Origin of the sequence: Bacillus sp. FSL M7-0003 (genome assembly GCF_038628485.1) — a bacterium.
Taxonomy (GTDB): domain Bacteria; phylum Bacillota; class Bacilli; order Bacillales; family Bacillaceae; genus Bacillus; species Bacillus safensis.
In genome coordinates this window covers 2,933,079-3,163,764 of sequence record NZ_CP152024.1, presented here as the reverse complement: position 1 = coordinate 3,163,764, position 230,686 = coordinate 2,933,079, and the positions used below count along the sequence as shown (strand labels likewise).

The 230,686-nt window shown below is 42.3% G+C and carries 231 protein-coding genes, 1 tRNA gene, 1 other RNA gene, 2 riboswitches and 1 other annotated feature (2 of these 236 only partly in view); of the genes, 179 read left to right on the top strand and 54 right to left on the bottom strand.

The annotated features are described in order from the left end of the window. The 5 genes from MHI23_RS16315 to MHI23_RS16295 form a co-directional block, all read left to right on the top strand. Window positions 1–337: the end of a YitT family protein gene (locus MHI23_RS16315; protein WP_024426245.1), read on the top strand. The gene continues 512 nt to the left of window position 1, outside the view; only the last 337 of its 849 coding nucleotides appear in the window; the start codon falls outside the window, past its left edge; it ends in the stop codon at window positions 335–337. A gap of 48 nt (window positions 338–385) precedes the next feature. Beyond that, entirely contained in the window at window positions 386–715 is a 330-nt protein-coding gene (gene cccB / locus MHI23_RS16310) for a cytochrome c551 (RefSeq protein ID WP_024423602.1), read from the top strand. 375 nt (window positions 716–1,090) lie between these two features. Beyond that, window positions 1,091–1,777, top strand: a complete 687-nt coding sequence (gene ftsE, locus MHI23_RS16305) for a cell division ATP-binding protein FtsE (RefSeq protein WP_024423601.1) — start codon at window positions 1,091–1,093, stop codon at window positions 1,775–1,777. Then, window positions 1,770–2,660: a permease-like cell division protein FtsX gene (gene ftsX / locus MHI23_RS16300; protein ID WP_024423600.1), complete on the top strand. Its 891-nt coding sequence runs from the start codon at window positions 1,770–1,772 to the stop codon at window positions 2,658–2,660. Before ftsE ends, ftsX begins: the two co-directional genes overlap by 8 nt. 110 nt (window positions 2,661–2,770) lie before the next feature. Further along, the gene (locus MHI23_RS16295; protein ID WP_342492099.1) at window positions 2,771–4,033 is read left to right on the top strand and encodes a peptidoglycan DD-metalloendopeptidase family protein; all 1,263 of its coding nucleotides are present in this window, start codon (window positions 2,771–2,773) and stop codon (window positions 4,031–4,033) included. Between the two features lie 49 nt (window positions 4,034–4,082). On the opposite strand, the gene MHI23_RS16290 is transcribed toward MHI23_RS16295, so the two are convergent. Then, the gene (locus tag MHI23_RS16290) at window positions 4,083–4,823 is read right to left on the bottom strand and encodes a sulfite exporter TauE/SafE family protein (protein WP_176967175.1); all 741 of its coding nucleotides are present in this window, start codon (window positions 4,821–4,823) and stop codon (window positions 4,083–4,085) included. Window positions 4,824–4,976: 153 nt separating this feature from the next. Here MHI23_RS16290 and MHI23_RS16285 point away from each other — a divergent pair, with 153 nt between their 5' ends. The 3 genes from MHI23_RS16285 (at window position 4,977) to MHI23_RS16275 (ending at window position 8,379) form a co-directional block, all read left to right on the top strand. Further along, window positions 4,977–6,425 (top strand): S41 family peptidase, encoded by a 1,449-nt coding sequence (locus MHI23_RS16285; RefSeq protein WP_034623765.1) that lies wholly within the window; start codon window positions 4,977–4,979, stop codon window positions 6,423–6,425. Window positions 6,426–6,769: 344 nt separating this feature from the next. Next, on the top strand, window positions 6,770–7,123 hold the full coding sequence (locus MHI23_RS16280; RefSeq protein ID WP_007500014.1) for a swarming motility protein SwrAA: 354 nt from the start codon (window positions 6,770–6,772) through the stop codon (window positions 7,121–7,123). 68 nt (window positions 7,124–7,191) lie between these two features. Beyond that, window positions 7,192–8,379 carry a PDZ domain-containing protein gene (locus MHI23_RS16275; protein ID WP_024426241.1) on the top strand — a complete coding sequence of 396 codons (1,188 nt, stop codon included), beginning with the start codon at window positions 7,192–7,194 and terminating at the stop codon, window positions 8,377–8,379. Between the two features lie 10 nt (window positions 8,380–8,389). Here the strand turns inward: MHI23_RS16275 and MHI23_RS16270 are convergent, their stop codons facing one another. Next, window positions 8,390–8,755, bottom strand: coding sequence for a winged helix-turn-helix transcriptional regulator (locus tag MHI23_RS16270; protein ID WP_024426240.1), 366 nt, complete (start codon window positions 8,753–8,755; stop codon window positions 8,390–8,392). Between the two features lie 227 nt (window positions 8,756–8,982). Here MHI23_RS16270 and MHI23_RS16265 point away from each other — a divergent pair, with 227 nt between their 5' ends. Then, window positions 8,983–9,657, top strand: coding sequence for an NAD(P)H-dependent oxidoreductase (locus tag MHI23_RS16265; RefSeq protein ID WP_125585979.1), 675 nt, complete (start codon window positions 8,983–8,985; stop codon window positions 9,655–9,657). 89 nt (window positions 9,658–9,746) lie between these two features. Then, window positions 9,747–9,972, top strand: a binding site (T-box leader). A 75-nt stretch (window positions 9,973–10,047) separates the two neighbouring features. Further along, window positions 10,048–11,397: an amino acid permease gene (locus MHI23_RS16260; RefSeq protein ID WP_041107974.1), complete on the top strand. Its 1,350-nt coding sequence runs from the start codon at window positions 10,048–10,050 to the stop codon at window positions 11,395–11,397. Window positions 11,398–11,441: 44 nt separating this feature from the next. Here the strand turns inward: MHI23_RS16260 and MHI23_RS16255 are convergent, their stop codons facing one another. The 8 genes from MHI23_RS16255 to MHI23_RS16220 all read right to left on the bottom strand — a co-directional run bounded on the left by MHI23_RS16255 (window position 11,442) and on the right by MHI23_RS16220 (window position 22,708). Beyond that, complete coding sequence (locus MHI23_RS16255; protein ID WP_034623770.1) at window positions 11,442–12,434, bottom strand: glycosyltransferase family 2 protein; 993 nt, start codon at window positions 12,432–12,434, stop codon at window positions 11,442–11,444. A gap of 31 nt (window positions 12,435–12,465) precedes the next feature. After that, on the bottom strand, window positions 12,466–14,580 hold the full coding sequence (locus MHI23_RS16250; protein WP_268422794.1) for a glycosyltransferase family 39 protein: 2,115 nt from the start codon (window positions 14,578–14,580) through the stop codon (window positions 12,466–12,468). A gap of 207 nt (window positions 14,581–14,787) precedes the next feature. Continuing rightward, a complete protein-coding gene (locus tag MHI23_RS16245) occupies window positions 14,788–16,203 on the bottom strand; it encodes a HAMP domain-containing sensor histidine kinase (protein ID WP_125585983.1) in 1,416 nt (471 codons plus the stop codon). Further along, on the bottom strand, window positions 16,200–16,886 hold the full coding sequence (locus MHI23_RS16240; protein ID WP_024426235.1) for a response regulator transcription factor: 687 nt from the start codon (window positions 16,884–16,886) through the stop codon (window positions 16,200–16,202). Before MHI23_RS16240 ends, MHI23_RS16245 begins: the two co-directional genes overlap by 4 nt. Continuing rightward, window positions 16,883–17,866 carry a hypothetical protein gene (locus MHI23_RS16235; protein ID WP_056765693.1) on the bottom strand — a complete coding sequence of 328 codons (984 nt, stop codon included), beginning with the start codon at window positions 17,864–17,866 and terminating at the stop codon, window positions 16,883–16,885. The genes MHI23_RS16240 and MHI23_RS16235 overlap by 4 nt, the downstream gene beginning before the upstream one ends. A 272-nt stretch (window positions 17,867–18,138) precedes the next feature. Then, window positions 18,139–19,473, bottom strand: a complete 1,335-nt coding sequence (locus MHI23_RS16230) for an MFS transporter (protein WP_024426233.1) — start codon at window positions 19,471–19,473, stop codon at window positions 18,139–18,141. Window positions 19,474–19,513: 40 nt separating this feature from the next. Then, window positions 19,514–20,086, bottom strand: coding sequence for a TetR/AcrR family transcriptional regulator (locus tag MHI23_RS16225; protein WP_025093985.1), 573 nt, complete (start codon window positions 20,084–20,086; stop codon window positions 19,514–19,516). Between the two features lie 90 nt (window positions 20,087–20,176). Beyond that, window positions 20,177–22,708 (bottom strand): PEP/pyruvate-binding domain-containing protein, encoded by a 2,532-nt coding sequence (locus tag MHI23_RS16220; protein WP_342492098.1) that lies wholly within the window; start codon window positions 22,706–22,708, stop codon window positions 20,177–20,179. A gap of 281 nt (window positions 22,709–22,989) precedes the next feature. Here MHI23_RS16220 and MHI23_RS16215 point away from each other — a divergent pair, with 281 nt between their 5' ends. From MHI23_RS16215 to uvrA, 3 genes are all read left to right on the top strand, one after another. Next, a complete protein-coding gene (locus MHI23_RS16215) occupies window positions 22,990–23,235 on the top strand; it encodes a CsbA family protein (protein WP_025093987.1) in 246 nt (81 codons plus the stop codon). Window positions 23,236–23,527: 292 nt separating this feature from the next. Next, complete coding sequence (gene uvrB, locus MHI23_RS16210) at window positions 23,528–25,513, top strand: excinuclease ABC subunit UvrB (RefSeq protein ID WP_342492097.1); 1,986 nt, start codon at window positions 23,528–23,530, stop codon at window positions 25,511–25,513. A gap of 7 nt (window positions 25,514–25,520) precedes the next feature. Next, window positions 25,521–28,397 (top strand): excinuclease ABC subunit UvrA, encoded by a 2,877-nt coding sequence (uvrA, locus tag MHI23_RS16205; RefSeq protein WP_034623782.1) that lies wholly within the window; start codon window positions 25,521–25,523, stop codon window positions 28,395–28,397. Window positions 28,398–28,471: 74 nt separating this feature from the next. On the opposite strand, the gene MHI23_RS16200 is transcribed toward uvrA, so the two are convergent. Together MHI23_RS16200 and MHI23_RS16195 are read right to left on the bottom strand one after the other, a co-directional pair. Beyond that, window positions 28,472–29,604 (bottom strand): IS3 family transposase gene (locus tag MHI23_RS16200; RefSeq protein WP_342492096.1). Its coding sequence is split into 2 segments (ribosomal slippage): window positions 28,472–29,331 and window positions 29,331–29,604, totalling 1,134 coding nucleotides; the frame shifts between segments, so codons are not numbered across the junction. 113 nt (window positions 29,605–29,717) lie between these two features. Continuing rightward, a complete protein-coding gene (locus MHI23_RS16195) occupies window positions 29,718–29,948 on the bottom strand; it encodes a hypothetical protein (protein ID WP_024427654.1) in 231 nt (76 codons plus the stop codon). Window positions 29,949–30,145: 197 nt separating this feature from the next. Between MHI23_RS16195 and MHI23_RS16190 the strand changes: the two genes are divergently transcribed. The 5 genes from MHI23_RS16190 (at window position 30,146) to MHI23_RS16170 (ending at window position 36,121) form a co-directional block, all read left to right on the top strand. Beyond that, on the top strand, window positions 30,146–30,481 hold the full coding sequence (locus MHI23_RS16190; protein WP_024427655.1) for a hypothetical protein: 336 nt from the start codon (window positions 30,146–30,148) through the stop codon (window positions 30,479–30,481). 11 nt (window positions 30,482–30,492) lie between these two features. After that, window positions 30,493–31,584: a DUF4097 domain-containing protein gene (locus tag MHI23_RS16185; RefSeq protein WP_342492095.1), complete on the top strand. Its 1,092-nt coding sequence runs from the start codon at window positions 30,493–30,495 to the stop codon at window positions 31,582–31,584. 6 nt (window positions 31,585–31,590) lie between these two features. Further along, the gene (locus tag MHI23_RS16180; protein ID WP_024423578.1) at window positions 31,591–31,785 is read left to right on the top strand and encodes a PspC domain-containing protein; all 195 of its coding nucleotides are present in this window, start codon (window positions 31,591–31,593) and stop codon (window positions 31,783–31,785) included. Continuing rightward, window positions 31,786–32,172, top strand: a complete 387-nt coding sequence (locus MHI23_RS16175) for a phage holin family protein (protein ID WP_024423577.1) — start codon at window positions 31,786–31,788, stop codon at window positions 32,170–32,172. Window positions 32,173–32,266: 94 nt separating this feature from the next. Beyond that, a complete protein-coding gene (locus MHI23_RS16170) occupies window positions 32,267–36,121 on the top strand; it encodes a metallophosphoesterase (protein WP_125585987.1) in 3,855 nt (1,284 codons plus the stop codon). Between the two features lie 30 nt (window positions 36,122–36,151). Here the strand turns inward: MHI23_RS16170 and MHI23_RS16165 are convergent, their stop codons facing one another. The 3 genes from MHI23_RS16165 to nagA are packed head-to-tail and all read right to left on the bottom strand — an operon-like array spanning window position 36,152 to window position 38,811. Then, entirely contained in the window at window positions 36,152–36,877 is a 726-nt protein-coding gene (locus MHI23_RS16165; protein WP_024427658.1) for a GntR family transcriptional regulator, read from the bottom strand. An 18-nt stretch (window positions 36,878–36,895) separates the two neighbouring features. Next, window positions 36,896–37,621 (bottom strand): glucosamine-6-phosphate deaminase, encoded by a 726-nt coding sequence (gene nagB, locus MHI23_RS16160; protein ID WP_024427659.1) that lies wholly within the window; start codon window positions 37,619–37,621, stop codon window positions 36,896–36,898. Next, window positions 37,621–38,811, bottom strand: coding sequence for an N-acetylglucosamine-6-phosphate deacetylase (nagA, locus tag MHI23_RS16155; RefSeq protein ID WP_125585989.1), 1,191 nt, complete (start codon window positions 38,809–38,811; stop codon window positions 37,621–37,623). Before nagA ends, nagB begins: the two co-directional genes overlap by 1 nt. A 177-nt stretch (window positions 38,812–38,988) precedes the next feature. Here nagA and hprK point away from each other — a divergent pair, with 177 nt between their 5' ends. The 8 genes from hprK (at window position 38,989) to MHI23_RS16115 (ending at window position 44,794) form a co-directional block, all read left to right on the top strand. After that, complete coding sequence (hprK, locus tag MHI23_RS16150) at window positions 38,989–39,921, top strand: HPr(Ser) kinase/phosphatase (RefSeq protein ID WP_024423572.1); 933 nt, start codon at window positions 38,989–38,991, stop codon at window positions 39,919–39,921. A gap of 11 nt (window positions 39,922–39,932) precedes the next feature. Next, a complete protein-coding gene (gene lgt / locus MHI23_RS16145; protein ID WP_024427661.1) occupies window positions 39,933–40,757 on the top strand; it encodes a prolipoprotein diacylglyceryl transferase in 825 nt (274 codons plus the stop codon). A 20-nt stretch (window positions 40,758–40,777) separates the two neighbouring features. Continuing rightward, window positions 40,778–41,722 (top strand): nucleoside recognition domain-containing protein, encoded by a 945-nt coding sequence (locus MHI23_RS16140; RefSeq protein ID WP_056765706.1) that lies wholly within the window; start codon window positions 40,778–40,780, stop codon window positions 41,720–41,722. After that, window positions 41,719–42,369: a pyrophosphatase PpaX gene (ppaX, locus tag MHI23_RS16135; protein WP_034623790.1), complete on the top strand. Its 651-nt coding sequence runs from the start codon at window positions 41,719–41,721 to the stop codon at window positions 42,367–42,369. Before MHI23_RS16140 ends, ppaX begins: the two co-directional genes overlap by 4 nt. Window position 42,370: 1 nt before the next feature. After that, a complete protein-coding gene (locus MHI23_RS16130; RefSeq protein ID WP_034623792.1) occupies window positions 42,371–42,889 on the top strand; it encodes an acyltransferase in 519 nt (172 codons plus the stop codon). A gap of 69 nt (window positions 42,890–42,958) precedes the next feature. Beyond that, window positions 42,959–43,387: an Rrf2 family transcriptional regulator gene (locus MHI23_RS16125; RefSeq protein WP_024423567.1), complete on the top strand. Its 429-nt coding sequence runs from the start codon at window positions 42,959–42,961 to the stop codon at window positions 43,385–43,387. An 87-nt stretch (window positions 43,388–43,474) separates the two neighbouring features. Next, complete coding sequence (locus MHI23_RS16120) at window positions 43,475–44,116, top strand: NAD(P)-dependent oxidoreductase (protein WP_327831030.1); 642 nt, start codon at window positions 43,475–43,477, stop codon at window positions 44,114–44,116. A gap of 45 nt (window positions 44,117–44,161) precedes the next feature. Continuing rightward, a complete protein-coding gene (locus tag MHI23_RS16115) occupies window positions 44,162–44,794 on the top strand; it encodes a DsbA family protein (RefSeq protein WP_326134290.1) in 633 nt (210 codons plus the stop codon). A 40-nt stretch (window positions 44,795–44,834) separates the two neighbouring features. On the opposite strand, the gene MHI23_RS16110 is transcribed toward MHI23_RS16115, so the two are convergent. After that, window positions 44,835–45,623, bottom strand: a complete 789-nt coding sequence (locus tag MHI23_RS16110; RefSeq protein ID WP_024427666.1) for a C39 family peptidase — start codon at window positions 45,621–45,623, stop codon at window positions 44,835–44,837. Between the two features lie 234 nt (window positions 45,624–45,857). Here MHI23_RS16110 and MHI23_RS16105 point away from each other — a divergent pair, with 234 nt between their 5' ends. The 17 genes from MHI23_RS16105 to MHI23_RS16025 all read left to right on the top strand — a co-directional run bounded on the left by MHI23_RS16105 (window position 45,858) and on the right by MHI23_RS16025 (window position 61,560). Then, entirely contained in the window at window positions 45,858–47,033 is a 1,176-nt protein-coding gene (locus tag MHI23_RS16105) for an ATP phosphoribosyltransferase regulatory subunit (RefSeq protein ID WP_044334248.1), read from the top strand. Further along, on the top strand, window positions 47,026–47,670 hold the full coding sequence (gene hisG, locus MHI23_RS16100; protein ID WP_268422774.1) for an ATP phosphoribosyltransferase: 645 nt from the start codon (window positions 47,026–47,028) through the stop codon (window positions 47,668–47,670). Before MHI23_RS16105 ends, hisG begins: the two co-directional genes overlap by 8 nt. Next, window positions 47,667–48,953: a histidinol dehydrogenase gene (hisD, locus tag MHI23_RS16095; RefSeq protein ID WP_135031263.1), complete on the top strand. Its 1,287-nt coding sequence runs from the start codon at window positions 47,667–47,669 to the stop codon at window positions 48,951–48,953. Before hisG ends, hisD begins: the two co-directional genes overlap by 4 nt. After that, window positions 48,953–49,537 (top strand): imidazoleglycerol-phosphate dehydratase HisB, encoded by a 585-nt coding sequence (hisB, locus tag MHI23_RS16090; protein ID WP_034623804.1) that lies wholly within the window; start codon window positions 48,953–48,955, stop codon window positions 49,535–49,537. Before hisD ends, hisB begins: the two co-directional genes overlap by 1 nt. Beyond that, window positions 49,537–50,175, top strand: a complete 639-nt coding sequence (gene hisH / locus MHI23_RS16085) for an imidazole glycerol phosphate synthase subunit HisH (RefSeq protein ID WP_111926786.1) — start codon at window positions 49,537–49,539, stop codon at window positions 50,173–50,175. The genes hisB and hisH overlap by 1 nt, the downstream gene beginning before the upstream one ends. Then, window positions 50,172–50,909, top strand: coding sequence for a 1-(5-phosphoribosyl)-5-[(5-phosphoribosylamino)methylideneamino]imidazole-4-carboxamide isomerase (gene hisA / locus MHI23_RS16080; protein ID WP_034623806.1), 738 nt, complete (start codon window positions 50,172–50,174; stop codon window positions 50,907–50,909). The genes hisH and hisA overlap by 4 nt, the downstream gene beginning before the upstream one ends. Next, window positions 50,906–51,664 (top strand): imidazole glycerol phosphate synthase subunit HisF, encoded by a 759-nt coding sequence (hisF, locus tag MHI23_RS16075; RefSeq protein WP_342492094.1) that lies wholly within the window; start codon window positions 50,906–50,908, stop codon window positions 51,662–51,664. Before hisA ends, hisF begins: the two co-directional genes overlap by 4 nt. Then, window positions 51,661–52,290: a bifunctional phosphoribosyl-AMP cyclohydrolase/phosphoribosyl-ATP diphosphatase HisIE gene (gene hisIE, locus MHI23_RS16070; RefSeq protein ID WP_024423556.1), complete on the top strand. Its 630-nt coding sequence runs from the start codon at window positions 51,661–51,663 to the stop codon at window positions 52,288–52,290. Before hisF ends, hisIE begins: the two co-directional genes overlap by 4 nt. Before the next feature lie 131 nt (window positions 52,291–52,421). Further along, a complete protein-coding gene (locus MHI23_RS16065) occupies window positions 52,422–53,879 on the top strand; it encodes a tetratricopeptide repeat protein (RefSeq protein ID WP_024423555.1) in 1,458 nt (485 codons plus the stop codon). Between the two features lie 364 nt (window positions 53,880–54,243). Further along, window positions 54,244–55,632, top strand: a complete 1,389-nt coding sequence (locus tag MHI23_RS16060) for an NlpC/P60 family protein (RefSeq protein ID WP_342492093.1) — start codon at window positions 54,244–54,246, stop codon at window positions 55,630–55,632. Between the two features lie 234 nt (window positions 55,633–55,866). Beyond that, the gene (gene trxB, locus MHI23_RS16055) at window positions 55,867–56,817 is read left to right on the top strand and encodes a thioredoxin-disulfide reductase (protein ID WP_024427675.1); all 951 of its coding nucleotides are present in this window, start codon (window positions 55,867–55,869) and stop codon (window positions 56,815–56,817) included. A gap of 357 nt (window positions 56,818–57,174) precedes the next feature. After that, complete coding sequence (locus tag MHI23_RS16050; RefSeq protein WP_151862865.1) at window positions 57,175–57,639, top strand: 8-oxo-dGTP diphosphatase; 465 nt, start codon at window positions 57,175–57,177, stop codon at window positions 57,637–57,639. A gap of 39 nt (window positions 57,640–57,678) precedes the next feature. Continuing rightward, window positions 57,679–58,566 (top strand): RNase adapter RapZ, encoded by an 888-nt coding sequence (rapZ, locus tag MHI23_RS16045; RefSeq protein ID WP_024423552.1) that lies wholly within the window; start codon window positions 57,679–57,681, stop codon window positions 58,564–58,566. After that, entirely contained in the window at window positions 58,567–59,526 is a 960-nt protein-coding gene (locus tag MHI23_RS16040; protein WP_024427676.1) for a YvcK family protein, read from the top strand. 17 nt (window positions 59,527–59,543) lie between these two features. After that, on the top strand, window positions 59,544–60,494 hold the full coding sequence (gene whiA, locus MHI23_RS16035) for a DNA-binding protein WhiA (RefSeq protein WP_024423550.1): 951 nt from the start codon (window positions 59,544–59,546) through the stop codon (window positions 60,492–60,494). A gap of 26 nt (window positions 60,495–60,520) precedes the next feature. Beyond that, window positions 60,521–60,778, top strand: a complete 258-nt coding sequence (locus MHI23_RS16030) for an HPr family phosphocarrier protein (RefSeq protein ID WP_024423549.1) — start codon at window positions 60,521–60,523, stop codon at window positions 60,776–60,778. A 38-nt stretch (window positions 60,779–60,816) separates the two neighbouring features. Continuing rightward, window positions 60,817–61,560, top strand: coding sequence for an arylamine N-acetyltransferase (locus MHI23_RS16025; RefSeq protein ID WP_076840107.1), 744 nt, complete (start codon window positions 60,817–60,819; stop codon window positions 61,558–61,560). 53 nt (window positions 61,561–61,613) lie between these two features. Here MHI23_RS16025 and MHI23_RS16020 read toward each other — a convergent pair whose 3' ends face one another. Next, window positions 61,614–62,102: a ribonuclease gene (locus tag MHI23_RS16020; protein WP_262089686.1), complete on the bottom strand. Its 489-nt coding sequence runs from the start codon at window positions 62,100–62,102 to the stop codon at window positions 61,614–61,616. Window positions 62,103–62,477: 375 nt separating this feature from the next. Continuing rightward, a complete protein-coding gene (locus MHI23_RS16015) occupies window positions 62,478–63,455 on the bottom strand; it encodes a D-glycerate dehydrogenase (RefSeq protein ID WP_075621725.1) in 978 nt (325 codons plus the stop codon). Between the two features lie 552 nt (window positions 63,456–64,007). Between MHI23_RS16015 and MHI23_RS16010 the strand changes: the two genes are divergently transcribed. Both MHI23_RS16010 and MHI23_RS16005 read left to right on the top strand, forming a co-directional pair. Further along, entirely contained in the window at window positions 64,008–64,589 is a 582-nt protein-coding gene (locus MHI23_RS16010) for a carbonic anhydrase (protein ID WP_342492092.1), read from the top strand. Window positions 64,590–64,626: 37 nt separating this feature from the next. Beyond that, window positions 64,627–66,249 carry a SulP family inorganic anion transporter gene (locus MHI23_RS16005; protein WP_208946347.1) on the top strand — a complete coding sequence of 541 codons (1,623 nt, stop codon included), beginning with the start codon at window positions 64,627–64,629 and terminating at the stop codon, window positions 66,247–66,249. A 27-nt stretch (window positions 66,250–66,276) separates the two neighbouring features. On the opposite strand, the gene MHI23_RS16000 is transcribed toward MHI23_RS16005, so the two are convergent. Beyond that, window positions 66,277–66,618 (bottom strand): MazG-like family protein, encoded by a 342-nt coding sequence (locus MHI23_RS16000; RefSeq protein WP_098677524.1) that lies wholly within the window; start codon window positions 66,616–66,618, stop codon window positions 66,277–66,279. Between the two features lie 137 nt (window positions 66,619–66,755). Here MHI23_RS16000 and MHI23_RS15995 point away from each other — a divergent pair, with 137 nt between their 5' ends. Continuing rightward, window positions 66,756–67,334: a TIGR00730 family Rossman fold protein gene (locus MHI23_RS15995; RefSeq protein WP_041107909.1), complete on the top strand. Its 579-nt coding sequence runs from the start codon at window positions 66,756–66,758 to the stop codon at window positions 67,332–67,334. 57 nt (window positions 67,335–67,391) lie between these two features. Here the strand turns inward: MHI23_RS15995 and clpP are convergent, their stop codons facing one another. Further along, window positions 67,392–67,988, bottom strand: a complete 597-nt coding sequence (gene clpP / locus MHI23_RS15990; RefSeq protein WP_024427684.1) for an ATP-dependent Clp endopeptidase proteolytic subunit ClpP — start codon at window positions 67,986–67,988, stop codon at window positions 67,392–67,394. A gap of 253 nt (window positions 67,989–68,241) precedes the next feature. Here clpP and MHI23_RS15985 point away from each other — a divergent pair. After that, window positions 68,242–68,317: transfer RNA gene (locus tag MHI23_RS15985), tRNA-Arg, on the top strand. 221 nt (window positions 68,318–68,538) lie between these two features. Here the strand turns inward: MHI23_RS15985 and MHI23_RS15980 are convergent. Beyond that, window positions 68,539–68,721 carry a hypothetical protein gene (locus MHI23_RS15980; protein WP_012011344.1) on the bottom strand — a complete coding sequence of 61 codons (183 nt, stop codon included), beginning with the start codon at window positions 68,719–68,721 and terminating at the stop codon, window positions 68,539–68,541. Between the two features lie 212 nt (window positions 68,722–68,933). Here MHI23_RS15980 and MHI23_RS15975 point away from each other — a divergent pair, with 212 nt between their 5' ends. The 7 genes from MHI23_RS15975 (at window position 68,934) to abc-f (ending at window position 77,139) form a co-directional block, all read left to right on the top strand. Then, window positions 68,934–70,103 carry a macrolide family glycosyltransferase gene (locus tag MHI23_RS15975; RefSeq protein ID WP_342492091.1) on the top strand — a complete coding sequence of 390 codons (1,170 nt, stop codon included), beginning with the start codon at window positions 68,934–68,936 and terminating at the stop codon, window positions 70,101–70,103. 120 nt (window positions 70,104–70,223) lie between these two features. Beyond that, window positions 70,224–71,864, top strand: coding sequence for a nickel ABC transporter substrate-binding protein (gene nikA, locus MHI23_RS15970; RefSeq protein WP_025094011.1), 1,641 nt, complete (start codon window positions 70,224–70,226; stop codon window positions 71,862–71,864). Window positions 71,865–71,879: 15 nt separating this feature from the next. Beyond that, window positions 71,880–72,809 (top strand): nickel/cobalt ABC transporter permease, encoded by a 930-nt coding sequence (opp1B, locus tag MHI23_RS15965; protein WP_342492090.1) that lies wholly within the window; start codon window positions 71,880–71,882, stop codon window positions 72,807–72,809. A 5-nt stretch (window positions 72,810–72,814) separates the two neighbouring features. Further along, window positions 72,815–73,702: a nickel/cobalt ABC transporter permease gene (gene opp1C / locus MHI23_RS15960; RefSeq protein WP_041107898.1), complete on the top strand. Its 888-nt coding sequence runs from the start codon at window positions 72,815–72,817 to the stop codon at window positions 73,700–73,702. Further along, entirely contained in the window at window positions 73,665–74,483 is an 819-nt protein-coding gene (locus MHI23_RS15955; RefSeq protein ID WP_041107896.1) for an ABC transporter ATP-binding protein, read from the top strand. The genes opp1C and MHI23_RS15955 overlap by 38 nt, the downstream gene beginning before the upstream one ends. Beyond that, on the top strand, window positions 74,477–75,247 hold the full coding sequence (locus tag MHI23_RS15950; RefSeq protein ID WP_041107894.1) for a dipeptide/oligopeptide/nickel ABC transporter ATP-binding protein: 771 nt from the start codon (window positions 74,477–74,479) through the stop codon (window positions 75,245–75,247). Before MHI23_RS15955 ends, MHI23_RS15950 begins: the two co-directional genes overlap by 7 nt. 332 nt (window positions 75,248–75,579) lie before the next feature. After that, on the top strand, window positions 75,580–77,139 hold the full coding sequence (gene abc-f / locus MHI23_RS15945) for an ABC-F type ribosomal protection protein (protein WP_198527746.1): 1,560 nt from the start codon (window positions 75,580–75,582) through the stop codon (window positions 77,137–77,139). Window positions 77,140–77,355: 216 nt separating this feature from the next. On the opposite strand, the gene MHI23_RS15940 is transcribed toward abc-f, so the two are convergent. Further along, the gene (locus MHI23_RS15940) at window positions 77,356–78,765 is read right to left on the bottom strand and encodes a polysaccharide deacetylase family protein (RefSeq protein ID WP_075623629.1); all 1,410 of its coding nucleotides are present in this window, start codon (window positions 78,763–78,765) and stop codon (window positions 77,356–77,358) included. Between the two features lie 322 nt (window positions 78,766–79,087). Between MHI23_RS15940 and MHI23_RS15935 the strand changes: the two genes are divergently transcribed. The 4 genes from MHI23_RS15935 (at window position 79,088) to MHI23_RS15920 (ending at window position 82,399) form a co-directional block, all read left to right on the top strand. Further along, the gene (locus MHI23_RS15935; protein ID WP_200956586.1) at window positions 79,088–80,116 is read left to right on the top strand and encodes an iron ABC transporter permease; all 1,029 of its coding nucleotides are present in this window, start codon (window positions 79,088–79,090) and stop codon (window positions 80,114–80,116) included. Beyond that, window positions 80,113–81,114 (top strand): iron ABC transporter permease, encoded by a 1,002-nt coding sequence (locus MHI23_RS15930; RefSeq protein WP_024423532.1) that lies wholly within the window; start codon window positions 80,113–80,115, stop codon window positions 81,112–81,114. Before MHI23_RS15935 ends, MHI23_RS15930 begins: the two co-directional genes overlap by 4 nt. A gap of 17 nt (window positions 81,115–81,131) precedes the next feature. After that, entirely contained in the window at window positions 81,132–82,031 is a 900-nt protein-coding gene (locus tag MHI23_RS15925) for an ABC transporter substrate-binding protein (RefSeq protein ID WP_056766841.1), read from the top strand. A gap of 143 nt (window positions 82,032–82,174) precedes the next feature. Further along, window positions 82,175–82,399, top strand: coding sequence for a phage holin (locus MHI23_RS15920; protein ID WP_024423530.1), 225 nt, complete (start codon window positions 82,175–82,177; stop codon window positions 82,397–82,399). An 86-nt stretch (window positions 82,400–82,485) separates the two neighbouring features. Here MHI23_RS15920 and MHI23_RS15915 read toward each other — a convergent pair whose 3' ends face one another. Further along, window positions 82,486–82,956 carry a helix-turn-helix domain-containing protein gene (locus MHI23_RS15915; RefSeq protein WP_024426096.1) on the bottom strand — a complete coding sequence of 157 codons (471 nt, stop codon included), beginning with the start codon at window positions 82,954–82,956 and terminating at the stop codon, window positions 82,486–82,488. A gap of 257 nt (window positions 82,957–83,213) precedes the next feature. Between MHI23_RS15915 and MHI23_RS15910 the strand changes: the two genes are divergently transcribed. From MHI23_RS15910 to MHI23_RS15820, 19 genes are all read left to right on the top strand, one after another. Beyond that, window positions 83,214–83,945, top strand: coding sequence for a Wzz/FepE/Etk N-terminal domain-containing protein (locus MHI23_RS15910; protein ID WP_024423528.1), 732 nt, complete (start codon window positions 83,214–83,216; stop codon window positions 83,943–83,945). Next, a complete protein-coding gene (locus MHI23_RS15905; RefSeq protein ID WP_024423527.1) occupies window positions 83,935–84,618 on the top strand; it encodes a CpsD/CapB family tyrosine-protein kinase in 684 nt (227 codons plus the stop codon). The genes MHI23_RS15910 and MHI23_RS15905 overlap by 11 nt, the downstream gene beginning before the upstream one ends. 165 nt (window positions 84,619–84,783) lie before the next feature. Then, complete coding sequence (locus MHI23_RS15900; protein ID WP_342492089.1) at window positions 84,784–86,658, top strand: nucleoside-diphosphate sugar epimerase/dehydratase; 1,875 nt, start codon at window positions 84,784–84,786, stop codon at window positions 86,656–86,658. Next, window positions 86,624–87,772 carry a glycosyltransferase family 4 protein gene (locus MHI23_RS15895; RefSeq protein ID WP_342492088.1) on the top strand — a complete coding sequence of 383 codons (1,149 nt, stop codon included), beginning with the start codon at window positions 86,624–86,626 and terminating at the stop codon, window positions 87,770–87,772. The genes MHI23_RS15900 and MHI23_RS15895 overlap by 35 nt, the downstream gene beginning before the upstream one ends. Beyond that, the gene (locus tag MHI23_RS15890; protein WP_073207494.1) at window positions 87,765–88,604 is read left to right on the top strand and encodes a glycosyltransferase; all 840 of its coding nucleotides are present in this window, start codon (window positions 87,765–87,767) and stop codon (window positions 88,602–88,604) included. Before MHI23_RS15895 ends, MHI23_RS15890 begins: the two co-directional genes overlap by 8 nt. Then, window positions 88,597–89,727, top strand: coding sequence for a glycosyltransferase family 1 protein (locus MHI23_RS15885; protein WP_342492087.1), 1,131 nt, complete (start codon window positions 88,597–88,599; stop codon window positions 89,725–89,727). The genes MHI23_RS15890 and MHI23_RS15885 overlap by 8 nt, the downstream gene beginning before the upstream one ends. A 14-nt stretch (window positions 89,728–89,741) precedes the next feature. Next, the gene (locus MHI23_RS15880; protein WP_342492086.1) at window positions 89,742–90,845 is read left to right on the top strand and encodes an EpsG family protein; all 1,104 of its coding nucleotides are present in this window, start codon (window positions 89,742–89,744) and stop codon (window positions 90,843–90,845) included. Between the two features lie 27 nt (window positions 90,846–90,872). Continuing rightward, the gene (locus MHI23_RS15875; RefSeq protein WP_342492085.1) at window positions 90,873–91,895 is read left to right on the top strand and encodes a glycosyltransferase; all 1,023 of its coding nucleotides are present in this window, start codon (window positions 90,873–90,875) and stop codon (window positions 91,893–91,895) included. Between the two features lie 11 nt (window positions 91,896–91,906). Further along, window positions 91,907–92,929 carry a polysaccharide pyruvyl transferase family protein gene (locus MHI23_RS15870; RefSeq protein ID WP_231506873.1) on the top strand — a complete coding sequence of 341 codons (1,023 nt, stop codon included), beginning with the start codon at window positions 91,907–91,909 and terminating at the stop codon, window positions 92,927–92,929. Between the two features lie 28 nt (window positions 92,930–92,957). After that, window positions 92,958–94,472, top strand: a complete 1,515-nt coding sequence (locus tag MHI23_RS15865; protein ID WP_342492084.1) for an MATE family efflux transporter — start codon at window positions 92,958–92,960, stop codon at window positions 94,470–94,472. A gap of 20 nt (window positions 94,473–94,492) precedes the next feature. After that, window positions 94,493–95,086 carry a sugar transferase gene (locus MHI23_RS15860; protein ID WP_029707401.1) on the top strand — a complete coding sequence of 198 codons (594 nt, stop codon included), beginning with the start codon at window positions 94,493–94,495 and terminating at the stop codon, window positions 95,084–95,086. Then, window positions 95,049–95,735: an acetyltransferase gene (locus tag MHI23_RS15855; protein WP_135031222.1), complete on the top strand. Its 687-nt coding sequence runs from the start codon at window positions 95,049–95,051 to the stop codon at window positions 95,733–95,735. The genes MHI23_RS15860 and MHI23_RS15855 overlap by 38 nt, the downstream gene beginning before the upstream one ends. Beyond that, the gene (locus tag MHI23_RS15850; protein ID WP_171464705.1) at window positions 95,735–96,913 is read left to right on the top strand and encodes an aminotransferase class I/II-fold pyridoxal phosphate-dependent enzyme; all 1,179 of its coding nucleotides are present in this window, start codon (window positions 95,735–95,737) and stop codon (window positions 96,911–96,913) included. Before MHI23_RS15855 ends, MHI23_RS15850 begins: the two co-directional genes overlap by 1 nt. A 149-nt stretch (window positions 96,914–97,062) precedes the next feature. Continuing rightward, a complete protein-coding gene (nikA, locus tag MHI23_RS15845; RefSeq protein ID WP_342492083.1) occupies window positions 97,063–98,685 on the top strand; it encodes a nickel ABC transporter substrate-binding protein in 1,623 nt (540 codons plus the stop codon). Between the two features lie 18 nt (window positions 98,686–98,703). Next, window positions 98,704–99,648 (top strand): nickel ABC transporter permease subunit NikB, encoded by a 945-nt coding sequence (nikB, locus tag MHI23_RS15840; protein WP_342492082.1) that lies wholly within the window; start codon window positions 98,704–98,706, stop codon window positions 99,646–99,648. Continuing rightward, window positions 99,645–100,478 (top strand): nickel ABC transporter permease subunit NikC, encoded by an 834-nt coding sequence (gene nikC / locus MHI23_RS15835; RefSeq protein ID WP_056765758.1) that lies wholly within the window; start codon window positions 99,645–99,647, stop codon window positions 100,476–100,478. Before nikB ends, nikC begins: the two co-directional genes overlap by 4 nt. A gap of 4 nt (window positions 100,479–100,482) precedes the next feature. Continuing rightward, entirely contained in the window at window positions 100,483–101,298 is an 816-nt protein-coding gene (gene nikD, locus MHI23_RS15830) for a nickel import ATP-binding protein NikD (protein WP_342492081.1), read from the top strand. A gap of 13 nt (window positions 101,299–101,311) precedes the next feature. Next, window positions 101,312–102,127, top strand: coding sequence for a nickel import ATP-binding protein NikE (gene nikE, locus MHI23_RS15825; protein ID WP_342492080.1), 816 nt, complete (start codon window positions 101,312–101,314; stop codon window positions 102,125–102,127). 135 nt (window positions 102,128–102,262) lie between these two features. Beyond that, window positions 102,263–103,588, top strand: a complete 1,326-nt coding sequence (locus MHI23_RS15820) for an MATE family efflux transporter (protein ID WP_342492079.1) — start codon at window positions 102,263–102,265, stop codon at window positions 103,586–103,588. A gap of 21 nt (window positions 103,589–103,609) precedes the next feature. Here the strand turns inward: MHI23_RS15820 and yvfG are convergent, their stop codons facing one another. Then, the gene (gene yvfG, locus MHI23_RS15815; protein WP_024423509.1) at window positions 103,610–103,825 is read right to left on the bottom strand and encodes a protein YvfG; all 216 of its coding nucleotides are present in this window, start codon (window positions 103,823–103,825) and stop codon (window positions 103,610–103,612) included. Window positions 103,826–103,895: 70 nt separating this feature from the next. Between yvfG and rpoN the strand changes: the two genes are divergently transcribed. Continuing rightward, window positions 103,896–105,194 (top strand): RNA polymerase factor sigma-54, encoded by a 1,299-nt coding sequence (gene rpoN, locus MHI23_RS15810; protein WP_125586043.1) that lies wholly within the window; start codon window positions 103,896–103,898, stop codon window positions 105,192–105,194. A 171-nt stretch (window positions 105,195–105,365) separates the two neighbouring features. After that, the gene (locus MHI23_RS15805; RefSeq protein ID WP_024423507.1) at window positions 105,366–106,103 is read left to right on the top strand and encodes a FadR/GntR family transcriptional regulator; all 738 of its coding nucleotides are present in this window, start codon (window positions 105,366–105,368) and stop codon (window positions 106,101–106,103) included. 30 nt (window positions 106,104–106,133) lie between these two features. Here MHI23_RS15805 and MHI23_RS15800 read toward each other — a convergent pair whose 3' ends face one another. After that, a complete protein-coding gene (locus tag MHI23_RS15800) occupies window positions 106,134–107,570 on the bottom strand; it encodes a sigma 54-interacting transcriptional regulator (protein WP_342492078.1) in 1,437 nt (478 codons plus the stop codon). Window positions 107,571–107,768: 198 nt separating this feature from the next. Here MHI23_RS15800 and MHI23_RS15795 point away from each other — a divergent pair, with 198 nt between their 5' ends. The 13 genes from MHI23_RS15795 (at window position 107,769) to MHI23_RS15735 (ending at window position 121,267) form a co-directional block, all read left to right on the top strand. Continuing rightward, window positions 107,769–108,962, top strand: a complete 1,194-nt coding sequence (locus MHI23_RS15795) for an ornithine--oxo-acid transaminase (RefSeq protein WP_056765768.1) — start codon at window positions 107,769–107,771, stop codon at window positions 108,960–108,962. Between the two features lie 139 nt (window positions 108,963–109,101). Further along, a complete protein-coding gene (locus MHI23_RS15790; protein WP_342492478.1) occupies window positions 109,102–110,475 on the top strand; it encodes an amino acid permease in 1,374 nt (457 codons plus the stop codon). A gap of 309 nt (window positions 110,476–110,784) precedes the next feature. Beyond that, window positions 110,785–111,822, top strand: coding sequence for a sugar-binding transcriptional regulator (locus tag MHI23_RS15785; RefSeq protein ID WP_285709965.1), 1,038 nt, complete (start codon window positions 110,785–110,787; stop codon window positions 111,820–111,822). A 31-nt stretch (window positions 111,823–111,853) separates the two neighbouring features. Further along, window positions 111,854–112,861, top strand: coding sequence for a type I glyceraldehyde-3-phosphate dehydrogenase (gene gap / locus MHI23_RS15780; protein WP_007500174.1), 1,008 nt, complete (start codon window positions 111,854–111,856; stop codon window positions 112,859–112,861). A 213-nt stretch (window positions 112,862–113,074) separates the two neighbouring features. Then, window positions 113,075–114,259 carry a phosphoglycerate kinase gene (locus tag MHI23_RS15775; RefSeq protein ID WP_024426073.1) on the top strand — a complete coding sequence of 395 codons (1,185 nt, stop codon included), beginning with the start codon at window positions 113,075–113,077 and terminating at the stop codon, window positions 114,257–114,259. A 30-nt stretch (window positions 114,260–114,289) separates the two neighbouring features. After that, window positions 114,290–115,051: a triose-phosphate isomerase gene (tpiA, locus tag MHI23_RS15770; RefSeq protein ID WP_017359213.1), complete on the top strand. Its 762-nt coding sequence runs from the start codon at window positions 114,290–114,292 to the stop codon at window positions 115,049–115,051. Continuing rightward, window positions 115,044–116,579 (top strand): 2,3-bisphosphoglycerate-independent phosphoglycerate mutase, encoded by a 1,536-nt coding sequence (gene gpmI, locus MHI23_RS15765; RefSeq protein ID WP_024423499.1) that lies wholly within the window; start codon window positions 115,044–115,046, stop codon window positions 116,577–116,579. Before tpiA ends, gpmI begins: the two co-directional genes overlap by 8 nt. 30 nt (window positions 116,580–116,609) lie before the next feature. Beyond that, complete coding sequence (gene eno, locus MHI23_RS15760) at window positions 116,610–117,902, top strand: phosphopyruvate hydratase (RefSeq protein WP_003212752.1); 1,293 nt, start codon at window positions 116,610–116,612, stop codon at window positions 117,900–117,902. A 257-nt stretch (window positions 117,903–118,159) separates the two neighbouring features. Continuing rightward, window positions 118,160–118,429, top strand: a complete 270-nt coding sequence (locus MHI23_RS15755; RefSeq protein WP_024423498.1) for a hypothetical protein — start codon at window positions 118,160–118,162, stop codon at window positions 118,427–118,429. A gap of 58 nt (window positions 118,430–118,487) precedes the next feature. After that, entirely contained in the window at window positions 118,488–119,255 is a 768-nt protein-coding gene (locus MHI23_RS15750) for an ABC transporter ATP-binding protein (RefSeq protein ID WP_024423497.1), read from the top strand. Further along, on the top strand, window positions 119,227–120,624 hold the full coding sequence (locus tag MHI23_RS15745) for a hypothetical protein (RefSeq protein WP_342492077.1): 1,398 nt from the start codon (window positions 119,227–119,229) through the stop codon (window positions 120,622–120,624). The genes MHI23_RS15750 and MHI23_RS15745 overlap by 29 nt, the downstream gene beginning before the upstream one ends. Further along, a complete protein-coding gene (locus MHI23_RS15740; protein WP_342492076.1) occupies window positions 120,621–120,989 on the top strand; it encodes a hypothetical protein in 369 nt (122 codons plus the stop codon). The genes MHI23_RS15745 and MHI23_RS15740 overlap by 4 nt, the downstream gene beginning before the upstream one ends. Beyond that, window positions 120,986–121,267 carry a hypothetical protein gene (locus MHI23_RS15735; protein ID WP_024426069.1) on the top strand — a complete coding sequence of 94 codons (282 nt, stop codon included), beginning with the start codon at window positions 120,986–120,988 and terminating at the stop codon, window positions 121,265–121,267. Before MHI23_RS15740 ends, MHI23_RS15735 begins: the two co-directional genes overlap by 4 nt. Window positions 121,268–121,292: 25 nt before the next feature. Here the strand turns inward: MHI23_RS15735 and MHI23_RS15730 are convergent, their stop codons facing one another. Next, complete coding sequence (locus MHI23_RS15730; protein WP_208946364.1) at window positions 121,293–121,757, bottom strand: GNAT family N-acetyltransferase; 465 nt, start codon at window positions 121,755–121,757, stop codon at window positions 121,293–121,295. Between the two features lie 15 nt (window positions 121,758–121,772). Beyond that, a complete protein-coding gene (locus MHI23_RS15725) occupies window positions 121,773–122,237 on the bottom strand; it encodes a hypothetical protein (protein WP_342492075.1) in 465 nt (154 codons plus the stop codon). Between the two features lie 118 nt (window positions 122,238–122,355). Here MHI23_RS15725 and MHI23_RS15720 point away from each other — a divergent pair, with 118 nt between their 5' ends. Continuing rightward, on the top strand, window positions 122,356–122,988 hold the full coding sequence (locus tag MHI23_RS15720; RefSeq protein WP_024423491.1) for an NAAT family transporter: 633 nt from the start codon (window positions 122,356–122,358) through the stop codon (window positions 122,986–122,988). A 55-nt stretch (window positions 122,989–123,043) separates the two neighbouring features. On the opposite strand, the gene MHI23_RS15715 is transcribed toward MHI23_RS15720, so the two are convergent. Beyond that, window positions 123,044–123,580 carry a GbsR/MarR family transcriptional regulator gene (locus MHI23_RS15715; protein WP_073979100.1) on the bottom strand — a complete coding sequence of 179 codons (537 nt, stop codon included), beginning with the start codon at window positions 123,578–123,580 and terminating at the stop codon, window positions 123,044–123,046. A gap of 268 nt (window positions 123,581–123,848) precedes the next feature. On the opposite strand from MHI23_RS15715, the gene MHI23_RS15710 reads away from it, so the two are divergent. The 4 genes from MHI23_RS15710 to MHI23_RS15695 are packed head-to-tail and all read left to right on the top strand — an operon-like array spanning window position 123,849 to window position 127,306. Continuing rightward, the gene (locus MHI23_RS15710) at window positions 123,849–124,997 is read left to right on the top strand and encodes a betaine/proline/choline family ABC transporter ATP-binding protein (RefSeq protein ID WP_025094044.1); all 1,149 of its coding nucleotides are present in this window, start codon (window positions 123,849–123,851) and stop codon (window positions 124,995–124,997) included. Between the two features lie 13 nt (window positions 124,998–125,010). Beyond that, a complete protein-coding gene (locus MHI23_RS15705; RefSeq protein ID WP_025094045.1) occupies window positions 125,011–125,664 on the top strand; it encodes an ABC transporter permease in 654 nt (217 codons plus the stop codon). Between the two features lie 13 nt (window positions 125,665–125,677). Further along, window positions 125,678–126,595: an osmoprotectant ABC transporter substrate-binding protein gene (locus MHI23_RS15700; RefSeq protein ID WP_041107821.1), complete on the top strand. Its 918-nt coding sequence runs from the start codon at window positions 125,678–125,680 to the stop codon at window positions 126,593–126,595. Window positions 126,596–126,616: 21 nt separating this feature from the next. Continuing rightward, window positions 126,617–127,306: an ABC transporter permease gene (locus MHI23_RS15695; protein ID WP_034280931.1), complete on the top strand. Its 690-nt coding sequence runs from the start codon at window positions 126,617–126,619 to the stop codon at window positions 127,304–127,306. 79 nt (window positions 127,307–127,385) lie between these two features. Here the strand turns inward: MHI23_RS15695 and MHI23_RS15690 are convergent, their stop codons facing one another. The 3 genes from MHI23_RS15690 to MHI23_RS15680 form a co-directional block, all read right to left on the bottom strand. Next, entirely contained in the window at window positions 127,386–127,706 is a 321-nt protein-coding gene (locus MHI23_RS15690) for a helix-turn-helix domain-containing protein (protein WP_024423485.1), read from the bottom strand. A 70-nt stretch (window positions 127,707–127,776) separates the two neighbouring features. Then, entirely contained in the window at window positions 127,777–128,178 is a 402-nt protein-coding gene (locus MHI23_RS15685) for a transcriptional regulator (RefSeq protein ID WP_034280930.1), read from the bottom strand. Window positions 128,179–128,316: 138 nt separating this feature from the next. Beyond that, window positions 128,317–128,712: a helix-turn-helix transcriptional regulator gene (locus tag MHI23_RS15680; RefSeq protein WP_034280928.1), complete on the bottom strand. Its 396-nt coding sequence runs from the start codon at window positions 128,710–128,712 to the stop codon at window positions 128,317–128,319. 154 nt (window positions 128,713–128,866) lie between these two features. On the opposite strand from MHI23_RS15680, the gene MHI23_RS15675 reads away from it, so the two are divergent. From MHI23_RS15675 to ssrA, 7 genes are all read left to right on the top strand, one after another. Further along, entirely contained in the window at window positions 128,867–129,100 is a 234-nt protein-coding gene (locus MHI23_RS15675) for a helix-turn-helix transcriptional regulator (protein WP_024719830.1), read from the top strand. 29 nt (window positions 129,101–129,129) lie between these two features. Next, complete coding sequence (locus MHI23_RS15670) at window positions 129,130–129,420, top strand: AbrB/MazE/SpoVT family DNA-binding domain-containing protein (RefSeq protein WP_024423481.1); 291 nt, start codon at window positions 129,130–129,132, stop codon at window positions 129,418–129,420. Between the two features lie 185 nt (window positions 129,421–129,605). Continuing rightward, window positions 129,606–129,839 (top strand): preprotein translocase subunit SecG, encoded by a 234-nt coding sequence (gene secG, locus MHI23_RS15665; protein ID WP_003212746.1) that lies wholly within the window; start codon window positions 129,606–129,608, stop codon window positions 129,837–129,839. Window positions 129,840–129,963: 124 nt separating this feature from the next. Continuing rightward, window positions 129,964–130,710: a carboxylesterase gene (locus MHI23_RS15660; RefSeq protein WP_024423480.1), complete on the top strand. Its 747-nt coding sequence runs from the start codon at window positions 129,964–129,966 to the stop codon at window positions 130,708–130,710. A 19-nt stretch (window positions 130,711–130,729) separates the two neighbouring features. Then, window positions 130,730–133,072: a ribonuclease R gene (gene rnr, locus MHI23_RS15655; protein ID WP_024426057.1), complete on the top strand. Its 2,343-nt coding sequence runs from the start codon at window positions 130,730–130,732 to the stop codon at window positions 133,070–133,072. A 138-nt stretch (window positions 133,073–133,210) separates the two neighbouring features. Then, a complete protein-coding gene (smpB, locus tag MHI23_RS15650) occupies window positions 133,211–133,681 on the top strand; it encodes an SsrA-binding protein SmpB (protein WP_012011279.1) in 471 nt (156 codons plus the stop codon). Between the two features lie 174 nt (window positions 133,682–133,855). Continuing rightward, window positions 133,856–134,218, top strand: a transfer-messenger RNA (tmRNA) gene (gene ssrA / locus MHI23_RS15645). Window positions 134,219–134,416: 198 nt separating this feature from the next. Here ssrA and MHI23_RS15640 read toward each other — a convergent pair. After that, complete coding sequence (locus MHI23_RS15640; protein WP_342492074.1) at window positions 134,417–134,656, bottom strand: hypothetical protein; 240 nt, start codon at window positions 134,654–134,656, stop codon at window positions 134,417–134,419. A 239-nt stretch (window positions 134,657–134,895) separates the two neighbouring features. Between MHI23_RS15640 and MHI23_RS15635 the strand changes: the two genes are divergently transcribed. The 10 genes from MHI23_RS15635 (at window position 134,896) to MHI23_RS15590 (ending at window position 146,027) form a co-directional block, all read left to right on the top strand. After that, window positions 134,896–136,497, top strand: a complete 1,602-nt coding sequence (locus MHI23_RS15635) for a histidine kinase N-terminal 7TM domain-containing protein (RefSeq protein WP_024426055.1) — start codon at window positions 134,896–134,898, stop codon at window positions 136,495–136,497. Window positions 136,498–136,753: 256 nt separating this feature from the next. After that, window positions 136,754–137,209, top strand: coding sequence for a DUF6376 family protein (locus MHI23_RS15630; protein WP_125586059.1), 456 nt, complete (start codon window positions 136,754–136,756; stop codon window positions 137,207–137,209). A 106-nt stretch (window positions 137,210–137,315) separates the two neighbouring features. Further along, window positions 137,316–137,621, top strand: coding sequence for a metal-sensing transcriptional repressor (locus tag MHI23_RS15625; RefSeq protein WP_012011272.1), 306 nt, complete (start codon window positions 137,316–137,318; stop codon window positions 137,619–137,621). Window positions 137,622–137,693: 72 nt separating this feature from the next. Continuing rightward, window positions 137,694–137,900: a copper chaperone CopZ gene (gene copZ, locus MHI23_RS15620; protein ID WP_024423475.1), complete on the top strand. Its 207-nt coding sequence runs from the start codon at window positions 137,694–137,696 to the stop codon at window positions 137,898–137,900. Between the two features lie 80 nt (window positions 137,901–137,980). Beyond that, on the top strand, window positions 137,981–140,416 hold the full coding sequence (locus MHI23_RS15615) for a heavy metal translocating P-type ATPase (RefSeq protein ID WP_342492073.1): 2,436 nt from the start codon (window positions 137,981–137,983) through the stop codon (window positions 140,414–140,416). After that, window positions 140,413–140,547, top strand: a complete 135-nt coding sequence (locus MHI23_RS15610) for a hypothetical protein (protein ID WP_258011093.1) — start codon at window positions 140,413–140,415, stop codon at window positions 140,545–140,547. The genes MHI23_RS15615 and MHI23_RS15610 overlap by 4 nt, the downstream gene beginning before the upstream one ends. A gap of 376 nt (window positions 140,548–140,923) precedes the next feature. Continuing rightward, window positions 140,924–142,201, top strand: coding sequence for a cation:dicarboxylase symporter family transporter (locus MHI23_RS15605; RefSeq protein ID WP_024423473.1), 1,278 nt, complete (start codon window positions 140,924–140,926; stop codon window positions 142,199–142,201). An 18-nt stretch (window positions 142,202–142,219) separates the two neighbouring features. Further along, on the top strand, window positions 142,220–143,665 hold the full coding sequence (gene aspA / locus MHI23_RS15600) for an aspartate ammonia-lyase (RefSeq protein WP_024426050.1): 1,446 nt from the start codon (window positions 142,220–142,222) through the stop codon (window positions 143,663–143,665). 116 nt (window positions 143,666–143,781) lie between these two features. Then, window positions 143,782–145,098, top strand: a complete 1,317-nt coding sequence (locus MHI23_RS15595) for a sensor histidine kinase (RefSeq protein ID WP_034623877.1) — start codon at window positions 143,782–143,784, stop codon at window positions 145,096–145,098. Next, on the top strand, window positions 145,095–146,027 hold the full coding sequence (locus MHI23_RS15590) for a response regulator (RefSeq protein WP_024426048.1): 933 nt from the start codon (window positions 145,095–145,097) through the stop codon (window positions 146,025–146,027). The genes MHI23_RS15595 and MHI23_RS15590 overlap by 4 nt, the downstream gene beginning before the upstream one ends. 19 nt (window positions 146,028–146,046) lie before the next feature. Here MHI23_RS15590 and MHI23_RS15585 read toward each other — a convergent pair whose 3' ends face one another. Beyond that, window positions 146,047–146,652: a TetR/AcrR family transcriptional regulator gene (locus tag MHI23_RS15585; RefSeq protein WP_268479088.1), complete on the bottom strand. Its 606-nt coding sequence runs from the start codon at window positions 146,650–146,652 to the stop codon at window positions 146,047–146,049. 88 nt (window positions 146,653–146,740) lie between these two features. Here MHI23_RS15585 and MHI23_RS15580 point away from each other — a divergent pair, with 88 nt between their 5' ends. Next, window positions 146,741–147,289 carry a hypothetical protein gene (locus MHI23_RS15580; protein ID WP_268479089.1) on the top strand — a complete coding sequence of 183 codons (549 nt, stop codon included), beginning with the start codon at window positions 146,741–146,743 and terminating at the stop codon, window positions 147,287–147,289. A 37-nt stretch (window positions 147,290–147,326) separates the two neighbouring features. On the opposite strand, the gene MHI23_RS15575 is transcribed toward MHI23_RS15580, so the two are convergent. Genes MHI23_RS15575 through MHI23_RS15565 form a run of 3 tightly spaced genes read right to left on the bottom strand, consistent with a single transcriptional unit; the run spans window position 147,327 to window position 149,894 of the window. Then, a complete protein-coding gene (locus MHI23_RS15575; RefSeq protein WP_342492072.1) occupies window positions 147,327–148,265 on the bottom strand; it encodes a metal ABC transporter substrate-binding protein in 939 nt (312 codons plus the stop codon). Window positions 148,266–148,278: 13 nt separating this feature from the next. After that, on the bottom strand, window positions 148,279–149,151 hold the full coding sequence (locus tag MHI23_RS15570) for a metal ABC transporter permease (RefSeq protein WP_024423468.1): 873 nt from the start codon (window positions 149,149–149,151) through the stop codon (window positions 148,279–148,281). Next, window positions 149,151–149,894, bottom strand: a complete 744-nt coding sequence (locus MHI23_RS15565; RefSeq protein WP_024426045.1) for a metal ABC transporter ATP-binding protein — start codon at window positions 149,892–149,894, stop codon at window positions 149,151–149,153. The genes MHI23_RS15570 and MHI23_RS15565 overlap by 1 nt, the downstream gene beginning before the upstream one ends. A gap of 412 nt (window positions 149,895–150,306) precedes the next feature. Between MHI23_RS15565 and MHI23_RS15560 the strand changes: the two genes are divergently transcribed. From MHI23_RS15560 to MHI23_RS15530, 7 genes are all read left to right on the top strand, one after another. Then, a complete protein-coding gene (locus MHI23_RS15560; RefSeq protein ID WP_342492071.1) occupies window positions 150,307–152,412 on the top strand; it encodes a heavy metal translocating P-type ATPase in 2,106 nt (701 codons plus the stop codon). A gap of 141 nt (window positions 152,413–152,553) precedes the next feature. Next, entirely contained in the window at window positions 152,554–153,240 is a 687-nt protein-coding gene (locus MHI23_RS15555; protein ID WP_044331353.1) for a DsbA family protein, read from the top strand. After that, window positions 153,237–153,650 (top strand): disulfide oxidoreductase, encoded by a 414-nt coding sequence (locus MHI23_RS15550; RefSeq protein ID WP_024423464.1) that lies wholly within the window; start codon window positions 153,237–153,239, stop codon window positions 153,648–153,650. The genes MHI23_RS15555 and MHI23_RS15550 overlap by 4 nt, the downstream gene beginning before the upstream one ends. A 149-nt stretch (window positions 153,651–153,799) precedes the next feature. Next, a complete protein-coding gene (locus MHI23_RS15545) occupies window positions 153,800–154,411 on the top strand; it encodes a trimeric intracellular cation channel family protein (RefSeq protein ID WP_024423463.1) in 612 nt (203 codons plus the stop codon). A gap of 314 nt (window positions 154,412–154,725) precedes the next feature. Beyond that, on the top strand, window positions 154,726–156,741 hold the full coding sequence (locus MHI23_RS15540; RefSeq protein WP_342492070.1) for a Na+/H+ antiporter: 2,016 nt from the start codon (window positions 154,726–154,728) through the stop codon (window positions 156,739–156,741). A 64-nt stretch (window positions 156,742–156,805) separates the two neighbouring features. Then, window positions 156,806–157,675: an ROK family protein gene (locus tag MHI23_RS15535; protein ID WP_025094108.1), complete on the top strand. Its 870-nt coding sequence runs from the start codon at window positions 156,806–156,808 to the stop codon at window positions 157,673–157,675. A gap of 69 nt (window positions 157,676–157,744) precedes the next feature. Beyond that, window positions 157,745–158,590: an aldo/keto reductase gene (locus MHI23_RS15530; protein ID WP_024423460.1), complete on the top strand. Its 846-nt coding sequence runs from the start codon at window positions 157,745–157,747 to the stop codon at window positions 158,588–158,590. A gap of 38 nt (window positions 158,591–158,628) precedes the next feature. On the opposite strand, the gene modB is transcribed toward MHI23_RS15530, so the two are convergent. The 4 genes from modB to MHI23_RS15510 all read right to left on the bottom strand — a co-directional run bounded on the left by modB (window position 158,629) and on the right by MHI23_RS15510 (window position 162,645). Next, window positions 158,629–159,294: a molybdate ABC transporter permease subunit gene (modB, locus tag MHI23_RS15525; protein WP_024426042.1), complete on the bottom strand. Its 666-nt coding sequence runs from the start codon at window positions 159,292–159,294 to the stop codon at window positions 158,629–158,631. After that, window positions 159,294–160,070: a molybdate ABC transporter substrate-binding protein gene (modA, locus tag MHI23_RS15520; protein ID WP_342492069.1), complete on the bottom strand. Its 777-nt coding sequence runs from the start codon at window positions 160,068–160,070 to the stop codon at window positions 159,294–159,296. Before modA ends, modB begins: the two co-directional genes overlap by 1 nt. A 114-nt stretch (window positions 160,071–160,184) precedes the next feature. Next, entirely contained in the window at window positions 160,185–162,035 is a 1,851-nt protein-coding gene (locus tag MHI23_RS15515) for an LTA synthase family protein (protein WP_024423457.1), read from the bottom strand. A gap of 124 nt (window positions 162,036–162,159) precedes the next feature. Beyond that, window positions 162,160–162,645 (bottom strand): metal-dependent hydrolase, encoded by a 486-nt coding sequence (locus MHI23_RS15510; protein WP_024423456.1) that lies wholly within the window; start codon window positions 162,643–162,645, stop codon window positions 162,160–162,162. Between the two features lie 171 nt (window positions 162,646–162,816). On the opposite strand from MHI23_RS15510, the gene MHI23_RS15505 reads away from it, so the two are divergent. The 3 genes from MHI23_RS15505 (at window position 162,817) to MHI23_RS15495 (ending at window position 165,368) form a co-directional block, all read left to right on the top strand. Next, window positions 162,817–163,245 (top strand): MarR family transcriptional regulator, encoded by a 429-nt coding sequence (locus tag MHI23_RS15505; protein ID WP_024423455.1) that lies wholly within the window; start codon window positions 162,817–162,819, stop codon window positions 163,243–163,245. An 81-nt stretch (window positions 163,246–163,326) separates the two neighbouring features. Continuing rightward, window positions 163,327–163,470 carry a small acid-soluble spore protein SspJ gene (gene sspJ, locus MHI23_RS15500; protein WP_024423454.1) on the top strand — a complete coding sequence of 48 codons (144 nt, stop codon included), beginning with the start codon at window positions 163,327–163,329 and terminating at the stop codon, window positions 163,468–163,470. Between the two features lie 121 nt (window positions 163,471–163,591). Then, window positions 163,592–163,770: riboswitch (Lysine riboswitch) on the top strand. A gap of 191 nt (window positions 163,771–163,961) precedes the next feature. Beyond that, window positions 163,962–165,368: an amino acid permease gene (locus tag MHI23_RS15495; RefSeq protein WP_073207427.1), complete on the top strand. Its 1,407-nt coding sequence runs from the start codon at window positions 163,962–163,964 to the stop codon at window positions 165,366–165,368. Between the two features lie 46 nt (window positions 165,369–165,414). Here MHI23_RS15495 and MHI23_RS15490 read toward each other — a convergent pair whose 3' ends face one another. After that, window positions 165,415–166,353, bottom strand: coding sequence for an iron-hydroxamate ABC transporter substrate-binding protein (locus MHI23_RS15490; RefSeq protein WP_342492068.1), 939 nt, complete (start codon window positions 166,351–166,353; stop codon window positions 165,415–165,417). Between the two features lie 259 nt (window positions 166,354–166,612). Here MHI23_RS15490 and MHI23_RS15485 point away from each other — a divergent pair, with 259 nt between their 5' ends. The 13 genes from MHI23_RS15485 (at window position 166,613) to MHI23_RS15425 (ending at window position 182,665) form a co-directional block, all read left to right on the top strand. Next, window positions 166,613–167,665, top strand: a complete 1,053-nt coding sequence (locus MHI23_RS15485; RefSeq protein WP_024423451.1) for an iron ABC transporter permease — start codon at window positions 166,613–166,615, stop codon at window positions 167,663–167,665. After that, on the top strand, window positions 167,666–168,688 hold the full coding sequence (locus MHI23_RS15480) for an iron ABC transporter permease (RefSeq protein ID WP_048237425.1): 1,023 nt from the start codon (window positions 167,666–167,668) through the stop codon (window positions 168,686–168,688). 20 nt (window positions 168,689–168,708) lie between these two features. Beyond that, on the top strand, window positions 168,709–169,524 hold the full coding sequence (locus MHI23_RS15475) for an ABC transporter ATP-binding protein (RefSeq protein ID WP_024423449.1): 816 nt from the start codon (window positions 168,709–168,711) through the stop codon (window positions 169,522–169,524). Window positions 169,525–169,698: 174 nt separating this feature from the next. Next, window positions 169,699–170,421, top strand: coding sequence for a response regulator transcription factor (locus MHI23_RS15470; protein WP_024423448.1), 723 nt, complete (start codon window positions 169,699–169,701; stop codon window positions 170,419–170,421). Window positions 170,422–170,424: 3 nt separating this feature from the next. Then, entirely contained in the window at window positions 170,425–172,179 is a 1,755-nt protein-coding gene (locus MHI23_RS15465; RefSeq protein WP_125586093.1) for a HAMP domain-containing sensor histidine kinase, read from the top strand. Window positions 172,180–172,313: 134 nt separating this feature from the next. Then, the gene (gene uxaC / locus MHI23_RS15460) at window positions 172,314–173,741 is read left to right on the top strand and encodes a glucuronate isomerase (protein WP_125586094.1); all 1,428 of its coding nucleotides are present in this window, start codon (window positions 172,314–172,316) and stop codon (window positions 173,739–173,741) included. A gap of 66 nt (window positions 173,742–173,807) precedes the next feature. Then, the gene (locus MHI23_RS15455) at window positions 173,808–174,818 is read left to right on the top strand and encodes a LacI family DNA-binding transcriptional regulator (RefSeq protein ID WP_149126293.1); all 1,011 of its coding nucleotides are present in this window, start codon (window positions 173,808–173,810) and stop codon (window positions 174,816–174,818) included. A 58-nt stretch (window positions 174,819–174,876) separates the two neighbouring features. After that, complete coding sequence (locus MHI23_RS15450) at window positions 174,877–176,334, top strand: tagaturonate reductase (protein ID WP_125586097.1); 1,458 nt, start codon at window positions 174,877–174,879, stop codon at window positions 176,332–176,334. Continuing rightward, a complete protein-coding gene (locus MHI23_RS15445; RefSeq protein ID WP_125586099.1) occupies window positions 176,331–177,824 on the top strand; it encodes an altronate dehydratase family protein in 1,494 nt (497 codons plus the stop codon). The genes MHI23_RS15450 and MHI23_RS15445 overlap by 4 nt, the downstream gene beginning before the upstream one ends. Window positions 177,825–177,844: 20 nt before the next feature. Continuing rightward, on the top strand, window positions 177,845–179,260 hold the full coding sequence (locus MHI23_RS15440) for a glycoside hydrolase family 28 protein (RefSeq protein ID WP_125586101.1): 1,416 nt from the start codon (window positions 177,845–177,847) through the stop codon (window positions 179,258–179,260). Between the two features lie 147 nt (window positions 179,261–179,407). After that, the gene (locus MHI23_RS15435; protein ID WP_024426031.1) at window positions 179,408–180,358 is read left to right on the top strand and encodes an ABC transporter substrate-binding protein; all 951 of its coding nucleotides are present in this window, start codon (window positions 179,408–179,410) and stop codon (window positions 180,356–180,358) included. Next, the gene (locus MHI23_RS15430) at window positions 180,324–181,382 is read left to right on the top strand and encodes an iron ABC transporter permease (protein ID WP_024423440.1); all 1,059 of its coding nucleotides are present in this window, start codon (window positions 180,324–180,326) and stop codon (window positions 181,380–181,382) included. The genes MHI23_RS15435 and MHI23_RS15430 overlap by 35 nt, the downstream gene beginning before the upstream one ends. After that, a complete protein-coding gene (locus tag MHI23_RS15425; RefSeq protein WP_125586103.1) occupies window positions 181,379–182,665 on the top strand; it encodes a heme ABC transporter ATP-binding protein in 1,287 nt (428 codons plus the stop codon). Before MHI23_RS15430 ends, MHI23_RS15425 begins: the two co-directional genes overlap by 4 nt. A 166-nt stretch (window positions 182,666–182,831) precedes the next feature. On the opposite strand, the gene MHI23_RS15420 is transcribed toward MHI23_RS15425, so the two are convergent. Continuing rightward, window positions 182,832–183,146, bottom strand: a complete 315-nt coding sequence (locus MHI23_RS15420; protein WP_103131605.1) for a putative quinol monooxygenase — start codon at window positions 183,144–183,146, stop codon at window positions 182,832–182,834. A gap of 295 nt (window positions 183,147–183,441) precedes the next feature. Here MHI23_RS15420 and dapA point away from each other — a divergent pair, with 295 nt between their 5' ends. From dapA to pdxA, 7 genes are all read left to right on the top strand, one after another. Continuing rightward, window positions 183,442–184,341 carry a 4-hydroxy-tetrahydrodipicolinate synthase gene (gene dapA / locus MHI23_RS15415; protein ID WP_034623861.1) on the top strand — a complete coding sequence of 300 codons (900 nt, stop codon included), beginning with the start codon at window positions 183,442–183,444 and terminating at the stop codon, window positions 184,339–184,341. A 7-nt stretch (window positions 184,342–184,348) separates the two neighbouring features. After that, the gene (locus MHI23_RS15410) at window positions 184,349–185,521 is read left to right on the top strand and encodes an iron-containing alcohol dehydrogenase (protein ID WP_034623860.1); all 1,173 of its coding nucleotides are present in this window, start codon (window positions 184,349–184,351) and stop codon (window positions 185,519–185,521) included. 63 nt (window positions 185,522–185,584) lie between these two features. Continuing rightward, window positions 185,585–186,991 (top strand): sodium:solute symporter family protein, encoded by a 1,407-nt coding sequence (locus MHI23_RS15405; RefSeq protein WP_024426026.1) that lies wholly within the window; start codon window positions 185,585–185,587, stop codon window positions 186,989–186,991. After that, window positions 186,988–188,163 (top strand): exo-alpha-sialidase, encoded by a 1,176-nt coding sequence (locus tag MHI23_RS15400; protein ID WP_125586105.1) that lies wholly within the window; start codon window positions 186,988–186,990, stop codon window positions 188,161–188,163. Before MHI23_RS15405 ends, MHI23_RS15400 begins: the two co-directional genes overlap by 4 nt. Before the next feature lie 147 nt (window positions 188,164–188,310). Then, window positions 188,311–190,092, top strand: a complete 1,782-nt coding sequence (locus MHI23_RS15395; protein ID WP_176544473.1) for a sigma-54-dependent transcriptional regulator — start codon at window positions 188,311–188,313, stop codon at window positions 190,090–190,092. Between the two features lie 25 nt (window positions 190,093–190,117). Continuing rightward, window positions 190,118–191,461 carry a four-carbon acid sugar kinase family protein gene (locus MHI23_RS15390; protein WP_024423432.1) on the top strand — a complete coding sequence of 448 codons (1,344 nt, stop codon included), beginning with the start codon at window positions 190,118–190,120 and terminating at the stop codon, window positions 191,459–191,461. Then, window positions 191,437–192,462 carry a 4-hydroxythreonine-4-phosphate dehydrogenase PdxA gene (gene pdxA / locus MHI23_RS15385; RefSeq protein WP_103131599.1) on the top strand — a complete coding sequence of 342 codons (1,026 nt, stop codon included), beginning with the start codon at window positions 191,437–191,439 and terminating at the stop codon, window positions 192,460–192,462. Before MHI23_RS15390 ends, pdxA begins: the two co-directional genes overlap by 25 nt. 16 nt (window positions 192,463–192,478) lie before the next feature. On the opposite strand, the gene MHI23_RS15380 is transcribed toward pdxA, so the two are convergent. Further along, window positions 192,479–193,225: a 3-oxoacyl-ACP reductase family protein gene (locus MHI23_RS15380; protein WP_342492067.1), complete on the bottom strand. Its 747-nt coding sequence runs from the start codon at window positions 193,223–193,225 to the stop codon at window positions 192,479–192,481. A gap of 189 nt (window positions 193,226–193,414) precedes the next feature. On the opposite strand from MHI23_RS15380, the gene MHI23_RS15375 reads away from it, so the two are divergent. The 7 genes from MHI23_RS15375 to MHI23_RS15345 all read left to right on the top strand — a co-directional run bounded on the left by MHI23_RS15375 (window position 193,415) and on the right by MHI23_RS15345 (window position 198,685). Further along, window positions 193,415–193,984, top strand: a complete 570-nt coding sequence (locus MHI23_RS15375; RefSeq protein WP_268420654.1) for a cob(I)yrinic acid a,c-diamide adenosyltransferase — start codon at window positions 193,415–193,417, stop codon at window positions 193,982–193,984. A 162-nt stretch (window positions 193,985–194,146) separates the two neighbouring features. After that, window positions 194,147–194,539: a membrane protein gene (locus MHI23_RS15370; RefSeq protein ID WP_024426019.1), complete on the top strand. Its 393-nt coding sequence runs from the start codon at window positions 194,147–194,149 to the stop codon at window positions 194,537–194,539. A gap of 15 nt (window positions 194,540–194,554) precedes the next feature. After that, a complete protein-coding gene (locus MHI23_RS15365) occupies window positions 194,555–195,223 on the top strand; it encodes a PspA/IM30 family protein (protein WP_024423427.1) in 669 nt (222 codons plus the stop codon). Window positions 195,224–195,327: 104 nt separating this feature from the next. Further along, window positions 195,328–196,197, top strand: coding sequence for a DUF4097 domain-containing protein (locus MHI23_RS15360; protein WP_024426018.1), 870 nt, complete (start codon window positions 195,328–195,330; stop codon window positions 196,195–196,197). A gap of 3 nt (window positions 196,198–196,200) precedes the next feature. Next, window positions 196,201–196,992 (top strand): cell wall-active antibiotics response protein LiaF, encoded by a 792-nt coding sequence (gene liaF / locus MHI23_RS15355; protein WP_208946375.1) that lies wholly within the window; start codon window positions 196,201–196,203, stop codon window positions 196,990–196,992. Continuing rightward, window positions 196,989–198,053 carry a two-component system sensor histidine kinase LiaS gene (gene liaS / locus MHI23_RS15350; protein WP_024426016.1) on the top strand — a complete coding sequence of 355 codons (1,065 nt, stop codon included), beginning with the start codon at window positions 196,989–196,991 and terminating at the stop codon, window positions 198,051–198,053. Before liaF ends, liaS begins: the two co-directional genes overlap by 4 nt. Beyond that, window positions 198,050–198,685 (top strand): response regulator transcription factor, encoded by a 636-nt coding sequence (locus MHI23_RS15345; protein ID WP_024426015.1) that lies wholly within the window; start codon window positions 198,050–198,052, stop codon window positions 198,683–198,685. Before liaS ends, MHI23_RS15345 begins: the two co-directional genes overlap by 4 nt. Window positions 198,686–198,727: 42 nt before the next feature. Here the strand turns inward: MHI23_RS15345 and MHI23_RS15340 are convergent, their stop codons facing one another. Genes MHI23_RS15340 through MHI23_RS15325 form a run of 4 tightly spaced genes read right to left on the bottom strand, consistent with a single transcriptional unit; the run spans window position 198,728 to window position 202,757 of the window. Next, window positions 198,728–199,096 (bottom strand): hypothetical protein, encoded by a 369-nt coding sequence (locus MHI23_RS15340; RefSeq protein WP_024423422.1) that lies wholly within the window; start codon window positions 199,094–199,096, stop codon window positions 198,728–198,730. Between the two features lie 37 nt (window positions 199,097–199,133). Continuing rightward, a complete protein-coding gene (locus MHI23_RS15335) occupies window positions 199,134–200,255 on the bottom strand; it encodes a Ger(x)C family spore germination protein (RefSeq protein ID WP_024426014.1) in 1,122 nt (373 codons plus the stop codon). Beyond that, window positions 200,252–201,346, bottom strand: a complete 1,095-nt coding sequence (locus MHI23_RS15330) for an endospore germination permease (protein ID WP_224426619.1) — start codon at window positions 201,344–201,346, stop codon at window positions 200,252–200,254. The genes MHI23_RS15335 and MHI23_RS15330 overlap by 4 nt, the downstream gene beginning before the upstream one ends. Continuing rightward, entirely contained in the window at window positions 201,333–202,757 is a 1,425-nt protein-coding gene (locus MHI23_RS15325; RefSeq protein WP_342492066.1) for a spore germination protein, read from the bottom strand. The genes MHI23_RS15330 and MHI23_RS15325 overlap by 14 nt, the downstream gene beginning before the upstream one ends. 112 nt (window positions 202,758–202,869) lie before the next feature. Here MHI23_RS15325 and MHI23_RS15320 point away from each other — a divergent pair, with 112 nt between their 5' ends. Further along, window positions 202,870–203,037, top strand: coding sequence for a YvzF family protein (locus MHI23_RS15320; RefSeq protein ID WP_003213147.1), 168 nt, complete (start codon window positions 202,870–202,872; stop codon window positions 203,035–203,037). Window positions 203,038–203,126: 89 nt separating this feature from the next. Further along, window positions 203,127–204,521 carry a class II fumarate hydratase gene (gene fumC, locus MHI23_RS15315; protein ID WP_342492065.1) on the top strand — a complete coding sequence of 465 codons (1,395 nt, stop codon included), beginning with the start codon at window positions 203,127–203,129 and terminating at the stop codon, window positions 204,519–204,521. A 47-nt stretch (window positions 204,522–204,568) separates the two neighbouring features. On the opposite strand, the gene MHI23_RS15310 is transcribed toward fumC, so the two are convergent. Next, complete coding sequence (locus MHI23_RS15310; protein WP_024423417.1) at window positions 204,569–205,447, bottom strand: TetR/AcrR family transcriptional regulator; 879 nt, start codon at window positions 205,445–205,447, stop codon at window positions 204,569–204,571. Between the two features lie 192 nt (window positions 205,448–205,639). Between MHI23_RS15310 and spxO the strand changes: the two genes are divergently transcribed. Then, on the top strand, window positions 205,640–205,804 hold the full coding sequence (gene spxO / locus MHI23_RS15305) for an anti-adapter protein SpxO (protein WP_003212782.1): 165 nt from the start codon (window positions 205,640–205,642) through the stop codon (window positions 205,802–205,804). Between the two features lie 20 nt (window positions 205,805–205,824). Here the strand turns inward: spxO and MHI23_RS15300 are convergent, their stop codons facing one another. After that, on the bottom strand, window positions 205,825–207,156 hold the full coding sequence (locus MHI23_RS15300; protein ID WP_024423416.1) for a HAMP domain-containing sensor histidine kinase: 1,332 nt from the start codon (window positions 207,154–207,156) through the stop codon (window positions 205,825–205,827). After that, a complete protein-coding gene (locus tag MHI23_RS15295) occupies window positions 207,153–207,830 on the bottom strand; it encodes a response regulator transcription factor (RefSeq protein WP_024423415.1) in 678 nt (225 codons plus the stop codon). The genes MHI23_RS15300 and MHI23_RS15295 overlap by 4 nt, the downstream gene beginning before the upstream one ends. 326 nt (window positions 207,831–208,156) lie before the next feature. Between MHI23_RS15295 and MHI23_RS15290 the strand changes: the two genes are divergently transcribed. Next, window positions 208,157–209,557 (top strand): trypsin-like peptidase domain-containing protein, encoded by a 1,401-nt coding sequence (locus MHI23_RS15290; RefSeq protein ID WP_024426010.1) that lies wholly within the window; start codon window positions 208,157–208,159, stop codon window positions 209,555–209,557. Window positions 209,558–209,603: 46 nt separating this feature from the next. Here the strand turns inward: MHI23_RS15290 and MHI23_RS15285 are convergent, their stop codons facing one another. Next, the gene (locus MHI23_RS15285; protein WP_080652907.1) at window positions 209,604–210,443 is read right to left on the bottom strand and encodes an oxidoreductase; all 840 of its coding nucleotides are present in this window, start codon (window positions 210,441–210,443) and stop codon (window positions 209,604–209,606) included. 113 nt (window positions 210,444–210,556) lie between these two features. Between MHI23_RS15285 and MHI23_RS15280 the strand changes: the two genes are divergently transcribed. From MHI23_RS15280 to MHI23_RS15270, 3 genes are all read left to right on the top strand, one after another. Beyond that, window positions 210,557–211,003 (top strand): YusW family protein, encoded by a 447-nt coding sequence (locus MHI23_RS15280; RefSeq protein ID WP_025094132.1) that lies wholly within the window; start codon window positions 210,557–210,559, stop codon window positions 211,001–211,003. 146 nt (window positions 211,004–211,149) lie between these two features. After that, window positions 211,150–211,980 (top strand): ABC transporter ATP-binding protein, encoded by an 831-nt coding sequence (locus MHI23_RS15275; RefSeq protein WP_008347057.1) that lies wholly within the window; start codon window positions 211,150–211,152, stop codon window positions 211,978–211,980. Window positions 211,981–212,051: 71 nt separating this feature from the next. Further along, on the top strand, window positions 212,052–212,303 hold the full coding sequence (locus MHI23_RS15270) for a YusU family protein (RefSeq protein ID WP_024423411.1): 252 nt from the start codon (window positions 212,052–212,054) through the stop codon (window positions 212,301–212,303). A gap of 215 nt (window positions 212,304–212,518) precedes the next feature. Here the strand turns inward: MHI23_RS15270 and MHI23_RS15265 are convergent, their stop codons facing one another. The 3 genes from MHI23_RS15265 to MHI23_RS15255 are packed head-to-tail and all read right to left on the bottom strand — an operon-like array spanning window position 212,519 to window position 213,293. Beyond that, window positions 212,519–212,866, bottom strand: a complete 348-nt coding sequence (locus tag MHI23_RS15265) for a spore coat protein (protein WP_024423410.1) — start codon at window positions 212,864–212,866, stop codon at window positions 212,519–212,521. A gap of 11 nt (window positions 212,867–212,877) precedes the next feature. Then, window positions 212,878–213,111 carry a hypothetical protein gene (locus MHI23_RS15260; protein WP_224426662.1) on the bottom strand — a complete coding sequence of 78 codons (234 nt, stop codon included), beginning with the start codon at window positions 213,109–213,111 and terminating at the stop codon, window positions 212,878–212,880. Between the two features lie 44 nt (window positions 213,112–213,155). Further along, a complete protein-coding gene (locus MHI23_RS15255; RefSeq protein ID WP_003212904.1) occupies window positions 213,156–213,293 on the bottom strand; it encodes a YuzL family protein in 138 nt (45 codons plus the stop codon). Between the two features lie 199 nt (window positions 213,294–213,492). Here MHI23_RS15255 and MHI23_RS15250 point away from each other — a divergent pair, with 199 nt between their 5' ends. The 20 genes from MHI23_RS15250 to MHI23_RS15155 form a co-directional block, all read left to right on the top strand. Further along, window positions 213,493–215,880 carry a 3-hydroxyacyl-CoA dehydrogenase NAD-binding domain-containing protein gene (locus MHI23_RS15250; RefSeq protein WP_342492064.1) on the top strand — a complete coding sequence of 796 codons (2,388 nt, stop codon included), beginning with the start codon at window positions 213,493–213,495 and terminating at the stop codon, window positions 215,878–215,880. Between the two features lie 12 nt (window positions 215,881–215,892). Continuing rightward, a complete protein-coding gene (locus MHI23_RS15245; RefSeq protein WP_024426007.1) occupies window positions 215,893–217,068 on the top strand; it encodes an acetyl-CoA C-acetyltransferase in 1,176 nt (391 codons plus the stop codon). A gap of 14 nt (window positions 217,069–217,082) precedes the next feature. Next, window positions 217,083–218,864 carry an acyl-CoA dehydrogenase family protein gene (locus tag MHI23_RS15240; protein WP_098677577.1) on the top strand — a complete coding sequence of 594 codons (1,782 nt, stop codon included), beginning with the start codon at window positions 217,083–217,085 and terminating at the stop codon, window positions 218,862–218,864. Between the two features lie 111 nt (window positions 218,865–218,975). Continuing rightward, a complete protein-coding gene (locus tag MHI23_RS15235; RefSeq protein WP_024423406.1) occupies window positions 218,976–219,332 on the top strand; it encodes an arsenate reductase family protein in 357 nt (118 codons plus the stop codon). A gap of 66 nt (window positions 219,333–219,398) precedes the next feature. Further along, window positions 219,399–219,782 carry a glycine cleavage system protein GcvH gene (gene gcvH, locus MHI23_RS15230; protein ID WP_008347039.1) on the top strand — a complete coding sequence of 128 codons (384 nt, stop codon included), beginning with the start codon at window positions 219,399–219,401 and terminating at the stop codon, window positions 219,780–219,782. Between the two features lie 45 nt (window positions 219,783–219,827). After that, on the top strand, window positions 219,828–220,064 hold the full coding sequence (locus tag MHI23_RS15225) for a YusG family protein (protein WP_024423405.1): 237 nt from the start codon (window positions 219,828–219,830) through the stop codon (window positions 220,062–220,064). 131 nt (window positions 220,065–220,195) lie between these two features. Beyond that, entirely contained in the window at window positions 220,196–220,540 is a 345-nt protein-coding gene (locus tag MHI23_RS15220) for a toprim domain-containing protein (protein WP_024423404.1), read from the top strand. 12 nt (window positions 220,541–220,552) lie between these two features. Further along, complete coding sequence (locus MHI23_RS15215) at window positions 220,553–220,855, top strand: thioredoxin family protein (protein WP_024426005.1); 303 nt, start codon at window positions 220,553–220,555, stop codon at window positions 220,853–220,855. 120 nt (window positions 220,856–220,975) lie between these two features. After that, window positions 220,976–221,317, top strand: a complete 342-nt coding sequence (locus MHI23_RS15210; RefSeq protein ID WP_024423403.1) for an SCP2 sterol-binding domain-containing protein — start codon at window positions 220,976–220,978, stop codon at window positions 221,315–221,317. A 102-nt stretch (window positions 221,318–221,419) separates the two neighbouring features. Continuing rightward, window positions 221,420–221,528, top strand: a riboswitch (SAM riboswitch). A gap of 154 nt (window positions 221,529–221,682) precedes the next feature. Beyond that, window positions 221,683–222,708, top strand: coding sequence for a methionine ABC transporter ATP-binding protein (locus MHI23_RS15205; RefSeq protein ID WP_024423402.1), 1,026 nt, complete (start codon window positions 221,683–221,685; stop codon window positions 222,706–222,708). Continuing rightward, complete coding sequence (locus MHI23_RS15200) at window positions 222,701–223,369, top strand: methionine ABC transporter permease (RefSeq protein WP_024423401.1); 669 nt, start codon at window positions 222,701–222,703, stop codon at window positions 223,367–223,369. The genes MHI23_RS15205 and MHI23_RS15200 overlap by 8 nt, the downstream gene beginning before the upstream one ends. A gap of 14 nt (window positions 223,370–223,383) precedes the next feature. Then, the gene (metQ, locus tag MHI23_RS15195; RefSeq protein WP_342492063.1) at window positions 223,384–224,205 is read left to right on the top strand and encodes a methionine ABC transporter substrate-binding lipoprotein MetQ; all 822 of its coding nucleotides are present in this window, start codon (window positions 223,384–223,386) and stop codon (window positions 224,203–224,205) included. Window positions 224,206–224,308: 103 nt separating this feature from the next. Beyond that, the gene (locus MHI23_RS15190) at window positions 224,309–224,677 is read left to right on the top strand and encodes a carboxymuconolactone decarboxylase family protein (protein ID WP_003212803.1); all 369 of its coding nucleotides are present in this window, start codon (window positions 224,309–224,311) and stop codon (window positions 224,675–224,677) included. Between the two features lie 215 nt (window positions 224,678–224,892). After that, the gene (locus MHI23_RS15185; RefSeq protein WP_254965641.1) at window positions 224,893–225,027 is read left to right on the top strand and encodes a hypothetical protein; all 135 of its coding nucleotides are present in this window, start codon (window positions 224,893–224,895) and stop codon (window positions 225,025–225,027) included. 213 nt (window positions 225,028–225,240) lie between these two features. Beyond that, complete coding sequence (sufC, locus tag MHI23_RS15180; protein ID WP_007500355.1) at window positions 225,241–226,026, top strand: Fe-S cluster assembly ATPase SufC; 786 nt, start codon at window positions 225,241–225,243, stop codon at window positions 226,024–226,026. Window positions 226,027–226,044: 18 nt separating this feature from the next. Continuing rightward, window positions 226,045–227,358: a Fe-S cluster assembly protein SufD gene (gene sufD, locus MHI23_RS15175; protein WP_342492062.1), complete on the top strand. Its 1,314-nt coding sequence runs from the start codon at window positions 226,045–226,047 to the stop codon at window positions 227,356–227,358. Then, entirely contained in the window at window positions 227,358–228,578 is a 1,221-nt protein-coding gene (locus tag MHI23_RS15170) for a cysteine desulfurase (RefSeq protein WP_056765832.1), read from the top strand. Before sufD ends, MHI23_RS15170 begins: the two co-directional genes overlap by 1 nt. Beyond that, window positions 228,568–229,014 (top strand): Fe-S cluster assembly sulfur transfer protein SufU, encoded by a 447-nt coding sequence (gene sufU, locus MHI23_RS15165; RefSeq protein ID WP_012011181.1) that lies wholly within the window; start codon window positions 228,568–228,570, stop codon window positions 229,012–229,014. Before MHI23_RS15170 ends, sufU begins: the two co-directional genes overlap by 11 nt. A gap of 17 nt (window positions 229,015–229,031) precedes the next feature. Next, window positions 229,032–230,429, top strand: a complete 1,398-nt coding sequence (sufB, locus tag MHI23_RS15160) for a Fe-S cluster assembly protein SufB (protein WP_007500362.1) — start codon at window positions 229,032–229,034, stop codon at window positions 230,427–230,429. A gap of 218 nt (window positions 230,430–230,647) precedes the next feature. Next, window positions 230,648–230,686 carry the start of a TetR/AcrR family transcriptional regulator gene (locus tag MHI23_RS15155; protein ID WP_041115746.1) on the top strand. The gene runs 528 nt beyond the window's last position, so the window shows 39 of its 567 coding nt (coding positions 1–39); it begins with the start codon at window positions 230,648–230,650; its stop codon lies off the right edge, out of view.

The window sequence follows — 230,686 nt, the reverse complement described above, 5'->3', positions numbered from 1 at the left end:
AATTGAAGAGGGGCTGTACGCGGTCATTGGTGTGTTTATTTCTAGTAAAACGATTGATGTGGTACAGGCTGGCTTCAGTCATTCAAAAATGGCAATGATCATTACAGGGCATGAAGATGAGGTCAGACAGGCGGTTTTTGATCAAATTGACCGTGGTGTGACGAAGATCTCAGCAGTTGGAGGATATACCGATCATGACCGCCCGATTTTGATGTGTGTCGTTGGGCAGTCACAATTCACAAAGTTGAAACAAGTGGTGAAAGCAATCGATGCATCAGCATTTGTCATCGTGATGGATGCAAAAGAGGTGCTTGGTGAGGGTTTTAAAAGGGCATAAACAAGGATATAATAGCGTTGACCAAATGATTGTAAGGGAGGGAAATAGATGAAAAAAAGCGGATTAACGATGCTATTTGCAGCGATGCTTCTTGTTCTCGCGGCTTGTGGAGGAAATTCAAGCAGCAGTGACAAAGAAGGCAGCAAAAGTGCTTCATCTGTGAGCAGTGGTGAGGAGATCTATCAGCAAAACTGTATTGGCTGTCATGGGAAAGACCTATCTGGCGGAGGCGGACCAAGCCTGAAAGAAGTAGGGAAGAAATATAATGAAAGCCAAATCGCAGATATTGCGCAAAATGGTAAAGGCTCTATGCCAAGCGGTATGGTAGATGAGAAACAAGCAAAAGAAGTAGCAAAATGGCTTGCAGAGAAAAAATAAAACCTTTGTCTAATCGACAAGGTTTTTTTATATGTAGAAAAAGACTTTTGGATAGTATGAAAACGCATTATATTAAATTTTATTTAAAAAATAAGGGTATAAAGGCACGTTTTTCGATTTTGATTGTTCTATTTACCTTTTATTTATAAGTTTTGAAATATAAATGTAATACCATTGCGTCGATTCATGACGTATAATTGGAGTTGTTGAAATTTAGACGATTCAATTTTTTCATCTTTTTGGATGAAAAGGACATAAATTGTTAGTAAGTATCGAAGGGTATGTGCGTGACCATACATAACGTTTTTTGACGAGAAGTGTCAAAACATCATGATAAGCTGTTAGTCAGCGAATAAGAAAAGATTAGGTGATTACATGATTCAAATGAAGGAAGTCTACAAGATCTATCCTAATGGCGTAAAGGCGATCAATGGAATCAATGTCTCTATCCATCCAGGAGAGTTTGTGTATGTTGTTGGTCCCAGTGGTGCTGGTAAATCCACTTTCATCAAAATGATGTATCGTGAAGAGAAGCCAACCAAAGGGCAAATCTTAATTAATAACAAAGATTTAGGATCAATGAAGGAAAAAGAAATTCCTTACGTAAGAAGAGAAATTGGCGTAGTATTCCAAGATTTCAAGCTGCTTCCAACTCTTACTGTGTTTGAGAACGTGGCATTTGCTCTTGAAGTGATTGGTGAACAGCCTCATATCATTAAGAAAAAAGTGCTTGATGTTCTCGATCTGGTTCAGCTAAAGCACAGAGCGCGTCAATTTCCTGACCAGCTGTCCGGCGGTGAACAGCAGCGTGTGTCTATTGCCCGCTCGATTGTCAATAGCCCTGAGGTCGTCATTGCAGATGAGCCGACAGGAAACCTTGATCCTGACACTTCTTGGGAAATCATGAAGACGCTCGAAGAGATTAATAACCGCGGAACAACAGTGGTTATGGCGACACACAACAAAGAAATTGTAAACACCATGAAGAAACGCGTCATCGCAATCGAAGATGGAATGATTGTGCGTGACGAAGCAAGAGGGGAGTACGGAATTTATGATTAAAACTCTCTCGCGGCATTTACGTGAGAGCTTCCGTTCACTTGGAAGAAACACGTGGATGACATTTGCATCAATTAGTGCGGTTACTGTCACATTGATTTTAGTTGGGGTTTTCCTTGTGATTATGCTCAACTTGAATAACATGGCATCGAACGCTGAAAAAGAAGTAGAAGTAAAAGTATTAATCGAATTAACGGCGAATCAAAAGCAGCAGGATGAATTAAAAGCAGAAATTGAAAAGATTCCTGAAATCAGTGATGTGAAGTACTCATCTAAGGATGACGAACTGAAAGCACTGATTAAAAGCTTTGGAGAAAATGGACAATCCATGGGGCTTGTTGATCAAGAAAATCCATTAAACGATGCGTTTATTGTGAAAACAACAGATCCCCACGATACACCAAAAGTAGCGAAGAAATTAGAAAAACTAAAGGGTACATATAAAGTAACCTATGGAAAAGAAGAGGTCAGCCGACTCTTTAATGTAGTCGGAGTAGCGCGTAATGTCGGTATTGTGCTCATTATCGGGCTGTTATTTACAGCTATGTTCTTAATCTCCAATACGATCAAAATTACGATTTTTGCTAGACGTAAAGAAATTGAGATTATGAAGCTGGTAGGTGCAACGAACTGGTTTATCCGCTGGCCATTCTTCATTGAAGGATTATTGCTTGGTGTATTTGGTTCCATTATACCAATTGCCCTATTGCTTGGCACGTATCAATATGCAGTAGGCTGGGTCGCACCGAGAGTACAAGGTTCATTTATTTCAATGCTTCCATACAACCCGTTTGTCTATCAAGTATCACTGATCCTGCTAGTGATCGGTGCAATCATTGGTGTATGGGGAAGCTTAACGTCTATCCGTAAATTCTTAAAAGTATAAATATATTTTGATGGCAGCATTCGAGGATTCTATAGAAGATGTGACCGGTTGATCTGATTCATCCGGTCGGCTCTTCATGTCGACAGTTGTCATGGGAGGGGAATATCGTTTTGAAAAGAAAGCTGATGATGGCTGGAATGGCAGCGTTTATTGGAACAACGTGGCTATACATTCCAGGGAACGAGAATCGTGCATTCGCATACGAAGACCTAGATCAAAAACGTCAACAAATCGAAGAGAAAACATCGAAGACTGAATCAAGCTTGAATAAGAAGAAGTCAGAGCTGGAAAAGCTTGAAAAGAAAGAATCAAAGCTCAAGAAAGAAATTGAACAAATTGACCAAAAGGTAAGTACTGCAACTGAAAAAGTCGCTGAAAAAGAGAAAGAAGTTAAAAAAACGAAGCAAGAGATCAAGAAGCTAAAAAAAGACATTCAAGTCATCAATGAGCGAATTGAAAAAAGAAAAGCCATTTTCAAAGACCGAATTCGTTCAATGCAAAAAAGCGGCGGTACGATCAACTATTTAGATGTGCTGCTAGGTGCTCGCAGCTTTAGTGATTTTGTCGGTCGTGTTGGGGCTGTCACAACGATTGTCGAAGCAGACAAAGACATGATTACAGAACATGAAAATGATTTAAAGCTGGTGGAGCAAAAAGAAGCAGAGCTAAATAATCAGCTAAGCGGACTTGAAACATCTCTGAAAGAGCTAGAAGCACTGAAAAAAGATTTATCTAAGAAGCACAAAGAAAAAGAACACATTTTAGGTGATGTGACAGATAAAAAAAATCATGCACATGATGAACTAGGCAAGCTTGAGAATGAACAAGAAATCCTTGCGAATCAAAAAGCGGCAGTGAAATCTGAGGAAGCACACCGACAAAAGGAAGAAGCGGAGAAAGCAAAACAAGCAGCTGAAAAAAATGCACCTGCACCTCACAGCGGCGGCTCAGATCAAGTATCTGATACACCAGCAAGCAGCTCAGGCTTTATTAAACCAGCTGCAGGGCGTTTCTCATCTGGTTTTGGCGGACGTTCTGGCGGAAACCACTTCGGATTAGATATTGCAGCAAAGGGCACAGTTCCTGTCTATGCAGCAGCATCTGGAACCGTCACAAACTCAAGCTACTCATCGAGCTATGGAAATGTTGTGTTCATTACGCACAATATCAATGGACAGACGTATCAAACTGTATATGCCCATCTGTCTACAAGAAGTGTGTCAACAGGACAGAGAGTCGAACAAGGACAATTCCTTGGCTATATGGGAAATACCGGACAATCGCATGGTCAGCATCTTCACTTTGAAATTCATAAAGGATTATGGAATGGCGCAAAATCAAATGCAGTCAATCCAGCGCAATATATCCGCTAATCAAAAAGCCGATAACATCATGTTATCGGCTTTTTTGGTCTAGATAGAATTAAAACAGCAGCAGTAATCCGGCAATAATAGGTGTTAACAGAACAGCTGATTTCAATAAGAGCTTCGGCGCAAGGCGTGTGAATTTCGCACCGATAAATGCGCCTAATACGGTTCCAATTAATATTTGGATCAGCAAGATGAAATCAACATAGCCCTCTGAAATATACCCAACTCCACCGCCGATGGAAATCGGAATAATGACAAGCATGGTCGTGCCAACGGCTTGCCTAATCGACAGCTTCAGTAAAATCAAAAGCCCTACTTGAATGAATGGTGCAGACCCGATACCAAACATGCCTGACAGCATACCAGACACAAGGCCTAAAATAATGCCTCTTGTCATCAGCTGACGTGAAGAAAGCGGCTGCTGTTCAGCCTCTTCATTAAGAACAAATAGTTTGATCATCATAAAAACAGCCGATAAAAAAAGCATTCCTGCTGTTAAATAGTGCAGACTCTCTTCTGGAATAAAAGGAGCAACCTTAGCCCCAGCAAAAGAAGCGATACAAGCAAGAGCTCCGACAATCAAACCAGATTTCAGCTGAATGTTCCCTTCCCGGTAGTGGCTGTATGCACCTGATAGTGTCGTAAATGCCATAGCGGCTAATGAAGTCCCGAGTGCGGTATGGATAGGGATATCAAAAATTAATGTAAGCAATGCGATGACGAATCCCGCCCCGCCTGCTCCTACAAAACCTAATAAAATTCCTAATAAAAGCATCGTCAAGATAATATACATAGCGAAGACTCCTTCTCAATCATAACAAAATAAAAATTACACCTAATAAAATGATTCGTCAAGCCTTCACGGGAGAATGTCTTTACATGAAATCCCTTCTTCTGGCATATAATAACTCAGGTCATCAGGAAGAGTTGAAGAAGGAGGCCAAATATGAAAAAACAAATCGCATCTATTATGGCAAGTGTCGTTCTCTTAATAAGTGCAGGAGTGATGACGCATAAAGAGGGAACTCATGCGGAGTCAACGCAAGCAGCCGCTGCAATGGCTGGACAAGCTCAATCAAGTGATAAGGCGAAAGAGAATGGGATGGAAAAGATCGAGAAAGCCTATGACCTTATTTCAAATGAATATGTAGAGGAAGTGGATCGGCAAAAGCTGCTTGAAGGCGCGATCCAAGGAATGCTTTCGACGTTAAACGATCCGTATTCAGTATACATGGACAAGCAGACCGCAAAGCAATTTTCTGATTCGCTTGATTCTTCCTTTGAGGGAATTGGGGCAGAAGTGGGGATGGATGAAGGAAAGATCATTATCGTCTCCGCCTTTAAAAAATCCCCTGCGGCAAAAGCAGGTCTAAAGCCAAAAGATGAGGTCATCAGCATTGACGGTGAGCCGATGAAAGAAAAAAGCTTAAACGATGCTGTACTGAAAATAAGAGGAAAAAAAGGGACGTCTGTCGCCTTAACAATCAAACGAAACGGGATTGAAAAAGAGCTGACGTTCCATATCAAACGAGAAGAAATCCCGCTTGAAACAGTGACTTCCTCTGTAAAAGAGGTCAATGGTCATAAAACAGGCTATATTGCGATCTCCAGCTTCTCTGAAGATACGGCGAAGGATTTCACGTCAAGCCTGAAACAGCTCGAGAAAAAGGGCATAGAAGGCCTTGTACTGGATGTGAGAGGAAACCCTGGCGGCTATCTGCAAAGTGTGGAAGATATTTTGAAACATTTTATTACGAAGGATCAGCCCTATATTCAAATCGCAGAACGGAATGGCGATCGGAAACGATATTTTTCAAAACTGAAAGAACAAAAGCCTTACCCAGTCAACGTCTTAATTGATAAAGGCAGTGCTTCCGCTTCGGAAATACTTGCTGGAGCCATGAAAGAAGCTGGAAAGTATGAAGTTGTCGGTGATGTCTCCTTTGGAAAAGGAACTGTGCAGCAGGCGGTTCCGATGGGAGATGGAAGTAATATTAAATTAACGCTGTATAAATGGCTCACGCCAAAAGGCAATTGGATTCACAAAAAAGGCGTCGTACCGACAATTGCAATTCATCAGCCGGATTACTTTACCGCAGGTCCGCTTCAGCTGAAAGAACCGCTTCAGCTTGATATGAACAATGAAGAAGTGAGACAAGCGCAGACGCTGTTAAAGGGATTGTCATTTGACCCTGGCAGAGTAGATGGATACTTTGATGAAGAAACGAAAAAGGCTGTACTTGCCTTCCAAAGCACATACAATCTCGATAAATCAGGTGTCATTGATTTGAAAACAGCGGAAATGATGAACAAAATGGTGGATGAAGTGAAATCTTACGAAAAAAATGACCTTCAATTACAGACTGCACTAAAAGCACTATATCTTAAAAAATAAAGAGGCGAATAATAGCCTCTTTTTTTTGGTTCATAAGTGTCATGAACATGTAATAATTTATGATTAAAAATAAATTATATCGAGAAATATATTCATTTATTTTACAAAAAACATAACATTCCTTCAATTTTACCCGATAACATATGTATATAAGAGACTTTCTGTTGATTTAAACATGTCATGAAAATGAAACTTTTGAAAGTTGTATGTTACATAAATAATTCTTACAATAAAAAGTAGCACTCATTTTAAATATTTTATTTTTTGCGGATATTCAGCTTGAGCATTAAGCTGTACCGAGGTTTGCGCTTTTCTTAAAAGAACTAGTAAATGGGGGTACACAATTGAAAAGGGCAAGTATTGTGAGAGAGAAAAAATATTACGAGTTGGTAGAGGAACTTAAGAGTCGTACGAAAGATGTGACGTTTTCCGCTACAAAGGCATTAAGTCTGCTCATGCTGTTAAGCAGGTACTTGGTCAATTACACAACGGTAGAATCAGTCGACGAAATCGATGAAGACTGTGCTGAGATATACTTCAATTATTTAATGGATAATCATAAGAGACTTGGTATAAACTTAACCGACATCAAGAGGTCGATGCAGCTGCTCGGCGGCATACTAGATGTAGATGTCAATCACTACTTAAAAGATTTTTCACTGTCGAATGTCACACTTTGGATGAATCAGGAGAAATAAACCTGATGTCAAGCATCGATTTATTTGATAGAATAAGAGAAAATGCTTGACTTGGGCGGTGAACGATAATGAGCTCGGAGTGGATGGGAGCCGGATTAAAAGCGGTCGGTCTGTTTTTAATCCATCCTCTTTTTTATTTCATGATATTAATCAGCCTATTGCATGGCTACATCCGCGTAAAGCGGGAGAGAAAAGCGTTTCAAACAAGAATAGAAGATGTATACGATGAACTTAAATTTACATATTCAAAGGGATGGATTCTAGGGATTTGCCTATCCGTTATTTCAGTAGGCTTAGGGATTGCCCTCCCCCCTGGATTCATCGTGCTGATTGCAGCGATGACCATCGTTTTCTCTTTATTCTTTAAGGCGAGTGCGCTTTCGTCTGCATACACACTCGGTTTCAGTTTTATTGCGGCACTTGGACTGATGCATTTCCAAGTGAGTCATTCTTGGCTGCCGCAGCTCTCAATGATGAATGCATCAGCCGTTGTCATTCTGCTAGGACTTCTATTAATGACCGAGGGAATTCTAGCCTATCGAACGGCGCATTTACGTACATCGCCTGCTATGGTGATGAGTGCGAGAGGACTTTTAATTGGTCAGCAGCGGGCAAACCGTCTGTGGCTTTTACCGCTTGTTTTGCTGATGCCGGCAGGTGAATTCACTTCTTCTCTGCCATGGTGGCCGGTGCTTCAAGTGCATGATCAAAGCTTTTCATTTATTTTGATTCCATATATCATCGGATTCGGTCAGAGAATTCAAGGCTCACTGCCAATTGTTAGTATTCAAATTACAGCGCGGCGTATTCTTATGCTCGGACTCGCTGTCGCCTTATTAGGTGCTGCAAGTATTTGGTTTGAACCGATTGCTTGGGGAGCTGTATTGATTGCGGTGATAGGAAGAGCCTTTCTCTCATGGAAGCAGAGGGTCAATGACAATGCTGCCCCGTTCTACTTCTCTAAGCGTAATCAAGGGCTGATGGTGCTGGGGATTATTCCGAATACACCAGCGGCTGATTTAAAGCTTGAGATCGGAGAAGTCATCACAAAAGTGAATGGAATTGAAGTCAAAACCGTTTCGGAATTTTATGAAGCCCTTCAAACCAATCGTGCTCTAACAAAGCTCGAGATTATTGGCTTAAATGGTCAGACAAGATTTGAGAAACGTGCTTCTTACGAAGGGGAGCATCATCAGCTTGGCATCCTGTTTGTGAAGGATGATCCACAGCAAGAACCAACGGCAATTTCATCTTAAAAAAAAGCTGCTAGAGATGGCAGCTTTTTTCTTTTGGGCGCGCTTCTTTCCCGTAGGATTCGCCCCAATCACGCATAGCGAAAATGATAGGCTTTAATGTATTTCCGAGAGAAGTGAGGGAATATTCGACACGAGGGGGGACCTCCTCATAGACTTCTCTATGGACAACGCCGTCTTGTTCAAGCTCACGCAATTGCAGTGTGAGGACACGCTGAGAAATTCTTGGCAGTAGCCGGCGCAATTCATTGTAGCGTTTTGGTCCGCAAGTCAAATGATAAAGGATCACTCCTTTCCATTTCCCTCCGATGACACTTGTCGTCACTGAAACGGGACAGCCATGATTGACAATACTGACTGGGTTGGATGGTGCACTCATCTTAACACGCCTTTCTAAGATAAATTTGGTGATACACGAACAAGATGGTAACTAACGAACAAAAATGTGCGTACTTGAATCACTCGAAGCTTTTCTTATACCATAGAGATATCACATCACACATTCGGGCTGTTGTTTTTTTATCATAACAATTTCTATATGGGAATGGAAAGAAATTGGATTGATGAAACACACACCCTAATTGGTTAATAGAAAGGATGAAGACAATGCGAGACAAAGAGCAATTAAAAAAAGAAATCATTGAGGCGTATGAGTTCCGCCATGCGACAAAAGAGTTTGATCCAACGAAAAAAATACCAGAGGATGATTTTTCATTTATTTTAGAAACAGGAAGACTTTCCCCAAGCTCTGTAGGGTTTGAGCCTTGGAAGTTCCTCGTTGTTCAAAATGAAGCATTGAGAGAAAAATTAAAAGAGTATACATGGGGAGCGCAAAAGCAGCTTCCTACTGCCAGCCATTTTGTGATCATCTTGGCAAGAACAGACGCCCGTTATGATTCAGCATATGCAGAATATATCAACAAGCAAATCAAAGGAATGTCAGACGAAACGTTCGAGATGGTGAAGGGACGCTATCAAGAATTCCAAGAGAATGATCTTCATTTGTTAGATAATGAACGCACGCTCTTTGATTGGGCTTCAAAACAAACGTATATTGCCCTTGGAAACATGATGACAGCCGCTGCACAAATTGGCATTGATTCATGCCCAGTTGAAGGATTCAGCTACGATGAGATTCATCGCATTCTAGATGAAGAAGGGCTGCTTGAGGATGGTCAGTATGATATTTCTGTCATGGCAGCCTTTGGTTATCGTGTGACTGAGCCGAAGCGCGGCAAAACGCGCCGTCCGATGGATGAAGTCGCTGTTTGGATTCGTTAAAAGAGAATGTCTGAAAAAGGATGTTGACAATTGCGTGGTTAGTCAGTATATTTAAAAAATAAAATCTTTGATGAATATACAAATTGACTATAAACGCTTTGACTTGAGAATAGTAGATGAACATCCGTTTTTTTAAGAGAGCTGCGGGTTGGTGCAACGCAGTAAAACGAATCATTGAACTCGCTCAAAGAGCGGTAAGACTGAATGAATAGTAAGTCTTTACGTGTGACCTCCGTTAACGGGTTTTAAGTTGGATTTAGCTATGGCTGAATCAATTAGAGTGGTAACGCGGTTGCAAGGTCAGTCGTCTCTTCAAGGAGATGACTGGCCTTTTTATATGCTTTTATCCTATATTTGTCTGAAGATTCAAATTTAAAGGAGCTATAGAAAATGGAAAAGGAACATGTGCAGTTAAAACGAACAATGACGTCAAGGCATATTATGATGCTCGCACTTGGCGGAGCAATTGGTGCTGGTCTGTTTAAAGGAAGCAGCTCTGCAATTGATATCGCAGGTCCTGCTGTCATTTTGGCATATATGATTGGTGGTCTTATTTTATTATTTATTATGCAAGGACTTGCCGAAATGACGGTTGCACGACCTGGCGCAAGAACATTCCGTGATTTAATTGAACCGGTGTTAGGCAAATATCCGGCTTATTTCTTAGACTGGATATACTGGAAAATGTGGGTGCTGAACATTGCAGCAGAAGCAATCGTATCTGCGATCTTTATTCAGTACTGGTTCCCACAAGTGCCGATTTGGATACTTGTGTTAATCATTTCACTTGTTGTGACATTGATCAATGTTTGTTCTGTTAAAATGTTTGCTGAGACAGAGTACTGGTTAGCTTCTATTAAAATTGCTGTCATTCTTTTATTTATTATCATTGGGTTAACCATGTTGTTTGTCTCATTTGGTCAGCATGCAGCACCGGGATTATCCAACTTAACCGACCACGGAGGATTTTTCCCGAATGGAACAGGCGGCTTAATTGCGGCCATGCTTGTGGTGGTGTATTCATATGGCGGGACTGAAATGATCGGGGTCACATTAGCAGAAACAAAAAACCCTGAAAAAGTCATCCCAAAGGCCATTCAAAGTACATTTGTACGAATCATCGGCTTCTATGTACTGCCGTTCTTCATCATCGTCAGCTTGATTCCTTGGAATCAAGTAAACAATGAGCAAGTGAGTCCCTTCGTCACCGTGTTTGCAACGATAGGCGTGCCATATGCAAGTGACATCATGAACGGTATCATTTTACTAGCGATCTTGTCTTCTATGAACTCTGGGCTGTACGCATCCTCAAGGGTACTTTATACGCAAGCGATGGATGGGCGTGTATGGAAGGGTTTCTCAAAGTTATCAAAACAGCAGGTGCCTGTTAGAGCGATCCTAGTGTGTACATCTACATTGTATGCCGCTGTATTGATTTCTCTTTTTGTAGGAAGTCAAACCTTTAATTATTTAATGGGATCTTTAAGCTATACGGTCTTATTCATTTGGTTTATTATTGCTGTCGGTCATTTAAAATCTCGAAGTGTAGCAGAACCAGGAGGATATCGCGTGAAGCTGTATCCTTTCACAACATGGTTTTCTGTGATTGCGATCATTGCCATTTTCATCGGCGTTGTGTCAACAACTCCAATTGTCCAAACGATGGTCACAATGGGCATTTATCTGATTATTACTCTTTCTTTCTTCATCAACAGAAAGCGGTTTGAAACAGCCGCTTAATACAAAAAGCGTGCGGGACCTTTAAAGAGGTCTCACACGCTTTTTTAATGCTGTTTGTATTGCTTGAAATGAACAGGGGGTTGAACAGGATGTGGCTTTGACTGAAGCCCGTAACTCTCTCTTACGATGTAAAGTGGTCGATCTTTTGCCTCGTCGTAGATTCGGCCGATGTATTCCCCAATCATTCCCAGCATAAAGAGGATGATGCCGCTAAAGAACAGCTGTATGACAATTAATGAACTCCATCCTGTAATGGTGCTGTTTGTAAAAAGCTTTAAGTAAAGTACAAGAAACATTGAAATGAATCCGATAGCGGAAAGGGCAATTCCTGCTATACTCGCTAGCTTCAAAGGTTTATAGGAAAAGGAAGTGATTCCATCCATCGAGAGCTTGAGCATCTTTTTGAGCGGGTATTTTGTTTCTCCTGCTAGACGTTCATCTCGAACGTACTCTACTGCAATTTGTTTGAAACCTACCCAGCTGACTAGGCCGCGAACAAATGGATTTTTTTCTCGTATTTTTCTCATTTCATGGCACACTCTACGATCCATTAACCTGAAGTCACCGGTGTCGATTGGGATATCTACTTCGGTGATTTGACGTAAAACGCGATAGAAAAGGGAAGCGGTTTGCTTTTTGAAAAAAGTTTCGCCTTTTCGTTTGATGCGCACGGCGTATACGACTTCATAGCCTTCTTTCCATTTTGCGATCATCTCTAATATCAATTCAGGCGGATCTTGCAGGTCTGCATCTATCACGATGACCGCTTCTCCCTTTGCATAATCCATCCCAGCTGTAATGGCAATTTGGTGTCCGAAGTTACGCGAGAAATCAATGAGTCTTACATTCGGATCGTTTTGGGAATACCCTTTAATTAGTTCAGCTGTTCGATCCATACTACCGTCATTGACGAAGAGAAGCTCGTATGCTTCTCCCGTCGAATCCATGACTGTTTTCAGTCGCTGATAGGATTCGTGGATCACAAGTTCTTCATTATAGACTGGGACTACAATCGAATATCGTATGTTCTTTTCCATCAGTCATCCTTCCTCCCTTTTAATAGATGAATTAATCAACGGATAGTTCATAAAGAGTGCCGCTCTCCATTCCGCCCATTCGTCCATTTGACTGATCATTTTGTTCTGATTGTTGGCTGTCTGTTTGCTGGTTCGTTTTGGATGTAGAGCTGTTCTGCCATTTAGAAGCAGATACTTCTTTACCATTTTTTTGAATCCAAGTGAGAATGTCAGAGCTGCCGCCTCTCATACCAGAAAGATAGAAGTATTTGATTTTGCCGTCTTTGACGAGCTGTTTGAATTCACTAAGCGTGAGAATGTTATCAGATCCACTAAATCCACCTAATGCCATAACAGCTTTTCCTGTTTTAATAATGTAAGGTGAAGCAGTGGTTGCATCTGTTGTTCCGAATAGGAATTCTTCTCCCGTATTGTTTTTCTCAAGATAGCTGATCAACTTTTCATTGACTTGTGAACTCATGCTGCCACTTGAAGTTGCAAGCTGAGGACCAGCCTCTGGAAGCATACTGTTTCCCCCATAAAGAAGAGGTGTGCTTGCCCAGTAAAGTGGTGCAATCAGCATGCCAAGGATGGCGATGAGAGACACGAATTGTTTTAGTTTTTCTTTTCCTTTTATCAAAAGCAGAGAAAGGATTGTTCCAACACCAATGATACCGACTGCAATGCTTAGTCCAAGACCGATCGTGCTTGTAAAAGTAGATAGGATAAAGATTTCAAATGCTGTTGTGACGAATATCGCAATTGGAAGCAGCCATTTTTTAAACCCAATTCCTGTTTGGAACAATTGTGTCATAGAAACCCATCCGGCTCCTGCTAATACAGCAATTGGCGGTGCCAGCATGATCAAATAATAATGATGGAAAAATCCTGCTACACTGAAAAATGCAGCTACAGGAATAAGCCATGCTAACCAAAATAGTGTTTCTTTTTGTTTTGTATTGAGACGTCTTCTTTCAAAGGCAGTCGAGAAGAAGATACCAATCGCACCGAAGATTGCAAATGGAAGCAGCCAGCTGATTTGATCGGACAGTTCAGATTGGAACAGACGTAACGGTCCCTTGGTTCCTGTACCAAACATGCCGGAGCCATTTCCCATTTTTCCGCCCATGCCATTTGGCGGTCCATCACCATTACCGCCTGAAGGCATATCAGGTGGTGTTGTGCCGTTTGCATTGCTTGGTGGTCCTTGCATTGAAGGCTGTTTCTGACTGGATGATTGGTTTGAATTGTCTGAGTTGTTTTGATTTCCATGAGATGGCGGCTGAGGCATGGTGGATGGATCATTGTCATTTTGCTGATCACCCTGCTGTGAAGGCGGCTGTCCCTTACCCTGATTTGTGCCGCCTCCCCCGCCAGACTGTTGACCAGTCAACCGCTGAAGACCGTTGTAACCAAAGGCTAATTCTAGTGCTGAGTTCGATTGACTTGATCCCATATAAGGACGATTGTCTTTGGAAGTGAGATCAACCGCTATAGACCAAGAAGCAGATACACCTAAAAGAACAATCATTGAAATCATTAATGATAACAACTTTTTCTTCCATGTCGTTCGGTAGGCAATGATGTAAAAAAGAATGAGTGCTGGTACGATCATATAGGCTTGCAGCATTTTTGTATTAAAGCCGACGCCAATCATCGCAAACGAAGAAATTGCCCAAAGCACCTTTTGCTGTTTTACAGCCTTGAACATCATTCCTGTTGCTACTAAAAGTATAAAGACAAGTAAGCTGTCAATATTATTTGTGCGGGATACAGCAACCGCAATAGGTGTACACGCCATGATAAGTGCCGCTAATCTCGCCGCTGCTTGACCAAAAGTTGGTTTGACAAGACGGTAGATTAGATAAACAGATCCAATGCCTGCTAAAGCTTGAGGCAAGATGACGCTCCATCCATGCAGACCAAAAATTTTGGCACTGATCGTTTGCAGCCAGAAGGTGAGCGGGGGTTTATCCACCGTGACATACCCTGCTGGATCAAATGAAGCAAAGAAGAAATGATGCCAGCTTTGCATCATACTAGTGACAGCCGCAGTATAATACGCATTCACCGTATCATCTTCCCAAATGTTATAAATGTTTAAGATGGCAGATAAGATCAAAATGAAAAATAAATAAATATCAAATTTCTGAAAATGTCTGATCAAAAGCATGTCACTCCTTTTTCTTCACTTGAAAAAAGTGTAACAAGCAAATATGAATAAAATGTTAATAAAAAAAGACCATTTTTTTATCTTTTAGAAATAAAAACAGCTCTTGATGAAAAGAGCTGTTCAAGTTGTAGAAAATCCTATGGATACTGAATTTATTGATAAAGTAGTAATTCCAAATGATATTTTAAAATATGTGAGTAGCTATAGAGTAGGTGAGCTCTCATTGAATGGAGCATTGGGAAGTTGAATGATGGCTGTCGTACCAAAGCCAGGTTCAGATTGAATGTCGAATGTTCCATGATGTTTTTTAATGATTTGATAGACAATGGCTAGTCCAAGGCCAGAACCGCCATCCTTTCTTGTTCGTGCTTTATTTACACGATAAAATCGCTCGGAAACATGTGGGAGATCTTCTTTTGGAATACCGCTGCCTTCGTCGGTCACTTTCAATTCAGCAACACCTTGATGAACTTGTAATTCAATCGATATTAATTTTCCAGATGGCGTGTAATGAATGGCATTATCGAGTAAATTACGTATTACTTGTTGGAGACGGTCGCTATCACCATAAACAATACAATCCTCTTCAAGCGTTCGTTTGAAAGTAATGCTTTTTTTGTCAGCGATGAATGCCATTTGATCAAGAACATCGTGGATGAGCTGTGCAAAGACGATTGGCTCCATCGTAAGTGGATAAGAGTCACCTTCTAACTGTGCAAGATCTAAAAGGTCGTGCACAAGCCGGCTTAAACGTGTGGCCTCATCTTGGATGATTTGCATTCCCTTTTTTTGATCAATGATCCCTTCTTCAATTCCTTCTGCATAGCCTTTCATATAACTTAAAGGCGTTCTAAGTTCGTGAGAGACATTCGCAAGAAATTCCCTGCGGTGCTGTTCAACTTTTTCGAGGGTTGAAGATAGTTTATTAAAGGAGCGGCTGAGCTGGTTTAACTCATCTCCTTTTTTGGTTACGGCCATTCGTTTTGAGAAATCACCAGATTCCATTTCCATTGCAATTTCTTTCATTTTATTAATTGTCTGCACTACTTTATTGGAGCTCTTATATCCGATCACGAATATTAGGAGCAGAATCATTAAGATGGATATGCCAAGCGTCAATCTAATTTGGACAAAGGGTTCATATACATCTGATAAGGGCATGGAGAGGAAAATAGTTCCCGATAGATCATCATTGCTTGAGAAAACAGGGATGGCGATGCCAAGAATATCTTGGTGAAACTTTGGGTGTTCTCTAATTAACACGACGGTTTCACCTTGAAGGAGCTTCTGGCGTTCCTTGAACGTAATGAGATTATCATTTGTGTCCGTATCAAAAGGAAGACCACTTGAAAGCTCCATTGGATCATCTGTAAAAATAACGTTCGCCTGACTTGAGTCATTTGCCCACTTCATTCTGTCGGTAAAATACTTGTCTTTCCCGTGTGTGTGATAGATTTCTGCCAGCTTCTTACCTTGCAAACTTAAGGAATCGATCTGTTTATCAATATATAAATGCTGGTATAAGTAAAAGGTAAGGGCAAGCGCTGAGGCTGCAACGATTCCGATCACTGCAAGGATTAAGAAGAGTACTTTCTTTTTAATCGATAATGGCTTCATTCTTCTTCCTCAAACTTATAGCCGACACCCCAAACGGTTTTAATATATCGTTCTGCTTCCTTTAATTTCAGTCGCAGCGTTTTGATATGTGTATCGACAGTTCTTAAAGAGCCGCTCGTTGAATGTGATTCCCACAATTTTTGATAAAGGTGTTCTCGTGAAAACACTTGTCCTTGGTTGAGCAAAAGAAACATGAGTAAATCAAATTCTCTTCTTGTTAAATTAACGGGCTGTTGATGGAGGTAAACTTGTCTGCCATCTTGATCAATCTCCATGTCACCAATCTGTATTCGGCTGCGCTTTAGCGAAAGACCTCTAATTCGTCTCAGAGTGGTTTCGATTCTTGCTGCAAGCTCACGCAGACTGAAAGGCTTCATGATGTAGTCATCCGCTCCAATTTCAAGTCCTCTAATTCGGTCCTCTTCATAACTCCTCGCTGTTAAAAATAAAATCGGTATTTGAGATGTTTGTCGAATACGCTGACAGACTTCAAATCCATCCATGTCAGGCATCATGATATCTAATACAACAAGATCAACAGCTTCCTTTTCAAGCTGATGCAGGGCATCTTTTCCATTATTCGCAGTGATAATGTGAAAGCCATGTCTCTTTAAAAAAGACCCGATTAACTCAAGCATATCAAGCTCATCATCTACGATTAAAATACGCATTTGTTCCTTCATTTCTTTTCCTCCAACACGATAGCATAAGGTCCTGATGGGACATTCAGTTGATTTTTCATGATAAGTGAGTGTTTATCGATGATGGATACTGAGTTGTCATCCAAGTTACTCACATAAATTGATGTCTTATCAGCAGTGATATAATTCGGATTTTGACCAGTTTCAACAGAAGCAAGCTGTTTATTTGTTTTGGTATCTACTTTGTATAGCGTATGATCTCCATGACATAGTACATATAAAGTAGAAGAATTTTTCTCTGGAAAAAATGCAACAGGCATAACGCCTAGCTTTATTTCTTGCTGTTTTTTTCCAGTTTTAGGGTCATAAGCAAAAATACTCTTATTTAAGGTGCCTTGTTTACCGTGGCCGCCGATCCAAATGAACTGTCCATCAAAATGAATTCCAGAAGGCCGTTCAAGTACAGAAAACGTACGTATATTTTTTTCCTTTTCAATATCTATGACGGAGACAGTATGACTTTCTGCATTTAAAACAAATAAAATACCTGATGAAGAAAGAGTCATAGAAGAAGGTAATTTTCCAGTTTTCACAGTCGATTTTATTTTTTTGCGCTCCGTATCAATAAAATAAACGACATTTTTCTGTGAGTTAGCAGCGATTAATGTATGAGAAGCTGCATCATATGTAAGGGAAGTCAGTCCTTTATCCACATTCATATAATCTGTTGCTGTACCGTGTTTTAGATTAATTTCGATAAGGGATTCTCCCTCTTTACTTGTAGCGATGATGACGTCTTTATTGATTTGAATAAGATCAGTGAGTGGGTGTTTTAAATCCACAGAAGAGAGCATTTTATTTTTTTGTATATCAACTATTGAAAAGGAGGCTTTTTTTAATTGAGAGATGACAGCGATGGATTGAGAGCTGCCTGGCGGCGTAAATTGCTGTTCTTTTCCACAGCCTGTCAGGAATAAAAGTAGAGCTGATAAACAGATCAAAACATATTTCACACGTTCCATTCTTCCGCTCCTTTGCGTTCTCTATTTTCAAAATCATACCACAAAAATTGTGAAAAAAAATTGAAGTTATCCATGCTGAAAGAATGAAAAAAAGCTTTTAGGTAAGTGAGGGAGACCATTTGTACCTGAAGTTCCTTTTTTGTCTGGACATATGCCATTTTTTCTTCTTTAAAAGATGATTTTCAGGATTTGATGGATGCACTCGCTATAGTTTACAGTGATACAAATGATGAAAACTCCCCGCTCTAACTAAACATAGAGCAAGGGAGTCATTAGGCGGAATGTTCAGATGATGCGGAGGTTGATTTGGTTTTTACACGTTGAGATAAAAGGAAACCAAGAATACCTGCACCCATTAATACAATAAATAAAGATTGAAAACCACTCATGATCCCAATCAATGTAGACGAAATGATACTGCCAAAATATCGAAAGGTAGAGAAAATACCAGATGCTGAACCAGATAAGCTTTGATCAACAGACGTTAAAGAAGCCATCTGCATACTGGTCATTCCAATACCTGATGAAATTCCACCTGCGACAAGTGTCACGATAAGCAGTGGTAAGGTAGGGAACTGACTGAGTGTGATTAACATGATGCCTGATAAAGTCAGACAGAGAAATGAAAAGCCAATCATTTTTTTCGCGCCTTTTTTCGGATGGAGTCTTGCCCCTAACAAGCCGCTAATAGACATGCAAAGAGAAAATACTGATAGAATAATACCGCTTTGTGTATGAGAAAGTGCAAGTTGTTGTTCCATAAACAGCGGCATAATTAGAAGAATGGCATACATCACAAAATTACTTAGCATGATCGACAGGTTTGCGTTTGTAAATGAACTGTTTTTAAAAAGCGACAAATCGATGATCGGATTCTTTACTTTTCGTACATGTTTAAAGAATAAAGGAATGACGATCAACGCTAGAATTCCATAGATCAAGTATTCATTTAGCAATTGGCTTTTAGTGCATAGAATGAGTGTGGCAATCCCGATGGTTAAGTATAGTGAACCAGTGATGTCTACATTTGCTTGTAAGCGTGTATGCTTTGTTTTTGGAATGAGTAATACGCCGGTAACAAGTGTAAGGAACAAGAATGGGATATTGACAAAGAATATAGAATGCCAATCAAAACTCTGAATAAGAATCGAACCAATAAAAGGTCCAAGTGCGGCACCAATACCGGCTCCAAACCCAAAATACCCCATTGTTTTAGACAGTTTTTCGGGGGATACTGTTGCACGAATCAATGCAATGCTATTCGGTGTTAAAATAGCACCGCCAGCTGCTTGAATGGAACGAAAAGTGATGAGAAAAGCTAGATTAGGAGCTAAAGCACATCCAATTGATCCAATTAAAAAGAGCATGACCCCAATTAAATACATTCGCCTGTGTCCGTATATATCTCCTAACTTACCAGCGATAGGCTGAGTGACTGCCATGACAATAAGATAAATTGTGACAACCCAAGTGATGTTTGCAAGGGATTGATCATAATAAGTTGATATGGATGATAGAGCGACAGCGATCATCGTTGAATTGACTGGAACTAGTATAGCTCCAAGCAACAAAGAATAGATGACGAAACTCTCTTTTTTTAACCTCAATGTGTATACCACCTTTTGTAAAAAAGAAGAATTCCACCCTTTAAGCGGGAGAAATTCCTCTCATGAAAATGTGTGTGCATGTTTCAATAAAATCTTCTTTTTGTGTGAGAACGAGTTGAAAATCTTGCTCTAGCTGCTGAATGAAAAATCCGAAATACGTACTAATGAAAATGTCTGCATAAATGTCTTCATTTCCTTTTAATACATGATGCTGGGCACCCATCTTTTTGAAATATTGTATGAGCATTTCTCTCAATTCTTGAGGATAAATCTTTTCGTGACTGGTTAAATCCTTATACATAACCGGATCTCGCATGCTGATATAAATAAATTCTTTTTTGGAAGTCAAATCTTCAAGGAAATAGGTACCGAGAAACTTCAAATCGGTGTATAAATCGCCTTTGAATTCTGCTTCTAGGGTTTTTGTCGGTGTTGATTTCATTTTCATAATGGCAGCAATCACGCCGCGTTTGTTTTTAAAGTTGCGAAAAATAGTTGCTTCACTCACATTCGCTTTTGTCGCTATTTCTTTGGTTGTTGTTTTTTGATAGCCTTTTTCAGTTAATAAATCCATTGTTGCGCGAATGATTCGTTGATTTGTAGATTTTAACAAGCATACTCACCTCAGGTTATGAATGTGTTTGCAACAAAGTAAGTATACCGATAAAACCTATGACCGCCAATATCATCCAAAATGATAAGTTTATGCACGCGAATGCTGCTTTAAAATCTGAATGCGTCCATTGCTGCCATCTACTGTCACAAGGTCACCGGATTGAAGTGTTTCAGTTGCTATTCTAGTACCTAAGACAGCTGGCATCATATACTCTCTTGCGATAATAGCTGAATGAGATAAAATGCCTCCAGCATCGGTAATGACTGCTTTCGCATCTCTAAATAAGCTCGTCCATAAAGGTGTGGTCGTTTTACAAACTAAAATATCATCCTTTTGAAATTGTGAGAATTCGTCAGCACATGTAATGACTTTTACTCTTCCAGAAACAATACCGCTGGATGCGCCAATTCCATGGATCACATCGTGTGTGTTGTTTTCATTTTCTCTTAATGAACCAAGCATTCTTTCTACTTGCTGAAGTTCTGCTTCAGTTGGTGTACCAATGTAAGCCGGTGGTTGAATATCTTCATTTTCCTTCATTTCTATCTTTCTTTGCTGGATAACCGAATCAAATGAGATAGACGTTGTGAGCGCTTTTTGTACCTCTTCATCGTAGAGATACCAAAGATCTTCTTGATGAGGAATGGCTCCTTTTTGTACAAGAAGTTCACCTATTTTTAATAGATATACCCGGGCCTTTGCATCTAACATGGCATCAATATAGAAGTGGTGGTCATCTCGGATATTCGCTGCTCGAAGGGCAAATTGATACAGCGTCTCAAATTTTGTTTTAAACGATTCATCCTTCACTTGACTCATAAAATGTTTATATGTCTCTTGTCTTTTGATCACTGCTTTTGCAAATTCTTCATCAAAATCACAATGGCAATGGATGTTATTTCTGATGATATCTAATATAAACTCCGGGTTTTCTGCCCAAGTCTCATCTGTAAGGTCATGACTTTTAACAGATCGCCAGCCGTAAACTTGGAGAAAATCCTCCAATTTCGAAATGAAATGCCTTCCTTTTTCCGAGTGATTGAGTGCATGTAACAGCTCCGAGTTCTTTTCATGTTGAATAAATGCTTGATGAAGTTCTGGATCTTGAAGGACATCCTTTGCGATATCAGATAGCACCTTGTCTGTTTCAAGAGATTTGTTCATCACGCCTATCATCATTTCGTGCAGCAAGACGACTTGGGTTGGATCACCAGTATACGTTACAAGCATGTCTTCAATGATGGCTGATAGAATGACTTGTGGTATGACGATATCAAAATGATCATCATATGCTTGAATATAAAAATCCTTTAATTCTTCAAAACCAATGATGGCTTTTTCAATGGTCATAGGTTCATTCATTTGGCGATCGAGTTTTTCGTAAAATGGAAAGAAATTTTTCTCTAGAATCTCATACATCCGTTCACTTAAATGAGGAAATAACTCAAATATACTTTCATCAAAAACGGGTGCAGCTCCTTCTTGCGCTTCTGGCAGATCCGGTGCTGAGTATAGGTGGCCTCTGTAAAGTTTAATATCTTTGATGTTCATATCAGGTACTTGATACTTTTCTCCATTTTTCTTCATCCCGCTTTTTAAGGCTGGTATGATCAGGCTTGAGAAAAGAGGGCTCGTTGGACCAGGCATATGATCATCCATTGAAATCCAGAAATCCTGCAGCTCTTCTGGCTTCATTTGAAAAGAAGCACCTGCTGTTTCATTTACTGCTTTTGGAAGAGCTGTAGTAATCGGCCTTGCTTGAAGTAAATAAAACGACCCATCTGCAATTCCAAATTCGATATCGACTCCATGTCCGTAAAGTTCTTCTACTTGTTTCGTGATTTGTGTGATTTCCTTCAATTGATCATCGTTCAGGCAAAACTGGCCAGCCATTTCCTTCGATACTGGCTCCTCGATGACACCCTCTTGGAAAGGAACAATTTGTAGCTCTTTCGCCCCAAGTGTTTTTTCAATCGAAAAATTCTCTTTATCTACAATAAACGTGTCTGGTGTCACAAGGCCGGAGACAATTGCTTCTCCCAATCCGTAGCTTGCGGTCAGCATCATTTCATTTGTTTTCCCCGATACGGGATTCTCACTAAAGATGACACCGGAGACGTCAGAATGGATCAATCCTTGAACGACAACGGCCATGAGCGGCATCTCTTCCTCATTTTCATTCATCTCTTCCTTATATTCTGTTACTCTCGCTGCAAAATAAGAAGACCAGCATTCTTTGACTGCCTGTAAAAACTCTTCATTTGTTTTGATATTTAAATAAGTCTCGTACTGTCCTGCAAATGAGGCGCCTTCGAGATCTTCAGCAACAGAAGAGGACCTGACTGCAACTGAGGGGTAAGTCTTCCGCAAGGATTGAAAGGACGAAAGCAGCTCTGCTTCCATTTGTAAAGGAAACGATGCTTCTTTGATTTTTTGAGAAAGGTTTTGTTCTGCTGGCTGCAGATTGTGATATGAAAGAAAGCTTGCAAAGCTGTTGGTTTTAATAATAAACCCATCTGGGACTGGCAGGCCGTGATTGTTTAATTTGATTAAATTCAGGCCTTTTGCCCCTGCGAGTGATGCGGATTCTTCAGCCGCATGAAATAAAACTGAATACATGGGAATGCCCCCTTATCCAAATAGCCAATGGTTTGTATGTCTCTCTATTTTTTAAAATGATAGTGCGCACTATCATTTTAATCATAGGATTGATTGGATGTTATTGTCAAAGACGGAAAGACCTATCTTTACAAAGGGGACAATCTCACTAATTTCCTTCTATTTCTAAAACAAAAGTCTCCGAACATGGAGAAAAAAGGCGAAATTGAAAACTGTGAATTGTTCAATATGCCAATCTTTACTATAATCAAGGAAGTAGACCATGAAGAGGGAGGGTTTTTGTGATTACAAAAGCCATATTTGCACTAGTTTTTCCTTTCTTGCTCGTTATTTTATTTTCAAAGGTTACTTATAATCATTATGTGGGCATTGCGTTAACAGCAGCGCTTTTATTTGCTTCGTACATGAAAGGCTATACAGAAACCTACTTTATTGTGGGATTAGATATTATTTCTTTAGTAGCTGGGGCTTTGTTTATGGCTAAGAAAGAAATCGAAAAAAGAGAAAAAGCTGAAAAACATCAATGATGTTATCGCTATCAAGAGCATGATGGCTGAAAATTGACATGTTTTAAACAAAAGCTGTGCTTACGATTTCTAGTAAGCACAGCTTTCTTTTTCTGCTCATCGAATATCTCACTCCAAAATGTTCCATACTGAAAGGAAGGTTTTCTTAAGAGGGTTATTTCCCATGGGAGAGAGGGTATGACTGTATTGGAAATAAAAATCAAGTAAGAGCCGAACTTTAGTTCGTATTTTTGTGTTCTTTTATGATAATATATTCATTAGATAGATTTCGTAACGAAACGGAGGCTTTGATGTGAGTGACCGCTTTGAATTAGTTTCTAACTATCAGCCCCAAGGAGATCAGCCAAAGGCGATTGAAAAGCTTGTTGAGGGGATCCATCAGGGGAAACAGCATCAAACGCTGTTAGGTGCTACAGGTACGGGAAAGACCTTTACTGTCTCCAACCTGATCAAAGAAGTGAATAAACCGACACTTGTCATTGCGCATAATAAGACACTTGCCGGTCAGTTATACAGCGAATTCAAGGAATTTTTTCCGAATAACGCTGTTGAATATTTTGTGAGTTACTATGATTATTATCAGCCAGAGGCATATGTACCTCAGACCGATACATTTATTGAGAAGGATGCCAGCATCAATGATGAGATTGATAAGCTGAGACACTCGGCTACGTCCTCGTTATTTGAGAGAAGAGATGTCATCATCATTGCCAGTGTGTCCTGTATTTATGGCTTAGGTTCGCCAGAGGAATACAGAGAGCTTGTGCTGTCTTTGCGTACTGAAATGGAGATTGAACGCAATCAGCTTCTTCGTAAGCTGGTGGATATTCAGTATTCTCGTAATGATATAGATTTTCAGCGCGGAACCTTCCGAGTCAGAGGAGACGTTGTTGAGATTTTTCCCGCTTCACGAGATGAGCATTGTATCAGAGTGGAGTTTTTCGGTGATGAAATTGAACGTATTCGTGAAGTGGATGCGCTGACTGGAGAAATACTTGGTGATCGAGATCATGTGGCGATTTTCCCAGCATCTCACTTCGTCACAAGAGAAGAAAAAATGGAAAAAGCCATTATCAATATTGAACAAGAGCTAGAAGAACAGCTTGAAAAGCTTCGCAAAAATGGAAAATTGCTTGAAGCGCAGCGCCTTGAGCAGCGGACAAGATATGACCTTGAGATGATGAGAGAGATGGGCTTTTGTTCAGGAATTGAGAACTATTCAAGACATCTGACCTTGCGTCCGCCTGGTTCAACACCTTACACACTGCTTGATTATTTCCCAGATGATTTTATGATTGTTGTCGATGAGTCGCATGTGACGATTCCGCAAATCCGCGCCATGTACAATGGGGACCAAGCTAGAAAGCAAGTGTTGGTTGATCACGGATTCCGCCTGCCATCAGCACTTGATAACAGACCGCTCACCTTTGATGAGTTTGAAAAGCATATCAATCATATTGTGCATGTATCAGCAACGCCTGGTCCGTATGAGCTTGAGAAAACACCAGAGGTTGTGGAACAAATTATCCGTCCAACGGGATTACTTGATCCAATCATTGAAGTCCGTCCGATTGAAGGACAAATTGATGACTTAATTGGAGAAATTCATGCACGAGTTGAGAAAAATGAGCGTGTGCTCGTGACCACACTGACGAAGAAAATGTCTGAGGATCTCACAGATTACTTAAAAGAAATCGGAATCAAGGTGAATTACCTGCATTCAGAAATTAAGACCCTTGAGCGGATTGAGATTATCCGTGATTTGCGTCTCGGTAAATATGATGTGCTTGTTGGAATCAACCTTCTTCGTGAAGGACTGGATATTCCAGAGGTGTCGCTTGTGGCCATTTTAGATGCGGATAAAGAAGGCTTTTTACGCTCTGAAAGATCCCTCATCCAGACGATTGGCCGTGCAGCGAGAAATGCAGAAGGCCGGGTCATTATGTATGCAGACAATATGACGAAATCGATGGACATTGCGATTCAAGAAACGAAGCGAAGACGAGAACAGCAAGAAGCATATAACGAGAAATTCGGGATTACACCGCAAACGATCCATAAGAAAATTCGAGATGTCATTAAGGCAACAAAGATACATGAGGATTCAGAAGAATACGAAACAAAAGCAGCACCAAAGCTTTCGAAAATGAGCAAAAAAGAACGAGAAAAAGTGATCGAAAAAGTCGAGATGGAAATGAAAGATGCAGCAAAAGCGCTTGATTTTGAAAAAGCAGCAGAATTAAGAGATCTATTGCTAGAGCTAAAAGCGGAAGGATGATTGCCTGATGGCTATGGAACGAATAGAGGTGAAAGGTGCTAGAGCCCACAACCTTAAAAATATTGATGTGAATATCCCGCGTGACCAGCTAGTGGTCATTACGGGATTATCTGGTTCAGGAAAATCGTCGCTTGCCTTTGATACGATTTATGCAGAAGGTCAGCGCAGGTACGTTGAATCTCTTTCAGCGTATGCACGCCAATTTCTTGGGCAGATGGATAAACCGGATGTAGATGCCATTGAAGGTCTTTCTCCGGCGATTAGTATTGACCAGAAAACGACGAGCCGAAACCCTAGATCAACAGTTGGTACTGTCACTGAAATTTATGATTACTTGCGTCTCTTGTATGCTCGAGTCGGAAAACCGATTTGTCCTATACATGGAATTGAAATTACGTCACAAACGATTGAGCAGATGACAGATCGTATTTTAGAATATCCTGAAAGAACGAAATTACAAGTGCTTGCACCAGTTGTATCCGGCCGCAAAGGAACACATGTGAAAGTGCTTGATCAAATTCGGAAGCAGGGCTATGTACGAGTGAGAGTCGATGGAGAGATGGAGGATCTTTCAGAAGATATCGAGCTTGAAAAGAACAAGAAGCATTCCATTGAAGTAGTCATTGACCGAATTGTCGTGAAGGAAGGCGTTGCTGCTCGGCTGTCTGACTCCCTTGAAACGGCGCTGCGGCTGGGCGAAGGCCGAGTGATGATTGATGTGATTGGACAAGAAGAGCTGTTATTCAGCGAACATCATGCTTGTCCGCATTGCGGGTTCTCTATTGGTGAACTTGAGCCGAGAATGTTTTCGTTTAATAGTCCTTTTGGTGCCTGCCCGAGCTGTGATGGGCTCGGTTCAAAACTGGAAGTCGACCCTGAGCTTGTCATTCCTAATAAGGATCTGACTTTACGGCAGCATGCCATTGCACCATGGGAGCCGCAAAGCTCGCAATACTATCCGCAGCTTCTTGAGGCTGTTTGTACACATTATGGCATCGACATGGACATTCCTGTGAAAGATATCCCATCGCATTTATTTGATAAAATTTTATATGGAAGCGGATCTGAACGGATTTATTTTAAATATGAAAATGATTTTGGTCAGGTACGTGAAAATGAAATTGAGTTTGAAGGCGTTCTTCGTAATATTGAACGGCGTTATAAGGAAACCAGCTCTGATTATATTCGTGAACAAATGGAAAAATATATGGCCAATCAGCCATGTCCGACATGTAAAGGATATCGTCTGAAAAAAGAAACGCTGGCGGTTCTCATCAATGGCAAGCATATCGGAGAAATCACCGATTTGTCTGTCTCTGATGCCCTTGATTTCTATGAAAAAATTGAGTTGTCTGAGAAAGATTTGCAGATTGCCCAGCTCATTTTACGTGAAATCAAAGAGCGTTTGTCCTTCTTAAATAATGTGGGCTTAGATTATCTGAATTTGAGCCGGTCCGCTGGCACACTATCAGGCGGAGAGGCGCAGCGGATTCGCCTGGCAACTCAAATCGGCTCAAGGCTGACAGGTGTTCTTTATATATTAGATGAACCATCCATTGGTCTGCATCAGCGCGATAATGACCGGTTGATTGGGACGTTGAAAAATATGCGTGACATCGGGAACACACTGATTGTCGTGGAGCATGATGAAGATACCATGCTAGCCGCTGATTATTTAATAGATATTGGACCTGGAGCAGGAGTTCATGGAGGAGAAGTGATTTCAGCTGGAACGCCAGAAGAAGTCATGAAGGACCCGAAATCCTTAACAGGCCAATATTTATCAGGTGAGAAATTTATTCCGCTGCCAATTGAGAGAAGAAAGCCTGACGGCCGCTATATTGAGATAAAAGGTGCAAAAGAAAACAATCTGAAAAACGTGAATGCGAAGTTTCCTCTGGGCGTCTTTACAGCTGTGACCGGAGTATCCGGCTCAGGGAAAAGTACGCTTGTGAATGAAATTCTATTAAAATCACTTTCACAAAAATTGCACAGAGCGAAGGCGAAGCCAGGGCAGCACAAAGAAATCAAAGGAATGGATCATTTGGATAAGGTCATTGATATTGATCAATCTCCAATTGGCCGTACACCAAGATCCAACCCTGCCACGTATACAGGTGTCTTTGATGATGTGCGGGATGTGTTTGCACAAACAAACGAAGCAAAGGTACGAGGCTATAAAAAAGGCAGATTCAGCTTTAACGTCAAAGGCGGCCGCTGTGAGGCGTGCCGCGGGGATGGCATCATTAAAATTGAAATGCACTTTTTGCCAGATGTGTATGTGCCTTGTGAAGTGTGTCACGGGAAACGTTATAACCGCGAAACACTCGAGGTCACATATAAAGGGAAAAACATTGCTGATGTGCTTGAAATGACTGTGGAGGACGCACTCCAATTTTTCGAGAATATCCCGAAAATAAAGCGGAAGCTTCAAACGATTTATGATGTGGGGCTTGGATACATTACACTTGGACAGCCTGCAACGACATTGTCCGGAGGAGAGGCACAGCGCGTGAAATTGGCATCTGAGCTTCACCGCCGTTCAAACGGAAGGTCCCTTTATATTTTGGACGAGCCGACAACAGGACTGCATGTAGATGATATTGCCCGTTTATTAAAGGTGCTTCAGCGTTTGGTTGAAAACGGAGATACGGTGTTGGTCATTGAGCACAACCTTGATATTATCAAGGCTGCTGATTATCTCGTTGATCTCGGACCAGAAGGTGGTGCAGGCGGCGGAACGATCATTGCCTCTGGCACTCCTGAGCACATTGCAAAAGAAGAAGCATCTTACACAGGTCAATACTTGAAGCCTATTTTAGAGCGTGACCGTAAACGCATGAAACAACTGGTTAAAGAAACGGAAAGTGTGACTTCTTCATAAAGAAACCCCCTCGATAGGGACTGACCCCCGTTTTTGAGACAGGGATCAAAACACCTTTATACAGCCAATTGCCGTTAGTTGATCGGTGATTGGTTGTTTAGTTTTGTTTGAATACGAATGTTGTTATAATAATAAATGTATTCTTTGACAGTGCGTTCTACAATGTTGGTTGTAGTTCGATCAATGCTGTTAAGATAGAACGTTTCAGACTTTAGCGAGGAATGAAACGATTCGATGGAGGCATTATCAGCGGGCGTCCCTTTACGGGACATGCTCATGGTAATGCCTTTTATATGAACAGCTTTCTGATACTCGTAAGATGTATACACAGAACCTTGGTCGCTATGTAACACACAGTTTTCAGGCAGTGCTGGGAGCTGATCAAGTGTGTTTAAAATAAAGTCTGTGTCCTGCTTATCACCAATCGTAAACGCAATTACTTCTCCATTATATAAATCCAATATACTGGAAAGGTACAATTGTTTCTGTCCATAAGGCAAATACGTGATGTCCGTTACTAGTTTTTCAAGAGGGCGATCAGATTGAAAGTTCCGATCCAGTATATTACCGGCCACGGCATAGGGCTGCCCATTCTTCTTACGCTTTTTCATTTTAACCCGGCACTGCCACTGGTTTTTCTGCATGATACGTTGAACAGTTTTATGGTTAATATGCATCCTCATTTTTAGTATGGCTGTGATTTTTCGATATCCATATCGATACTTGTGCTCTCGGCACAACGTGCCGATTTGTTCCTCTAGTTGTTTTTTAGAATGATTCTGAGTCAGATCTTTTTTCCATCTATAGTACGAAGCGCGTGAGACGCCTAAATGGACACAGATGTCCTGTACTGTCATTGTTTTGCACAATTCTTCTACCAGTTTGATTGACGTTTCCTTATCAACTTCCTTTCCAATTCGTTGTACTTTTTTAAAACTTCATTCTGTTGACTCAGATAGCGATTTTCTGCCTGCAGTCTCTCTAATTCGGAAGAGTACTCGGGACCCTTTCTATGGGTATATTGTTTTCCAACAGGCTGTTCGAACCGGTGTGTATCCCCAGCCTTATGCCACCTCACCCATGTCTGAACCTGCGTTTTATTTTTGATATTCAATTCCCGCAAAATCTCTTTCATTGATACGCCTGCCAATCTCATTTCTACAGCCTTCTGTTTGACTTCAACCGGATAACTCACTCTTGTCCCCATAGAAAAAACACCTCCATGTTTTATTTCGGATTACAACGATCCGTTTTCAAACTTGAAGGTGTTTTTTATTTGTCTCATCTTATGGGGTCAGTCCCATAAGAGGGGTTTTTCTTTTACTGCACATCTTCCTTCGGCATTAAATTACTGAGGTGCGTTAAATCCTTTAAAATATGGGTGCTGCTGCTGTCGAGCAGTACCTTTAAATAACGGATATCACCATACTTTGGATGAGACGGATGAATGGTCTCAAGCTCCTTGATCATATCGCTGTTCATGCTTTTCTGTTTCTGTATAAGGTCTAAAAGCGTTTGAGCCGTATGTTTTGAATTATGATGATCTGTCAAAATAATTACCCCCTATAATGATAATCACCATCTTTTCAACATATTTTAAAGGGTAATCTGTGAAGAATCTACTCTTAGGTGCAAAAAGAAATAATTTGTGTCTAAGGTCATATGTAAATCGAATGATTTTGAAACTTTTTATACGCAATAAACGTATGAGTTAGAAAGGGATTTTCGTTATGAAGGAGCGAATATATATGAATAGAGATCAGTCGATTATTGCTTCTATTTGTTATTTTAGTGTATTATTTATGCCGTTTATCGTACCGATCGTGGCGTTTTTTGTAGTAGATCAAAAGGAAACGAAGCGGCACGCATTGCGGGCATTATGGTCACATCTTTTGCCGGTCGCAGCGTGCATTTTGTTGATTTTTGGGTCTATCCCATTTTTATTGACGACACAGGCAGGTGACTCGCTCATTCCAGTCATGACGGTGTTCATCTTGTCTTTTTTAGTAGTCATTGGCTTTTTGATCTCTGTCATTTGGAATATCATTCAAGGTATTAAAGTACTTCAATCCATCAAATCTTAGGAGGGCTTTTTATGAATGAAAAAGAACGAATTTTAAAATTAGTAGAAGACGGAGTATTATCAGCAAAAGAAGCAATTACGCTGCTGGAAAAACTAGAAGAAGGTCAGTCAGTCTCATTAGAAAAGTCTACGGCTGATCACACCTTTCATGAAGAAAAAGCTGGAGCAGAGAGCAAAGGAAACGGCACCGAAAATCTTGGGGCAAAGCTGTTTGGCTGGTTAGACTCTGCGGTGAAAAAGGTAAAAGACGTGGATCTTGATTTGAACTTTGGACAGTCCGTTGATGTTGAGCACATTTTTCAGTTCAAGGACGCATCGCTTTCCCATTTAGATATTCAATTGGCGAACGGCAGCCTCAACGTGATGCCTTGGGACGATCGAGATATTCGAGCAGAATGTCATGCAAAAATTTACCGTGCAGAGGATGGAGAGCAGGCAAGACAGCAATTTCTCAATCAATTGGACTGCGGGCTTGAAGGAGATAAATTTTTTATTCGAACCGAAAAGAAGACGATGAAAGTCAATGTTACATTATACGTACCGCCTATCCAATACGATAAGATCAAGGTCAAGCTGTTTAATGGACCGATTCGCGGGGAAAAGCTAAAGACAAAAGAACTTGCCGCGAAAACGACAAATGGTGTTGTCTCTTTTGCTTCGTTACAAGCAGAAAAAGTCGGAATAGAAACAGCAAACGGACAAATCAAACTGGCAGATCACGAGTGTGGTATGATTGAAGTAGAAACCATCAATGGGCTCATAGACCTGCGCGGGAAAAGTGAATCAATTGATGCTCAAAGCTTTAATGGAAATATTGCTGTTCAGCTGTCAGATGAAAAGTGCCGTTCCATCTATGCGAAAACGACAACAGGCAGTGTGGACGTTCAGATTCCGCGTGCATGTGCAGTGACCGCTGAGCTGAAAAGCAATCTTGGGTCTATCTCTCACGATTTACTTGATGCAGAGATGATTAAAGAAAAAAATGAAACATTACAAAAAGAGAAAATGATCAAAGCCAATCAACAAGCGGTGCACAGTATATCCATTTTTGCAGAAACAAAAACAGGCTCAATACAAGTAAAGCACCAATCAGACAAGGAGTGATTCTACATGAAGAAGCTTTATCGTTCAGCAACAGATAAAAAAATAGCGGGTGTTGTTGGTGGACTTGCGGAATATTTAAGTGTTGATGCATCGCTGCTTCGCATTTTAACCGTCATCATCGGATTTTTGACAGCATTTATGCCGATCTTCCTGATCTACTTCATCTGGTATTTTGTTGTTCCGGAAGAAGGCACTAAATAAATGCTTAGATGGATTGTCAGTATTTTAGTAAATGCATTACTTTTAATCGTCATTGCTGGATATTTTGATTCGGGCATTCTGCCTGGGCTCGGGAGCGTGTATATTGAAGGTTTTGGTGCAGCCATTGTGGCAAGTATCATTTTGTCCTTGCTCAATATTTTAGTGAAGCCGTTTTTGATCATTTTAACGCTTCCAGTGACCGTTCTTTCACTAGGATTGTTCTTATTTGTCATCAATGCGATTACACTCATGATGACATCGAGCTTTATGGGAGATAGCTTTAACATTGATGGATTCGGAACGGCCATTTGGATGGCTGTCATTTTATCCATTTTCCATCTGTTGATACAAAAAGGAATTGTAGAGCCGTTAGCGAAAAAAAGCTAACGGTTTTTTTGTGCAAATTTGCATCGTTTCTCCGTTCCATCTGACATAAAAACGACCTTCAGGAGACACAATATCCGAAGGGAGGCGGTGCAAGATGGTGAACGTGAGCAGACAAATCATGCTTTTGTGTTTTTTTATCATTCTTTTTTGTTTCAGTCAGCCTGCTTCAGCAGGACCTTTTCTTCAAACAGAAGTGAATGTACCGGACAAGCCTTTTTCGCCTTTTATCTTTGACCAATTTCATGTGGACGTCCGCCCGGTTCTAGGAAAAAGCCATGATCTACAGTTTCGTGCGTCCATTAGTGACCAAGAACAGATTTTGTCTGCGAACTTGTATTATAAACAAAGTGATGAACTGGGGTACCGCTTGATTCCAATGGAACGGCTGCCAGGGATGAAGCCAGAATTTACAGCGAAAATTCCGCCAGATCAATTATGGAATCCAACCGTTCGTTACTATACAGAGTTCCTTACGCAAAAATCAGTAATCAAAACGGCAGAGAAATCGGTTCATTTAAATGGATTTGAAGAAGATCTTTCACATATTCCGGATTTATTCATCACAGAAATTGTCGTCAATTCAAAAAACCGAAAAGGCAAAGATGCTTTTGAGTTTATCGAAGTGTATAACACGACACATGCGCCTATCTCTCTTAAACATTATCAGCTCCGCTACCGCAATCCTGCACAGGGCATTGAAATGGATGATGTATATTCCTTTCACACAAATCCAGTCACCATTTCACCTGGAAAACCTTATGTATTCTGGCTGAGAAAAAAAGGGCAGGAGCATTTAACGGCAGCGGATTTTAATGCCATGTATAAAAGCCAATTAAAAGAGGGCGAGCATTTGTCCATTATTGAGAGCAAAGGGCTGTCCAACTCTAAATCTCGTCTTGTTTCGATCACAACAAATATAGGTGAAGAAATTTCTTCTGCCGCTTTTCGTTTGAAGCCATCATGGTTTAGCGAGCATAAATCCTTGCTGTTTAAGTATCCAATGGATGGTACGACGCAGACGAAGCTGATTTCGAAAATTGAGGAAGAACCCACTCCAGGTAAAGTGCTAAAAGCACAAATTCCATCTGAAAAAAAGGAAATTTCTCAAGATATCCATAAACCTGTGATTGAAGATATGACGGTAAGGAAGCCGGTGAAACCAACTGAAAGTGTAGAGATTAAAGCAGATGTCCAAGATGATCAGGCTGTAAAAACCGTCAAGCTGCGCTATCGAACGAATCGAAAAGATCCGTTTAAGGAAATCCTGCTGCAAAAAGACCATAATGACCGGTTATTTCATCATATTATTTATTCACCTGAGTTGATTGGGAAAGAACAATTAGAATATCAGCTTGAAGCGTCAGACGGCGGAAATGAAGCCAAGACGTTGAAAAAAACGATTGATGTGGAGCAGGTCAGCAAAGCCCACGGTCTACGATTCAATGTAGAAGAGGGAGATACGGTATCAGGTTTATTTTCATTAAAGGCAACGTCTGATCAGAAAAAAAGTATCGAATTGCGAATAGATGGAAAACGGAAGCAGCAAGTATCCTCTGCCCTTGAAGCAGATCCATATATCGCATTTGATGTCAAAGGAACAAATTTATATTTTAAAAATGGTGTGTCTATAGGTAGGCGTTTACTTTCTATTTTTGATGATTCGACAAAAGTGTACCGTACCTATACAATGCCAATACCCGAAGAAGAGATAAAAAAGGCAGGTCTCCAAACGATCTCTTTTCACGCTGGCACAAAGTCTTCTCCGGTAGACCGGCTGCCTGGAGAGAATCATGATGATTTTGAATTGAAAAACGTCAGGATGATCTTGTCAAATGGAACACAAATTCCGCCAATCAATGCGAAGCCGCTAAAAGAATGGAGAATGGGAGACAGCGGGAACGCAAAAAAGGTGAGAACGTTTCAATTTGAGATTCCAAAAGAGGCGTATGTCTCAACCTATATAAAGTGGGACACAAAAAGGCTGAAAGAAGGGCCGCACCTAATTGAGGCCAAAACCTCAGAAGAGCACGCTTCAGTACGTGTGAAAGTTGATAACACTGGGCCGAGAATTAAGACCAACGTACAAACAAAGGATCAATATAAAGGCGCCTTTACATTAAAAGCAAAAGTAACGGATCGCTGGAGTGACATAGAGGAGTTGAAGGCATATGTAGATGGCAAACCAGTTTCTTTGCCATATCAGACATCCTCTAGTGAATTAAAGCCTGGGAAGCACACGTTTACGATCAAAGCAAAAGACGCAGCTGGTAACATGTCGACGTTAAAAAAAGAGTTCAAGACGGTACATGAGCATCCTGAAACACCAGAGCGGGTGGCAGATAAGACGAAAATGAAATCATCAAAACAAACTGTGCTAACCAAGGATCCAACGAATGATAAGTTAGATTACTCTTTTTATCGTGCCTATCAATATACATCGCTGCATCCTTCAATGAAAATTTTTAAGTATGCAGCAGAGACAGAACCGCCTAAGAGTTATCTCCAAAAAGGAGAAATGATTTTTTCTGATCAAGAAAGAAACCGCATTGCATTTGTTGATGGGAAGACAGTTGAAACGAAGGATTTACAGCGTTTTCCTTATCATCGTTTTCAAATTAAGGTTCATCATGATGTACGTGAAAAGGATGTCGTCGAAGCTGTATGGAAAGGGAGTTCATTGTCAGGGAGAAAGGTGACAATGTACGCATGGAATCACCAGCAGGAAAAGTGGGATAAAATCACTCATCACTTTGCCAAGGATCAAAAGGAATTTTACCTGAAAGGGCTGCTGTCAGTGAGACAGTACATGAAGAATCAAACGTTTGATTTGCTAGTACAGGATGAAATCAGCAAATCGCAAAAGCCATATAAGATGGTATGGATGTCTGACACTCAATATTATGCAAAGAGCTATCCTCATATCTTTAAACAAATGGTTGAATGGATCAGAGATCAAAGAGAAAAATTAAACATTCAATATGTGTTCCATACAGGCGATATTGTAGATGATTCAAAGGATAAGCAATGGCACCGTGCTGATACATTTATGCGTGTATTAGATGAGAATCACATTCCCTATGGGGTTTTAGCAGGAAATCATGATGTTAGACACAAGGACGGTTTATATGCGGAATACGGGAAATATTTCGGGGAAAAACGCTTTGCTGATAAGCCTTACTATGGTGAATCCTATCGAAACAATAAAGGTCATTATGATCTCATCTCTGCCGGCGGCAATGATTATATGATGGTGTACATGGGCTGGGGGATTAAGCAAGATGAAATTGATTGGTTAAACCGTGTAATTTCTGAGCATCCAGATCGTATCGTCATTTTAAATTTCCATGAGTATTTGTTAGTGAGCGGCAACCGAAGCCCGATTGGCGACCTCATCTTTCACCAAGTGGTGAAACGCCATCCTAATATTGTGGCCGTATTTAGCGGCCATTATCATGGAGCAAGCAGAAAAGTAGATGAGCTTGATGATGACCATGATGGAAAAGTCGACAGGAAAGTATATCAAATACTCGCCGATTATCAGTCAGGACCTGAAGGTGGTCAAGGGTTTATGAGGGTCATAACAGCCGATCAACAAAAAAATCAGCTTCATTTTACGACATATTCACCTTACTTGAATAAAGAGCATTTTTACGATCCTAAAACGTATGGAGATCAGGATGAATTTTCAATCGATGTAGATTTGACACCGAAAATGAAATCTGTCAAAACCAATTATTTTGAACTCAATGTGTATACGAATGTTCTTCTAGGAGAAGCGCGCGGTGTAAAAAGCGGCAAAAAAGCAAGCTTTGAGTGGAAGGGCTTAAAGCCAAATGAAGATTATTATTGGTACACTGTAGCAAAAGATCGTTTTCAAGGAAAAGCCATTTCACCAATATGGAAAATTCATACAAAAGATGATGACGAAACAAAATTTCTTAGGAAATAAAAAAACAGTGCTCCGTGTCAGGGGCACTGTTTATCTTTCCATTGTATGAATGAGCTTGTAACGATCCCCTCTATAAACAGAAACGACATACTCAAATGGAATGTCTTGTTGAAAAAAAGTCGTTCTTGTTATTGATAGCACAGGATCGCCTGCTGAAATAGACAGCAAGTTTGCTTCATCCTTTGAGGCAACATTGGCTTCAAGTTCCTGTTTGGCATGAGCAATGACATGGCCAGTGTGAGTTTCTATATATTCATATAAAGAGCCAGTTAAATGTTTCTTTGTTAAATCTCCGGCAAATCTTTCAGGTATATAGCTCGTTTCAATCGCCATCGGTTCATCATTTGCAAGGCGTATCCGTTTTAGTTCAAATACAGCATCACGATTTGACAGATGTAAGACTGGCAGCAAGTGCTCTGGACATGCAGTTTTTTTGAAGTCAATCAGCTGGCTTGATGCTTTGAGTCCACGCTGGCGCATATCCTCTGAAAAGCTTGTTAAGCCTTGAAGCGGCTGTTCAAATTTTTTTCGGCTTACAAAGGTGCCTTTTCCTTTTTGTCGATACAAATATCCTTCGTTCACAAGATTCGATAAGGCTTGTCTGACAGTCATTCGACTAATACCAAAGCGTTCGGCATATTCTCTTTCAGAAGGAATGAGTGTATCAGGTGCTAATGTTCCATCCTCAATCTGTTTTTTCAGGTTCTCCATAATCTGATGGTACATCGGAATAGGTGACTGCTTATCAATAAACATGTGAAAATCCTCTCGTTTTTAGCGTAGTGATCCAGCATCTCGATCAATCAAGACCGTTACATCTTCATGAAGTTTCAGTGCAGACGCTGGGAAGTCCGGATGAATCTCTGCCTGTTCTAAATATTGTATCACTTTCGCTTTTGATTTTCCCGAAGCAAGAAGGAGAATCTTTTTACTTGAAAGAATGCTCGCAATTCCCATTGTGATGGCATGTGTAGGTACCTCATCAATAGAAGAAAAGTATCTTGCGTTAGCCTGTCTCGTGTTTTCATCTAACTGCACGACATGAGTTTTTGAGTTGAAAGGGGTACCTGGTTCATTAAAACCGATATGCCCATTTTGACCGATTCCAAGGAGCTGAAGATCGATGCCGCCTACAGCCTCAATGAGCTGGTCATATCTTAAGCATTCCTTTTCTAAATGAGCTGCATTGCCATTTGGAAGAAAATACTGATCCTGAGGGAGATCAATATGGTCAAATAAATGACGTTTCATGTAGGTCATATAACTATTTTCATGTTCTGGATCAAGTCCTGCATATTCATCTAAATTGATTGTTTTTGTTTGCTTGAAAGACAATTGATGCGCTTGATGAAGTTGAATTAACTCTTTGTAAGTTTCAATAGGTGTACCGCCCGTTGCTAGGCCGAGTACGGCATCGGGTTTAGCAGCTATTGTCCTTGCAATAATGGCAGCTGCTTCTTTTCCTAATTGATCTTTGCTTTCAAATTCGATGATGTTCATTAGTGGTTGGCCTCCTTTTTTTCAAAGACGATTTGTCCACGGCAGATCGTCATCATCAGTTCACCAGATTCATCCCAAATCACCAGATCTGCTAGTTTTCCAACTTCGATGGAACCGAGCTGTTGATCAAGTCCCAGCTGAGCGGCCGCATTGGTTGAGGTCATCTTCGCAATCTCTGTCCAATCACAATCAGTGAGCTGTTTCATCCGTTTGACGCCATCTTTCATTCGCAAAATCGATCCTGCAAGTGTACCATCGTCCAGCAATGCTTTTTCGCCGCTGACTGTGACCGTCTGACCGCCAAATTCATACGTTCCATTCCCAAGCCCTTTTGCACGCATCGAGTCTGTGATCATGATTAAACGATCACTTCCTTTTGCCAAATACGCAAGCTTGATGGAAAGAGGATGGGAGTGAATCCCATCTGTGATCAGCTCAGTATGAAGATTCTCGTTCGTAAGAGCAGCACCTACAGCGTTCGGTTCACGATGCTGAAACGAACTCAGTGCATTATAAAGGTGCGTTACATGGCATGCACCATGCTTAGCTGCTAAATTGATCATGTCATGATGGGCATTCGTATGTCCAATAGAAGGGATAATGTTCTTTTCCTGTAATAGAGAAAGAAATGCAAAATCTGTGTCTTCCTCAGGTGCAAACGTGACAATTCGAATGAGCTGATCAGAAGCATCCAGCCATTTTTTAAAAAGCGGGATGTCCGGCTGTTTAATCCATTGAACAGGCTGTGCTCCTGCCTTATCTTTAGAAATAAATGGACCTTCGAGGTGGATTCCTATACATTGTGCCTGATTTCCTGCTTGTGCTTCATTACTTTGTTTCCACTGAGCGACATTTTTAAGTGCATGCTCAATCTCATGATGGTTTTGTGTGATGGTTGTCGCTAAAAAACTTGTCGTTCCTTCGGACGGAAGGTTGTCAGCGAGCGTATTCATTGCTTCTGCTGTCGCATCCATCATGTCTGCACCATATCCGCCATGGATGTGAATATCAATCATTCCGGGGAGTAAATAAAAGTTTTCCCGGGAAATATATACTTTTTCATAATTTCCTGTCGGTGGTGATGTTGAAATATAGTCGATCTTGCCATCGCGTAAACCGACAAAACCGTTTTCAATGACCTGTGACTTTGTCACAATATGAATGTTGGAGAGCAATAAAGAACCGCTCATGTTTGAGCCCCCTTATTCGTTATCTTTCATTTAAGTTTACTCTTTTTAAGTATAGTTGTCTATACCAGTTAGGGCGGTGAAACAGGAACAGGATAAAATACTGTTTTGGGTTCATCATTGAAAGTGATAAAATAGAGCTGTATTTCTGAATCGCCTGTGATAAAAGGAGGAAGAAACGTGCCGAAAGTTCGTACGAAGGACATAATGGAACAATTTCATCTTGAACTGGTAAGTGGGGAAGAAGGGATTAATCGTCCCATTACAATCAGTGATCTTTCCAGACCAGGTATTGAAATGGCTGGTTATTTTACATATTACCCAAAAGAAAGAGTTCAACTTTTAGGAAAAACAGAGCTTTCTTTTTTTGAACAGCTCCCAGAACGCGAACGAAAGCAGAGAATGATGTCTCTTTGTACAGATATTACCCCTGCCATTATTTTGTCACGAGATCGTGATGTCCCGAAGGAATTAATCGAAGCATCAAATGAAAATGGCGTGCCTGTTTTACGATCTAGTCTAAAAACGACAAGACTTTCGAGTCGATTGACCAACTTTTTAGAAAGTAAGCTTGCACCAACGACTGCCATTCATGGTGTGCTCGTAGATGTATATGGTGTGGGTGTGTTGTTAATTGGGAAAAGCGGAGTAGGAAAAAGTGAAACAGCCTTAGAATTAGTGAAGAGAGGACATCGGCTGGTCGCAGACGATTGCGTGGAAATCCGTCAAGAGGATCAGGATACGTTAGTTGGGAGCGCACCTGAGCTGATTGAACATCTTTTAGAAATTCGCGGGTTAGGCATTATTAATGTGATGACCTTATTTGGAGCAGGCGCTGTCAGAAGCTATAAGAGAATTACGATTGTAATGAACCTTGAGCTTTGGGAACAAGGCAAACAGTATGATCGTTTAGGACTTGAAGAAGAGAAAATGCGCATCATCGATACAGATGTGCCGAAGCTGACGATCCCTGTGCGGCCAGGTCGAAACTTAGCGGTCATCATTGAGGTGGCTGCGATGAACTTCAGGCTGAAACGTATGGGACATAATGCAGCGGAACAATTTACAAGTAAACTTGCCGATGTCATTGAAGACAATGGCCAGGATGAATAGGAGTTGACTATATGAACGAAGCAATTCAGCCAATTGATCCGATTGCTTTTCACCTCGGACCTATTTCGGTTCATTGGTATGGTGTGATTATTGGGGTCGGGGCCTTGCTTGGACTTTGGCTCGCCTTGAGAGAATGTGAAAAAAGAGGAATCAATAAAGATACGTTCATTGACTTAATCTTATTTGCCATTCCAATAGCGATTATTTGTGCTCGAATTTATTATGTATCCTTCGAATGGGATTACTATCAGCAGCACCCAAACGAAATCATTAAGATTTGGAATGGTGGAATTGCGATTCACGGGGGGCTGATCGGTGCCGTGCTGACAGCCATCATTTTTACAAAAGTGAGAAAGGTATCCTTTTGGAAAATAGCCGACGTCGCAGCACCTAGTATTTTACTAGGGCAGGCAATTGGACGCTGGGGGAACTTTATTAATCAAGAAGCACACGGTGAGGCGGTTTCAAGAACCTTTTTAGAAAATTTGCATCTGCCTGAGTTTATCATTAATCAAATGTATATTGATGGTACCTATTATCACCCGACGTTCTTATACGAATCATTATGGAATCTTGTTGGTGTTGTCATCTTGATTTTATTACGCAGAACTTCGCTGCGCAGAGGCGAAATCTTCTTGTCTTATTTAATTTGGTATTCAATCGGCCGTTTCTTCATTGAAGGGATGAGAACAGACAGCTTAATGCTGACAGAGCATCTTCGAATCGCACAGATGATTTCGATTGCGATATTCGCAGTGGCTGTTCTACTGATTTTCTTTAGAAGAATGAAAGGATACGCATCGATTCCGTATAAAGAGAACAACTCATCGAATTAAGCAGGGGGGATCAGAAGAAGATGGGAGAGACATGGAAAAACGGCTTGAAAGCAGGGCTGTCGACAACTTGGACACTTGGTAAAGTCATCTTTCCAGTGACCATTCTCGTCAGTATCTTGCAGCATACGCCTGTCATGGATTGGATCATCCGATTCATTCAGCCATTTATGGGGCTGTTTGGTCTTTCGGGGGAAGCGGCTATTCCGCTTGTATTAGGAAATATGCTGAATTTGTATGCGGGGATTGCTGCCATTTTGACATTAGAGCTTCCTGTGAAGGAAGTGTTTATTTTGGCAGTGATGCTGTCCTTTTGCCATAACTTGATCATCGAATCAACAGTGGCAGCAAAGGTTGGACTGAGAGTATCTGTGATTTTGCTGGTCAGAATCAGTCTTGCTGTTATTTCTGCTATTGTCATTCATCTCGTTTGGCAGGGAGGCGAGGAGCCGGCGCAATATGGACTTTTGAGTGCAGCTCAGGCGGCTGATGTGCCTTCCAGCTGGTACATGATCGTCCTTCTTGCTTTACAAAAAGCAGTACTCGGTGTGCTGCAGCTTGCCTGTATCGTTATCCCGCTCATGATCATCATTCAATTCATGAGAGATTTAGGGTGGCTCCATACACTGTCTAAGTGGCTGTCACCTTTTACTAGAATGCTTGGAATGAAAGAAAATACGTCTATGACGATGGTGGCTGGATTAACGATTGGTCTCGCTTATGGAGCCGGTGTGATGATGAAGGCAGTGGAAGAGGACGGTGTGAGTAAAAAGGACTTAACCCTTGCTTTTATTTTCCTTGTTGCCTGCCATGCGGTGGTCGAAGATACGCTGGTTTTTATTCCACTTGGTATTCCAGTATGGCCGCTTCTTGTGATCCGCCTGATTTCTGCAATTTTATTGACAGCTGCCATTAGCTATATTTGGCGGAAGCGGGAGCTTGCAGCTGTTAGAAAGGAAGCCATATGAACGAATCAACGATCAACACAGTGCTATTTGATTTAGATGGCACATTAATCAATACAAATGAATTAATTATTGCTTCATTTCAGCATACGCTGGATCATTATTATCCTGGTCAGTACAGCCGTGAGGATATTCTTCATTTCATTGGTCCGTCCTTGTTTGATACATTTTCTGCGATGGACCCTGATTTGACAGATGATATGATTCAGATGTACCGCACGTTTAATCATAAGCAGCATGATCTGCTTGTGACTGAATATGAGACCGTTTTAGACACATTGAAAGTCCTGCAGGATCGAGGATTTAAGCTCGGTATTGTCACAACGAAGATACGGGATACGGTTTTAATGGGATTGAAGCTGACCGGTTTAGAGCCGTTCTTTGAGGTCATTGTGACGCTCGATGATGTCCAAAATGAGAAGCCGCATCCGGAGCCTGTTCAGCTGGCATTATCAAAGCTTGGCAGTGATCCGCATGAAGCGGTGATGGTCGGTGATAATTATCACGACATTTTGTCTGGTCAAGCGGCAGGGACAAAAACGGCAGGTGTTGCTTGGTCGATTAAGGGAGAAGAGGCCCTTTTAAAGCATCGCCCTGATTTCATGCTGAAGAAAATGAGTGATCTCCTGGCGATTGTTGGAGCTGATTAAGTTGAGAAAAACAGATCGTTATCCTGTAAAAGGGGTTAATTCGCTGCGGCAAGTCTATCGGACAGTTCCCTTTTTCAAAGTGGTGAAAAACTTCATTTTTATTCAAATGGCAAGGTACACGCCTTTTATGGGAATGAAAAATTGGATTTACCGAACCTTTCTTCGTATGAAGGTCGGCGAGGATACGGCGTTCGCCTTAATGGTGATGGTTGATCTGATGTTTCCTGAGAAAATCACTGTCGGTCGAAATAGTGTGATCGGCTATAACACAACCATCTTGTCCCATGAGTATTTGATTAAAGAGTACCGACTTGGGGAAGTCTATATTGGTGATGAAGTCTTAATTGGAGCTAATTCAACTATTTTACCTGGTGTGACCATTGGGGATGGAGCGATCGTATCGGCTGGTACACTTGTTCATAAGGATGTCCCAGCAGGCTCATTTGTTGGAGGAAATCCAATGCGCTTGATTTATACGAAAGAAGAAATGGAAGCACGTCAATCTACGTCTGCTGAGTAGCTCGGCAGACTTTTTTGTTGACAATGTGACATGGTGTAACTATAATGATTACAACAGAGGTGAGAAAACATGAAAATCAGCAGCAGATTTACTGTCGCTGTCCATATTCTGGCCTTGCTATCACTTGAAAAAGGATCATTACAGACATCGGAGGATATCGCGGGAAGTGTGAATACAAACCCAGTGGTCATCCGCCGCATTATGAGTAAATTAAAAAAAGCAGGTCTAATCTCAACGAGTCTTGGCAAAGGTGGTTCTCAGCTGAACCGCAGTGAAGACGACATCACACTGCTCGATGTGTATAAAGCGGTTGAAGTTGTGGATGAGGGAGAATTGTTTCAAATTCATGAAAGCCCAAATCCTGACTGTCCGATCGGTGCAAATATTCAAGCGGTGCTTGAATTAATTTTATGCCGCGCTCAAAGTGCGATGGAGCAAGTGCTTGCTGAGATCAAATTAAGTGAACTAACGCATGTGCTAATCAAAAAAATTGGATGATCAATTCAATTTTTTTTACCTCTGTTGTAACCGTATTAGTTACACCTTTCTTTATCAACATAAAATCATATTGCAGGAGGAGTTAACATGAAAATTGGAATTATTGGCGCAACAGGTAAAGCAGGACAAGAAATTGTGAAAGAGGCTCGATCAAGAGGACATGAAGTAACGGCAATCGTCCGTGATGCACAAAAGGTGACAGATTCATCTCTATCTGTTCTTGAGAAGGATGTGTTTCACTTGCAAGCAGAAGACATCAAAGGCTTTGATGTGATTGTAAATGCATTTGGCGCACCTGCTGGAAAAGAGCATCTTCACGTAGAAGCTGGGAAAAAGCTGATCGATATTTTAAAAGAGGCACCTGAGACTCGTTTGATCGTTGTGGGCGGAGCAGGAAGTCTATTTGTAGATGAGGCGAAAACAACAAGACTAGTGGACACACCAGAGTTTCCTAAAGAATTTGTTGCTACGGCTTCACAGCAAGGAGAAAACCTAAAAGATCTTCAACAGACAGATGGATTAAAATGGACCTTCCTCAGCCCAGCTGCATTCTTTAATCCAGCTGGCAAACGTACAGGTTCTTACGTGAAAGGGAAAGACCATCTGATTGTCAATTCTAAAGGTGACAGCTATGTGAGCTATGCTGACTACGCCATTGCACTTGTTGATGAGGTGGAGCAGGCAGCCCATGTTGGAGAACGTTTTACCGTCGTATCTGAAGCTGAATAAGCAGTTTCATGGCCGTCTAAAAATGATAAATAGAGAGTCTAACGTATGAATGAGCAAGAATTGTCTTTCATCTATGTATGGGATGCGTATTGTGGCTGGTGTTATGGATTTTCAAACAGTATCCGCACTTTGCATGAAAATCATCCGGAGATATCATTAACACTTGTGTCGGGTGGTTTATTTGTAGGAGAAAGAAGTCTTCCAATAAAGGATTATCCACACATTCCAGAAGCAAATCAGCGTATTAGTCAGCTGACTGGTGTCGAGTTTGGTGAACGTTATCAGAAGCTGTTAGCAAACGGAACGTTTCTTTTAGATTCTGAGGCTGCGGCCATTGGTTTTTCTGCATTAAGATCCATCGCACCTGAGCAAGCATTGTACTTGGCTTCATCGATGCAAAAGGCTTTTTATCAAGACGGAAAAAGCCTGAGTGATGAAGAAACGTATCGGGAGATCGCTTTGGCGCATCATCTTGATTCTGACGCAGTCATAGAACGCATGAAAACAAAAGAAGCGATGAATGATGCGTATGCCGACTTTGCGAAGGTTCATCAACTTCATGTGAACGGCTATCCTACACTTTTATTAAAAAGAGGGGATGAATACTTCAGCCTGGGCGGAGGTGCGATGACAGCTGAAAAGCTTGAAGACCGTCTGAAGGAATTACTAGGAAAATGAAGCAATAAAATCAACCTCTACGTGAATAGAGGTTGTTTTTTTACGCTTTAATGATAATCGCTTGACTGCCCATCTGTTCCCAAGAATCTTCAAATTGATCACGGTCGACTTTTTGATTCTTTTCTCCATAGGGGTTATTCAAGTAGACATGCTCCTTGTCATAGCCTGTGATGACCACGCTATGCATATTAAAGCTTACATCGATTTTGCCATTTGGTGTATTCCATGTTTCGATGTTATCTGTTTTGTCAAAGGTGGATGTCGTAATCACCCAGACAGGATAGCCTTTTTCAAGGGATTGATAGATGGCCTTTTTAACAGGCTTTCCGGTTAAGTCGACTACTTGATCGCCCGCGTATTTTTTCGCAAGCTGATAAATCGGTTCGTGGTAAACCCCAAGACCCGGTCCATTCTCCATATCGCCTACAAACCCGTCATGAGGGTCTCCTTTTAAGCCATTTTCATAATTGAGCGGAACGCGTTTGATTTCATTTGCCAATGTGTTTTTCGTTACTTGCTCATAGCCGCTGTAATGAAGCAGCATCGCTAAGCTCGTGACTTCGCATCCGTTATAAAGCCTTGGCGCATCCATTTGATTGTAGAGAATGACGTCCATGGCTTTTTTGCTTCCTTTTAATGAATGATGTGTGGTTTCTGCTTTTTTCGTTGAACGAGTTTCTTCAGCCGCAAGTGCTGTATCGTTTTCTTTTGCTGCTTTTTGCGGCGAAGCTGTTTTCTTGACTTGATCGATTTGTGAAACGTATATAAAGCCGAAATAAACAAGACATGCGCACAACAAAGTTAAGATGAATGTCTGGATGAACTTCACTGTTAATCTCCTGTGTTATTCAATATTTTTAAGTATTATAGCACGTTCCTTCATCGAACATACAGAAAAGGCACAGGTGTCACTTGAATGTAATAATTCCAGAATATGTTGATGAAAATAGGAAGAAATAAAAATGATTGATTTAATCACTTTATTTTGTTAGCATATTATCATATTAGCGAACTAAAGGATTCGGAATTTTTTGTTTTAATGTGTTGGAGGTGCGGAAGAAACATGTTTATGTTTGAGAAACCATATGGTATGCGGGATTCATTACCTGGATTGTATGAGACGAAGAAAAAAGTGAGGCATTCCTTAACAGAGGTCATGACTGGTTGGGGTTTCCGTTTGATGGAGACACCAACGCTTGAATTTTACGATACAGTCGGTGTTCAATCGGCGATTACTGATACACAGCTTTTTAAGCTTCTTGATCAAAACGGGCAAACCCTTGTACTGAGACCTGATATGACAGGTCCGATTGCAAGGGTGGCGGCTTCTAAGCTTCATGAACAGGCGTATCCGCTTCGTGTTGGGTATGCAGCCAATGTGTTCCGCGCCCAGGAAAGAGAAGGCGGAAGGCCGTCAGAATTTGAGCAGGTCGGAATTGAATTGATTGGTGATGGTTCGATTAGTGCAGATGCTGAAGTCATCGCGCTTGCCGTATTTGCCTTAAAAAATGCCGGGCTAAGGTCCTTCAAAATCGCGATCGGGCATGTCGCTTTAGCAGAAACGTTATTTGTTGATGTACTTGGAAATACAGAGCGTGCAAACGTCCTTCGCCGCTTCTTATATGAAAAGAATTATGTGGGATACCGTCAGCATGTGAAACAATTACCGCTCTCCTCCATCGATAAAACGAGGCTGTTACAGCTTTTAGAGTTAAGAGGCGGCCAAGAGGTTATAGAGCGGGCAGAGGAAATCGTCGTTTCACAAGAAGGAAAAGAGGTGCTCGCACAGTTAAAGTCGCTTTGGGAGACACTTGAAGATTACGGCTGTACAGAATATATCCGTTTAGATTTAAGCATGGTGAGTCATATGAGCTATTATACGGGTATTTTGTTTGAAGTATTTGCAGATCATGTTGGGTCGGTCATTGGAAGCGGCGGGAGATATGATCAATTGCTTGCTCACTTTGATGCACCTGCGCCAGCTACAGGGTTCGGACTTCGACTAGACCGTCTTCTTGAAGCGCTCGATGCAAAAGAAATCATTGAGCCGCAGGAGGCTGTGATTTTTAGTAAAGAACAAAGACTGGAAGCCTTTGCTTTTGCAGAAAAGGAGCGGTCAAAAGGGAAAAAGATCGTTCTGCAAGACTTAGCGGGGATTGAAAATATTGACGCGATGACCAAGGCATTTGAACAGGTGACTTATTTTATCGGCGCTAGAAAGGAAGAGCGGAATGGGTAAAGTGTTGACGATGGCGATGCCAAAGGGCCGGATATTTGAAGAAGCAGCAGGGCTGTTAAGACAGGCGGGGTACCATCTGCCAGAGGAATTCGAGGATTCAAGAAAATTAATCATTGATGTACCAGAAGAAAACCTCCGCTTTATTTTAGCCAAGCCAATGGATGTGACCACCTACGTAGAGCACGGCGTGGCGGATGTTGGCATTGCAGGGAAGGATGTCATGCTCGAAGAAGCTCGTGATGTGTACGAAGTGCTCGATTTAAACATCAGTAAATGTCATTTAGCTGTTGCTGGATTGCCAGGAGCGAGCTGGGGTGGTGTCGCACCGCGTGTGGCAACAAAGTACCCCAATGTCGCATCATCCTATTTTAGAGAGCAAGGGGAGCAGGTGGAGATCATTAAGCTGAATGGTTCCATAGAATTAGCACCGCTCATTGGGCTTGCCGATCGCATTGTAGATATTGTCTCTACAGGTCAAACATTAAAAGAAAATGGACTTGTGGAAACGGAACATATTTGTGATATCACGTCACGTTTTATTGTCAATCCTGTGAGCTATAGGATGAAGGATACGGTGATCGATGAAATGGCGCAGCGTCTTGCAAGAATCATTGGAGAAGGGGAGGAATCATCATGAACATCACCTATCTACAAGAAGGTGAGACAGATACTCTCTCACTCAAACGGTCCTTAGATACAGGAACAGAAGAGCAGCGTCAGGCTGTTCAGCGCATTATAAAAGAAGTGAGAACAAATGGTGATGAAGCTGTACGGTCTTTTACAAAGCAATTTGACGGTGTGTTGATTGAAGATCCACTTGTCACAGAGGATGAAATGGCAAAAGCCTGTGACCGCTTGGACAAAGAGATGGTTCAGATTATTCAAACGGCTATCAAGCATATTCGCACATACCACGAGCGCCAGCTGACATCCTCTTGGTTTTATCACCAAAAGGACGGCTCAATGCTTGGACAAAAGGTAACACCGCTTGATGCAGTAGGTGTGTATGTCCCCGGCGGAACAGCTGCTTATCCATCATCTGTATTAATGAATGTGATTCCTGCGCTAGTCGCTGGCGTTGAACGAATCGTTCTTGTGACACCCCCTGGGAAAGATGGCCGTCTCTCAGACGCTGTACTGGCTGCGGCGAAGGAGCTTGGTATTTCTGAGATGTATAAAATGGGCGGGGCCCAGGCGGTTGCGGCACTTGCCTATGGAACGGAAAGCATCAAGCCTGTTGATAAAATCACTGGTCCAGGCAACATTTATGTCGCGCTGGCAAAGAGGGAAGTATTTGGTCAGGTAGACATTGATATGATCGCAGGTCCAAGTGAAATTGCAGTTCTAGCAGACGAAACAGCAGTCGCGCATGAGGTAGCGGCGGATTTACTTTCACAGGCAGAGCATGATGCGCTGGCATCTAGTATTTTGGTGACACCGTCTAAGACACTTGCTGAAAGTGTGCAGGCTGAAGTTCGAAAGCAGCTGGATACTTTGCCGAGAAAATCAATCGCAGCAAAATCTATACAAGATCATGGCCGTATTTACGTGACAGAATCAATCGAACGTGCAGTAGACGTCATCAATCAATTAGCACCAGAGCACTTAGAGGTGCTGACAGCATACCCAGAATCACTTCTTGGTCAAATCAAGCATGCTGGCGCAATTTTCTTGGGACGCTATAGTCCAGAGCCGGTGGGCGATTATTTTGCAGGGCCGAATCATGTGCTGCCAACAAACGGAACAGCTCGATTCTCCAGCCCGCTTGGTGTGACTGATTTTCAAAAGAAAACGAGCATTATTTCATATAGTCAAGAAGCCTTTGAAACACACCGGGAAAGCATTGCGGCTTTTGCCAGATTAGAAGGGCTTGAAGCACATGCAAGGTCGATTGAAGCGAGAAAGCGGGAGGAATCGTAATGAGACAGGCGAAAACAGCGAGAAAAACAAATGAAACGAACATTTCATTAGCGCTAGAAATTGATGGAGAAGGAAAAGCGGATATTCAAACAGATGTCCCTTTCATGACGCACATGCTTGATTTATTTACGAAGCATGGACACTTTAATTTGACCGTCGATGCGAAAGGAGATACGGATGTTGATGATCACCACACAACAGAAGATATCGGCATTGTACTTGGGCAAATGTTTAAGGAAGCGTTAGGCGATAAAAAAGGGATTAAGCGGTATGGCTCCAGCTTTGTTCCGATGGATGAAACACTTGCCCAGGTCGTGGTCGACTTAAGCAACCGTCCTCATTTGGAAATGAGAGCGGCTTTTCCGAGTCAAAAGGTTGGTACCTTTGATACAGAGCTAGTACATGAGTTTCTGTGGAAATTTGCACTTGAAGCCCGGATCAACCTTCATGTCATTGTTCACTACGGAACCAATACACATCATATAATTGAAGCCATTTTTAAAGCGATGGCACGTGCCTTAGATGAAGCAACAACCATTGATCCGCGAGTGAAAGGGATACCGTCAACAAAGGGGATGCTCTAATGATTGGAGTCATTGATTACGGAATGGGAAATTTGTTCAGCGTATCAAAAGCACTGGAACGAGCAGGTGCCCGCTATATCGTCTCCTCTGATGTGGAGGAGCTGAAAAAAGCAGATGCTTATATATTGCCCGGAGTAGGTTCGTTTCGTGATGCAATGCAGCTGTTAAAAGAGACTGGACTTGAGGCGTTTATTCACCAAGTTGTGCAGGAAGAAAAGCTGTTATTCGGCATTTGCCTTGGCATGCAGCTGTTATTTGAAGAAAGTGAAGAGGCAGGACACACAAAAGGATTGGGGCTGTTAAAAGGGCGTGTCGTTCTTTTAAAGGACCGTGATCAGGACGGGCAAAGGCTGAAGGTACCTCATATGGGCTGGAATGAGCTCACATTTCATCAGCCCTCCCCATTGTTTGACGGTGTACCAGAAGGATTTGCGTACTTTGTTCACTCTTATTATGTGAGCGATATGAATCCAGATGAGCAATTAGCAAGCGCGGACTATGGTGTTCAAGTACCAGCTGTTGTTGGCAAGGGAAATGTGCTTGGAGCACAGTTTCACCCTGAAAAAAGCAGTACAACGGGAATGGCGCTACTCAAACAATTTATTCAATTAGCAAACGAACAGAGGGTGAGCAAATGAGCGAGTTTATATTATATCCAGCGATTGATATGAGAAATGGCAAATGTGTACGTCTTGTGCAAGGAGATTATGATCAAGAAACCATTTATGGAGATTCACCGCTCGACATGGCCGCGCAATTTGCGAAGGATGGAGCAGCATGGATTCATCTTGTGGATCTAGATGGTGCAAAAGCAGGGAAACGTGTCAATCATGAGCATGTGCTGGCGATTGCTTCTTCTTTAGATGTGAAGGTACAAATCGGCGGCGGTATTCGGACAGAAGAAGACGTTGCCTTTTATTTAAAGAGCGGCGTAGATAGAGTGATTCTCGGCAGCTCAGCTGTTTCGAACCCAGCCTTTGTGAAAAAAATGCTGGCGCAATATGGAGAGAAAATCGCAATTGGGATTGATGCGCGAAACGGCTTTGTATCGACTGAAGGATGGCTTGAAACGTCTAAAGTGAAGGCAGAGGAACTCGGCAGGGAATTGGCAAAGGAAGGCGCAGAGGTCTTTATTTTCACCGATATTCAAATGGATGGCATGCTGTCTGGTCCCAATGTAGAAAGCACGGTTCGCTTAGCAGAAGCAACCGGCAAACAAGTGATTGCTTCAGGTGGTGTCAGCGCAGTAGCTGATCTTCAAAAGCTGTCAGCGCAAAAACAGTCTGGTGTGTCTGGTGCGATCGTTGGAAAGGCACTTTACACAAAGCAGTTTACTTTAGCAGAAGCATTTGAAGGGCTTGACCGCATATGATGACAAAACGAATCATTCCATGTCTTGATGTGAAGGAAGGGCGTGTTGTCAAAGGGGTGCGATTCCTTGGCTTAAAAGATGCTGGTGATCCGGTTGAATTGGCGCAGATCTATGATGAAGAAGGGGCGGATGAACTCGTCTTTCTTGATATTTCTGCTTCTCATGAAGGCCGGAAAACGATGGTGGATGTGGTCAAACAAGTCGCGTCTACGCTTGCGATACCATTTACGGTGGGTGGCGGGATTAACCACCTTGATGACATGAAGCGTATATTAAGAGCGGGTGCAGACAAAGTATCTGTCAACACAGCAGCTGTGTTAAGACCGGAACTGATTTCAGAAGGTGCTGACTTTTTTGGCTCCCAGTGTATCGTTGTTGCGATTGATGCAAAATACGATGAAGAGAAAAAAGCATACATGGTCTATACACACGGAGGACGCCGTCAAACAGATTTAGAGGTCAGCGACTGGGCGAAGGAAGCTGTGCAGAGAGGGGCAGGAGAGATTTTGCTGACAAGTATGGATGCTGATGGTGAAAAGACAGGCTTTGACCATCGATTGACAAAGCTTGTATCAGAGGCGGTCAATGTGCCAGTGATCGCTTCTGGCGGCGCTGGCAATGCTCAGCATATGCTCGAGGCCTTTACAAAAGGAGAAGCTGATGCAGCATTAGCAGCCTCCATTTTCCATTATAAAGAAACCTCCATTCAAGAGGTGAAGACATATTTGAGAGAATACGGGGTGAAGGTCAGATGAAACAGGCAAATGAATTAACCTTTAATGAAGCGGGCCTGATTCCGGCGATTGTACAGGATGCTCAAAGTAAGGAAGTATTGACGCTTGCATATATGAATCAAGAATCCTATGAAAAAACGCTGGAGACAGGTGAAACATGGTTTTATAGCCGGTCGAGAAACGAGCTTTGGCACAAAGGCGCCACCTCTGGACATACCCAGCAAGTGATTTCTATTCGATATGACTGTGACAAGGACGCTCTGCTTGTCCTTGTCGCGCCAAGCGGCCCAGCCTGCCATACTGGCAGCTATAGCTGTTTTTCGGAAGAAGGGGTAAAACGCCTGAGCGAAGAGCAGGAACGTTTTGCGATATTAAATGAACTTGAACAGGTCATTGCAAAGCGTCAGGCGGAAATGCCAGAAGGGGCTTATACAACCTATCTATTTGAAAAAGGGGTCGATAAAATCCTGAAAAAGGTAGGGGAAGAGGCGTCTGAGGTGATCATTGCAGCGAAAAACCGGGATCAAGAGGAATTGAAATGGGAAACTGCTGACCTCCTCTATCATCTTCTTGTATTATTACGTGAACAACAATTGCCGCTTGATGATGTATTAAAGGTATTAAAAAAACGTCATCAAGGTGAATGAAAAGCCGGGGGATATCCCAGGCTTTTTATTTTTAAATGAAAAACAAATCCTTCCTTTCCTTTTGTTCTATGTGACGACTGGTGAAGTATGTTATACTACACACGGTACACTGTTCGAAATGGAGGGTATCGGTGAGTAAATACACTTCTCAAAATAATCACACACAAGTCGTCCAGCTATTTCAAGATGGGCATTACTTTTTTCATAAAGGTCTTAAAGCATATAGAGAAAGAAATCTGTCTAGGGCAAGTAAGCTGATACAGCGGGCCATCGTACTTGAGCCTGAAAATGTAGAAATGCTGTCACAGCTTGCCATTATTTATACTGAAATGGGTCATTACCAGCAATCAAATGAACTGCTTGATTTCATCCTTGAACACATCGATGAAAACATGTCTGAGTGCCACTATTTTAAAGCCAATAATTATGCGAATCTCGGACTGTTTCAAGAGGCATATAAATCAGCTACTGCTTATGCCGCGCTGGAAGAGAACGGGGAATTTGCGGATGAAAATGACGACCTTCTTGACCTGCTCGATATGAGCGACGAAGAGGACGAAGATTTTCCTTATGATCAGGATGACCTGATTGTGAAGCAGGATCAAGCAAACCATTTGCTAGAAAGCGGCAGACTCGATGAAGCCATTGAGATGCTGGAACAGATGATTGTTGAGTATCCAGAATTTTGGTCGGCGTATAATAATCTCGCTTTGGCCTATTTTTATTCTGGCCGAATCCATCAGGCGAAAGAAATGTTGAACCGGGTCCTTCATGAAAATCCCGGTAATCTGCATGCCCTTTGCAATCAGCTAGTCTTCTACCATTATGAAAAAGAAGAAGAAAAGGTCAATGTGTTAGCAAAGCAATTAACGCACGTGTATCCAATACTAAGTGAACAGCGTTATAAGCTTGGTGCAACATTTGCCCTTGTGGGAGAATTTGAATGGGCCTTTAAATGGCTTTATTCTTTGTACAAAACAGGTTTTCAAGGAGATAGTACATTTTTATACTGGCTTGCAAGCGCAGCCTATCATACAGGCCACAAGACGCTCGCCCAAACGGTTTGGGATAAGATGGTCGAAGAGGATATCGATGCAGATGAAATCAAGCCGTGGCAGGATAAACCTGAGGTGACTGAGCCAATGGTCTCGATTGAGGAACGGCTGACTGCGTACTATGTCAGCAAACAAAAAGGGGAACGTGACGTGCTGCAGTCTGTCCTTGATGCACGCGCAGCGAAAACGGCCTTTGAACAGCAATTTATAGAACTGCTTTTGTATGAAGATGAAATGAAAGAAAAGTCTTTTTCAGAAGATGCAGTTTTTGCAAAACAGGCGGCATCCAGTTTAGAGGAAGCGGTTCAGCCTGACAGCCATATGCCTTATTTTTGGTTATTCCATATTATTCAGCAGGCACGTGCTTCTGGTATTGATAAGAAAAATGCGCCTGCCTGGGCAGCAGCATCTTATTATCTATGGATGAATGAACAAGAAGCAGCTGTCAGCAAAAAAGATGTTGCGTCGGCTTTTCAGATCAGTGTTCAAACACTGTCTAAATACGAACGAGAGATTTGTACGTTAATCGATTAAATAGGTAAATAGATTCAGAACATCCCAGCATGGCCGAAAAGGTCATGCTTTTTTCTTGGATAAAAAGGTGGGATTTGCAAGGAATTGGCGAAGTATGACAATCACGACATGTTTTTGAAACATAAATGTAATAAAAATATTAGCTCATTTTGTCGATGTCTCATGTATAATGAAAATCGTGGATTAAAACAAAGATAGATATTTAAATATTTTACTATACATAATGAAACACCTAGTGATGGAAACAATCTGGTCAACATCTGACTGAACAATCAGGAAGAAAGACATAGAGAGCACAGATTGATCGCAGAGAATTTGCTGCTTTCTAATGTCGCTTGGGAAATTGTCAAAGGAGGAACTATTCGTGAAAAAGTTTATTACTTTTGGTTTAGCTTCGGTGATCGGAGCGAGCGGTTTATTTATTCCATTTACGCATGAAGCAAACGCACAGAACTTTGAACAAAAGAAACAAGAACTAGACAGCAAGCAATCTGAGGTAAACAAGAACCTTCAAAAGAAAAAAGAAGAGCTTTCAAAGCTTGAAGCAAAACAAGAGGCACTTGCACAAAAGCTTAAAGATATTGACGAGAAAGCTTTAAAAACAAGTGATCAAATCGAAGAAAAACAAAAAGAAAATGAAAAAACAAAAAAAGAAATCAAAGCACTGAAAAAAGAAATTGCTGATACAGAAAAACGTATTGAAGAAAGAAACGAGTTCTTGAAAAAGCGTGTACGTGCTATTCAAGAGAGCGGCGGTTCTACGAAATACATAGATGTATTACTAGGAGCAAAAAGCTTTAGCGATTTCATCAGCCGTGCAGGTGCAGTATCTACACTGATCAATGCAGACAGTGAAATCATTAAAGAGCAGGAAAAAGACAAAGCTGAGCTTCAAAAGTCTGAAAACGAATTAAACACAAAGCTTGAGAATGTGCAAAACACACTTGCAAAGCTTGAAACACTTCAATCAGACTTGAATAAACAGCTTGATGAAAAAGACAAGCTATTCAAGCAAGTGAAAAAGCAAAAAGGAAGTGCGTTTTCTGAAATCAGCGAGTTAAACAGTGAGGCTAACAGCATTGCATCTGAAAAAGACGCAACAGTAGCTGCACAAAAACAAGCTGAAAAAGAAGCAAGAGAAGCAGCTCAAAAAGCAAAAGAAGAAAAAGCGCAAAGACAACAGCAGCAGCGTCAAGCTAGTGTTCAAGCGGAAGACAACAGCTCAAATAACGATAGCAGCCCGTCTTCAAGTAACAGTGGATCATCTTCTAATGACAACAATAACAGCAACAGCAGTGGACCAAGCAAGAAGCCATCTTCTGGCGGTGGATCACCTGTCAGCAGTAACGTAGGCGGAATTGAAGGTGCGATCAGCACAGGTTCTACGATTGTTGGACAATCTCCATATAAATGGGGCGGCGGCAGATCACAAGCCGATATTGACGCACGTCGTTTTGACTGTTCTTCATTCGTTCGCTGGGCATTTGCATCAGCAGGCATCAACCTTGGACCAGTTGGCGGTACAACAACAGATACGCTTGTAGGTAAAGGAAGAGCTGTAAGTGCATCTGAAATGAAACGCGGAGACCTTGTGTTCTTTGATACGTATAAAGTAAATGGACACGTTGGTATTTACTTAGGAAACGGTTCATTCTTGAACGATAACAGCTCTCGCGGTGTTTCAGTTGACTCAATGAACAACGTATATTGGAAAAAAGCTTTCAATGGCGTTGTAAGAAGAGTCGTTGAATAAATCATTACTTTTTATATAACCGTAAACAGGCTTCCTTAAACAGCAGTTTAAGGAAGCTTTTTCTTTTTTTGAAGATATGAGCAAATGATTCGCTTATTCCCCGCAGATTTAATAGGATATGGGTAAGGAATAAAAGCTAAGAGTGGAAATGATGCTCTCTGTCATGAATGGAAGCATCACCCAAGGGCATTCTAATAAGAAATGCGAGCAGCAATTGAAGAGGGAGTGACAGTTGTGTCAGAAGAAAAAATCTACGATACGATCATCATTGGAGCGGGTCCTGCCGGAATGACAGCCGCTGTTTATACATCACGGGGAAATCTTTCAACATTAATGATTGAAAGAGGAATTCCAGGCGGACAAATGGCGAATACGGAAGATGTCGAGAACTATCCTGGCTTTGAAAGTATTTTAGGGCCGGAACTTTCAAATAAAATGTTTGAGCATGCGAAGAAATTCGGTGCAGAGTATGCATATGGCGATATTAAAGAAATCGTGAACGGTGAAGAATACAAAATCGTCAAAGCCGGCTCAAAAGAATATAAAGGACGCTCTGTCATTATCGCGGCAGGGGCTGAATACAAAAAAATCGGTGCACCAGGTGAAAAAGAACTTGGCGGCCGCGGCGTATCATATTGTGCAGTATGTGACGGGGCTTTCTTTAAAAACAAAGAGCTTGTCGTCATCGGCGGCGGTGATTCTGCGGTAGAAGAGGGGGTGTATCTCACACGCTTCGCTTCTAAAGTAACGATTATCCATAGACGCGATAAACTTCGTGCACAAAGCATTTTACAAGCACGCGCCTTTGATAATGAAAAAATTGACTTCAAGTGGAACAAAACCGTCAAACAGATCAATGAAGAAAACGGGAAAGTCGGCAGTGTGACATTGGTTGATACGGTGACTGGTGAAGAAGAAGACTTTAAAACAGACGGTGCCTTTATCTATATCGGCATGCTGCCACTGTCTAAACCATTTGAAAATCTCGGCATTACAAATAAAGAAGGCTACATCGAGACAAACGAAAGAATGGAAACAAGAGTGGAAGGTATTTTCGCCGCTGGTGACATTCGAGAAAAAACACTTCGTCAAATTGTGACAGCAACAGGTGACGGAAGTATTGCAGCACAAAGCGCACAGCATTATGTAGAAGAGCTTGCTGAAAAACTCAAAGCAACGAAATAAAAGGCTGTCGTAAATCCTTAATATAGCGTCATGGGCTTTTAACTGGAATGTAACACGGGTGAAATAATTTTCAGTTATGATGAAACTAGTAATTGACCCCCTTTTATAAGGAATACATGTTTGGCACGGATGTGAATCCGTGTCCTTTTTTTTGCCTAAAATCAGAAATTCACGAGATGTTCACAAATGACGCATGGAGAACCATTAGATGCTGTAAAATAAAGAGTAGAGAAATTGCCCGTTACACGATTCAAACGAAAACCGGTCTGTTTTCGGGGAAGAACGGGCATGTTCATTGTGGGAGTCAGGTTGAACCTGTATAATAAGTTAAAGACATAAAAGAGTAGGTGACAGCTGATGCAACGAGTAACGAATTGTGTGCTGCATCACGAAGATCAAGTTCTCTTGCTGCAAAAGCCAAGACGGGGCTGGTGGGTAGCACCGGGCGGCAAAATGGAAAGCGGAGAATCGGTCAAGGATTCAGTCGTTCGAGAATATAGAGAAGAAACAGGTATTTATATTTTAAATCCGCAGCTGAAAGGTGTTTTTACCTTTATCATAAAAGAAGGCGATCAAATCGTTCAAGAGTGGATGATGTTCACCTTTATGGCAGATTCATTTACCGGAAAAAACGTAACAGAGTCAGAGGAAGGTATTTTAAAGTGGCATGACGTAAAGGATGTGCCTGATTTGCCGATGGCCCCAGGAGATTCCCATATTCTTGATTTCATGCTTAAAGGAAAAGGACTTCTGCACGGCACTTTTACGTATACACCCGATTTTGAGCTGATTGCTTATCGGTTAGATCCTCAGGGAGAATAATACATGAACCGTTTTCATAAAGAAGGAGAGGAAGCAGGCATGAATACACACAAACAAGAAGATATTCAGCTTGTGATTATTACAGGAATGTCAGGTGCGGGGAAAACCGTCGCCATTCAAAGCTTTGAAGATTTAGGCTACTTTTGTGTTGATAACCTGCCGCCATCACTTTTACCGAAGTTCTTAGAGCTCATGAAGGAATCGAATTCCAAGATGAGCAAGGTCGCTCTTGTGATGGATTTGCGTGGACGCGAATTTTTTGACAGTTTAATTGCCGCGTTAGATGAAATGAGTGATCTTGACTGGATCACGCCAAGGATTCTATTTTTAGATGCAAATGATAAGGTACTTGTCTCAAGATACAAAGAAACGAGACGTTCGCATCCCCTTGCGACAACAGGTTTGCCGCTTGAAGGAATTGCAATGGAGCGCGAGCTGTTAGAGGAGTTAAAAGGCCGGTCTCAAATGATTTTTGATACATCGGATTTAAAACCAAAACAGCTGCGAGAAAAAATTGTCACGCACTTTGCCACGAATCAAGGGCAGGTGTTTACAGTAAACGTGATGTCCTTTGGCTTTAAATACGGTCTGCCGATTGATGCTGATCTTGTCTTTGACGTGAGATTCCTGCCGAATCCTTACTATATTGAGAGCATGCGTCCACAGACTGGAAACGATGAAGAAGTGCGCTCCTATGTGATGAAATGGACTGAAACACAAAAATTCACAGAGAAATTAATCGATCTCCTCAGCTTTATGCTTCCGTCCTATAAACGAGAAGGAAAAAGCCAGCTTGTGATTGCCATCGGCTGTACAGGCGGACAGCATCGATCTGTGACGCTGGCCAACTATTTATCGGAGTATTTTAAAAACGATTACTATACACATGTCACTCACCGGGACATTGAAAAGAGAAGCAGAAAATAGATGACGACACTACCAAAGGTGGTCATTCTTGGCGGCGGCACTGGCTTATCTGTTTTGCTCAGAGGGCTTAAAACGAAGCCGGTGGACATTACCGCTATAGTAACGGTTGCTGATGACGGAGGCAGCTCAGGCAGACTGCGGCATGATTTGAATATTCCCCCTCCAGGTGATATTCGAAATGTCCTTGCGGCTCTCTCTGATGTTGAACCGCTTGTAGAAGATTTATTTCAGCACCGTTTTAACAAAGGGAATGACTTAACAGGCCACTCACTCGGCAACCTCATTCTTGCGGCCATGACAAATATAACCGGTGATTTTTTTCATGCCGTCACTGAAATGAGCAAGGTTTTAAATGTGAGAGGAAAAGTATTGCCAGCAGCAAATTCAAGTGTTGTTCTTCATGCGGAATTAGAAAATGGGCAAATGGTGACAGGAGAATCGAAAATTCCTACCTATGGTAAGCGAATTAAACGAGTGTTCCTCACACCCGATACGATTGAACCGCTGCCAGAATCCATTCAAGTCATTCGTGAGGCGGACTTAATCGTCATTGGGCCTGGCAGCCTGTATACGAGTATTTTGCCAAACTTGCTTGTCCCGCATATTGGAGAAGAAGTGATTCGCTCTAAGGCGAAAAAAGTGTATATATGCAATGTCATGACGCAGCCGGGGGAAACGCTTTCCTACAGTGCAGCTGATCATGTGCAGGCATTAAATGATCATATGGATCGTCCATTTATCGATACGATTTTTGTGAACAATAAAGAAATTCCAGAAGAAATCAAAGCAAAATATGCAGAAGAACAGGCACAGCCTGTCCAATTCGACACAGATGCACTAAAAGCAATGGGACTAGAAGTGATTCCTGGAGAAATCATTACATATGACCAGCATGTCATTCGTCATGACACGCTGAAAGTAGCCTCGCTGCTTGTCGATCTGCTGCAACAGAAAAAATAGGAATGGGGGTGGCAAGGATGTCATTTGCATCCGAAACAAAAAAAGAGCTGACTAATCTGGACGTGAAGGACTGCTGCACAAAAGCAGAGCTTTCTGCCCTCATCCGTATGAACGGTTCATTATCTTTCTCTAATCGAAAATTGATTTTAGATATACAGACAGAGAACGCAGCCATTGCAAGACGGATTTATACGCTGCTCAAAAAGAAATACGATGTGACAGTCGAACTGCTCGTCCGTAAAAAAATGAGATTGAAAAAGAATAACGTGTATATTGTCAGACTGGTAGAACGAGCGAAAACCATTTTAGAGGATTTAAAAATATTAGGTGAGCAATTTGTATTTGAGCGCAATATTTCAGAAGAACTTGTGAAGAAAAGATGCTGCAAGCGCTCCTATATGAGAGGTGCTTTTTTAGCAGGCGGTTCTGTGAATAACCCAGAAACGTCCTCCTATCACCTTGAAATTTTTTCACTATATAAAGAACATAATGATGCCCTTTGTGAGCTGATGAATCAATTTCATCTCAATAGTAAAACACTTGAGCGCAAAAAAGGGTACATTACGTACATGAAGGAAGCAGAAAAAATCACGGAATTCTTAAGCGTTGTGGGTGCTCATAACTCACTGCTTCGCTTTGAAGATGTGCGGATCGTCCGAGATATGAGGAACTCCGTCAACCGGCTCGTCAATTGTGAAACAGCAAACTTGAATAAAACGATAGGTGCATCACTGCGTCAGGTCGAGAACATTCAATTCATTGATGAAAAAATTGGGCTTGATGCCCTGCCGGAAAAGCTTCGTGAAATTGCCAAACTGCGAGTCGACTATCAAGAGGTCACGCTGAAGGAACTTGGAGAAATGGTGGAAAGCGGCAAGATCAGCAAGTCAGGGATTAACCACCGTTTAAGAAAGCTAGATCAAATCGCAGAACAATTACGAAACGGACAAGCTGTTACACTCAAATAGGAGAATGAAAAAGGGAGGCAGATCATATGGTGGAAAAAACGGTCACCATCCAGCTGAAAACAGGCTTGCAGGCACGTCCAGCTGCTTTGTTCGTACAAGAAGCCAATCGCTTTGGTGCTGATATTTTTCTAGAGAAAGATGGGAAAAAAGTCAATGCGAAAAGCATTATGGGTCTCATGAGTCTTGCGATCAGCTCTGGGGTTACTGTCACACTGATTGCAGATGGTGCAGATGAACAAGAAGCCATTGAGGCGTTAACAGATTTTATTAATCAAGAAAACTGAGTCTCTTCAAAGGCTCAGTTTTTTTAGGAGGGAATGTCATGATTCAATCAGCTTTTTTACAGAAGGTCGGATATGAAGGCAAGTCCATCACCTTTAAAGACTTACCTGTATTATTAAAAAAAATGGCCTATACCTTTCCGTTCGAAAATAGATCTGTTTTGAACAAACAATCCTACGCTTTGAATCAAGAAGGGTTGAAGCAGCATCTTCTTGAAGAAAACAGAGGAGGTCTTTGTTACGATCTCAATCCTCTCTTATACTATGTGTTAAAAGAGGCAGGGCTCTCTGTACAGCTTCTTCAAGGCACAGTGTATAACAAAGAAGCGGGTACGTGGGCAATTGATGGCACGCACGTAGCCATCATGTTGAAGCATCACAACGAACACTTCCTCATTGATGCGGGGTTTGGTGTGAATTTACCTCTTCAGCCTGTGCCTTTTACAGGAGATTGGGTGGAAGGAGCGTCAATGCGGTTTCGCGTCAAAGCTGAGGAAACCGAAAAAGGGACACATCTGCTCCAATTAGATAAGGGAGATGGCGCTGAAACAGGCTATGCTTTCACATTGAACGAGGTGGACGAGGCTGTATTGGCCCAAATGAGACACGAGATTTATGAAAATGAATCCTCTCCATTTAACAAAAGACCGCTTGCGTCAAAGCTCACGCCAACAGGACGTGTGATCGTTACTGAGGATCATGTCACCACACATGAACATGAAGAAGTGTCGAAAAAGCCGCTGCTGATTCCTTTTGAGGATTACGTGAAAAAGCTTATACCGTAAACCACCATACGAAAAGACAGCCCCAGATCAAATAGGGCTGTCTTTTTTATTGATTATCGAATACGGGTGAAAGTCGCATAATGGTCTGTTGTTTTGTAAATGAGCCAGTCGCTTGAATACACAAGACGGTCTGCATTGCGGAAGCCTGAAACGTAGTTGATGTCTGCCTCACGCCATGTTCGGCCGCTTGCTGAAGGAAGACGTCCCTCCCGGTTTGAGAAAATATCTCCACCAATGCTTTTACCTGGCGCCACCTCGGCTAGATTTCCCTTAGATGCCACCCATCCGAGAGCACTTGCTTGTGATTTCGTAATGTAGTTATCAGGCAGTCGTTTGTAGCGAATTAAATAATCTGCTACACCATCAAACGTATTAATGACGGCAAGGGTACGCACATCTGGCGTGAGCTGAATAGAAGCAGTTTCAGCTGTGGCTGTTGGTGTAAGAGGTGTTTCTGCATGAGCTTGCTGCGGGACAAATCCAGAAAACAGAATAGCAGCGATCAGAGCGAACATAGTAAAAACCGTACTCAATCTTTTCATCTTCATCCTCCTATTAAGGAAATCGGATGCCGTCCTCTTGATGCTTGTCTAGCTCATATTATAGCACCCGAACATGAAGGAAATGTAAAGAATCAGGATCTTTGCTAAAATGAGTCTTTTCTCCTGATGTCTCCTAAAGAAATAAATAAAAAGACGCAGTTTCTGCGTCTTTCAGCGTGTAGACAAACCCTCGCATTCTTTGTCAGTCCTGCGCGCTGGTGCTCACGAATGTCAAATTCGCTCCGCAAAAGTAGCCGTCCTTCCTAGACTGCAAAGGTTTTCTATCACGCTGAAAAGAAGACAAAGAGCTAAAATAAAGATCATTTTAGCCCTTTGTCAACAATCTGAAAGACGCAGTTTCTGCGTCTTTGCTGTTCAAGATGAAGCAAGCTCCTTCACAACATCAACAGGCGCCTTCCCATCTATTCCATGAATCACATTATGAATGGCTCGTTTCAGCATGAGATCCCTTGTTGTTTCAGTAGCGGAACCGATGTGAGGAGCTAGGGTGACATTGTTCATCTCTTTGAAAGGATGATCCTCTTGAAGCGGTTCCTGCTCATACACATCAAGACCAGCGCCTTTGATCCATCCCTCCTGAAGTGCTTGAATGAGGCTTTTTTCATCCACTGTTTTCCCGCGGGAAATGTTTACAAATAAAGCCGTTTGCTTCATTAACTTCAATTCTCGTTCCCCAATCATATGATATGTTTCCTCGGTCAGCGGTGTAATCAACACGATGATATCAGCTTGTTTTAAAAGATCATCAAGTGCACAATAGACAGCGCCATACGCCGATTCAGCCTTTTCATTCCGGCTTCGGTTATGATAAAGAACGTTCATATCAAAACCATGTGCTGCCCGTTTGGCCACTTGTTCTCCGATACGTCCCATGCCAATAATACCGAGCGTTTGGTGATGTACGTCGATGCCAAAGATCTCTTCTTCCTGTACGAATTTCGTCCATTTTCCTTCACGGATAAAACGGTCAAGCTCGGCGATTCTTCGCGCAGAGGAGAGAATGAGCGAAAAGGCAAGGTCAGCCACGGTATGATCGAGCGTATAAGGAGTGTGCGTACCAATCACGCCTCTTTGCCTCATCGCTTCTATATCAAAATTGTCATAGCCGACAGAGTTATTGCTCACCACCTTGAGTTTTGGTGCGTGATCTAACAGCTCTTGATCGATTTTTGTTCCAGACGTTAAAAGACCATCAGCGTGCTGCAGCTTCTCAAACAAAATGTCTCTTGGAATAGGGTCTTTGGATTGCCAAACCTCGTATGTACAATGTTCCTTTAGCATTTCCTCAAAAGAGGCAGGCAAGGGTTTGGCGACAAAAATGTGTGGTGTCACAGTCAATTCGCTCCTTTCACATGGTCATCTTACTCCTTTTATTATAAAGCAACCATTTCGGCAGAACACGTTTGAATGTTAGCAGCTCAATATTTAATATACTGAAATAACGGTAAAGAAAGACATTTTCTTAGTGAAAAAGTAGATTCATATGCCATCTGATGCATTTTTTATCTATATAAAAATAAGCTGATAGTAGATGAGACATGTGAAATTGCAAGATTTTACGAGAGATTATCTGACAAACTGGAAAAAAGATCGAGACTTTTTGATAGAAAATTTATTATATTTGAAATGTATTAAACGGGATGGTCATTTTCTACTAAACCATTTTATTGTCTTTTGGTGTGATGAGAACAATAGATTGAAACCAAACCCGTGAAGCCGTTGGGATGCAGCGTAAAATAGAGAAAATGATGATATTTCTTCTCATCGTTTTCTCATTTTTTTCTTTTTTTTCTATCATTTTTCTTCTCTATTCTTGAGAACACAAGAAAGAAAAGGAGGACAGGCACGAGCTTACGTTACTTAAAAAAGATGGGAGATGGCAAAATGGAGTCAAAATTAGAACAGATTCTTCAGCACAATTCAGAGTTTGTGAATGAGAAACATTATGAGCCTTACAAAGCGGGGAAATTTCCTGAGAAAAAACTGGTTATTTTAACGTGCATGGATACCCGTCTTTTGGAATTATTGCCGCAATCTATGGGGCTGCGCAACGGGGATGCAAAAATCATTAAGAATGCAGGCGCCATCGTGACACATCCGTTCGGCAGTGTGATGCGGAGTATCCTGCTAGCCATCTATGAACTAAAGGCAGAGGAAGTATGCATTGTAGGGCATCATGAATGCGGAATGGCAGGTCTTGCGGCGGACCCTTTACTTGAAAAGGCGAAAGCACGCGGAATCGAAGAGAAATGCTTAAGCATTGTGAAAAACTCAGGAGTTGATTTAAAGGGCTGGCTGACAGGCTTTGATTCAGTTGAAGAAAGCGTGGCCCAAAGTGTGAAATTAGTGAAAGAGCATCCACTGATGCCAAGTGATGTGGCAGTTCATGGACTGGTGATTCACCCAGCGACAGGAAAGCTGGATGTCGTAGTGAAAGACAAACAAATTGACCCACAGTATACCTAAATCATCTACACATACTTGAAGGAGGCCAACACATACCATGCGTTTTTATGGAAGATTTGAAGGGTACAATTCATCAAAGTTTAGACGCGATTTAATCGCTGGGCTTGTCGTGGGCGTTGTGGCAATTCCTTTAGGCATGGCATTTGCCATTGCATCTGGTGTCGGACCAGAATATGGATTATACACAGTCATCGTTGCCGGCATTTTGATTTCATTGTTTGGTGGTTCAAAGTATCAGATCGGCGGGCCGACCGGGGCGTTTGTTCCAATTTTATTCGGGATCGTCAGCCAGTACGGTATTGAAAACTTGCTCATTGCCGGTTTTATGGCAGGCTGTATGCTTGTATTATTCGGAATATTCAAACTAGGAAGGCTCATGAAATTTATTCCTCGTCCGGTTATCATCGGTTTTACTGCTGGCATTGCTGTCATTATTTTTTCAGGACAGATTGCCAACTTCCTCGGATTAAAGGGTGTTGAAAAACATGAAAGCTTTTTCCTCAATATGAGAGAAATCGTGGTCCATCTTGGTACCACAAACAGTCTCGCCATTATCACAGCCGTCATCGGGCTCATCGTGATTTTGGCGGCACAAAAATACATTCCCAAAATACCTGGTGCTCTATTAGGTTTATTGGCTTCTACGTTTCTCGCCGTTCTCTTTTTTCAAGGACAAGTTGAAACGATTGGCTCTGCATATGGTGAAATCCCTCGTCAGCTGCCAACCTTCGCTTTTCCTGAATTGACGATTGAAAAAATGATATACCTCCTGCCTCCAGCAATTGTCATTGCGCTTTTAGGCGGCGTGGAATCGATTTTGTCCGCAATGGTCGCTGATAATATGAAAGGCTCTAAGCATGACAGCAATAAAGAGCTTGTGGGGCAAGGAATTGCCAATATGGCGGCACCGCTTTTCGGAGGAATTCCAGCGACGGGAGCTATTGCACGAACGGCAACGAACATAAAAAATGGCGGGGCAAGTCCGATTTCTGGTGTTGTGCATGGCGTTGTCGTCTTGCTGATCTTAATGGTATTTGCGCCGTATGCGTCGATGATTCCACTTGCTGCAATGGCACCGATTTTAATGTTTGTTGCTTGGAATATGAGTGAGAGAAAAGAGTTTATCAATATTTTGAAAGTGAAAAATGCTGATTCGCTTGTACTGGTCGTGACCTTCCTGCTCACAGTGATTGGTGATTTGATTATTGGCGTCACTGCTGGTCTCATTTTAGCGTTTATCGCCTTTATCAAAAAAATGAGCCAGACGACCAATATCCATACAAATGTCGCCGTTCCTCAAATGGAAACAGCAGCTGCTTTAGAAAAACAGACAGAGGAGAAAGGGATCAGTATGTATTCCATTGAAGGGCCGCTCTTTTTCGGAACAACAGATTCATTGGAAAATTCGATATTGGACCATGTTCAAACAAAACCGAAAACGCTCATTCTGCTTATGAATAAAGTCAATTATATGGACACATCGGCAGAAGCGGTTCTCATGAATATCTCCAATCGGTTAAAGCATCATAATGGAAAGCTGATGATCGTTGGACTTCAATCACAGCCTAAGGAGCTTTTGCATCGAACAGGTCTATTCCATCATATCGGAAAGCAGCATTTCTTTGAACGAACGGATGACATCTCACCACAGCATCTTTAAGGCGTAAAAAAACACGTGACAGATTGGTCACGTGTTTTTTACTGGCTCTTTTTCTCCAGAAAAGCGTTTGTTGAGTTTTTGTTGATGAGCGCTGAAGACCTCTTCTACTGTGACATCATATTGATCTGCTAAAATGAGGAGATTTGCTAAAACATCTCCCATTTCTTCAATGAGTTCTTTCTTTAGCTCAGATAATTCCTGTCTCTGCTCATCAGGCCGGTCTCGTCCGATTTCTATTGCTCTAACAGCGCGAGCGAGTTCTCCCGTTTCTTCCATTAAGAAGCCTAACCGGATAAACGGTCCGTATTCTGTCCAATTTCTCGTTTGATAAAAGTCCTTGATCCACTTCTCCATCTCAGTTGTTTGCATTCTCTCTATACAGCTCCTTATATGGTGTTCACTCTTTTGATTTTACACTATATATAGAAGAAACGGCTGTTTCTTTACAAATCATTATAGTAGAATGAGTGGGTGAAGAAATCATAGAGAGAGATGGGGCTGTTTTGATGAAAACGATTTGTGTGTTTGCTGGTTCGAATCCAGGTGTAAATGATGTCTACAAACAAAAGGCTGTAGAGCTGGGTGCTTATATGGCGAAGCAGGGCATTCGTCTTGTTTACGGAGGATCGCGTATTGGGTTAATGGGCGCGATTGCCGATGAGGTCATGAGACATGGCGGGCAAGTGATCGGGGTCATGCCTAAGGGACTTTTTAGAGGAGAAGTCGTGCATCAAGAGCTGACAGAGCTAATTGAGGTAACAGGCATGCATGAACGAAAAGCGAAAATGAGCGAGCTGGCAGATGGGTTTATTGCGATGCCAGGCGGCTTTGGTACATATGAAGAATTATTTGAGGTGCTGTGCTGGGCACAAATCGGCATCCATCAAAAGCCGATTGGATTGTATCAAGTGAATGACTACTTCAATCCGCTCATAGACATGGTGAAATTCAGTGTACAGGAAGGTTTTTCGAATGAATCACACCTTCAATTGTTACATGCTTCGAGTGAACCGGAGGAATTAATTACGCAGATGGCTTCTTATCAAACACCGTCTCTTCAGCAGAAATGGACGGAGCTGTCTTAAAGTATGATGAAAACAAAAAACCGTCTGTTCAGGAACAGACGGTTTGTGTTGTGATCATTATTTTTGGTCTTCTGTATTACGGGTCAAGACTTTGTCAATGAGTCCGTATTGAAGTGCTTCTTCCGCTGTTTTGAAGTTGTCACGATCTGTATCGCGCTCAATGACTTCAATTGGCTGACCAGTACGTTCAGCAAGTACTTGGTTCAGTTTATCGCGTAAAGAAAGGATTCGTTTTGCCGCAATTTCAATTTCAGTTGCTTGACCTTGGGCACCGCCTAGTGGTTGGTGAATCATGACTTCACTGTTTGGAAGAGCATAACGCTTACCTTTTTCACCAGCAGCAAGTAGGAACGCACCCATAGATGCAGCCATACCAATACAAATAGTTGATACCTTTGGTTTAATAAATTGCATCGTATCGTAAATGGCCATACCAGCTGTGATTGAACCGCCAGGGCTGTTAATGTAGATAGAAATATCTTTTTCTGGATCTTCAGCTTCTAAGAAAAGCAGCTGTGACACGATGGAGTTGGCAACATTGTCATCGATCGCAGAACCAAGCATGATAATACGGTCTTTTAAAAGACGAGAATAAATGTCGTAAGCTCTTTCCCCACGATTTGTTTGCTCAATGACTGTAGGTATTAAATTCATAATGTTCCTCCTTCACCTTTTAGGTAAGTATGTAATTCAATGATACATTTTTGGTCAATAAAGGTCAAACAAAACGCTGACCTAAATTCAAATACCCCTATCCATTTTCCCCAAAATCATTCCACTTCAAACCATCATATTAGTGTATGAATACAAAGTAAGAAAATACATCATCATGACGAATGATTAATCATTGCTTTCTTGCAGCATTTCCCTTATAATTTGATATGCTGACGTTCAAAAAACATATCGTGCGCTCGTAGCTCAGTTGGATAGAGCGGTGGTTTCCGGTACCACGTCTGCCGGGGGTTCGAATCCCTCCGAGCGCGTACTTGACCTTGCTTACGATGATAAAGGTCTTTCATGAACCCCTCTTCATATGGAGAGGGGTTTTTGTGTGCTCAATCGGATTGATCGTTCTCTTCTAATAAAGCTAGGGTAAGCAAGTGAAAAAATGATCTGGTTGCAACACAGCAACATCTATCAGAATATAATAAAATAACCCCCACTCTTAACATAAGAGTGGGGGTTACTGCTTTAGAATAAAGGGTTATCTGCCTTTCTGGCCTTTCCTGTAAATAGCCGCAGGTATAATTGTAAGAAGAACAATGATAAATCCAATCACGGATACAGTATTTTTTATTGTATTGTCATTCACAGTGAAGTTTGTCACGATCATTGCCGCTAGACAAAGAATGATAATTAAATAACTGTATTTCTCCAAGACTTTCACAAAATATCCCCTCCAATATGAAGCTGAAAATAATATTATGACTAATTATACAAAAATATTGGATGTTTGCTCGTGAGAAGGTGTTATGTTCATGTCCCTCCATGAAATACTGGACGTAAGACTCATTTCTTCCCTTTTCAGGCGTATTTGTTGAGCCAGCTTGCTGTATATGATTAACATGGAAGGGAATTGACAATGAGGAGGAATTTCTTGTGGCGAAGATTTTATTGATTACGTTTCCAGCTGAAGGACATGTGAATCCTATGTTAGGAATGATTAAATCATGGGCGGATCGAGGCGATGAAGTGCATGCGGTCACAACTGTACATTATGAGGAACGAATCAAACGCTTAGGCGCTCACGTACATATACATCCAGACTATATTCGGACATTACATGTGGAAGAAGGAGATTTAGATTCCATGCAGCCGTTCTTTCATGCCATGCTGCAAACATCATATGATATTTTAGAGGTGGTGGAAACACTTTCCGAGAAGCATTCATTTGATTTGGTTTACTTTGATATGTTTGGGGCAGGGGAGCTTGTTCGAGATTACTTGCACATTCCGAGCATTGGTTCCAACCCATCTTTTGTGCTGCAAGAGGCGCATTTTGATACACCGCTATACAGAAAGGATGAGAAAGCCGATCATCTGTTAGAAAAAATACAAGAGCGTTTTGGCGTTCAGCCAACGCGTTTGATGCAATTTATGAAAAACCGTGGAGAACTGAATATCGTCTATACAAGTGAATATTTCCAGCCTTCTGTTGATTCATTAAACGATTCGTTTGTTTTCATTGGACCGAGCTTTCTAAAAAGAGCCGACCAGCATGATTTCCCGCTGGAAGCACTTGAGCAAGAAAAAGTCGTTTTTATTTCCATGGGCACCGTTCTTGGGGATACAGAAGCATTTTTTAATATGTGTATAGATGCTTTCGAAGACTTTGACGGAAAAGTGATTATCGCAACAGGTGAAAAAGTAAATCGTTCTCTCTTAAAAGAGGCGCCTGCTCATTTTCTGATTGAGCCTTATGTGCCGCAGCTTGAAGTGCTCGAACTGACAGATGTATTTGTAACGCACGGCGGGATGAATAGTGTCAATGAAGGGATTCATTACCACGTTCCGATGGTCGTCATTCCAGTCGATAAAGATCAGCCGATGGTGGCACAAAGACTGACCGAATTATCTGCTGCCTGTACACTTGATAAAGATCAGCTGACACCAAAGCAGCTAAGAGAAACTGTTGAGAAGGTTTTAGGCAGTGACACGTACCGTGCGGGGATTGAGAAAATTGAAGAAAGCTTCCAAGCAGCAGGTGGAACAGAAAAAGCATTAAAGGTGATTGACCAATTTATACAAGCGAAACAGACTCAATCATGAGTCTGTTTTTTTTATGAAAAGACGTTGTATTTCCCATTTCTGTATGCTAATATTCAATTCGTAATCATTTCGATTAATAATCGTAATGATTACGATAATGTTGAATTGGGGGAAGTACATATGAGTGATCAACCTGTTTACATAAAGAAGAAATATGAGAAAAGGCATCCCTACGTGTCATACACCTTGATGCTGTTTTCAGTGATGGCTTGTTTTTTATTGGCCTCATGCTCTGAAAACAAAGCATCCTCCAGCAATGATAGAGAAGAAGATGAGCTCGTGTATGCAAGTACAAAAGATATCAGGGACATCAATCCTCATCTATACGGTGGAGAGATGGCTGCTCAAAATATGGTGTTTGAATCGCTTGTCGTCAATACAGAGAAGGGCGTTCAGCCTGCCTTAGCGAAAAGCTGGGACATATCAAATGATGGAAGGACCTATACCTTTCATCTTCGAAAAGGTGTGACTTTTTCAGATGGTGAGCCTTTTAATGCAAAGGCAGTGAAATTGAATATTGATGCTGTTGTCAAAAATATTGAAAAGAACGCTTGGCTTAATCTCGTATCTGAAATCAAATCCACAAAGGCGGTAGATGACGATACATTTGTTCTCACGTTGAAAGAGCCTTATTATCCTACGTTAGAAGAGCTGGGCTTAACACGCCCCTTCCGTTTTATTTCTCCAAAAAGCTTCATTGATGGAACGACTGCAAAAGGAGTTAAAAGCTATGCAGGTACAGGTCCTTATGTGCTAAAGGAACATAAGAAAAATCAATATGCCGTTTTTGAAATGAATGACCACTATTGGGGGCAAAAGCCGAAAATTTCAACTGTGAAATGGAAAGTCATGCCGGATCACCAAACCATCTTACTTGCGCTTCAAAAAGGAGAGATTGATCTTTTATTTGGAGCAGATGGTGACATGATTGATGGAGACTCATTCCAGGCTTTAAAAGAAGCAGGGCAATATGGTGTCACCGTGAGCCCTCCTGTTGGTTCAAGATCGATTGTGATTAATTCAAACCAGCCAATCACAAAAGATCCGAAAATAAGAGAAGCTTTTCAATACGCCATTCAAAAGGACATGATCACTGAAGGCATTTTAAATGGAACGGAAAAGGTGGCACACACATTGCTTGCTCCTTCTGTCCCTTACGCAGATATTCCACTGAAAAAGAAAACTTATCAAAAGAAGAAAGCAGAGGCAATATTGGATGAGGCAGGCTGGAGGATGAAAGAAGACGGGTATCGCTATCAAAATGGCAAACTGCTGAGTGTGGCTATTTACTATAATTCCGATAATGCAGGGGAAAGAACGATTAGTGAATCGATTCAACAAGATTTCAAGCAGGTGGGGATCAAGCTGGATATTAGAGGAGAAGAAAAACAGGCATTCTTAGATCGCCAAAAAACAGGAAAGTTCGATCTGATGTACTCGCTATCTTGGGGGCTTCCTTATGATCCACAAACTTATGTCTCTTCATTCCGTGTAGCATCCCATGCTGATTATCAAGCTCAATTAGGACTGAAAAAGAAAAAGTGGCTGGACGAGACGATTACGGAAGTATTAGTAGAACCAGATGAGCAAAAGCGGAAACAAATGTATCAAGAAATATTGACGTATATCCATGATGAAAATGTCTACCTCCCAATCTCTTATTCTGTGACAAAGGCAGTTTATAATAAGCGCCTGAAAGGCGTAGGTTTTCATGTGTCTCAGTATGAAATCCCATTTGACCGTATGTATTTTGCGTCATAAAACGGAGGTAGAGACATGACTCGCTATCTCTTAAAACGAATACTGATGCTTTTTCCGCTTATGATCTTCATCACCTTCTTTGCTTTTGTACTGCTGACGATGCGGGCAAGTGATCCAGCAGAGGTCGCTTTGCGGGTGAATCAAGTCACTCCAACAGAAGAAATGATTGAATCGATGCGGCAGGAGTTAGGCTTAGACCAGCCATTTTTCATCCGCTATGCCACATGGCTTAAAAATGGATTAACAGGTGATTTTGGCAGAAGCTATGTCACTCAGGAGCCCGTTTTTAACCTTATCATGGAGGCGCTGCCTGCGACATTGCAGCTTGCAGGAGCAGCGCTCTTTTTTATCATAGTGCTCAGTTTATTGTTCGGGGTGATCTGTGCATATGCTGCTCACACTTGGGTGGACCGTTTATTGAGAGCCTTTGTGTTTATCGCCGCTTCAATGCCTAGTTTTTGGCTGGGGATTTTGTTGATTTGGCTTTTTTCTGTCAAATTCAATTGGGTCAATACGAGTGGAATGGAAGGATTCAAATCGATTCTTCCTCCAGCTGTCACATTATCATTTGGCTACTTATCGACCTATGTGAGACTAATACGTAATCAAATTCTAAAATTTCAGCACGAGCCCTTTGTTTTTTATGCAAGAGCACGTGGTTTAAAGGAACGAACCGTTCAACTGAAAATCTTGAGGCATGCCCTGCAATTAGCGGTAACAGCACTTGGCATGTCTATTCCAAAGCTCATTGCGGGAACTGTTATTATTGAGAACCTTTTTGCTTGGCCTGGGGTTGGCCGGTTGTGTGTAACGGCTATTTTCCATGCGGACTTCCCCATTATTCAAGCCTATTTGTTTGTGATGGGGTTCCTGTTTGTTATGTGTAATCTCATCGCTGATATGATGCAAATGACCATGAATCCGCAATTGAGAAAGGAGGTATGACAACAATGATAGGGTGGCATCAATTAAGAAAAGACCGTATGGCGATTCTTTCAATCTGGCTGTTAGCGCTTGTCGCATTAGCTGGACTGTTTGCTCCAATGTTAGCACCACATGATCCAACAAATACGAACATTCTCCAAAAATATGCCGGTATCAGTCTTACTTACCCACTCGGAACGGATCATCTAGGGAGATGTGTATTATCGCGGCTTTTATATGGCATTCGGACAACAATGCTTGCAGCTATGCTGACCATGTGTATCACGATGCTCATTGGCAGCGCACTTGGACTCATGGCAGGTTTCTTTCGAGGAAAGGTGGATGGGGTTTTGATGAGGCTGTGTGATGTCATGCTGTCCTTTCCAGCAGAGGTGATGATTCTTGCGGTTGTGGGAATACTCGGACCTGGACTATTCAATATTATTTTGGCGAATGTCCTAGCGAAATGGGCCTGGTATACAAGAATGATTCGGTCGTCTGTCCTTCAATATGCGAATGAACCTTCTGTTCAATTTGCAAAGGTGACTGGCGGCAAACCCTTTTACATATTGAGGAGACATCTATTTCCTCGCATCTCAGGAGAAATTGCTGTTTTTGCGACACTTGATGCGGGCTGGGTGATCTTAAATATATCAGCACTGTCTTTTCTTGGATTAGGTGTGAGTCCGCCTACACCAGAATGGGGCATGATGCTCAACGAGGCGAAGAATGTCATGGTGACACATCCAGCCCATATGCTTGCGCCTGGACTTGCCATCTTGTTTGTGGTCATGGCGTTGAGCTTTTTAGGAGACAGCCTTCAGCATGCCGCGAATCCTGCCATGCATCATACCAGAAAGAAAGGGGTGAGGCCATTTGCCTTTAATCGACGTAAAAAATCTGTCCGTACATGATCCACAGCAGCAAAAGAATATAGTGACGAATATCACATTTTCTTTACATCAACAACGCTGTTTAGCCGTCATTGGAGAAAGTGGCAGTGGAAAATCAACTGTCGCCAAAGCGTTAATTGATCTTGTCGCCCCTTCGCTAGAAGTGGAAGGAACGATCATTTTTGACGGCAAAACATTAACAAATCAAGAAGCGCATCAATGGCGGGGTAAACGAATAGGTTTCATCTCACAGGATGTCATGAATGCATTCAACCCTATCGAAACGATAGGTCATCAAATGGTGGAAACATTTCAGCAGCATTTGGGCTTACGAGGGAAAGAAGGGAAAGCACATGCTATGGCTGGGCTTACACGTGTCCATTTAAAAAATCCATATGATTTGATGAAAAAGTATCCGTATGAACTGTCTGGAGGAATGCTTCAGCGTGTGATGATTGGCATCACGATGATGCTTTCTCCAGACGTGATCATTGCAGACGAGCCAACTGCATCACTTGATGCCTTTAATGGGCGTGAGGTCATCAGACAATTACACAGTCTAAAGGAAGAAACTGGTGTTACCTTGATCGTCATAACGCATGATTTAGGCGTCGTTCAGGCAATCGCTGATGAGTTGATGGTCATGCACCAAGGAGTAATGCTTGAGCATGGGTCAGCCAAGGAAGTGTTCACATCACCCGAGCATCCCCAAACAAAGCATTTACTTGAGACGAGGCTTCGATTATCTGCCCCTACTGAAGCACTGCGGCAGCAGAAGAGAGTGGAGGCGTTTCCATGTTGATCACAGCTTTCGATCTAGTCAAACACGGTGAGAAGAAAGGTCTTTTTTCAAATCAAAAGAAACCAAAAGACCGCATATCAAATGTTTCGTTTCAAATCGAAAAAGGACAATGTGCCGGATTAGTCGGTGAGAGCGGAAGTGGCAAAAGTACATTGGCACGTATCCTGCTCGGTTTAGAAAAAATAGATGGAGGCGAGGTACAGATTGATGGTATGACAGCTGACAAATGGCGAAGGATGAACCGGGGGAAAATGAGTGTTGTCTTTCAGGATTATCTATCTTCTGTTCATCCCTCCTTTACGGTGAAAGAGATCATAGCAGAACCGATGCGTTTGTTAAAGCAGAGTCAGAATCTGGATCAGAAGGTTTTGTCATTACTTGAGCAAGTCAGACTGCCCTCGTCTGTACTGAATCAATATGCTCACCAGCTAAGCGGTGGTCAGCTCCAGCGAGTGTGCATCGCACGAGCCATATCGACGCATCCAGCCATTCTCATACTAGATGAAGTCTTGAGCTCACTGGATGTCTCTGTTCAAGTACAAATATTGGAGCTGCTTGAGACATTAAAACAAGAGCTAGACATGACCATGCTTCTCATTACTCATGATGTAGAAGCAGCGGTGTATCTATGTGACCGCCTTCTATTTTTACATGAAGGAAGCCTAGTGGAAGAATGCAAAAAGGACGAACTGTTTGAAGTGTCCCATCCATTTACACTCCAGTTAATCGACTCACTTATGCCATTTCAGCTTGACAAAAAATAACCAATCTTTTATCGTATACGTAACAAACGACGGAAGGGTGACCCAATGCAATGAAGTACTAATCCTATGACCTGTAAGCAAAATGAACGAACGAAGGCAGTGAGCAAACGATCCGTTTGCCATGTTTGCTGCGTTTTCATTTTTTAGCTTCGGAATAGGATGGTACAGCTTGGGAATCAAAAAATGAAGTGATTGATACGTGGGATGTGTGTGTTCAAATAGGAACGGCACACCATACTGGATCAATCCGCTTATTTTTGTACACCATTTTGCCTCCTATTCTGAGAATGGGAGGCTTTTTCATGTCTCCTGATACGAAAGGAGAGGATTGGATGTTATTAAAAGCCAATCAGTTAAAGGTATTTCGAAAAGATCGCTTGTTATTTGATATTGAGGAGCTCGCCATCCATCAAGGTGACCGCATTGGTCTTGTAGGGATAAATGGCAGCGGAAAAACGACTTTATTGCATGTGCTGGCAGGACAGGAAACACCAGACAGCGGCACGGTTGCCGCCACAGCGGTCTGTACGCTGCTTCCTCAATTGAAACAAGGAGACGGCAGACAGAGTGGCGGTGAAATGACCCAGACTTATATTGAAAGAGCATTAAGCCGGCCGTCTGCCCTTTTATTAGCAGATGAACCGACCACTCATTTGGATACGGAGCACATTGAGTGGCTGGAAGAAAAGCTGCGTCATTATCAAGGAGCTCTCATTGTTGTTTCGCATGATCGTGCTTTTTTAGATGCAATATGTACGGAGATTTGGGAGCTGGATCATGGGCAGCTTCATCATTACAAAGGCAACTACACGCATTTTGCACAGCAAAAAGAGCTGGCACATCGTCAGCAGGTGGAAGCGTATGAAGCTTATACACAAAAGAAAAAACAGTTAGAGCATGCACTGGAAAAGAAAAAGAAAAAGGCGGACAAAGCGACAAAGCCCTCCCAAAAGGTGAAATCCTCAGGACCTAAAATTGCAAAGCCCTACTATGCAAATAAGCAAAAAAAACTGCAAAAAACAGCCAAATCCATTGAAACAAGGATGGAGAAATTAGAAAAGGTGGAGAAGGTAAAGGACATTCAGCCCATTCAAATGACTCAGCATACGATGAAGGAAACAGCAAGCCGTACCATTTTGAGAGTGGAAAATGTAGATGGCAAGGCGGGAGATAAAGTGCTTTGGAGGCAGGCGAATGTGGAAGTGAGGGGCGGAGACAAAGTTGCCATTATCGGAAAGAACGGGAGCGGAAAAACGACATTTCTCCGTATGTTAGTGAATGGACATCCCGGAGTTACTCGTTCAGAGGCTGTCAAGCTAGCCTATTTTCGTCAGGATCTGTCAGGATTGAAGGTAGATGAATCGATTTTACAAAATGCGCTGAAAGAGGCGGTTCAAGATGAAACAGTGGTTCGAACGGTTTTGGCGAGACTAGGATTTAGAGGGGATGATGTGCACAAGCCTGTTGATGTATTAAGCGGGGGAGAACGGGTGAAGACGATGCTTGCTTCCTTACTCGTCAGTGATGCCAATGTTCTCATGCTGGATGAACCGACGAACTTTTTAGATCTGGCGGCAGTTGAAGCACTTGAAGGTCTATTGAAAGATTACCCAGGTACCGTTGTGTTTGTTTCCCACGATCGCAGGCTGATTGAGGAGGTTGCCACTCATATTTTCCATATTCATGAGGAACGTATTGAAGCATTTGACGGCACATATGAAGCCTATAAACAAAAGGAAGAAAAACCAGCTGTGACAAATAGAGAAGAGGAGCTTCTGTTAATTGATATGCAGCTGTCTGAAGTGCTCAGCCGTTTAAGTATTGAGCCGTCGCAAGAGCTTGAAGAGACATTTCAAGCATTATTGAAACAAAAAAAGTCTTTGGAGGCATAAAAGAAAACCCCTGTTTACTCTACAGGGGTTTCAGCGCGCGGACAAACCCTCGCATTCTTTGTCAGTCCTGCGTGCCGGTGCTCACGAATGTACAATTCGCTCCGCTCCAGTACTCGTCCTTCCTAGACTTCAAAGGTTTTCCATCACGCTGAAAAGAAGACAAAGGGCTAAAATAAAGATCATTTTAGCCCTTTGTCAACAATCTGAGACCCCTGTTTACTCTACAGGGGTTTGTTCATGTCGTTCTTTTTTTAATTGTTCAAGTTCACTCACTGTGACGAGCTGGTAGCCTTGTTTGGTGAGTTCATGGATGATCTTTACTGCTGCTTGGGCTGAGCTTTCATAAATATCGTGCATTAACACTGTTCTGCCATCTGCTGCATGTGAGAGAACGCGGTTTGTGATCTGCTGGCTGTTGCGGATTTTCCAATCTTCAGGATCAACATCCCACAAAGTGACCTTCATCCCAATTGCATGATTGATATCTTGATTTGTACCGCCATATGGTGGTCTAAAGTGCGTAGGTGTATATCCGCTTGCTTTCTCAATCAGCTGCTGGGTGTCCTTCACTTGTTTCACCGCTTCTTCTAAAGGCAGTCTTGTTAATAAAGGGTGATTGTAGGAATGGTTTCCGATCTCATTCCCGCCTTTTAAAATATCGGCAAGCATTCCAGGGTAATATTGCACCCTGCTGCCTAATACGAAAAAGGTGGCATGTCCTTTATTTGCCTTCAGCGCATCTAAAATTTTTGAGGTTGTCGCTGGATTCGGACCATCGTCAAATGTGAGTGCGATGGCTTTTTTATTCGGGTCAAGCTTTGATTTTTGCGGCAGCTTGACGGCTTTTCTTTTTGGATTCGGTTCTTTCATTTCATTTTTATTTTTGAGTTTATCCATATAATCTGGCTTTAATATGTCCTTCAGCAATGTCTTTTTGATTGCGAGTGTTTGCGGCCCAAGATCCTCTGCGGCTACTTGAGATGCAGGGAAATAAAATTCTACATATTTGTCTTTCAAGGCAAATTGACTGAAGTTTTGAGCATCAGGGGCTGTTCCCTTCTGAAGGAGAGGCTGATCCTTAGATAAGGTTTTATCCTTTCGAAGCTCTGTATATGTAATATAGGATAATTTCTTTAAATAATTGGTTTTAGGCAGAAATAAATCTTTGGTGTCAAGAAAGGTTTTTTTCTGAAAATCAAAGTTAATCGTGAGATGATTGGTGGTTCCACTTTGCTGGCCAGTATACGTATAGGTCGTAAAGCGGATGGCAGCAGACTGCTTCGCATAATGCACCATTTCATAATCAATATTCAGTTCATAGCGTTTATTTTCATCAATATCCTTTGCTTCACTGAATGTTTTTTTGAAATGCTCTAATGCTGAATTGGCATAGCTTTGAATCTTGTCATCTAGCTCTTTTTGATGAAAAAGAGGATAGTTGACTGCATATCTCATAAATTTCCCGTCATTTACGAGAGTGACAATTTCTACGTTTTTATAGTTCGTATCCTGCTTTACATTTTTCTTCTCTGTACCGCTTGCTTGTTGATTTTGAAAGAAAGCAACTGCTCCAATGACGACTGCAAGCGCAAATAGGACGATACTCCATTTTCCCTTTACTGACACAACTTTCAAATCTCCTCTCATGACGGGTCATTCTTTATTAGTTTGACATCTGTTTGTAATATTTTCATAACATTTGACTTACTTTTGTAATTTTAGGGGATAATCATGCGAAATGTCAACTATTTTCCTATTAAACTATGAGAAAAAATGATAGGCCGTTCTAAGCGTCAAAAAGAAATCTCCTTTCTCTGCTCCGCACATACCTTCATTAATTAAAAAATAGGGTGTACATTGATTTTTTAGAGACTGGCGGCTATAATTTTGTTGATTATGATTCTCATTTTCAAACTGACTTTTAATGAAGAAAAGGATGACACCGATTTTGCAGGATAAGCGAACACCTCAACAAAAACGATCATCACATATTCTGTTCTTTTTGATATTTTTTCTCGCCGTTATTGGTTTAGCGGCTGCCATGTTTTTTGCTGTGTCATACGGTGCAAAAACATTGTCTCTGCAAACGGTTTGGACAGCTGTATTTGACTACCAGTCAAATGTGACAGAGCAGCAGATCATCCATGAATTAAGACTCCCTCGTGTTTTAGGGGCAGCTCTAGTGGGAGCGGCGTTTGCCGTAGCGGGTGCTCTTATGCAGGGCATCACAAGAAATCCACTGGCAGATGCGGGGATTTTGGGCATTAATGGAGGTGCGATGTTTGTGGTCGCTCTCTGTTTTGCTTTTTTTCCAGGAATACCTTATTCGGCACTGATGTTTTTTTCCTTTATTGGTGCTGTGCTCAGTACGCTGCTGATCTTTGCGATTGGTGCGGCTGGCGGCGTATTGACACCGCTGCGCCTCACTGTGGCAGGGGCGGTTGTAGCGGCATTGCTTCATGCGCTCAGCTCTGGGATCGCGATTTATTTTGACCTGAGTCAGGATCTGGCTTTTTGGTATGCAGGCGGGGTAGCTGGTATGAAATGGCCGCAGCTGACGATTCTCGCCCCGGTTATTCTGATTGTGATCTTATGGGCAATGCTATTAGGCCGGTCACTTTCCTTACTATCGCTCGGTGAAGATACAGCGGCAAATTTAGGGGTGAAAACACGACAAGTGCGAATACTAGGAATGACCGCTGCTGTGTTATTAGCAGGGGTTTCTGTATCAGCAGTCGGGTCGATTGGGTTTGTCGGTCTCGTCATCCCGCATATTGCACGAAAGCTTGTTGGTGTAGACTATCGTTTCGTTATTCCGATGTCAGCGATATTAGGCGCAATGCTACTTGTCTTTGCAGACCTTGCCAGCCGAACAGTCAATCCGCCAAGAGAGCTTGCCATTGGCGTGATGGTGGCACTTGTTGGTGTTCCTTTCTTCTTATACATTGCCAGAAAAGAAGGGAGGAACCTGTCATGAGAGAGAAACAGCGTGCTCTTGTCGTGACACTCGTTTTGCTTTGCCTGAGTGCGGCTGTTGTGCTGTATAGTTTAAATACCGGTACGCTGAAACTAAGCCCTGTCATGGTCGTCAAGACGTTATTTGGCTTTGGAGATTTCCAAAGTGAAACGGTGCTGTTTGACTATCGTCTGCCTCGAATTGTGGTGACGATGTTAGCTGGTATTGGTCTTGGCATTGCTGGCGGCATTTTGCAGAGCTTATCCCGTAACCCGCTGGCCGATCCTGGGATTATTGGATTGAATGCAGGGGCAGCCTTTGGCTTAATTGTGTTTGTGACATATTTTCACGCACTTGAAGGCAATCCGTCTCTTCTTATTCCGCTCTTTACGTTTGGCGGCGGACTGCTTGCGGCAGCGGTCATCGTGCTTCTTGCATATGACCGGCATGAAGGGCTTGTTCCTATCCGGCTGATCTTAGTTGGCATTGCGGTTGCTGCGGGATTTAGTGCACTCACCTTATATTTGTCATTGAAGCTGGATGAAGATACATACACGTTTGCTTCAAGGTGGCTTGTGGGCAATGTATGGGGGAGAGACTGGATTCATGTGCTGGCGCTTCTGCCTTGGATTGTATGCCTTGTGCCGCTTACGCTGATGCAGACGAACACGCTCAATGCATTGACATTAGGAGATGCTGTCGCCTCAAGTGTAGGTGTACGTGTCCAGCGTAAACGTCTTCTCCTCTTGACTTTAGCGGTAGGCCTCGCGAGTGCAAGTGTTTCAATGACAGGTGGTATTGGCTTTATTGGCCTCGTCGCCCCGCATTTGGCTAGGAGGCTCGTCGGTTCACTGCATCAGTATTTTTTACCAGTTAGTGCGCTGCTTGGCTTGTTGATTTTGGTCAGTGCCGATACAATCGGACGTTCCATCTTTGCTCCAAATGCCATACCGGCGGGTGTGGTCGTGGCCTTTATCGGTGCCCCGTATTTTCTCTATTTATTAACTAAAACGAAATAAATATGAAAGAGGAACTCATCATGAAAAAACTACTAGTAATTGGATTAACGCTCTGTTTCTTGCTGCTTGCCGCTTGCGGACAACAGGAAACAAAAAATACAACAAATGAAAAGACCAATGGCACACCAAAGATTGCTTCCTTGTCTATTCATTTAACAAATGACTTGTTAGCACTCGGTATCAAACCGGCGGGCTCTGTTGTAGGAGGAGACTTAAAAGATTTCCTTCCACATGCGAAAAAGCAGCTGAGTCAGACGAAAAAGCTCGGCATTGCATCTGATCCAGATATGGAATCACTGCTTGCGTTACAACCAGATGTCATTTATGTTGATGAAGAATTAGCCGGACAAGACTTATCGAAATATAAGAAGATCGCCAAAACAGAAGTGTTTAATTTAAATGATGGCACATGGCGGGATCATTTGAAAAAAATCGCCAAACACGTCAATAAAGAAAAAGAAGCGGATCAATATATTAAGAGTTACAATCAAGAAGCAAAAGAGGTCAAATCGCTCATCAAGAAAAAGATTGGAAACGGAAAAGTCATGGCGATCCGTGTGACAGCAAAGGAGCTTCGCGTATTTAGCATGAAGCGCCCAATGGGTCCTATTTTATACGAGGATTTAGGCCTGACACCTGTCGATGGTGTGAAAAAGCTGGACAGCAAGCGCCCATTTGAAGTGATTTCTCAAGAGGTTCTTCCTGATTATGATGCTGATGCGATCTTTGTCGTTGTCAACCGTGATGATAAAGCGCAGCAGGCATTCAAGCAATTAGAAAAGACTCCGATTTGGAAGGGTCTAAAAGCAGTGAAGAAAAACCAAGTCTATCCGATTGCCGATCAGCCTTGGCTCGATTACTCAGCTCTAGGCAATAAAATGGCATTGGATGAAGCAAAAGAGATGTTTTCTAAATAAATAGCAAATAAATCAGGCATCATTCCGCATATAGGAATGATGTCTCTTTTTTTGATTCGTTCTTCTATTCATTCGGCTGATGCATACATATGAGAGAGAACGAGCAATACCGCCCGTGAGAAGAGGAAAGGGAGGGGTTACAGTTGGAGGTTCAAAAAATTAGTGCAGGTACAATTGCAAGGCTTGTGCTGCTTTTACTGGCGCTTGTTAACAGTGCGCTAACTGCTGCAGGAAAAAGCCCAATTCCTATTGATGAAGAAGGCGTTCAACAATTCATCACACTGGCCTTTCTGGGAATTACATCACTATGGGCCTATTGGAAAAACAATGATATAACGAAAAAAGCACGAACAAAAAAAGAAGAATAACAGAAAAAAGAGCCTTTCATGAATCAAAGGCTCTTTTTCATCGAAGCGTCAAACGCCTCTCCCCGCAATCATTCTTCCTGAAAGGCTTACGCCCGGCGTTCTCCCATGTTGTTGAGGAAAGCTTTTACTTCCTCAATGCTTAAGCCAATTGCCTTTGCTTCACTCATTAGACGCTTCCACTCTGCGATATTTGAATCCGTCAGCTTTCTATGGGTGACATGTAACGACTTCTCTTCCTGCTCCTTTCGGTACGTTTGGAGCAGCTGATAGAGCTCTTCTTTAGGCATGCCTGATTGGACGGCACTTACGATATGCTCCCGCCATTCGTGTTCACCACCCTCAGCGTAATGAAACATCATCGTCTCTGCATCAAACAGCTCTTGTAAATCAATCTCTAGTGAAGAGGATACCTTTTTTAAGAACTGGACAGATGGATTTCTGTGGACACCACGCTCAATTTTGCTCAAATATGACTTAGAGACATGAGCATCCTCAGCCAGCTGCTGAATCGAGTATCCTTTTCTCTTTCGGTAAATGCGTATCACCTTGCCTATCATTCGATCAATGATCTCCCTTCTCACCGGCGAATAGTTCTGCGACCTTTTCGTTCATTATAAGAAATAAATTGTTCTTTATAAAATTCAAAAACGTAAGAATCAGGAAGTAAACAAAAGAAAACGAACGATTTCGTTCTTTAAAAAGAACTATAAGACCTATTATGACATTTTTCTTTGCGGGTATTATCTTTTATAATCCAATCATTAACAAAAAGAAACCATATATAACCTTTTTATGATGAAATCGGGAGGTATCTATGAATGAGAATATAGGTTTTAAGCAGCTGTTTTCTGTCATTAAAGAGAAAATGGCCCTTCTGATCCTGATTGTCCTGATCGTAACGGGCATTTCAGCCTATTATCAGTTCTATGTCTCGACTCCTGTATATCAGGCAACCACTCAAATTCTTGTTCATAAACGCAGCAATGACGCACAAGCAGATTTAAACGATATTCAGATGAACCTTCAATATACACGTACCTTTCAAGTTTTATTAAAAAGCCCAATCGTCATTGAAAAAGTAAAAGAAACACTCCATCTCACAGAATCAGCAGAAGGACTAAAACACAAAATTGCCACAAGTACAGAAAATGAGTCAGAGGTCATCAATATTTCTGTACAAGATGAGGATCGCGCGAAGGCAGTCGCCATTGCGAATACCGCAACAGAGGTGCTGCAAGAAGAAATCAAAAAAACAATGAATATGGATCGCATTAATGTTTTGTCTGAAGCCAAGCTGTCCAACACGATTCTGATGAATTCAAGGAAGTTCGTTCATATCGTTCTGGCACTAGGCGCCTCTTTATTAGGGGGCATGACACTCATTTTCTTAATGAATTTACTCGATGATACTGTAAAACGAACACATCAAATAAGAGAAGAGATCGGATTGCCGTCGCTTGGCAGTGTCTATCAGATGCAGGCAGACAGGAGGGCCAAAAAAGACAAGCAGTCCGTCATAACGGGAGGACAGAACATTGATCTTTAAGAGGAAGAAAAGAGAAAAGAGAGATTTATCCTGTATTTCTGTATTAAATCCTCACTCTGTCATTGCGGAACAATTCCGTACGATCCGAACAAACATCGAATTCACATCGATCCAAACAAGGCTGAAATCGATATTAGTGACCTCCTCCTTACCGAAGGAAGGGAAATCATTTACGGCTGCAAACTTAGCAGCTGTTTTTGCACAGCAGAACAAGCGGGTGCTGCTCATGGATGCTGACTTGCGAAAGCCGGCCGTCCATGAATATTTTGACTTGAGTCATCATACCGGTTTGACGAATGTGCTATTAAATAATTGCAGCTTGGAAGAAGCTATTTTACCGACACCGATTGAGCATTTAGAGCTGCTTCCGAGCGGAACCATTCCGCCGAATCCAGCTGAGCTGCTCTCCTCTTCTGTAATGAAGCAGTTATTTTATGAGATTGAACAGCAATATGACATGGTGATTGTTGATTCCACGCCGCTTCTGCCAGTTGCAGATGCAAAGATTTTGGCGAACCGGACGGATGGGAGCATTCTCGTTGTCTTAAGCGGCAAAACAAAGATTGCTGCTGTGAAGAAATCAAAAGAAGTATTAGAAGGAACAACAAGTAAACTGCTTGGAGCTATGCTAAATGGCAAGAAAGAGAAAAAGGGCAGGCTGTACATGTATTAAAAAGATTGATAGGTGATGTCTCCTAATCTTTAACAATGGAGGCACTCGATCCTGCTGTGGGCATAACCGGTGCCTTAGATGCTCGTCATCAGTAGTGGGGTGTGAGGACGGGTTTGATGCCCATGTTACGTAAGAATAGTGATGCTTTAAAAAGGGGGAGGAGCGTTGACTTACGCCCAAAGATTATCAATTATCGTAGCACTAGATTCATATCTCATCTTAGTTGCCGTCTTTTTTGGCTTTCAATTTGTCCAAGAGGCGGCTTTAACCGTTTATACATTTGAAATGCTCGCCATTTCTTCACTCAGTCTACTCATTGGGCACCATTTATTTGCCTGCATATTTCATGTGTACAAGCAAGTATGGGCTTATACAGGAGTAAGAGAGCTATTTTCTTTAATGAAGACATTTGTGTGTTCTTTTTTATTTTCGATGACGATGCTGTACCTTTTCGTGCAGACATGGCCATTTCGGTTTTTATTCATCGTGTGGCTTTTTCATATCTTATTCATCGGTGCATCTCGTATGGCTTCTAGGCTATTTCATGACGGGGCCAAACGGCTTCAGGCAGAAAAAGAGCGGGCATTAATTATTGGTGCTGGATCAGCAGGAACCATGCTCGTTCGTCAGCTTCAGCAATCGAGTGATGTACATATTGAGCCAGTCGCCTTCATCGATGATGACAAGACGAAACATCGGCTTGAAATTATGGGTCTGCCTGTTATAGGAGGAAAAGAACAAATTCAAACAGCTGTCGTGATGATGGATATTCAGAAGATTATCATCGCCATTCCGTCCAAAAGCAGCCACACCTTAAAAGGGCTGTATAAGGAATGTGTCGCGGCCGGAGTCAAAACACAGATTATGCCGGAAATGGAGCAGATTTTAAAAGGAACCCATGCGCTGAATCAATTACGGGATGTACAGCCAGAGGATTTGCTAGGGAGAGAACCGATTCAATTAGATACGAGCCGTCTATCTGCTCATTTAAAGGGAAAAACAATCATGGTCACAGGGGCAGGCGGATCAATTGGATCAGAAATCTGCCGTCAAATTTGTGTGTTTGCTCCTCAAGCGATTGTACTTGTGGGACATGGAGAATTTAGCATTCATTCTATTTTACTAGAGCTGAAAGAATTATATGGAGGCAGCATCAGACTCTATCCACAAATTGCGGATATTCAAGATAAACAGAAAATGAGTGAAATCGTTGGTCAATTTCAGCCGGATATGATTTATCATGCTGCGGCACATAAGCATGTTCCGCTCATGGAGATCAGTCCGAAAGAAGCTGTGAAAAACAATATTATCGGGACAAAAAATGTCGCAGAAGCCGCACACGAGCACGGCATTGAAACATTCGTCCTCATCTCATCTGACAAAGCGGTCAACCCTGCCAATGTGATGGGAGCCACAAAGCGGTTTGCTGAAATGCTGATCATGCAAATGGGGGCAAGCAGCGAAACAAAATTTGTTGCCGTTCGATTTGGAAATGTACTCGGAAGCAGAGGGAGCGTCATCCCTATTTTTAAGAAACAAATCGAGCAAGGCGGGCCGGTGACGGTCACGCACCCAGCCATGACAAGATATTTTATGACCATCCCAGAAGCATCAAGGCTTGTGATTCAGGCAGGTGCACTGGCAGAAGGAAGACAGATTTTTGTTTTAGATATGGGGGAGCCAGTGAAAATCGTGGACCTCGCAGAAAACCTCATTCACCTCTCAGGCTACACCACAGACCAGATTCCAATCACTTTCACAGGCATTCGTCCTGGAGAGAAAATGTACGAGGAATTACTCAACCAGCATGAAAAAGCACAGGAGCAAATCTTCCCGAAAATTCATATCGGCCATGCGCTGGATGGTGACCCATATGTGCTGAACCGTTTTATCCATGAATTTGACATGATGAATGAAGAGCAGATGAGACAAGCATTATTTGCTGCCATTGAGTCGCATGATATGTTGTCCGATCAGATGACACGAGAGGAGGAAGCGCTTGCCAATGAAGAAAAAAGTCTTGTTTTGCGCAACGGTTGATTATCACTTTAAGGCCTTTCATCTTCCGTATTTCCGGTGGTTTCAGGAACAAGGATGGGAAGTGCATACAGCGGCAAACGGCCAGCTGAAGCTGCCCTATGTGAATCAAGCTCACTCAATTCCGATTCAGCGCTCTCCTTTTCATGTACGCAACCGGCTTGCGTATGTAGAACTGAAGAAGCTGTTAGCGAAAGAGCGCTATGATTTCATCCATTGCCACACACCAATGGGAAGTGTCATTGGCAGGCTCGCAGCCAAAGGTACGCGCAAAAAAGGAACGAAGGTTCTTTACACGGCACATGGCTTTCACTTTTGGCAGGGGGCGCCGCTTCAAAACTGGCTTCTCTATTATCCAATAGAGAGATTTCTCGCCCGCTATACAGACGCTCTGATCACCATTAATGGAGAAGATTTTAAAAGAGCCGACCGTCTATCAAAAGAACGGACATCTGTTTATTATGTGCCCGGTATGGGTGTGGATATGAAGCGGTTCGCACCTGTCGATGAAAAAGAGAAGCAGAGCCTTCGCGCAGCCTATGGCTTTTCCTCGGAAGATTTTATCGTGCTGTGTGCTGGTGAATTAAATACGAATAAAAATCAAGGGATGCTCATCAAAGCATGTGCACAGCTGTCTAGGAAAATACCAAATATAAAGATCGTATTTGCCGGGGAAGGGACAATGAGGCCGAACTATGAAAAGCTTACCCGCCAGCTCCATCTTGAAAATCATGTCCACTTTGCTGGGTTTTGCAAACAAATGGAGGAATGGATGCATATGAGCGATGTATGTGTTTCCACCAGCTTGAGAGAAGGGCTCGGCATGAACCTGCTTGAAGCGATGTCGGCAGAAAAACCTGTGGTTGCAACGGAGAATAGAGGACATTGTGAGCTTGTCAAACATGGCGTCAATGGTTTTTTAGTTAAACCGCAAGATGTGAATAGTTTAGCTGATTACTTGCAGCAGCTCTACGACAAAAAAGATCAGCTGCTTCTCATGGGAAAAGCGGGACGTTCTATGGCTCATGCATTTGCACAGGAGCAGACGGTCAGTGCAATGGAAGAAATTTATACAATCTATATGGATCAAGCAGAGAAGGTGATACAGCATGCATAAACCAAAGGTATCTATGATCATGGGCGTCTACAATTGCCAAGAGACAGTAGAAGAAAGCATTGAATCTATTCTTCATCAAACATATGAAAACTGGGAGCTCATCATATGTGATGACGCATCAACAGATGGCACTTATGAGAAAGTGCTGTCTTATACAAAACGACATCCTGAAAGAATTCGCCTGATCCGTAATCAACAAAATCAAAGACTCGCTGCCAGTCTCAATCGCTGCCTGGCTGAAGCGAGGGGAGAGTTGATTGCAAGGCAGGATGGCGACGATCTATCAGTGCCTGTTCGTTTAGAAAAACAGGTTCATTTCCTCGATACATATCCTGAATATGATGTGGTCGGTACGGCAATGACGGTTTTTGATGAAACGGGAACAAAGGGTGTGCGGGCACTTGTTTCAGAGCCTGATCGGAAGGTGTTGGCAAGAGGGACTCCTTTTTGTCATGGGACCATTATGATGAGGGCTTCTGCTTACAAGGCTTTACAAGGCTATCGTTCTGTAAAAACAACAAGGCGGATGGAAGATATCGATCTTTGGATCCGCTTTTTTGCTGCTGGGAGGAAAGGTTTTAATTTACAAGAGCCGTTATATTTGGTGAGAGAGGATGAAGCGGCCTTTCAGCGGCGAAAGTTTCGATATTCGATGGATAATGCCTGGCTCGTTTTGAAAGCATGCTGGCTATTAAAGCTGTCGCCGCTTGACTATTTATTTGCTCTAAAGCCGGTGGTCCGTGCCTGCTTGTCACCGAAGATCATGAAGCTTTATCATCGCCGGAAGCTGTCGGCGTCTATGCTGAAGAGGAGGGCGGTTCAAGATGAGTGAGCCAAAACGCGTGCTTCATATTGTGGGCGGAATGAACCGCGGCGGAGCTGAAACGATGATTATGAACATCTATCGTGCACTCGACAGGAATGTCCTTCAATTTGATTTCATTACTCACCGGCAGGACGTCTGTGATTATGATGAGGAAATTCGCCGGCTTGGGGGACGCATCTTTTACGTCCCAAGTATTGGGGCGTCCTCTCCGGTTGCTTTTGTGAAAACATTGACCAAGACAATTAGGCAAACAGGGCCCTATCAGGCAGTGCATGCACATACGGATTTTCAGACGGGTTTTTCCGCACTTGCTGCCAAACTAGCGGGTGTAAAGGTGCGCATTTGCCATTCACATAATACAGCGTGGAAGCAGTCGCCAAACTGGCTGGATCATATGATGCTCAAAGGATTTCGCCAGCTGATTTTTGCATTCTCTACACAGCTTGTTGCATGCGGCGAGGATGCCGGTGTCTTTTTATTTGGACAGAAAAAAATGCAGAACGGGCAAGTTGAGGTGCTTCCAAATGGGATAGACTTATCTCTTTTTTTTCAGCCTGATCCAGACGAAAAGGCAGATATGAAAAAGCAGCTCCATCTTCGCGAAAAAAACATGGTCATCGGTCATATTGGGCGGTTCCATGAGCAAAAAAATCATGTTTTTTTTATGGAGCTGGCACAGACCTTAAAGAAGCAAGGGGTTTCATTTCAGCTTGTCCTCGTAGGAGATGGACCGCTGAAGCAAGTAGTCGAATCGTATGCAGAGAAGGCAGGCTTGATGGAGGACATTGTCTTTACAGGCGTCGTATCAGACGTTCCACAGTATATGAAAGCATTTGATGTATTTGTGATGCCTTCCTTGTTTGAAGGTCTTCCGCTTGTATTAGTGGAAGCACAGGCGTCTGGTCTGCCTTGTGTGATTTCAGATCATATTACAGAGGAAGTAGATTTAGGCTGCGGGCTTGTGAAAAGGATGTCCCTGCGAGAGTCCGCGCATGAATGGATGCAGGCGGTGCTTGAAGCATATCATGCAGAACCTCCTCTTCAAGAGATGATTACCTCTCATCTTGAACAAAGAGGATTTGATGTGAAACAGAATATTACACGTGTGATGAATCTATATGGACTGTAAGGAAGGAAGGGCAGATGGCGGTTTATTTGGTGAACATGATCATGGTCTATTTATGGTCGAGCTTTGCCGCATTTTACGGCAGGCGTGATGATACGATTCAAAGCGGATGGCGGCCTAATAAGCTTCTGGTGTTTTTTCCGTTTCTGTTTCTTTGTATCGTAGCTGGTATTCGGTATAAAGTAGGAACCGATTTTGTCACATATGGCCAGATGTATGAGTTCTCCATCAACTACGAAAAGCCTTGGCATATATTCGGCTTCGGTGTGGATAAGGCCGCAACGGATCCAGGGTTTACGTTTATTTTATGGATGCTTAATCAACTGTCTCATGATCCGCAAATCATGTATATCTCAGTCGGAGCCATTACTTATTTTTTTATCATCAAGACGCTTATTCAATATGGCCGTCCATTTGAGCTCAGTATGCTGCTTTTTCTTGGGACCTTTCATTATTATGCGTCATTTAATGGCATGCGTCAGTATATGGTGGCAGCGATTCTTTTTTATGCCATCCGGTTGGTGATCAATGGTCAGTGGAAATTGTATTTTCCGCTCGTCCTTGTATGTTCATTGTTTCATTCATCGGCTCTCATCATGATTCCTGTGTATTTTATTGTGAGGACAAAGGCTTGGTCTTGGATGATGCTGTTCTTATGCCTGATTTTCTTAGGCTTAACCGCGCTTTATGACCGTTTTGTCTCAGTGTTTGTCGTGATGCTGCAAGGCAGTTCGTATGGTCATTACGAGGAATGGCTCACAACGAATACGAATGGAATGAATGTGACAAAAATTGGTGTCTTGATTTTGCCGCTTCTGCTTGCTTTCTTTTATCGAAAACGACTTCGTGAGCTGACGCCTGAGAGTGATTACATTGTGAATTTTTGTTTGCTTGGTTTCTTGTTTGGCATCCTTGCAACGAAGGATGTCATTTATGCAAGATTTCATATTTATTTTGGCTTGTATCAGCTCATTTTACTGCCATATTTCACACGCATTTTTGATCAGCGGTCTAATGTGTTTATGTATGTAGGGATTGCTGTTTGCTATATTCTGTACAGCATCATGCTGATGCCGTTCGATTCTTCGGTTTTGCCGTATAGAACGATATTTAATAAGTAGATTTGAAGAAAGGTGGGGCATGCTGTAATGCCAGCTATCAGTCTATTGGTCGCAGTTTACAATACGAGTCAATATGTGGAGCAATGTCTTCAATCAATTGCAGATCAAAGTTTTTCCGATATAGAAGTCATTCTTATCAATGATGGATCGACCGACCGCAGCGGTGAATGGCTTGAAGCATTTGCTGAGCGTGATGAGCGTTTCCGGGTAATCCATCAATCCAATCAAGGGTTAGGCGCTGTGAGAAACCGGGGCATCGAGGAAGCGAAAGGGACGTATCTCGCCTTTGTGGATTCAGATGATATTCTCGCTCCTCATTACTGTGAAGCTATGTATGAAAATGCCGAAATGACCGGGGCAGATCTTGTTGTGAGCGAGTATTGGATTCAATTTGAACAGTCAAAGCGAACGATAGCAACGACGCTGTTAGACAAGCGCTCAGCCGAAAAAACGGATGTAATCAAAGCGTTATTACACGGAGACTTGACTGGATTCTCATGGAATAAGCTGTATCGGCGTGCCTTTATGGAAAATCACCACATTCGATTTCCGCTGCGGGGTGAGCTAGAGAACATTGAAGATCAATATGTGACGCTGCGCTGTTTTTCTTTAGCACGCAGTATCGCCTTTGTTCATGAGCCTCTTTATTATTACAGGGTTCATCTGTCATCTATTGTACAGCGATATCAGAAGCAGTATTTTCATCATGGACTGATCTTTTATCATGCACAGCGCTCTTTTTTAAAAGAGCATGATGACATCTCTCTGTATGAGAAAGCATTAGACTTTTTTATCGTCAATCATACGCTTCATTGTATGCTCAACGAATGGAAGAGCCAAAATGATCTCTCTATTCAGGAAAAGCTTGATCACATGCGTGAAATGGTCACACATGATGCCTTTCAGCATGCCGTCAAACAAGTGGAACCATCGAAGCTCACAGTACGAAAGCGAATGATTTTATTTCTTGCTAAGTGCCGATTGGTTTATCCGCTTTCTGCCGCGGCTTCTAGCTATCAAAAATGGATCGAATATCAGACAAGGAAATAGGGGTGATGGGATTGACAGTGCAGCAATTGAAGGCAAAAACCGCAGAGTGGCTGCTCTTAAAGGTCAAATATCCGCTTGAGTATAAACTGAGCCGCCAAAGGCTGCCAGAGCTGAGTCATCAGAAGAAAATCATTCTCACGCTGCTGCCGGGCCATGATAATTTAGGGGATCATGCGATTGCCTATGCGAGTTTTTGTTTTTTAAAGAAACACTTTCCAGCCTATGACATCATAGAAGTGGACATGAAAGAGATCTATCGCCTTGCCCGTCCGCTAAAGCGCAGCCGGCATCCAGAAGACATCGTCTGTATGATCGGTGGGGGCAATATGGGGGATTTATACCGGTACGAAGAATGGACGAGACAATTTATCATCAAGACCTTCAAGTCCTATCCCATGATCCAGCTGCCTGCTACTGTACATTTTACAGAAACAAAGAGAGGGAAACGAGAGGAACGCCGTGCCATTCACACGTATAGTCAGCATCCAAGACTGCTCCTCATGGCAAGAGATCAAACAACCTATGAATGGATGAAGCAGCATTTTCCTGATCAAAATGTGTGGAAACAGCCTGATATGGTGCTGTCATTAGATGAATCATCAAAGGATGAAACACGTGAAGGGGTTCTGCTTTGTCTGCGTGAGGATCAAGAAGCATATCTCACAAAGGAGGAGCGCCAGCAGCTGCAGCAGCATATCCAAGAGACATATGATCAAGTCGGTTTGATCACAACGACAATTGGCAGACGAGTCGATCGAACAACTCGCTTAGAGGAGTTAACGTCTTTGTGGACGGAGTTAAAACAAGCGCAGGTCGTCGTGACAGATCGTCTGCATGGCATGATCTTTTGTGCGATCACTCATACACCGTGTGTTGTCCTTAGATCGTTTGATCATAAGGTGATGGAGGGATTTGAGTGGGTGGCTCACCTTCCGTTTATGACCCTTTTAAAAGAACCAAATGAGGCCGCTGTGAAAGAGGCTATTCATCAGCTGATGAAAACAAGCGGTCAAAAGGGAGAGGAAGCTGGATGAGGGCTCTTAAACGCTGCGTGAAAGCACAATGAATCGAGCGTTTCTTTATAATGCCAGTGCGAACTTAATCACGTTTGTCCTGATGATGCTTATGTCTGTTTGTTTAACACCTTATATTGTTCATACACTTGGAGTGGAAGCATTCGGCTTAATCCATCTGACGCAAAATATGATCAACTATTTATCGGTCATTACGGCTTCGTTAAGTGCGGTTGTTGTGCGATTTTTTTCTGTGGCGGCTCATAAAGGAGAGATGGAGAAGGCGCAGCGCTATCTCGCTTCCTATTTCGTCAGTTCGTTTTTACTATCTATTAGTCTCTTTTTGCTTTGTCTTTTCGTGTCTCATCAGCTGGTTGAATGGCTTCATGTACCTGTTCAACTCGCAAAAGACACACAGACCGCCTTTATTTTAGGGGGTCTTTTATTTATGCTCAATTTCGTCATGTCTGGCATTGGGGCTGCTCCGTTTTATGCGAATAAGCTCTATGTATCAAGTATTGGACAGGCGATTCAAATGTTTTTGAGGGCGCTGATGATTGTCATCCTGTTTACATGGACGACACCAGCCATTTGGCATATCCCGCTTGCGGCCGTCATAGGAAGCTTAGCGGCTATGGGAATCGGTATCTATTATTTTAAGAAACTCATCCCTTGGTTTTCGTTTAAGTGGCGGCACGTCTCATTATCGTCTAGTCTCACTCTTGTTCGATCAGGGGTCTGGCATTCATTTGAGCAAATGGGGATATTGCTGTTTTTACAAATTGATTTATTGATGACCAACTTGCTCATTGGAGCGGAAGCGACGGGCCAATATGCGGCAATTTTACAGTTTCCATTATTATTACGCACACTGGCAGGGACATTGGCCGTTGTGTTTGCACCAACGATCACGAAATTTTATTCGAATCAGGACAAAGAGGGACTCATTCAATATGCTGCAAACGCCATTAAGTGGAGCGGCTTATTTGTTGCGTTCCCAGCCGCACTTCTAGGAGGTCTCGCTGGTCCGCTCATGCCTTTATGGCTTGGGCCTGCCTTTGAGGAGCTGAAATGGCTTCTTATGATTCATGCGGCTTATTTATGTTTGACCTTGATGTTTTTACCGCTCACATATGTGCCGACCGTGTTTAATCGATTGAAAGTTCCTGCAGTTGTCACCCTTATATTAGGTGTGTCTAATGTGCTTTTTGCCTATGGATTGACTCATCTGCTACAGCTTGGTTTATATGGCATTGCATCAGCGGGGGCAATGGTTTTATTGATTAAAAATATTGTGTTTCTGCCATTTTATACGGCCAGGATCACGAATCAGAAACGCACTATCTTTTACAAGCATACACTGGTTCCACTTGCTGGAGGGCTATTTATTTGGGGCATCTGTGCGGGGATTCAGGCGGTATATAACGTGACTTCATGGTGGGAGCTGTTTTGTATTGGAGGGCTTTGTTTCATTCTCTATATGGGCTACTTGTATCTGTTTGCAGGAACGAAACGAGAGCGGATGCAGCTGATGCGTAAGGTAAAACATGCGGTCTCCCGCTAATATGAAAAGGAGATGCAATGATGAAAAGAATGATAGATGTGATGGTGGCATTGACGCTGCTCATCGCAGGCAGTCTTCTTTTTCTTCTCATCTATGGACTGATTAGATGGAAAATTGGAACGCCTGTGGTGTTTCGGCAGAAGCGGCCTGGTTTGTATGGCCGGCCTTTTATGCTATATAAATTTCGGACGATGACCGATGAACGCGATGAACATGGGGTGCTGCTGCCAGATCATCTGCGATTAACAAAAACCGGTGCCTTGATTCGAAAGCTTAGTCTTGATGAATTGCCGCAGCTTGTCAATGTACTCAAAGGAGAGCTTAGTCTTGTCGGGCCAAGACCGCTTTTAATGGAGTATTTGCCTATGTATACAGAAGAACAAGCAAGGCGTCATCTTGTGAAGCCCGGCATAACAGGATGGGCACAGGTGAACGGCCGGAACACGCTTTCCTGGGAGGAGAAATTCACCTATGACCTTTGGTATGTCGAGCATCAATCGTTTTGGCTCGATATGAAAATTTTATGGATGACCTTGCTGAAAGTCATGAAAACAGAGGGGGTGCAGCAGCCGGATCATGCCACAGCTGAAAAATTTAAAGGAACCGATATGTAAGAAGCAAACCATTGGTTTAATTGGGGCCGGAGGACATAGCAAAGTCATTCAAGATCTCATTTTTGCACATGCCGATTACTCATTATATGCGGTATTAGATGATCATTTTGAAGAGGCGATCACTCAAAGCGGGATTTTGTATGGACCGATCTCCATGAGTGAGCAGCTGAGAGAGACAATGCCTCATATGAAATGGCTGATTGCGATCGGACAAAATGAGATCAGACAGCTCATGAAGGAACGCCTCTCATTTGAAGACACAGCATATGCCACACTCATTCACCCAGAGGCGGTCATGAGTCCGTCATCTGTCATTGGAAGGGGGACTGTTGTGATGGCAAGGGCAGTGGTTCAAGCAGATGCAGCCATCGGTGAGCATACGATTATAAATACAGGGTCTATCGCCGAGCATGACTGTATACTCGAATCGTTTGTGCACCTGTCACCAGGCGCGGTGCTGACTGGCGGTGTATCCGTGCGGGAAGGTGCCCATATTGGGGCTGGTGCCGTGGTGACACCGGGTATAACGATCGGAAGCTGGACGGTCATTGGCGCTGGAGCGGCAGTGACAAGAGATATACATGATCAGAAGGTCGCTGTAGGAATTCCTGCAATAGAAATCAAAGATCGGAGAGAAGGTGGGAAGTGATGAAAGAAAGGAAGCGAATTTACTTATCTCCTCCGCATATGAGCGGAAAAGAGACTTTCAAAATAGAGGAAGCTTTCAAGAGCAACTGGATTGCGCCGCTTGGACCGCTTGTGAATGAATTTGAACAGGCAGTGGCGGACTATGCAGGAGTGAGGACAGGAGCGGCTTTATCTTCAGGAACAGCAGCGATTCACCTTGCTTTAAAGCTGATAGGTGTGCAAAAAGGAGACATTGTCTTTTGTTCCACCCTCACGTTTGTTGCAACGGCAAATCCGATTTTATATGAACAAGCGGAGCCTGTTTTTATTGATTCTGAAAGGGAGACATGGAATATGTGCCCGCTTGCTTTAGAGAAAGCCTTGCTTGAATCAAAACGTCTTGGGAAAAAACCTCGCGCGGTCATCGTTGTCCATTTATATGGGCAAAGTGCAAAAATGGACGAGATCATGGCTCTGTGTGAAGCATATAATGTACCAGTCATTGAGGATGCCGCTGAATCGTTAGGTGCGCTTTATAAAGGAAGAAAAAGCGGCTCAATGGGCAGGTTCGGTATCTATTCTTTTAATGGAAATAAAATCATTACAACATCAGGGGGCGGAATGCTTGTGAGTGATGATGAAGCTGCGATTGAACGATGCCGCTTTCTTGCTTCACAGGCTAGAGAACAAGCGATGCACTATGAGCATCAAGAGATGGGATACAACTATCGCATGAGCAACCTCTTAGCAGGAGTCGGGATTGCTCAAATGGAAGTGCTGGACGAGCGTGTTGAACAAAAGCGCCGCATTTATCAGCGTTATCAGGACGCTTTATCAGAAGTAGAGGGTGTTCATTTGATGCCAGAATATCAAGAAACGAAATCCAACCGCTGGCTGACGGCATTGACCATTGATCGTGACACACAATTGTCTCCAGCAGATATCATTGGTGCTTTAGAAAAAGAACAAATCGAAGCAAGGCATGTATGGAAGCCGCTGCACCAGCAGCCGCTCTTTCGTCACTGCCCTTTTTATACTGCGGAAAAAGGCACTCCTGTATCTGAGCTGTTATTTGAGCGGGGGCTTTGTCTTCCGTCTGGAACGAGCATGACAGATGCAGATCAGGAACGTATCATCCATATACTCCATGACATGCTGCGAGAAAAAACATTTACCTCTTCACAGGCTGCTCATTCGTAAGCAGCCTGCCTCTCTTTCTATCAAATTCCTCAATTTATGGAATAAATCGGAATAAGTATTGTCATTTCGTTTCAAATATGATATTGACAACGGCTTCCTTCCTCCTTAAAATGAAAATGATTATCAGCATCAATTAGGAGGAGCAACTTATGTCTATTTGGAGAAATTTTCCGAAAATTAAAATAAATTCAGTATTACCATTCCTGCTTATTTTCTTTTTACTAGTAGGATGCTCTCAAACAAACAATGGAGCAGAAGGCAATAAGGATCATCCTGATATGATCACAATGGCGTGGCCAAGAGATATTGGTGAAATGAATCCACACGTATACAACCCATCACAATTATTTGCGCAATCAATGATTTATGAGCCATTGGTCAGCTATCAAAAGAATGGTAAGCTGAAACCTGAATTAGCGAAATCATGGGATGTTTCAAAGGATGGCAAGGTGTATACGTTCCATTTAAGAGACGGAGTGACTTTCTCAGACGGCTCTGAATTTAATGCGGACATTGTCAAAAAGAACTTCGATACAATTTTAAAAAATAAAGATTTACATAGCTGGTTAGGTGTCATTAAGAAAATCAAAAAGACAGAAGCCGTTGATAAAAAGACATTTAAACTCACATTAACAGCACCATATTATCCAACTGTGCAAGAATTAGCCGTTGTTCGTCCAGTTCGTTTCTTAGGTGAAGCAGGTTTCCCTAAAAACGGAGATACGTCAAAAGGAATTAAAAAACCAGTGGGGACAGGCCCTTGGGTTTTAAAAACATATAAGAAAGATGATTATGCCATTTTCGAACGAAACGATCATTATTGGGGAGAAAAACCAAAGGTAAAAGAAATCAAGGTAAAGGTCATCCCAGATGCGGAAACGAGAGTCATGGCTTTTGAAAAAGGTGATGTGGATTTACTTTACGGAGAAGGAACCATTAGCCTTGATTCTTACAAACAGCTGGAAGCAAGCGGCAAGTATGAAACGAAAATGTCAGAGCCTGTTGCAACGAGACAGCTTGTTATGAACACAAAAGTGGATCAGCTGTCAGATGAGAAAGTGCGTCATGCCCTTCAATATGCCTTCAATAAAAAATCAATGGTAGAAGGGGTCACCTCAGGTTTAGAGGATGAAGCAGATCACATCCTGCCGACTAACATGCCGTATACGTCACACATTCAAGTGAGGTCTTTCAAATATGATGTGGACAAAGCCAAAGCATTGCTGGATGAAGCGGGCTGGACACTTCCAAAAGGAAAATCCGTTCGTGAAAAAGATGGGAAAAAGCTTGAGTTTAGTATGATGTATGACTCAGCGGAATCGATTCAAAAAGCCATGGCGGAAACGCTGCAAGCAGAATGGGCTGCCGTTGGTGTCGGCGTCAAGCTTGAGGGTGTGGATTTGGCCACACAGGTTCAACGCTTTAAAGCCAATAAGTTTGATATGAACTTCTTTAGCAACTACGGAGCGCCGTATGATCCGCATACATTTATGAACGTTCTTTCATCAGATGGTTTTGGATTCAAAGAAGCCATTTCAGCCTATCCAAATAAGGAAAAGCTGATCAAAGAAATGACGGAAATTCCATCCACAACAAATGAAAAGAAACGCAAAGCACTGTATTCGTCTGTCTTATCCTCTTTACAGGATCAAGGGGCAATTGTGCCAATCTCTTATTTTAAAAAGACAGCCGTTTATCAAAAAGCTGTGAAGGACTTTGAATTCCCTGCAAATCGTGATGAACATCCTTTCACAGGCATTAAGCTGAAGTAACAGAAGGAAGGTAAGGAAATGGGCCGCTATATCGTCAAACGAGTGCTATCAATTATTCCTGTATTTTTATTAGCCACACTGCTCACAACTGGTATGATTCACCTCTCGCCAGTTGACCCGGCTGAGGCATATTTAGCAGCGGCTCATATCCAGCCTACAGATGAAATATTAGCGCAAAAACGAAGTGAATTCGGCTTAGACGAGCCGTTTTATATGCAGTATCTTCATACCATTGAAAAAGTCATTCACCTTGATTTCGGCCGGTCGTATATGTCCAATCAGCCTGTCGTAGATGAGGTGATTTATCGAATACCGGCGACAATTCAATTGGCGCTTACCAGTCTGCTGATCGCTATATGCGTCAGCATTCCGCTCGGCTTTTTCAGCGGCATGAGGAAAAATGGTGCCGTTGATCATGTGAGCCGGCTCATTTCTTTCTTAGGAGCATCTATCCCGACGTTTGTCTTGGGGTATTTGCTCATCTTCTTTTTTTCAGTGAAACTTGACCTCTTACCAGTTGAAGGAATTGGAACATGGGAGCATCTCATTCTGCCGTCGGTCACACTTGCAGTCCCTTTAATTGCTACGTATACAAGGCTGTTACGGTCAAGTGTGAGTGAGGCGCTTCAAGAGCCTTTCGTTCAATATGCGAGAATCAGAGGATTGAAGGAACAATCGATCATGTTCAAGCATGTGTTCAGAATTGCGATATCGCCGATGCTGACCGGACTAGGGGTGAACCTTGGCAAGCTGTTAACCGGAACCATTATTGTAGAGGCCGTTTTCTCATGGCCAGGGTTTGGCCGCTTTTTTATTGAAGCGATCTTTAACAGAGATCTGCCTGTCATTCAATTTTATGTCCTCATGTCGGCATGTATTTTTATCTTGAGCAGCTTGATCGTTGACTTAGTTCAGCTGATCATAGACCCCCGTATTTCTAGAAAGGAAGGCCGCCAGCAATGATGACAAAAGTAAAACATCTCATCGCTCATCAAAAGATGATCTCGATCTGCGCTTTGCTGCTCGGTCTCCTGCTCATTGTCACAATATGTGCACCATGGATCGCTCCACATGATCCGGCTGCTGTCAATCTAGCAATGAAGCTAAAGGGATCTTCGTGGGAGTATCCTCTTGGAACAGATCAATTAGGACGGTGCAATTTATCTCGTATTTTATATGGTGCGCGTGTTTCGCTCGGCTGTGCGTTATTAATCTTTCTTTCTTCGTTATTCATTGGTTTAATTGTCGGCCTCTTTTCAGGATACAAAGGCGGCTGGATCGATCATGTTTTGATGAGAATCTGTGACGGCGTCATGGCATTTCCCAACCTGGTGCTGATTCTTGGATTAGTCGGCATCTTCGGTCCGGGACTTCCTCAAGTCGTACTTGCTTTGATGCTTGTGCAATGGGTATATTATGCCCGCGTCTTCCGAGGAATGGTGCTCAGTTTAAAAGAACAGAACTTTATAGCAGCTGCAAAAATCAGTGGGACCTCGCATTGGAACATTATGAGAAAGCATATGATTCCCAATGTCCTGCCGCCATTAGCAGTCATTGGAACACTTGAAATGGGCTGGGCGATTATGGACATTTCTGCGATGTCTTTCCTCGGATTAGGGGTTCAGCCTCCTATGCCTGAATGGGGAGCGATGATTCATGAAGGGAAATCTTACATTCAAACGAATCCTCAGTTAATGCTGTACCCAGGTCTTGTGATCATGGCTGTGGTGGTTCTGTTTAATTTACTAGGAGAAGCCCTTTCAGAGAAATATGGCATCAAACGCCGTGTGTAAAGGAATGATCAATGTGCAAGAGTCCATTTTACAAGTAGAGAACCTGCATGTGCAGACGAAAACACCTCAAGGGACAGCCCCTCTTATTCAAGAAGTCTCGTTTGAAGTAGGGCGCGGTCAAATCCTTGGATTAATTGGTGAGAGCGGCTGCGGGAAAACAGTGACAAGTATGTCGATCTTGCGTATGCTTGATCGAAAAACAACGGAAGTCACTGGCAGTATCACATTACAGGGACGAGAATTGATCGGTATAAGTGAAAAGGATATGCGTTCCATTCGGGGCAAAAACATCTCGTATATTATGCAAAATCCAATGAACAGCTTTACGCCGGTATGGACAATCGGCCATCAGCTGGTTGAAACGATCCGCCGGCATACGGCTGTCAGTAAAAGGCAGGCACGATCACAGGCAATAGATGCGTTAGCGAAAATGAATCTGCCGCAGCCAGACCAACTGTTCAATAAGTATCCTTTTGAATTAAGCGGAGGGATGCTGCAGCGTGTCATGATCGCCATGGCTGCCTGTATGCACCCGCCCCTCATCATTGCAGATGAGCCGACAACTGCATTAGATGTACACAATCAGAAACGGGTCCTTCAGCATCTGAACCAAATTCGTCATGACTATGGAACGGCCATTTTACTGATTACCCACGATCTTGGTGTCATTGCTGAAATGGCAGATCAAGTTGTCGTCATGAAACAAGGAGAAATTGTTGAAAAGGCAGGAGTTCTTGAGATTTTTGAACAACCAAAACATGATTATACAAAAAAACTATTAGCAGCTCGTCCATCGATTCCAGCTGTTTGCCCGATTTGAGGTGAGAAGGCCCTTGCATTTATTAGAAGTGAAAGCAGTCAGTCATGCATACACGAACCGGTCGTTTCTAATGAGAAAAAAAGGCGCAGCCCCTGTCCTGAAAAGCGTCGATTTAACTATTGAAGAAGGCACCTGCCTTGGGCTGCTGGGACAAAGCGGCGCAGGGAAAAGTACACTGGGCCGCATCATACTTGGTCTAGAGAAACCAAGAGCTGGGCAGGTGCTTTTTGAAGGTCAGGATGTCTATCATGCAGATCAGCAAACACGTAAGCATTTTCGCCGGCATGTGCAAGCGGTGTTTCAGGATTCCTATTCGGCGGTAAATCCAAGGTGGACAGTCGAACAAATTTTATCTGAGCCGCTTGAAAACTACGAATCCATGAGCCGAAAGGAACGTAAAAACGTGCTGATTCACTGGCTGGAAAGAGTCGGGCTCGGTGAAAAGGATTTGTGTAAATATCCACACCAATTCAGCGGCGGCCAGCTGCAAAGGATCAACATCGCTAGAGCTTTATTGCTCCAGCCAAAGCTCATTGTACTTGATGAATCTGTCAGCAGCTTAGACATGGTGACGCAGGCTGTCATTTTAGATTTATTAGTAGAATTAAAGAAGGAGCTGGGTGTGGCTTACTTATTTATTACACATGATATAACAGCAACCTATCACTTATGTGATCAATTGGCGATTCTTGATCAAGGAGAGCTTGCTGCCCAATTTCAATCAAAGGATGACTTCTTTTCATCAGAAGAGGAAGCGGTGCGGAAAATGAGAGATGCAATGCTCGCAGATCATCCTTTGTCACGAACGATTGGCAGACCGGTTCGGTAAAACTTCATTTTATCAATGCCTCAGCGTGCAGCCAAAGCGTCGCATTCGGTAAAAAGCAAAGAGCGAAAGCCCCTTTGCAGGCAATCTGCGCCTCTTTTAGAAAGAGGCTATTTTTCATGAAAGGCAGGTGGCATCGTGAACCATCGAGCGTATTTAGCTTTGGCCATACCTTTAACAATTTCAACGATGACCACTCCATTACTGGGAGCTGTTGATACAGCGGTTGTCGGTCAGCTGGCAAATCCCGCTTATATTGGAGGCGTTGCGGTCGGCAGTCTCATTTTCAGTACATTATATTGGCTGTTTGGTTTTTTGCGGGTAAGTACATCTGCTTTTGCCGCCCAGGCAAACGGTGCGCAGAATGAGGAGCAGGGCGTTCTTGCTTTTCTAAGACCTTTTTTCGTCGCCATCATTGTCGGACTTTGTTTTATTGCCCTGCAATGGCCGATCATTCAATCTGCTTTTCTAATGATCTCTCCTGATGCTGATGTCCGTCAATTTGCCGCAGACTATTTTCATATTCGCATTTGGGGAGCGCCATTTACTTTAATGAATTATGTTATATTGGGCTGGCTGATGGGGATGGCTAAAATGAAAGAAGCTCTTTCATTACAAATCTTGATCAATGTTATGAATATGGCGCTCGCATTTCTGCTTGTTCATGTGTTTTCGTTTGCGGTCAAAGGAGTTGCGGCTGCGACATTGATATCTGAACTAACCGCTTTTGTGTTAGGGGCATGGATCATTCTGAAGCATTCGTCAAACGGATTCCAGATGCCTTCCATCAAGAAAATCATGGATACTCAGGCAGTGAAGAAAATGTTTCATGTGAATAAAGATTTGTTCATTAGGACGATCTGTCTGCTAGTGGTCATCAATATGTTTACGGCAAAAGGTGCTTCTTTTGGTACAGAGCTGCTGGCAGCCAATGCCATCTTATTTCAAATTCACTACATCATGGCTTATTTGTTCGATGGTTTTGCCAATGCGTCCAGCATCCTTGTTGGCAGGTCAGTTGGTGCAAATGACCGCACCCTTTATGAAAAAACCTTAACCCTTTCGAGGCAGTGGGCACTTGTGATGGCATGTGTCATTGCGGCGGTTTATTTTTTATTAAAAGAGCCGATATTGAGCTTGTTTACAAATCTCCCTCAGCTGCTTGATGTGACATTACACTATGCAGACTGGCTTGTTCTTTATCCATTTGCAGCTTGTTTCGGATTGGTCATTTACGGCGTATTTACAGGTGCAACAGAAATTGCCCCTGTTAGAAATTCGATGCTGTTTGCGATGATTTTGTTTATCGTCGTTCAAACCGCAGTCACGCCCATTTGGCACAATCATGGCCTATGGTTTGCCTTTATCATCTATACTGTAGGGCGGTCTGGCTTTTTAATGATGTATAAATCGAGGCTGGATCAGAAGCTTTTTGCATATGATAAACACCCTTTGCCATCTTGACAAAAGGGTGTTCTTTTTCGTTCATTCGCTTTCTTTTTTCACCTTTTGATAGGCTTCATCAAGATGCTGAATTCGCTTCAATACAACCGCATTTTTGGTCAGCTGGTCTTGAACAAGCGTTGACACCACTGAGCGGTAATAGGCATTCATCGCATGAACCTTGTCTTCATTTTGGTTCATAGCAATGTGCTGCTTCAAGTTGTCGACAAAGTATGGAACGGAAAAAAGTTCAGACATAGAAATCACTCCTATTTCGTATATACGGTCCGTCAATCTTCATGTAAAATGATGAGAGGGAGGGGAGACAATGAGCCTTAAACTGCAACAAGAACAGGTATTAAAGCAGGTGCTCACACAAGAACTTAGGCAGGCCATTACGCTGCTGCAGCTGAATTGCGCAGAGCTCGGCGAGTATCTTGACCAGTTAGCGCTTGAGAACCCTCTGATTGAGCGGAAAGACACGGACAGCTATCAACCAGTTTATCATAAAAAATCACAAGATCGAATGACAGAGCCGTATCGAACGCATCAAAAAGAAAGCCTGCAAATGTTTTTAAAAAGACAGGCGATTGATTTGAATTTAAGTGAAAAGAATCAAAGAATCTTTCACTTTATGATTGACTCCATTGATTCCAATGGCTATCTAAATGAACCGATTGACGCAATGGCAGCTGTCTTAGAGGTGCCAGCTGAAGAAGTAGAAGCTGTCCTTCATCAGCTGCAATCGCTGGAGCCTGCCGGGATTGGCGCAAGATCATTGCAGGAATGCATCCTCCTTCAGCTGAGAAGGAAAAAGAAGCGCTGGTATGAAGCCGAGCTGATCATCGAAGAGCATTTCTTTCTTTTTGCCAGGAAGGCTTGGAAGGAAATTGCGGCCAAAACAGGTGTTTCAATGAAAACACTCCAGGCGGTACAAGATGAAGTGTCTCAGCTTGAACCAAGACCAGGCCTTCATTTCTCATATGATGAAGAGCATGTGTATATAGAGCCTGATGTGACAATTACTGTGGTGCAGGATCACATCACATTTGAGCTGAATCAGCGCGCTTTTCCAGACGTAGAAATGAATGAAGGCTACTTCGCCATGATTCAAGACCAAAAGCGGCATGAAGCATATGCGTATTTAAAGGAAAAAGAGCAGCAGTACAATTGGCTTGTCCAAGCGCTGAAGCAAAGAAAGCAAACGATGACTCATGTCGTTCGTGAGATTATCTCACATCAGACCGATTTTTTTCTAACGGGGAAACATAAAATGAAACCGCTTACGATGAAGCGGATTGCAGATATACTGCAAGTCCATGAGTCAACAGTCAGCCGGACTGTAAAAGGGAAAATGGTGCAAACCCCTTATGGTCTTATGGAAATGAAACAATTTTTCCAAGCGAAATTAGAAGGGCATTCGCTAGAAGAGGCGTCCAGCTACACAGTCAAAACGCACATTGCAGAGCTCATCCAAACGGAAAATAAGAAAAAACCGTATTCAGATCAGCAAATCATGACACTGCTTCAGCAAACCTTTGGCATCCGCGCGTCGCGCAGAACCATTGCAAAATATCGTGAACAAATGAATCTTCCGTCCTCTACGCTGCGGAAGCGATACGATTAAAAAGAAGTACTTGCCAGAACATGGCACGTGCTTCTTTTTTGTTGAAAGCAAGGCAGCTCGAAGATTTCTTGAAAATTAAAGAGGGGAGACGTGTGATCGGAAATTTTGGGGTAAAGTATAAGATAGGGCATGAGCCGATAGGGATAGACAACAGTGATGAGGTGAGACCAATTGAAATATAAACAAATTAAAACGAAAAAAATATATGAAGAAATTGCGGATGCATTAATTGAATCCATTCGTACAGGTGAGCTTCTTCCAGGGGAAAAATTAGATTCGGTTCAAGCGCTTTCAGAAAGCTTTCAAGTCAGCCGTTCCGCTGTAAGAGAGGCACTGTCTGCTCTCAAAGCGATCGGATTAATAGAGATGAAGCAAGGGGAAGGCACATATGTGAAGCAGTTTGATCCTGAGCAGCTCACATTTAGCCTGTCTCCTGCATTTTTGATGAAGCAGCATGATGTCACACAGCTCCTTGAATTAAGAACCATAATTGAGACGGGTGCTGTTAAAAAGGCAGCGCTCATGCGAACGGACGATGACCTTCATCAGCTGCGTGAGGCACTCGAACAAATGAAACTCGCAGAAGCACATAAAGAAACTGGTGAAGAGGCAGACCTCGCATTCCATCTCGCTTTAGCCAAAGCCTCAAAGAATGATTTATTAAAAGCGTTAATGAATCAGGTCTCCACCTTGCTGGTAGAAACGATGCGGGAGACGAGAAAAGTCGTCTTATTTTCAAGAAAAGCCTCCATTCGGCAGCTTTACAAAGAACATGAACACATTTACAAAGCCGTCATGGCAAGACAGCCAGAAGAAGCAGAAAGAGCGATGCTCACGCATTTAAAAAATGTAGAAAAACTGCTGAGTGATGTGAGTCAAGAACCGGCAGGACAGTCAGAACCACAGTAAGCTGTGCCGAATGAGGGCACAGCTCTATTATTAACGAGAAATATGCAGTTTTTTCATGCGATATTGCAGACTTTGCCTGCTCATGCCCAATAACTTTGCAGTCTGTGAAATATTATCGTCCATTTTTTCTAAGTAATGGACGATGTATTGTTTTTCGAATCGTTCCATTTGGGTTTGAAAATCAGTCGTATGTTCTGGGCTTGTATAAATAAACGTGTCAGCTGCGGGATGCTGCAAAGGGTTCGTCTGTAATTGCGCTGCAGGACGGCCTTCCCTATGTTTAAATCTAAAATGATATGGAAGGTGATGCATGCATAAGTAATCCTCATCCATCATCATATTCATCCCCGCTTCAATCACATGCTCCAGTTCTCGTACATTACCCGGCCAATCATACGCTTGAAAAAGGGCTAGTACCTCTTCATCAGCCGCCTTCACCTTCATTTGAAACAGCTCATTATATTTTTGAATAAAATGACTGACAAATGTAGGAATGTCTTCTTTTCGTTCAGAAAGCGGCGGAATAAATAGGGTGACAATACCCAGCCGGTAAAATAAATCCTTGCGCATGCGTCCGCCTGCGATTGCATCTACAGGATCCTCATTCATATTGGCAATGACTCTTACATCAACAGCGATTTCTTTTGTGCTGCCAAGTCTTCTCACACGTTTCTCCTGTAATACACGCAGCAGTTTTGCTTGAAGACTAGGATTTAATGAGTTGATCTCATCAAGCAGCAGTGTACCTCCCTGCGCCTGTTCAAATAAGCCGGGCTGATCAGTTGCGCCTGTAAAAGCCCCTTTTTGTGTACCAAAAAGCAGACTTTCAATGAGATTATCAGGCAGTGCCGCGCAATTTTGGGTAATAAATGGTCCAGATGACCGGCTGCTGCCGTTATGAATACTTTGTGCAAATAGTTCTTTTCCTGTCCCTGTTTCTCCAACAATGAGCACATAGGAAGAGGTGCGTGTCGCTCGTTTTGCATGCTCAATCACCTCTAAAAACGCAGGGCTTTGTCCAATAATGGATTCAAAGGTAAAGCGCGTGCTTCCTTTTTTCTTCATATTGTGATGAATCAGCCGTTCCAGCTTGGTCACATCATTCGAAATTTCAACCGCTCCTTGGATGAGGCCGTCTCGAACGAGCGGGTATGTATGATTAATCGTTGTGATTTCTTTTCCGTTGTAATTATGATACGTCTGCTTTGCATGAACGGTTTGTTTCCCGGTACGCAGCGCTTGGACAAGCGTACTGTGCATTTCGTCTTGGAAGACGAAGAGATCTAATACATTTTTATGGAGAACATCAGAGCGTTTCAAAGACTCAATCTCCATCATTTTTTTATTATAAACAACAGTATTGCCATTCTCGTCAATTGCATGAACCCCGACATCTATTAAATCAAGCATTTGTTTATACAGATCAATCTCATTTTCCAGCTTTGCAGTATACTGATCTTCTTTCATTGAAGCACCTCCAGACGTTACCTCTATTTTACATGAAAAATTTTGCGGTTTCCTCTAAAAAATTTGGCAGGTGCAAAGATATTTTGCATAAAGAACCTGATCAATCACCGCCACAATGCGGGCAGAAAGTTGGCACGATCCTTGCATATCATATGTGTGTAGATAAAAGAGGGTAGCTTATAGAAGGAGGAATAGACGATGACACAGACAAATGAATTGATTCAACAAACCGAACAATACGGTGCGGCAAACTATCATCCGCTGCCAATTGTGATTTCAGAGGCTGAAGGAGTTTGGGTGACAGACCCTGAAGGCAATCGATATATGGATATGCTGAGTGCGTATTCCGCGGTGAACCAAGGCCATCGCCATCCCCGCATTATTGAGGCGCTCAAAAAACAGGCAGACCGTGTGACACTGACTTCAAGAGCTTTTCACAATGATCAGCTTGGCCCTTGGTATGAGAAAATTTGTCAACTGACGAATAAAGAGATGGCACTCCCGATGAATACTGGCGCTGAGGCTGTAGAAACAGCTGTAAAAGCAGCAAGACGATGGGGCTATGACGTCAAGGGAATCGAAGACAATCGCGCAGAAATCATTGCGTGCGTCGGTAATTTCCATGGCAGAACGATGACGGCTGTTTCCCTTTCTTCTGAAGCAGAATATCAAAGAGGTTTCGGTCCAATGCTTCCAGGCATTAAACTGATTCCTTACGGAGATATTGAAGCGTTACGTGAAGCCATTACACCACAAACAGCGGCTTTTCTGATCGAACCTATTCAAGGAGAAGCGGGAATTGTCATGCCGCCAGAAGGCTTCTTGAAGGAAGCGAAGTCGCTTTGTGAAAAGGAACATGTGCTGTTCATTGCGGATGAAATTCAGGTCGGATTAGCGCGAACAGGCAAGATGTTTGCATGCGACTGGGAAGACATTGAGCCAGATATGCTGATTCTTGGGAAAGCTTTAGGCGGCGGTGTATTCCCAATCTCGTGTGTGGTCGCAAACCGCGATATATTAGGTGTGTTTAACCCTGGATCTCACGGCTCTACCTTCGGCGGAAATCCTCTTGCGTGTGCGGTGTCGCTGGCTGCACTGGATGTCTTAATCGACGAAAACCTTGCAGCGCGTTCTATGGAGCTTGGCGAATACTTAAAAGACAAACTCACGCGCATTCAAAGTCCTGTCATCAAGGAAGTGCGCGGCCGCGGATTATTTATCGGCATGGAGCTGACAGAGGCAGCGAGACCTTATTGTGAGAAGCTGAAACAAGCAGGGCTGTTATGTAAGGAAACCCATGAGACCGTCATCCGCTTTGCACCGCCTCTCACGATATCTAAAGAAGATTTAGACTGGGCGATTGGTCATATTGAAGCATTATTTCAAGCATAAATGTCAAAGGGGGAGAAACCTTCACTTTCTCCCTTTCTATTTCAACGAACAGCGAATTTTGTCAAAGGATGATGAATAGAAGAGTGAAAGTGGGGAAGCGGATTTGAACCAAGAACAGCATAATGAACTAGAACGTTCCATGAAAAGCAGGCATCTCTTTATGATTGCCTTAGGCGGCGTCATTGGTACTGGTCTTTTCCTTGGGTCAGGACTCATTATCCATCAGGCTGGACCCGGGGGAGCCATTCTATCCTTTATCATTGGCGGATTGTTAATGTATTTGGTGATGCTCTGTCTTGGAGAATTAGCGGTGGCGATGCCTACAGCGGGTTCCTTTCAGGAGTATGCGACCAAATATATAGGTCCGTCCACAGGCTTTATGATCGGCTGGCTTTATTGGTTTAGCTGGGCATGTACAATAGGACTGGAGTTTACGTCAGCAGGCATTTTGCTCCAAAGGTGGTTCCCAGATATCCCTGTTTGGCTTTGGTGTCTTGCATTTAGCGTGATTTTATTTGCCGTGAATGCCATCTCAGCTCGCAGCTTTGCTGAAACCGAGTTTTGGTTTTCAGCCATTAAGGTCGCTGCCATCCTATTATTTATTATCATTGGAATTGGCGCAATTTTCGGAATGATTCATCTGAAAGATGGAGAACCAGCCCCTCTATTTCGTCATTTGACGGATCATGGCGGACTATTTCCTAACGGCGTTTTTGCTATTTTATTAACCATGGTCACGGTCAATTTCTCCTTTCAAGGAACAGAACTTGTAGGGATTGCAGCAGGAGAGAGTGAAAGCCCTGAAAAAACATTGCCTCGTTCTATACGAAATATTATTTGGAGAACGATGGTCTTTTTCGTTTTATCCATTGCGGTTCTGGCCGCGCTTCTTCCGTGGCAGACAGCAGGCACTGTCGATAGCCCGTTTGTCGTCGTTCTGGACAAGGTCGGTATACCATATGCGGCAGATATCATGAATTTTATCATCATCACAGCCGTCTTATCTGTAGCAAACTCTGGATTATATGCATCATCACGTATGCTTTGGTCGCTGTCGAAAGACGGGAAAGGACCTGAATTTACGAAAAAGCTGTCCAAGCGTAAAATTCCGATCAATGCACTATTGATGACAATGGTCGTATCTGCACTATCCCTGCTGACAAGTGTTGTGGCTCCAAAAACGGTGTATGTGTGGCTCATTTCTATTTCTGGTATGGTTCTTGTTGTGGTGTGGATGTCTATTTGCTTGTCTCAGTATTTCTTTAGAAAACAATTCATAAAGGCGGGCGGAGATGTAAAGGATCTCGTCTTCCGAACACCGCTCTATCCATTTGTTCCATTAGCAGGCTTTATCGCATTTGGCATCGTCCTCATCAGCTTATTTTTTATCGAGGATCAGCGGATCGGCCTTTATTGCGGAATCCCGTTCATGGCTGCCTGCTACATTATTTATTATCTCAAAATCAAACCGAAGGAAGAGGCAAAACAGTTTGGAACCATCACAAAAACATAAGCAGGTCCTGAAAAAAATGTGCATGCTCATATCACCAGCATGCACATTTTCCATCGTGAATACATTCTATATAAAAGAAAATAAATATTTTGAAAAGAAATATCATCGCAAGAACCCTGATGACAAGCAGGCTATCGGTGAAAATGTGTCTATTTTTTGTCTAAATGTGTTTGTAAGAGTTGAAAATGCAAGATTATCCTGTTAAAATAATTAAAGAAAGCAGGGATTGATTTTTTTTGGCTGTGGCGGGACGTTTTTTGTCACAGTGGGACGTTTTTAGTCCAACGTGAAAAGGAAGGGTCGTTAGCCATGAATCGTTTATTGGAAGCTCAAAAAAAATTATTGCCAGATCTTCTCATTGTTATGCAAAAACGCTACGACATTTTGCAGTACATCAGATTAGCTGAACCGATTGGCCGCAGAAGTCTTGCGACAAGTCTTGGTCTCAGTGAGCGCATCTTACGCGCTGAAGTTCAGTTTTTAAAAGAACAAAATCTGCTGGATGTGAAAACGAGCGGTATGATGCTAACGAGTGAGGGTCACGCTTTGCTTGAAATGCTTGAAGGAATGATGAAGGACGTTTTAGGTTTAACCTTTTTGGAAAATACATTAAAGAGAAAGTTAGGCCTGGAAGAAGTCATGATCGTTTCTGGTGACAGTGACGAATCCCCGTGGGTGAAGCAAGAAATGGGAAGAGCTGCTGTCCAATGCATGAAAAAAAGGTTTACTGGAAATAATATCGTCGCCGTCACTGGCGGAACGACGATGGAAGCCGTTGCCGAAATGATGACCCCTGATGCCAAAAACCGCAATACGATGTTTGTCCCTGCGAGAGGCGGTCTTGGGGAGAATGTAAAAAATCAGGCAAACACCATTTGTGCCCACATGGCTGAAAAAGCTTCCGGTACTTACAAACTGCTGTTTGTTCCAGGGCAGCTGTCAGAAGGTGCTTACTCTTCCATTATTGAAGAGCCGTCCGTCAAAGAAGTGCTTCAAACGATTAAATCGTCCACGATGCTTATTCATGGTATTGGTGAAGCAAAAACAATGGCGATGAGACGAAATACACCAGCTGAAGATTTAAAAAAGATTGATGAGCATGACGCAGTGACAGAGGCCTTTGGCTATTACTTTAATCGTGATGGTGAGGTTGTACACAAAGTGCACTCCGTCGGCATGCAGCTAGATGATCTAGAAAGCATTCCACACATCATTGCTGTTGCAGGTGGATCATCAAAGGCGGGGGCGATTGAAGCTTATTTCAAAAAACCGCGCCGAACGGTTCTCGTCACAGACGAAGGAGCCGCAAAAGAGTTATTAAGGGAGTCAATTGATCCCTCAATATAAAACATTGTGACCTATAAAAGGAGGAAACATCATGGCAGTAAAAGTCGGTATTAACGGATTTGGACGTATTGGACGTAACGTATTTCGTGCAGCATTAAATAATCCTGAAGTTGAGGTAGTAGCGGTTAACGATCTAACAGATGCTAACATGCTTGCACACCTTTTACAATATGACTCTGTTCACGGAAAACTAGATGCAGAGGTTTCTGTAGACGGTACAAACTTAGTAGTGAACGGTAAAACAATCGAAGTATCAGCTGAACGTGACCCTGCGAAATTAAGCTGGGGTAAACAAGGCGTAGAAATCGTTGTTGAATCTACTGGATTCTTCACAAAACGTGCAGACGCTGCTAAACACTTAGAAGCTGGCGCTAAAAAAGTCATCATCTCTGCTCCTGCTAACGAAGAAGATATCACAATCGTTATGGGTGTAAACGAAGACAAATACGATGCAGCTAGCCACGATGTCATCTCTAATGCATCTTGTACGACAAACTGCTTAGCACCATTTGCAAAAGTACTTAACGATAAATTTGGTATCAAACGCGGTATGATGACAACTGTTCACTCATACACAAATGACCAGCAAATTCTTGATCTTCCGCACAAAGACTACCGTCGTGCTCGTGCAGCTGCGGAAAACATTATCCCAACTTCTACAGGTGCTGCGAAAGCTGTTTCACTTGTATTGCCTGAACTTAAAGGTAAATTAAACGGTGGCGCTATGCGTGTTCCAACACCTAACGTTTCTTTAGTTGACCTTGTTGCTGAATTAAACCAAGATGTAACAGCTGAAGACGTAAATGCAGCACTTAAAGAAGCAGCTGAAGGAGAACTTAAAGGAATCCTTGGCTACAGCGAAGAGCCATTAGTATCTGGTGACTACAATGGTAATGCAAACTCTTCAACAATCGATGCTCTTTCTACAATGGTAATGGAAGGCAGCATGGTGAAAGTAATCTCTTGGTACGATAACGAGAGCGGATATTCTCACCGCGTTGTTGACCTTGCAGCTTACATTGCAAAACAAGGTCTTTAATTTCTCACACTGAAGGAACTCACTTGGTTCTTTCCTAGAGACACGATATAATGAAGACGGACAAGGGAAGGGGAAGCATCCCTTTCCCTTTTTCTCTGTTTTTATCCGTTCTGCACGATTTCTCATTTTGATGAGGGCAAAATGGGAAAAGGATAAAGAGAGTCTTGTCCAATGCGTAAGGAAACCAGAATAAAGGAGGATCTCCTGACGAGCATGAATAAGAAATCAGTAAAAGACATTGACGTAAAAGGTAAAGTTGTGTTCTGCCGCGTAGATTTTAACGTTCCGATGAAGGACGGAGAAGTGACGGATGATACTCGTATCCGCGCAGCATTACCAACAATTGAGTATTTAACAGGACAAGGCGCAAAGGTACTGCTAGCTAGTCATTTGGGTCGTCCGAAGGGTCAAGTTACTGAAGAACTGCGTCTGACACCTGTGGCAAAACGTCTGCAAGAGCTTCTTGGAAAAGAAGTGAAAAAAGCAGATGAAGCTTACGGCGACAACGTGAAAAAGCAAATCTCTGATTTAAAAGAAGGAGATGTGCTAGTGCTTGAAAACGTTCGTTTCTATCCTGGTGAAGAAAAGAACGATCCTGAATTATCAAAAGCATTTGCTGATTTAGCCGATGTGTATGTCAATGATGCGTTCGGTGCTGCACACCGTGCACATGCATCGACAGCTGGTATTGCAGCTTATCTTCCGGCTGTTTCAGGCTTCCTCATGCAAAAAGAGCTTGAGGTTCTAGGGAAAGCCATTTCAAATCCTGATCGCCCATTTACAGCGATTATCGGCGGCGCAAAGGTAAAGGATAAAATCGGTGTGATTGAAAGTCTTCTTGATAAAGTGGACAACCTCATCATCGGCGGCGGACTTGCTTACACATTTGTGAAAGCACTTGGCCACGAGGTAGGGAAATCTCTATTAGAAGAAGATAAAGTAGATTTAGCGAAATCGTTTATGGACCGTGCAAAAGAAAAAGGCGTGAACTTCCTGATTCCAACAGATGTTCTGGTAGCCGACGACTTTTCAAATGATGCAAATACAAGCATTGTGCCAATCTCTGAAATTCCAAGTGATCTAGAAGCACTTGATATTGGAACAGAGACAAGAGAAAAGTATGCTGACGTTATTAAAAACAGCAAACTTGTTGTCTGGAACGGACCAATGGGTGTATTTGAAATCGATGCATTCGCTAAAGGAACAAAAGCTATCGCAGAAGCACTGGCAGAAGCAAAAGATACATATTCTGTCATTGGTGGTGGAGATTCAGCAGCAGCAGTTGAGAAATTTGGTCTTGCCGATCAGATGAGCCATATTTCTACAGGCGGCGGCGCTTCACTTGAATTTATGGAAGGCAAAGAACTTCCTGGTGTTACTGCATTAAACGATAAATAAGACCAAAACTGCTATAAGGAAGTGTCAATCATGAGAAAACCAATTATAGCTGGGAACTGGAAAATGAACAAAACACTTGGCGAAGCAGTCAGCTTCGTTGAAGAAGTCAAGTCATCTATTCCATCTCCTGACAAAGTGGAATCCATTGTCTGTGCGCCAGCTCTTTTCCTTGAAAAGCTAAACAGCCTATCAAACGGAACAGACCTTAAAATTGGTGCACAAAACATGCACTTTGAAGAAAATGGTGCATTCACTGGGGAAATCAGCCCTGCTGCTCTAAAAGATTTAGGCATCGGCTATTCAGTGATTGGGCATTCAGAGCGCCGTGAATTCTTTGCTGAAACAGATGAAACAGTGAACAAAAAAGCACATGCTGCATTCAAGCATGGCATCGTTCCAATCATTTGTGTAGGTGAAACGCTTGAAGAGCGTGAAGCTGGTAAAACAAATGAACTTGTCGCTGATCAAGTGAAGAAAGCACTAGCTGGTTTAACGAAGCAGCAAGTTGCTGAATCTGTGATTGCATATGAGCCAATCTGGGCTATCGGTACAGGAAAATCTTCTACAGCGAAAGATGCAAACGACGTTTGCGCACACATCCGCCAAACCGTTGCAAGCGAATTTGGTCAAGAAGCGGCAGACAGCCTTCGCATTCAATATGGCGGAAGCGTGAAGCCGGCAAATATTAAAGAATATATGGCAGAATCCGATATTGACGGTGCTTTGGTAGGCGGCGCAAGCTTAGAACCTCAGTCTTTCGTTCAATTATTGGAGGAAGGTCAATATGAGTAAGAAACCAGCTGCACTAATCATCTTAGACGGGTTCGGTTTAAGAGGCGAAACAGTCGGTAACGCTGTCGCACAAGCAAAAAAACCGAACTTTGACCGCTACTGGAACGAATTTCCGCATCAAACCTTAACGGCTTCAGGTGAGGCAGTAGGTCTCCCGGAAGGTCAAATGGGGAACTCTGAAGTTGGGCATTTGAACATCGGTGCAGGACGCATTGTGTATCAAAGCTTAACAAGGGTGAATGTTGCCATTCGTGAAGGGGAATTTGAGAAAAACGAAACGTTCCTAGATGCAATGACGTATGCAAAAGAGAATGACAAGGCGCTTCATTTATTTGGACTCTTGTCAGACGGCGGTGTGCACAGTCACATCCAGCATCTTTTTGCCCTGCTGAAGCTGGCGAAAAAAGAAGGCTTAACAAAGGTATACATTCATGGTTTCTTGGACGGACGTGATGTTGGTCAGAAGACAGCCAAAGTGTACTTGAAACAGCTGGAAGAACAAATCAAAGAAATCGGTGTCGGTGAAGTGGCAACACTTTCAGGACGCTATTACTCAATGGACCGTGACAAACGCTGGGATCGTGTGGAGAAAGCGTACCGCGCGATGGCATATGGTGAAGGGCCAAGTTATCAAAACATCTATGATGTCGTTGATGACTCCTATGAAAATGGAATCTACGATGAATTCGTTATTCCATCTGTCATTACGAGAGAAAATGGTGAGCCGGTTGCCAAAGTAAACGACGGCGACTCTGTGATTTTCTATAACTTCCGTCCAGACCGTGCCATCCAAATCTCGAACACTTTCACAAATGCAGATTTCCGCTCGTTTGACCGCGGAGAAGCTCATCCGAAGAATTTACACTTCGTCTGCTTCACACACTTCAGTGAAACGGTTGATGGCTATGTTGCCTTCAAACCAGTGAATTTGGATAACACGGTAGGAGAAGTGCTTTCTCAAAACGGATTGAAACAGCTGCGGATTGCTGAAACAGAGAAATATCCTCATGTCACGTTCTTTATGAGCGGTGGACGTGAAGAAGAATTTCCTGGTGAAGACCGCATCTTAATCAATTCACCAGATGTAGCCACCTATGACCTCAAGCCGGAAATGAGTGCTTACGAGGTAAAGGATGCACTTGTTGCAGACATCAATGCTGACAAGCATGATGCGATCATTCTGAACTTTGCTAACCCGGATATGGTTGGCCATTCAGGTATGCTTGAGCCAACAATCAAAGCCATTGAAGCAGTAGATGAGTGCTTAGGAGCTGTAGTCGACGCAATCCTGGCAAAAGGCGGACATGCCATCATCACGGCAGACCACGGTAACGCAGACGTGCTGATTACCGAAGAAGGAAAGCCGCATACTGCACATACAACGAATCCTGTACCAGTCATCGTGACGAAAAAAGGTGCGACGCTTAGAGAAGGCGGCATTTTAGCTGATCTATCTCCAACGCTTTTAGACTTACTTGGTCTTGAAAAACCAAAAGAGATGACAGGAACATCATTAATTCAGAAATAAAAAAATTGATTCAAAAGGAGAGAAATAACGATGCCATACATTGTTGACGTATATGCACGCGAAGTATTAGACTCTCGCGGTAACCCAACAGTTGAAGTAGAAGTTTACACAGAATCTGGCGGCTTTGGCCGTGCGCTTGTTCCAAGTGGTGCTTCTACTGGTGAATATGAAGCAGTAGAACTACGTGACGGAGACAAAGACCGTTACCTTGGAAAAGGTGTTCTGACAGCTGTAAACAACGTAAACGAAATCATTGCACCAGAGCTTTTAGGCTTTGATGTAACAGAACAAGTAGCGATTGACAAAATGTTAATCGAACTTGACGGAACAGAAAACAAAGGGAAATTAGGCGCAAACGCAATCCTTGGCGTATCTATCGCTGTAGCACGTGCGGCTGCTGATTTCTTACAAATTCCACTTTATCAATACCTTGGTGGATTCAACTCCAAAACGCTTCCAGTACCAATGATGAACATCGTCAACGGCGGAGAGCATGCGGATAACAACGTAGACATTCAAGAATTCATGATTATGCCTGTAGGTGCACCGAACTTCCGTGAAGCACTTCGCATGGGCGCTCAAATCTTCCATAGCCTGAAATCTGTATTAAGCGCAAAAGGCTTAAACACAGCTGTAGGTGATGAAGGTGGATTCGCTCCAAACCTTGGTTCTAACGAAGAAGCACTTCAAACAATCGTTGAAGCGATCGAAAAAGCTGGCTTCAAACCAGGTGAAGAAGTGAAGCTTGCAATGGATGCTGCATCTTCTGAGTTCTACAACAAAGAAGACGGTAAATATCATTTATCAGGTGAAGGTGTTGTGAAAACATCTGCTGAAATGGTTGACTGGTATGAAGATATGGTATCGAAATACCCAATCATCTCTATCGAAGACGGCCTTGATGAAAACGACTGGGAAGGTCACAAACTATTAACTGAGCGCCTTGGCAGCAAGGTTCAGCTAGTAGGAGACGACTTGTTCGTTACAAATACGAAGAAGCTATCTGAAGGAATCAAAAACGGCGTTGGTAACTCAATCCTGATCAAAGTAAACCAAATCGGTACATTAACTGAAACATTTGATGCAATCGAAATGGCAAAACGCGCAGGATACACAGCTGTTATCTCTCACCGTTCTGGTGAAACTGAAGACAGCACGATTGCAGACATCGCTGTTGCAACAAACGCTGGACAAATCAAAACAGGTGCTCCGTCTCGTACGGACCGTGTGGCGAAATACAACCAATTACTTCGCATCGAAGATCAATTGGCTGAAACAGCACAATATCACGGCATTGCAACATTCTATAACTTGAATAAATAATGTCAGCTATGCGCTGCGTTCCGCTCTTTCATGAGAGCGGGGCGCAGCGTTTTTTTGTGTTAAGCGAAATCCTCTGGCTAATTCATTTGACTTATCCTATTTCTGTAAAAAATCCTCCTTCAGTTAGAGAAGAAGGCAAAATCCCCTCCATTTATAAGCACTAAATCATGAAAAATCGACTAAAAATATGATCTGAAATGAACTTATGCTTTCTGTAAGGGGGTGGTATCATTTTACATATATTAGGGGGTGATGAGATGCTGAATCCTTTTAGCCTTCGTTTTCCAGTAGGTGTATATATGTATGTTCTTCACCTATTGGCGGCATATGATGAAAGGAAGCAACGAATTCTAACTTCTAAGAATGTACAGAAAAACGCATTTTGGATTTATGTCCTTGCCGCTATATTGGGCATTATTTCACTTGGAGCATTGATTTGGGCATGCAAGACCTTTGGACGAGGCTCCAAATTTTTAGGTGAGTTCAAATTATTAGGCATGTACGTTAAAATCCAGTGCGGTTTTTAACAGGGATGAGAACAGATGCAAGGGCATCTGTTCTATCTGAAACAAACGGAGGGATATGATGCTGACATTACGATTAAAAGAAAAAACATATAGCCGCACCTTCTCTCTCCGCAATATTCAAATGAATGTCGAGAAAGGGCAGATGCTGCTGCTTTTGGGGCATAATGGTGCGGGAAAGACGACGATAATCCAATCCATGTTTGGGCTGACGCCATTTAAAGGATGCGTCACTTTACATGGTAAACAGCTGAACCTTCAATCCTCAGAACATATTTCCTTATTGAAAAAACATGTTTCCTATATTCCTGACGAGCATTCGTTGTTCGATTATTTATCACCGAGAGAATACTTTCAATTACTTCAGCTGCCAAATGAGCAAGATGTCACACGGGAAGAGACGTTCATTGATCTGTTTGAGCTGGGTTCGTATATGGATCAGCCTATCGCTCAGCTGTCTCATGGCAATCAAAAGAAAACGCAGATCATTTCACAGCTCCTCAGGCCATGTGATTATTATGTGTTCGATGAGCCAACGAACGGTCTTGATCCAGATATGATGATCATCTTAAAAAAGGTGCTTATGAAGCTGAGAGATCAAGGCGCTGGCATTCTCATTTCAACCCATCATTTGAGCTTTGGTGATACGCTTTATGACCATCTCATGATCTTAAGAAATGGGGACGTCAAGCTGGATATGTCCCGCCAAGAAACGACTCAGACATTTCCTCATCAGGCACTTGAAGAGATTTATAAAGAAATGAATCGAGATTACTATATGCAGGTGGAGAGGTTACTCAATGATCTGGACACGACACGTTCTTCATAAAATAGAATGGGGGATGCTGACAACGAAAGGAAAGCAGCTCGCAAAAAAGTACCCTATACAGCTTCTCGCAGCCGCGGTTTTTTTCTTGCTCATGTATGCGATATACGTCGTCATCAGCCTGCGCTTTTTCATGCAGGCGGGAGAAAGTGAGCCGGCTGCTCTATATCTCCAATTGATGAAAATGACGCTTTTACTTTTAGGCGCAGGTATTGTGTTATCCCGCAATAAATTAAAGCGTCAGGAATATCAATTCTACTTTTTGAATAGTGCGATACAAAGTGTGCCATTTGTCCTTTGTGTGTATTTCTTTCCGATGCTCTTTTGTTTTCTCATGGTAGGACTGCTTTTTTTACCGATTGTCTTAGGCCTTTTGATCAGCGGTGTTACGCCATCTTTGTATTGGATAACGGCTGTATGCATGACTTGCTGTGTACTGGCGCTGCTTGCACTTGCTTCTTGGATGGTGATGCGGATTGCTGTGAGCCATTTCGTATCAAAAACAAAAGAGCATTTGCTGCTGCAAACGCTCGGCTTTGCGGTGCTGAATCTATTGGTGTTTCTCCTTTTGAAAAAAGCAATGGAAATGATCCGAGTATGGCCATCAGTCTATCTCATATTTCTCGTGCTCCTTCTAAGCGCTGGCTGGCTATGGCTGAAGGGGTTAGCGGCTTCTTATGTCCATCAGATGTTTTTGCAGCTGAAAACAGAGGTAAAGTCGTTTTCTTACAAGAAAATTAGAACGCAATCTTCCTTTCTGACGCACCTGCGGCAGGAATTGGTCTATTTCAGCCGGTCAGCTGTTTTTAAAGAACAGGGCATTTTGTTTTTATTTCTCGTTTGTTTGACTGCGGGGCTGCCATTTGTTTTTACACCTGTAGAAACCGGCTGGATGTATGCCTTTATAGTGCAGTATGCCTTAAAGGAAATATTGATCATGCTTCCACTGATGATTGGCAGAGAATATCATATGAATCAAAGGGCCATCTTTATGTTAAATACATCAAAGGGTGCTTATTTATTGTCGAGAATTTTATTTTATTACGCTATTAATTTGTTGATATATTTTGTGTTTATTGGGTTTGCATCTATGGTGATAGGTATTGAAAGTGAAGGTCATGGCCTCGCAAGTTTGTCCATTTTGTTGATCACTGCCATGGCGGCCTGTACAGGGTTTATCGTGAAGATCAGTGAGTTTAATAAACTGTTTGTCATCGTGATGATGATTGCTGTATTCAGCTTCATCGATATGCTTTTATTGAAGTGGCTTTCAGCAGATGTGTATCTTCTCGCCACCGCCTATTTGTTAGGTTCACTTGCATTTTATAGCTGTATATATACGGTCATGTTAAAGAGGCCTGTCTTGCGATGATAGAACTTGTGTGTAGTTTCCTAGCGGTTGTGATGATACATGAACTCGGTCATATACTGATGATCATGATGTGTAACAAGATCGAAAAAAGGCCGCTCTTTGATTTTGTGATCACGATTGATTGGAAGCATGTGGCGGTCGTCCATGAGAAATTTGTCCGGCCGAGCTTCAATATGATGGTGGCACTTGCAGGCCCGCTCTTTCCGGTGCTTTGTTCGCTTGTGCTTTTTTTGATATGGAAGCATCCGGTCAGTCATCAGCTGCTGTTTTTTTCTTTACTGAATACGGTGATGCTGCATCCAGCTTGCCCTGACGGAAAAAATATCACAGCCAGTTTAAAAGAGATGAAGGAGAGAAAGAGATGATCAAAGTATTTCATTCGTTTTCCAGCGGTATAACACTTGCGATGCTGTATGTATTTGCTGTGTTTATGACCCCTGTTTTTTTACTGCTGCTAGAGGTCAATCATGTTGAATCAAGCCCAACATTGTTTGGCATGCCATTTTATATCATGAAAATTGAAGAGTATCAATTCAGCTCAGAGGCGACGCTCTTTGGATGTGTGGTCTGCTTTTTAGCTGGCGCCGTGCTTTATTTCTTCATTCAATATGTGAAGCATGTGGTAAAAAAACGCAGAACATAAAAAAGCAGACGGACGGAACAAAACATCAGTCTGCTTGCAAAGTGAGTGACAGCCGTACCATATCCATACACTGAATGCCATTTTCAAAAATCGGTTCATCATAATGCTTAAGAAAGAAATCGTGGTCAATAGATATCATGCGGAAGCCGCATTTCTGATAAAGTGCGAGCTGCTGAATGCTCGAGTTGCCTGTGCCGATTTCAACCGTGTGAAAACCTGCGGATTTCGCTTCAGCAATGGCATGGCGGATCAGCTGCTTCCCAATTCCTTTTCCTTGCCATGATTCCTTCACGGCGACATTGATGATTTCGACTGTCTGCTGAGACAGAGATAAAAGCACATAGACACCAATCACGTCCTGTTCATGATACGCGACATAACAAGAGCCGGATTGCACATAAGTAAGAACCTTTTCCTTTGAAGGATCAGCTAAGAGTAAAAGATCCATAGGGACGGATTGATCACCTGACAATGGCCGAATGTGTATCATATTTTTTCATCCTTTCTATTCTTTAATATATCCTTGTTTCACACCCCAATCATATTGATCCTGTACCCATTGTGAGGGCGGATTGTGGGTGACATTTGGGTCTTTTTTGACAGTTGGTTGCCTTGCAGCCTGTGCGCTCTGTTTATTTGCTTGAGCAGTGGCTTTCGCTGCTGTCAGCTCTTTTTGAAGCTGGTCAATTTTTGACTCAAGTATTTTACGCTGCTTGACTTCTTTTTGATAGGCTTTCTTTTCGTTTTGGAGCTTTTTGGTGATGGTAGACAGTTTCTTTTTTTGTTTTTCGTTTTCATGCTTTATATCCGCTTGAACTGATGTTAACTTCGAAAGCTGCTCATCGTTCGTTTTGCTTTCTTGCTGGTGTTTTTCCTCAGCTGCTTTGATGGTCTGCTGCTGCCAAACCATCCAGCCGGCTGCTCCTAAAACCGCAACAGATAGAAGGATGATGGTGATCGTTTTCTTCATGTGTCATTCCCCTTTCTTTAAACCTTTATTATCATCGGTTAAATATATACAGGTTTTAACATCACAAGGGAATATTCACATCAGATTGGCAGACACTATGAAAAAAGGAGGGTGTCTGTTGATTTCCTTTATGATTCATGTCGTGGTCTCATTATTTGCTGTATCAAACCCTATTGGAAACGTGCCTCTTTTCATCACTTTAACAGAGGGATATACAGAGAAAGAACGCTCCCAGACAGCCAAAAAAGCCATTGTGGTCTCTTTCATTATTCTTGTTGCCTTTCTATTGGCAGGGAGGCTCATTTTCAAATTGTTTGGTATCGATATTCATGCACTCCGTATCGCCGGAGGTATTTTTATTTTTGGTATCGCTTACAATTTACTGAATGCAAAGGAGTCACATGTCCAAAATCCTCATTCTGAGGAAAAGGCAGAAAGCATAGAAAAGGCGGATGTTTCCGTTACGCCGCTGGCGATTCCGATCATCGCTGGTCCCGGTACAATCGCTACAGTGATGAGTTTAACCCCGGGAAGTCAAGGGATGCTTCACATGTTTACGATTTTAATCGGCATTGTCATCGTTCTGGCAATGACCTTTTATGCCTTTCATTATTCAAGTTTCATTATGCGGAAAATGGGGAAAACAGAGATGAATGTCGTGACGCGGTTAATGGGATTAATTCTTGCTGTAGTGGCAGTTGAGATGATCGGCGCAGGCTTAAAAGGGATGTTTCCAATGTTTATGCAATAAGTGTATATAAAAAAGCTGTTTTTTTCTACAATGATGTAAAATAAAACAGCTTTTTTTAAGGTTTCGGCACATGCTTAAACACTTCTTCACTTTCAAAGAATTCAATTAAACGGCTAATCCAATCATAGTAATCAAGACTTTCCTTGATTTCTGAAAGAAGCAGATTGATTTTATCCTCTGTCTCTTCTGGCAGGTCGTCCTGTTCAAGCAGCTCCAGCAATTCCTTGCACGTTTTCTTATGTGCCTTGCGGTTTTTGCTGACAACTCGGGACCAATTGGCTGCAAACAAGGAAATAAACGTTTGGTATTGATCTTGCTCAACTTCATATAGATCTTTACGTATTCCTTTTTCATAAACTTTTTCCGCAATATTCAAATCAAGCATTTCTCGAACGACTTGACTCATTCTCGTTTTGCTCATGCCTGTCGCCTCTGATAGCTCTCCAAGCGTCATTGGTTTACGGTTCATGTGAATGATACCAAGCACTCTACCCACTGTAGAAGAAAGACCAAAGGCATTCATGTTCTCGGCAGCTTTTTCAATATAATGATCCTGTGCTTTTTGAATGGCACCTAACGCTTGCTTGTCCACTCCCCGATTCATCCCTTCACGACTGACAATTTGTAACACAATATATCATATACCTGTTTGTTGATGAAAACAATAAATATTGAGTATTTGCTCGTAATTTGGAGGAAAAAGGAGAGATCTCTATCTAGCAGGCCGTTAACTGAAAATTTTAAATAAATGTTATGCAATACAAACACATCATAAACTTTTTATTTTATAAAGTTTGCACTATAATAAATAAGGTGTAAATTTTCTGAAAATATTGATCCGACTAATGGAGGTGTCTCATTTGCTGAAACTAGAGAATGTATCTAAGACGTATAAAGGCGGAAAAAAAGCTGTCAAAAATATTGATTTAGAAATAGCAAAAGGAGAATTTATTTGTTTTATTGGACCGAGTGGCTGTGGTAAGACAACAACCATGAAGATGATCAACCGACTCATCGAACCTTCCTCAGGAAAAATCTTCATCGAGGGAGAAAACATTATGAAAAAAGACCCAGTTCAATTAAGAAGAGAAATTGGCTATGTGATTCAGCAAATTGGACTGTTCCCCCATATGACCATCGCACAAAACATTTCACTTGTTCCGAAGCTGTTAAAATGGCCGGAAGAAAAACGAAAAGAACGGGCACGTGAACTGCTGAAGCTTGTCGACATGGGACCGGAATATTTAGAGCGCTACCCTCATGAACTCAGCGGAGGACAGCAGCAGCGCATCGGTGTTCTTCGCGCACTAGCAGCGGAACCCCCTCTGATCCTCATGGATGAACCGTTTGGCGCACTTGATCCAATCACACGAGATTCATTGCAGGAAGAATTTAAGAAACTGCAAAAAACGTTAAATAAAACCATCGTATTCGTCACACATGACATGGACGAAGCTATTAAACTAGCTGATCGAATTGTGATTTTAAAAGATGGAGAGATTGTCCAAGTAGGTACGCCTGACGATATTCTGCGGAACCCAGCCAATGAATTCGTAGAAGAATTCATCGGCAAAGAACGTCTGCTTCAATCAAATCCGAATATGGAACGTGTAGAACAAATGATGAACACGTCACCAGTCACCGTTACAGTTGAAAAAACATTAACAGATGCCATCTACATCATGAGAGAAAAGCGGGTCGATTCCTTGCTTGTAGTAGATGAACATCATGTGCTAAAAGGCTATATCGATATTGAAACAATCGATGCGAACCGCAGAAAAGCAGCTTTCGTTGGTGATATTTTAAATACAGAGTTCTATACCGTACAAGAAGGCGCACTTCTAAGAGACACTGTCCGGAAAATATTAATACGCGGCATTAAATATGTACCGGTTGTGGATGCAGAAGGGCACTTAAAAGGCATTGTGACACGTGCAAGTCTTGTAGATGTTGTGTACGACTCCATTTGGGGAGACGATACGCCGGCGGCTGTCACTGAAATGAAGTAAGGGAGGTGTACACATGGATCAAATCATCGACTTTCTAGAGAAAAATGGTGGGGAACTCCTCACAAAAATGTGGGAGCATTTATATATTTCCTTAATTGCTGTTGTGCTTGGTATTATCGTTGCCGTTCCTTTAGGTGTGGTCCTCACACGAATGAAGCGAGGCGCAGGTTTTATCATCGGTATCGTGAATATCTTTCAAACACTCCCTAGTTTAGCGATTCTTGCCTTTTTTATTCCTATTTTGGGGGTTGGGAAAATACCTGCAATCGTTGCTCTCTTTTTCTATTCGGTTTTACCTATTTTAAGAAATACGTATGCCGGGGTCCAAGGTGTGAACAAAAACTTGCTTGAATCCGGTAAAGGAATCGGGATGACAACATGGGAACAAATTCGTCTTGTTGAACTCCCGCTTGCTGTACCGGTCATTATGGCAGGTGTCAGAACGTCAACGATATATTTGATTGGCTGGACAACACTTGCAGCCTTTATCGGTGGAGGCGGTCTAGGTGACTACATTTTGATTGGACTTCAGCTGTATCAGCCGGAATTTATTATTGCGGGTGCGATACCAGTCACAATTTTAGCAGTCATCATCGACCTATCATTAATGAAGCTGGAGAAAAAAGTAACACCAGAAGGCTTAAAAGGATTGAAGGAAGTTTCATAAGGAGTTGGCTTATGTGAAGAATCGAAAAACAAAATGGATCAGTGCACTGCTTGCCGGATGCTTGCTATTGATAAGCGGCTGTTCACTTCCTGGACTAGCCGGCTCCTCAGGGGGCACGCTGCGAATTGGAGCACAAAACTTTACCGAATCAGAAATTATGGCCTATATGGTTGGCGATATGATCGAACATTACACAGATAAAAAGACGACTATTGTGAAAAACCTAGGCTCCAACACTGTGCAGCAGAAAGCAATGGAAAACGGAGATGTCGACATTTCTGCGACAAGATATTCAGGCACGGATTTAACAAGCACGCTTGGAATGGATGCGGAAAAAGACCCGGAGCGTGCGATGGAGATCGTCCAAAAAGAATTTAAAAAACGCTACGATTACAAATGGTTTGATTCTTATGGATTTGATAATACGTATGCCTTTGCTGTGACGCAGAAGATGGCGAAGGAAAACAAGTTAGAAACGGTCTCTGATTTGAAAAAGAATGCGAACAATTACCGATTTGGTGTCGATAATATTTGGCTCAAAAAGAAAGGCGACGGCTATGACGGGTTCGTGAAAACATACGGAATCAAATTTGGCAGCACATATCCGATGCAGATTGGTTTAGTCTATGATGCATTAAAAAATGAAAAAATGGATATTGTGCTTGCCTATTCAACAGATGGACGAATCAAAGCCTATAACCTTAAAATCTTAAAAGATGATAAACGGTTCTTCCCGCCATATGATGCATCACCAGTAGTCCCGGAGAAAGTCTTAAAAGAAAATCCAGGGCTTGATAAGGTGATCAACAGGCTAATCGGAAAAATCGATACAGAACAAATGCAAGAGCTGAACTATCAAGTTGACGGGGAGCTTCAAGAACCAGCAACCGTTGCGAAGAATTTCCTGAAAAAACACAATTACTTTGAGTAAGATGGGGAGGTGTCACGGCTGATGGACACACTGCAGCAATTATGGACGTATTATCAGCAGAACGGGTCATATGTGTTAGAAGAATTTTATCGCCATTTTCTCATGTCGGCGTATGGGGTGTTGTTTGCGGCGATTGTCGGGATTCCAGTAGGCATCTTTGTGGCGCATTACCGCAAGCTGAGCAATTGGGTCTTTGCCATTACCAACGTCATCCAAACGATACCGGCATTAGCGATGCTTTCCGTGTTGATGCTTGTATTAGGACTTGGCGCAAATACAGTCATCCTATCACTCTTTCTGTATTCGCTTCTGCCGATCATCAGAAACACGTATACAGGCATTGTCAGCATTGAACATGCCTATTTAGAATCAGGTAAAGCGATGGGCATGACGAAATGGCAAGTGCTGAGAATGGTTGAACTACCGCTTGCTTTATCAGTCATTATGGCTGGTTTAAGAACCGCACTGGTCATTGCCATCGGAATTACAGCGATTGGAACATTTGTGGGCGCGGGAGGTCTTGGTGATATCATCATCAGAGGGTCAAACGCCACAAACGGAACAGCCATCATTTTAGCAGGTGCGATTCCAACTGCACTTATGGCTATTATCGCTGACCTTGTCATGGGCTGGCTCGAACGCTATTTAAGCCCGACAAACAAGAAAAAAGAAAGAAAAGCGTTAGCTGAAAAAAACATCACATCTGCTTAAGCAGTTGAAAAGACAAAACCTCCCTTACATCGCTGTAAGGGAGGTTGTTTTATGATGATCAGGCGGTTCGAATGCTGGTTTATGATTCAAGCGTGATCCATTCAGAGGACCACTTCGCAATTTCCTCAAAAACGGGTGCAAGTGAACGCCCCATATCTGTTAAAGAATACTCAATGCGCACGGGTGTTTCAGCAAAAACCTCCCGTTTTACAATACCTGCTGCTTCCAGCTCTTTTAATCTCTCAGATAATACTCTTCCGCTTAAATTTGTCAGAGCCGCCTCAATTTCACTAAAGCGCTGCTGACCTGAGAGAAGCTGAAAAACAATCAGTGCCACCCAGCGTTTACTCAATAACTCAACTGCTTTTTCAAACCGCGGGCACATGTCAGATTGATTCATCTTTCTTCACTCCAATCTGAACCCATTATACCGTAAATCTGTCATAAATCGGCGCAAAAAGCTTAAACATTTATGAGGACGAACGGCTGTTTAACATAAATAACAAATAGCGGTTGAGGTCCTCTATTTCTTTTTTCGAAAGGGTTGACCATATGTCACCATCAAATATTTCGAGATCACCAAGTTCATATTGCGCTGCGGCTTCCTTTATTTTGGATAAAGCAAGATCATCTTCCCTAAGCTGTTGGACAGAAGCGGCTTCCTCAATATAGCCCGCAGCCTGCATCATGTCTTCATAAGGTACCTTTAACGCACCAGCTAACTTTTTAATCGTAGGAGGTTTCGGAATGCCGCGTTTCCCGTTTTCAATACGAGATATACCGGCAGCGCTGACCTCAGAATACATCGCTAATTGGTTCACCGACAGCTTCTTTTCCTCACGTAATGCTCTTAAATATGCACCAAAGTTCATTAACGCAAAACCTCACATGGTTATAGATTCGATATGTCTATTTTACTTGATTTGTTGACTATTGGCAATAAGTGCACCATGAAAATATTGACATTAGTTAATGGTGGATGTACATTAGGTTTATGCCCCGCTATTTGTTCACCTTTTTTGGTTGATGAGCGTGAGAAAGTATTCATTCAGCTGGCTGATGTCTTGTGCGGAGAGCCTTTCCCATTTGTCCCCGTCAAAAATGGGGAGATGTTCTACATCCTTTTGAAGCGCCGTTTGATAGATTTTTAACATGGACTCATATTTCGGTTTCATTTCATGAACTTGTTCCTGTTCAATATGACCGGCAAGCAGCATTAAATCCTCATAAGGCACCTTCAAAGCGTGTGCTAATTTTTTTATGGTTAAAGGCTTTGGCACACCGCGCTTTCCATTTTCAATACGAGAAATACCAGCAGCGCTGACACCTGAATACATGGCAAGCTGATTGACCGACATTTTTCTATTTTCTCTTAAAATGCGTAATTGTTCACCAAAGTGATTCATGACATCGAACCTCACATTTCAGTATATGACTTATTTTAGTATGATCATTGACCAAAGGAAATAGCAGAGGGGTAAAAGTGTTGACATAAGTTAATGAATCTGCTTGATGTGAAAGTCTTACATGTTGTACATAATGATTCCATAGGAGGTTGTAATGATGGTCGAAAAGATTCAGATCAGGCGGGCTTTTGTCATGCAGTATATGATCGAGAACGATATGTCGTTAAATCAGCTCGCTGATGAAATTGGCATCTCTCCTGCCACACTTAGCAGGGTATTAAATGGTCACCGAAAACCGGGACAGCTTGTCATTGGCAAAATGATTCATTACTTTGATAAAAAATTTGAAGATCTATTTTACTATGAAAATGTTGACAAAAGTCAATGAGTGATATCATCATCAAGGAGGAAATGTCATTGAAAAGGACTGGGATGGTCAGACACATTGATTCTCTCGGCAGAATTGTACTGCCCTCAGAAATGCGCAAGGTACTCAATATTAAAGAAGAGCAGCTGTTAGAAATTTTCATTGAAGATCAAACCATTATGCTGAAAAAATATGATGCAGATAAGAGCTGCCTGTTAACGGGACAAGTGACGAAGTACAACAAAAGCTATGGAAATGGGAACGTGATGCTGAGTCCTGAAGGAGCTGAACGTTTGTTAGTAGAATTAAAACAGCTATTGAAGGAAGAAGCAACTCATTAAAATGTGTTTTTAACCGAAAAATTTCATATAAAAATGCTGCAATCAGCACTTTGGAACGAAATTGTATCAAAATAACGAATCAAGTCGACAATATATAGGAAATCTTTATTTTGATGTTTCGTGACATGCACCTTGTTTTCATGTAAAATAAAGTTATGTGTACCAGTTTGTCTGGAGGTGTTTTCATGCACGCATTTGTTATCACATTACTCGTAATTGTCAGTATCGCACTTATCATCGTTGTATTACTACAATCAAGTAAAAGTGCTGGACTGTCAGGCGCTATTTCAGGTGGAGCCGAACAGCTTTTCGGTAAGCAAAAAGCGAGAGGCCTTGACTTGATTCTTCACCGATTAACGGTTATTTTGTCAGTGCTTTTCTTCATCTTAACACTTGCATTGGCATATTTAGGCGTGTAAAGCGCGAGTAACAGAAGGTCTGATCTTTTTTCAGACCTTTTTTTATTATCAGCACTCTTTTGTGTTTGTTTCATACATACAAGTGGAAAATATAAACCATATCAGAAGGAAAGGAAGTCACATCATGAAAGTTGTTACACCAAAACCATTTACGTTTAAAGGTGGAGAAAAGGCGGTGCTTCTTCTTCACGGTTTTACTGGGAATACAGCCGATGTTCGAATGCTTGGCCGTTATTTGAACGAAAGAGGATATACATGCCATGCACCTCAATATAAAGGACACGGTGTGCCGCCAGAAGAGCTTGTCCATACAGGCCCGGCTGACTGGTGGAAAGATGTAGAAGAAGGCTATCAATTCTTAAAAGATGAGGGCTATGAGGAGATTGCAGTTTGCGGACTATCCCTCGGAGGAGTTTTTTCATTGAAATTAGGTTACACTGTACCTGTAAAGGGAATTGTACCTATGTGTGCACCTATGTACATAAAAAGTGAAGAAGTCATGTACCAGGGTGTACTAGATTATGCCCGTAACTATAAGAAATTTGAGGGTAAGTCAGAGGACCAAATTGAACAAGAAATGGAAGCGTTCAAGAAAACACCAATGGATACACTGAGGAGCCTGCAAGAACTGATTGCAGATGTCAGAAACAATGTCGACATGATCTATTCACCTACTTTTGTTGTGCAGGCACGTCACGATCATATGATTAATACAGACAGTGCGAATATCATTTATAACGAAGTAGAGACAGATGATAAGCATTTGAAATGGTATGAAGAATCAGGCCATGTCATCACGCTTGATAAAGAGCGGGAGAAGGTTCATCAGGATGTCTATGCATTCTTAGAATCACTTGATTGGTCAATTTAAATATATAGGGGGTTAGAGTGTGCAAAAAGAAGAATTTATGGATGAATTACTCGCTTTTATGAAAGAAGAAGCATATAAACCGTTAACTGTTCAAGAGCTGGAAGTCATGATGGAGATTACCAATCCTGATGATTATAAAGAGCTCGTCAAAGCACTTGTGACGCTGGAAGATCAAGGACTCATCGTTCGCACGCGCAGCGACCGTTACGGTGTACCAGAAAAAATGAATTTGGTAAAAGGAAAGCTGTCTGCTCATGCAAAAGGATTTGCATTTGTAACGCCTGAAGAGTTTGGACAGGATGATATTTTCATTCCGCCAAATGAGTTAGGCACAGCGATGAATGGCGATACCGTCATGGTGCGTGTCAGCCACAAATCAAACGGCACGAAAAAAGAAGGAACGGTCATCCGCATTCTGGAGCGTAATACTCAGACGGTTGTCGGTACCTATACAGAAACGAAAAGCTTTGGCTTTGTCATTCCTGATGATAAAAAAATCACAAACGATATCTTCATTCCGAAATCCGCTAAAAACGGTGCGGTCGAAGGTCATAAAGTCGTTGTGACGCTGACAAGCTACCCTGAAGGAAGAATGAGTGCAGAGGGTGAAGTGACTGAAATCCTCGGTCATAAAAATGACCCTGGCATTGATATTTTGTCGATCATTCATAAACACGGTCTGCCAGGTGAGTTCCCAGAAGAAGCACTTCAGCAGGCAGTAGACACACCGGAAACAATTGATGAAAAAGACCTTGAAGGCAGACGCGACTTGCGCAATGAAACGATTGTGACGATTGACGGTGCAGATGCAAAGGACTTAGATGATGCCGTAACCGTGCAAAAGCTGGATGATGGCAAATATAAGCTTGGCGTGCACATTGCAGACGTTTCTCATTATGTCACAGAGAATTCTCCGATTGATCAGGAAGCTTATGAACGTGGAACGAGTGTCTATCTCGTCGACCGCGTCATTCCGATGATTCCGCATCGTTTGTCAAACGGTATTTGTTCATTAAATCCAAAGGTCGATCGTCTCACCCTGTCTTGTGAAATGGTTATTGATCGTAACGGGAAAGTCGTCAAACATGAGATTTTCCAAAGTGTGATCAAAACGACAGAGAGAATGACCTATTCCGATGTGAATAAGATTTTAGTCGACCAAGATGAAGAGCTTCTAAACAAATATGAGCCGCTAGTGCCGATGTTCCAAGAGATGGAGAAGCTTGCAGAGATTCTTCGTGACAAACGAATGGAGCGCGGAGCTGTAGACTTTGACTTCAAGGAAGCAAAAGTACTTGTAGATGATGAAGGCGCTGCGAAAGATGTTGTCATTCGTGAGCGTTCCGTTGCAGAGAAATTAATTGAAGAATTCATGCTTGTTGCAAACGAAACGGTTGCAGAGCATTTCCACTGGATGAATGTTCCGTTCATTTACCGAATTCACGAAGAACCAAATCCTGAGAAACTTCAGCGCTTTTTAGAGTTCGTGACGACGTTTGGTTACATTGTGAAAGGGACGTCAACGAACATTCACCCGCGCGCACTTCAAAGTGTCCTCGATGCTGTCAGGGATCAACCAGAAGAAGTCGTCATTCAAACTGTGATGCTTCGCTCTATGAAACAGGCGAAGTATGATCCAGAAAGCATTGGCCATTTTGGATTATCAACGGAATTCTATACACACTTCACATCACCGATCCGCCGTTACCCGGATTTAATCGTGCATAGATTGATTAGAACCTATTTGATTCAGAAAAAGACAGATGAAGCGACCTTAGAAAAGTGGGGCCAGCTGCTGCCTGAAATCGCAGATCATGCTTCTACAATGGAGCGCCGCTCAGTCGATGCAGAGCGTGAAACAGATGACCTGAAAAAGGCAGAGTTTATGCTAGATAAAATCGGTGAAGAGTTTGATGGCATGATTAGTTCCGTGACGAACTTCGGACTATTCGTTGAACTGCCGAATACGATAGAAGGTCTTGTCCATGTCAGCTACATGACTGACGACTACTATCGCTTTGATGAACAGCACTTTGCCATGATCGGTGAACGTACAGGGAATGTCTACCGTATCGGTGATGAAATCACTGTCAAAGTCGTGAATGTCAATAAAGATGAGCACTCAATTGATTTTGAAATCGTCGGTATGAAGGGCACTCGCCGTAAATCACCAAAAGATTTCAAGTTCAAAAAACGAACAGATCCACCAGCGAAAAAAGGCCGTGGAGGTCAAAAAGCCTCTGGGGAAAAAGGCAAAGAGGATAAAAGCGGAAGTGACTGGTTCACAAGCCGTAAAAAGAAGAAAAAGAAAAAACGCGTATTTGAAAACGCACCGAAACAAAAACGCAAAAAGAAAAAGTAACGTGCCAAAAAGCAAATAGGGCATCCCGCTCTATTTGCTTTTTGACCACATGGCGTCAGCATTGTCGAAAGCTGGATTGTTTGATAAAATAATCCGTACGATTTGGACCGTGTTTGTGCAAAAGGAGGGTGTACGCCAATGCCAAAGGGAGAGGGAAAGGTTGTTTCCCAAAACAAAAAAGCAAATCATGATTACTTTATAGAAGAAACGTATGAAGCCGGTCTTGTGTTGCAAGGAACTGAAATCAAATCGATTCGTGCTGGAAAAGTGAATTTAAAAGATTCCTTTGCCAAAATCGAGCGAGGAGAAGTGTTCCTTCATAACATGCATGTGAGCCCATACGAGCAGGGGAACCGTTATAACCATGATCCGCTGAGAACGAGAAAGCTGCTTCTTCATCGAAAGCAAATCAGTAAATTGATTGGTGCGACGAAGGAAGAAGGCTATTCACTTGTGCCTCTGAAACTCTATTTGAAAAATGGCTTTGCCAAAGTGCTGATCGGAATCGGAAAAGGGAAGAAGAAATACGATAAACGTGAAGACTTGAAGAAAAAAGATGCAAAACGTGAAATCGAACGTGCCTTCCGTGATCGTCAAAAGCAATTCTAGCCTGATGCTGATGGCTTGCTGAGAGCGGAAGCATTATGCTACAATATGTTATGCAGTAAACAATCAGCACTGTTTTGACAGAAACCACCAGTTGTTTCGAGCAGTGAGATTGTTATAATAGTTATATACGGAAGCAGTGAAGCTGAACTTCCATCCCGTATATCCCTTTTACAAGGGGACGTTACGGATTCGACAGGGATGGTTCGAGCTTAGGCTGCGAGCCGAGAGGCGATCTCGTTAACACGCACTTAAATGTAACTGGCAAAACTAAAAGTTTTAACCAAAACTTAGCACTAGCTGCCTAATAAGCGCAGCGAGCTCTTCCTGACATCGCCTATGTGTCTGTGAGGAGCCCAATGAAGTAGGCTACGCTTACGTTTCCGTCTGAGGACGTAAGAAGAGATCCATCAGACTAGCTCTCCAAGCGCCCGTCAGCAGGCATGAGGATGAGTGAACACAAAATATGTTGACTACGCTCGTAGACGCTTAAGTAATCGATGTCTCTGGACGTGGGTTCGACTCCCACCGTCTCCATAATTTTAAATTAAAAAGGCCCCTTTCTAGAAAGGGGCCTTTTTTAATTTAAGAAGTTAAGTTAACTAGCCTTGAAAGTTAATAATAAATATTAACTTTTAAGTTAGTTTTGATTTTGATATTTAATGTTTTTGAATTTATTGACATTTTTGATTGGGTTATTCCTACAAGGAATAACCGGAGTTTCTTTAATTATTTTACTTATGTACGGTTTCTCAAAGAAGACTGCACCAACCGAACAAACAAAGGAAAAACGACAACCACCGCAATCATCATCAAAAATCCATCCGGCATAAGTTTTACAAACGTTGTCTGAATCATATAAACCGCAATCAGCAGCAAGTAACTGATCAAAAATAACAATCCAGAACTTCTCTTTTTAAACGGTTTTTCTAAAAGAATCAGCATAAACAGCCCCGTCATAATCATCCAAAAAGTCATATTCCTTTCGAGTCTCCTCTCCATTCATCCCCACATTGTACAGATATTTCTCCGAACGCAACATACTTCTCCCTCAAATTAAGCAAAAAGTAGTGAAAATATAAGGAATCACGAACCGATGACGCCTGAAATTTTACAAAAAACCTCCAACCAATTCAAAATCACATCTTCCCATTTGAGACGTCCTCATATATAGTAAGATTAGACTAGTTCTAAATAACTGAAATTGGGGCGTTTACATGGATTCGATTGTTTTACATTTTATTGTGATCATGAGTGTTTCTGGCATTCTGTCCGTGATATTATCAATCATTGCTCATGCAAACCGCCATCGATATATTGGCTGTCAATTGTTTATGTACATGTCTGGAGCAACTGCGATTTATATCTTTGGGCATACGTTTGAATTATTGGCTCGTACTCCTGGAGAAATCATGTTCTGGGTTTGTTTTCAATACATAGGTCTTCCGTTTATCGCACCGCTCAGTCTGCTGATTGTGCTGCAATTTACGGGGTTCCATCAATATTTAACAAAGCGCCGCGTGCTTCTCATCTTATTGATTCCAACTCTCACAACCATTATGGTGTTCACCAACTCTTTACATTCACTCTTTTATCGAAGCATCACGATGAATCCAGTAGATGGGTTTTTATTGGCTGATTTTACGATTGGCTATTGGTATATCATTCATGGCGTTTATACGTTTGGCTGTTCGATGCTTGCTATCTTTATGCTGCTTTGGTTTTTACGTGTCACAAAAAAAGAATATTTAAAGCAGATTCTGATACTGTTAGTGGGAATGTCATTACCAATTTTGACTTCTTTTATTTATTTATTAGGCGTTACACCCCTACATATTGATCCGGTTCCTGTGGTGATGTTTATCACCAACGCACTCTATTTATGGGCAATTATGTCGTTCCAGCTCTTTAAGCTGTCTCCCATTGCAATGGAGCGTGTGTTTGAGCATATGTCTGAAGGGGTTCTGATTTTAGATCGATATCGGACACTCATTGACTACAATCCCGCTGCTGCATCGATCATTCCAGCACTTGCGAATAAAAAGGGAATTGGCCATAAAATCGACGATATTTTCTCAGCAATCATCAAAGATTCAGCGTTCATTCAATGGCTGCGCTCTCCGCAGGATCATTCGCAATATGATTTAATGTGGAAAAAGGAAAAAGACCAGTCCTGCTATTATCATCTGACCGCTTCGTCTCTATTTAATAGAAGAGGAGAGATCGAAGGCAGGCAAATAGTGATCAGTGATGTAACAGAGCAGCGTTTGCTGCAGGAAGAGCTGGAGCGTCGTGCGTATATCGATGGTTTGACGAATATTTTCAATCGTTCTTCTTTCATCGAACGAACGCAGATGATCTTGGAAGAGGATGCACAGGATACGGCTGTTATGCTGTTTGATATTGATTTCTTTAAACAAATCAATGACACACACGGACATCATATCGGGGATGAAGCGCTGCGTCATGTTGTCTCTATTTGTCAGGAGCATTTACAAATGGATGATTTATTTGGACGATATGGGGGAGAAGAGTTTGCCATTTGTCTGCCTCATCAGTCATTTAAAGAGGCATGTCATATCGCGGAAAAAATAAGACATTCGTTTGAAGCAAGTTTCTTTACAAATGATGAAGAAAAAGTGCGAGTGACAGCGAGCTTTGGAATTGCTCACACAGCCAATGATCCTTGTGTATTAGAGACACTTCTATTTGAAGCGGATCAGGCCTTGTATATGTCAAAACGCCAAGGACGGAACCGGATTTATGCATCCACTGGTAAGGGCCATGTGCTGTATCAAGAGCAGGATCTTCCGAATTGACTGTTGTCCTGACATTCGATATGATAAACATAACATTTGAACGGTTTCCTAAAGGGGAGTAGCTTTTACGGTTTGGTCGTCATTACAGAAACATCCGTTGTTTCTCGGCTATTCCGGCATGAACAATGTTAGCCAGACCTTTGCCTATCACACATGAGGCAAAGGTCTGGCTATTTTTAAGGTCTTTTTGCATCTGTGTGATAGAGAAGCGGAACAAATGATGCTTTTAATCCTACAGATGAAAGGATGATCGATCTTGAAAAAATATGTGATGGCTTTCCTATTTTCCGGAACGCTTGTATTAAGCGGGTGCTCCGGCTTGCTTGATCAGGTCAACGATACAACGACATATGTCACTGAGGCAAATGACTATGTGACAGACATTCAGCAATTTACAGAGGATTTTCCAAAACTCGCTGAAGAAGCTGTGCAAAATGCCGCCAAAAAAGCAGAATTAACGCAGCAGCTTGAATCATTGAAGGCAGACATTCAAGATTTTAATGAAGTCACAGCGCCAAAAATGGCAGAAGACCTGCATGCGCAAATCATTGAAAAAAATAAAGTGCTGTCAGAGGAAATCCAAACGTATTTACAGCAATTGAAAGCAGGCGATATCGATGTTGCCGCCATACTGGAGGATCAGCAGGGATTGATGAAACAGCTTCAGCAATCCGTCAATCTTTTGCAGGATATCGAACAATTAACAAATTAGGACAAACACAGCTTTATATGCGGTGCTCAGCATATCTTTGCCTTTTCCGGTGGAGATATGCTTTAATTTAGGTACAGACAAGTCATAATGGAAAAAAGGTGATCACATGACAGAACATGAAGAAAGACATATGGCTTCGCCTAGAGCCGAAAAGGAAAAGGACCAATTGATCAATCGCTTAAAACGAGTGGAAGGACAAGTGCGCGGGATTCAGCAAATGATTGAAAACGATCGTTACTGTATAGATGTTGTGAATCAAATCTCCGCAGTCAATGCGGCTTTGAAAAAAGTCAGTCTTCATTTGATGGAAAAGCATACACACCATTGTGTTGCAGATGCTATCAAGAGCGGCAATGGGGATGAAGCCATTGAAGAGTTAATGACAGTCTTTACGAAACTGACAAAATCGTAGCATTTATGTTTACATCTATACCCTACTAGGGTATAGTAAATTGTAGAAAATGATTGATGGAGGCGATGAGAAGTGGAACAAGCAACACTTCAAGTGCAGGGCATGTCTTGCGGACATTGCGTGAAAGCAGTCGAAGGAAATGTAGGAGAATTAGCAGGTGTTGAATCTGTGAAAGTCCATTTAGACAAAGGACAGGTGGAGGTTTCATTTCACCCGGATCAAGTCACGTTACACCGTATCTCCGATGTGATTGAGGAACAGGGATATGATGTTGTATAAATAAGTATACGTGCTGCAAAACAGCACGTATTTTTTTCAAAATATAATACCCCCATGGAGTATGTGGAGAGGTGAGATCAATGAAAAAGGAAATTGATTTTCAAATTACGGGGATGACCTGTGCTGCCTGTGCAGGCCGCATCGAAAAGGGATTGAATAGGCTGGAAGGTGTGGAGGATGCCAGTGTGAATTTGGCGCTTGAAACTTCTCATATCATTTATGAAACTGAGCAGTTAACACCAGATGATTTGAAGCGAAAAGTTCAATCTCTTGGCTATGATGTGGTGATGGAGCAAGCAGAATTTGATATAGAGGGAATGACCTGTGCAGCTTGTGCAAACCGAATCGAGAAAAAAATTAACCGAATGGACGGTGTCGATCACGGGTCTGTAAACTTTGCCCTTGAGACACTTCAGGTCACATATCATCCGGGCCAAACGTCTGCAAATGACATAAAAGATGCGGTGCAGTCTATTGGGTATTCTTTAATAGAACCAGCTGCAGATCAAGCGGAGGAAGGAAAAAAAGATCACCGGCAAGCTGCAATAGAAAAGCAAACGGCACGCTTTTTATTCTCGATGATTTTATCACTGCCGCTTCTTTGGGCAATGGTCAGCCATTTTTCTTTTACGTCTTTTATTTGGCTGCCAGAAGCGTTTATGAATCCATGGGTACAGCTGGCGTTAGCAGCGCCGGTGCAGTTCATTGTCGGCTGGCCCTTTTATGTAGGTGCGTATAAGGCTTTAAGAAATAAAAGTGCCAATATGGATGTTCTTGTCGCACTTGGGACATCTGCCGCGTTTTTCTATAGTTTATATGAAAGCATTCAGTCAGCGATTAGAGGCACACATGAGGCAGCCCTCTATTATGAAACAAGTGCTGTCCTCATTACGTTGATCGTGCTCGGAAAATTAATGGAAGCAAGAGCAAAAGGAAGATCATCAGAAGCGATTCAAAAGCTGATGGGCTTACAGGCGAAAGAAGCGGTTATCGAGCGAGATGGCAAACAGATGACTGTGCCTATTTCTGACGTGAAAGTGAATGATCTTGTGTTTGTCAAACCCGGGGAAAAAGTGCCGGTAGATGGAGAAATCATAGAGGGGACAACCGCAATAGATGAGTCCATGATTACAGGAGAAAGTCTGCCTGTTGATAAAACAGCAGGAGATATGGTCATTGGGGCAACGATCAATAAAAATGGATTCATCAAAATAAAAGCGACTAAAGTCGGGAAAGAGACCGCTCTTTCACAGATTATCCGAGTCGTAGAACAAGCGCAGGGCTCAAAGGCACCGATTCAAAGAATGGCAGATCAAATATCAGGGATATTTGTTCCTATTGTTGTAGGAATTGCTGTGCTCACATTCCTCATATGGTTTTTCTTTGTTGATCCAGGAAATGTGACGTCAGCACTTGAAACCTTTATAGCCGTCATTGTCATCGCATGTCCGTGTGCGCTCGGCCTTGCGACACCAACCTCTATTATGGCTGGCAGCGGCCGTGCGGCTGAATCAGGCATTCTGTTTAAAGGCGGAGAGCATTTAGAAGTGACTCAATCACTCGACACGGTGGTGTTAGATAAAACAGGGACTGTGACAAAAGGAGAGCCTAGTCTGACAGATGTACTGGCATATGCCAATTGGACAGAAGATACGCTGCTGCAGCTAGCAGGATCGGCAGAACAGCAGTCGGAACACCCGCTTGCCCGGGCGATCACAGACGGTATGAAGGAACGAGGTCTTGAAGCGGTCGAGGTTGAAGCGTTCCAAGCAGATCCAGGTCATGGAATTGAAGCAAAGGCAGCAGGACACAAGCTTTTGATTGGAACGCGTAAGCTATTACAGAAACATCATATTCAATATGAGCAAATGGAAGCATCTGTCACAACGCTGGAGGAGCAAGGGAAAACAGCTATGCTCGTTGCGATTGACGGAGAATTCGCCGGCATTGTCGCGGTTGCAGATACAATCAAATCATCCTCTCCACAAGCCATCGCTCGTCTAAAAGAGCAGGGGATTCACGTTGTGATGATGACAGGTGATAATAAACTAACAGCAGAGGCGATTGCGAAACAGGCGGGCATTGATCATGTCATTGCTGAAGTGCTGCCTGAAGAAAAAGCGGCTCACATTGCAGCGCTTCAGGAACAGGGAAAGAAAGTCGCCATGGTCGGAGACGGTATCAATGATGCCCCAGCCCTTGCAACAGCGAATATTGGGATGGCTGTGGGAACAGGGACAGACGTTGCCATGGAAGCAGCAGATATTACGCTCATGACGGGAGATCTCCATGCCATTGCAGATGCGCTGGAATTTAGTAAAAAAACAATGAGAAACATTAAACAAAACCTATTTTGGGCGCTTGCCTATAACTGTATTGGGATACCGATTGCTGCATTTGGTTTCCTTGCGCCATGGCTTGCAGGAGCAGCAATGGCCTTTAGTTCCGTGTCCGTTGTGCTGAATGCGCTCAGATTGCAGCGATTGAAGCCAATTAGAGAGGGAGTGGCAGAATGAAGCTGAATGTCAAATGGATTTGGACCGTTAGTGCATTGTTCTACGTTGCTCTTGTGCTCATTGGATATACGATTTATGATGAATTTTTTCCAAATCAACATACACCAAGTGAACAGATGCAAAATCATTAAGACTTCGCCAAAAGCGAAGTCCCAGCATGTAGACAAACTCTTTTCGCATTCTTTGTCAGGTCTGTGCGCCAGTGCTCACGAATGTCTATTCGCTCCGCGCTGGTGCTCGACCTTCCTAGACTTCAAAGGTTTTCTATCACGCTGAAAAGAAGACAACGTGTGAAAACAAAATCATTTTAACACGTTGTCTATATATTCTAAGACTTCGCCAAAAACGAAGTCTTTTTTTTACAATATTGTGGAAAAACCCACCTTTTTAAAGATTTTTCATAAAAAATTCACTTCTTTTTGTTCCTTTTTGTCGTTTTTTGTAGGTTCGTCGTTAAGATGCGATTAAGCAACAAAGAAAGCGTTATCAAAAAAAGGGGGTTCACGTATGAAAAAGTTAGGGTTAGCTTCTCAAATACTCATTGCACTTGTTCTGGGTGTTGTCGTAGGAGCGCTGTTTTATCAAAATGAAACCGTTATTAATGTGTTAACGCCGATTGGCGATATATTCATCCATTTAATTAAAATGATCGTTCTTCCAATTGTTATTGCTGCATTGATTGTAGCAGTTGCAGGTGTTGGAGATATGAAAACGATCGGAAGACTCGGCGGGAAAACCATTCTTTACTTCGAGATTGTGACAACGATTGCATTAGCAGTTGGACTGCTTGCAGCAAACGTCTTCCATCCGGGTACAGGAATTGATATGAGCAACATGGAGAAAGGTGATATCTCTAAATATGAAGAGACATCTAAGGCTTCTTCTGAAAAAGCGACTTTCTCTGAAACGTTGGTGCATCTTGTACCGACAAACGTTTTCCAATCCATTGCAGAAGGTGATCTATTACCAACCATCTTCTTTACAGTCTTATTCGGATTAGGAATTGCCGCAGTTGGAGACAAAGGAAAACCAGTATTAGGATTCTTTGAAGGTATACTCGAAGCCATGTTCTGGGTGACCAATAAAGTGATGAAGTTTGCACCATTTGGTGTATTCGCGCTCATCAGTGTGACGGTGATCAAATTCGGGGTCGGAGCGCTTCTCCCGCTAGGCAAACTGGTACTTGTCGTTTACGGTACAATGGCATTCTTCGTCATTGTTGTACTTGGCATTATTGCGAAAATGGCTGGAACAAGCGTCTTTACACTATTTAAAGTATTAAAAGAAGAAATCATTCTTGCATTCTCAACAGCAAGTTCAGAGGCTGTACTGCCTAGATTAATGGACAAAATGGAGAAGTTCGGCTGCCCGAAAGCGATCACGTCGTTCGTTATTCCAACAGGCTACACCTTTAACTTAGATGGAAGTGCCATCTATCAATCCATTGCTGCGATATTTGTTGCACAAATGTACGGCATGCCGCTTTCCATCTATGAGCAAATTACGTTACTATTAATTTTAATGCTGACATCTAAAGGAATGGCTGGTGTACCAGGTGCATCGATCGTTGTTGTCATCACAACTCTTGGTGCTATGGGACTGCCGCTTGAAGGACTTGCCTTCATCGTTGGGATCGACCGACTTCTTGACATGGTTCGTACAACAGTGAATGTATTTGGTAACTCACTTGCAGCCATTGTCATGTCTAAATGGGAAAAAGTATTTGATCAAGAGAAATCGAAGAAGTATATTGAGGAATTAAAACAACAAACAAAAGCAGCGTAAAAAAGGAGATCTTTTCAAATGACGAAGCTACAGGACAAGCAAGTTCGAATCGAACGTGACTTTCTAGGTGAAAAGGAAGTAGACACTCAAGCATATTATGGAATTCAAACATTACGTGCAGTGGAGAACTTTCCAATTACAGGCTACCGTATTCATGAGGAACTCATCAAAGCATTAGGGATTGTCAAAAAGGCAGCCGCACTTGCAAATATGGATACTCAGCGACTATATTCTGGTCTTGGAGAAAAAATTGTTCAAGCCGCAGATGAGGTCATCGAAGGAAAATGGAACAATCAATTTATTGTCGATCCAATTCAAGGCGGGGCTGGCACTTCAATGAATATGAATGCCAATGAAGTCATTGCAAACAGAGCGCTTGAACTACTAGGAAAGGAAAAAGGCGCTTATACTGAGCTAAGTCCAAACACGCATGTGAACATGTCGCAGTCAACAAACGACGTTTTCCCAACAGCGATTCATATTTCAACATTGAATATGATTGAAAAACTACTTTATACGATGGAAAACATGCATCAAGTCATGACCGAAAAAGCGCAGGAATTCGATCATGTCATCAAAATGGGACGCACGCATCTTCAGGACGCTGTTCCAATCAGACTTGGACAAGAGTTTAGTGCTTATGCAAAAGTTCTTGCTCGTGATATTAAACGTATCAAGCAATCTAGACAGCATTTATATGAAGTCAATATGGGTGCAACAGCAGTCGGAACTGGATTGAATGCAGATCCTAAATATATTCGCCAAGTAGTTGGCTACCTATCTGACATTAGCGGATTACCGTTAGTTGGTGCTGAAGACTTAGTCGATGCAACGCAAAATACGGATGCTTATACAGAAGTATCGGCTGCACTTAAAGTATGTATGATGAACATGTCCAAAATGGCGAACGATATTCGTCTGATGGCTTCAGGTCCAAGAGCAGGCTTTGGTGAGCTGCACCTGCCGCCGAGACAGCCAGGTTCATCCATCATGCCAGGGAAAGTCAACCCAGTTATGCCTGAGGTCATGAACCAAGTGGCATTCCAAGTCATTGGGAACGATCACACAATCTGTCTTGCATCAGAGGCTGGCCAGCTTGAACTGAATGTCATGGAACCAGTATTAGTGTTCAACCTGCTTCAATCTCTCAGCATGATGAAAAATGTATTCGAGTCCTTCGTGGACAACTGCTTGCGTGACCTAAAAGCAGATGAATCTAGATTAAAAGAATATGTAGAAAAGAGTGCCGGTGTCATGACGGCGGTGAACCCGCACATTGGTTATGAAGCGGCTGCACGAATTGCAAGAGAAGCCATCCTTACAGGCGCATCTGTACGTGAGCTTTGTCTGCAAAATGATGTGTTAACAGAGGAAGAGCTTGATGTCATCTTAAATCCTTTTGAAATGACAAAACCAGGTATTGCTGGTGCATCACTTTTAGAAAAGGATCGTTTAGAAGATTAAGCGGCATCATGAGAAGCGCACACCGGCAAAGTTCCGGTGTGCGCTTTTTCATGGAGGTTTGTTTTTCTTTAGCTCACATAGTATACTATCGTCAATTATTAGGGATGTGACTGCGTTTGAATCTACTGAAAAAATGGCTGAATACAGAGCCTTATTTAATTGTGCTGCTCATTGTACTGACGCCGATTGGCGGAGAGTTTAAATTTTATCCGTTTGAGGACAGCTTTCGGGTCAGCTTTGGAACCGTTGTCTTTTTCTTTATCCTGCTTCAAATGAAAAGATTTCCGGCATGGGCAAGCGGCATTATCGCTGGGATATCTGTTTTTGTGTTTCGCGTGCTGCTTGATACAGCTGTGACAGGGCATCTTCCGCTTGAAGAGGCAGTTTCATTAAGATTTCCTTCCCTGCTTTATTATGTTGTCTATGGCACACTCTTTTATTTATTGAAGGTCAGACGTTTCCGCGATCAGCCATGGCTGATTGGAGCAACAGGCATCGTCATGGAGCTGTGCGCAAGCGTTGTTGAAATCATCGCACTTCGAGGCACGATGGATGAAATTTTAACGGTGAGGACGCTGTTCCAATTATTTGTTTTGGCGATATTCAGAAGCTTTTTCGTGTTGGCTTGTTATACAATGATTCGCTTATATGAAGAGCAGGCGAGAGAGCGTCAGATGAAAAAGGAAAAGGAACATCTGCTGATGCTTCTGTCTAACCTTTACACAGAATCTACATATTTTCATAAAACACTCGCACATGCTGAGCATATTACGGCTACATCCTATCAATTGTATCAATCCCTTCACCACGCAAAGGATGCGGAATCATTGGATTTGAAAAAGCTCGGTAAAACCGCCTTGCAGATTGCAGGAGAGGTGCATGAAATCAAAAAGGATAACCAGCGGATTTTTTCTGCCTTATCAAAGCTGATTCATGAGGAAAACTTTCAGGCTTATGAGAGTCCTTCTCATATCGCTGGGCTTGTCATTCGCATTCATGAAAATTATGCAGAATCTCTTAAAAAAAACATCGTCTTTCATTATGATGAAGATGGAAAGCATCCCGCCTATCACGTGTATACCATTCTATCTTTGTTAAATAACATCGTATCCAACGCTGTTGAAGCCATTCCTGTAGAAGGAGAGGTGTCACTTTCTATTTCACAGAAAGAAAACCACGTGATTTTTCAAATCAGCGACAACGGGCCTGGCATAAAAGAACGTAATCATCATGTGATTTTTAAACCGGGCTTCACTTTAAAATACGATCAGGCTGGGAATCCATCGAGCGGTATCGGGCTTGCCTATGTAAAGGATACAGCGGAGAAGCTTGGCGGAAGTGTTGAGATGAAGAGTATCCCAAATGAACAAACGATTTTCACATTAACGATACCAGTAGATCAAGTCAGTAGAAAAGAGGGGATTGGGAGATGAGATTTTTTATTGTTGATGATGATGAAGCCGTTCGTTCTTCACTGGCTCAGCTCATTGAAGATGAAGAGCTTGGCATTGTGGCCGGGGAAGCAGAGGATGGCGCAGAGTTAACAGCCAGCTACTTAAATGATTTGCACATTGATATCTTATGTATTGATCTATTGATGCCGGAAAGGGACGGGCTTGAAACGATTCGAGCGATCAAGGATGAGTTTCATGGGAAATACTTAATGCTGTCACAGGTTGAAACAAAGGAATTAATCGGACAGGCGTATACGCTTGGCGTCGAATATTATGTGACAAAGCCGATCAATCGTGTAGAGGTCTTAAGTGTTCTCCATCTGATGATTGAACGTCTTCATTTAGAGCATTCAATTGAAAATATTCAGCACTCACTCAAATCGGTCATGCAATTTCAGCAGCGCGGTCAGACGAAAACGAAGCAGCGGGGGAAAAGTCTTGCAGAGGCGGGGCAGTTTTTGCTGGCGGAGCTTGGCATTGTTGGGGAGAAGGGGTCTAAAGATTTATTAGATATGATTCTGTTTACAGACCAGTATTTAGCGCTGCATGCTGATCAGCATGATTCCTTTCCTTCTTTAAAGATCATTTTCACTGGGATTACGGAGGATAAGTTAAGTGAGCCCTATACATCGGCAGACATCGCAAGAGAAGCAAAGGCAGCCGAACAGCGGGTAAGACGTGCGATCAACCAATCATTAAAGCACATCGCATCACTTGGGCTAACCGATTTTTCTCATCCAACGTTTGAAAATTACGCATCTAAATTTTTCGATTTCACCATCGTACGAAAGAAAATGAGTGAATTGACGAAAGAGATGAGCGGAAGAGAAGAACACACCCGCATCAATGTGAAGAAATTTGTGCAGGTGCTTTACTACGAAGCGAAACGTATTTTTATGGAAGATTAAAAAAAGACATGCTCTCCAATTAAGGAGACATGTCTTTTTTTGTGATGGATTGCAGGTGCATCTGCAGTACGGAGCGTATGAGCTGAGGCGGTATACGTTCGGGCTGCACGATTCCATTCAATGCAAGCCCATTGATGACCGCATAAAGCCGCTCAGTTTCTAATAAAAGATCGATATCAGTTAGCAGCAGCCCATCCTCTTTCAATTTCATTAAACAATATTGGACCGTTTGGAAAAGCTCGTCATACATCATTGCATTGAGCGGCTGTAGATCTGGTTCAGTCAGCGCTTTGACTGTAAAAGCCTGCCACACCTCCATTTCAAATTTTCGTTCTTCATCAAGTGGAAGAAGCTGCTCCAATAAAGTGAGGACATTTTCCTTCGTTGAACCGTTTAATGAAAGCCCTGTAATCCGCTCCTTGACTCTTTCCTGAATTAAATTCATAGAGAAGAGAAATAACTCTTGCTGTGTGGAAAAATAATGACGCATAGAGCCGGCTGAAATTCCAGCTTCGACTGCTATTTTTCGTACAGAAGCGTTTTCCAATCCCTCTTGTTTAATCACTCTCATTGCAGCTTGAGCGACCTTTTGTTTTTGTTTATGGTGATCGACGATTTTTGGCATACATTGATTTTAGCATAGCTGTTGTTTTTTTAACACAGATGTGTTATTTTTTATTTAATACAATCGTATTAAAAAGGATGTGGAGAAATTGGTCGGGTTATTGATTGTGGCATGTGAAATTGGTTTTTGGCTGTTTATTCTAATGGGCTTAACGCTTCGTTATGTGTTTAAACAGAAAAAGTGGGGTGCTTTTTTTCTTGTCTGTACGCCAGTTTTAGATCTCATCCTTCTTGCGGCTACTTATATAGATTTAAGGCAAGGGGCTGTGGCGAGTGTCATCCACGGGCTTGCGGCTGTTTATATTGGTGTGAGCCTTGCCTTCGGACATCAAATGGTGAAATGGGCAGATGCTAGGTTTGCCTATCGATTTGCAGGAGGCCCTAAGCCAAAGGGAAAACCAAAGTACGGGAAAGAGCGGTCTGTGTATGAAATGATCGGCTGGGCGCGGCATTTCATTTCTTATGTTATTGGAGCAGGGCTGTTATATGGATTAACCTATCTCATACAAGCACCAGAGCGGACGGAAGCGCTGATGCAGCTTGTCAATACATGGGGGATGATCTTAACGATTGATTTCATCATTAGCATCAGCTACGTCATTTGGCCGAAAAAACATCCAGAAAATATAACAGGCTGACAAAAAAGACAGGCGAATTCACTCCGCCTGTCTTTTCTTATGATGACAGCCCTTTGTAAATGGTGTCGATATTCCATTTCATCATCTTATAGTAGCTGTCTCCATCTTCCCCTTCTTTTCCAATAGAATCGGTGAAGACTTTTCCTTTGATCGGAACCCCGGTTTCCTCAGAGAGGCTTTCAAGGCTGCGTTTATCAACACTTGTTTCAAGAAAGAGTGCAGGAACTTGATGATCTTTGACAAAATGAATAATGCGCTTCATTTGTCTTGGTGTTCCTTCACTTTCTGTGTTGATCTCCCAAATATAGCCGGCTTTCAATCCATACGCCTCTGCAAAATATTTGAATGCCCCTTCACTTGTGACAAGGAGTTTTTTATCTTTTGGCAGCTGATCAAACTTGTCTTTTGCTTCATCGTGAAGAGCTTGAAGCTTTTTGATATAGGCTTCTGCATTTTTTTCGTAATCCTCTTTATGTTCAGGGTCCGCTTGAATAAGCGCATCTCGGGCATTTTGGGCATAAAGGATCCCATTCTCAACATTCAGCCATGCGTGCGGATCTTGCTGGCTTTCAAGGCCTTTTGAGGACAAATGCTTCACTTTGACGCCTTTACTCAGCTCGGCTACAGGTGCATCATCCCCGTCCTTGCCGCTCGATTCAAGCAGCTTTTGAAACCAGCCGTTCCCTGTTTCAAGGTTCAAGCCATTATATAGAACAAGGTCTGCATCCGTCGTATACTGAACATCCTTTGGCAGTGGGTCAAATTCGTGCGGATCTGTACCAATGGGAACAATGCTGTGAATAGAGACATGCTGCCCGCCTACTTCCTTCACAATGTCATAAAGAATAGAGTAGGTCGTGACAACTTTTAATGTGCCGTCATCTTTACCGGAATTACTTTGCTTGGTCGAACAGCCTGCGATGATCATAAGGGCAATGAATACTGCGGTCAAACGGATAGCAAATACCTTCTTCATATATGTCCTCCTTTTACATAGACGCTTCCTTTTTTAAGTGCGTTCGTTTTCGTTTAGATTTTAATGATCTCCATAGAATGCCTTGCTTTGGTGAAAAGATAAAGGCGCTGCCGAATAAAATAGTCGCGACCAGCACGATGGAAGCGCCAGATGACAAGTTATACGTAAAACTAAGCCCAAGACCTACGACAGCAGAAACAGCACCGAAAAAAGCAGATAAATAAATCATGATCCAGAGCCGGTCCGTTAAGAGATAAGCGGTGGCTGCCGGCGTGATCAGCATGGCAACGACAAGAATAATCCCAACGGTTTGCAGTGATGCAACGGTCACAAGGGTCAATAAGGTCATGAGAAAATAATGAATCATACGATTCGGCAAACCGTAAACCGAAGAAATCACCGGATCAAATGAACTAATGAGCAGTTCCTTGTAGAAAACAATGACGGCTAGCAAAATAAAAATACCGATTCCCAGTGTAATCCACATATCAGATGATCGAACAGCTAGAACGTTTCCAAATAGAATATGATATAGATCACTTGAACTTTTCAAAAATGTGATCAAAATAATTCCGATTGAGAAAAAGGCTGTAAAGACAATGCCGATGGCAGAATCATTTTTTATGCGGCTGTTTTGACTCACATAACCGATCCCAATCGCTGTTAACACGCCAGTTAAAACGGCCCCGAAGAAAAAGTTAATTCCAAGCATATAAGAGATGGCGACCCCTGGCAGTACGGCATGAGAAATGGCGTCTCCCATCAGAGCCATGCCGCGTAAAATGATAAAGCAGCCGATAACGCCGCAAATGATGCCTACCATGACGGATGTAAATAGCGCTTTTTGTAAAAAAGCATATTCAAAGAGTCCGGTTAAAAATTCCATTAAACGTCTCCTCCTGCTGATTTTAAGAATGGCAGCTGTGTTTCATATGCTTCCAGCATGATCTCTGGGCGAAGGATGTCGTGTACAGGCCCTGCTTTGATGAGCTTTTTATTTAACAGAACAAGATGGCTGAAATAATCATCTGCCTTACTCAAATCATGATGGACAACCAAAATGGTTTTCCCTTCATCTCGTAATTCCTTCAAAATGCGAACCATTGTTTCTTCACTTGCCATATCAATCCCGACAAATGGTTCATCCAAACAGAAGAGCTGTGCGTTTTGAGCGAGTGCCCTTGCAAGGAAGACACGCTGCTGCTGTCCGCCGGATAACTCACCGATTTGTCTTTTGGCAAAGTCCTGCATCCCGACTTTTTCTAAACAGTGATACGCATATGCCCGGTCTTCTTTTTTTGGACGTTTGATTAGTCCGAGCTTCGGATATGTTCCAAGTAGTACGGTATCCAGTACATGAATCGGAAACGTCCAATCTAAATCATTTCTCTGCGGTACATAGGCGATCTGTTTTCTGACGTGTTTAAAGGGCTGTTCAAAAAAACGAATATCCCCTTGGTCTTTTTCAATGAGATCCAAACATGCCTTGAGTAACGTCGATTTACCAGCACCATTTGGACCGATGATTCCTGTCATTGTCCCTTCCTGTATGGAAAGAGAGACATTCTCTAATGCATCCTGTCCGTGATATGAGACATGAAGACGGTCGATTGTTAAAGCATTTGACATCTCTTGCGGCCCCTTTCAATCATCATTGCACTTCCTAAAGATATATGCATAAATTAAATAATTTTGACTAAAGGATGAAATGATTCTCTAATGCTAATTTGTTTCCTTAGGGAAACTTTTATTTTATTCTAAGCGTCTATCCTTCTTTTGTAAAGAGAAAAACTGCAAACGATCGTTTTTATGTTATGCGGGGGGCGGGGGACATGAGCTTGGTTTATTGAAAATCCGTGTGACAGAATTGGACACAAAAAACCAATTATTTCTTCAGAAATGATTGACAGAAGACGAGAACTCCTCATATAATAAAGGTAATCCAATATATGAATATATGCTCATATATAAAGTTTTTGATTTTTAATAGGTTTCATCGATCCAGGGAACGTTACTTATCATATAGAAAAAAGGTGAGAACATGAAAAAAATGAAGGATGAATACGTATTAAGCGGTCTTGATTGTGGAAACTGTGCACGTAAAATTGAAACAGGTGTCAGCAAAATGGATGGCGTTGAAGCTTGTTCCGTTAATTTTGCGACAGGGACATTGACTGTCACACATGCAGATAAGCAAGAAACGATGTCAAAACGTATTGAAAAAACGGTTCAGTCCATCGAACCTCATGTGAGTGTATCACCAAAAGAAGAAGGGCATCACCACGATCACGATCATGATCATGGGACAAAAAATTTAAAAGCGATTGTGCTCAAATTAATTGGCGGTGCAGTCATTGGAACAGCAGCTTATTTTATACCAGAAGACGGCTTACTGAAATTTATCATGTTTTTCGCAGCGTATTTACTAGTCGGCGGCGATGTGGTTTTTAAAGCGCTGAAAAATATCGTGCGCGGCCAAGTATTTGATGAAAACTTCTTAATGACCATTGCAACAGCTGGCGCTTTTGTCATTCAGCAATATCCAGAGGCACTGGCAGTGATGCTGTTTTACCAAATTGGAGAGCTGTTCCAAGGAGCAGCAGTGAATCGTTCAAGACGATCCATTAGTGAACTAATGAATATTCGCCCTGAATATGCGAATCTCAAAGTAGGAAATGAAACGAAAAAAGTGAAGCCGGAAGAAGTAAAAGTCGGTGACCGTATCATCGTAAAACCGGGCGAAAAAATTCCACTTGATGGTCTCGTCATTGAAGGCTTTTCACTCGTGGATACCTCTGCATTAACAGGTGAGTCTGTGCCGCGGGATGTAGAAGCAGGGAAAGAAGTTCTTGCAGGATTTGTGAATCAAAACGGTATTCTTGAAATTGAAGTGCAAAAAGGGCTAAGCGAATCGGCAGTGACGAAAATTTTAGATTTGGTTGAAAATGCGAGCAGCCGAAAAGCACAGACAGAAAACTTTATCACAAAGTTTGCAAAATACTATACACCGGCTGTCGTTGTATTGGCATTGCTGCTTGCCTTTGTGCCGCCGCTTCTCATTCCATCAGCTCAATTGTCTGACTGGGTTTACCGGGCACTCGTTTTCCTTGTGATTTCTTGTCCTTGTGCGCTTGTCGTGTCCATCCCATTAGGGTTCTTCGGAGGAATTGGGGCAGCTTCTAAACGAGGCATCCTTGTAAAAGGCAGTAACTATCTAGAAGCACTAAACTCTGTGAGCTATGCTGTATTTGATAAGACGGGCACACTCACAAAAGGGAACTTTACAGTGACCAATATCGTGACAACGAGCGATAAGTGGTCAGAAGAAGAACTGCTTTCTTTTGCAGCTTTAGCAGAAGCCCACTCCTCACATCCGATTGCCGAATCAATTAAAGCGGCATATGGTTCGCCGCTTGATGAAAGCCAGATCGAAGCATATGAAGATATTGCGGGACATGGAATTAAAGCAACCATCAGTGGTTCCCAAGTGTTAGCGGGTAATCATCGCTTGATGGAACGAGAAGGCATTTCATATGAAAAAGAAAAACGAAGCGGAACGGTTGTGTACATGGCCATTAACGGTGAGTTTGCCGGATCGATCTTGATTGCAGATGAATTAAAGGATGATGCAATTGAAGCCGTCTCAGCTCTAAAAGCATCTGGCATTCAAACAGTCATGCTGACTGGTGATGCCAAGCAAGTTGGAACAGCGGTCGCCCAGCAAATTGGCATTGATGAAGTACATGCCGAATTATTGCCGCAGGATAAAGTAACGAAATTAGAAGAAATTGATCAGAAAAAAGCGCCTCAAGAAAAATTATTATTTGTTGGGGACGGCATTAATGATACACCGGTATTAGCAAGAGCAGACATAGGAATTGCGATGGGCGGACTTGGTTCAGATGCAGCGGTAGAAGCGGCTGATATCGTCATTATGACAGACCAGCCGTCAAAAGTTGCAGAAGCCATCGCTGTCGCTAAACGAACAAGAAGAATTGTATGGCAGAATATTGCTTTTGCTCTTGGGGTGAAAGGTGTTTTCCTATTACTCGGTGCATTTGGGATTGCGACGATGTGGGAAGCCGTCTTCTCAGATGTCGGTGTGACTGTACTCGCTGTTTTAAATGCCATGAGGGTGATGAAATAAAATTGTTAGGAAAAATTCATGAATACCATCTTTCATAATGAATCCCCTCTTGTTAAAATAGAAGAAGTTGGATAATGGCATTATTCTAAGCTATTATCCTTTTTCTTTTGAAGGAATGAAAAAGATAAGGTAGGTGCTTATGTGAGTAAAAAAAATAATCAATCATCATCCATTAAATTTGCTGTCATTTTAACCATTATCGCAGCTCTTCTCATCGGATTATTCGTCGTCATTGGAAATAACAACAGCAAAGAAGCACAAACGGTTGACAGTAAGCCTTCTATTAAAGGACAGCCTGTTATGGGGGATAAAAACGCAGCGGTGCAAATCGTCGAGTTTGGGGATTATAAATGTCCGTCATGTAAATCATTTGAAACAGACATTTTCCCAAAGCTGAAAGCGGACTACATAGATAAAGGCGATGTATCATTTTCGTTTATTAACTTGCCACTTCCTGTTCATGGAGATGGCGCAGTGCTGGCAGCACTAGCTTCTGAAGAAGTGTGGAAAGAAGATCCGAAAAACTTTTGGGCATTTCATGAAGCTGTCTATCAAGCACAGCCAGATAGTGAAGCAGAATGGGTCACGCCTGCTAAGCTGACAGAGCTAGCGAAAAAGACAACAAAAATAGATACGGACAAGCTTAAAGATAACCTATCAAAGAAAACATATCAGCCGCAGCTGAACACAGACGATCAGCTTGTGAACCAATATAAAGTGAATGCAACACCAACTCTTTTCATTAACAATAAACAAGTCGAAAACTTTTATGACTATGATGAAATCAAAGAATTAATTGATCAAGAGCTCAAAGGGAAAAAATCATGAAGAATAAGCTTGTTTACTTATACAGTGCTTGGATCGTTTCTATCGTTGCGACGATGAGCAGCCTGTATTTAAGTGAAGTAAAGAAGTTTATCCCATGCGATATGTGCTGGTTTCAGCGCATTTTCATGTACCCGCTCGTGCTTTTACTTGGAATTGCGACATTCAGAGGCGATGTGAAAGTGAAATATTACGTTCTGCCTTTGGCTGTGATTGGCGCTTGTTTTTCTATCTATCATTATATGGAACAAAAGATACCTGGCTTTGCATCGATTCGCCCTTGCTTGAGCGGTATTCCTTGTTCCGTTGATTATTTGAACTGGTTTGGTTTTATCACCATTCCACTACTAGCCCTTATTGCATTTATTCTCATCATCATTAGTATGCTGCTGTTAAATGCAAAAGAAGATTGAAAGAGATAGCCTGCTTATAAGCGGGCTATTTTTTATTTTTGCAAAAAGATAAAATTTAAAGAAAATTTGTATTGCTTTTCACCTGCGTCAGATATACATTAAGGGAGTAGTGTTAGATGATCAGATAAAGGTAAGGAGATAAGCGGAAAATGGCATGGGAAGTCTTAAGTATTATTGGCATTGTCGCATTCGCCATTAGTGGTGCGATCGTGGCAATGGAGGAAGAGTACGATATTCTTGGTGTGTACATTTTAGGGATTGTGACAGCATTTGGCGGTGGAGCGATTCGGAATCTATTAATTGGTCTGCCGGTGTCTGCTTTATGGTCACAGGGCAAAATGTTTACGATTGCCCTTGTATCCATTACGATTGTGTTTCTTTTTCCAAAGCTTTTGCTCAAGCATTGGAGCACATGGGGGAATTTCTCGGATGCGATCGGTTTAGCAGCGTTTGCGATTCAAGGCGCATTATTTGCTGTGCAAAGAGAACTCCCGCTCAGTGCAGTTATTGTGGCAGCCATTTTGACTGGAAGCGGCGGCGGAATTGTGCGTGATTTATTAGCAGGGCGGAAGCCGCTTGTGCTAAAAGCAGAGATTTACGCCGTATGGGCAGCCCTTGGCGGCTTATTCGTCGGACTTGGCTTAGCGCAAGGAGAGCTTGCTTTATATCTGCTGTTTGTCATCCTCGTCGTATGCAGAGTTTGTTCCTACTTATTCAAATGGCGCCTTCCCGCCAGATCTTATTTTTTAAATAAAGGGTAAAACGAAAAAAGGGCGATTCCGCTCTTTTTTTTGTGTTTAATAAGAGCTGAATATCAGCAGATGATGGAGTTTTCGTGTAAAATAAAAGTAGGGTCTTTTGTTCATCATTTGAACAATACATATGATGAAAATTTTGTCAGCTGGCTGAATATCTAGATTCAGCCTTTTTTTGCCTAGATGGATTGTTATGTGTTGGTTTCACTTTTTGCGGAATACTAAAAAAGCACTTCTGAGCGGACGGATGGATGAAATGAACACATCTTTGCATGTAAGCAAAACTTGACGAAAAATATACATAGGAGGGACATGTACTAGTGGAGATTTTTTTGGCAGTGCTTGTACTACTGGCACTCATTGCAGTATCTAATATTATCAATCGTTTTGTCCCCTTTATTCCCGTTCCGTTAATTCAAGTGGGCTTAGGAATATTGGTGGCAGCTTTTCCTTCAGGTTTACATATTTCTTTAAATCCTGAACTCTTCTTCGTTCTATTTATTGCGCCGCTGTTATTTAATGACGGGAAGCGTACCCCAAGGGACGAGCTATGGAAATTAAGAGCACCGATTCTTCTTTTAGCGCTTGGTTTAGTGTTTGCGACCGTCATTGTAGCGGGATATACCATTCATTGGATGATTCCAAGCATACCGCTTCCAGCCGCATTTGCGCTTGCAGCAATTTTATCACCGACAGATGTGGTGGCAGTAAGTGCTTTATCCAGCCGTGTGAATATGCCAAAGGGCATCATGAGACTGCTGGAAGGCGAAGGGTTGATGAACGATGCATCAGGACTTGTCGCCTTTAAATTTGCCATTGCCGCAACGGTGACGGGAGCATTTTCAATTGCTCAGGCATCCTTTAGTTTTGTACTGATTGCAGCAGGCGGGTTATTGACTGGATTTATTCTATCCTTTTTTATCATTCGTTTTCGCTATTTTCTCCGCCGTTTAGGAATGGACGATGTCACAATGCATATCATCCTGCAAATCCTTACACCATTTGTGATTTATTTAGCAGCGGAAGAAATCGGTGTATCTGGAATTTTAGCCGTTGTGGCTGGCGGTGTGACACATGCCATTGAGCAAGACCGAATGGAAGCGAATTTAGCCAAACTGCAAATTGCTTCATCAAACACATGGAATATTATTTTATTTATTTTAAACGGACTTGTTTTCGTTTTACTTGGATTGCAGATTCCGGATGTTTCTACAGTCATTTTCCAAGATGAATCCTTTAACAACATGCAGGTGATTGGCTACATCTTAATTATTACGCTATGTCTCATGGTGCTGCGGTTCTTATGGGTATGGCTGTTCTGGGCAGGAAAATGGAGTGCAACGAAAAAGCAAAATGTGAAAAAACCTAAGCTTCGTGCCTCGATGCTCATGACATTCTCTGGTGTCCGCGGGGCTGTGACATTAGCCGGTGCCTTCTCTATCCCATTTACGCTCGCGGACGGATCACCATTTCCAGAGCGGCATTTGATTATCTTCCTCGCAGCAGGCGTCATCTTATGTACACTCATTTTAGCCAGTGTGTTACTGCCTCTTTTATCTGAGAAAAAAGACAAACAAGTCGACGTGGACTTGGATACAAAGATTCAGCATGCGAAACGGAAGCTGCTGAGAAGTGCGATTAAAACGTTAAAAGAAGGGATGAATGAGGACAACAGGGAAGTATCCCTTGCACTCATCAATGATTACCGAATGAAGCTGAGAAATATCCAGCGTGAACCATACCAATTCGGGATGAGAAAACAAGAGCGAAAAATCAGACTGCACGGCATCAAAGCAGAACAGATGAAACTTCAACAATTAATTGATGAAGAGAAAATTGACAAGGAAGAAGCCTATGAGCTGCAAGAGAGATTTCATGAGCTGGAAATGCTGTATTCAAACTCCTTCAAAATCCGTTTTTCAAAGGTGAAGTTTCTCCGCTTGCTTCAATGGCTGCAATTATGGCGGCCGAATCAGCACATTTCAAGCGGTATTTTAGAAAAAGAGGACGCGTACAAACAAATCCGTAAGAGAACGGCTGAGGCTGCGGTAGACTCGATCAAACAGCATATGACAGATGAAAACCAGCAAACATGCCACCAAGTGATTGGTTTTTACAACCAAGTGATTTACCGCTGTGAACACGGTCCAAGCTTCTTCCAGCAAAAAGACCGTTCATTTGACCGGAAGAAAAAAGAGCTTAACTTCCAAGCTGTACAGTCGATTCGAAATGAAATTCAAACCTTATATGAAGATGGTGAGATCAATCGTGATATTGCCCATCATTTAAGGGAGTATATCAATGACATGGAAGCTGTTCTGCTCACCAATACGTGATGTTGTCATCTTCTCCCTCGTGTTTTATGATGAAGAAAGAGAACGAGCAGAGGGGAGATTAATGATGGCGTATTATGGAGCGATTGAAGCTGGGGGTACAAAATTTTGTTGTGCAATCGGCAATGAGCATGGAGACATCTTGGAGGAAATGACGATTCCGACAGAGCACCCAGAGAAAACAATACAGCAGCTTATTCCATTTTTTAAGCAGCATGACATTGCAGCATTAGGGGTTGGCTCCTTTGGACCCATTTGTGTTCAAAAGGATGATCCTTCATACGGTTATATTATGAACACGCCGAAAGTGGAGTGGAAGCATTATCCGTTCATTCCTGAGCTTGAGAAGCAATTAGGTGTCCCAGTATCCTTTACAACAGATGTCAATGCCGCAGCACTAGGTGAATTAACAAAAGGGGCAGCCAAAGGGCTAAGCAGCTGTTTGTATATCACGGTCGGTACAGGCATTGGTGCGGGAGCTGTTGTGAAAAATGAGCTTCTACACGGCCATTCACATCCTGAGATGGGACATATCCTTATCAGACAGGATGAATCAGATCCGTTTGCAGGTGTCTGTCCGGCACATAGAAATTGCTTAGAAGGGCTGGCAGCTGGACCAGCGATTGAGAAAAGGTGGGGAAAACCCGCCAAAGAGCTTACGCAGGAAGAAGCGGTTTGGGCACTTGAAGCGGATTATTTAGCGCAGGCGCTGATGCAGTACTCACTCATTTTAAGCCCAGAGCGCATCATCATGGGCGGAGGCGTCATGAAACAAAAGCAGCTATTCCCACTCATTCGAGAGAAGCTGGCTGCTTATGTCAATGATTATGTGGATCTGCCGCCGCTTGATACATACATTGTCTCCCCCGGGCTTGAGGACAAGGCTGGCATGACAGGTGCACTGCTCTTAGCCATCGAAGCGAAGAGAAACGCCTGATAATAGAGTTTTGAAGCACAACATGAGATAATGAAAGAGATGGAATCTATAAAAAAGGTGGTTGTTAAAATGGTCAAAAGCTTGAATGATACCGTAACATTGAATAACGGAGTCGAAATGCCTTGGTTTGGTTTAGGTGTATTCAAAGTGGAGGACGGCAATCAAGTGGTAGATGCCGTAAAAGCAGCCATACGAAACGGATATCGCAGCATTGATACGGCAGCTGTTTATAAAAATGAGACAGGCGTAGGAAAAGCGATTAAAGAATCTGGCGTGAAACGAGAAGACTTATTTATCACATCTAAAGTATGGAACACAGATCAAGGCTATGAAAAAGCGCTTGAAGCGTTTGACGCAAGCTTAAACCGATTAGGTCTTGATTACTTAGACCTCTATTTGATTCATTGGCCTGGACCAAATGCAGATACATTTAAAGACACATGGCGCGCACTTGAGAAGCTTTATAAAGATGGGAAAGTCAGAGCCATTGGAGTCAGCAATTTCTACATTCAGCATTTAGAAGAGCTGTTAAAAGATGCTGAGGTTGTTCCAGCTGTGAACCAAGTGGAATTTCATCCGAAACTGACACTTGTTGAACTGCGTCAATATGCAAAGGAAAAAGGCATTCAAATTGAGGCATGGTCTCCGCTGATGCAAGGGAAGCTATTAGATCATGACGTATTGAAAGACATTGCTGCACGCTACAACAAATCTGTTGCTCAAGTCATCTTGCGCTGGGATCTGCAAAGCGGTGTCGTGACAATTCCAAAATCAATCAATGAAGAACGCATTAAACAAAATGCAGACATCTTTGACTTCGAGCTTTCCAAAGAAGACATGGAAAAAATCGATGCATTAAACAATAACGAACGCGTCGGCTCAAATCCAGAGACGATGACGGTTGGGTTTGAATAATAATAAAATCCTCTTTCTTATATGAGAAAGAGGATTTTTTACGTACTGCTTCGGCGCACAGCCAAGAGCATGATAAAAGATAGGATCACAATACAAATCGTCCAAGCCCAAGCAAGCTCCATTCGTCCAGAATCAATTGCCACATAGATTGCGGTTGGGAGTGTTTGCGTTTTTCCTGGGATGTTGCCGGCAAACATTAAGGTCGCCCCGAATTCTCCAAGGGCTCTAGCAAAGCTGAGGACGCTGCCTGACAATAGAGAAGGCAGGGCAAGCGGTACTGTAATATAGAGAAAGACTTGGAATGAATGAGCACCATCTACTTTTGCAGCCCCTTCAATGTCTGACTCAATCGTAGAAAATCCAGCTTTTGCAGATTGATACATAAGCGGGAATGCCACAACCGTCGATGCAATAACTGCCGCCCACCATGTAAAAATGACAGGCTGGTGGAAGATCCATTCAATCACGCCTCCGATCAAGCTATGCCTTCCGAATATGACGAGCAATAAAAACCCTACAACTGTTGGCGGAAGGACAAGCGGCATCATCAAAAGCGTTTCTACGATCATTTTCCCCTTAAATGAAGTTCGCGCCATCCAATAGCCAATCATTGTACCAAAAACTGTTGCCAGCAGCCCGCTCACAATGGCAACTTGCACAGACAGCCAGATGGGAGATAGGAATTCTTCAGTGAGCATGGGCATTATGTTACTTGAAAGCCGTACTTTTTAAAAATGGATTTGGCTGCTTTTGATTGAAGAAATTGAAAAAAGGACTTGGCTTCCTCTAAATGTTCTGTCCCTTTTACGATCCCTACTGGGTAAATGATCGGGGAATGCATGTCCTGATTGGCTTCAGCTGCAATCTTTACTTTTTTGGAAACGAGGGCATCTGTCTTATACACAACACCTGCTTCCACATTTCTTGTTTCTACGTAGCTTAAAACTTGCCGCACATCCTTGCCGTACACAGCGTTCTTTTTCACTTGATCCCAGATGTTCAGCTTTGTGAAAATCTCTTTGCCGTATGTACCAGCAGGAACGGATTCAGGTGTGCCAAGAGCAACCTTTCCTTTTATGTGCTGGGCGTCTTGAAAGCTTTTAATAGAGGAAGAGTGATCTTTTGGCACAATGAGTACAAGCTCATTTTGGATAGCATCCTTGATAAAATGTTGATCGATGTCTCCAGATTTCACAAGCTCATCAAAGGGCGCTTCAGCTGCAGAGAAAAAGAGATCCGCTTTTGCCCCTTGAGCGATTTGCTGCTTCAATGCGCCGGATGACCCGAAATTATTTGTTAATGTCACATTCGGATGCTCATCATTATAAGTAGATTCAATTTCCTTTAGTGCATCCTGAAGACTTGCCGCAGCTGAAATGACAAGCTCAGTTTTTTTTGTTGTATCCGATGACTTCATCTCTGTTTGACACCCGCTCAGGAGCAAACAGATGGCGATGAAGGCGAAGAACGCATACTTCATGTTCACACCTCTTATTATTCAATATCATCTGTATCCTTTATTATAAGCAAACTTATTTGACCATTCATAGGCTTTCAGTAAAAAGAGAAAAGAAAAGCCGCCAGAAGGCGACTTTTAATGCTGATAAAAACGGAGCAAATTCCCATTGATCACTTTGTCTGATAAGGAAAGCTCTTTATTGGCTTTTTCGATATAAGGCTGACACACCTCATCCTGTTCAACAGGCTCTTTTGTTTTTTGATCATAGCAGGTGTTCTTTGTATAGAGATAATCATTTGTAATAAAGTTCCCGTTTCTCAAAACAGCAAAAGGCGTCCGTTCGTTTGAAAATAAGTCATTGCCAAATTGAATGGCATCCTTCGTTTCAATACCGAGTAAGTGCAGGAGTGTCGGCTTCACGTCGATTTGCCCAGCTGTTTCAGAAATTGTCTGCGGTGCTTGGTCTGTGACTCCCGGAATGTAAATCAAAAAGGGAACCCGCTGCAATTTCACAGCATCAAACGGTGTGATTTCATCTTTATTGAGCAGCTCTGCCATTGCCTGATGATGTGCCTCGGAGATGCCATAGTGATCCCCCATGAGAACAAACATTGTATTGTCATACAGTCCTTCTTCTTTCATACGTTCAAAAAATGTCTTAATGGCTTCATCCTGATAGCGGACGGTCGTCACATAGCGGTTTAAAATGGCGCTGGACGAATCATATTCATCAATCAATTGATCGTTTGGATCGATTTCAAATGGAAAGTGATTGGTCAAGGTAATGAACGTGCTGTAATAAGGTGCCTTCAACTTTTTTAAATAATCAATGGATTGGTCAAAGAAGTCGATATCCTTTAAGCCCCAGCCAGTTGAATTCTGTTCATTGACTTGATACGAATCGACATCATAAAAGCGGTCAATCCCAAACGATTCATACATCACATCACGATTCCAAAACGTTTTATTATTCGCATGAAATTGGACGGATTGATAGTTCTTTTTTTTCAGCTGCTTGTATAACGTGTCGTATTCGTTGTCACTCGCTGTGAAAAAGACAGCGCCGCTGCTAGATGGATAGAGGGAATTTGCGACAATAAACTCTGAATCCGACGTCTTTCCTTGCTCAGTCTGCTGATAAAATTCATCAAAATAAAAACTCTTTTTAGCGAGTTGATTTAAAAAGGGGGTGATGTATTGTCCATTCACCTTTTGATCAACGACAAATTGCTGGGTTGATTCGAGTGAAATGAACACAACGTTCTTGCCTTTAGCAAGTCCAAAGTACTCTTCGTTTGGTGCACTGTAATCAGCCTTTGTGTAGTTAGCTACGGTTGAAAGTGTATCTTCATCTGCAAAGGCTTTTTGTCCAATTCGCGCTGTTTGGGCAGCACCGTCATACAGGTGGAACTGGAACAACCCAAGGTTTCGTACAATCACTTCTCGATCATAAGAGCTTGTCAGAAAACGAGGGTGATCCATCATGGCTGAACTGACATGAAACAATAGAAAGCTGCAGCACACGGCATAATATGTTTTGATCGTCTTGAAGGAGGCTTTTGGTGCTAAAGGTTTACGCTTTAACAGCCATGCCAGTACCACGAAATCAATGAGCATCAGTAAAAACAGCGGGTGGAACAATTCTGTCATACTGCTGCCCATATCCCCCATGTTTTTCGCTTGGAATAATACAGGGATCGTAATGAAATCAATATAAAATCCATAAAAGATCGTATTCGCTATGAGAATCGCCGTCAAAATAAAATTTGCGGTCAATAAAAAAATCTTTTGCTTCTTTTCATTTAAAAAAAGAGCAATCCCAAACAAAGGGAGCAAAAAGCTAAGTGGATTGATCAAAAGCAGCCATTCATGAAACAGATTGGCCGTTCTTATGTGAAATCCGAATTGATATATGATGTATGTTTTCATCCACATGAAGAGGATGGAATACACTAAAAACCAGTGATTTTTGAAGAACGCTTTCATTTATGTAGCTCCTCATCATTCTGTATTCAGCTGCAAGGCAAAAACACTTATCTTAAACCTACTAAAAAAATGAGGAATGATCAATTCATATCCTGTGTTTTTCGGAAAAACTCTTTTTAATTCATTAGAATGGGATGGATATGCCGCAGATGACGGCGATGTAATAGCAGGTAACGACGGTAAGAGCAGCTAGTACGACTTGTTCTCCTGTGCTGCCTGTTTTGACATAGAAGGGAAGACGCACTTTAATGGAAGCTGGAAATAAAAATTTAATCCCGTTCACTGTTCCTGCATCCAGGATGAGATGACTTGCCATCCCGACTAGTAAACCGATACTTAGGCTGTCATTTGGAATGTATGTTGTCGCTAGAAAATAAATGATCAGCAAAAATAATAAACTGTGTGTAAACGTGCGATGACCGAATACACTGCTGATCAGTGCCGAGAGCAGCGGGAATTTTCTGCCGATTTTACTTTTTGTATGGCAAAGATCAGGGATCAGGGCACCAACTGATCCAGCAGCAGCCATCGTCACTGGGTCTAATCCATAATAGTAGGCAACGGCTGTAGAGGCGGCAACTCCGCCCATGATGTGTGTTTTTCCTGTCATGATGCGTACTCCTGTTCTATCTTTAGTTCAAGTACTCACTATATCAAGGGTGGATTTATTCAGCAAGGCTTATTTCTAAAGAAAAAGAGGCCAAAATGGTTGGCTGAATGGAAAAACATTCTATAATAAGGGAGAAGTCATGTTGATACTAACGATAAGGATGCGATTCGGATGGGTAATGCAGACATTTTAAAAGAAATTGTTCTTGTACATTATGAAGTCAGCCGTAAATTAAACCGCAAGTTACTTGAGTTAGAGAAAGACATCACGCCCCCGCAGATATATGCTCTTTCTATTTTGATACAAGGCAAAGTATCACATGCCGAAGAGCTGAAGCAAAGACTCTCTTTAAACCCTGGTGCAGCCTCTATTGCACTCAATAAATTATGTGAGCAGGGTTATATTCAAAGAGAACGGGACAAGGACGATTCATCACTTGTTCGTTTAGAAGTCACGGAAAAAGGGATGGCGATTTATGAAAAGCATACACGTCTTTTCGGAAAAGTGATTCAGCATATGATGTCAGACTTCACAAAGGATGATTTAAAAACCTTTCTGTCGTACTTGCAAAAAATGAGACAGACCTTTCATGATGATTGAGCCTCTTCCCTTGTATAATGCTGAGCGCTGTAGCGCAAATTAAACAGGCAACCGCATTTTATGAAAAGGGAGGAAACAGCGATGTCATTTTTCCAAAAGGATAAAAAGGCGAAAAGTGAGAAAAACCATCAGCAGGTAGATCAGCTGTTAGAGGAAGCAAGTAAAGAGCTAGCAGGCGATCCGCTTCAGGAAGCTGTACAAAAGAAGAAAAACAACCAACAATAAGCAGGTAAAGGGCAGAGAAACCGTTCTCTGCCTTTTTTCTATGTTTTTCCCTTTGACAGATGTGAGAATGTTTGATAACCTTCGTGTAGTAAAAATGAATAGAAATCCTCACGCTATGTCTCAGTGAGGTAGAGGTTGCGCGGATGATGAGTCACTCATAGGAGAGATGGAATCGTAGATCATGAGAAAAAAGGCATCAGCGCCGAAGTGTAAAGAGAGCTCCAACTTTCTTTATGCTGGGTCTGCATTGAATAAATGCAGGACTGCCACGTCTTTGAAGCGTGGAGGGCTATCCGGAGATCAAGGTGTATGTTTTGAAAAGCATGGACTTTTGTTCAGGCTTTTTTTTATGTTCTGAGTAACAAAAATAAGGGTATGCTGTGAATAAGTAATCCATGATGAACATAAAGAATGCAAGTCATTGCTTCACAAATATATCAATGAAGATACTGCCGGGTCTGGTCCAAAGTGAATAAAACGGAGGTACGGAAATGGAACAGACAAAAAAATGGGGTTTTTGGTTATTGACGGCTTTTGTCGTCGGAAATATGGTAGGTTCAGGCATCTTTATGCTGCCAAGTACGCTTGCCCAGCACGCCAGTCCTTTAGGTGTGACGATGGCATGGCTTGTCACAGGCGGCGGTGTGCTGATGATTGCGCTTGTATTTGGGCATTTGTCCATTCATAAGCCGCAGCTGACGGCTGGACCACAAAGTTATGCAAGGGCGCTTTTTAAAGATCCGAAAAAAGGGAAAGCGGCCGGTTTTACAATGGTTTGGGGATATTGGGTGGCAAGCTGGATTAGTAATGTCGCAATTATTACAAGCCTTGCTGGTTATTTAACGACTTTTTTCCCTATTCTCACCGTGAAGACTGAAGTTTTTACCTTTGGAAAAGAAGCGGTCACACTTGGCCAGCTCATGACGTTTATCGTATGTACCCTTCTTCTATGGGGAACACATACCATTTTAATCACTAGCTTAAGTGCTGCAAGTAAATTGAATTTTATTACGACCTTTTCAAAGGTGCTTGGATTCGTCCTTTTTATTGTGGCGGGATTATTTGCATTTCAAACGACATTATTTGAACATTATTATTTCCCGGTTGAAACAGGCGGAGAAGGAGTGCTCGGACTTGGTGGCCAAATTCATCATGCGGCTATTTCCACACTATGGGCATTTATTGGGATTGAATCAGCTGTCATTTTATCAGGAAGAGCATCCTCACAGCGTGATGTGAAACGTGCGACGATTACAGGTCTTTTAATCGCACTTTCGATCTACATGATTATCACATTGATTACAATGGGCGTTCTGCCGCATGATCAATTGCAAGGCTCTGACAAACCATTCGTGGATGTGCTTCAGCTTATTATTGGGCCAGCTGGCGGAATTGTCATGGCGCTGCTGGCGATTATTTGTTTGTTTGGTTCGATGCTTGGCTGGATTTTACTTGGTTCAGAAGTACCGTATCAAGCAGCAAAGGCTGGTGATTTTCCAGCAGTATTTGCAAAAACAAACAAAAAAGGAAGCCCTGCTTTCGCTTTGACTGTTACAAATATTATGTCACAGCTGTTTATCTTCTCTGTGATGTCACGTACGATTAATGAAGCTTTTACCTTTTTAACCACATCAGCGACACTTGCGTATCTTATTCCGTATATTGTGTCTTCCATCTACAGCTTTAAGGTCATCATGCAAGGTGACACATATGAGCTTCAAAAAGGAAATCGAACAAGAGACGGTATCATTGCACTTGTTGCGATGGGATATTCAGCTTGGGTCATTATTTCAGGAACAGCCGACTTGAAAACTTTTGGTCTTGGAATCGGTCTATTCTTAGTGGGTATTTTGCTTTATCCACTTATGTCAAAAGGATTTGCCAAAGAAACGGTATAGGATTAGGATAAGGAAGACGTTTCTCCATTTCTGGAGAAACGTTTTTTTATGATGCAGATGTCAATCGATCCACAATGAACTCTAGCTGACCTTCTAGTGACACTGGGTCATTAAAGAAGTAACCGACGGGATCTATTTCAAATACACGTTTATTTTTGACGGCAGGAAGTGATGTCCAAATGCTGCTTTGATACACTTGGTCACCATTACTTTTTGAGCCGCTCCATGGACCTGTGAAAATATAGTCGCCTGCGAATTCTGGCAGCTTCTCAAGAGAAATGTTTGCATAGCCGACACCGCTGTCGATCGCTTCTTTTTTGACGGCCTTCGGTGCTTTTAATTTCAGCTCATCATAAATGATTTCGCCCCCGCGGCCGAAGGTGTTTCCAAAAATATAAATACCTTTATCAAATGGCGATACGATCGAAACCGTTTTGCTGCCGACCGCTTTTGTTACCTTTGGTTTCACCTCAGCAATTTTGGTATCCCATTTCGTGATCCATTCTGTTGCTTTTTTTGGTGTACCTGTCATTTTACCGAATTCTTTTAGCTGGTCTTTGAAGGAATATTGGTTGTATTTAACCGCTACAGTTGGGGCGATTTTTTTGTATTGATCAAACTTCTCGTCTTCTCCCCATGCAATAATCATATCTGGCTTCAAAGCGGTTACCTTTTCGACTGATGGGGTCCTTCCGAGATTTTCCACTCCATCTGTTTTCTCTTTATAAAAAGGGTTTTTAAAGATGGGTGATGTTGTAGCAACCGGCGTCTTGCCGAGCGTGACGAGGTCCCCGTAATAGCTTTCTGCAAGAAGCACTATTCGTTTCGGATTTTTCGGTAGCTTCACTTCACCTTTGGCATCCTGATAGGTGATCATGTCATTCTTTTTCGCTGCAGATTGTTTATTTGAAGTGCTGCCGCAAGCGGCTGTAAAGATCATAAGGATGGATAAAGAAATCAAAAGAAATCCAGTTCGTTTTTTCACAAAAGTTCTCTCCTATTCACTTTCCTTTGATAATGATTCTCATTTTCAATTTTATCGTAACATGGTAGGAACAAAAATGCATCGGCTAATTTAGAACCAAAAGAAAAATGATGAAATTCTCACAGTTTTTTGCCGAAAATAAAGAAATTTATCAGAACAGTGATTTCAAAAAGAAAAGAAAGTGATATACTAGACTTCGAGATTGATAATCATTATCACTAATACAGAATAGACATGAACGGAAAGGAAGAGACTGGTTTTGGGCTCACAATCGAATAAACAGCTGCCAGCCAGCGATGATACGATCGATATTGTCACGAAGCCTTTTGGAACAGCAGCTGTTATCATCATAGGAATGATCGCTTTAGCATTTGGTCTTTTTTTATCAGTATCATTAGGAGCGGCAAACATTCATCTACAGACTGTATGGGAAGCCGTTTTTCATTTTGATCCACATCAAACTTCACATCAAATCATTCGGGAATTGAGGCTGCCGCGTACAGTTGGAGCTGCCCTCGTCGGTGCCTTTTTAGCCGTATCAGGTGCCATTATGCAAGGAATGACAAGAAACGCGCTTGCGTCACCTGAGATTATGGGCGTGACAAATGGCTCCGCATTTGCGATTGCCATTGCATTAGCATTTTTCCCTGGCCAATCTTCTTTTACATTAATTCTTTGGTCATTTGTTGGAGCCGCACTCGGTGCCTCTATTGTATTTGGTGTCGGTACTATGTCAAAAGGGGGGCTGACTCCTGTAAAGCTCGCACTAGCTGGTACAGCGGTTGGAGCACTTTTGAGCTCCATCTCCTCAGCCATTGCCATCCGTTTTGACGTCGCTCAAGATATGAGCTTTTGGTATGCTGGCGGAGTGGCAGGTGTGAATTGGAGTAACATTCATATCATCATTCCAGTTGCCATTGCAGGACTAATCATTGCAATGATCCTTGCCCGTTCGATCACGGTTTTGAGCTTAGGTGAAGAACTGGCGAAAGGACTTGGACAATATACAAAAACGGTCAAGGTGCTTGGTATATTGGTTGTTATTCTTTTAACGGGTGCTGCCGTGTCGGTAGCAGGCTCTATTGGTTTTATTGGGCTTGTGATCCCTCATGTCACTCGATTCTTGGTTGGAGTGGACTACCGCTGGATTATCCCATGCTCCGCTATTTTAGGGGCCACTTTGTTAATTTATGCAGACATTGCTGCAAGACTGGTCAACGCTCCGTTTGAAACGCCAGTCGGTGCCATTACAGCGATTATAGGCGTTCCTTTCTTCTTATACTTAGCTAGACGTGAAAGGAGCGGGATTTAAATGGAAATGGTGCAGCAAGCAAAGAAAAAGAAATATCAACGAACGATGCTCATGATCTTTTTCGCGATCGTAGCTGTGTTTCTCATTAGTTTAAATACCGGAGAAATTCGAATCTCTCCGATGGATACATTGAAAACACTTTTTGGATTCGGAAGTGAAATGGATGAACTCGTATTATTCGAGTTCAGGCTTCCAAGAATGGTCATCGCTTTACTTGTCGGCGCTTCTATCGCTGTATCAGGAGCGATTTGGCAAGGTGTTTCTCAAAATGGTTTAGCTGACCCGGGTATTCTCGGTGTCAATGCCGGTGCTGGTTTTGCCGTTGTGCTATTTATCTTTGCATTTCAAGGCACGATGACAAATTTAGGTGATTTTACGATTTTTGTACTGCCGCTTTTCGCGTTCGTAGGTGCAGGCTTTGCTGCATTTCTCATCTATGTGTTAGCGTGGAAAAAAGGCATCACACCTGTTCGATTGATTTTAACTGGTATTGGTGTGAATGCTGCGTTTTCAGCAGCAATTGTGGTCATCCAGTTGAAAATGAGCCCAAATGATTTTAACCAAGCCATCGTGTGGTTATCTGGAAGCATTTATGGCTCGAGCTGGACGTACGTCTTATCTGTTCTGCCATGGATGCTGATTTTCCTTATATTAGCGCTTGTCAGATCACGCTACTTAAACATTATGAATTTAGGTGATCAGCTGTCCTATGGATTGGGCATTTCTGTTCATAAAGAAAGAAGCCTTCTCATGCTGATTGCCGTTGCATTAGCAGGTGCGAGTGTTGCTGTTGCAGGAAGTATCTCTTTCCTAGGATTAGCCGCACCGCACTTAGCTAGAAAGCTTGTTGGGCCAAAGCATCAAGGAATGATACCGGCCTCCGCGCTGATTGGCGCGCTGTTATTATTACTGGCAGATACAATTGGCCGCGTCATCCTTGCACCATCAGAAGTGCCAGTTGGCCTTGTCGTTTCTGCTTTAGGCGCACCTTACTTCATTTACTTATTGATGAAATCGAACTAATGAGGAAGGAGAGACAACATATGAAATCACTCGAAACAGAAAAGCTTTGTATCGGTTATCAAGACCGTTTGATTGTAGAAGATTTGAATGTCAGTATCCCAAAAGGCAAGGTGACAACACTGATTGGACCGAATGGCTGCGGGAAATCAACCATTTTAAAAACGATGTCTCGTATAATGAAATCCAATCGAGGAGCTGTTTACTTAAATGGCAAGGCTATCCACGAGACGCCGACAAAAGAAATTTCAAAACAAATGGCGATCTTACCGCAAACGCCCGAAGCACCAAGTGGATTGACAGTGTATGAGCTCGTGTCATATGGACGTTTCCCGCATCAAAATGGGTTTGGCCGCTTATCAAATGAAGATAAACGAATCATTAGGTGGGCACTTGAGGAAACGGGAATGATTGCTTTTCATGATCGGCCAATTGAAGCACTTTCCGGTGGACAGCGTCAGCGTGTATGGATTGCGATGGCACTTGCCCAAGAAACAGAGCTGCTCCTATTAGATGAACCTACGACGTATTTGGATCTTGCACATCAGCTCGAGATTCTTCAGCTGTTAGAACGCTTAAATAGGGAGCAGGGCCGAACTGTGTTGATGGTCATCCATGATTTGAATCATGCGGCGCGTTTTTCACATTACATGATTGCCCTCAATCAAGGGAAAGTCATAAAAGATGGTACGCCTCATGAGGTCATGACCAAAGATGTACTCAGTCGGGTATTCCATATTGATGCAGAAATTGTGCTTGATCCTAGAACGAATAAGCCGATCTGTTTAACATATGACTTAATGAATCATGAACGAAAGCTAGAAGCTGTGAATGGATAATAGATGTATAGGAACCCGGTGCAGCTGCCGGGTTTTTTTGCATGTTTAAAACCTCCTAGTCCTGCCATTTTCTCCAGTTGATATTTTTTCGCTTTTATGCAGAAAAGAGGTACTTTTTTACTTTAGACAATGGTAATATACGGTTAGAGATCATGCTAGAAAGGAAAGAGATGCGTGGAAACAGCAAAAATATTGATTGCAGATGACGAAGAAGCAATTGTGAAAATGGTTGAACGCGTATTAAAAAAAGAAGGATTCAAGCATATTTATAAAGCCTACCATGCAGATGAAGCATTAGATATTGTCAAAAACGAGGACATCCACCTCTTACTTCTAGATGTAATGATGCCCGGTAAGTCTGGTTTTGACGTTCTGCCTGAAATCAGAAAGTTAACGAAAGTGCCTATTTTCTATTTAACTGCAAGAACGTCTGATGTCGATAAACTGACGGGCTTTGCACAGGGGGCAGATGATTACATCACGAAGCCATTTAACCCGCTTGAGCTAGTGGCTAGAATTAAGGCTCACCTAAATCGAACATATATCTCCTTACAGGAGGAGCAAGAAGACACTCAAAGCCAATATCATTATGCCCATTTCTCCTATCATCCTCATGCAGCCGAATTGAAAGTAAGAGGAGAGGTGACGGCATGTTCTGCTCAGCTTCTTTCTTTGCTGAAGTACTTTTGTGACCATCCGAATGTGGTACTCTCAAAAGATCAAATCTATGAGAAAGTATGGGGCGTCCCATCATATGGTGATAACAACACTGTCATGGTTCATATTCGAAAGCTGAGAGAAAAGATTGAATTAGATCCGAGTCAGCCAGAATATATTGTGACGATCCGTGGTATGGGATATAAATTTATACCCCACCCTGCAAAGGTCCTTCAATAATTTATGAATTTACGAGCAAAACTTTTCTTTCACTTTGTCGGACAAATGTTTATTGTGATTGCCATTCTGACGATCGGCAATACGTTCTCTGAGAACTTATATTTAAATAAATACTATGAGAACATGACCGAAACTGGTTTAACAAAAGCTGATGGAGATACACTCATGAGCTGGCTTTATTTTAACGAGGATGGAAAAATGGAAGCCGACGATCAGCTCAAGCAAGCAGTGGAAAAAAGAGACGGCTGGCTGCAAGTGATTGATTCAAAGAAGAATACCGTTTATAGCTATCACCGCCCTAAATCAATTCCAACATCTTATCAAAAGGATGAAATGATCAAGATCTTTGAAAAAAGACAATTTAAAGATTACAAGATGTACTTCTGGCCAATTGAGATTGATCAAGAAAGTTTTACTGTGTTATATGGGTTCAAAACGAACAGCACAAAGGTAGCCAATTATCTGAAACAGCACGAGAAAAATTTGGCTGCATTATCTCAATATTCGATTGAAACGAAAGAATTCTTGAAGAGAATGAATGGATCGGTTCATTTGTTCAATGACGAAGGAAAATATTTAAAAGGCATTCGAGCCAACACAGATTTGAAACATAACGTAACAGATGTTGAACTGCTCAAGTATCAATCGAAGCCTTGGGAGTTTAGAAGTGATCTGTCTTATATGAAAGTGAATAAAAACCTGTATATTATTGTTTCGGTACCAAATAAAGTATACAGCCCGGACGAGCTTTACGATAAAGAGAGAGACGCTTTAAATCAATATACAACCATCTTAATTGCAGGTCTTGCACTCACTATTATTATTGTCATGACATTATGGTATTCGTATCGTTATGGGCTGCCAATTTATCACATTATTCGCTGGCTGATTTTCTTATCAAAAAATAAATTGCAGGAACCAACAAATAGAAAGGGAATTCCAGTCAGCAAAAATAAAAAAGGCCGTATTAAACGGGAATACCGATTATTTGAGGATATCCTAAAAACAATGGAGCAGCTTACACTTACATTAAAAGAGAATGAAGCAAACCGAAGAAAAATTCAAACCACAAGGGAAGAATGGATTGCAGGATTGTCTCATGATTTGAAAACGCCTCTAAGTACGATATACGGCTATGGACTCATGCTTGAATCCGATCAATATCAATGGTCCAAGGAAGAAGTCATGGAAATGGGACAGGTGATTCGTGAGAAATCAGAATACATGTCGACACTGATTGAGGATTTAAACCTCACGTACCGATTGAAGAATGGTGCCCTGCCTATTAATCGGAAACCGGTTGAACTCAGTGAATTTTTAGCTTCCATTATGGACGAGTTTTCAAGAAGCTCTTCTTCTGAGGATTATCCATCCTCCTTTGAAGATCAAACAGATGGTGTCATATTTGAGATCGATAAAGCATGGTTCAGACGAGTGATTGAGAACCTGCTGGCGAATGCAGTGAAGCATAACGAAAAAGGCACACATATTACAGCTGTTTTATCTGAAACAAATGAAGAAGTTCGAATCGAAATGAAAGACAATGGCCGCGGAATGGCACAGGAAACGGTGGATCACCTATTTAACCGCTATTACAGAGGGACAAATACAAACGACCCAACGAACGGAACAGGTCTCGGGCTTGCGATAGCAAAAGAGCTCGTCTTGCTGCATGACGGTGATATTCAAGTTGAAAGTGAACTAGGCATTGGAACAACTATTGCGATTATCCTAAAAAAATCATCACCTGTAAAATAGTCAAAAAACGATTTTCTTTTCTAAAGGAGTCGTTTTTTCCTGTTTTAGGATTGAAATCAATTTTGTAAACGATTACAATAAAATTGTTAACGTGAACAAATCGATTTTATCTATAAGAGAGATGGGGGAGTTTGATGAAAGCCTTTTTAGATGAGCATTTTTTACTCAACAGTCAAACGGCGGAAAAGCTATACCATGAGTTTGCAAAGGACCTTCCAATTATAGATTACCATTGTCATTTAAGCCCCAAAGAAATCTATGAGAATAAAACCTTCCATAATATCACCGAAGCATGGCTTTACGGAGATCATTATAAATGGCGTGCCATGAGAGCAAATGGCATACCCGAATCGCACATCACAGGGGATGCCTCAGACTATGAGAAATTTCTGGCGTGGGCGAAGACTGTTCCCATGACCATTGGTAACCCGCTCTATCACTGGACTCATTTAGAGCTGAGACGATATTTTGGAGTTGAAGAACTTTTAAACGAAAAAACCGCACACATCATCTGGCAAAAAGTAAATGAAAAGCTGCAAGGAGAGGGTTTTGGTGCAAGAGACTTCATTGTGAAATCGAACGTTGAAACAGTCGTGACAACAGATGATCCAGTCGATTCGCTTTGTTATCATCAAAAACTGCGGGAAGAAGGATTCACTGTGCAAGTACTGCCCGGATTTCGGCCTGACAAGGCACTAGATATAACGAATCACCTATTTACAGGGTATGTTCACGAACTGGCAGAGGCTTCATCTACTTCAATACAATCCTATCAAGACTTTTTGACAGCTCTCCTCGCAAGAATTGATTTTTTCCATGAACAAGGCTGCTTGATCTCAGATCATGCTATTAACGAAATGACGTTTGAAGAAACGACGGAAGAAGAAGTGGAAGCCATCTTTCATAAAAGAATGTCTGGTCATTCATTGACAGAAAAAGAGAAGATCAAATTTAAAACACAAACATTCATTCAGCTAGGTCAGGCTTACTATGAGCGGGGTTGGGCAATGCAGCTGCATATCAATGCGCTTAGGAACAACAATACGAAAATGTTTGAGCGGCTTGGGCCAGATACAGGGTATGATGCGATGAATGATGAAGACATTGCCAAGCCGCTTTGCAGAATATTAGACCGTTTAGATCAAGAACAGGCACTGCCAAAAACCATTCTCTATTCCTTGAATCCTCGGGACAATGTTGTGATTTCCACATTGGCTGGAAGTTTTCAAGACGGGACGACACCTGGGAAGATCCAGCACGGCACAGCTTGGTGGTTTAATGATACGAAACAAGGGATGACAGAGCAGATGATGGCTCTATCCAGTATTGGACTGATCAGCCGTTTCATTGGGATGCTGACAGATTCACGAAGCTTTTTGTCGTATACAAGGCATGAATATTTTCGAAGACTGCTATGCGATATCATCGGAGATTGGGTAGAAAAAGGAGAAGCCCCTTATGATCTTGAACTGTTAGGGGGAATCGTGAAAGGAATCAGCTATGAAAATGCCAGGCAGTATTTTCAATTTGACCGGGCAAAGCAGCTCCAGCATCCAAACTGAATGACATGAAGAAAATGAAAGCGGTTTTATGATAAGATGGTAAAAAATCATAAAAGGCGGAATAGCATGACAGTCACAATTAAAGACATAGCAAAATTGGCAAACGTCTCTCATACCACGGTATCAAGGGCTTTGAATAACAGTCCTTTTATTAAAGAGAAGACAAAACAAAAGATTTTGTCGATTGCAAAACAGCTGAATTATTCACCGAATGTCCATGCGAGAGGCCTAGTATCACAAAAATCATTCACAATTGGTCTGTTTTTTACGAGTTTAACTGAAGGCACATCTTCAAGCTTCTTTGTGGATGCGTTAAAAGGTGTCAATAGCGTCATGACAGAGCATTATAATCTCTTTGTAAGAGGAATTGACGACTTTCACGATTACACAACCATTCATAAACAACGCTACGATGGCATTTTGCTCATGAGTCAAAGCGAACATGATGAAGCATTTATCCATCATGTGAAAAAACAGGGCATTCCCATCATTGTGCTGAATCGCCGTGTAGAAAGTCATGAGGTCATGAATATATTAGCAGATGATAGTCAAGGAGCTTACCAGGCTGCACACCATTTGATTCAGGAAGGTCATGAACAAATCGCCATCATTGAAGGGAAAGAAGGCTTTAAATCAACTCAAGAAAGAAAAGCTGGTTTCCTGCAAGCGCTAATTGATCACCAAATACCTATGAAGAAAGAATATATGATGAAAGGCGATTATCATATGAAAAGCGGCTATGAATCAATGGAATCGCTGCTGGCCCTTGATGAACCGCCAACAGCGCTCTTTTGCTCAAACGATGACATGGCGATTGGTGCAATGAATGCATTATTTGCAAAAGGCAAAACGTGTCCAGGTGATATTTCTATTATTGGTTTTGATGATATTGCTTTTTCGTCCTATACCACACCTGCATTGACAACGGTGAAAAAACCGATTGAAAAAATGTGTGCACTTGGAGCAGAAGCTATCCTTTCAGTAATAAACGGTGAAGAGCAAGAAGAGGATCATATGGAAAAAGTGTATGTCCACACAGAGCTGATGATTAGAGATTCAGTCAAAAAGGTGCCGTAATCAGCACCTTCTTAGAAAAATGTTCACGTGTGCATATTTCTTGGAGAGGGGAATCCATTTGAAACGATTATCAAAAGCCATATACCCGGCGGCTGAGTATCCGGAAACGATTTTGCAGATTGGCGAAGGAAATTTTATGCGAGGATTTATCAATTGGCACATCCAGAAGCTGAACGACTGCACAGATTTTAAAGGAAAAGCGGTTGTTGTCCCTCCACGAAAAGGATCGGTAGCAGCCTTAAATGAACAAGATGGCTTGTACACATTATGTATTCAGGGATATCATGACCAGCAAGAAATGAATGAACGTATGATCATCCAATCAATTAGCAGAGGAATTAGTACGTATACGGATTACGAGGAGTTTTTACACGTAGCGGAAAACCCGAATCTTCGCTTTGTCTTCTCAAACACGACAGAGGCAGGACTTGTGTTTAGAAAAGAAGATCGTTTGGAGGATCGGCCGCAAGCCAGTTTTCCAGGAAAGCTGACATCGTTCTTGTATCACCGGTTTAAAGCATTTGCTGGAGATGAGCAGAAAGGACTGATCATTCTGCCTTGTGAATTGGTTGAACAAAATGGTGATCGATTGAAGAAATATGTGATCGGTATGGCAGCTGAGTGGGAACTGCCGCCTGCGTTTATTACATGGATTATGGAAGCCAACACGTTTTGTAATACACTTGTGGACCGGATTGTCCCTGGATTCTCTAAGGAAGCGGCTGAAATTGTACAAAGGGAGGAAGGGTATATCGACGAATTGCTTGTCACGGCAGAATATTATCATCTTTTTGTCATTGAAGCGCCTGCCTGTGTGCAAAAGGAGCTCCCCTTTCAAGAAGCAGGATTAAATGTACTTTTTGTAGAGGATATTGCGCCTTATCGTATGAGCAAGGTACGAATTTTAAATGGTGCACATACAGCGATGGTGCCGATTGCCTATTCATGCGGTTTAGAAACTGTAAAAGAAGCTGTGGATGATGAGCATGTTGGTCCGTTCGTCCGGCGTATGCTGGAGGAGGAAGTACTTCCAGGGCTTGAACTCCCTGAAGATGAGCTTCTTCTTTATACACAATCCGTTTGGGATCGTTTTTGCAATCCATTTGTAAAGCATCAATTGCTGGATATTGCACTGAATGGGGTATCCAAATTCCGAACCCGTAATCTTCCGTCATTGCTTGATTATGTTGAGCGAAAGAAACAGCTGCCAATGAAACTTGTGTTTTCACTTAGCAGTCTCATTTATTTCTACAGAGCACATGCAGGAAGGGTAAAGGATGATGAAACTGTGCTAACGCTCATGAAGGAAGCGTGGGAAGAGGAAAACCATTCTAATGAAGGAGTTGCAGCGAAAATTCTTTCATGCGAGTCATTATGGGGCAGAAATTTAACAGATATAAATGGATTGAGTCAAGCTGTAGCTGATCAGCTTACCCTCATACAGACGCATGGGATGAGAGCAGCTGTTCATCGAATGAGGCTTCATCAATATGAAAGTCAGGGGGAGAAAGCATGAAAGACTTTATTGTCATCCACCCTTCAGATAATGTCGGTATTGCTTTAAAAGGACTTGAGCAAGGGGAGGAGCTGCAGCATCAAGGACATACGATTATCTTAAAAGAGACCGTCGCCAAAGGTCATAAGTTTGCATTGGCTGAAATCAAGCAGAGAGAGAATATTATCAAATATGGCTATCCCATTGGTCATGCAGTGACTGCCATTTCTGCTGGAGAATGGGTGCATACGCATAATATCAAAACCAATCTATCTGGCAAGCTAGAATACGAATACCAGCCTTCATTATCAGAAAACCCCTATGAAAAAACGAATCTAACATTTAAAGGATATAAACGAAAAAATGGCGGAAGCGGGATCCGCAATGAGCTTTGGATTGTTCCTACCGTTGGATGCGTAAATGGCATCGCCGATCAAATGATCCAAATATTCACCGCTGAAATGGGTGGAAACATCCATCCTTTTGAAACAGCCCTTGTATTAAAGCACAATTATGGCTGCTCACAGCTTGGGGACGATCATGAAAATACCAAAACCATTTTACAAAATGCGGTGAAGCACCCTAACGCTGGAGGAGTACTCGTTCTTGGACTTGGCTGTGAAAACAATGACATTGAGGATTTTCAGTCCACATTAGGTGAATATGACCGTACGAGAGTGAAATTTTTAAGAAGCCAAGAGGTAGGAGATGAGATAGAAACGGGAGTCGCTTTACTCAAGGAAATTTATGATGCGGCGAAAGAAGATCATCGTGAAGACATTCCGTTATCTGAGCTGAAAATTGGCTTGAAGTGCGGAGGATCAGATGGATTCTCTGGTATTACCGCAAATCCGCTTTTAGGCAGACTGTCCGATTTTATTGTTGCTCAAGGCGGCACGACAGTGTTAACAGAAGTGCCTGAAATGTTTGGAGCAGAAACGATTTTAATGGAGAGAGCGGAATCAGAAGCGACTTTCGACAATATTGTGCAAATGATCAATGACTTTAAACAATACTTCATGGATCATCGACAGCCGGTATATGAAAATCCTTCCCCGGGAAATAAAGCAGGTGGAATTTCGACATTAGAGGATAAATCTCTTGGCTGTACACAAAAAGCAGGTACTTCTGAAATTAAAGATGTATTGAAATATGGAGAGCTGCTGAAACAAAAGGGATTGAACCTATTAAGTGCACCTGGTAATGATTTGGTTGCTTCATCTGCACTTGCTGCTTCCGGTTGTCAAATGGTCTTGTTTACAACAGGCCGGGGGACACCATTTGGTACGTTTGTGCCAACAATGAAGATCTCAACCAACACAGCCTTATATGAAACAAAAAAGCACTGGATTGACTTTAATGCTGGAGAACTGCTTGAAGATGTACCGGAAGATGTTGTATTAGAAAAATTTATTTCAACTGTCATTGATGTGGCGAGCGGGAAGCTGTTAAATCATGAAAAAAACAATTTTAGAGAGCTGGCTATTTTCAAAACAGGTGTCACACTTTAAGTCGACTGGGGGATGAGGAAGTGTCTAAAAAACGGGATTTGATGTATATCACAGCAGGAACGGTACTAACTGGAGTTGGAATTGCTCGGTTAGCAAAGCAAGGGAAGAAAGATAAAAAAGTAAACGGAATTGATCAAGTGCTAAAGCAGATAAAAGCACCGCAGTTCCCAGATCGTGAATTGAATGTGGTGCATTATGGAGCAGATGCGGAAGGGCAAGAGCTTTCAACAAATGCTATTCAGTCTGCCATTGATGATGCGCACCGGTTGAAAGGGGGGCGGGTGCTGATCCCAGCAGGGACATTTATGACAGGTGCTTTAGAATTGAAAAGCAATGTAGAACTTCATCTGCATGAGAAAGCCTATGTGACATTCAGCCAAGACCCAAAGGATTACTTGCCTCTTGTACTGACAAGATATGAAGGGGTTGAACTTTATAATTATTCACCTCTCATTTATGCACACCATGCAGAAAATATCGCTATTACGGGAGCAGGAACGCTTGATGGCAGAGGGGATGAGCATCATTGGTGGCCTTGGAAGTATGGGACAAATGGCCAGCCCTCTCAGGATCGGGATCGCCAGCTTTTGTTTGAAATGGCGGAAAAGAGAATACCGGTAGAAGAAAGGGTATTTGGAGAAGGTCATTATTTAAGGTCAAGCTTTATTCAGCCATACCAATGTCAGCATGTGCTAATCGAAGGAGTGACAGTGAAGGATTCACCGATGTGGCAAATTCATCCTGTGTTAAGTGATAACGTCATCGTCCGCGGCGTTAAAATCATTGGGCATGGACCAAACACAGATGGTGTCAATCCGGAGTCTTGCCGGAATGTACTCATTGAAGATTGTTATTTTGATAACGGAGATGATTGTATTGCCATCAAATCGGGCAGAAACGAGGATGGACGGAGAATAGGGATTCCATCTGAAAACATTGTCATTCGTAGAAATGAGATGCGGGATGGACACGGCGGTGTGACGATCGGGAGCGAGATTTCTGGTGGGGTAAAGTATGTTTATGCAGAAGATAATGTCATGGACAGTCCGAACCTTGACCGGGCACTGCGTATTAAAACCAACTCTGTCAGAGGCGGTACCATTGAACATATTTATTTTAAAAACAATACAGTGAAAAGTCTAAAGCATGAAGTGGTCTGTATCGACATGATGTATGAGGAAGGAGATGCTGGTCCGCACCGTCCTGTTGTACGTCATATTGAAGTAGAAGGACTCAAAAGCAGCGGCGGACGATATGGTGTGAAAATAGCCGCATACGCACATTCTCCTGTGACACATTTTAAAATGAAAGATTGTGTCATAGATGAAGTGGCGTATCCCTTATCTTTAGAGCATGCCGTTTCTCCTGCTTTTCAGAAAGTCGTCATCAATGGAGAACAAATCAATTCATTGAAGAGTGAAAAACAGTCTTTTTAGAGGCTGTTTTTTTGTTTTATGAACAGAAAAGACGCTTTTAGAAATCACATATACAACCTATCTGCACTGTAGTATAATATTCCCGAAATTAGAAAAGAATTGACGAAAGAGATTTCGTTAAGCAGTACATAAACAGGGGGTTCACTCATGAAAAAGTTAACAGCTATTTGGCTATCGTTATTGCTTGTGATGGGTGTTTTAGCAGGATGTGCAGGCGCTGAGACAGATCACAAAGCAAAAGGGTCACAAAATAAAGAAACGGCCACTGCGGCTTTTCCAGTATCAATAAAAGATGCAGCTGGCAAAACAGTTGAAATCAAAGAACAGCCTAAACGAATTGTTTCGTTAATTCCAAGTAATACGGAAGTTGCTTATGCACTCGGTCTTGGAGATAAAATGGTTGGACGATCAGACTTTGACAATTATCCAAAGGAAGTCGAAAAGGTAGAGAAGATTGGCGGACTTGAATTCAATGTCGAGAAGGTCATTTCCTTAAAGCCAGATCTTGTCTTAGCACATGCATCTCAGATGGGATCAAAAGATGGATTTAAACAGCTTGAAGATGCAGGGATCCAAGTGCTGACTGTAAATGATGCAACGTCCTTTAAGGATGTGTACAAATCAATCAATATGATCGGTGAAGCAGCTGGCGTGAAAGAAGCATCAACAAAGCTTGTAGACGAAATGAAAACAAAGCTGAATGACATCAAGAAACAAGCAGAGGGGATTTCGAAAGATAAGCAAAAAACAGTCTTTGTCGAAGTGTCAGGTGCACCTGAAATCTATACAACTGGTAAAAATACATTTATGGATGAAATGCTTTCTGTTATCCATGCCAAAAATGCTGCTGGCGATCAAACTGGCTGGGTGCAAATGACAGAAGAATCGATCATCAAGCGAAATCCTGATGTTATCGTGACAATTGATGGTTCCAGCTTAGCTGACTTGAAAAAAAGAGACGGCTGGAATGCAATGAAAGCAGTGAAAGAAAAACAAGTCTTTCAATTGAATACGGATCTCGCATCAAGACCGGGACCGCGATTGGTTGAAGGAGTCGAGGCTCTTGCGAAAAACGTCTATCCTGATACGTTCAAATAAATTGACCATCGCATATACACTAAGTGTTTTACTTCTTGTGATGAGCATTGGAATGGGAATCTCCTTTGGAAGCTTAGGGATTCCCATTCCTTCTATTCTTCGTATATTTGTTCATGAACTATTCGGCGTGCAGTTTGGAACCATTGATTCTATCGATCGCAATATTATGATGAACATTCGGCTGCCAAGAGTCATATTAGCGGCATTAGTCGGAGCAGCACTTGCGTTATCTGGTGCAGCTTTTCAAGGTTTATTAAAAAATCCTCTTGCTGACCCTTATACGCTGGGGGTATCTCAAGGGGCATCAGTTGGAGCCGTAGCGACCCTGTTTTTCAGCTTGCAGCTCCCGCTTTTTGGTAGTTTCACACTGCCATTATTCAGTATGACAACAGCGCTTGTGACCCTCTGTCTCGTTCTCTTTTTTGCGCGTCTTGTTCATCGGGGGATGAGCATTTCTTCTTTAATTTTGACAGGAGTAATTTTCAGCTCTTTTTTGGGTGCGCTCATTTCATTGATGATTGCTTTAACAGGTGATGATCTAAAAGAGATCATTCATTGGCTGCTTGGCAGTGTGTCCATGAGGGGCTGGCGTTATATTGTGCTTTTTCTTCCTTTTTTTCTTATTGGGACCTTTGCGTTAATGTTGATGGGGCGGGATTTAAATGTGATGACGTATGGCGAGGAGAAGGCAAAGTTATTAGGTGTACATGTGAAAAGGAGCAAATATATTGTGCTGCTGGCGGGCTCGATCCTGACTGGAAGTGCAGTTGCGGTATCAGGGACGATCGGTTTTGTAGGACTTGTGATTCCGCATTTTATCCGCCTCTTAACTATCACGGATCATCGGCATCTGCTGCCTTTGTCTATGCTGAACGGTGCTTCCTTTCTTGTATTAGCAGATGTGTTATCCCGTACCATCATCGAGCCGACTGAATTACCGATTGGCATCATTACTGCGTTAATTGGTGCACCTGTATTTGGCATCATCCTCATTCGTAAATATAGAGGGGGGACGCACATATGATTCAAGTGAAAGAAATCAGAGGTGGATATGGAGAGAAAGAGGTCATTCGTGGCATTAATCTTGAAGTAAAGCAAGGAGAATTTCTCGGTATACTCGGTCCAAACGGGAGCGGGAAGACGACCCTTCTTAAAATGATGGCAGGGATTTTAGCACCTATGAGCGGTGAAGTACGTCTCGGCGGTCACCTTATTCAATCCTATCAGCCAAAGGCGCTTGCGCAAAAGATGGCAGTTCTGCCGCAGAAAACGGACCAAGCTTTTTCATTTACGGTGGAGGAAACCGTCCAATTTGGTCGTTATCCATATCAAAAAGGGTGGCTGCAATCTGTCACGCAAGAAGATGTGCAGGTCGTCAGCAAAGTCATGGAACAAACGGGTGTTGCACAGTTTAAGAATCAATCCATCCATGAGTTAAGCGGAGGAGAACAGCAGCGAGTGTATTTAGCACAGGCATTGGCGCAGCAGCCTGAATATTTATTGCTGGATGAACCAACGAGTTTCCTTGATTTAGCCTATCAAAAAGATTTGCTTGATTTAATTAAAGAAGAAACTGCTTCCTCTAGGTTAACGGTCATTGGCGTATTCCATGATGTGAACATCGCCAGTTTATATTGTGATCGGCTGCTGCTGCTTTATGAAGGAAAGACTGACATGTTAGGAATGCCGCATCACGTCTTGACCACTGAACGAATCAACCGTGTGTATGAAACAAATGTGACACCGCTCCAGCATCCATTTAGGGCAAACCCTCAGCTGATGGTTGAGCCTGCAACCCCTTCTAAAGCATCAATTGTAAACATAGCGGATGGTTGGAGGACATATGGTTCAGAAGGAATGACGTTTTCCATTAATCAGCCTCTTCGCATCCTTTCCTCACATAAGAAAAACGGCGGGTTCTTTTGGAAAAGGTCTATTGGAACGGGGACGAAGACGCTTCATGAGCAGCTAGAGTCAGCTGAAGAAATGCTGTTTTTCGAGCAAGCTAACAAATTAGCACAATTTGCCGCCGAAGACGCCGAAGACGATATGATCCTTTACGGCATGCTTCAGCAGGAAGCGTTGACCATTTGGCTTATCCTAAAACGATCTTTAGCAGATGGCGCAGTTGTTCAGCTCATGGGGCAGCTTATGCACATCATGAAGCAAGAAACAAGTTATCCGATCCATCATCTGTGCATCGCTGCACCCAATACGCAAGAAACGGAAGATGCTGACCATTTACACGAAAGATTAGGACAAAAGGTACAAAGGCTTCTTCAAACGTTGAATGTCATTCAAAAGTGAATGTACAATTATATTTAGGTTAGTTGAGTAAAACAGTTGAAATAAAAGGACTACACATATCTAAAATGTGTAGTCCTGACAATAGTTCTTAATCTTTGCTTTAAATAAGAAAAAAAGCTGTCACAATGACAGCCAGTTCTAATTTTATGTCTAAGACGGTCGAATTCTAATTAGATGAAATGCCCTTTCCGCCTCGTGTTATTAAAGTATTGATTCTTTCCATACCAGTAATAATTGGTTTCGCACGACTTATTAATGTTTGGGTAGCTTCGAGACCTAGAGACGCTTGATGGGCATCTTCATTTGCCCACACTTCATAAACATAAACAGAACTTGGTTCATTCTCGGAAATATTCACAAGATATATTTCACATTCATCCAAATTCTTCATTGATTCTGCTGCTTCTAACAGAATATCAACCATTTTTTCTTTTTCGCCTTCTTTTACCAAAAACTTGTTAAATAAACTAAATTTACTCATACCATCCTCCTTCATTTTGTCTTAATCATATTTTAGGCATTAAAAACTATATCTTCAATCGCTATTTTATAATGAAATAAAAAGGATGGTACGTTGAATGTCATTCAAAAGTGAACCAAAATGGTTCGCTTTTTTTGTTGAAAACATCAACAGCTATATAAGAAAAGGACGGATTATAGTGAAAAATCAAAAAAAGTGTTGCTAATTTAATCGAAATCCTTTTATAATAAATAACATGAAAGCGCTTAATTTATAATATGTTTAAAAATGCAACATGTAAGAAAGGGAGGATCATTTGAACATTCAAGGAATTATACCCGCTATTTTGACACCGCTTACTGAGAAAGAACATTTTCATCCCGAAGTGGCAACGCAATTAGTGAATCGTTTGATCGACTCAGGTGTACACGGCATCTTTGCTTTAGGCACAAATGGAGAGTTTCATCTGTTTTCAGAGGAAGAAAAGCTTCAAATTGCTGAAACTGTCGTGAATGCTGTTGGCAGACGAGTACCGGTATTCATTGGAGCAGGTGAAAATAGTACGGAGGCAACCATCAGGCTGTCAAATAAACTGGCAGATCTAGGGGTAGATGTTCTGTCTATCATTACACCTTATTTTGTTGCACCAACCCAAGAAGAGCTGTATGAGCACTTTCGCCACATATCTGAGAATGTGAATATTCCGATTCTGCTTTATAACATTCCATCTAGAACAGGAGTGTCGCTAGCACCAGAGACGGTTGCGCGGCTCAGTGCACTGCCGAATGTGCTAGGTATTAAAGACAGCAGTGGAAACATTGAAAATATCAAGGCATATTTGGATGTCACAAAAGATGAAGATTTTGTTGTCCTTGCAGGTACGGACTCACTCATTTTAGATACCTTGAAACTCGGCGGAGCAGGGGCGGTCGCAGCAACTGCAAATGTACTGCCTGAAACTGTCGTTGGACTCTATGAATCTTTTCAAAAAGGGAAGCTTGACGAAAGTGAGCACTTCCAGAAGCAGCTGCAGCCATTAAGAGCAACATTCGGTTTAGGGACATTACCAGCACCTTTGAAAAAGGCAGCAGAGCTTTATGGAATTCCGGTTGGCCCGCCCAGAAGCCCTGTAAAAGAGCTGTCAGGTGAGGCATTGGAAGCTGTGGCACAAATGGTTGAAGACTATCGCAAACAAGGAAAAGCGGCAAAGGAGTAGTGAAGAGATGACGATCACGCATTATCACTTTCAGACGGCATCACACATTGTATCTGGCGCAGGTTCTTTAGACCTTCTTGGGGAGAAATTAGATAGTTTAGGGCTTAGCGGACTCACATCCATTTTTATATTAACGCAGCCATCTATCGTATCACTTGGTTATGCAGATCACATCAAAAGAGAACTTGCGAAAAAGGGGATAGCAAGTGAGATAAGTACAGAAATCAAACCTGAACCAACAGAAGAAAATATCGAGGGCGTATTCCACACCTTTTTAAAAGGAGAGCATGACGCCATTATTGGCATTGGTGGCGGGAGTGTCCTTGATGCTGCAAAAATTCTAGCTGTTCTTAAGACAAACAATCAGCCGATTTCTGCTCTCGTTGGCACAAACCTTGTGGAAAAAAGGGGAGTGCCGACGATTCTAATTCCGACAACTTCTGGTACGGGATCTGAGGTGACACCAAATGCAATTGTGACTTTTCCAGAAAAGGAACTGAAAATTGGAATGGTTAGTCCGCATCTTTTGCCAGACCTTGTCATCTTAGATCCTGCACTTACTCTCAACTTGCCGAAATCTATTACCGCAGCTACAGGTATGGATGCTTTTACGCATGCGCTTGAATCTTATATTTCAAATAAAGCCAATCCATTCAGTGACATGTTTGCCTTGGAATCGATGCGACTGATTTCAGGAAGTATTCAGGAAGCGTATCATCACGGGGATCATATGAAGGCAAGAGAAAATATGCTTGTTGGTGCTATGTATGGGGGAATGGCGCTTACAAGTGCCGGAACTGCGGCTGTTCACGCCATGGCTTATCCATTAGGGGGGAAATACAAGATTTCTCATGGTGTTGCTAATTCCATGCTGCTTCCGCACGTCACTGCTTTTAATGCAGATCATATCATTGATCGGCTTGAACATGTGGCAAGAGCAATAGGACTAGCGGGAGCTCACACAAAGCAGGAGCTTGCAGATCGTGTGATTCATCAAATTGAAGAATGGACAGCGGATTTACACATACCACAGCAGCTCAAAGCTTTTGGCGTGTCGAAGGAGGATGTACCGGCACTTGCTCAAGCAGCTTCAGAGGTGAAGAGATTAATGGACAACAATCCAAAGCCAATGTCTGTTTCCGAAATTGAACAGGTATACATGAAACTGCTTGACGCTTAATGCTTCATTGGATGGGACATGAGAAGTTGCTTCACACGGCTTGCACACAAAGGGGGATTTTAAATGAATGTCTTAAGCAGTTCTGTCATCACATTTATTTTGATCGTCATTATTCTCTATATACTATTTACGACTTGGCTGACGATGCGTTTCCGCAGTAAATCCAATTCAGAATTTAACAATGCTGCTAAGTCACTTCCAGCCATTGTAGTCGGTATCTTGCTCATGAGTGAATTCATTGGAACGAAATCCACTGTTGGAACTGCAGAATCTGCCTTTACGCATGGGCTTTCTGCTTCATGGTCTATTGTGACCGTCGCTATCGCCTTTTTTATTTTTTCCTTTTTCTTAGTAGGCAAGTTTTATCGAACAGGACAGTACACCATTTCAGGTATTATCGATCAGAAGTTTGGAAAATCAACGAAGCTAGTTGTTTCTGTTATTATGATTGCTGCATTACTGCTTGTGAATCTAGGAAACTATTTAAGTGGGTCAGCTGCTATTGCATCCATTTTAGGGCTTCCTTTAATGACCTGTGCGATCATTACGGCCGTTGTGAGTACATTTTATTTTACATTCGGAGGAATGAAAGGGGTAGCATGGGTCACGATCCTTCATTCGATCGTGAAGTATGCTGGGATTTTAATTACACTAGGGGTAGCCCTTTACTTAACAAAAGGCTTTGAACCGATGAAACAAACGATGCCTGATCATTTCTTTACATGGGACGGGACAATTGGATGGGGGACAATTGGAGCTTGGTTTATAGGAAACATGGGGGCCATCTTTGCTACGCAGTTTATTATTCAAGCAATCACCTCGTCGAAAAGTGAGCGTGAGGCAAAGAAATCGACACTTTATGCAGCTCTGCTTTGTTTGCCGCTCGCCGTTGCGATTGGTGTGATCGGTGTTGCTGCACATTATTTGTATCCAGACATTGATCCTATTTATGCCTTCCCTGTCTTTTTACAGCATATGAATCCAATTTTGAGTGCCATTGTGGCAACATCGCTTGTGGCATCCATCTTTGTCGGTGTGTCGACGGTCGCGCTTGCGACGACGACCTTAATTATGGATGATTTTTATGTACCGAAAATGAATCCAACACCAGAGCAGAGAATGAAAATCACGAGGTATGTGGCTGTACTCGTTGGAATTGTGCCTCTTGTCGGAGTGGCACTTGCGCCGGAGCTGCTGTCCCTTTCCTTTTTTACAAGGGCGCTTCGAACATCGATCGCCGTTGTAGCAGCAATGGGCTTTTACTTGCCATACTTTAATTCAAATAGAGGGGCGACCATTGGCCTTGCTGCTTCAGGTGTTACCACGACAGTTTGGTATTTACTCGATAATCCGTTCGGAATCGATAATATGTATATTGCCATTATCATTCCTTTCCTTGTGCTGGTAATCGATCGACTTATCAGTCCGCCTGCTAAAAAGGATCAATCATTGAAAGGAGAATTGTCATGACAAATGAAGAGACTGTGATGAAAATAGATGGAATTTTGCGACAAAATGAACAAGATACAGAGAGAAAAGAAGCCTTTCTGCCAACAGACTGTGTGCAAAATCATGCGGCCAATTTACTTGAGCTGGATAATGGAGATGTATTATGTGTTTGGTTTGGCGGAACGCAGGAGGGAATACCTGATATCTCAATCTATATGTCGAGACTCAAACGGGGAAGTAACAAGTGGACAGAGGCAGTGAAGTTATCTAACGATCCTGCACGCTCTGAACAAAATCCAGTTCTGTTTCAAGAGGGAAATGGCAGACTATGGCTGCTGTATACCGCGCAGCTATCTGGGAATCAAGATACCGCCATCGTGAGATACCGGCTATCAGAGGATAGAGGTGAGACATGGGGTGAGATTGATACTTTGTTTGAACAGCCGGGTACGTTTATACGGCAGCCGATTGTTGTACTGGATAATCAAGATTGGCTGCTGCCCGTCTTCTATTGTAGGACCATTCCAGGCGTCAAATGGACAGGGAACCGGGATGTCAGTGCTGTGAAGATTTCATCCGACCAAGGAAAGACATGGGATGAGGTCATTGTACCAAACAGCACGGGCTGTGTTCATATGAATATTGGAAAGTGTGCAGACGGATCCCTCATAGCCCTCTTTAGAAGCCGGTTTGCTGATTCGATTTATATCAGCCGTTCCGTCGATCATGGACGGACATGGTCTGAGCCAAAGGCGACGGAGCTGCCCAATAATAATTCATCCATTCAATTTACAGTGCTCCAAAATGGGCATCTTGCCCTTGTCTATAATCATATCAATGCGGATGAGCAAACAGAAAGAAGAGCTTCTTTATACGATGAAATTGAGGATGAAGGCGATACGCGCACGGCGGTTGATACAGAAGCACGTCCAGCGTTTTGGGGAACACCGCGTGCACCAATGACTTTGGCGCTCTCTGAGGATAATGGTCATACATGGCCTATCAGACGTAACCTTGAAGTGGGTGATGGATATGCGATGACAAACAATTCAAAGGATAAACTAAATCGAGAGTATTCTTATCCATCCATCACGGAAGGAAAAGACGGGAAGCTGCATATTGCGTTTACGTATTATCGGCAGGCGATCAAATATGTGTGTGTGACAGAAGAATGGGTCAATCGCACTTCTTAACTGCAAGAGGGCCCTGCTTCTGGTGAATTGTAACCCTCATTTGCTTCATTTATAATTGATGTTTGGAGGGTTGTCCCCATTTTCTATCGGCTGGACTCCCTCAAGGTATGTCTCATGATGAAGAGATAAAAAATGGGGGTCCTTTTCATGAATATCAAAGTGTTAGGTGTTGCGCCGTATAAAGGGTTGGGAGATGTGTTAATCGACCTTGCCAAAGAAGAAAAAAATATCACATTCCAGCTTGTAGTCGGAGATCTTCGGTCTGGGGTTGCTCTCGCAGAACAAGCAGAAGCTCAAGGGATGGATATCATTATGAGCCGGGGCGGAACAGCTGCGCTCATTCAAAAACATGTGAACATCCCAGTAGTGGATATCCCTGTGTCAGGGTACGACTTGCTTCGTGCCTTAACGCTGATAAAAGATTATCAAGGTAAAAAAGCGGTCGTGGGTTTTGAAAATATCACTCAAGGTGTCCGCACCATTGGGGAATTATACGGAATTAAAATTGATATTTACACAGTGCAGCAAGAGGAAGAGGTATGGGATCTCTTAAAACAATTACAAGATCAAGGGACACAGGTTGTGCTTGGAGATGTTATTACAGATAAAGCGGCTAAAGAGCTGGGAATGCAGAGTATGCTCATTACATCAGGTCGTGAATCGGTGAAAGAAGCATTTCATCAAGCAAAACAAATGTATCGTTTATATAAAGAGGCGACAGCTGAACAGCGTCTTTTTCGTGAAATGATTGATCAAGAGCCAAAAGGCATGCTGATCGTCGATCCACACAACAAACTTCATTTTATGAATCAACAAATGAAACAATGGACAGAAAAAGGATTATTTGCACCGTCTACTTCTCATGCCGATGTGATTACATGGTGTCCAGCACTTGAACCGGCACTAAAGGCGATTCGAGAAGGGAAACAAAATGGTTATTCTCAAATATCTCATCAGCAGCAAGTGTGGCATGTCAAAGGAAGCATGCTATCGAAAGGCGAGTTGCTTGTGACGATTGAAAGGCCTTCGGCTGTGATGAATCAAGAAGGTCATCGTATTTGGACGCTTGCGTCGCCTATTCATTCAGAACATCCATTTGCTCTTTTTACAGAACAGAGCCCGAAAATGAAAGATGTGATCAAAAGGGCAAAAGCGTTTAGCCAAACGGAGCGCTCGATTTGCCTGTATGGTGAACAAGGAACTGGTAAATCAAGCCTTGCATTTGCCATCCATCAAATGAGCGAGAGGAAAGATGAGAGCTTTACAACGGTACATTGCAGACGTTTGACAGAACCGGAAGATTTAAAATCAATCCCTCTGCATCAAAAAGGGACGATGTTTCTAAAGGATATTGAGAGCGTTCCAATGGATATACAGCAGCTCATTGCTGAGCAGATGCATCATCATCAGAATATTCGCTGGATGGCTGCGTCTCAAGTGGATTTGTTCAAATTGATGCAATCTGGAGCGTTTTGTGAGGAATTATATATAGGCTTACAGGAGCTCACGATTCATGTCCCTCCGTTGTCTGAACGGCCAGAAGATATTGAGGACATGAGCAGGTTATTTATTGCGGAACTAAATTCTCTTTACGGGACGCAGGTGGTTGGGCTGTCAGCAGATGTGATTGAAGCCTTTCAACACCAGAAATTCAGAGAAAATGTCAGGCAGTTCAAGCGGATCATTGAGGAGCTTGTGCTGACGACAAAAAGTGGATATATCACGTTGAATAAGGCAAAGGCAGCAATTGATCAGCTTGCTTTTGAAAATGAAGAAAAACAGCTGTCCAGCTATTTGAATGGAACGCTTGATGAAATTGAAAGACGGATTATCAAAACGGTGCTGGAAGAAGAAAATATGAATCAATCAAAGGCAGCAAAGCGGTTGAATATCAACCGTACGACGCTATGGAGAAAGCTAAAGGAATAATATGTAATGAGGCCGAGGTGTCTAAATGACAAACGATCTATTAAAAAAAGGAGCGAAATTAGAGCAAAAGGTAATCATTGTGGCGGATGATTTGACAGGTGCCAACGATACAGGTGTTCAATTTGTCAAAGCGGGCTTCACAGCCTCTGTCCTGTTTCAGCCGTCATTTGAAGGCATTGACAGGTATAAAGAGGATGTGCTGATTGTGGATACCGATTCACGAAGTATGTCTTCAGAGAACGCCTACCATGAGGTCAGCCAAATGGTGCAGCCATTTCTCCAAGATGAATCGCACCTTTTCTTAAAAAAAATAGATTCAACATTGAGAGGCAATATAGGAATTGAACTGCAAGCACTAATGGATATTGGCCCATTTGATGCGGCGGTTATCGCACCTGCCTACCCAGATGCACAAAGAGCAACCAATAATGGCATACATTATGTGGAAGGAGTGCCTGTTCATCTGTCAGAGGCAGCAAAGGATCCGAAAACACCAGTTTTGACATCCAGCATATCAGATTTAATTGAGGAGCAGACGAACGTCAGACCAAAAAACCTTTCTCAACAAACAATCGGCGAAGAGCTCAAAGGAATGAATGATGAGGTATCATCGTTATTGAAGCATGGTCACCAATGGTTTGTGTGTGATGCAGAAACAAGTGATGATTTAGGGCGGATTGTGGAAGTGTTTATGAAGATGGATAAAAGAATACTATGGGTCGGTTCAGCGGGACTAGCTGGTGCATTATCGGCATATGTCGCTAAACATAGAAATACTTCTCGCCTTAAAAAACAGAGACCTGTCCTCATCGTATCTGGAAGTGCCTCTCAAAAAACAAATGAGCAGTTTGCTTATTTAAGAGAAACTCACGATTGTTTTGAGATAAAAGTGAACCCGCTGAATGTATTAAACGGCCGTGAAGCATGGGAACGAAAATCAGTTCTCGATCAACTGCGTAAGCGTCAGAACGAAGATATTCTCCTTTACACAGATGCACGGCCAGAGATGGTTGAAAAGATGCTGGTTTACGGAGAAAAGAAAGGGCTGTCAAGACAAGAGGTTGGAAGTGCTTTGTCCGTCTTTCTTGGAATGATCACAAAAGACATTGTCACATTATCAGGAATGAGACGACTTTTCCTAACTGGCGGAGATACAGCGCGGGCGATTTGCCAAGAGCTTGGAGCAGGAGGTATTCGGCTGCTGAAAGAAATTGAACCTGGCATCCCGCTCGGTCAGCTTGTTGATACGAATTTATATGCGGTTACGAAAGCAGGAGCTTACGGTCAAAAAAATTCAGTACTCCACGCGGTAGAAGTGCTGAAAAAGATAGAGGGGGAAGTCGAATGTCAAAACCAATCATTGCTGTAACGATGGGAGATGCGGCTGGTGTTGGTCCTGAAATTATTTTAAAAGCTTTTCAGCAAACGCGTTTACATGAAGAAGCCATTCTATTTGTGATCGGAGATACCAGTATATTAAATAGGGCAAAAGACTTTGTGAATACAGATGTGGAGATTGTAAGTATCAAAGAACCAGAGGAAGCGGAGCAGGTGAAAGCCGGAGCAGTTCCGTGCTTAGACCTTAAGCTCTTAACGAACGAGATTCCAATTGGGGACATATCAAAAGAAGCAGGAAATGCTGCTTTCCGATATCTTGAAAAAGCCATTAGTCTTGCAAATGACCGTAGAATTGACGGCATTTGCACAGCGCCGCTAAACAAAGAAGCACTTCATAAGGCAGGTCATATGTATCCAGGACATACAGAAATTTTAGCTGACCTGACAGGTACAGAAGATTATGCGATGATGCTGGCTGCCCCTAACTTAAAGGTAGTTCATGTCACCACACATATTGGATTAATGGATGCCATTTTAAAGATTAATCCTGAGCGTGTATACACGACGATTAAGCTGGCACATGATACACTCGTCCGTTCTGGGATCTCTGCTCCTAAAATTGCTGTATGCGGGATTAACCCGCACGCTGGGGAGAATGGGTTGTTTGGGAACGGAGAAGAAGAGGAGAAGATCATCCCAGCGGTTGAACTAGCGCAGGAAGAAGGGATTCAAGTATTTGGGCCGCTGCCTGCTGATACCTTGTTCTTTAGGGCAGTAAGAGGTGACTTTGATATCGTTGTGGCGATGTATCATGATCAAGGGCACGGACCGATTAAGGTGCTTGGCTTAGAGTCGGGTGTAAACATTACAGTTGGGCTGCCGATTATCCGTACAAGTGTCGATCATGGGACAGCATTTGATATCGCAGGAACAGGAAAAGCTGATTCTGCAAGCATGGAAGAAGCTATTAGACAGGCCATCATGCTTTCTGGTACGAGAGAAAATCAATATGAAAAGAAAAAGAGCCTTTAAGAGAGGCTCTTTTTTTCTAGTTCATATACGTTCCGCCATTCATATTGATGGTTTCTCCTGTGATAAAATCCGACTGGTCAGAAGCTAAAAATGTCACAACATTTGCGACTTGTTCTGGTGTTCCAATCGTTTTCAAAGGAATTCTATCTAAAACCGAACGCCGGTATTCATCGCTCCACTGTTTGCTCATGTCTGTTTCAATTGGACCAGGGCAGACAGCATTCACATGAATGTGGTGCTCTGCTAATTCTTTGGCAAGATGCATGGTTAAATAATTGATGCCTGCCTTTGATGCACCGTATGCAGGTGATGCATTGTGATGAGGGGTTTTGCCAGTTGTAGAACTCATATTAATAATCTTTCCGCCTTGTTGTTTGATCATGTCAGGAATGACCGCTTGGCACATGAGGAACGTGCCGGTCAAATTAATATCAATCAATCGTTTCCACTCATCAAGGGATGTCTCGACTGTGGATTTTCGTAAATTGATCCCAGCATTGTTGACCAGCAGATCAATCTGTCCAAAATGTGTTTTCGCTTGTTCCACGAGTGAAGAGGCTGTCTCTGGTAAACTAGCATCACCAGCAACATAAACGGCTCGTTTCTCTTTTTTATTCAGTGAGGAGCAAACCTCTTGCAGCAGCATGTCGTTCGTTCCATTGAGAACGACGTGCACTCCTTCGCAGGCAAGTGCCTCCGCAATGGCGCGGCCAATTCCTCTGCTTGCACCTGTAATGATTGCTACTTTATTTTGTAAACTCACGTACATCCCACCCCATCTCTCATAATTAAAAAGCGCTTTCATTCATTATAAAACGGGATGTTTCATCATTCAACATATATAAGAGGGTTGGAGTGATTTTCAGTAAAAGTGTTTCATAATAAAACAAATACATCTTTTTAACTTCAGGTTATACTAGAAGGACAAAGCAGTAGAAAAGAGGGAAAACCGTTGAAACTTTATACGAAAACCGGGGATCAGGGCCAAACAGGCTTGATTGGAGGAAGAGCCGATAAAGATGATGTGAGAGTAGAGGCGTATGGTACGTTAGATGAGGCGAATAGCTTTATTGGACTCGCGCATGCAAAATTACGGCAGCATGGCGAATTGTTTCCGGACCTTTTGTCAGAGCTGATCGTTATACAGCATGAGCTGTTTGACTGCGGGGGTGATTTGGCAGCAGTCAAACCACGTAAAGCAGGCAAATTAACAGAAGCCTCTGTGACAGTCCTTGAGGAAAGAATGGATGTCTATGTAGAAGAAGCTGAGCCGCTTACTAAGTTTATTTTACCGGGTGGTCAGGAAGGCGCTGCTCTCTTACATGTAGCGCGGACAGTCGTCAGAAGAGCCGAGAGGCATATTGTGACGCTTGCAAAACAGGAGGAGATTCCAGCCGTTGCGCTCTCATACGTAAACCGTCTCTCCGATTATTTATTTGCAGCCGCTCGAATCGTGAATTATCGGCTTGGTGAAGCTGATGTTGAATATGAACGAAGTGCCGATGTGTTTCGTTCTAAATAAGGAAAGCACTCTTCATAGAAGAGTGCTTTTTTATTAGGTTCTGCCGCTTAGTCTGAGCATTGTTACGACTCTAGTCGCAATCAAAGATCAATCTGTGACACGTTTTGCCGGCTTTCTTTTTTGACTATAGTTAAAGCAAGGAGCAAGAAAGGAGGCATGAAGATGAAAATAACAAGTAAAACCATTATCGGTTCAATTTTATTGTTTGTCGGTTTATCCATCTTCTTTGGTGGTTCATTTGGTGGTCTGATCCCGGTTTTGATTGGTGCAGGGCTCATCTATGTAGGTGTTAAAAAATACGAAAAAGGCAGTAAAACCTTAGGTGTCATTCTAGCAGTCATTGGTGTATTGATCGTCGTGCAATTTCTGCCGTTTATACTCGGCATCGCATTTGCAGGGGTACTTCTTTATTTTGGCTGGTCGATGATCAATGGTGAATCTACCGAAAAATCATCAAGCAGAGCCTATATGGAGCCAAACACGGCACCTAATACGGAAGAACCGATTCATACGTCTTTTGATCAAGAGTGGGAAGACTTTTTAAAGAAAAAATAAAGGGAGGAATATCAAATGGTATTAAGAAGAGTAAGAGATATGTTTGTTGCAACTGTCAATGAAGGTTTAGATAAATTGGAGAATCCGCGTGTCATGCTGAATCAATACGTTCGTGATATGGAGGATGATGTTGCGAAAGCGAAACATGCCATCATCAAACAGCAAACGATTCAGCAAGGCTTCCTGCGAAAAGCAGAAGAGACGGAAGCATTTGCTGAAAAGCGAAAGAAACAGGCCGAGCTGGCATATCATGCGGGAGAAGAGGAGCTTGCACGAAAAGCGCTCACAGAAATGAAGTATTTTGAAGAAAAGCACAACGAATATCAGGAAGCCTACCAGCAATCTGTGAAACAATTGAAAGAGCTGAAAGAGCAATTGCAGCACTTAGAAACAAAGCTGCGTGATATAAAAGACAAGAAGCAGGCCCTGATTGCAAGAGCCAATGCCGCACAGGCAAAGCAGCATATGAATGATTCCATCAATAAAGTAGACAGTGAAAGTGCATATAAAGAGTTTCTTCGAATGGAGAACCGTATTGAAGAAATGGAAACAAAGGCAGGCAGCTATGCACAATTTGCAGATCAAGGGGCATATGCTCATTTAGACTACGCCGATGAGGTTGAAAAAGAATGGCAGAAGCTGAAACTTGAGAAAAAGCCTGAACAGCAGCAAGCAAACGTATAGAGGTCAAATCGGAAGAAAAGCAGGCTTTTTCTTCCGATATTTGATTTCTTTCTGTTTCGCTTTTCCTTATAATGAAAAGGTCAGAAGATAAAGGGATGGTATAAATGAAGCGATTAATCGGTCTAATTTGTATACTTGTAGGTATCTTTTTAATGATTGGCATGCTTTTCAAAAATGAAAATCTCTTTCATTTAAGTTTTTCCCGTGAAAAACCAGTGACAACAGCTTCAGCGAAAAAAGAGGAGATTGATCAATTAGATATTTCTCTTTCTGGGTTTCGCGTGAAGGTAAAACCTGAAAATCGTTCCGATATCTCGGTGACTGCTGTCAATGGAAAAGGGAAAATGTATGCGGAGCAAACAGGCGGTACGTTCAAAATTCGTGCTGAAAATAAAAGCTTCTTGTTTTTCACTCAATTTGAAAAAGGAGAGCTTTTAGTTAAAATTCCAACAGATTATCATAAAAATGTGAAGATTACAGGTGGAAGCGGCGTCAGTGAGATTGACGGAGAAGGAAAGCTGTCCCTTCAAGATGTGATACTTAAATCAACGAGCGGAAACCTCACAGCTGAGAATTTCTCAGCAAAAAATGTAGAAATCAAAGCAACCTCTGGCAGACTGGCAGTGTCGCACATTGATGCGAAGGATAGTGATATTGGGGCAACTTCAGGGCGTGCCGATATTAATGATGTCAAAGGCGAGCTGCAATTGGGCATGACAAGCGGCCGATTGACAGCAAGTTTTGATACAATTGAGTCACCTGTCTCCTTTCATATGACATCAGGGAGCGCGAAATTTAATTTGCCAGATGACGGAGATTTCAACGTTCAGGTGAAAAAAACAAGTGGAAGCGTCGATCACTCGTATGACTTTGATCAAGTAGATAATGAAGGTCGAGGCTTTACAGGTACGCGGGGAAAAGGGACACATTTAGTCGATATTGAAATGACAAGTGGTAACCTCAAGCTGCGGTAATGAATGAAAGAAAGGAAGGAGGCGAGTCAACTGCGTTTTACAAGGAATCAAATTTTAGGCATCATTGTTGTGATATTTGGTATTAATTTATTTCTCAAAATTATTGGGATCGGAGCAGATTTGTTTTGGCCTGTGTTTTTTGCGCTGGCGGGTTATTGGCTGCACTCACGATCCAAACGTTGGCTCGGTTCAGTTTCCTATATTTTTGCTGGCTTTCTCTTCTTAAAATTTCTGCTCAATATTACATTTAGTTTAACAGGTTACCTATTTGCGGCCTTTTTGATTTATGCCGGCTATCGCTTATTGAAAAATAAACCTGTTTTTGATGTCGATAAAAAGGAAACATCAGGAGACGGGAAGCCTTCACTGAAAGTCAATCTTGAAAAAAAGAGCGATCAGAAGAAAACAAAAAGCCAGACAAAGCCGCGCAAAGAGCATGACTTTTTTATTGGTGAAGTCAGGCTGATGAAAAAGCCGTTTCAATTAAGTGATTTGACGATTTCAGGTTTTATTGGCGATGTGAAAATCGATTTATCAAAAGCGATCATCGCAGAAGAAGAGAGTACGATCGTGATTAGCGGGCTGATCGGAGATGTGGATATTTACGTACCGCAGGATATTGAAGTATGTGTGAGTGCTTCCGCCGCGATTGGTGATATGAAAATCATAGATGAAAAAAGAAGCGGGTTTGGCAGTAAAGTGTACGTGATGACCAACGATTACGATGAGAGCAAACGAAAAGTGAAAATCTCCATCTCTCTGCTGATCGGAGATGTGGATGTGAGATACTTATGAGGAAATTGCATTTAGGTCTCCAGTGGCAATCTGTTCGTCTTGGCGTCGGTATCTCGCTCGGTGTTGTGACAATGACGACACTGCCGATGTTTTTTTATTATCAGCTTGATCCGATGATCCTGCTTTCTACCCGCTGGTTTGGCATACCGTTTTTTTGTATTTTACTCATCGTTAGTCTTGCGATTGGGATTTCTGCCGGGAGTGTATTTGGCTATCAGCATAAGAAACGCCTCGATCAGCTTGTTGAGTCGATTTTGAAATTTGAAAATGGAAACTTTGCATACAGACTGCCGTCTCTTGGCGACGATGAAATTGGCTTAGCTGCCGATCAATTAAATGAAATGGCGAAGCGGGTCGAAGGGCAAGTAGCCTCTTTGCAAAAGCTTTCAAATGAACGGGCTGAATGGCAGGTTCAAATGAAGAAATCGGTCGTCTCAGAAGAGCGGCAGCGGCTTGCACGAGAGCTCCATGATGCGGTCAGTCAGCAGTTATTTGCAATTTCAATGATGACTTCAGCTATTCTTGAAGGCATGAAGGAAAAGGACGAAAAGATATTAAAGCAAATGCAGCTTGTCGAACGAATGGCTGGCGATGCACAAAATGAGATGCGTGCTCTTCTGCTTCACCTAAGACCGATCACGCTAGAAGGAAAAGACCTGAAAAAAGGCTTAATTGAGCTGCTAAATGAATTCCAAGCAAAGCAGCCGATTGATATTGATTGGGAAATCGAAGATGATGTTCCGCTATCTAAAGGAGTAGAGGACCACCTCTTCCGAATTGTGCAAGAAGCCCTGTCTAATGTATTTAGGCATGCAAAGGCGACAAAGGTAACTGTGCGCCTGCTCATAAGAAACCGGCAAGTGCAGCTAAAGATTATTGATAATGGTATCGGCTTTCAAACAGATCATGTGAAGACAGCCTCCTACGGACTTGAATCGATTCGAGAGAGAACAAGTGAAGTAGGCGGTGTCGCAGAGATTATGTCATTTGAGGGAAAAGGCACACAAATTGATGTGAAGGTTCCCATTTTTGATGAAGGAAAAGGAGAGAACGTTCGATGATTCGAGTGCTTTTAATCGACGATCACGAAATGGTGAGAATGGGTCTTGCGGCCTTTTTAGAGGCGCAGGCTGATATTGAAGTCATTGGTGAAGCGTCAGATGGACAAAAAGGTGTAGAGCTAGCCGTTGAATTAAGGCCAGATGTCATTTTAATGGATCTTGTCATGGAAGGGATGGATGGCATCGAAGCAACGAAAAGAATTTGTCAGGAAATTGAAGATGCCAAAATCATCGTTCTGACGAGCTTTATTGACGATGATAAAGTCTATCCAGTGATTGAGGCGGGTGCTTTAAGCTATTTATTAAAAACATCCAAGGCAGGAGAAATTGCTGATGCCATCAGATCAGCAAGTATCGGTGAACCAAGACTTGAATCAAAAGTGGCTGGAAAGGTCATGAATAAACTCCGTCATTCATCAAATGGGTCCATCCTTCACGATTCATTAACAGCAAGAGAAATGGAGATCTTGAAGCTGATTGCGGATGGGAAATCGAATAAGGTCATTGCCGAGGAATTATTTATTACAATTAAAACGGTGAAGACCCATATTACCAACATTCTTTCCAAGCTTGATGTGGAAGATCGAACGCAAGCGGCTGTGTATGCGCACCGTCATAAGCTGATTCAATAAAAAAACAGCTTTCAGGTGAAAGCTGCTAGAACATGCGTAAAATTAGTCCTTCTGTCCTGTGATCGGACGTTCGGATAGTTGATGGAGCTCAGGAACTGGAAAAGCCTCCTGCTCCTTGGCCGATTTTTCTTCCAGGGTTTTCTTCATTTCGGATAAAAGCTTTACGCTCTCCGTTGCTGCTGCCGCTTTTTTTTCCTGCAAATCAATGATCTGTGAAAGTCCGACGAATAATCCGCCTCCCAACAGAAGGAGCGCAGGGGTTTGTCCATAATAAACCACGATCAAAAATGTGCTTGAAAAGCTGTCGGCTTCAATGAAGAAATCTTCTTTTGATTGCGTGAATACAACGATTAACAGAAGTATCCCTAGAATCAAAAATAGAATGCCGGCCGAAAGTAAAGCTCGTTTCATGATTGACACCCTTTTTTTCTTACCATTTTAACATACTCTATAAAGATTGTGTTGCGCCCTTAGTCCCGAAGTCACGGATTTTCACATTTGCCTTGTAACGAATGTCCGATTCACTAAAAATTTCATCCCAATGCTTCGCTTCTTTTCGAAAGTCCTTCGGATACGCAATACTCGCTTTTTGAGAAAACCCGCAAATATCTGCTTTGATCTCATGCTGTAATTCTCCAATGAAATCTTTTACGTTTTTCTCTATTCGACGCTCCACGACTCCTTCAATCTCTTGGAGATACTTTTCATTAAATGCATTTTCCCGCTCATTCCAATCCTCAGACAACCTTCCTTCAAGCGCCACTGACACATTAAATTGATATTTTCCGCTCGCTGTTTTATTCGTTTCAATGTTGTGTTTCAGTTTAAAAATCTCAAACGAATAGATGCTGTGATCATATTCAAATTCAATCACTCCGCCTTTTCCGTCCCCAGTCAACAGGTTGTATGACTGCACGGCTAACGGAGAGATGCTGGTGAGAAATCGTCTGTTCTTAATAATAGAGGCTCCGTCGAGTATTAATTTCCCTTGATCCACACCGACTTTCGGAACAGCAAAAGATACGTTGTTTTGCATAGCAGAAGAAATATCTCCTAATGAAACGGGCTTGAACATACGTATGGTCGATTTTGTATTCGCAGAAAGGTCATATAATGTAGAAGAAGCTGGTTGACCAGCGTCATTGATTTTCAGCAAATCGCCAGGCTTTTCTGAGGTCATAAAGACGAGGCTTCCTCTCCTCGTTTCATTGTCGCGAATGAATTGATTAATGACGAGGTCGAAATTATTCTCATTGATGAGTTCCTCAGAAAATAAATACACTCTCAGCTGCTGGGCGAAAATACGGTGACTTTTGAGCGTCGTTGTTCGGAATATTTGATGTACCGAATCACCACTAGTTTCTATAATCTTTGTTGGGTCTTTTACGCTGGATTCTTGTTCAATTTTTTGAGGAACAAGGACTTGCATTGATATTTTAAGCTTATGACCGTCATCTCCTTTATCTAAGCCATAACCAATCGCCATGTTGAGTTCCTCAATATTGGTACTATCCCAGCATCCACTTAATAGAAAAAGGGTCATTAATGCAAAAACCGCTTTCTTTTTCATGCCGCTTTCCGCCTCCTTTTAAAAAACACGATGATAAATAAGAGAAACGGGAGAATGCCGAATAAAAGGAAAAATAAATTGTTCACATAGGTTAAATAATCACGCACCGTATCAACATCCTTTGGGAAAATGGCGGCAAAGTAGATGACAATTCCCATCAATACGAGTACGACTTTTTTGGGTAATTTTGTTAGTTTGGATACCCCCATTGCAGCAAAAAACGTATATCCTACAAAGCTCGTATAAAGCTGAACAAGCCAAACGATAAGCAAAAAAGATTCAATCCGCTCAATAAAGATCCCCTGTATATCGAACGATTGAAATAAAGCAATCGTCGGCCAAGTCAACGTCGCAGTTTCTTTCACAGTGAACGCACCAACGACAAGAATATAGGTGAATATATAAATGATCGCAGGAATCAAAAAGCCGATTGCGCCATAAGCAAAGGTGTGTTTTTGCGTGTTCATATAGACAGGCATAAACAGCATCATTTCAATACCGACAAACGAAATGGCTGATGCATTAAAGGATTTGAAGACAGGTGAGAAGCCCTCGCCTAAAACAGGCCGGAGGTTATCTAACTTAAACTCTTGAACACTGAGTCCGTAAGCAATAAATAAGATAATCAGGGTGACAATGAGGAAAAAAGGGCACAGTCTGGCAAAATCACCAATCCCGCCGACGACAAGATAAAGACCGACCAAAATAAAGCTGATCATTGTCACCGCTACAGGAGTGTTTTGAAGCAAAAAGAACTTCACCATTTCCGACATAGCCCGCACTTCATAGCTGGCAACGCCGAGAAAATAAATAATAATGAGCAGGTTAGCAAGGGCACCGATCCACTTGCCAAGCCCCTCGTTCGTATAATCATAGTAAGAGGAGAAGGGGACTTTTTTCATCATAAGGACATTCGCAAAAATAAATACAATGTAAATGCCACTCATGAGTAAGAGCGCAATCCAGCCGTCAGGTGTAGCTGCAGCCTGAGCCATTGCTCTTGGCAGAATCATCATACTTGCACCTAATGTTGTATTGGCAATGATGGCACTTGCCTGATAGCTGGTGATCGACTCTTTATGATTGACCATATCGTTCTCCTTTCTTTTGATTTTTTAAAGGCAATCGAATGATGGAATTGTCTTCGTTTTTATAGCTGAACACAAAATCTGGTGAGAAATAAGGCGTCCCAAAACTTTTTTGCCGTGTTAAATGAGTAAGGAGAACGAGCATGAACAGCACAATCCCATATAAACCAAAGGTAGCTGCTGTAAACATGGACACAAACCGGAGCACGCGGAACGACATGCCCATCCCATATTGCGGGACAGTGAATGATGCGAGGGCAATCACACTGACGATAATCACCATGATCGAGCTCACAATATGAGCCTGAACGGCCGCCTGCCCGATGACAACTCCGCCTACAAGTCCAATCGTTTGCCCGAGCGGATTTGGCAGCCTTAAACCTGCTTCCCGCAGCAGCTCAATCGTTAACTCCATGATTAGTGCCTCCACAATAGGCGGAAAGGGGACATTTTCTCTAGTGCTTGAGATTGAAATAGCAAGAGTTGTTGGTAAAAGCCCTTGATGGAAGGACACAAGCGCAATATAAATGGCTGATAAAAATAATGTCAGAAAAATAGAGGTAAACCGCAGCATCCGAATGAGAGAGGCAGCGATCCACCTTTCATAATAATCATCGGGTGATTGCATAATCGTCGCGAGAGAAGCAGGTACAATTAACACAAAAGGTGAATGATCAACAAAAATGGCGACACGTCCATTATTTAAAGCAGATGCCACTTTATCCGGCCGTTCTGTGTTTTGGATTTGCGGGAAAGGCGAGTACACATTGTCCTCAATCAGTTCCTCAAGAACACCAGAATCTTGTATATCATCAATCGTGACCTGTTTGAGCCTTTTTTTCACTTCTTTTAAAACAGACGATTGAGCCATACCGTCAATGTACATGATGGTCACTTGGGTGTACTTTTTTTGACCAATTTTCATGTCGACGGTTTTAAGATCGGGGTTTTTCAAGCGCTGCCTCACAAGAGCTAAGTTCGTATCTAAATCTTCAATAAAGCCAATTTTCGGGCCTCTCACAATTGTTTCAGAGGTAGCATCACCTATACTGCGTTTCTTCGTTCCATGCGTTTCTAAAATATACGCATGCTGAAATCCGTTAATCAGTACCACACAATGCCCTTCAAAAATCGCATCGACCAATTCCTCGGAGGTCTTCACAGAACGGGTGGTCATCATCGATAAATTGGATTCCAGCTTCTCTTTTGTGAGAGACGTATGATCTTGGAGAAGCAGCTTTAAAAAGGTTTGAATCTCCATCGTTTCGTTCATTTCTTTTATGTATAAATAGTAAACCACCTGTCCGTGAGGCAGTGTTTTTTTCTCATGGACCAAATCGTCCATTTCTTTTAATTGTGGAAGGATGACGGAGAGATTATCGTATAAGTGCTCTTTTAATGGAGTTTGATTCATTTGGATCACCCGCCTCAAATCTTTTTCTTAGCATTACCTGCTTGAAAAAACAATATTCTGTGTTACATTATTTTGTGGTAAAAGAAAGAATGAGGGTTTTGGAGGAAACAAGATGGCACAGATTCGTTTAGCAGGAACAAAAGAGGAGATCGACCGTATTCTACAGTCGTTTGACAAGCATTATGAGGTGACCTATACATCAAAGGATTACGGAAAAACGAACCCAAAATACAAATATTCGAAGGATGTTCGCGTTTATATTGAACTAAAATTAAAATAAAGATAAAATTTTAATTGAAAACGCTTAAAGGATTTTCGTTTTTTGTATAGAATAGAGTTGAGTGATGAGAAGCTATGGAGGGATACATAATGACAGAATTTAGAATCGAAAAAGACACAATGGGCGAAATCAAAGTGCCGAAGGACAAGTTCTGGGGTGCACAAACACAACGAAGCAAAGAAAATTTCAAAATCGGTTCTGAGAAAATGCCAAAGGAAGTTGTGAATGCGTTTGCAATTTTGAAACGTAGTACAGCGATTGCGAACGAACGACTTGGCAACCTTGAAAGCGAAAAAGCAGAAGCAATTGCTGCTGTATGTGATGATATCATCAGCGGAAAGTATGACGAGCATTTCCCGCTTGTTGTTTGGCAGACAGGCAGTGGAACACAAAGTAACATGAACATGAACGAAGTCGTTGCAAACAGAGCAACTGCTTACTTGAAAGATAAAAATAGCGAGTTCAGCATTCACCCGAATGATGACGTTAACCGCAGCCAAAGCTCAAATGATACATTCCCAACGGCTATGCACGTGGCAGCTGTTTTAGCTGTGTACAAAAAATTGCTGCCTGCAATTGACCAGTTAAGAACAACTCTTGATGAGAAAGCAAAAGCGTATCAAGAGATTGTGAAAATCGGCCGTACGCACTTGCAGGATGCAACACCGCTGACAGTTGGTCAAGAGATTAGCGGCTGGGTATACATGCTGGATCGTTCAAAAGAAATGATTCTAGAATCAACTGAAAAAATGAGAGAATTAGCCATTGGCGGAACGGCTGTTGGTACAGGAATTAACGCACATCCTGAGTTCGGTCAATATGTTGCTGAGGAAATCAGCCAGCTGACAGGTCAAACTTTCAATTCTTCACCAAACAAATTCCATGCGCTGACAAGCCATGATGAAATTACGTATGCACACGGTGCCTTAAAAGCACTTGCAGCTGATTTAATGAAAATTGCCAATGATGTAAGATGGCTTGCAAGTGGTCCTCGCTGCGGAATTGGCGAATTGATCATTCCTGAAAATGAGCCGGGAAGCTCCATTATGCCAGGAAAAGTTAACCCAACCCAAAGTGAAGCTTTAACTATGATTGCAGCGCAAATCATGGGGAATGATGCCACAATCGGTTTTGCGGCAAGCCAAGGAAACTTTGAGCTGAACGTATTTAAGCCAGTCATCATTTATAACTTCCTGCAATCAGTTGAACTACTTGCTGACGGTATGAACTCATTCCATGACAAGTGTGCAGTTGGAATCGAACCAAACCTTGAAACGATTGAGGAAAACTTGAACAATTCATTGATGCTTGTGACGGCACTAAACCCGCACATCGGATATGAAAATGCAGCGAAAATTGCAAAGCTTGCGCACAAAGAAGGATTAACACTAAAAGAAGCAGCACTTCAATTAGAGCTGTTAACTGAAGAGCAATTCGAGCAATTTGTGAAACCAGAGGAAATGGTGACACCGAAAGCAAAATAAGAAACCAGGGGCGGCTGCCCCTGGTTTTTTTCATTGAAAATATGTGTTTACAAATGATCCTCTTTCAAAATGCGCAAAAGAGATTCGGAGTTGGTTTGAAGCGGTGCATATAATTTCAATTGGTACAGCATGCCTTTCACGATGACTTGTCTTGGTTTTTGTTTGTTTAATTCATTTTCCAGAATGCCAAGTGCTTCAAATAATTCAGGCTCGTCTTTCACTTCATAGTGTGCTTCAGCCATCTCTCTTAATTCCTGTAAAAGAGATTCTGTGAGCGGATCGAATGACCTTTCATAAATCGGACCAAACCAATCGCTCGCTTGATCTACAGAAATGAGAGGAAGATCATTTCGCTTCATCATACCGCCCATCAAATCATCGATACGGTGAATCATGGTTGTGGCAAGCTCTTCTGCTTCCAGCTGAAAATCATATAAAATCGCAAGCTCGAAATAAACGTGGCTCATGCCCTCAATCGTCAAACATAAATCAGCCATATAAGGAATGGCAGCGTCTCCATACACTTGTTTAATATTATCGATATGAAGCTGAATCGTCGCAAGCCTAATTTGTTTTGCGAGCTGCTGCGTTTCTTGAGTCATAGGAAGCGCTCGATCGCTCAGCTGCATTTTAATAAAATCCTTTTGCTGCAAAATATTATCGTAATAGACAGTGAGCTGTTTGCGGTAGGCTTCTTTTGGTGTGCCGCCCTCTGTTTGAACCTCATGAATCCGGGTAAATACCTTATCGTAATAGTAATGAAGGATCGAAATGAGCAATGCTTCCTTTGATTTAAAATAAAGATAAAAAGCACCCTTTGACATGTGGCATTCATCCGCAATTTCCTGAACAGACGTTGTGTTGTAGCCTTTGCTGGCAAATAATTTCATGCCAGCCTCAATGATCATTTTTTCTTTCTTTTTCAATATGAATGTCATCCTTTCTTACCAAGAGACAAATGTCTTAGGAAACGTGCGCAAAGAGATGTGACTTATTGGTCATAAACGACGAAAGTTTTCAAAAATTAATCAGATTGTAACTTGTTTTTTACAGTGTAATTCTTTATATTATAAAGTAAGGTGACCAACTGGTCAAAATATGTGAAAGGATGATGTTCCATGAGAGAAATCGATGATATGATTAGACGCTTGCGAACAAAAGGGATTCAAGTAGAAAAAGTCAAAATGCCGAAAGAGACAACCATTGAAAAGAAATGGATGTATCAAGCTGGCAAAAAGATCAAAGCCACATACCGTGATTTCAATGGGTATTCATTCATTTAAAAAAGACTGCGGTCAAAAACCTACAGTCTCTTCTTTGGAACCATGATTGTATAACGTACACCTAGATCATCATTTTCAATAGATATGGACGCTTGATGCATTGAAAGAATTCTTTTGACAATGCTTAATCCAATACCGAATTCGCCCTTTTTTCCCTTACTAAAAGGTTCGTATAGGTTGGACAGCATATGTTCTTCAATTGGAGGACCGTCATTACGAATGACAATGCGGATTTGATCCTCTTCTTGTTTCATCTGAATATCAATCTTACTTTTTGCGTAGCGAAGTTGATTTTCTAGTACATTCTCAAATAATTTGCTCCATTGTTCTGGATCGCCTTCAAGAGCAGCCTCATCATCTAAGTCCACGTTCCACTGCAATTCATTTTTCGACCAGCGTATTCGGTCGACCACTTCCAGCATCGTATTACTGAGTAGGAAGGAAGAATGTGCGGGATGTTGTTTAGATAAATAATCAAGCTTTGTTAAGTACAGCAGATCCTTGATTTTCTTCTCAAGCTTTTCCGCTTCACCTTCAATGACTTCCACCGTTTGTTCAAGATCTCCCTTAGGAAAAATACCATCTTTAATGGACTGCGTGTAGCCGCGGATGACCATGACAGGTGTTTTTAAGTCATGTGAAATATTCTGCAAAAGTGTCCGTTCTGTTTCATCTTTTTGAATGAGTTTTTGTCTCATTTCTTCAATGGTATGACCAAGTTTGCCAATTTCATCTTGCCGGTCAACGATGACAGGATCGTCCCAGTCCTCTTGGGCAATCCGTTTGACGTGCTTTTCAAACGCAACGATTGGTCGGGATAGATAGCGGGCAAGCCAAATCGATGGAATCCAGCTTAGTAAAATAACAGTGCCTAAGATAAAGATCAGCTGTTTAAACAGCGTAAAGGACAGGTCATCTCGATAAGAATCTGGTGCATAGGACAGAAGAATATATTGTGTATTGCCTGATGATACTTTTTTGATGACAAAAAAGATATGCTGGCCGTTCACCTCTTCAGAATACCGTTTCGTTGCGCTTTTTTGTTTTTTCACAAACGATTGGATTTTCTCAATAAAAGCATGCGGAAAAAACTGCGCCATTTGATCTAATTCATCTGACGGGATCAAAATGTGCTGCACGGAGCGGTTTTCCGGTGTCGACTTTGGCGAGCCGTCTCGGTTCAATGGATATTCTGTCAGCACTTGCTGTTCATTTTCGATATTTTTATAAATTTCATTTGTGAAGAAGTCACGTAATGTATTGGAAAATAGAATAATCAGGACAATGGAAATGGTGAGCAAAATGCCAGAGATCACAGCCCAAATTTGAAAAGCGAGCGGTTTGTTCTTCATCCTTTAAGCATCCTATAGCCAAATCCATAGATGGTCTCGACCTTTAAGTCGGGCATTTTTTTGCGCAGCCGTCTGACAAGGTCATCCACCACACGATCTGTCCCGAAGTAATCGTGTCCCCAAATCTTGACGAGGATATCTTCACGAGAAAAAGCATGTCCCTGGTGATGTGTAAATAAAAGCAGCAAGTCAAATTCCTTAGAAGTTAAGTTAATGAGCTGCCCCTCTTCATAGACCTCTCTTACATCCTCATGAATGACATAAGAAGAAACTGAAGTGACGCTTTGCTGCTGCGGGGTATCGCTGTTTTTATACACAAGCTCCAGCAGCTTTTGAACCCGAATGATCAGCTCACGAGGAAGAAACGGCTTTGCAATATAATCACTGCTTCCCAGCTCTAAACCGAGGACACGGTCGATATCTGCATCACGTGCTGAAATGAAAATGACCGGTACGTCAGGTGATGCGGCTTTAATTTCTTTTATGAGGGTATAGCCGTCTGTATCAGGCAGCATGATATCTAAAATCCATAGATGCGGCGGCTTGTTTATGGCCTCGCGTGCCGCTTCTCCGGTTAAAAAAGAGGAGACATTCCAATCTTCACTCTCTAAATATTTGGTTAACAGTTCATTTAAATTTTGTTCATCTTCAACTAAATAAATGGTGTACGACAAAGTCTTCCACATCCTCTCAACGTCATTATAACGGGATACGAAGGCGGCATGTCAACAATCACACGCTTTTTTCACAATTTCACATATTCTTCTCATCATTATCCCATAATGTTTGATTATGATAAGGTCAAGGGAAAAAAGGGCATAGACAAAAGGCGGATGAATAGGTGCTTTTCATCAATGTGCGCACCTTGCTTTTTTTCTATGAATAAGTATTATATAATTTGACATATTGCCATAAAGTATTTTTCAATGATCTTTCCATTAAGAGGACCTGAGTCCTATCTAGACATATGAATGAAACATGATGTAAAGGAGTGCAAGCGATGGATTTCCGAAGAGAAGATGAAGAGAATAAGATGAATCATCCAGAAAATCAAGACAATGAAATGAATCATCAAAAAGATACCCATCAAGAGAATGAGAAACAAATAGACGCACCAGAAAAAGAGAAGGATCTTGTTTTTCACCAGCATGAAAATGAAGCATCTGCCTCGCAGGAGAGTGTGACAAAGCATTCTCCTCAAATGGTGGATGACCGTGCGTCGAAAAAAGAGAAAAAGCGGAAGGCGGCATGGCTCAGCCCAATTCTTGGAGGAATTATTGGCGGGGGTCTTGTACTTGGCATTACACCGCTTTTGCCGCAGTCACAGGATACAGCTGCCAACACGCAAACGCAGACCGCATCAAGCGAGCCGGCAGCCTCAGATAATTTCTCGACAAAACAAATCACAAATGCCACAAATGTGGCTGATATGGTAGAAGATTTAGAGCCCACTATTGTTGGGGTCTCAAACTATCAATCTACACAAAACTCGTTTGGCTTGAGCGGTGATCAAACAGAAGCTGAAGCTGGAACAGGCTCTGGTGTCATCTTCAAAAAAGATGGAAAAAAAGCGTACATTATTACAAATAACCACGTTGTCGAAGGGGCCAATAAAATCAAGGTCACCCTTTATGATGGAAAAACAAAAGACGCAAAGCTTGTCGGCAGTGATGTCATGACCGACTTAGCCGTTGTTGAAATGAACGCAGACGGCATTGATAAAGTGGCGAGCTTTGGTGATTCTTCTAAGCTTCGTGCTGGAGATAAAGTCATTGCCATTGGGAATCCGCTCGGTGCACAGTTCTCAGGTACTGTGACAGAAGGAATCATTAGTGGTCTTGATCGTACTGTAGAAGCAAATACGTCATCTGGTACGGTGGAGATGAATGTACTGCAAACAGATGCAGCCATTAACCCAGGAAACAGCGGGGGGCCACTGATCAATACAGATGGTCAAGTCATTGGCATTAACAGCTTGAAAATCAGCGAAAGCGGTGTGGAATCACTCGGATTTGCGATCCCAAGTAACGATGTCAAACCGATTGTAGATGAGTTGTTGAAAAATGGAAAAGTCGAACGTCCATACCTTGGCGTACAAATGATTGACCTTGAGCAAGTGCCTGAGACGTATCAGGAAAATACGCTCGGCTTATTTGATAAACAAATCGGCAAAGGCATTTACGTAAAGGATGTTTCAAAAGGTTCACCTGCTCAAAAAGCAGGCCTGAAATCTGGAGATGTCATCATTAAGTTCAAAGGAAAAGACGTAGTGAACAGCTCTCAGCTGAAAGAAATTCTTTACAAAGAAACAAAAGTCGGCGATAAAACTACAATGACTGTCATCCGTGAAGGAAAGAATAAAAATCTAGATATTACCCTTGGACAGTCAGATAGCGAATAAATGAAAAAACAGGTGGATGTCAACATGTCCACCTGTTTTTTTGTGCTTATTTTTTTGAAAGTGTACGTAGTATGATCTGTTCCCACATGTTCCACGGCAGAAGCTGCTTTGCTGTGAATGAAAGTCGTACACCTTTTCCAACAAGATATCTCAGCCGTTTCAGCCGTCTCTTTTCTGCTAAACGTACAACAAGCTCTGCTACTTCACGAGGATCTCCATAGTTGGATTTCTGGGCATCAATATGGGCCATCATCTTTTGATAGAGTTTTGTGTATTTCGATCCTTCTGCTGGCTGAATCATTTGTTCGTTCATGGAAGTGTTCCAAATATTCGTCTGGAAAGAGCCCGGCTCGATCAAGGCCGCCTGTATACCGAACGAAGCCAGTTCAATCCGCAAGCTTTCTGTATAGCCTTCCAACGCAAACTTAGATGATACATATGGAGAAAGTGCAGGCATTCCCATTAATCCGCTGATACTGCTCATATTGAAAATCTTTGCACCACTCGTCATAAACGGCAGCACGGCTTGGGTCATTTCCATCACACCGAAGACATTCACTTCAAATTGCTGGCGGTATGTATCGACAGGAACCTCCTCCGCAAAACCAGCAAAGGCTGTTCCCGCATTGTTCACAAGCAGTGTAATGGGTGCATAAGCATGAAGCTTCTTCTGAAATGCTTGAATCGACTGCGTATCGGTCACATCTAACGCTTCAATATGTATCATGCCAGATAAAGAGGCTTCCTCGATTTCTTCAGCGAGCTTTTTTGCATTGGTTTCCTGTCTGACGCCGGCAATCACTGTATAGCCCCGCTTGGCGAGACACATCGTGATGAGCTTGCCAAAGCCGCTATTGGCACCAGTTACAATGGCTGTTCTTTTCATCATCCGGTCCTCCTTTTTGTTTCAATTTATCATAGTGGGCTGTTTTATTGAATAACAAAAAGGAGCCTGGAGAAGAATAAAAAGCGATGCTGTGAAATAGGAGGAAACACATGATGTGTTGGAAGAAGGCGGGACGAATAGGAGTGCTGCTCTTTATGCTGTCCGGCTGTCAATCAGTTGAACCGTTACAACAAACACATGAAGCAGAAGCAGAAAGTCTGTCAGCTGTTCAAATGAAGGAACTGCCATTTCAGCATGTGCATCTGCTTGTCCAATATGGACAGAAAAACGAATTATACGAAGCGACCTACCGTCAGGCAAGAGGCAAAGAGGAAGCAATCATTCGTGACCATATGAATGGAGCCCGCTATGAAGGAGAAGAAGCTTTGCGCGAGATGAAGATGAAGCTGAATGATATGTCGATTCCTAGTGCAAAGATCAATGAAGCGTATGTAAATGAACTATTAACTGCTTTTAATTTAGATGATGATTATCAGCGGATTCAGATCGATTTAAAGCTCGAGGATGGGACCAAACGTACATTCCAAAGGAAGAAATAAACGAGACTTTCTCATTTTTTAATTGAAAATGATTTTCAAGATCACTTAAATCTGATACACTAAATTGAGATAAGTGATCTTTTACGTCTGTACATAGACGATATTTCATATAAAAATTTGGATGAGAAAAGGAGCGTTTGAGCGGAATGAGTGCCATTTCTACTGAAGGTTTAAGCTTAGGCTACGGAGAAACAATGATCATCGATGAACTAAATGTATCAATCCCTAAGGGTGAAATCACAGTATTTATTGGCAGTAATGGATGTGGTAAATCCACGCTACTGCGCTCTTTGGCCCGTCTCATGAAGCCAATGGGTGGTTCTGTCCTGCTTGAAGGTCATTCCATTGCAAAATTACCAACAAAAGAAGTAGCGAAACAGCTCGCCATTCTTCCACAAGGACCAGAAGCGCCAGAAGGATTAACCGTGCATCAGTTAGTGAAGCAAGGCAGATATCCTTATCAAAATTGGCTGAAGCAGTGGTCGAAGCAAGATGAAGAAGCTGTGAACCGCGCATTGAAGTCAACAAAGATGGAAGATCTTGCTGATCGGACCGTTGATTCATTATCAGGTGGACAAAGGCAGCGTGCATGGATTGCGATGACGCTGGCCCAAGAGACCGATATTATTTTGTTAGATGAGCCGACGACATATTTAGACATGACGCATCAAATCGAAATTTTGGACCTTCTGTTTGATTTAAATGAGAAAGAGCAGCGCACGATTGTGATGGTTCTTCATGATCTCAATCTTGCATGCAGATATGCTCATCATCTTGTCGCGATTAAAGACAAGTCAATCTATGCAGAAGGCAGACCAGAAACAGTGATTAATTGTGATCTCGTGAAAAATGTCTTTGATATGAATTGCCAAGTGACAACAGATCCTTTATTTGGAACACCATTATGTATTCCGCACGGTAGAGGACGCTGTATTGTGCAGCAAGCGCAAGCTGAAACGTTTCTTGCTGCAAGATAATCGTATGTCAAAAGCCTGACATCTGTGTCTCACAGAGTCAGGCTTTTTTCTGAAAAAGGAGCGGAATATCAATGGGAAATGAATTAGATGAAAAGCTGGAAGGCTTGCTTGATAAATATACAGAGCTGCTGCTCGGTGAATCAACAGACGAGCTGAAACAAGATGTGAAACAATGGGTGATCTACTCCCATATCGCAAAAAGCATGCCGCCGCTAGCAAAGCATTTCAATGAAACGTATCCAGAAGCAAAAGAAGAAATCAAACACACGATTCAACGAATCAAACAGTTGAACGAAGCTCACCGTGCCAATAAAGACCGTTAAAAAACTGCCAGCAGCGTGTAGACAAACCCTCGCATTCTTTGTCAGTCCTGTGCGCTGGTGCTCACGAATGTTCAATTCGCTCCGCAAAAGTAGCCGTTCTTCCTAGACTGCAAAGGTTTTCTATCACGCTGAAAAGAAGACAAAGGGCTAAAATAAAAATCATTTTAGCCCTTTATCAACAATTGACTGCCAGCACTAGACTGGCAGTTTTTTTCTTATGACATTTGTGATGAACCGTACGGAGATTGATCTGTCAGTGTTTGCTGGAACTTCTGGTGTGCCTGCTGGAGCTTTTGCTGATCAGCGGCTTCAACAGAATACCAGCCATATCGGAACATGACATCATATAAATGTCTTTGTGTTTTCTGTGTTTCCAGTGCAATTCGCTGAATATCCTGATAAAGAGATTCATGACTGAATTCATTGAGCGCTGTATTGTATCCACTTGTCATATATTTTTCAGTCGACAAGAGATCTGTGACAAAATCACGATCGTTCATGTTGGTTGTTGTGGGAACCGGAGTTTGTGGATTCCCGATTTTTTGTTGGTTTTGCTGTTCCATGTTTTTTCCTCCTATTGCATAAAGCCAGTAGACTGGCCTTGCCCTGAGCTGCCTAAATGCTGAAGAATTTGTGTGTAATGCTGATGATGCATTTGCCCAACTTGATTTAATTCTTGTTTCAATGTTTGGTCCTGGCAATGCTCGGCCATAAAATGAGCCTTTTTCATGGCGATCAAGTTCCAGTTGAGCATATCCTCTAAGTACAAGGAATCCTTCACTGAAATGACTTCTGGGGGCATATTCATTTGCTGATTGTTCAACTTGTGTTCCTCCTTACGAATTTGTTTCCTTACTGATTCTTTTTATATTGCTGATTTTGACTGGTTTTTTTCCCGCCTAGGTCTGCTTCCTGTGATGGACCTGCGTTTCCTTTTACACTTGCAGCACTAACGCCTGCTTTCGATGGGTTTTTCTTCAAACGAGACATGTGGACATCACCTCCATTCTTACAATTCCCTCTCATCTTTAATTCATACGCCGCAAAATAAGGCACACGAGAATGTGTAAATTTTTGAAATCTGCTATTGAACTGTTTCGGAAAATCTTTTAAGATAAAGAAAGAGGCATTGCTTTTTTTTGGACAAAAAATGAATGACTGTTCATTCAAAATGTTTAGGGGGATATTTATGGGCAAACATATTCGCAAGGCGGCTGTCATTGGTTCAGGTGTCATGGGCTCAGGCATTGCTGCACATTTAGCCAATATTGGGATACCAGTTACACTGCTAGATATTGTGCCAAATGAACTGACAAAGGAAGAAACGGCGAAAAAGCGGACGCTTGATCACCCTAGTGTTCGGAATCGATTAAGTCAAGAAGCGATGAAAAAATTGTTAAAGCAAAAGCCAGCACCTCTTACTTCAGCAAAAAACCTATCATACATCACACCGGGAAATCTCACAGACCACCTTTCCTTATTACACGATGCTGACTGGATCATTGAAGTTGTCACTGAAAAGCTCAGCATCAAAAAGCACGTATTCTCTCTCATCGACGAACACCGCAAAGAAGGAAGCATCGTATCAAGCAATACATCCGGTATTTCAGTTGAAAAAATGGCAGAAGGCCGATCAGATGATTTTAAACGCCATTTTTTAGGCACACATTTTTTTAACCCAGCTCGTTATTTAAAGCTCTTAGAAATCATTCCTATTCAAGAAACCGATCCAGAAGTACTGTCATTTATGAAAACATTTGGCGAGGATGTACTCGGCAAAGGTGTGGTTGAAGCAAAGGACACACCGAACTTTATTGCAAACCGCATTGGCACTTATGGACTTCTTGTCACAGTGCGTGAAATGCTTGAGAACAAATACACCATCGGAGAAGTGGATTCTGTCACAGGACCTCTCATTGGAAGACCGAAAAGTGCGACCTTCCGTACACTGGATGTAGTGGGACTCGACACGTTTTCTCATGTGGCACGAAACGTATATGAACAGGTAGAAGGAAAGGAAAAAGAGATTTTTCAGCTGCCAGAGTTTATTGAAAGAATGCTCGAAAAAGGATGGATTGGCAGCAAGGCAGGCCAAGGTTTTTATCAAAAAAATGGGAAGGTCATTTTAGAGCTTGACCCAGTGACGCTCACATATGGAGAACGCACAAAGCTAAAAGATCCAGGCATTGAAATGGCGAAACAGCAAAAGGGTGCAAAAGCAAAGTTGAAAGCGCTTATTTATCAGGATGGCCGTGCAGGGCAACTACTTTGGAATATGACAGCGCCCGTACTTCTTTATTCAGCTCTTCTAAAAGGTGAAATTGCGGATGATATTCAGTCTATCGATAACGCCATGAAATGGGGATTCGGCTGGCAGCATGGCCCATTTGAGCTGTGGGATGCAATAGGTGTCAAAAAAGCTGCCGAACGCATGGAAGCAGAAGGCCACAGTATTCCAGCATGGGTGCAAGACCTGCTGTCAAAAGGACACGAGTCATTCTATCAAGAGAATGCTGATGGAGAGCGTGCGTTTTATCATAACGGGGCTTATGAACAGGAAAAAGGGAACGACAAACATATATCTTTAGCTAGATTGAAAAAGAAACACGACGTCATCTTCAAAAATTCTGGTGCGAGCCTGATCGATATTGGTGATGATGTCGCCTTGCTCGAATTTCATTCTAAAAGCAATGCCATTGGACTAGATGTCATTGATATGATCAATCGCGCTGTTGATGAGACGGAAAAGAATTATAAAGGGCTTGTCATCGGAAACCAAGGGAAGAACTTCTGTGTTGGCGCAAACCTTGCCCTGATTTTAATGGAAGCACAGGACGACAATTTCTTTGAAATTGACTTTGTGATCAGACGCTTCCAGCAGGCAATGATGAAGGTGAAATATAGCAATCGCCCAGTCGTAGCCGCCCCATTTGGGATGACATTAGGAGGCGGAACAGAAGTTTGTCTGCCGGCAGCAGCTATTCAGGCGTCCAGCGAAACTTACATGGGACTTGTGGAAGCGGGAGTTGGACTGATTCCAGGAGGCGGCGGAAACAAAGAGTTATATCTTCGTCACCTGCAAGGATCAGCGAAGCCGTCGCAGACGGCTATACAGGATGCCACGCTGAAAACATTTGAAACAATTGCAATGGCAAAAGTATCGACTTCAGCTGAGGATGCGCGGGATATGAACATGCTCCGCGTGAGTGACCGGATCAGTATGAACGGGGATCACCTGATCTATGATGCAAAACAACTGGTGCTCTCTCTTGATGAAGCCGGTTATCGTGCGCCGCTCAAGCAAAAGGTGCCGGTCATGGGAGAAACAGGCTATGCAGCGATGATTTTGGCTGCTGAAAATATGAGACTGTCAGGATACATTTCAGAGCATGACATGACCATTGTAAAAAAATTAGCTCATGTCATTTCCGGCGGGAAACTGCCATTTGGAACAGAGGTAGAGGAGCAATACTTATTAGAGCTTGAAAGAGAAGCCTTTTTAAGTCTTGTAGGAGAAGTGAAATCACAGGCACGTATGCAGCACATGCTCGTCAAAGGAAAACCTTTACGTAACTAAGGGGGAGTCAAAATGAGAGAAGCAGTCATTGTCGCTGGCGCAAGAACACCAGTAGGGAAGGCGAAAAAAGGATCGTTAAAACATGTCCGGCCTGATGATATGGGCGCATTATGTGTAAAAGAAACGTTAAAGCGTGCCGGTGAATACGACGGTCAAATAGATGATTTGATCATTGGCTGTGCAACGCCAGAAGCAGAGCAGGGGTTAAATGTGGCGCGGAATATTGGGGCATTAGCGGGATTGCCTTATACGGTACCTGCCATCACCATAAACCGTTACTGCTCGTCTGGTCTTCAATCTATCGCTTATGCGGGTGAACGTATTATGCTCGGGCAGGCAGACACGATTTTAGCCGGAGGAGTCGAATCGATGTCGCAGGTGCCGATGATGGGGCATTCCATTCGTCCGAATGCTCTCTTGGCAGAGCAAGCACCTGAATACTACATGAGCATGGGGCACACGGCAGAGCAAGTGGCGCAAAAGTATCAGGTCACACGTCAAGATCAGGACGCCTTTGCGGTGAGGAGTCATCAAAAGGCAGCAAAGGCACTTCAAGAAGGGAAATTTTCAGATGAAATTGTGCCTGTTGATGTAACAGAGCGACGGGTAGGTGAGCAATATCAATTAGAAGAGCATCAATTCACGTTCTCACAGGATGAAGGTGTGAGAGCAGGCACAACGGAGGAGATTCTTTCCACATTGCGTCCAGCCTTCTCAACAAAAGGCACGGTGACCGCAGGGAACTCGTCTCAAACAAGTGACGGGGCTGCGTGTGTGATGATGATGGACCGCGAGAAAGCATCCTCACTTTCTCTTCAGCCGCTCGCTAAATTCAGAGCATTTGCTGTTGGCGGTGTACCGCCTGAAGTGATGGGGATCGGTCCGGTTGAAGCCATTCCGCGTGCGCTGAAAATCGCTGGACTCGAGCTGAAGGATATTGGACTGTTTGAATTAAACGAAGCGTTTGCCTCTCAGGCAATTCAAGTCATTCGTCATTTAGGAATTGATGAGGAAAAGGTGAATGTCAATGGCGGGGCAATTGCGCTCGGACATCCGCTCGGCTGTACAGGAACGAAACTAACGCTGTCACTGATTCATGAAATGAAACGGCGAAACGAGCAATTTGGCATTGTCACAATGTGTATCGGCGGGGGCATGGGAGCAGCAGGCATTTTTGAATTGATCTAAAGGGGGAAATCAGGATGAAAGCATTGGAAGATGTAAAAAAGGGTGGAAGCTTTTTAATTGATGAGACGAATTATGAGCATATTTTTACACCGGAGGATTTCTCTGATGAACATCAAATGATTGGAAAAACAACAGAGGATTATATTTTACAAGATGTGGTTCCGCATATTGATCAAATTGAAAACCATGAGTTCGAGCATTCGGTCAGGCTTCTCAAAAAGGCTGGTGAGCTTGGGCTGCTTGGAGCTGATGTGCCTGAGGAATTCGGCGGGCTTGGATTAGATAAAATCAGTTCAGCAATCATTACTGAAAAATTCGCTAGAGCAGGAAGCTTCTCACTTTCCTATGGCGCTCATGTCGGTATTGGTTCTCTGCCAATCGTGCTCTTCGGAAATCAAGCGCAAAAGGAAACGTACCTGCCAGGACTCGCCTCTGGAGAAACCATTGCGGCGTACGCACTCACTGAGCCGGGATCAGGTTCTGACGCTCTTGGAGCAAAAACAACGGCAGTTCTGAATGAAGCAGGTACCCATTATGTCCTCAATGGAGAAAAGCAGTGGATCACAAACTCCGCATTTGCCGATGTCTTTGTTGTGTATGCGAAGATTGATGGTGAACACTTCTCTGCTTTTATTGTCGAAAAGGATTTTCCAGGTGTCAAAACGGGGCCTGAAGAGAAAAAGATGGGTATTAAAGGATCATCGACAAGAACATTGATTCTTGAAGATGCCCAAGTACCGAAGGAGAATTTGCTCGGTGAAGCTGGCAGAGGTCATGTGATTGCGTTTAACATTTTGAATATTGGGCGCTATAAGCTGGCAGTCGGCACAATCGGTGCATCAAAGCGCGTCATTCAATTGTCGGCAGAATATGCGAACCAGCGTAAGCAGTTCAAAACACCAATTTCTCGATTCAGCTTAATTGGTGAAAAAGCAGCCAATATGTCAGCAAAGCTCTATGCGATGGAAAGTGCTGTTTACCGTACGGTTGGATTATTTGAACAGCGGATGGGGCTCTTAAGTGATGAAGAGCAAAAAGACGGCAAACAAATTGCCCAATCCATTGCGGAATATGCGATTGAATGTTCTCTCTGTAAAGTGCTTGGCTCTGAAACGTTAGATTATATTGTGGATGAAGGCGTGCAGATTCACGGCGGATATGGATTCATGCAAGAATACGAGGTCGAAAGAGCCTATCGCGACTCACGAATTAACCGGATTTTTGAAGGGACAAACGAAATCAACCGTTTGCTTGTACCAGGTACATTCTTGAAGAAAGCGATGAAAGGAGAGCTTCCGCTGCTTCAAAAAGCGCAAACCTTACAGGAAGAGCTAATGATGATGATGCCGGAAGAGCCAGGCGATCAGCCGCTCGATCAAGAAAAATATTTGCTCGCCCATGCGAAAAAGATCGCCTTAATGGTGGCTGGTATGGCAGCCATGAAATACGGGAAAGCCTTAGACAAAGAGCAAGAAATTCTTGTGAACATAGCCGATATCGTCAATGAAATTTTTGCTGCTGAATCAGCGATTCTGCGTACAGAAAAGGCAATCGCTGCAACAGGGGCAGAAAAGAATGAACAAAAGCTTGCTTACACACAAATTTTCACGCAGGAAGCTTTCTTAAAGATTGAAGCCCATGCAAAAGAATCCTTGATTGCGATGGAGGAAGGAGATTCACTCCGTATGAGCCTGTCAGCCCTTCGCAAGCTGACACGATTTACGCCGATCAATGTCATCGCCAAAAAGCGCGAAGTGGCAAAACGAATCTTTGAAGCAGAGAAATATATCGTATAAGGATGGCTTAAAAGGTGCGGATACTACTCCGCACCTTTTTGTAAGCATACATTTAGGTTTTTAAAATATTTTGTGATAAAATGTTGTCACAATTTGCAGGAGGTGAAAATGGTGGCTTTAGATTTTTACGAATACCCATCTTGCGGTACATGCCGAAAAGCAAAAAAGTGGCTGGAAGCACACAATAAAGACATCAACAGCATACATATCGTCGAAGAGACGCCTGATAAAGAAACATTAAAAGCCCTTTACGAAAAAAGCGGTTTAGAGCTGAAGAAATTCTTTAATACAAGCGGACAAAAATACCGGGAGCTGCAGCTAAAAGATCAACTTCCTGCAATGTCAGAGGACGAGCAGCTAGAATTACTCGCGTCTAACGGAATGCTGATTAAGCGCCCGATTACAACAGACGGAAAACGAGTCACGGTAGGATTTAATGAAGATACATTTAAAAGCGTCTGGAAATGATGTAACTTTCATTCAGATTGTGGTATCTTCAATATAGATTGTAAGAAAAGACTGGAGGGGTATTGAATGAGCACACCAAAAGATTTACGTTATTCAGAAGAACATGAATGGGTCAAAGTAGAAGGAGATAAGGTGCGTATCGGTATTACGCATTTTGCTCAATCTGAGCTGGGCGATATCGTGTTCGTTGAGCTTCCTGAAGTAGGAGACAAAATCACAGCGGACGAGCCTTTCGGAAGTGTAGAATCAGTGAAAACCGTTTCTGAACTTTATGCACCGATCAATGGCACAATCGTTGAAGTGAACGATGAGCTGGATGACAGCCCAGAATTCGTCAACGACTCTCCATACGAAAAAGCATGGATGATCGTTGTAGAACCAGCTGATGCTTCTGAAATTGAGAACTTAATGACGGCTGAGCAATATGAAGAAATGACAAAAGAAGACTAATTCATGAGAAATTGGACACTCTACCTTTATGGGGGGGTGTCCAATTTGTCTTTTCAAAAAGAACACGTGGATATAACAGAGCATGTCACTGGACGATTCAAAGAAAGCGGCATGGTGCTTTATCATCAAAATGAAGAGATTGGCACGATGATTAGTGAAAACCAATATGAGCTGAAATCGGGATATTCCTATGATCAAAATCGTTTTTATCGTTTAACGGACACATTAACCGATGGGACAGAAAAATATGTTGACTGTGACGATGAAAATGGCTGGTGCTAATCACAGATGAGACTGCAGTGAACAGAAGCTGCAGTCTTTTTGATGACGAGGCGCTCAATCTTTACAACCTGAATGAAAGATTGTAATCTAAGGAAGAAGTGAATCAACGTCAAAAGGGCCGGGTGATCGTGATGAATGTCGAGATAGAAAAGGTCATCATTGTAGAAGGTAAAACAGACAAACAAAAGCTAAAAGAAGTCATAAGTGAACCTGTTACCATCATTTGCACCAATGGCACGATCAGTACATCGAAGCTGGATCAGCTTGTGGACGATTTAGTGGGGAAAGACGTTTACATATTAGCTGACAGTGACGATGCAGGCGACAAACTGCGGAAGCAATTTCGAAAAGAATTCCCTGAAGCACTTCATCTTTTTGTCGACAGAACGTACCGCGAAGTGGCCGCTTCACCGTCAGCCCACATTGCATCTATCCTATTAGCTGCAAACATTGATGTTCATTCGAAATATTTATGAGGGTGGACGTATATGAAAGAGATTGAAGAGCACGAATTCAAGGAGATAGAGGACGATTTATTTCTTTTATACTTATATACACCGTTTTGCGGAACATGCCAGCTGGCAAAGAAAATGCTGGCAGTCGTAGACGCCATGCAGCCGGATGTACCATTTTACGAAAACAATTTAAACTATTCACCAGGCTTTGCGAAAGCATTTGAAATTGAGAGTGTTCCTTGCTTTCTCCTGTTTAAAAAAGGTGAATTGGTGCAAAAAGGCTATGCCTTTCACTCAGTTCCATATCTTCATGAAATGATTGAAACCGCTAAATAAAGCGGTTTTTTGTCATAATTCAAGAAATTCATTTGAAAATTTGTCGAGTTATTTATAAAGGACAAGAAGATGTTTGTAGAGAAATGTTATGTATAACCAAATGACAGGGAGGTTATACATGTGGAAAATGTGAAAGCCCATGGTAACACAGGGCAGCGTTTATTATTAAAGCCGCTGCTCTCATCATCATCCTTGAAGATTACATTTGAGGCGGAAACTGACTCTTGTACATTGATTGTGGATGAACGTGGTGAAGTGAAGAAACTACCTGCAATTGAGTTATCGGATCTCATCTTTTATGGTGAGAGGAAAGAAATTCTTCAATTATTAGATGGAGATATGTCCTTACAGCAGTTAATCAGCAGAGGACAAGTCAAAGTGAAAGGGTCATTCCGTGCGCTCCTTAGACTAGAGGCAGTGCTTTGGCTGACGAACGGTTTTTTTCGAAAAATGATAACGTAGTTGTTTACTTGGAAATTAGCGATTTACAGCGTTGACATATCTCGGGTAGCATGATATTCTACGTTAGTAAAAACATGAACATCACATAAAACAACATATTTTCTCTTATTAAGAGAGGTGGAGGGACGTGCCCTATGAAACCCGGCAACCGTCAGCATAGCTGAAATTGGTGCCAATTCACTCAAAGCCGCAGCGCTTTGAAAGATGAGAGAAAGGCGTAATTGACATAAAAGGCCTTTCTGCTTGCGTTGCAGTTAGGTCTTTTTTACTGACCCGGCGCCAGGCTAGAGTCATGACACAAAGAAGAATAAATAACGTATGTGATGGAAACCTATAGATTCAGCAAGAAAGCAGGTGATCAGACTGTGATCCATTTACAGAATGTATCAAAAACGTACCATTCAAAAAGCGGAAATGTTGATGCCGTGAAAGACGTCAACTTGGATATTGATAAAGGTGAAATATTCGGAATTATCGGGTATAGCGGTGCAGGGAAAAGCTCGCTTATTCGCCTATTAAACGGTCTGGAGCTGCCAACAGAAGGAATTGTTGAAGTGGCAGGCAACCGGATCAATGAAGTATCAAATGCGAAACTTCGGAAAGCAAGACAAGAAATCAGCATGATCTTCCAGCACTTTAATTTACTTTGGTCAAGAACGGTGAGACAAAACATTATGTTCCCGCTTGAGATCGCAGGTGTACCGACATCGAAACGGAGAGAGCGTGCGAATGAACTGATTAAATTGGTCGGTTTAGAAGGAAAAGAAAATGCATATCCGTCTCAGCTGAGCGGCGGGCAAAAACAGCGTGTCGGCATTGCGAGAGCATTAGCGAATGATCCCAAGGTTCTTCTATGTGACGAAGCGACATCTGCGCTAGATCCGCAAACGACCGATTCGATCCTTGAGCTTTTGGCGGATATCAATAAACGGTTAGGGCTCACGATTGTGCTCATTACACATGAAATGCACGTCATTCGCAAAATTTGTCATCGCGTCGCGGTCATGGAAAATGGACGCATTGTCGAAGAAGGCGAAGTATTACGCGTCTTCAGACAGCCAAAGGAAGAAATGACGAAACGATTTGTGAAACAGCTTGCAGAACCAGAGGAAGCGAAAGAAACAATCGAGCACGTCTTAGAACGTGTAAAAGAAGGTCAGGTCGTACGGTTGTCCTTTATTGGAGACTCTGCCGAGCAGCCGCTGATCACTGAAATCATTCGATCCTTCAATGTCGATGTGAATATCCTTCAAGGGAAGATTTCTCAAACGCAGGAAGGCGCGTTTGGAACACTCTTTATCCACATTAATGGAGAAGAGACTGAGGTAGAAAAAGCCATCGCCTATATCCAAAGCAAACAGGTTGAAATCGAGGTGATGACACATGTTTGAGAAATGGTTTCCGAACGTTGATTTAGACGTCATCTGGAGTGCAACAGGTGAAACGGTGTATATGACACTGATTTCATTGGCATTTGCCTTTGCAATCGGGATTATCTTAGGGCTCCTGCTCTTCCTTACAGGAAAAGGCGGTCTTTGGGAAAATAAACCGATAAATGCTGTCATCGGCGCTGTCGTCAATATTTTCAGATCGATTCCTTTTATCATTTTAATTATTTTATTACTAGGGTTTACGAAATTCTTAATGCATACGATTCTTGGCCCAAATGCAGCACTCCCTGCCCTTGTCATAGGGTCAGCTCCATTCTATGCACGTCTTGTCGAAATTGCACTGCGTGAGGTAGACAAAGGAGTTATTGAAGCAGCACGATCAATGGGAGCAAAAACGTCGACAATCATTTTCAAAGTATTGCTGCCAGAATCATTGCCAGCCCTTATTTCAGGTATTACCGTAACAGCGATTGCTCTAATTGGCTCTACTGCGATTGCAGGTGCAATTGGAGCAGGCGGACTTGGTGACCTCGCCTATGTGGAAGGATACCAATCTGGTAATACAGATGTCACACTTGTAGCTACTGTGTTTATTCTCATCATCGTCTTTATTATTCAAATAATCGGTGATTTGATTACAAATAAAATTGATAAACGTTAAGGGAGGATTTATTGATGAAGAAATTGATTTTAAGTGCACTATTTCTAGCATTTGCAGGTATTTTAGCTGCGTGCGGTTCATCTAATAACGCAAGTGAAAGAAAAACCATTACGGTTGCCGCTTCAAAAACGCCGCATGCCGAAATTCTTGAAGAAGCAAAACCACTTCTAAAAGAAAAAGGCTACGATTTAAAAGTGAAAGTGCTTAGCGATTATAAAATGTACAACAAAGCGTTAGCTGAAAAAGAAGTGGATGCGAACTTTTTCCAACATATCCCTTACTTAAACGAAGAAAATAAATCAAACAAAGATTATAACCTAGTGAGTGCTGGTGCGGTTCACCTTGAGCCTTTCGGTATCTACTCTAAGAAATACAAATCCGTAAAAGATATTCCAAACGGCGGCACAATCATCATGACAAACAACGTAGCTGAACAAGGCCGTATGCTTGCCCTGCTGCAAAATGCTGGTGTCATCAAGCTTGATCCGAAGGTTGATACAATTAACGCAACAGTAAAGAACATTAAAGAAAACCCAAAGAACCTAAAATTCAAAAAAATCGCACCTGAATTAACTGTGAAAGCTTATGAAAACAGTGAAGGCGATGCTGTATTTATCAACGTCAACTATGCGATCCAAAATAAATTGAATCCGAAAAAAGATTCAATTGAACTTGAGCAAACAAAGAACAACCCATATGCAAACATCGTTGCGGTTCGCAAAGGTGACGAAAAATCAGATAAGATCAAGGCACTAATGGAAGTTCTTCACTCTGATAAAATCAAAGAATTCATCGACAAAAAATATGACGGTGCAGTATTGCCTGTATCTGAGTAACAACATTTCAACCTCGCTTCTACCAAAGCGAGGTTTTTTGTGTATTTTTTCAAATCTCGCTCATAATAAAAACGTACAAATGACCTGAAGGGATGGAATCAAGATGAATGAACAGCATATGAGCGGATCCATGCAGCAATCACTGACTGATTATAAAACCGCAATGGGTGAATTCCAGAAGAAAATGCCGGTGTTTGGAAAGAAATTCAATGAATTTACGGAGCAGTGCTTCCAAAGCGATTCATTAACGCAAAAGGAAAAACAAATGATTGCCCTCGGTATCAGTATTCATGCGCAGGATGAATACTGCATGATTTATCATACAAAAGGAGCGCTCGATCAAGGAGCGACAGAAGAGAATTTGCTGGAGGTTGTCAGCGTGGCGGCAGCTTTTGGCGGCGGGGCAGCACTAAGCCAAGGAATCACTGTCGTTCAGCAATGTATTGATGAATTTGGAGGACAGACGCATTAAGGGAAGCAAAACACGGTATTTTTCCATCTCAGGGAGTTGAACGCTTCTCATCCGATTGTGTGAGAAAATATGCCAGCATAAGGTGTCATATCCCTTTTGAGTGAAGCCGCATACGTTTGCTACAATAAAGCTACACTCAAGGAAGGGAATGGTTTATTATTTGTTCGGACCATAGTACACTGGGATTGGATTATACCGCCGAGATGGAAAAGGCCATGCATCAAGCTCATGGCATGAGCTATGCAGAGTACGAAAGAGACCATGACTTAAGGATGAAAGTGGAATATAAACGAGAGCAGTCCTATCGAGATGAGAAAAGACAGCTCGCAAAAATGAATATACGAGGCTAATAATAGCTGAGGGGCGGGGAGAACAGTTTCCCGCCCTTTCTTTATGAAAACAGTCTTTTCGACATAAATCCTTTTATCTACCTGCTTTTTTTGTTAGAATTTTGAGAGCATCCTCTCACGCTTATCGTGAATGTGTTGTATTCAGTTTTAATTTGTTATAAAATTAGAATGAGAATAAATTGAGAATAATGATTATTTTGGAGGTATCGATATATGACTGCTTCGACATTAACAATTAAGGACTTGCACGTTGAGATTGAAGGGAAAGAAATCTTAAAGGGTGTAAACCTCGAGATAAAAGGTGGAGAATTCCACGCAGTAATGGGACCAAACGGAACAGGTAAATCTACTTTATCTGCTGCCATTATGGGTCACCCAAAATATGAAGTAACAAAAGGCAGCATCTTGCTTGATGGCGAAGATGTCCTTGAAATGGAAGTAGATGAGCGCGCTCAAGCTGGTCTTTTCCTTGCGATGCAATACCCATCTGAAATCAGCGGTGTTACAAATGCTGACTTCCTTCGTTCTGCAATTAACGCACGCAGAGAAGAAGGCGATGAAATCTCTCTTATGAAATTCATCCGCAAAATGGACGAAAACATGGAGTTCCTTGAAATGGACCCAGATATGGCACAGCGCTACCTAAACGAAGGTTTCTCAGGCGGGGAGAAAAAACGCAACGAAATTCTTCAATTAATGATGATTGAACCAAAGATCGCCATCCTTGACGAAATCGATTCTGGTCTTGATATCGATGCCTTGAAAGTTGTTTCTAAAGGAATTAACAAAATGCGCGGCGAAAGCTTCGGTTGCTTAATGATCACTCACTATCAGCGTCTACTGAACTACATCACACCAGATCACGTTCATGTCATGATGCAAGGTCGTATCGTGAAATCTGGCGGACCAGAACTCGCGCAGCGTCTAGAAGCAGAAGGCTATGACTGGATTAAAAAAGAGTTAGGAATTGAAGACGAAACTGTTGGTCAAGAAGCGTAAGCGTTAGGAGGATTATTGATGACATTAGAAACGAAATTATCAGTAGATCAAGATTATGTCAAAAGCTTCTCCGAGAAGCATCAGGAACCGGCATGGATGAGCTCCCTTCGCTTACAGGCTCTTGAAAAAGCAGAAGACCTCCCAATGCCAAAGCCTGACAAAACGAATATTTCAAAATGGAATTTAACGAATTTCAAACAGCATACAGTCGAAAGTGCGCCATTTGGATCATTAGAAGAGCTTCCAGAAGAAGTGAAATCTCTGATTGATTTAGAGGACACAGATAAGACAGTTTACATTCAGCGTGATCAAACGCCGGCCTATTTGTCTCTTTCAGCTGAAGCGAAAGACAAAGGTGTGATCTTCACTGATCTTCATACAGCGATTCGTGAGCATGGAGATTTAGTGAAACAATACTTCATGACAGATGCAGTGAAAGTGGATGAGCATAAACTAACAGCTTTACATGCTGCTTTAGTGAATGGCGGAGCTTTCCTCTATGTACCGAAAAACGTAGAGCTTGAAGCACCAATTCAAGCTGTTTATCTTCATGAAAATGACGAAACGACTTTGTTCAACCATGTCATCGTCGTAGCAGACGATCATAGTGCTGTGACATATGTAGAAAACTACATCAGTACAGCAAAACCGAAAGAAGCGATCTTCAATATCGTTTCTGAAGTGTTCACAGGCGCTAACGCCCGCGTCACATACGGTGCTGTAGATAACCTTGCAGAAGGTGTCACAGTATATGTGAACAGACGCGGTATGGCAAATGGTCGTGACAGTAAAATCGAATGGGCGCTTGGCCTGATGAATGATGGAGACGTCGTGTCTGAAAACATCACAAAACTGATGGGCGACGGTACATTCGGTGATACGAAATCAGTTGTTGTCGGCCGAGGAAACCAAACAGAAAATTTCACAACAAGCATCATCCACTTCGGTAAAAACTCTGAAGGGTATATCTTGAAGCATGGTGTGATGAAGGATCAAGCATCCTCTATCTTTAACGGAATTGGCAAAATCGAGCATGGCGCAACAAAGTCAAATGCAGAGCAGGAATCACGTGTCCTCATGCTGAGTGAGAAAGCACGCGGTGACGCAAACCCAATTCTTTTAATTGATGAAGATGATGTGACAGCAGGGCACGCCGCTTCTGTTGGACGTGTTGATCCAATTCAATTGTACTACCTCATGAGCCGCGGAATTTCCAAAGAAGATGCAGAAAGACTTGTGATTTATGGCTTCTTAAATCCAGTTGTGAAAGAACTGCCGATTGAAGGAGTTAAAAAGCAGCTGATTTCTGTGATTGAAAGGAAAGTAAAATAATGAATATCAAAGACGTTCGTGAGCAATTTCCAATCCTTCATCAGCAAGTGAACGGACATGATTTGGTGTATTTGGACAGTGCAGCGACTTCTCAAAAACCAAGAGTGGTCATTGATGCAATGAATGAGTATTACCGGTCTTACAACTCGAACGTCCACCGGGGTGTTCATACCCTTGGCACAAAAGCAACGGACGCATACGAGGGTGCGAGAGAGAAAGTTCGTGCATTCATCCGTGCTTCATCTGTCCAGGAGATTATTTTTACTAGAGGTACAACAACTGCACTAAACACAGTGGCGATCAGCTATGCTAGAGCAAACCTCAAAGAAGGCGATGAGATTGTCATTACGCATATGGAGCATCATGCGAATATCATCCCTTGGCAGCAAGCAGCAAAAGCAACTGGCGCCACATTGAAATACATTCCGTTACAGGAAGACGGCACGCTATCGCTTGAAGATGTGAAGCAAACGATCACACATCAAACGAAAATTGTCGCAGTCACACATGTCTCAAACGTATTAGGAACCATCAACCCGATTAAAGAGATCGCCAAAATTGCCCACGATCATGGGGCAATCATTGTCGTCGACGGTGCGCAAAGCACCCCGCACATGCAAATTGATGTTCAGGATCTAGATTGTGACTTTTTCGCATTCTCTGGGCATAAAATGTGTGGACCGACTGGCATCGGTGTGCTTTACGGGAAGAAGGACCTGTTGAATAATATGGAGCCTGCTGAGTTTGGCGGTGAAATGATCGACTTTGTGGATCTATATGATTCTACATGGAAAGAGCTGCCGTGGAAATTTGAAGCGGGAACACCGATTATTGCTGGAGCAGTTGGACTAGGAAAAGCAATTGACTTCTTAAATGACATTGGTATGGAGGAAGTCAGCCGTTACGAGCATCAGCTTGCGACTTACGCGCTTGAGCGCTTTAAAGAGCTTGACGGTGCGACTGTTTATGGACCGCAGCACCGAGCTGGGCTTGTGACGTTTAACTTAGACGACGTCCATCCGCATGATGCGTCAACTGTTCTGGATACGGAAGGTGTCGCCATTCGTGCTGGACACCACTGTGCACAGCCGCTCATGAAATGGCTTGGTGTATCAGCGACTGCAAGAGCAAGCTTCTATCTGTATAATACAGAAGAAGAGATTGACCAACTTATTGCAGCGCTCCGTAAGACAAAGGAGTATTTTACGAATGTCTTTTAATGTAAACTTAGATACACTGTACAGACAAGTGATTATGGATCATTATAAAAATCCGAGAAACAAAGGTGTACTAAACGACAGCATTGTCGTCGATATGAACAACCCAACGTGTGGTGACCGTATTCGTCTTACGATGAAAATCGAAGACGAAAAAGTCACGGATGCGAAATTTGAAGGAGAAGGATGCTCGATTTCGATGGCATCTGCCTCTATGATGACGCAGGCGATTAAAGGGAAAGATATTGAAACAGCTTTGAAAATGTCTCAGATTTTCTCCGATATGATGCTAGGAAAAGAATACGACGATTCCATTGATCTTGGTGACATTGAGGCGCTGCAGGGAGTGGCAAAATTCCCTGCCCGCATCAAATGTGCAACATTATCCTGGAAGGCGCTTGAAAAAGGCGCATCTGCCGAAGATAACGGCAAATCATAAGATTGGAGTGAAAATGGATGGCTAAAAAAATGCCAGATGTTGGTGAATATAAATACGGCTTTTCTGATAAAGACGTTTCCATTTTCCGTTCAGAGCGCGGACTGACAAAAGAGATCGTTGAAGAAATTTCTCGTATGAAAGAAGAGCCTCAGTGGATGCTCGACTTCCGTTTGAAATCTCTTGAGCACTTTTACAACATGCCGATGCCACAATGGGGCGGAGATTTAAATGCATTAAACTTTGATGAAATTACGTACTACGTAAAGCCATCAGAGCGCTCTGAGCGTTCTTGGGATGAAGTACCAGAAGAAATCAAACAAACCTTTGATAAGCTTGGTATCCCAGAAGCAGAGCAAAAATATTTAGCTGGTGTATCTGCTCAGTATGAATCTGAAGTTGTGTATCACAACATGAAGCAAGACCTTGAAGATCTAGGAATTGTGTTTAAAGATACAGACAGCGCATTAAAAGAGAACGAAGACATCTTCCGTGAGCACTGGGCAAAAGTCATTCCTCCGACTGACAACAAATTTGCTGCGCTTAACTCGGCTGTATGGTCTGGTGGTTCATTTATCTACGTACCAAAAGGCGTAAAAGTAGATACTCCACTTCAAGCATACTTCCGTATCAACTCTGAAAACATGGGTCAGTTCGAACGTACACTGATCATCGTTGACGAAGGCGCACATGTGCATTATGTAGAAGGCTGTACAGCTCCAGTTTACACAACAAACTCACTTCACAGTGCGGTTGTTGAAATCATCGTCAAAAAAGGCGGCTACTGCCGTTATACAACGATTCAAAACTGGGCAAACAACGTCTTCAACCTTGTGACAAAACGTACAGTATGTGAAGAGAATGCAACAATGGAATGGATTGATGGAAACATCGGTTCTAAGCTGACAATGAAATACCCAGCAGTCATCCTAAAAGGTGAAGGCGCTCGTGGTATGACATTAAGTATTGCCCTAGCAGGTAAAGGTCAGCACCAAGATGCAGGTGCGAAGATGATTCACCTTGCACCAAACACATCTTCAACAATCGTATCGAAATCGATTTCCAAACAAGGCGGTAAAGTAACATACCGCGGAATCGTTCACTTCGGACGAAAAGCAGAGGGTGCACGCTCAAACATCGAGTGTGATACACTCATCATGGATAACAAATCAACATCTGATACGATCCCTTACAATGAAATCTTAAACGACAACATTTCATTAGAGCACGAAGCAAAAGTATCAAAAGTATCAGAAGAACAGCTATTCTACTTGATGAGCCGCGGAATTTCTGAAGAAGAAGCAACAGAAATGATCGTCATGGGCTTCATCGAGCCATTCACAAAAGAACTGCCAATGGAATACGCCGTTGAAATGAACCGTTTGATTAAGTTTGAAATGGAAGGTTCTATTGGTTAATAAAAAACATTGATACACAACGCTTTTTGAAGGCTTTTAATTTCGAGTGATACCACTTGTTAATTAAGCCTTCATGGCGTTGTGTTTTTTTATGGATAGGGAGTAGTATACAGTGTGAATCCTTAACAAATGGCTTTAATTCGAGAAACCAGGAACATAAATACTTGCAACATTTAAATTAGTACTGTATAGTTCTAATTATGACAAAGGCAAAATTAATGAATCAAAAACGTGTGCTTGAAGTAGCTGCAACATTA

What these genes read in the sequence shown, in the direction of transcription:
- MHI23_RS16010 (WP_342492092.1), top strand. Translation starts at nt 64,008, where the DNA reads ATGGAGTCAAAATTAGAACAGATTCTTCAGCACAATTCAGAGTTTGTG.
- MHI23_RS16125 (WP_024423567.1), top strand. Translation starts at nt 42,959, where the DNA reads ATGAAAATCAGCAGCAGATTTACTGTCGCTGTCCATATTCTGGCCTTG.
- MHI23_RS15590 (WP_024426048.1), top strand. Translation starts at nt 145,095, where the DNA reads ATGAGATTTTTTATTGTTGATGATGATGAAGCCGTTCGTTCTTCACTG.
- MHI23_RS15895 (WP_342492088.1), top strand. Translation starts at nt 86,624, where the DNA reads ATGAAGAAAAAAGTCTTGTTTTGCGCAACGGTTGATTATCACTTTAAG.
- nikA (WP_342492083.1), top strand. Translation starts at nt 97,063, where the DNA reads ATGTCTATTTGGAGAAATTTTCCGAAAATTAAAATAAATTCAGTATTA.
- MHI23_RS15405 (WP_024426026.1), top strand. Translation starts at nt 185,585, where the DNA reads ATGAATGTCTTAAGCAGTTCTGTCATCACATTTATTTTGATCGTCATT.
- MHI23_RS15190 (WP_003212803.1), top strand. Translation starts at nt 224,309, where the DNA reads ATGAATGAACAGCATATGAGCGGATCCATGCAGCAATCACTGACTGAT.
- MHI23_RS15400 (WP_125586105.1), top strand. Translation starts at nt 186,988, where the DNA reads ATGACAAATGAAGAGACTGTGATGAAAATAGATGGAATTTTGCGACAA.
- MHI23_RS15915 (WP_024426096.1), bottom strand. Translation starts at nt 82,956, where the DNA reads ATGATAGGCAAGGTGATACGCATTTACCGAAAGAGAAAAGGATACTCG.
- MHI23_RS16170 (WP_125585987.1), top strand. Translation starts at nt 32,267, where the DNA reads ATGGTGAACGTGAGCAGACAAATCATGCTTTTGTGTTTTTTTATCATT.
- MHI23_RS15755 (WP_024423498.1), top strand. Translation starts at nt 118,160, where the DNA reads ATGCTGAATCCTTTTAGCCTTCGTTTTCCAGTAGGTGTATATATGTAT.
- lgt (WP_024427661.1), top strand. Translation starts at nt 39,933, where the DNA reads ATGAACGAAGCAATTCAGCCAATTGATCCGATTGCTTTTCACCTCGGA.
- metQ (WP_342492063.1), top strand. Translation starts at nt 223,384, where the DNA reads ATGAAGAAATTGATTTTAAGTGCACTATTTCTAGCATTTGCAGGTATT.
- MHI23_RS15475 (WP_024423449.1), top strand. Translation starts at nt 168,709, where the DNA reads ATGAAATCACTCGAAACAGAAAAGCTTTGTATCGGTTATCAAGACCGT.
- MHI23_RS15515 (WP_024423457.1), bottom strand. Translation starts at nt 162,035, where the DNA reads ATGAAAGCGTTCTTCAAAAATCACTGGTTTTTAGTGTATTCCATCCTC.
- MHI23_RS15220 (WP_024423404.1), top strand. Translation starts at nt 220,196, where the DNA reads ATGAATGTCGAGATAGAAAAGGTCATCATTGTAGAAGGTAAAACAGAC.
- MHI23_RS15200 (WP_024423401.1), top strand. Translation starts at nt 222,701, where the DNA reads ATGTTTGAGAAATGGTTTCCGAACGTTGATTTAGACGTCATCTGGAGT.
- MHI23_RS15565 (WP_024426045.1), bottom strand. Translation starts at nt 149,894, where the DNA reads ATGTCAAATGCTTTAACAATCGACCGTCTTCATGTCTCATATCACGGA.
- MHI23_RS16235 (WP_056765693.1), bottom strand. Translation starts at nt 17,866, where the DNA reads ATGGAACGTGTGAAATATGTTTTGATCTGTTTATCAGCTCTACTTTTA.
- MHI23_RS15570 (WP_024423468.1), bottom strand. Translation starts at nt 149,151, where the DNA reads ATGGAATTTTTAACCGGACTCTTTGAATATGCTTTTTTACAAAAAGCG.
- MHI23_RS16165 (WP_024427658.1), bottom strand. Translation starts at nt 36,877, where the DNA reads ATGTTTATTGATAAGCAGTCACCTATTCCGATGTACCATCAGATTATG.
- sufU (WP_012011181.1), top strand. Translation starts at nt 228,568, where the DNA reads ATGTCTTTTAATGTAAACTTAGATACACTGTACAGACAAGTGATTATG.
- MHI23_RS15420 (WP_103131605.1), bottom strand. Translation starts at nt 183,146, where the DNA reads ATGAGTAAATTTAGTTTATTTAACAAGTTTTTGGTAAAAGAAGGCGAA.
- rpoN (WP_125586043.1), top strand. Translation starts at nt 103,896, where the DNA reads ATGAGCCTTAAACTGCAACAAGAACAGGTATTAAAGCAGGTGCTCACA.
- modA (WP_342492069.1), bottom strand. Translation starts at nt 160,070, where the DNA reads ATGAAGTATGCGTTCTTCGCCTTCATCGCCATCTGTTTGCTCCTGAGC.
- MHI23_RS15505 (WP_024423455.1), top strand. Translation starts at nt 162,817, where the DNA reads ATGGGTAATGCAGACATTTTAAAAGAAATTGTTCTTGTACATTATGAA.
- MHI23_RS15320 (WP_003213147.1), top strand. Translation starts at nt 202,870, where the DNA reads ATGGCACAGATTCGTTTAGCAGGAACAAAAGAGGAGATCGACCGTATT.
- MHI23_RS15365 (WP_024423427.1), top strand. Translation starts at nt 194,555, where the DNA reads ATGGTATTAAGAAGAGTAAGAGATATGTTTGTTGCAACTGTCAATGAA.
- MHI23_RS16140 (WP_056765706.1), top strand. Translation starts at nt 40,778, where the DNA reads ATGGGAGAGACATGGAAAAACGGCTTGAAAGCAGGGCTGTCGACAACT.
- ftsE (WP_024423601.1), top strand. Translation starts at nt 1,091, where the DNA reads ATGATTCAAATGAAGGAAGTCTACAAGATCTATCCTAATGGCGTAAAG.
- MHI23_RS15610 (WP_258011093.1), top strand. Translation starts at nt 140,413, where the DNA reads ATGAAGCTGAATGTCAAATGGATTTGGACCGTTAGTGCATTGTTCTAC.
- MHI23_RS15640 (WP_342492074.1), bottom strand. Translation starts at nt 134,656, where the DNA reads ATGACTTTTTGGATGATTATGACGGGGCTGTTTATGCTGATTCTTTTA.
- MHI23_RS15740 (WP_342492076.1), top strand. Translation starts at nt 120,621, where the DNA reads ATGATAGAACTTGTGTGTAGTTTCCTAGCGGTTGTGATGATACATGAA.
- sufC (WP_007500355.1), top strand. Translation starts at nt 225,241, where the DNA reads ATGACTGCTTCGACATTAACAATTAAGGACTTGCACGTTGAGATTGAA.
- MHI23_RS16185 (WP_342492095.1), top strand. Translation starts at nt 30,493, where the DNA reads ATGAATGAAAAAGAACGAATTTTAAAATTAGTAGAAGACGGAGTATTA.
- MHI23_RS16180 (WP_024423578.1), top strand. Translation starts at nt 31,591, where the DNA reads ATGAAGAAGCTTTATCGTTCAGCAACAGATAAAAAAATAGCGGGTGTT.
- abc-f (WP_198527746.1), top strand. Translation starts at nt 75,580, where the DNA reads ATGTTATTAAAAGCCAATCAGTTAAAGGTATTTCGAAAAGATCGCTTG.
- MHI23_RS15300 (WP_024423416.1), bottom strand. Translation starts at nt 207,156, where the DNA reads ATGAAGAACAAACCGCTCGCTTTTCAAATTTGGGCTGTGATCTCTGGC.
- pdxA (WP_103131599.1), top strand. Translation starts at nt 191,437, where the DNA reads ATGTCAAAACCAATCATTGCTGTAACGATGGGAGATGCGGCTGGTGTT.
- MHI23_RS15585 (WP_268479088.1), bottom strand. Translation starts at nt 146,652, where the DNA reads ATGCCAAAAATCGTCGATCACCATAAACAAAAACAAAAGGTCGCTCAA.
- MHI23_RS15775 (WP_024426073.1), top strand. Translation starts at nt 113,075, where the DNA reads ATGAATAAGAAATCAGTAAAAGACATTGACGTAAAAGGTAAAGTTGTG.
- MHI23_RS15550 (WP_024423464.1), top strand. Translation starts at nt 153,237, where the DNA reads ATGAAGAATAAGCTTGTTTACTTATACAGTGCTTGGATCGTTTCTATC.
- MHI23_RS15750 (WP_024423497.1), top strand. Translation starts at nt 118,488, where the DNA reads ATGCTGACATTACGATTAAAAGAAAAAACATATAGCCGCACCTTCTCT.
- MHI23_RS15785 (WP_285709965.1), top strand. Translation starts at nt 110,785, where the DNA reads ATGAATCGTTTATTGGAAGCTCAAAAAAAATTATTGCCAGATCTTCTC.
- MHI23_RS15275 (WP_008347057.1), top strand. Translation starts at nt 211,150, where the DNA reads ATGAGTGCCATTTCTACTGAAGGTTTAAGCTTAGGCTACGGAGAAACA.
- opp1C (WP_041107898.1), top strand. Translation starts at nt 72,815, where the DNA reads ATGATAGGGTGGCATCAATTAAGAAAAGACCGTATGGCGATTCTTTCA.
- MHI23_RS16025 (WP_076840107.1), top strand. Translation starts at nt 60,817, where the DNA reads ATGATTCAATCAGCTTTTTTACAGAAGGTCGGATATGAAGGCAAGTCC.
- aspA (WP_024426050.1), top strand. Translation starts at nt 142,220, where the DNA reads ATGACGAAGCTACAGGACAAGCAAGTTCGAATCGAACGTGACTTTCTA.
- gpmI (WP_024423499.1), top strand. Translation starts at nt 115,044, where the DNA reads ATGAGTAAGAAACCAGCTGCACTAATCATCTTAGACGGGTTCGGTTTA.
- MHI23_RS15535 (WP_025094108.1), top strand. Translation starts at nt 156,806, where the DNA reads ATGGCGTATTATGGAGCGATTGAAGCTGGGGGTACAAAATTTTGTTGT.
- nikB (WP_342492082.1), top strand. Translation starts at nt 98,704, where the DNA reads ATGGGCCGCTATATCGTCAAACGAGTGCTATCAATTATTCCTGTATTT.
- gap (WP_007500174.1), top strand. Translation starts at nt 111,854, where the DNA reads ATGGCAGTAAAAGTCGGTATTAACGGATTTGGACGTATTGGACGTAAC.
- MHI23_RS15360 (WP_024426018.1), top strand. Translation starts at nt 195,328, where the DNA reads ATGAAGCGATTAATCGGTCTAATTTGTATACTTGTAGGTATCTTTTTA.
- MHI23_RS15290 (WP_024426010.1), top strand. Translation starts at nt 208,157, where the DNA reads ATGGATTTCCGAAGAGAAGATGAAGAGAATAAGATGAATCATCCAGAA.
- MHI23_RS16115 (WP_326134290.1), top strand. Translation starts at nt 44,162, where the DNA reads ATGAATGAGCAAGAATTGTCTTTCATCTATGTATGGGATGCGTATTGT.
- MHI23_RS15950 (WP_041107894.1), top strand. Translation starts at nt 74,477, where the DNA reads ATGTTGATCACAGCTTTCGATCTAGTCAAACACGGTGAGAAGAAAGGT.
- MHI23_RS15660 (WP_024423480.1), top strand. Translation starts at nt 129,964, where the DNA reads ATGAAAGTTGTTACACCAAAACCATTTACGTTTAAAGGTGGAGAAAAG.
- rapZ (WP_024423552.1), top strand. Translation starts at nt 57,679, where the DNA reads ATGAATACACACAAACAAGAAGATATTCAGCTTGTGATTATTACAGGA.
- MHI23_RS15745 (WP_342492077.1), top strand. Translation starts at nt 119,227, where the DNA reads ATGATCTGGACACGACACGTTCTTCATAAAATAGAATGGGGGATGCTG.
- MHI23_RS15285 (WP_080652907.1), bottom strand. Translation starts at nt 210,443, where the DNA reads ATGAAAAGAACAGCCATTGTAACTGGTGCCAATAGCGGCTTTGGCAAG.
- MHI23_RS15605 (WP_024423473.1), top strand. Translation starts at nt 140,924, where the DNA reads ATGAAAAAGTTAGGGTTAGCTTCTCAAATACTCATTGCACTTGTTCTG.
- nagA (WP_125585989.1), bottom strand. Translation starts at nt 38,811, where the DNA reads ATGAGCGGTTCTTTATTGCTCTCCAACATTCATATTGTGACAAAGTCA.
- MHI23_RS15675 (WP_024719830.1), top strand. Translation starts at nt 128,867, where the DNA reads ATGATGGTCGAAAAGATTCAGATCAGGCGGGCTTTTGTCATGCAGTAT.
- MHI23_RS16175 (WP_024423577.1), top strand. Translation starts at nt 31,786, where the DNA reads ATGCTTAGATGGATTGTCAGTATTTTAGTAAATGCATTACTTTTAATC.
- MHI23_RS16050 (WP_151862865.1), top strand. Translation starts at nt 57,175, where the DNA reads ATGCAACGAGTAACGAATTGTGTGCTGCATCACGAAGATCAAGTTCTC.
- eno (WP_003212752.1), top strand. Translation starts at nt 116,610, where the DNA reads ATGCCATACATTGTTGACGTATATGCACGCGAAGTATTAGACTCTCGC.
- MHI23_RS16105 (WP_044334248.1), top strand. Translation starts at nt 45,858, where the DNA reads ATGTTTATGTTTGAGAAACCATATGGTATGCGGGATTCATTACCTGGA.
- MHI23_RS15690 (WP_024423485.1), bottom strand. Translation starts at nt 127,706, where the DNA reads ATGAATCAATCTGACATGTGCCCGCGGTTTGAAAAAGCAGTTGAGTTA.
- MHI23_RS15445 (WP_125586099.1), top strand. Translation starts at nt 176,331, where the DNA reads ATGAAAGACTTTATTGTCATCCACCCTTCAGATAATGTCGGTATTGCT.
- MHI23_RS16020 (WP_262089686.1), bottom strand. Translation starts at nt 62,102, where the DNA reads ATGAAAAGATTGAGTACGGTTTTTACTATGTTCGCTCTGATCGCTGCT.
- MHI23_RS15695 (WP_034280931.1), top strand. Translation starts at nt 126,617, where the DNA reads ATGGACACACTGCAGCAATTATGGACGTATTATCAGCAGAACGGGTCA.
- MHI23_RS15635 (WP_024426055.1), top strand. Translation starts at nt 134,896, where the DNA reads ATGGATTCGATTGTTTTACATTTTATTGTGATCATGAGTGTTTCTGGC.
- MHI23_RS15790 (WP_342492478.1), top strand. Translation starts at nt 109,102, where the DNA reads ATGAAAAGCAGGCATCTCTTTATGATTGCCTTAGGCGGCGTCATTGGT.
- MHI23_RS15255 (WP_003212904.1), bottom strand. Translation starts at nt 213,293, where the DNA reads ATGTCTCGTTTGAAGAAAAACCCATCGAAAGCAGGCGTTAGTGCTGCA.
- MHI23_RS15270 (WP_024423411.1), top strand. Translation starts at nt 212,052, where the DNA reads ATGGGAAATGAATTAGATGAAAAGCTGGAAGGCTTGCTTGATAAATAT.
- yvfG (WP_024423509.1), bottom strand. Translation starts at nt 103,825, where the DNA reads ATGTCTGAACTTTTTTCCGTTCCATACTTTGTCGACAACTTGAAGCAG.
- MHI23_RS15335 (WP_024426014.1), bottom strand. Translation starts at nt 200,255, where the DNA reads ATGAAAAAGAAAGCGGTTTTTGCATTAATGACCCTTTTTCTATTAAGT.
- MHI23_RS15725 (WP_342492075.1), bottom strand. Translation starts at nt 122,237, where the DNA reads ATGAAGAAAACGATCACCATCATCCTTCTATCTGTTGCGGTTTTAGGA.
- MHI23_RS15850 (WP_171464705.1), top strand. Translation starts at nt 95,735, where the DNA reads ATGAAAGAAAGGAAGCGAATTTACTTATCTCCTCCGCATATGAGCGGA.
- MHI23_RS15185 (WP_254965641.1), top strand. Translation starts at nt 224,893, where the DNA reads ATGCATCAAGCTCATGGCATGAGCTATGCAGAGTACGAAAGAGACCAT.
- sufD (WP_342492062.1), top strand. Translation starts at nt 226,045, where the DNA reads ATGACATTAGAAACGAAATTATCAGTAGATCAAGATTATGTCAAAAGC.
- nagB (WP_024427659.1), bottom strand. Translation starts at nt 37,621, where the DNA reads ATGAACATCATCGAATTTGAAAGCAAAGATCAATTAGGAAAAGAAGCA.
- hisB (WP_034623804.1), top strand. Translation starts at nt 48,953, where the DNA reads ATGAGACAGGCGAAAACAGCGAGAAAAACAAATGAAACGAACATTTCA.
- ppaX (WP_034623790.1), top strand. Translation starts at nt 41,719, where the DNA reads ATGAACGAATCAACGATCAACACAGTGCTATTTGATTTAGATGGCACA.
- nikC (WP_056765758.1), top strand. Translation starts at nt 99,645, where the DNA reads ATGATGACAAAAGTAAAACATCTCATCGCTCATCAAAAGATGATCTCG.
- MHI23_RS15455 (WP_149126293.1), top strand. Translation starts at nt 173,808, where the DNA reads ATGACAGTCACAATTAAAGACATAGCAAAATTGGCAAACGTCTCTCAT.
- MHI23_RS15395 (WP_176544473.1), top strand. Translation starts at nt 188,311, where the DNA reads ATGAATATCAAAGTGTTAGGTGTTGCGCCGTATAAAGGGTTGGGAGAT.
- MHI23_RS15345 (WP_024426015.1), top strand. Translation starts at nt 198,050, where the DNA reads ATGATTCGAGTGCTTTTAATCGACGATCACGAAATGGTGAGAATGGGT.
- MHI23_RS15680 (WP_034280928.1), bottom strand. Translation starts at nt 128,712, where the DNA reads ATGAATCACTTTGGTGAACAATTACGCATTTTAAGAGAAAATAGAAAA.
- MHI23_RS15510 (WP_024423456.1), bottom strand. Translation starts at nt 162,645, where the DNA reads ATGACAGGAAAAACACACATCATGGGCGGAGTTGCCGCCTCTACAGCC.
- MHI23_RS15885 (WP_342492087.1), top strand. Translation starts at nt 88,597, where the DNA reads ATGAGTGAGCCAAAACGCGTGCTTCATATTGTGGGCGGAATGAACCGC.
- hisF (WP_342492094.1), top strand. Translation starts at nt 50,906, where the DNA reads ATGATGACAAAACGAATCATTCCATGTCTTGATGTGAAGGAAGGGCGT.
- MHI23_RS15880 (WP_342492086.1), top strand. Translation starts at nt 89,742, where the DNA reads ATGGCGGTTTATTTGGTGAACATGATCATGGTCTATTTATGGTCGAGC.
- MHI23_RS15530 (WP_024423460.1), top strand. Translation starts at nt 157,745, where the DNA reads ATGGTCAAAAGCTTGAATGATACCGTAACATTGAATAACGGAGTCGAA.
- MHI23_RS16190 (WP_024427655.1), top strand. Translation starts at nt 30,146, where the DNA reads ATGAATAGAGATCAGTCGATTATTGCTTCTATTTGTTATTTTAGTGTA.
- clpP (WP_024427684.1), bottom strand. Translation starts at nt 67,988, where the DNA reads ATGAATTTAATACCTACAGTCATTGAGCAAACAAATCGTGGGGAAAGA.
- hisH (WP_111926786.1), top strand. Translation starts at nt 49,537, where the DNA reads ATGATTGGAGTCATTGATTACGGAATGGGAAATTTGTTCAGCGTATCA.
- MHI23_RS16270 (WP_024426240.1), bottom strand. Translation starts at nt 8,755, where the DNA reads ATGAGTGCACCATCCAACCCAGTCAGTATTGTCAATCATGGCTGTCCC.
- MHI23_RS16255 (WP_034623770.1), bottom strand. Translation starts at nt 12,434, where the DNA reads ATGGAAAAGAACATACGATATTCGATTGTAGTCCCAGTCTATAATGAA.
- sspJ (WP_024423454.1), top strand. Translation starts at nt 163,327, where the DNA reads ATGTCATTTTTCCAAAAGGATAAAAAGGCGAAAAGTGAGAAAAACCAT.
- MHI23_RS15170 (WP_056765832.1), top strand. Translation starts at nt 227,358, where the DNA reads ATGAATATCAAAGACGTTCGTGAGCAATTTCCAATCCTTCATCAGCAA.
- MHI23_RS15410 (WP_034623860.1), top strand. Translation starts at nt 184,349, where the DNA reads ATGACGATCACGCATTATCACTTTCAGACGGCATCACACATTGTATCT.
- MHI23_RS15495 (WP_073207427.1), top strand. Translation starts at nt 163,962, where the DNA reads ATGGAACAGACAAAAAAATGGGGTTTTTGGTTATTGACGGCTTTTGTC.
- MHI23_RS15730 (WP_208946364.1), bottom strand. Translation starts at nt 121,757, where the DNA reads ATGATACACATTCGGCCATTGTCAGGTGATCAATCCGTCCCTATGGAT.
- cccB (WP_024423602.1), top strand. Translation starts at nt 386, where the DNA reads ATGAAAAAAAGCGGATTAACGATGCTATTTGCAGCGATGCTTCTTGTT.
- MHI23_RS15265 (WP_024423410.1), bottom strand. Translation starts at nt 212,866, where the DNA reads ATGGAACAGCAAAACCAACAAAAAATCGGGAATCCACAAACTCCGGTT.
- tpiA (WP_017359213.1), top strand. Translation starts at nt 114,290, where the DNA reads ATGAGAAAACCAATTATAGCTGGGAACTGGAAAATGAACAAAACACTT.
- MHI23_RS15260 (WP_224426662.1), bottom strand. Translation starts at nt 213,111, where the DNA reads ATGAATATGCCCCCAGAAGTCATTTCAGTGAAGGATTCCTTGTACTTA.
- MHI23_RS15800 (WP_342492078.1), bottom strand. Translation starts at nt 107,570, where the DNA reads ATGAAAGAAGATCAGTATACTGCAAAGCTGGAAAATGAGATTGATCTG.
- uxaC (WP_125586094.1), top strand. Translation starts at nt 172,314, where the DNA reads ATGAAAGCCTTTTTAGATGAGCATTTTTTACTCAACAGTCAAACGGCG.
- MHI23_RS15685 (WP_034280930.1), bottom strand. Translation starts at nt 128,178, where the DNA reads ATGAACTTTGGTGCATATTTAAGAGCATTACGTGAGGAAAAGAAGCTG.
- MHI23_RS15250 (WP_342492064.1), top strand. Translation starts at nt 213,493, where the DNA reads ATGGGCAAACATATTCGCAAGGCGGCTGTCATTGGTTCAGGTGTCATG.
- nikD (WP_342492081.1), top strand. Translation starts at nt 100,483, where the DNA reads ATGATCAATGTGCAAGAGTCCATTTTACAAGTAGAGAACCTGCATGTG.
- MHI23_RS15615 (WP_342492073.1), top strand. Translation starts at nt 137,981, where the DNA reads ATGAAAAAGGAAATTGATTTTCAAATTACGGGGATGACCTGTGCTGCC.
- spxO (WP_003212782.1), top strand. Translation starts at nt 205,640, where the DNA reads ATGAGAGAAATCGATGATATGATTAGACGCTTGCGAACAAAAGGGATT.
- MHI23_RS15545 (WP_024423463.1), top strand. Translation starts at nt 153,800, where the DNA reads ATGGCATGGGAAGTCTTAAGTATTATTGGCATTGTCGCATTCGCCATT.
- MHI23_RS16120 (WP_327831030.1), top strand. Translation starts at nt 43,475, where the DNA reads ATGAAAATTGGAATTATTGGCGCAACAGGTAAAGCAGGACAAGAAATT.
- liaF (WP_208946375.1), top strand. Translation starts at nt 196,201, where the DNA reads ATGAAAGAAAGGAAGGAGGCGAGTCAACTGCGTTTTACAAGGAATCAA.
- MHI23_RS16265 (WP_125585979.1), top strand. Translation starts at nt 8,983, where the DNA reads ATGCGAGACAAAGAGCAATTAAAAAAAGAAATCATTGAGGCGTATGAG.
- MHI23_RS15370 (WP_024426019.1), top strand. Translation starts at nt 194,147, where the DNA reads ATGAAAATAACAAGTAAAACCATTATCGGTTCAATTTTATTGTTTGTC.
- MHI23_RS16030 (WP_024423549.1), top strand. Translation starts at nt 60,521, where the DNA reads ATGGTGGAAAAAACGGTCACCATCCAGCTGAAAACAGGCTTGCAGGCA.
- sufB (WP_007500362.1), top strand. Translation starts at nt 229,032, where the DNA reads ATGGCTAAAAAAATGCCAGATGTTGGTGAATATAAATACGGCTTTTCT.
- MHI23_RS15330 (WP_224426619.1), bottom strand. Translation starts at nt 201,346, where the DNA reads ATGGTCAATCATAAAGAGTCGATCACCAGCTATCAGGCAAGTGCCATC.
- MHI23_RS15435 (WP_024426031.1), top strand. Translation starts at nt 179,408, where the DNA reads ATGAAAAAGTTAACAGCTATTTGGCTATCGTTATTGCTTGTGATGGGT.
- MHI23_RS15340 (WP_024423422.1), bottom strand. Translation starts at nt 199,096, where the DNA reads ATGAAACGAGCTTTACTTTCGGCCGGCATTCTATTTTTGATTCTAGGG.
- MHI23_RS15245 (WP_024426007.1), top strand. Translation starts at nt 215,893, where the DNA reads ATGAGAGAAGCAGTCATTGTCGCTGGCGCAAGAACACCAGTAGGGAAG.
- MHI23_RS15875 (WP_342492085.1), top strand. Translation starts at nt 90,873, where the DNA reads ATGCCAGCTATCAGTCTATTGGTCGCAGTTTACAATACGAGTCAATAT.
- MHI23_RS15560 (WP_342492071.1), top strand. Translation starts at nt 150,307, where the DNA reads ATGAAAAAAATGAAGGATGAATACGTATTAAGCGGTCTTGATTGTGGA.
- MHI23_RS15705 (WP_025094045.1), top strand. Translation starts at nt 125,011, where the DNA reads ATGGATCAAATCATCGACTTTCTAGAGAAAAATGGTGGGGAACTCCTC.
- MHI23_RS15795 (WP_056765768.1), top strand. Translation starts at nt 107,769, where the DNA reads ATGACACAGACAAATGAATTGATTCAACAAACCGAACAATACGGTGCG.
- MHI23_RS15280 (WP_025094132.1), top strand. Translation starts at nt 210,557, where the DNA reads ATGTGTTGGAAGAAGGCGGGACGAATAGGAGTGCTGCTCTTTATGCTG.
- MHI23_RS16285 (WP_034623765.1), top strand. Translation starts at nt 4,977, where the DNA reads ATGAAAAAACAAATCGCATCTATTATGGCAAGTGTCGTTCTCTTAATA.
- MHI23_RS15860 (WP_029707401.1), top strand. Translation starts at nt 94,493, where the DNA reads ATGAAAAGAATGATAGATGTGATGGTGGCATTGACGCTGCTCATCGCA.
- MHI23_RS15890 (WP_073207494.1), top strand. Translation starts at nt 87,765, where the DNA reads ATGCATAAACCAAAGGTATCTATGATCATGGGCGTCTACAATTGCCAA.
- MHI23_RS15735 (WP_024426069.1), top strand. Translation starts at nt 120,986, where the DNA reads ATGATCAAAGTATTTCATTCGTTTTCCAGCGGTATAACACTTGCGATG.
- MHI23_RS15480 (WP_048237425.1), top strand. Translation starts at nt 167,666, where the DNA reads ATGGAAATGGTGCAGCAAGCAAAGAAAAAGAAATATCAACGAACGATG.
- MHI23_RS16245 (WP_125585983.1), bottom strand. Translation starts at nt 16,203, where the DNA reads ATGAAGCCATTATCGATTAAAAAGAAAGTACTCTTCTTAATCCTTGCA.
- gcvH (WP_008347039.1), top strand. Translation starts at nt 219,399, where the DNA reads ATGAGCACACCAAAAGATTTACGTTATTCAGAAGAACATGAATGGGTC.
- MHI23_RS15855 (WP_135031222.1), top strand. Translation starts at nt 95,049, where the DNA reads ATGCCACAGCTGAAAAATTTAAAGGAACCGATATGTAAGAAGCAAACC.
- modB (WP_024426042.1), bottom strand. Translation starts at nt 159,294, where the DNA reads ATGCCCATGCTCACTGAAGAATTCCTATCTCCCATCTGGCTGTCTGTG.
- whiA (WP_024423550.1), top strand. Translation starts at nt 59,544, where the DNA reads ATGTCATTTGCATCCGAAACAAAAAAAGAGCTGACTAATCTGGACGTG.
- MHI23_RS16260 (WP_041107974.1), top strand. Translation starts at nt 10,048, where the DNA reads ATGGAAAAGGAACATGTGCAGTTAAAACGAACAATGACGTCAAGGCAT.
- hisD (WP_135031263.1), top strand. Translation starts at nt 47,667, where the DNA reads ATGAACATCACCTATCTACAAGAAGGTGAGACAGATACTCTCTCACTC.
- MHI23_RS15910 (WP_024423528.1), top strand. Translation starts at nt 83,214, where the DNA reads ATGAATGAGAATATAGGTTTTAAGCAGCTGTTTTCTGTCATTAAAGAG.
- MHI23_RS16220 (WP_342492098.1), bottom strand. Translation starts at nt 22,708, where the DNA reads ATGTATTCAGTTTTATTTCATGCGGCTGAAGAATCCGCATCACTCGCA.
- MHI23_RS16240 (WP_024426235.1), bottom strand. Translation starts at nt 16,886, where the DNA reads ATGAAGGAACAAATGCGTATTTTAATCGTAGATGATGAGCTTGATATG.
- MHI23_RS15865 (WP_342492084.1), top strand. Translation starts at nt 92,958, where the DNA reads ATGAATCGAGCGTTTCTTTATAATGCCAGTGCGAACTTAATCACGTTT.
- nikA (WP_025094011.1), top strand. Translation starts at nt 70,224, where the DNA reads ATGAGTGATCAACCTGTTTACATAAAGAAGAAATATGAGAAAAGGCAT.
- opp1B (WP_342492090.1), top strand. Translation starts at nt 71,880, where the DNA reads ATGACTCGCTATCTCTTAAAACGAATACTGATGCTTTTTCCGCTTATG.
- MHI23_RS15390 (WP_024423432.1), top strand. Translation starts at nt 190,118, where the DNA reads ATGACAAACGATCTATTAAAAAAAGGAGCGAAATTAGAGCAAAAGGTA.
- MHI23_RS16275 (WP_024426241.1), top strand. Translation starts at nt 7,192, where the DNA reads ATGAGCTCGGAGTGGATGGGAGCCGGATTAAAAGCGGTCGGTCTGTTT.
- fumC (WP_342492065.1), top strand. Translation starts at nt 203,127, where the DNA reads ATGACAGAATTTAGAATCGAAAAAGACACAATGGGCGAAATCAAAGTG.
- uvrA (WP_034623782.1), top strand. Translation starts at nt 25,521, where the DNA reads ATGGCTATGGAACGAATAGAGGTGAAAGGTGCTAGAGCCCACAACCTT.
- MHI23_RS15465 (WP_125586093.1), top strand. Translation starts at nt 170,425, where the DNA reads ATGAATTTACGAGCAAAACTTTTCTTTCACTTTGTCGGACAAATGTTT.
- liaS (WP_024426016.1), top strand. Translation starts at nt 196,989, where the DNA reads ATGAGGAAATTGCATTTAGGTCTCCAGTGGCAATCTGTTCGTCTTGGC.
- MHI23_RS15425 (WP_125586103.1), top strand. Translation starts at nt 181,379, where the DNA reads ATGATTCAAGTGAAAGAAATCAGAGGTGGATATGGAGAGAAAGAGGTC.
- smpB (WP_012011279.1), top strand. Translation starts at nt 133,211, where the DNA reads ATGCCAAAGGGAGAGGGAAAGGTTGTTTCCCAAAACAAAAAAGCAAAT.
- hisG (WP_268422774.1), top strand. Translation starts at nt 47,026, where the DNA reads ATGGGTAAAGTGTTGACGATGGCGATGCCAAAGGGCCGGATATTTGAA.
- MHI23_RS16005 (WP_208946347.1), top strand. Translation starts at nt 64,627, where the DNA reads ATGCGTTTTTATGGAAGATTTGAAGGGTACAATTCATCAAAGTTTAGA.
- secG (WP_003212746.1), top strand. Translation starts at nt 129,606, where the DNA reads ATGCACGCATTTGTTATCACATTACTCGTAATTGTCAGTATCGCACTT.
- MHI23_RS15995 (WP_041107909.1), top strand. Translation starts at nt 66,756, where the DNA reads ATGAAAACGATTTGTGTGTTTGCTGGTTCGAATCCAGGTGTAAATGAT.
- MHI23_RS16040 (WP_024427676.1), top strand. Translation starts at nt 58,567, where the DNA reads ATGACGACACTACCAAAGGTGGTCATTCTTGGCGGCGGCACTGGCTTA.
- MHI23_RS15575 (WP_342492072.1), bottom strand. Translation starts at nt 148,265, where the DNA reads ATGAAGAAGGTATTTGCTATCCGTTTGACCGCAGTATTCATTGCCCTT.
- MHI23_RS15325 (WP_342492066.1), bottom strand. Translation starts at nt 202,757, where the DNA reads ATGAATCAAACTCCATTAAAAGAGCACTTATACGATAATCTCTCCGTC.
- MHI23_RS15240 (WP_098677577.1), top strand. Translation starts at nt 217,083, where the DNA reads ATGAAAGCATTGGAAGATGTAAAAAAGGGTGGAAGCTTTTTAATTGAT.
- MHI23_RS16290 (WP_176967175.1), bottom strand. Translation starts at nt 4,823, where the DNA reads ATGTATATTATCTTGACGATGCTTTTATTAGGAATTTTATTAGGTTTT.
- ftsX (WP_024423600.1), top strand. Translation starts at nt 1,770, where the DNA reads ATGATTAAAACTCTCTCGCGGCATTTACGTGAGAGCTTCCGTTCACTT.
- MHI23_RS16000 (WP_098677524.1), bottom strand. Translation starts at nt 66,618, where the DNA reads ATGCAAACAACTGAGATGGAGAAGTGGATCAAGGACTTTTATCAAACG.
- hisIE (WP_024423556.1), top strand. Translation starts at nt 51,661, where the DNA reads ATGAAACAGGCAAATGAATTAACCTTTAATGAAGCGGGCCTGATTCCG.
- MHI23_RS15215 (WP_024426005.1), top strand. Translation starts at nt 220,553, where the DNA reads ATGAAAGAGATTGAAGAGCACGAATTCAAGGAGATAGAGGACGATTTA.
- MHI23_RS15930 (WP_024423532.1), top strand. Translation starts at nt 80,113, where the DNA reads ATGAGAGAGAAACAGCGTGCTCTTGTCGTGACACTCGTTTTGCTTTGC.
- hisA (WP_034623806.1), top strand. Translation starts at nt 50,172, where the DNA reads ATGAGCGAGTTTATATTATATCCAGCGATTGATATGAGAAATGGCAAA.
- MHI23_RS15625 (WP_012011272.1), top strand. Translation starts at nt 137,316, where the DNA reads ATGACAGAACATGAAGAAAGACATATGGCTTCGCCTAGAGCCGAAAAG.